The 211,928-nt window shown below is 65.9% G+C and carries 186 protein-coding genes, 2 tRNA genes, 1 other RNA gene and 2 pseudogenes; 95 read left to right on the forward strand and 96 right to left on the reverse strand.

The features are described from left to right. The first annotated feature begins 328 nt into the window (after nucleotides 1-328). Together QW881_RS25280 and QW881_RS25285 are read left to right on the forward strand one after the other, a co-directional pair. Nucleotides 329-1,360, forward strand: coding sequence for an alpha/beta fold hydrolase (locus QW881_RS25280; protein WP_315753947.1), 1,032 nt, complete (start codon nucleotides 329-331; stop codon nucleotides 1,358-1,360). Between the two features lie 14 nt (nucleotides 1,361-1,374). Further along, the gene (locus QW881_RS25285) at nucleotides 1,375-2,334 is read left to right on the forward strand and encodes a fatty acid desaturase (protein ID WP_315753945.1); all 960 of its coding nucleotides are present in this window, start codon (nucleotides 1,375-1,377) and stop codon (nucleotides 2,332-2,334) included. Nucleotides 2,335-2,463: 129 nt separating this feature from the next. Here the strand turns inward: QW881_RS25285 and QW881_RS25290 are convergent, their stop codons facing one another. Beyond that, entirely contained in the window at nucleotides 2,464-4,524 is a 2,061-nt protein-coding gene (locus QW881_RS25290; protein WP_315753943.1) for an ATP-dependent helicase, read from the reverse strand. Between the two features lie 197 nt (nucleotides 4,525-4,721). On the opposite strand from QW881_RS25290, the gene QW881_RS25295 reads away from it, so the two are divergent. The 10 genes from QW881_RS25295 to QW881_RS25340 all read left to right on the forward strand — a co-directional run bounded on the left by QW881_RS25295 (nucleotide 4,722) and on the right by QW881_RS25340 (nucleotide 15,565). Next, nucleotides 4,722-7,034: a Tex family protein gene (locus QW881_RS25295; protein WP_315753941.1), complete on the forward strand. Its 2,313-nt coding sequence runs from the start codon at nucleotides 4,722-4,724 to the stop codon at nucleotides 7,032-7,034. Nucleotides 7,035-7,184: 150 nt separating this feature from the next. Next, entirely contained in the window at nucleotides 7,185-7,829 is a 645-nt protein-coding gene (locus QW881_RS25300) for a nucleoside-diphosphate sugar epimerase (protein WP_315753938.1), read from the forward strand. Between the two features lie 331 nt (nucleotides 7,830-8,160). Next, nucleotides 8,161-9,054: a TRAP transporter substrate-binding protein gene (locus tag QW881_RS25305; protein WP_315753936.1), complete on the forward strand. Its 894-nt coding sequence runs from the start codon at nucleotides 8,161-8,163 to the stop codon at nucleotides 9,052-9,054. A gap of 35 nt (nucleotides 9,055-9,089) precedes the next feature. Continuing rightward, complete coding sequence (locus QW881_RS25310) at nucleotides 9,090-11,105, forward strand: HAMP domain-containing methyl-accepting chemotaxis protein (protein ID WP_315753934.1); 2,016 nt, start codon at nucleotides 9,090-9,092, stop codon at nucleotides 11,103-11,105. Between the two features lie 58 nt (nucleotides 11,106-11,163). Beyond that, nucleotides 11,164-11,856: an alpha/beta family hydrolase gene (locus QW881_RS25315; RefSeq protein WP_315753932.1), complete on the forward strand. Its 693-nt coding sequence runs from the start codon at nucleotides 11,164-11,166 to the stop codon at nucleotides 11,854-11,856. A 108-nt stretch (nucleotides 11,857-11,964) separates the two neighbouring features. Further along, complete coding sequence (locus QW881_RS25320) at nucleotides 11,965-12,447, forward strand: hypothetical protein (RefSeq protein WP_315753930.1); 483 nt, start codon at nucleotides 11,965-11,967, stop codon at nucleotides 12,445-12,447. Between the two features lie 137 nt (nucleotides 12,448-12,584). Then, nucleotides 12,585-12,773 carry a hypothetical protein gene (locus tag QW881_RS25325; protein ID WP_315735088.1) on the forward strand — a complete coding sequence of 63 codons (189 nt, stop codon included), beginning with the start codon at nucleotides 12,585-12,587 and terminating at the stop codon, nucleotides 12,771-12,773. A 154-nt stretch (nucleotides 12,774-12,927) separates the two neighbouring features. Then, a complete protein-coding gene (locus QW881_RS25330; RefSeq protein WP_316158867.1) occupies nucleotides 12,928-13,929 on the forward strand; it encodes an ABC transporter substrate-binding protein in 1,002 nt (333 codons plus the stop codon). Between the two features lie 42 nt (nucleotides 13,930-13,971). Continuing rightward, nucleotides 13,972-14,745, forward strand: coding sequence for an ABC transporter ATP-binding protein (locus tag QW881_RS25335; protein ID WP_315753926.1), 774 nt, complete (start codon nucleotides 13,972-13,974; stop codon nucleotides 14,743-14,745). Further along, the gene (locus tag QW881_RS25340; protein ID WP_315753924.1) at nucleotides 14,738-15,565 is read left to right on the forward strand and encodes an ABC transporter permease; all 828 of its coding nucleotides are present in this window, start codon (nucleotides 14,738-14,740) and stop codon (nucleotides 15,563-15,565) included. Before QW881_RS25335 ends, QW881_RS25340 begins: the two co-directional genes overlap by 8 nt. 8 nt (nucleotides 15,566-15,573) lie before the next feature. Here QW881_RS25340 and gtdA read toward each other — a convergent pair whose 3' ends face one another. Beyond that, nucleotides 15,574-16,611: a gentisate 1,2-dioxygenase gene (gene gtdA, locus QW881_RS25345; protein ID WP_315753922.1), complete on the reverse strand. Its 1,038-nt coding sequence runs from the start codon at nucleotides 16,609-16,611 to the stop codon at nucleotides 15,574-15,576. A gap of 100 nt (nucleotides 16,612-16,711) precedes the next feature. Between gtdA and maiA the strand changes: the two genes are divergently transcribed. Together maiA and QW881_RS25355 are read left to right on the forward strand one after the other, a co-directional pair. Next, nucleotides 16,712-17,344 carry a maleylacetoacetate isomerase gene (maiA, locus tag QW881_RS25350; RefSeq protein WP_315753993.1) on the forward strand — a complete coding sequence of 211 codons (633 nt, stop codon included), beginning with the start codon at nucleotides 16,712-16,714 and terminating at the stop codon, nucleotides 17,342-17,344. Further along, a complete protein-coding gene (locus QW881_RS25355) occupies nucleotides 17,334-17,843 on the forward strand; it encodes a MarR family transcriptional regulator (RefSeq protein ID WP_315753920.1) in 510 nt (169 codons plus the stop codon). The genes maiA and QW881_RS25355 overlap by 11 nt, the downstream gene beginning before the upstream one ends. A gap of 38 nt (nucleotides 17,844-17,881) precedes the next feature. Here QW881_RS25355 and QW881_RS25360 read toward each other — a convergent pair whose 3' ends face one another. The 3 genes from QW881_RS25360 to QW881_RS25370 all read right to left on the reverse strand — a co-directional run bounded on the left by QW881_RS25360 (nucleotide 17,882) and on the right by QW881_RS25370 (nucleotide 21,708). Next, nucleotides 17,882-19,492 (reverse strand): benzoate-CoA ligase family protein, encoded by a 1,611-nt coding sequence (locus QW881_RS25360; RefSeq protein ID WP_315753917.1) that lies wholly within the window; start codon nucleotides 19,490-19,492, stop codon nucleotides 17,882-17,884. Next, nucleotides 19,489-20,628, reverse strand: a complete 1,140-nt coding sequence (locus tag QW881_RS25365) for an FAD-dependent monooxygenase (protein WP_315753915.1) — start codon at nucleotides 20,626-20,628, stop codon at nucleotides 19,489-19,491. Before QW881_RS25365 ends, QW881_RS25360 begins: the two co-directional genes overlap by 4 nt. 126 nt (nucleotides 20,629-20,754) lie before the next feature. After that, nucleotides 20,755-21,708 carry a RimK-like protein gene (locus tag QW881_RS25370; RefSeq protein ID WP_315753913.1) on the reverse strand — a complete coding sequence of 318 codons (954 nt, stop codon included), beginning with the start codon at nucleotides 21,706-21,708 and terminating at the stop codon, nucleotides 20,755-20,757. Between the two features lie 288 nt (nucleotides 21,709-21,996). On the opposite strand from QW881_RS25370, the gene QW881_RS25375 reads away from it, so the two are divergent. The 6 genes from QW881_RS25375 to QW881_RS25400 all read left to right on the forward strand — a co-directional run bounded on the left by QW881_RS25375 (nucleotide 21,997) and on the right by QW881_RS25400 (nucleotide 28,100). After that, nucleotides 21,997-22,770, forward strand: coding sequence for a ferredoxin--NADP reductase (locus QW881_RS25375; RefSeq protein ID WP_315753911.1), 774 nt, complete (start codon nucleotides 21,997-21,999; stop codon nucleotides 22,768-22,770). Between the two features lie 210 nt (nucleotides 22,771-22,980). Further along, nucleotides 22,981-24,546 carry an acyl-CoA synthetase gene (locus QW881_RS25380; RefSeq protein WP_315753909.1) on the forward strand — a complete coding sequence of 522 codons (1,566 nt, stop codon included), beginning with the start codon at nucleotides 22,981-22,983 and terminating at the stop codon, nucleotides 24,544-24,546. Between the two features lie 216 nt (nucleotides 24,547-24,762). Then, nucleotides 24,763-26,388 carry an FMN-binding glutamate synthase family protein gene (locus QW881_RS25385; protein WP_315753907.1) on the forward strand — a complete coding sequence of 542 codons (1,626 nt, stop codon included), beginning with the start codon at nucleotides 24,763-24,765 and terminating at the stop codon, nucleotides 26,386-26,388. Between the two features lie 80 nt (nucleotides 26,389-26,468). After that, nucleotides 26,469-27,155 (forward strand): RNA polymerase sigma factor, encoded by a 687-nt coding sequence (locus QW881_RS25390; RefSeq protein WP_315753905.1) that lies wholly within the window; start codon nucleotides 26,469-26,471, stop codon nucleotides 27,153-27,155. A 96-nt stretch (nucleotides 27,156-27,251) separates the two neighbouring features. Beyond that, nucleotides 27,252-27,773, forward strand: a complete 522-nt coding sequence (locus QW881_RS25395) for a DUF4142 domain-containing protein (RefSeq protein ID WP_315753903.1) — start codon at nucleotides 27,252-27,254, stop codon at nucleotides 27,771-27,773. Nucleotides 27,774-27,782: 9 nt separating this feature from the next. Beyond that, nucleotides 27,783-28,100: a cupredoxin family copper-binding protein gene (locus QW881_RS25400; RefSeq protein WP_315753901.1), complete on the forward strand. Its 318-nt coding sequence runs from the start codon at nucleotides 27,783-27,785 to the stop codon at nucleotides 28,098-28,100. Nucleotides 28,101-28,111: 11 nt separating this feature from the next. Here QW881_RS25400 and QW881_RS25405 read toward each other — a convergent pair whose 3' ends face one another. The 6 genes from QW881_RS25405 to QW881_RS25430 form a co-directional block, all read right to left on the reverse strand. Then, nucleotides 28,112-29,413: a nitrate/sulfonate/bicarbonate ABC transporter ATP-binding protein gene (locus QW881_RS25405; RefSeq protein WP_315753899.1), complete on the reverse strand. Its 1,302-nt coding sequence runs from the start codon at nucleotides 29,411-29,413 to the stop codon at nucleotides 28,112-28,114. Nucleotides 29,414-29,427: 14 nt separating this feature from the next. Further along, nucleotides 29,428-31,161: an ABC transporter permease subunit gene (locus QW881_RS25410; protein ID WP_315753897.1), complete on the reverse strand. Its 1,734-nt coding sequence runs from the start codon at nucleotides 31,159-31,161 to the stop codon at nucleotides 29,428-29,430. 1,047 nt (nucleotides 31,162-32,208) lie between these two features. Then, a complete protein-coding gene (locus tag QW881_RS25415) occupies nucleotides 32,209-33,519 on the reverse strand; it encodes a hemolysin family protein (protein ID WP_315753895.1) in 1,311 nt (436 codons plus the stop codon). Between the two features lie 308 nt (nucleotides 33,520-33,827). After that, nucleotides 33,828-35,813, reverse strand: a complete 1,986-nt coding sequence (locus tag QW881_RS25420; protein WP_315753893.1) for a carbohydrate porin — start codon at nucleotides 35,811-35,813, stop codon at nucleotides 33,828-33,830. A 344-nt stretch (nucleotides 35,814-36,157) separates the two neighbouring features. Next, on the reverse strand, nucleotides 36,158-36,439 hold the full coding sequence (locus tag QW881_RS25425) for a hypothetical protein (protein ID WP_315752260.1): 282 nt from the start codon (nucleotides 36,437-36,439) through the stop codon (nucleotides 36,158-36,160). 146 nt (nucleotides 36,440-36,585) lie between these two features. Continuing rightward, entirely contained in the window at nucleotides 36,586-37,416 is an 831-nt protein-coding gene (locus QW881_RS25430; RefSeq protein WP_315753891.1) for a creatininase family protein, read from the reverse strand. A 122-nt stretch (nucleotides 37,417-37,538) separates the two neighbouring features. Between QW881_RS25430 and QW881_RS25435 the strand changes: the two genes are divergently transcribed. The 7 genes from QW881_RS25435 (at nucleotide 37,539) to QW881_RS25465 (ending at nucleotide 44,098) form a co-directional block, all read left to right on the forward strand. Beyond that, entirely contained in the window at nucleotides 37,539-38,540 is a 1,002-nt protein-coding gene (locus QW881_RS25435) for an ABC transporter substrate-binding protein (RefSeq protein WP_315753991.1), read from the forward strand. Between the two features lie 25 nt (nucleotides 38,541-38,565). Next, nucleotides 38,566-39,366: an ABC transporter ATP-binding protein gene (locus tag QW881_RS25440; protein WP_315753889.1), complete on the forward strand. Its 801-nt coding sequence runs from the start codon at nucleotides 38,566-38,568 to the stop codon at nucleotides 39,364-39,366. Nucleotides 39,367-39,449: 83 nt separating this feature from the next. Continuing rightward, a complete protein-coding gene (locus QW881_RS25445; RefSeq protein WP_409997693.1) occupies nucleotides 39,450-40,178 on the forward strand; it encodes an ABC transporter permease in 729 nt (242 codons plus the stop codon). Next, the gene (locus tag QW881_RS25450; protein ID WP_315753887.1) at nucleotides 40,178-41,161 is read left to right on the forward strand and encodes a 2-hydroxyacid dehydrogenase; all 984 of its coding nucleotides are present in this window, start codon (nucleotides 40,178-40,180) and stop codon (nucleotides 41,159-41,161) included. The genes QW881_RS25445 and QW881_RS25450 overlap by 1 nt, the downstream gene beginning before the upstream one ends. A gap of 92 nt (nucleotides 41,162-41,253) precedes the next feature. Beyond that, nucleotides 41,254-41,850 (forward strand): AprI/Inh family metalloprotease inhibitor, encoded by a 597-nt coding sequence (locus QW881_RS25455; RefSeq protein ID WP_315753989.1) that lies wholly within the window; start codon nucleotides 41,254-41,256, stop codon nucleotides 41,848-41,850. Between the two features lie 159 nt (nucleotides 41,851-42,009). After that, entirely contained in the window at nucleotides 42,010-43,662 is a 1,653-nt protein-coding gene (locus QW881_RS25460) for a PAS-domain containing protein (RefSeq protein ID WP_315753884.1), read from the forward strand. A 106-nt stretch (nucleotides 43,663-43,768) separates the two neighbouring features. Beyond that, on the forward strand, nucleotides 43,769-44,098 hold the full coding sequence (locus QW881_RS25465; protein WP_315753882.1) for a hypothetical protein: 330 nt from the start codon (nucleotides 43,769-43,771) through the stop codon (nucleotides 44,096-44,098). Nucleotides 44,099-44,101: 3 nt separating this feature from the next. On the opposite strand, the gene QW881_RS25470 is transcribed toward QW881_RS25465, so the two are convergent. Then, nucleotides 44,102-45,508 carry a PLP-dependent aminotransferase family protein gene (locus tag QW881_RS25470; protein WP_315753880.1) on the reverse strand — a complete coding sequence of 469 codons (1,407 nt, stop codon included), beginning with the start codon at nucleotides 45,506-45,508 and terminating at the stop codon, nucleotides 44,102-44,104. 155 nt (nucleotides 45,509-45,663) lie between these two features. Here QW881_RS25470 and QW881_RS25475 point away from each other — a divergent pair, with 155 nt between their 5' ends. After that, nucleotides 45,664-46,524 (forward strand): DMT family transporter, encoded by an 861-nt coding sequence (locus tag QW881_RS25475; protein ID WP_315753878.1) that lies wholly within the window; start codon nucleotides 45,664-45,666, stop codon nucleotides 46,522-46,524. A gap of 11 nt (nucleotides 46,525-46,535) precedes the next feature. On the opposite strand, the gene QW881_RS25480 is transcribed toward QW881_RS25475, so the two are convergent. From QW881_RS25480 to QW881_RS25495, 4 genes are all read right to left on the reverse strand, one after another. Continuing rightward, entirely contained in the window at nucleotides 46,536-47,249 is a 714-nt protein-coding gene (locus QW881_RS25480; protein WP_315753876.1) for a hypothetical protein, read from the reverse strand. A 149-nt stretch (nucleotides 47,250-47,398) separates the two neighbouring features. Beyond that, nucleotides 47,399-48,112, reverse strand: coding sequence for a RadC family protein (radC, locus tag QW881_RS25485; RefSeq protein WP_315735722.1), 714 nt, complete (start codon nucleotides 48,110-48,112; stop codon nucleotides 47,399-47,401). 70 nt (nucleotides 48,113-48,182) lie between these two features. Continuing rightward, entirely contained in the window at nucleotides 48,183-48,350 is a 168-nt protein-coding gene (locus QW881_RS25490) for a hypothetical protein (RefSeq protein WP_315753874.1), read from the reverse strand. Nucleotides 48,351-48,386: 36 nt separating this feature from the next. After that, entirely contained in the window at nucleotides 48,387-49,937 is a 1,551-nt protein-coding gene (locus tag QW881_RS25495; RefSeq protein WP_315753872.1) for an alpha/beta fold hydrolase, read from the reverse strand. Nucleotides 49,938-50,083: 146 nt separating this feature from the next. On the opposite strand from QW881_RS25495, the gene mddA reads away from it, so the two are divergent. Both mddA and QW881_RS25505 read left to right on the forward strand, forming a co-directional pair. Beyond that, complete coding sequence (mddA, locus tag QW881_RS25500; RefSeq protein WP_315753870.1) at nucleotides 50,084-50,863, forward strand: methanethiol S-methyltransferase; 780 nt, start codon at nucleotides 50,084-50,086, stop codon at nucleotides 50,861-50,863. Nucleotides 50,864-51,048: 185 nt separating this feature from the next. Beyond that, the gene (locus tag QW881_RS25505; RefSeq protein ID WP_315753867.1) at nucleotides 51,049-52,239 is read left to right on the forward strand and encodes an MFS transporter; all 1,191 of its coding nucleotides are present in this window, start codon (nucleotides 51,049-51,051) and stop codon (nucleotides 52,237-52,239) included. Here the strand turns inward: QW881_RS25505 and QW881_RS25510 are convergent, their stop codons facing one another. The 3 genes from QW881_RS25510 to QW881_RS25520 all read right to left on the reverse strand — a co-directional run bounded on the left by QW881_RS25510 (nucleotide 52,240) and on the right by QW881_RS25520 (nucleotide 55,384). Then, nucleotides 52,240-53,043: an intradiol ring-cleavage dioxygenase gene (locus tag QW881_RS25510; protein WP_315753987.1), complete on the reverse strand. Its 804-nt coding sequence runs from the start codon at nucleotides 53,041-53,043 to the stop codon at nucleotides 52,240-52,242. It lies immediately after the preceding gene. 97 nt (nucleotides 53,044-53,140) lie between these two features. Next, nucleotides 53,141-53,965: a type I methionyl aminopeptidase gene (gene map / locus QW881_RS25515; RefSeq protein ID WP_315735018.1), complete on the reverse strand. Its 825-nt coding sequence runs from the start codon at nucleotides 53,963-53,965 to the stop codon at nucleotides 53,141-53,143. A 99-nt stretch (nucleotides 53,966-54,064) separates the two neighbouring features. Next, nucleotides 54,065-55,384, reverse strand: coding sequence for a mechanosensitive ion channel family protein (locus tag QW881_RS25520; protein ID WP_315735015.1), 1,320 nt, complete (start codon nucleotides 55,382-55,384; stop codon nucleotides 54,065-54,067). Between the two features lie 209 nt (nucleotides 55,385-55,593). Here QW881_RS25520 and QW881_RS25525 point away from each other — a divergent pair, with 209 nt between their 5' ends. Further along, a complete protein-coding gene (locus tag QW881_RS25525) occupies nucleotides 55,594-57,387 on the forward strand; it encodes a potassium/proton antiporter (RefSeq protein WP_315753864.1) in 1,794 nt (597 codons plus the stop codon). 3 nt (nucleotides 57,388-57,390) lie between these two features. On the opposite strand, the gene QW881_RS25530 is transcribed toward QW881_RS25525, so the two are convergent. Beyond that, nucleotides 57,391-57,909 carry a hypothetical protein gene (locus QW881_RS25530; RefSeq protein WP_315753862.1) on the reverse strand — a complete coding sequence of 173 codons (519 nt, stop codon included), beginning with the start codon at nucleotides 57,907-57,909 and terminating at the stop codon, nucleotides 57,391-57,393. Nucleotides 57,910-58,084: 175 nt separating this feature from the next. Next, entirely contained in the window at nucleotides 58,085-59,026 is a 942-nt protein-coding gene (gene mepA, locus QW881_RS25535) for a penicillin-insensitive murein endopeptidase (protein ID WP_315753860.1), read from the reverse strand. 393 nt (nucleotides 59,027-59,419) lie between these two features. Here mepA and QW881_RS25540 point away from each other — a divergent pair, with 393 nt between their 5' ends. Next, a complete protein-coding gene (locus QW881_RS25540; RefSeq protein ID WP_315753858.1) occupies nucleotides 59,420-61,639 on the forward strand; it encodes a putative bifunctional diguanylate cyclase/phosphodiesterase in 2,220 nt (739 codons plus the stop codon). On the opposite strand, the gene ftrA is transcribed toward QW881_RS25540, so the two are convergent. Further along, the gene (gene ftrA / locus QW881_RS25545) at nucleotides 61,613-62,644 is read right to left on the reverse strand and encodes a transcriptional regulator FtrA (protein WP_315753856.1); all 1,032 of its coding nucleotides are present in this window, start codon (nucleotides 62,642-62,644) and stop codon (nucleotides 61,613-61,615) included. The genes QW881_RS25540 and ftrA overlap by 27 nt on opposite strands. Nucleotides 62,645-62,741: 97 nt before the next feature. Here ftrA and QW881_RS25550 point away from each other — a divergent pair, with 97 nt between their 5' ends. Further along, nucleotides 62,742-63,140, forward strand: a complete 399-nt coding sequence (locus tag QW881_RS25550) for a rhodanese-like domain-containing protein (protein WP_315753854.1) — start codon at nucleotides 62,742-62,744, stop codon at nucleotides 63,138-63,140. Nucleotides 63,141-63,158: 18 nt separating this feature from the next. Here the strand turns inward: QW881_RS25550 and QW881_RS25555 are convergent, their stop codons facing one another. Together QW881_RS25555 and lepA are read right to left on the reverse strand one after the other, a co-directional pair. Then, complete coding sequence (locus tag QW881_RS25555) at nucleotides 63,159-65,126, reverse strand: methyl-accepting chemotaxis protein (RefSeq protein ID WP_315753852.1); 1,968 nt, start codon at nucleotides 65,124-65,126, stop codon at nucleotides 63,159-63,161. A gap of 149 nt (nucleotides 65,127-65,275) precedes the next feature. Continuing rightward, complete coding sequence (gene lepA, locus QW881_RS25560) at nucleotides 65,276-67,087, reverse strand: translation elongation factor 4 (RefSeq protein ID WP_315735001.1); 1,812 nt, start codon at nucleotides 67,085-67,087, stop codon at nucleotides 65,276-65,278. Nucleotides 67,088-67,203: 116 nt separating this feature from the next. Here lepA and QW881_RS25565 point away from each other — a divergent pair, with 116 nt between their 5' ends. Next, entirely contained in the window at nucleotides 67,204-68,808 is a 1,605-nt protein-coding gene (locus tag QW881_RS25565) for a glycosyltransferase family 39 protein (protein WP_315753850.1), read from the forward strand. Nucleotides 68,809-68,855: 47 nt separating this feature from the next. Here QW881_RS25565 and QW881_RS32630 read toward each other — a convergent pair whose 3' ends face one another. The 6 genes from QW881_RS32630 to QW881_RS25590 all read right to left on the reverse strand — a co-directional run bounded on the left by QW881_RS32630 (nucleotide 68,856) and on the right by QW881_RS25590 (nucleotide 73,622). Continuing rightward, nucleotides 68,856-69,389 carry a putative immunity protein gene (locus QW881_RS32630; protein ID WP_409998944.1) on the reverse strand — a complete coding sequence of 178 codons (534 nt, stop codon included), beginning with the start codon at nucleotides 69,387-69,389 and terminating at the stop codon, nucleotides 68,856-68,858. Nucleotides 69,390-69,477: 88 nt separating this feature from the next. Continuing rightward, nucleotides 69,478-69,807: an HPr family phosphocarrier protein gene (locus QW881_RS25570; RefSeq protein WP_315753848.1), complete on the reverse strand. Its 330-nt coding sequence runs from the start codon at nucleotides 69,805-69,807 to the stop codon at nucleotides 69,478-69,480. After that, a complete protein-coding gene (locus tag QW881_RS25575; RefSeq protein ID WP_315734995.1) occupies nucleotides 69,804-70,205 on the reverse strand; it encodes a PTS sugar transporter subunit IIA in 402 nt (133 codons plus the stop codon). Before QW881_RS25575 ends, QW881_RS25570 begins: the two co-directional genes overlap by 4 nt. Nucleotides 70,206-70,400: 195 nt before the next feature. Beyond that, nucleotides 70,401-70,862, reverse strand: a complete 462-nt coding sequence (locus tag QW881_RS25580) for an HPr kinase/phosphatase C-terminal domain-containing protein (RefSeq protein ID WP_315753846.1) — start codon at nucleotides 70,860-70,862, stop codon at nucleotides 70,401-70,403. After that, the gene (locus tag QW881_RS25585) at nucleotides 70,859-72,664 is read right to left on the reverse strand and encodes a sensor histidine kinase (RefSeq protein WP_315734990.1); all 1,806 of its coding nucleotides are present in this window, start codon (nucleotides 72,662-72,664) and stop codon (nucleotides 70,859-70,861) included. Before QW881_RS25585 ends, QW881_RS25580 begins: the two co-directional genes overlap by 4 nt. A 256-nt stretch (nucleotides 72,665-72,920) precedes the next feature. Then, entirely contained in the window at nucleotides 72,921-73,622 is a 702-nt protein-coding gene (locus tag QW881_RS25590) for a response regulator transcription factor (protein ID WP_006611449.1), read from the reverse strand. Between the two features lie 214 nt (nucleotides 73,623-73,836). Between QW881_RS25590 and QW881_RS25595 the strand changes: the two genes are divergently transcribed. Together QW881_RS25595 and QW881_RS25600 are read left to right on the forward strand one after the other, a co-directional pair. Then, nucleotides 73,837-74,562: a HugZ family protein gene (locus QW881_RS25595; RefSeq protein WP_315753985.1), complete on the forward strand. Its 726-nt coding sequence runs from the start codon at nucleotides 73,837-73,839 to the stop codon at nucleotides 74,560-74,562. A 608-nt stretch (nucleotides 74,563-75,170) separates the two neighbouring features. Then, nucleotides 75,171-76,784, forward strand: coding sequence for a phosphoenolpyruvate carboxykinase (locus QW881_RS25600; protein ID WP_315753844.1), 1,614 nt, complete (start codon nucleotides 75,171-75,173; stop codon nucleotides 76,782-76,784). 253 nt (nucleotides 76,785-77,037) lie between these two features. Here the strand turns inward: QW881_RS25600 and QW881_RS25605 are convergent, their stop codons facing one another. From QW881_RS25605 to QW881_RS25615, 3 genes are all read right to left on the reverse strand, one after another. Continuing rightward, entirely contained in the window at nucleotides 77,038-77,856 is an 819-nt protein-coding gene (locus tag QW881_RS25605; protein ID WP_315753842.1) for a thioesterase family protein, read from the reverse strand. A 105-nt stretch (nucleotides 77,857-77,961) separates the two neighbouring features. Beyond that, nucleotides 77,962-80,469 (reverse strand): glycogen/starch/alpha-glucan phosphorylase, encoded by a 2,508-nt coding sequence (locus tag QW881_RS25610; protein ID WP_315753840.1) that lies wholly within the window; start codon nucleotides 80,467-80,469, stop codon nucleotides 77,962-77,964. A gap of 221 nt (nucleotides 80,470-80,690) precedes the next feature. Next, nucleotides 80,691-80,993, reverse strand: coding sequence for a GIY-YIG nuclease family protein (locus QW881_RS25615; protein WP_315753983.1), 303 nt, complete (start codon nucleotides 80,991-80,993; stop codon nucleotides 80,691-80,693). Between the two features lie 183 nt (nucleotides 80,994-81,176). Here QW881_RS25615 and QW881_RS25620 point away from each other — a divergent pair, with 183 nt between their 5' ends. After that, nucleotides 81,177-81,608 (forward strand): hypothetical protein, encoded by a 432-nt coding sequence (locus QW881_RS25620; RefSeq protein WP_315753838.1) that lies wholly within the window; start codon nucleotides 81,177-81,179, stop codon nucleotides 81,606-81,608. Nucleotides 81,609-81,715: 107 nt separating this feature from the next. On the opposite strand, the gene QW881_RS25625 is transcribed toward QW881_RS25620, so the two are convergent. Further along, the gene (locus tag QW881_RS25625) at nucleotides 81,716-82,534 is read right to left on the reverse strand and encodes a DUF2865 domain-containing protein (protein WP_316158873.1); all 819 of its coding nucleotides are present in this window, start codon (nucleotides 82,532-82,534) and stop codon (nucleotides 81,716-81,718) included. 188 nt (nucleotides 82,535-82,722) lie between these two features. Beyond that, nucleotides 82,723-83,280 carry an orotate phosphoribosyltransferase gene (gene pyrE, locus QW881_RS25630; protein WP_315734978.1) on the reverse strand — a complete coding sequence of 186 codons (558 nt, stop codon included), beginning with the start codon at nucleotides 83,278-83,280 and terminating at the stop codon, nucleotides 82,723-82,725. Between the two features lie 169 nt (nucleotides 83,281-83,449). Between pyrE and QW881_RS25635 the strand changes: the two genes are divergently transcribed. Next, entirely contained in the window at nucleotides 83,450-84,076 is a 627-nt protein-coding gene (locus QW881_RS25635; RefSeq protein WP_316158859.1) for a glutathione S-transferase family protein, read from the forward strand. A gap of 222 nt (nucleotides 84,077-84,298) precedes the next feature. Here QW881_RS25635 and QW881_RS25640 read toward each other — a convergent pair whose 3' ends face one another. From QW881_RS25640 to QW881_RS25655, 4 genes are all read right to left on the reverse strand, one after another. Then, entirely contained in the window at nucleotides 84,299-84,934 is a 636-nt protein-coding gene (locus QW881_RS25640) for a LysE family translocator (RefSeq protein WP_315783931.1), read from the reverse strand. Between the two features lie 84 nt (nucleotides 84,935-85,018). After that, a complete protein-coding gene (locus tag QW881_RS25645; RefSeq protein WP_316158858.1) occupies nucleotides 85,019-86,218 on the reverse strand; it encodes a glycosyltransferase family 87 protein in 1,200 nt (399 codons plus the stop codon). A 1,003-nt stretch (nucleotides 86,219-87,221) separates the two neighbouring features. Continuing rightward, entirely contained in the window at nucleotides 87,222-90,287 is a 3,066-nt protein-coding gene (gene polA, locus QW881_RS25650; protein WP_315753827.1) for a DNA polymerase I, read from the reverse strand. A 72-nt stretch (nucleotides 90,288-90,359) separates the two neighbouring features. Continuing rightward, nucleotides 90,360-91,211 carry a LysR family transcriptional regulator gene (locus QW881_RS25655; RefSeq protein ID WP_315753825.1) on the reverse strand — a complete coding sequence of 284 codons (852 nt, stop codon included), beginning with the start codon at nucleotides 91,209-91,211 and terminating at the stop codon, nucleotides 90,360-90,362. A 99-nt stretch (nucleotides 91,212-91,310) separates the two neighbouring features. Between QW881_RS25655 and QW881_RS25660 the strand changes: the two genes are divergently transcribed. Next, on the forward strand, nucleotides 91,311-92,279 hold the full coding sequence (locus tag QW881_RS25660) for a quinone oxidoreductase (RefSeq protein WP_315753823.1): 969 nt from the start codon (nucleotides 91,311-91,313) through the stop codon (nucleotides 92,277-92,279). An 8-nt stretch (nucleotides 92,280-92,287) separates the two neighbouring features. Here QW881_RS25660 and QW881_RS25665 read toward each other — a convergent pair whose 3' ends face one another. Continuing rightward, entirely contained in the window at nucleotides 92,288-93,340 is a 1,053-nt protein-coding gene (locus QW881_RS25665; RefSeq protein ID WP_315753821.1) for an acyltransferase family protein, read from the reverse strand. Nucleotides 93,341-93,491: 151 nt separating this feature from the next. Between QW881_RS25665 and QW881_RS25670 the strand changes: the two genes are divergently transcribed. From QW881_RS25670 to QW881_RS25685, 4 genes are all read left to right on the forward strand, one after another. Further along, nucleotides 93,492-94,811 carry a UDP-glucose/GDP-mannose dehydrogenase family protein gene (locus QW881_RS25670; protein ID WP_315753819.1) on the forward strand — a complete coding sequence of 440 codons (1,320 nt, stop codon included), beginning with the start codon at nucleotides 93,492-93,494 and terminating at the stop codon, nucleotides 94,809-94,811. 116 nt (nucleotides 94,812-94,927) lie between these two features. Continuing rightward, nucleotides 94,928-97,402, forward strand: a complete 2,475-nt coding sequence (hrpB, locus tag QW881_RS25675) for an ATP-dependent helicase HrpB (protein WP_315753817.1) — start codon at nucleotides 94,928-94,930, stop codon at nucleotides 97,400-97,402. Between the two features lie 160 nt (nucleotides 97,403-97,562). Then, nucleotides 97,563-98,063 carry a TIGR02281 family clan AA aspartic protease gene (locus tag QW881_RS25680; protein ID WP_315753978.1) on the forward strand — a complete coding sequence of 167 codons (501 nt, stop codon included), beginning with the start codon at nucleotides 97,563-97,565 and terminating at the stop codon, nucleotides 98,061-98,063. A 224-nt stretch (nucleotides 98,064-98,287) separates the two neighbouring features. Then, nucleotides 98,288-99,787: a phosphomannomutase/phosphoglucomutase gene (locus QW881_RS25685; protein WP_315753815.1), complete on the forward strand. Its 1,500-nt coding sequence runs from the start codon at nucleotides 98,288-98,290 to the stop codon at nucleotides 99,785-99,787. A 63-nt stretch (nucleotides 99,788-99,850) separates the two neighbouring features. On the opposite strand, the gene QW881_RS25690 is transcribed toward QW881_RS25685, so the two are convergent. The 5 genes from QW881_RS25690 to QW881_RS25710 all read right to left on the reverse strand — a co-directional run bounded on the left by QW881_RS25690 (nucleotide 99,851) and on the right by QW881_RS25710 (nucleotide 103,778). Beyond that, complete coding sequence (locus tag QW881_RS25690) at nucleotides 99,851-101,317, reverse strand: methyl-accepting chemotaxis protein (RefSeq protein WP_315753813.1); 1,467 nt, start codon at nucleotides 101,315-101,317, stop codon at nucleotides 99,851-99,853. 20 nt (nucleotides 101,318-101,337) lie between these two features. Continuing rightward, nucleotides 101,338-101,667 carry a hypothetical protein gene (locus QW881_RS25695; protein WP_315753976.1) on the reverse strand — a complete coding sequence of 110 codons (330 nt, stop codon included), beginning with the start codon at nucleotides 101,665-101,667 and terminating at the stop codon, nucleotides 101,338-101,340. 112 nt (nucleotides 101,668-101,779) lie between these two features. Further along, complete coding sequence (locus QW881_RS25700) at nucleotides 101,780-102,280, reverse strand: Lrp/AsnC family transcriptional regulator (RefSeq protein WP_315715344.1); 501 nt, start codon at nucleotides 102,278-102,280, stop codon at nucleotides 101,780-101,782. A gap of 130 nt (nucleotides 102,281-102,410) precedes the next feature. Then, nucleotides 102,411-103,355, reverse strand: coding sequence for an NAD(+) diphosphatase (gene nudC / locus QW881_RS25705; protein WP_315734953.1), 945 nt, complete (start codon nucleotides 103,353-103,355; stop codon nucleotides 102,411-102,413). A 3-nt stretch (nucleotides 103,356-103,358) separates the two neighbouring features. After that, nucleotides 103,359-103,778, reverse strand: coding sequence for an HIT family protein (locus tag QW881_RS25710; protein ID WP_315734951.1), 420 nt, complete (start codon nucleotides 103,776-103,778; stop codon nucleotides 103,359-103,361). A 145-nt stretch (nucleotides 103,779-103,923) separates the two neighbouring features. On the opposite strand from QW881_RS25710, the gene ffs reads away from it, so the two are divergent. The 5 genes from ffs (at nucleotide 103,924) to QW881_RS25735 (ending at nucleotide 107,486) form a co-directional block, all read left to right on the forward strand. Beyond that, nucleotides 103,924-104,020, forward strand: an RNA gene (gene ffs / locus QW881_RS25715) — signal recognition particle sRNA small type. 132 nt (nucleotides 104,021-104,152) lie between these two features. Continuing rightward, on the forward strand, nucleotides 104,153-105,991 hold the full coding sequence (locus QW881_RS25720) for a DNA polymerase III subunit gamma/tau (protein WP_315753811.1): 1,839 nt from the start codon (nucleotides 104,153-104,155) through the stop codon (nucleotides 105,989-105,991). Between the two features lie 103 nt (nucleotides 105,992-106,094). After that, entirely contained in the window at nucleotides 106,095-106,415 is a 321-nt protein-coding gene (locus QW881_RS25725) for a YbaB/EbfC family nucleoid-associated protein (protein ID WP_315715348.1), read from the forward strand. 25 nt (nucleotides 106,416-106,440) lie between these two features. Next, entirely contained in the window at nucleotides 106,441-107,040 is a 600-nt protein-coding gene (gene recR, locus QW881_RS25730; RefSeq protein ID WP_008964175.1) for a recombination mediator RecR, read from the forward strand. Between the two features lie 20 nt (nucleotides 107,041-107,060). Beyond that, entirely contained in the window at nucleotides 107,061-107,486 is a 426-nt protein-coding gene (locus QW881_RS25735; protein ID WP_315734946.1) for a hypothetical protein, read from the forward strand. A 204-nt stretch (nucleotides 107,487-107,690) separates the two neighbouring features. On the opposite strand, the gene QW881_RS25740 is transcribed toward QW881_RS25735, so the two are convergent. Next, nucleotides 107,691-109,073 (reverse strand): AmpG family muropeptide MFS transporter, encoded by a 1,383-nt coding sequence (locus QW881_RS25740; RefSeq protein ID WP_316158857.1) that lies wholly within the window; start codon nucleotides 109,071-109,073, stop codon nucleotides 107,691-107,693. A 116-nt stretch (nucleotides 109,074-109,189) separates the two neighbouring features. Then, on the reverse strand, nucleotides 109,190-110,422 hold the full coding sequence (locus QW881_RS25745; protein ID WP_315753806.1) for a DNA recombination protein RmuC: 1,233 nt from the start codon (nucleotides 110,420-110,422) through the stop codon (nucleotides 109,190-109,192). A gap of 169 nt (nucleotides 110,423-110,591) precedes the next feature. Between QW881_RS25745 and def the strand changes: the two genes are divergently transcribed. The 4 genes from def (at nucleotide 110,592) to QW881_RS25765 (ending at nucleotide 115,263) form a co-directional block, all read left to right on the forward strand. Beyond that, a complete protein-coding gene (gene def / locus QW881_RS25750; protein ID WP_316158856.1) occupies nucleotides 110,592-111,119 on the forward strand; it encodes a peptide deformylase in 528 nt (175 codons plus the stop codon). A gap of 141 nt (nucleotides 111,120-111,260) precedes the next feature. Beyond that, nucleotides 111,261-112,196 (forward strand): methionyl-tRNA formyltransferase, encoded by a 936-nt coding sequence (fmt, locus tag QW881_RS25755; RefSeq protein ID WP_316158854.1) that lies wholly within the window; start codon nucleotides 111,261-111,263, stop codon nucleotides 112,194-112,196. Nucleotides 112,197-112,313: 117 nt separating this feature from the next. After that, a complete protein-coding gene (gene truA, locus QW881_RS25760) occupies nucleotides 112,314-113,051 on the forward strand; it encodes a tRNA pseudouridine(38-40) synthase TruA (protein WP_315734935.1) in 738 nt (245 codons plus the stop codon). A gap of 154 nt (nucleotides 113,052-113,205) precedes the next feature. Then, nucleotides 113,206-115,263 carry a HAMP domain-containing methyl-accepting chemotaxis protein gene (locus tag QW881_RS25765; RefSeq protein ID WP_316158852.1) on the forward strand — a complete coding sequence of 686 codons (2,058 nt, stop codon included), beginning with the start codon at nucleotides 113,206-113,208 and terminating at the stop codon, nucleotides 115,261-115,263. A 19-nt stretch (nucleotides 115,264-115,282) separates the two neighbouring features. Here the strand turns inward: QW881_RS25765 and dapE are convergent, their stop codons facing one another. From dapE to rpmH, 11 genes are all read right to left on the reverse strand, one after another. Then, a complete protein-coding gene (dapE, locus tag QW881_RS25770; RefSeq protein WP_316158850.1) occupies nucleotides 115,283-116,437 on the reverse strand; it encodes a succinyl-diaminopimelate desuccinylase in 1,155 nt (384 codons plus the stop codon). Between the two features lie 17 nt (nucleotides 116,438-116,454). Then, nucleotides 116,455-117,105, reverse strand: a complete 651-nt coding sequence (locus QW881_RS25775) for a DUF805 domain-containing protein (protein WP_315753796.1) — start codon at nucleotides 117,103-117,105, stop codon at nucleotides 116,455-116,457. Between the two features lie 68 nt (nucleotides 117,106-117,173). After that, on the reverse strand, nucleotides 117,174-118,019 hold the full coding sequence (gene dapD / locus QW881_RS25780) for a 2,3,4,5-tetrahydropyridine-2,6-dicarboxylate N-succinyltransferase (RefSeq protein WP_315753794.1): 846 nt from the start codon (nucleotides 118,017-118,019) through the stop codon (nucleotides 117,174-117,176). A 254-nt stretch (nucleotides 118,020-118,273) separates the two neighbouring features. After that, a complete protein-coding gene (locus QW881_RS25785; RefSeq protein WP_315753792.1) occupies nucleotides 118,274-118,966 on the reverse strand; it encodes a pyrimidine 5'-nucleotidase in 693 nt (230 codons plus the stop codon). Nucleotides 118,967-119,186: 220 nt separating this feature from the next. Continuing rightward, entirely contained in the window at nucleotides 119,187-120,197 is a 1,011-nt protein-coding gene (locus tag QW881_RS25790) for a DUF1036 domain-containing protein (protein ID WP_316158849.1), read from the reverse strand. Between the two features lie 203 nt (nucleotides 120,198-120,400). Continuing rightward, the gene (argB, locus tag QW881_RS25795; RefSeq protein ID WP_012047096.1) at nucleotides 120,401-121,297 is read right to left on the reverse strand and encodes an acetylglutamate kinase; all 897 of its coding nucleotides are present in this window, start codon (nucleotides 121,295-121,297) and stop codon (nucleotides 120,401-120,403) included. 75 nt (nucleotides 121,298-121,372) lie between these two features. Continuing rightward, nucleotides 121,373-121,744, reverse strand: a complete 372-nt coding sequence (locus QW881_RS25800) for a DUF423 domain-containing protein (protein WP_315734924.1) — start codon at nucleotides 121,742-121,744, stop codon at nucleotides 121,373-121,375. After that, entirely contained in the window at nucleotides 121,741-122,400 is a 660-nt protein-coding gene (yihA, locus tag QW881_RS25805; RefSeq protein ID WP_315753787.1) for a ribosome biogenesis GTP-binding protein YihA/YsxC, read from the reverse strand. The genes QW881_RS25800 and yihA overlap by 4 nt, the downstream gene beginning before the upstream one ends. Before the next feature lie 145 nt (nucleotides 122,401-122,545). After that, nucleotides 122,546-124,411: a membrane protein insertase YidC gene (gene yidC / locus QW881_RS25810; RefSeq protein WP_316158848.1), complete on the reverse strand. Its 1,866-nt coding sequence runs from the start codon at nucleotides 124,409-124,411 to the stop codon at nucleotides 122,546-122,548. Continuing rightward, complete coding sequence (gene rnpA / locus QW881_RS25815; RefSeq protein ID WP_315753783.1) at nucleotides 124,408-124,845, reverse strand: ribonuclease P protein component; 438 nt, start codon at nucleotides 124,843-124,845, stop codon at nucleotides 124,408-124,410. Before rnpA ends, yidC begins: the two co-directional genes overlap by 4 nt. A 31-nt stretch (nucleotides 124,846-124,876) precedes the next feature. Next, nucleotides 124,877-125,011, reverse strand: coding sequence for a 50S ribosomal protein L34 (rpmH, locus tag QW881_RS25820; protein ID WP_006609582.1), 135 nt, complete (start codon nucleotides 125,009-125,011; stop codon nucleotides 124,877-124,879). Between the two features lie 501 nt (nucleotides 125,012-125,512). On the opposite strand from rpmH, the gene QW881_RS25825 reads away from it, so the two are divergent. Together QW881_RS25825 and QW881_RS25830 are read left to right on the forward strand one after the other, a co-directional pair. After that, on the forward strand, nucleotides 125,513-126,988 hold the full coding sequence (locus tag QW881_RS25825; protein ID WP_315734920.1) for a HAMP domain-containing sensor histidine kinase: 1,476 nt from the start codon (nucleotides 125,513-125,515) through the stop codon (nucleotides 126,986-126,988). A gap of 269 nt (nucleotides 126,989-127,257) precedes the next feature. Continuing rightward, nucleotides 127,258-127,334, forward strand: a tRNA-Arg gene (locus QW881_RS25830). A gap of 212 nt (nucleotides 127,335-127,546) precedes the next feature. Here the strand turns inward: QW881_RS25830 and QW881_RS25835 are convergent. The 10 genes and pseudogenes from QW881_RS25835 to QW881_RS25880 all read right to left on the reverse strand — a co-directional run bounded on the left by QW881_RS25835 (nucleotide 127,547) and on the right by QW881_RS25880 (nucleotide 138,229). Continuing rightward, nucleotides 127,547-128,077 (reverse strand): NADH-quinone oxidoreductase subunit NuoB, encoded by a 531-nt coding sequence (locus tag QW881_RS25835; RefSeq protein ID WP_316158847.1) that lies wholly within the window; start codon nucleotides 128,075-128,077, stop codon nucleotides 127,547-127,549. Nucleotides 128,078-128,091: 14 nt separating this feature from the next. Then, complete coding sequence (locus QW881_RS25840) at nucleotides 128,092-129,603, reverse strand: NADH-quinone oxidoreductase subunit C (protein WP_315753777.1); 1,512 nt, start codon at nucleotides 129,601-129,603, stop codon at nucleotides 128,092-128,094. A gap of 5 nt (nucleotides 129,604-129,608) precedes the next feature. Beyond that, nucleotides 129,609-131,057, reverse strand: a complete 1,449-nt coding sequence (locus tag QW881_RS25845) for a hydrogenase 4 subunit F (RefSeq protein WP_315753974.1) — start codon at nucleotides 131,055-131,057, stop codon at nucleotides 129,609-129,611. Further along, complete coding sequence (locus QW881_RS25850; RefSeq protein WP_315715388.1) at nucleotides 131,057-131,722, reverse strand: hydrogenase-4 component E; 666 nt, start codon at nucleotides 131,720-131,722, stop codon at nucleotides 131,057-131,059. The genes QW881_RS25845 and QW881_RS25850 overlap by 1 nt, the downstream gene beginning before the upstream one ends. 2 nt (nucleotides 131,723-131,724) lie before the next feature. Beyond that, nucleotides 131,725-132,678: a respiratory chain complex I subunit 1 family protein gene (locus QW881_RS25855; protein ID WP_315715389.1), complete on the reverse strand. Its 954-nt coding sequence runs from the start codon at nucleotides 132,676-132,678 to the stop codon at nucleotides 131,725-131,727. After that, entirely contained in the window at nucleotides 132,669-134,684 is a 2,016-nt protein-coding gene (hyfB, locus tag QW881_RS25860) for a hydrogenase 4 subunit B (RefSeq protein ID WP_315753775.1), read from the reverse strand. Before hyfB ends, QW881_RS25855 begins: the two co-directional genes overlap by 10 nt. 12 nt (nucleotides 134,685-134,696) lie before the next feature. After that, a complete protein-coding gene (locus tag QW881_RS25865; RefSeq protein ID WP_315753773.1) occupies nucleotides 134,697-134,990 on the reverse strand; it encodes a helix-turn-helix transcriptional regulator in 294 nt (97 codons plus the stop codon). 452 nt (nucleotides 134,991-135,442) lie between these two features. Beyond that, complete coding sequence (locus QW881_RS25870; protein WP_315753771.1) at nucleotides 135,443-136,795, reverse strand: integrase family protein; 1,353 nt, start codon at nucleotides 136,793-136,795, stop codon at nucleotides 135,443-135,445. Between the two features lie 304 nt (nucleotides 136,796-137,099). Next, a pseudogene (locus QW881_RS25875) lies at nucleotides 137,100-137,288 on the reverse strand (carbon-nitrogen hydrolase family protein); the annotation flags it as partial. Between the two features lie 44 nt (nucleotides 137,289-137,332). Beyond that, nucleotides 137,333-138,229, reverse strand: coding sequence for a GNAT family N-acetyltransferase (locus tag QW881_RS25880; protein WP_315753770.1), 897 nt, complete (start codon nucleotides 138,227-138,229; stop codon nucleotides 137,333-137,335). A 238-nt stretch (nucleotides 138,230-138,467) separates the two neighbouring features. Between QW881_RS25880 and QW881_RS25885 the strand changes: the two genes are divergently transcribed. After that, complete coding sequence (locus tag QW881_RS25885) at nucleotides 138,468-139,391, forward strand: glyoxylate/hydroxypyruvate reductase A (protein ID WP_315753768.1); 924 nt, start codon at nucleotides 138,468-138,470, stop codon at nucleotides 139,389-139,391. A 22-nt stretch (nucleotides 139,392-139,413) separates the two neighbouring features. On the opposite strand, the gene QW881_RS25890 is transcribed toward QW881_RS25885, so the two are convergent. Both QW881_RS25890 and QW881_RS25895 read right to left on the reverse strand, forming a co-directional pair. After that, the gene (locus tag QW881_RS25890; RefSeq protein ID WP_315753766.1) at nucleotides 139,414-140,688 is read right to left on the reverse strand and encodes an FAD-binding oxidoreductase; all 1,275 of its coding nucleotides are present in this window, start codon (nucleotides 140,686-140,688) and stop codon (nucleotides 139,414-139,416) included. Nucleotides 140,689-140,702: 14 nt separating this feature from the next. Then, nucleotides 140,703-141,371, reverse strand: coding sequence for a haloacid dehalogenase type II (locus tag QW881_RS25895; RefSeq protein WP_315753764.1), 669 nt, complete (start codon nucleotides 141,369-141,371; stop codon nucleotides 140,703-140,705). Nucleotides 141,372-141,540: 169 nt separating this feature from the next. On the opposite strand from QW881_RS25895, the gene QW881_RS25900 reads away from it, so the two are divergent. From QW881_RS25900 to QW881_RS25930, 7 genes are all read left to right on the forward strand, one after another. Beyond that, nucleotides 141,541-142,383, forward strand: a complete 843-nt coding sequence (locus QW881_RS25900) for a GNAT family N-acetyltransferase (RefSeq protein ID WP_315753762.1) — start codon at nucleotides 141,541-141,543, stop codon at nucleotides 142,381-142,383. A 13-nt stretch (nucleotides 142,384-142,396) separates the two neighbouring features. Beyond that, on the forward strand, nucleotides 142,397-143,773 hold the full coding sequence (locus QW881_RS25905) for an aspartate aminotransferase family protein (protein ID WP_315753760.1): 1,377 nt from the start codon (nucleotides 142,397-142,399) through the stop codon (nucleotides 143,771-143,773). 167 nt (nucleotides 143,774-143,940) lie between these two features. Beyond that, the gene (locus tag QW881_RS25910) at nucleotides 143,941-144,654 is read left to right on the forward strand and encodes an HAD-IA family hydrolase (RefSeq protein WP_315753758.1); all 714 of its coding nucleotides are present in this window, start codon (nucleotides 143,941-143,943) and stop codon (nucleotides 144,652-144,654) included. Between the two features lie 48 nt (nucleotides 144,655-144,702). Then, complete coding sequence (locus QW881_RS25915; RefSeq protein WP_315753756.1) at nucleotides 144,703-146,310, forward strand: ABC transporter substrate-binding protein; 1,608 nt, start codon at nucleotides 144,703-144,705, stop codon at nucleotides 146,308-146,310. An 85-nt stretch (nucleotides 146,311-146,395) separates the two neighbouring features. Then, nucleotides 146,396-147,346 carry an ABC transporter permease gene (locus QW881_RS25920; protein WP_315753754.1) on the forward strand — a complete coding sequence of 317 codons (951 nt, stop codon included), beginning with the start codon at nucleotides 146,396-146,398 and terminating at the stop codon, nucleotides 147,344-147,346. After that, nucleotides 147,343-148,197 (forward strand): ABC transporter permease, encoded by an 855-nt coding sequence (locus QW881_RS25925; protein ID WP_315753752.1) that lies wholly within the window; start codon nucleotides 147,343-147,345, stop codon nucleotides 148,195-148,197. Before QW881_RS25920 ends, QW881_RS25925 begins: the two co-directional genes overlap by 4 nt. Further along, nucleotides 148,198-149,853: an ABC transporter ATP-binding protein gene (locus QW881_RS25930; RefSeq protein ID WP_315753750.1), complete on the forward strand. Its 1,656-nt coding sequence runs from the start codon at nucleotides 148,198-148,200 to the stop codon at nucleotides 149,851-149,853. Nucleotides 149,854-149,860: 7 nt separating this feature from the next. Here QW881_RS25930 and QW881_RS25935 read toward each other — a convergent pair whose 3' ends face one another. Continuing rightward, nucleotides 149,861-150,337 (reverse strand): Lrp/AsnC family transcriptional regulator, encoded by a 477-nt coding sequence (locus tag QW881_RS25935; protein ID WP_315753748.1) that lies wholly within the window; start codon nucleotides 150,335-150,337, stop codon nucleotides 149,861-149,863. A 241-nt stretch (nucleotides 150,338-150,578) separates the two neighbouring features. Between QW881_RS25935 and QW881_RS25940 the strand changes: the two genes are divergently transcribed. Further along, a complete protein-coding gene (locus QW881_RS25940) occupies nucleotides 150,579-151,904 on the forward strand; it encodes an FAD-binding oxidoreductase (protein ID WP_315753746.1) in 1,326 nt (441 codons plus the stop codon). A 520-nt stretch (nucleotides 151,905-152,424) separates the two neighbouring features. Next, nucleotides 152,425-153,408, forward strand: coding sequence for a transporter (locus QW881_RS25945; RefSeq protein ID WP_315753744.1), 984 nt, complete (start codon nucleotides 152,425-152,427; stop codon nucleotides 153,406-153,408). 77 nt (nucleotides 153,409-153,485) lie between these two features. Here the strand turns inward: QW881_RS25945 and QW881_RS25950 are convergent, their stop codons facing one another. Continuing rightward, nucleotides 153,486-154,394, reverse strand: coding sequence for a LysR family transcriptional regulator (locus tag QW881_RS25950; protein WP_315753742.1), 909 nt, complete (start codon nucleotides 154,392-154,394; stop codon nucleotides 153,486-153,488). A 148-nt stretch (nucleotides 154,395-154,542) separates the two neighbouring features. Between QW881_RS25950 and QW881_RS25955 the strand changes: the two genes are divergently transcribed. From QW881_RS25955 to hisC, 10 genes are all read left to right on the forward strand, one after another. Continuing rightward, on the forward strand, nucleotides 154,543-155,700 hold the full coding sequence (locus QW881_RS25955; RefSeq protein ID WP_315753740.1) for an alpha/beta hydrolase family protein: 1,158 nt from the start codon (nucleotides 154,543-154,545) through the stop codon (nucleotides 155,698-155,700). Between the two features lie 23 nt (nucleotides 155,701-155,723). Continuing rightward, nucleotides 155,724-156,677, forward strand: coding sequence for a VOC family protein (locus QW881_RS25960; RefSeq protein WP_315753738.1), 954 nt, complete (start codon nucleotides 155,724-155,726; stop codon nucleotides 156,675-156,677). Further along, nucleotides 156,661-157,023 carry a Rieske (2Fe-2S) protein gene (locus QW881_RS25965; RefSeq protein ID WP_315753735.1) on the forward strand — a complete coding sequence of 121 codons (363 nt, stop codon included), beginning with the start codon at nucleotides 156,661-156,663 and terminating at the stop codon, nucleotides 157,021-157,023. The genes QW881_RS25960 and QW881_RS25965 overlap by 17 nt, the downstream gene beginning before the upstream one ends. Nucleotides 157,024-157,062: 39 nt before the next feature. Beyond that, on the forward strand, nucleotides 157,063-158,193 hold the full coding sequence (locus tag QW881_RS25970) for an FAD-dependent oxidoreductase (protein ID WP_315753733.1): 1,131 nt from the start codon (nucleotides 157,063-157,065) through the stop codon (nucleotides 158,191-158,193). A gap of 49 nt (nucleotides 158,194-158,242) precedes the next feature. Further along, entirely contained in the window at nucleotides 158,243-159,400 is a 1,158-nt protein-coding gene (locus QW881_RS25975; protein WP_315753973.1) for an MFS transporter, read from the forward strand. A gap of 16 nt (nucleotides 159,401-159,416) precedes the next feature. Then, entirely contained in the window at nucleotides 159,417-159,992 is a 576-nt protein-coding gene (locus QW881_RS25980; protein WP_315753731.1) for a cupin domain-containing protein, read from the forward strand. Then, nucleotides 159,992-160,993, forward strand: coding sequence for a fumarylacetoacetate hydrolase family protein (locus QW881_RS25985; protein WP_315753729.1), 1,002 nt, complete (start codon nucleotides 159,992-159,994; stop codon nucleotides 160,991-160,993). The genes QW881_RS25980 and QW881_RS25985 overlap by 1 nt, the downstream gene beginning before the upstream one ends. 3 nt (nucleotides 160,994-160,996) lie before the next feature. After that, nucleotides 160,997-161,923 (forward strand): NAD-dependent epimerase/dehydratase family protein, encoded by a 927-nt coding sequence (locus QW881_RS25990; protein ID WP_315753727.1) that lies wholly within the window; start codon nucleotides 160,997-160,999, stop codon nucleotides 161,921-161,923. 430 nt (nucleotides 161,924-162,353) lie between these two features. Further along, a tRNA-Gly gene (locus QW881_RS25995) sits at nucleotides 162,354-162,445 on the forward strand. Nucleotides 162,446-162,538: 93 nt separating this feature from the next. Then, nucleotides 162,539-163,606 carry a histidinol-phosphate transaminase gene (hisC, locus tag QW881_RS26000; protein WP_315753725.1) on the forward strand — a complete coding sequence of 356 codons (1,068 nt, stop codon included), beginning with the start codon at nucleotides 162,539-162,541 and terminating at the stop codon, nucleotides 163,604-163,606. Nucleotides 163,607-163,693: 87 nt separating this feature from the next. Here hisC and draG read toward each other — a convergent pair whose 3' ends face one another. Continuing rightward, nucleotides 163,694-164,584 (reverse strand): ADP-ribosyl-[dinitrogen reductase] hydrolase, encoded by an 891-nt coding sequence (draG, locus tag QW881_RS26005; protein WP_315753723.1) that lies wholly within the window; start codon nucleotides 164,582-164,584, stop codon nucleotides 163,694-163,696. Nucleotides 164,585-164,596: 12 nt separating this feature from the next. Then, complete coding sequence (locus tag QW881_RS26010) at nucleotides 164,597-165,421, reverse strand: NAD(+)--dinitrogen-reductase ADP-D-ribosyltransferase (RefSeq protein WP_315753722.1); 825 nt, start codon at nucleotides 165,419-165,421, stop codon at nucleotides 164,597-164,599. A gap of 733 nt (nucleotides 165,422-166,154) precedes the next feature. Here QW881_RS26010 and QW881_RS26015 point away from each other — a divergent pair. Further along, a complete protein-coding gene (locus QW881_RS26015) occupies nucleotides 166,155-166,478 on the forward strand; it encodes a hypothetical protein (RefSeq protein ID WP_315753720.1) in 324 nt (107 codons plus the stop codon). A 109-nt stretch (nucleotides 166,479-166,587) separates the two neighbouring features. On the opposite strand, the gene QW881_RS26020 is transcribed toward QW881_RS26015, so the two are convergent. Further along, a complete protein-coding gene (locus QW881_RS26020) occupies nucleotides 166,588-168,144 on the reverse strand; it encodes a glycosyltransferase family 39 protein (RefSeq protein WP_315753718.1) in 1,557 nt (518 codons plus the stop codon). 468 nt (nucleotides 168,145-168,612) lie between these two features. On the opposite strand from QW881_RS26020, the gene QW881_RS26025 reads away from it, so the two are divergent. Further along, complete coding sequence (locus tag QW881_RS26025; protein WP_315734907.1) at nucleotides 168,613-169,284, forward strand: response regulator transcription factor; 672 nt, start codon at nucleotides 168,613-168,615, stop codon at nucleotides 169,282-169,284. Nucleotides 169,285-169,289: 5 nt separating this feature from the next. Continuing rightward, on the forward strand, nucleotides 169,290-170,741 hold the full coding sequence (locus QW881_RS26030) for a HAMP domain-containing sensor histidine kinase (RefSeq protein ID WP_315753716.1): 1,452 nt from the start codon (nucleotides 169,290-169,292) through the stop codon (nucleotides 170,739-170,741). 42 nt (nucleotides 170,742-170,783) lie between these two features. On the opposite strand, the gene QW881_RS26035 is transcribed toward QW881_RS26030, so the two are convergent. Continuing rightward, a complete protein-coding gene (locus QW881_RS26035; protein ID WP_315753714.1) occupies nucleotides 170,784-171,947 on the reverse strand; it encodes a hypothetical protein in 1,164 nt (387 codons plus the stop codon). A 292-nt stretch (nucleotides 171,948-172,239) separates the two neighbouring features. Beyond that, complete coding sequence (locus QW881_RS26040; protein ID WP_316158838.1) at nucleotides 172,240-173,193, reverse strand: aldo/keto reductase; 954 nt, start codon at nucleotides 173,191-173,193, stop codon at nucleotides 172,240-172,242. Nucleotides 173,194-173,445: 252 nt separating this feature from the next. Here QW881_RS26040 and QW881_RS26045 point away from each other — a divergent pair, with 252 nt between their 5' ends. Then, nucleotides 173,446-174,684, forward strand: coding sequence for an NF038122 family metalloprotease (locus QW881_RS26045; RefSeq protein WP_315753710.1), 1,239 nt, complete (start codon nucleotides 173,446-173,448; stop codon nucleotides 174,682-174,684). 214 nt (nucleotides 174,685-174,898) lie between these two features. Here QW881_RS26045 and QW881_RS26050 read toward each other — a convergent pair whose 3' ends face one another. Together QW881_RS26050 and QW881_RS26055 are read right to left on the reverse strand one after the other, a co-directional pair. Further along, nucleotides 174,899-175,114: a hypothetical protein gene (locus QW881_RS26050; RefSeq protein WP_315753708.1), complete on the reverse strand. Its 216-nt coding sequence runs from the start codon at nucleotides 175,112-175,114 to the stop codon at nucleotides 174,899-174,901. Between the two features lie 34 nt (nucleotides 175,115-175,148). Next, nucleotides 175,149-176,336 carry a TCR/Tet family MFS transporter gene (locus QW881_RS26055; RefSeq protein ID WP_315753706.1) on the reverse strand — a complete coding sequence of 396 codons (1,188 nt, stop codon included), beginning with the start codon at nucleotides 176,334-176,336 and terminating at the stop codon, nucleotides 175,149-175,151. Between QW881_RS26055 and QW881_RS32635 the strand changes: the two genes are divergently transcribed. Continuing rightward, nucleotides 176,314-176,967: a HigA family addiction module antitoxin gene (locus QW881_RS32635; RefSeq protein ID WP_409998943.1), complete on the forward strand. Its 654-nt coding sequence runs from the start codon at nucleotides 176,314-176,316 to the stop codon at nucleotides 176,965-176,967. The two genes, QW881_RS26055 and QW881_RS32635, sit on opposite strands and share 23 nt — an antisense overlap. Nucleotides 176,968-177,218: 251 nt before the next feature. On the opposite strand, the gene QW881_RS32640 is transcribed toward QW881_RS32635, so the two are convergent. Next, nucleotides 177,219-178,088 (reverse strand): DUF3800 domain-containing protein, encoded by an 870-nt coding sequence (locus QW881_RS32640; protein ID WP_409998942.1) that lies wholly within the window; start codon nucleotides 178,086-178,088, stop codon nucleotides 177,219-177,221. Nucleotides 178,089-178,268: 180 nt separating this feature from the next. On the opposite strand from QW881_RS32640, the gene QW881_RS26065 reads away from it, so the two are divergent. Then, nucleotides 178,269-179,699, forward strand: a complete 1,431-nt coding sequence (locus QW881_RS26065; protein WP_315753704.1) for a hypothetical protein — start codon at nucleotides 178,269-178,271, stop codon at nucleotides 179,697-179,699. A 900-nt stretch (nucleotides 179,700-180,599) separates the two neighbouring features. On the opposite strand, the gene QW881_RS26070 is transcribed toward QW881_RS26065, so the two are convergent. After that, complete coding sequence (locus QW881_RS26070) at nucleotides 180,600-182,624, reverse strand: YgiQ family radical SAM protein (RefSeq protein WP_315753703.1); 2,025 nt, start codon at nucleotides 182,622-182,624, stop codon at nucleotides 180,600-180,602. A 132-nt stretch (nucleotides 182,625-182,756) separates the two neighbouring features. Continuing rightward, nucleotides 182,757-183,443, reverse strand: a complete 687-nt coding sequence (locus tag QW881_RS26075; protein ID WP_315753702.1) for a hypothetical protein — start codon at nucleotides 183,441-183,443, stop codon at nucleotides 182,757-182,759. Nucleotides 183,444-183,549: 106 nt separating this feature from the next. On the opposite strand from QW881_RS26075, the gene QW881_RS26080 reads away from it, so the two are divergent. The 4 genes from QW881_RS26080 to QW881_RS26095 all read left to right on the forward strand — a co-directional run bounded on the left by QW881_RS26080 (nucleotide 183,550) and on the right by QW881_RS26095 (nucleotide 186,665). Further along, the gene (locus QW881_RS26080; protein ID WP_315753700.1) at nucleotides 183,550-184,242 is read left to right on the forward strand and encodes an HAD-IA family hydrolase; all 693 of its coding nucleotides are present in this window, start codon (nucleotides 183,550-183,552) and stop codon (nucleotides 184,240-184,242) included. Nucleotides 184,243-184,288: 46 nt separating this feature from the next. Further along, on the forward strand, nucleotides 184,289-184,855 hold the full coding sequence (locus QW881_RS26085; RefSeq protein WP_315753698.1) for a hypothetical protein: 567 nt from the start codon (nucleotides 184,289-184,291) through the stop codon (nucleotides 184,853-184,855). Between the two features lie 131 nt (nucleotides 184,856-184,986). Continuing rightward, a complete protein-coding gene (locus QW881_RS26090; RefSeq protein WP_316158870.1) occupies nucleotides 184,987-185,817 on the forward strand; it encodes a hypothetical protein in 831 nt (276 codons plus the stop codon). A gap of 23 nt (nucleotides 185,818-185,840) precedes the next feature. Next, the gene (locus QW881_RS26095; protein ID WP_316158837.1) at nucleotides 185,841-186,665 is read left to right on the forward strand and encodes a type 1 glutamine amidotransferase; all 825 of its coding nucleotides are present in this window, start codon (nucleotides 185,841-185,843) and stop codon (nucleotides 186,663-186,665) included. Nucleotides 186,666-186,676: 11 nt separating this feature from the next. Here QW881_RS26095 and QW881_RS26100 read toward each other — a convergent pair whose 3' ends face one another. After that, nucleotides 186,677-187,387, reverse strand: a complete 711-nt coding sequence (locus QW881_RS26100; RefSeq protein WP_315753693.1) for an LrgB family protein — start codon at nucleotides 187,385-187,387, stop codon at nucleotides 186,677-186,679. After that, entirely contained in the window at nucleotides 187,362-187,781 is a 420-nt protein-coding gene (locus QW881_RS26105) for a CidA/LrgA family protein (RefSeq protein ID WP_315753691.1), read from the reverse strand. The genes QW881_RS26100 and QW881_RS26105 overlap by 26 nt, the downstream gene beginning before the upstream one ends. A gap of 109 nt (nucleotides 187,782-187,890) precedes the next feature. Between QW881_RS26105 and QW881_RS26110 the strand changes: the two genes are divergently transcribed. From QW881_RS26110 to QW881_RS26125, 4 genes are all read left to right on the forward strand, one after another. After that, nucleotides 187,891-188,772: a LysR family transcriptional regulator gene (locus tag QW881_RS26110; protein ID WP_315734888.1), complete on the forward strand. Its 882-nt coding sequence runs from the start codon at nucleotides 187,891-187,893 to the stop codon at nucleotides 188,770-188,772. Nucleotides 188,773-189,344: 572 nt separating this feature from the next. Beyond that, complete coding sequence (locus QW881_RS26115; RefSeq protein WP_315753968.1) at nucleotides 189,345-190,172, forward strand: class II glutamine amidotransferase; 828 nt, start codon at nucleotides 189,345-189,347, stop codon at nucleotides 190,170-190,172. A gap of 25 nt (nucleotides 190,173-190,197) precedes the next feature. Beyond that, nucleotides 190,198-191,970 (forward strand): N-acetylglutaminylglutamine amidotransferase, encoded by a 1,773-nt coding sequence (locus QW881_RS26120; protein ID WP_315753687.1) that lies wholly within the window; start codon nucleotides 190,198-190,200, stop codon nucleotides 191,968-191,970. A gap of 20 nt (nucleotides 191,971-191,990) precedes the next feature. Further along, complete coding sequence (locus QW881_RS26125) at nucleotides 191,991-193,223, forward strand: carboxylate-amine ligase (RefSeq protein WP_315753685.1); 1,233 nt, start codon at nucleotides 191,991-191,993, stop codon at nucleotides 193,221-193,223. Between the two features lie 7 nt (nucleotides 193,224-193,230). On the opposite strand, the gene QW881_RS26130 is transcribed toward QW881_RS26125, so the two are convergent. The 3 genes from QW881_RS26130 to QW881_RS26140 form a co-directional block, all read right to left on the reverse strand. Beyond that, the gene (locus QW881_RS26130) at nucleotides 193,231-194,436 is read right to left on the reverse strand and encodes an amidohydrolase family protein (RefSeq protein WP_315753683.1); all 1,206 of its coding nucleotides are present in this window, start codon (nucleotides 194,434-194,436) and stop codon (nucleotides 193,231-193,233) included. 113 nt (nucleotides 194,437-194,549) lie between these two features. After that, nucleotides 194,550-195,182, reverse strand: a complete 633-nt coding sequence (locus QW881_RS26135; RefSeq protein ID WP_315753681.1) for an alpha/beta hydrolase — start codon at nucleotides 195,180-195,182, stop codon at nucleotides 194,550-194,552. Next, nucleotides 195,179-196,117, reverse strand: a complete 939-nt coding sequence (locus tag QW881_RS26140; RefSeq protein WP_316158834.1) for a ring-cleaving dioxygenase — start codon at nucleotides 196,115-196,117, stop codon at nucleotides 195,179-195,181. Before QW881_RS26140 ends, QW881_RS26135 begins: the two co-directional genes overlap by 4 nt. Nucleotides 196,118-196,248: 131 nt before the next feature. On the opposite strand from QW881_RS26140, the gene QW881_RS26145 reads away from it, so the two are divergent. The 3 genes from QW881_RS26145 to puuE all read left to right on the forward strand — a co-directional run bounded on the left by QW881_RS26145 (nucleotide 196,249) and on the right by puuE (nucleotide 199,027). Continuing rightward, entirely contained in the window at nucleotides 196,249-197,154 is a 906-nt protein-coding gene (locus QW881_RS26145) for a LysR family transcriptional regulator (RefSeq protein WP_315734881.1), read from the forward strand. 83 nt (nucleotides 197,155-197,237) lie between these two features. Beyond that, nucleotides 197,238-197,594: a hydroxyisourate hydrolase gene (uraH, locus tag QW881_RS26150; protein ID WP_315734880.1), complete on the forward strand. Its 357-nt coding sequence runs from the start codon at nucleotides 197,238-197,240 to the stop codon at nucleotides 197,592-197,594. Between the two features lie 5 nt (nucleotides 197,595-197,599). After that, nucleotides 197,600-199,027, forward strand: coding sequence for an allantoinase PuuE (puuE, locus tag QW881_RS26155; RefSeq protein ID WP_315753677.1), 1,428 nt, complete (start codon nucleotides 197,600-197,602; stop codon nucleotides 199,025-199,027). Here the strand turns inward: puuE and QW881_RS26160 are convergent. Both QW881_RS26160 and QW881_RS26165 read right to left on the reverse strand, forming a co-directional pair. Next, a complete protein-coding gene (locus tag QW881_RS26160) occupies nucleotides 199,018-200,370 on the reverse strand; it encodes an amidase (protein WP_315753675.1) in 1,353 nt (450 codons plus the stop codon). The genes puuE and QW881_RS26160 overlap by 10 nt on opposite strands. Then, nucleotides 200,357-201,550 (reverse strand): MFS transporter, encoded by a 1,194-nt coding sequence (locus QW881_RS26165; RefSeq protein WP_315753673.1) that lies wholly within the window; start codon nucleotides 201,548-201,550, stop codon nucleotides 200,357-200,359. Before QW881_RS26165 ends, QW881_RS26160 begins: the two co-directional genes overlap by 14 nt. A 29-nt stretch (nucleotides 201,551-201,579) precedes the next feature. On the opposite strand from QW881_RS26165, the gene uraH (QW881_RS26170) reads away from it, so the two are divergent. After that, on the forward strand, nucleotides 201,580-201,921 hold the full coding sequence (gene uraH, locus QW881_RS26170; RefSeq protein ID WP_315753966.1) for a hydroxyisourate hydrolase: 342 nt from the start codon (nucleotides 201,580-201,582) through the stop codon (nucleotides 201,919-201,921). A gap of 271 nt (nucleotides 201,922-202,192) precedes the next feature. On the opposite strand, the gene QW881_RS26175 is transcribed toward uraH (QW881_RS26170), so the two are convergent. From QW881_RS26175 to QW881_RS26200, 6 genes are all read right to left on the reverse strand, one after another. Continuing rightward, nucleotides 202,193-203,008: an ABC transporter permease gene (locus tag QW881_RS26175; RefSeq protein WP_315753671.1), complete on the reverse strand. Its 816-nt coding sequence runs from the start codon at nucleotides 203,006-203,008 to the stop codon at nucleotides 202,193-202,195. Further along, nucleotides 203,005-203,874 carry an ABC transporter permease gene (locus QW881_RS26180; protein WP_315753669.1) on the reverse strand — a complete coding sequence of 290 codons (870 nt, stop codon included), beginning with the start codon at nucleotides 203,872-203,874 and terminating at the stop codon, nucleotides 203,005-203,007. Before QW881_RS26180 ends, QW881_RS26175 begins: the two co-directional genes overlap by 4 nt. Before the next feature lie 4 nt (nucleotides 203,875-203,878). After that, the gene (locus QW881_RS26185) at nucleotides 203,879-204,925 is read right to left on the reverse strand and encodes a polyamine ABC transporter substrate-binding protein (protein WP_315734871.1); all 1,047 of its coding nucleotides are present in this window, start codon (nucleotides 204,923-204,925) and stop codon (nucleotides 203,879-203,881) included. 25 nt (nucleotides 204,926-204,950) lie between these two features. Then, complete coding sequence (locus QW881_RS26190) at nucleotides 204,951-206,036, reverse strand: ABC transporter ATP-binding protein (RefSeq protein WP_315753667.1); 1,086 nt, start codon at nucleotides 206,034-206,036, stop codon at nucleotides 204,951-204,953. A gap of 228 nt (nucleotides 206,037-206,264) precedes the next feature. Further along, on the reverse strand, nucleotides 206,265-207,014 hold the full coding sequence (locus QW881_RS26195; RefSeq protein ID WP_315783840.1) for an aspartate/glutamate racemase family protein: 750 nt from the start codon (nucleotides 207,012-207,014) through the stop codon (nucleotides 206,265-206,267). A gap of 104 nt (nucleotides 207,015-207,118) precedes the next feature. Then, nucleotides 207,119-208,594 (reverse strand): amidase, encoded by a 1,476-nt coding sequence (locus QW881_RS26200; RefSeq protein WP_316158831.1) that lies wholly within the window; start codon nucleotides 208,592-208,594, stop codon nucleotides 207,119-207,121. Between the two features lie 282 nt (nucleotides 208,595-208,876). On the opposite strand from QW881_RS26200, the gene QW881_RS26205 reads away from it, so the two are divergent. Together QW881_RS26205 and QW881_RS26210 are read left to right on the forward strand one after the other, a co-directional pair. Then, a complete protein-coding gene (locus tag QW881_RS26205; RefSeq protein WP_316158830.1) occupies nucleotides 208,877-209,461 on the forward strand; it encodes a LysE family transporter in 585 nt (194 codons plus the stop codon). Between the two features lie 129 nt (nucleotides 209,462-209,590). After that, a pseudogene (locus QW881_RS26210) lies at nucleotides 209,591-210,001 on the forward strand (efflux RND transporter permease subunit); the annotation flags it as partial. 61 nt (nucleotides 210,002-210,062) lie between these two features. On the opposite strand, the gene QW881_RS26220 reads toward QW881_RS26210, so the two are convergent. Further along, nucleotides 210,063-210,629: a hypothetical protein gene (locus tag QW881_RS26220; RefSeq protein ID WP_316158828.1), complete on the reverse strand. Its 567-nt coding sequence runs from the start codon at nucleotides 210,627-210,629 to the stop codon at nucleotides 210,063-210,065. 359 nt (nucleotides 210,630-210,988) lie between these two features. Between QW881_RS26220 and QW881_RS26225 the strand changes: the two genes are divergently transcribed. Further along, complete coding sequence (locus QW881_RS26225; RefSeq protein ID WP_316158827.1) at nucleotides 210,989-211,384, forward strand: GFA family protein; 396 nt, start codon at nucleotides 210,989-210,991, stop codon at nucleotides 211,382-211,384. The last annotated feature ends 544 nt before the right edge of the window (nucleotides 211,385-211,928 follow it).

Genomic DNA, 211,928 nt, shown 5'->3' on the forward strand with positions numbered 1-211,928 from the left:
TCACGAATGAAAACACTTGGTGTTGCGACCACCGCTTGAGCCCGCCGGATGTCCCAGCCGAACCTGTGGTTCCTGCCGCCTGCATTTTTTTCGCAGGCGGGCCATGGGGGCGGCAAGCTCCCGGTCTTCCCTGCGCCCTCACGTTTCAGAGGGCACGCGATCCGGACAAAGCTCGGGCTGGAGCGGCCGCGAGGGTACGAACCCATGGCCTCGGCTGATGCGATTGCCGCCCGCGCCTCTTGCGCGGTCATGCCATGCCAAAAAATGGGCGTGTGGCCCGGCCGCGCATCACCTAGGCTCCGTTCATCGATCACACGGGATGACGTGCATGGCGGCGGGCAGCGACTATCAGAACTTCGAGGCGGGCGACGTCGTGCTGCAATCGGGCGTGACGTTCCCGTCGCTGCGGCTCGCCTACAAGACCTACGGCACGCTGAATGCGGCCAAGGACAACGTCATCCTCTATCCGACCTCGTTCGGTGCCCAGCATATCGACATCGAATGGCTGATCGCGCCCGGCGGCGCGCTCGACCCCACCAAGTACTTCGTCATCATTCCGAACCTGTTCGGCAATGGGCTGTCGTCGTCGCCCTCGAATACGCGCGAGCTGTTCGGCGACGCGCCGTTCCCGTCCATCAGCTATCACGATGCGGTCGCGATGCAGCGGCGGCTCGTTGAGGAGCAGTTCGGGATCAGCCGGATCGCGCTGGTCTATGGCTGGTCGATGGGCGGTATGCAGGCCTATCACTGGGCCGCCTGTCATCCGGACATGGTGGAGCGTGCGGCGGTGGTGTGCGGCAGCGCGCGCTGCTCGCCCTACAATCACCTGTTTCTCGACGCGGTGAAGGCGGCGCTGATGGCCGATCCCGCATTTCGCAACGGCCGCTTCGCCGAGAAGCCGGTGGCCGGCCTGCGCGCGATGGGGCGGATCTATGCGGGCTGGGCGATGTCCTACGAGTTCTATCGCGACGAGGTCTGGCGCGCGCAGGGCTTTGCCTCGCAGGAGGACTATCTCGTCGCCACCTGGGACTTAGCCTTCGCGCATCGCGACGCGAACAACCTGCTGACGCAGATCGCGATCTGGCAGGGCGGCGACATCAGCAATTGCGCGGCGTTCGGCGGCGATCTCGACCGTGCGCTCGGCGCGATCACCGCGCGCATGTTGCTGATGCCGGGCCAGACCGACCGCTACTTCGATTGGCGCGACAACGAGCGAGAACTTCCCAAGCTGGTGAACGCCCGCTCCGCGGCGCTGCGGCCGATCCCCTCGATCCACGGCCACCGCGCGGGCAATCCGATCCGCATCCCGGCGGACCGCGATTTCATCAACGCCAACGTCTCGACCCTTCTCAAGAGCTGATCTGCGAGCCTGCCATGAGTGATGTGACCACCGAAGAGTTCGCGCCCCGCCCCAAGCTGCTGACGCCGATGATGCTGCAGGAGCTGTGCAAGCGCTCCAACCTGGAAGGCGCGCTGCGTACGCTCGGTCATTATGGCGCGATCGCTCTCGTCGGCGCGCTGATAGGCCTGATCGCATCGACCCACGGCGTCCTATGGGTGTTGCCTCTGCTGCTGCTGCAGGGAGTGCTCGTCGCGTTCCTGTTCATGGCGGTGCACGAGACCGCCCACAAGACCGCGTTCGACAGCCGTGCACTCAACGTCGCGGTCGGCAACGTCTCCGGCTTCCTGATCGGACTGCCCTATGAATATTATTGCCTGTTCCATTGGGAGCATCATCGCCATACCCAGGATCCCGAGAGAGACCCAGAGCTGATCGTCGGCCCCAAGCCGCGCTCGGAGACGCAGCTCGCGATCGCCTATTCCGGCCTGGTCCAGATGGCCGGCCGGCTGCGACTGCTGCTGCAACATGCGATCACCGGCGAGGTGACGGTGCCATGGGTGCCTGCCGGCCGCCGCGCGACCATCGTGCGCGAGGCGCGCGCCTATGCCGCCGGCTACGCGCTGCTGCTGCTCGGCTCGCTCGCGCTGCACAGCGCGCTGTTGCTGTGGGTCTGGGTGCTGCCGCTGCTGCTGGGGCAATTGGTGTTGCGACCCTATCTCTACGCCGAACACACCGGCTGCGACCATACCAGGAGCGCCTTCCAGAACACCCGCACCACCTTCACCACGCGCGCCGTGCACTGGCTCGCCTGGAACATGCCCTATCACGTCGAGCACCACGCCTATCCCGCGGTGCCGTTCCACGCGCTGCCGAAGCTGCATGCGATCGTCGACGGCGAGATCAAGTATCGCGGCGAGGGCTACATTGCGGTGACGCGGCAGACCTGGGCGTGGTTTCGGGCGCAGTGGAAGGAGAGGAAAGCCGAGACGTGATGAAATTAGATCCTGCGGCGAGCGCGGTGCTTACCTCGCCCCGCTTGCGCGGCGAGAGATCCGGCCAAACGACGCAAACTGCGCAAGCAGCAAGGGCCCAGTTCGTAGCAGGGAGGGCGAAGGATCCGCTCACCGCCAGCGCTCGCGCATGCGGGCACCGAGGTCGATGCGCGGACCCTGGCTCGCATACGCCGCGCCGGGCTGCGCCCGCGGCCAGCTGGTGCGTTCGAACAGCGGCACCAGCGCTTCCGGAATGAACCGCGTGCGTGAGGCATAGACATGACGATCGCCGCGCACCGGCTGGCCATGGACGAAGAAGCGCTGCGGCACCAGCAGATGCAGATCGTCCTTGGCGCGGGTCATGGCGACGTAGAGCAGCCGGCGCTCCTCTTCCAGCTCGGCGCTCGTGCCGGCGCCGAGATCGGAGGGCATGCAGCCGTCGACGACGTTGAGGATGTGCACGGAATTCCACTCCATGCCCTTGGCGGAATGGATGGTCGAGAGGATCAGATAGTCCTCGTCGAGCAAAGGCACGCCGGACTGATCGGAGGTGGCGTCGGGCGGGTCGAGCGTCAGCTCGGTGAGGAAACGCTCGCGCGACGGATAGCCGCTCGCGATCTGCTCGAGCTGCAGCAGGTCGGCGGTTCGCACCTCCGCATCTTCATGAACGCGCTCGAGATGCGGCTGATACCAGTGCCTGACGCGCTCGATATCCCCGGGCCATTCCGAGACGCGCAACTGCTCCAACGCACGCACGAACGCCGTCCAATCCTCGCCGGCGCGCGCCGGCGCGGGCTGCTCACACAACCGTGCGATCGGATCGGCGCTCTCGCTGATGGCATCGAGCAGGCGCTGCGCCGACGCGGGTCCGATGCCGGGGATCAGATGCAGCACGCGGAAGCCGGCGATGCGGTCGCGCGGATTCGCGACGAAGCGCAAGCAGGCCAGCACGTCCTTGACATGGGCGGCATCGAGGAACTTCAACCCGCCGAACTTCACGAACGGAATGTTGCGGCGCGTGAGCTCGAATTCCAACGGCCCGCTGTGCGACGACGTTCGGAACAGGACGGCCTGCTGCTTCAGCACGATGCCTTCCTCGCGCTTCGCCAGCACCTGCTCGACGATGTAGCGCGCCTGGTCGGTCTCGTCGCTGATCGTCACGAGCTGCGGTTTGCGCGAGCTCGTGCGGTCCGTCCACAAATTCTTGGTGAAGCGCTCGCGCGCCAGCCCGATCACGCCGTTGGCCGCGGTGAGGATCGGCTGCGTCGAGCGGTAGTTGCGGTCGAGCGTGACGATGTCGGCGCGCGGGCTGAACTGATCGGGAAATTCGAGGATGTTGCGCACGGTGGCGGCGCGGAAGGCGTAGATCGATTGCGCGTCGTCGCCGACCACCGTCAGTCCCGCGCCGTCGGGCTTCAAGCCGAGCAGGATCTGCGACTGCAGCCGGTTGGTGTCCTGATATTCGTCGACCAGCACGTGGTCGAAGCGATCGCCGATCTCGCGCGCGATGGTTTCGTCCGCCATCATCTGCGCCCAGTAGAGCAGCAAATCGTCGTAGTCGAGCACGGCGTTGGCCTGCTTGGCCTCGACATAGGCCGCGAACAGGCCCTTCAGCTCGCCGACCCATTCCGCGCACCATGGAAAGTGCCGCACCAGCGCTTCCTCCAGCGGCATGTCGGCGTTGACGCAGCGCGAGTAGATCGCAAGGCAGGTGCCTTTGGTCGGAAAGCGCCGCTGCGTGTTGGACAAGCCGCGCTCGTGCCGCACCAGATTCATCAGGTCGGCGGAATCCTCGCGATCATGGATCGTGAACACAGGGTCGAGGCCGACACGCTCAGCGTAGTCGCGCAGCATCCGCGCGCCCAGGCCATGAAACGTGCCGGCCCAGGTGAGCGCGGCCGTGATCGGCTCGGCCTTGCCGCCCAGCACCTTGCGGGCGATGCGCTCGACCCTGCGGCTCATCTCGCTCGCCGCGCGGCGCGAGAACGTCATCAACAGGATACGGCGCGGATCGGCACCATTGACGAGCAGATGTGCGACGCGATGCGCGAGCGTGTTGGTCTTGCCCGATCCCGCGCCGGCAATGATCAGCAGCGGCGGGCCCGGTGCGGCCAGCGCACCGCCATGCTCGACGGCGCGGCGCTGCTCCGGATTGAGATCGTCGAGATATGTCGCAGCCGTGGCCTGCACGAATCGTCCCTCAGCCTGCAAGAATCAGTGATTTGCGCCTCATGTGCAACGCGATGGCCCGGTCGCGGCAGCGTTTTACATGATTCGCAACCGGTCTTTTTTGTCACGGTTGCCCACAGAGCGTCCGCCAGCCGCTTGCGCTGGCGCGCGTGCACTCCTATCCAATCAGCCCCCGTCACGAATCTCGGAAGAACACCGTGTCGAATTTTGCCTCCATCATCGCCGCTGAGCTCGCCGTCAGGGATGCCCAGGTCCAGGCCGCGATCGACCTGCTCGACGGCGGCGCGACCGTGCCGTTCATCGCGCGCTATCGCAAGGAGGCGACCGGCATGCTGGACGACACGCAGTTGCGTACGCTGGAGGAACGGCTGCGATATCTGCGCGAGATGGATGCACGGCGCAGCGCGATCATCGAGAGCATCAAGGCGCAGGGCAAGATGACGCCCGAGATCGAGCTGGCGCTGGCGACCGCCGACACAAAGGCCCGGCTCGAGGACATCTATCTGCCGTTCAAGGAGAAGCGCCGCACCAAGGCGCAGATCGCGAAGGAGGCCGGGCTCGAGCCGCTCGCCGACATGCTGATCGGTGATCCGATGAAGGCGCCGGAGGTCGAGGCCAAGGCGTTCATCAAGAAGGACGGCGACAATCCGGTCAAGGACGTCAAGGCGGCGCTGGAAGGCGCGCGCGCGATCCTGGTCGAGCGCTTCGCCGAGCACGCCGATCTCGTCGGCTCGTTGCGTGAGGAGATGTGGACCCGCGGCGCCGTGAAGGCGACGGTGCGGCACGGCAAGAAGACCGAGGGCGCGAAATTCGCCGATTACTTCGACTTCTCCGAGCCGTTCACCAAGCTGCCGTCGCACCGCATCCTGGCGATGTTGCGCGGCGAAAAGGAAGAGGTGCTGCAGCTCGATTTCGGCGATGGCGAGCCGGAGGATTCGAAGGACCCGACGCTGTATGAGAACCGCATCGCGGTGACCTTCGGCATCTCGCGTCAGGGCCGCCCGGCCGATCAGTTCCTGTCGGACTCCGTGCGCTGGGCCTGGCGCACCCGCATCAAGACCTCGCTGGCGCTCGATATCCGCATGCGGCTGTGGCAGGAGGCGGAGAAGGAGGCGGTGCGCGTGTTCGCGGCGAACCTGCGTGATCTGCTGCTCGCTGCTCCCGCTGGCGGCCGCGCCACGCTCGGCCTCGATCCCGGCTTCCGTACCGGCGTCAAGGTCGCGGTGATCGACCGCACCGGCAAGTTCGTCGACCACGCCACGATCTATCCGCACGAGCCGCAGCGGCAGTGGAACGAGAGCATGCTGACGCTCGCGCAGCTCTGCATCAAGCATCGCATCGAGCTGGTCGCGATCGGCAACGGCACTGCGTCGCGTGAAACGGAGAAGCTGGTCAACGATTTGATGAAGCTGAAGCCGGATCTCAAGCTGACCAAGGCGATCGTGTCGGAAGCCGGCGCGTCGGTCTATTCGGCCTCGGAGTTCGCCGCGAAGGAATTCCCCAATCTCGACGTGTCGATCCGCGGCGCCGTTTCGATCGCGCGCCGCCTGCAGGATCCGCTCGGCGAGCTCGTCAAGGTACCGCCGGCCTCGATCGGCGTCGGCCAGTATCAGCACGACCTCAATCAATACGAGCTCGCGCGTGCGCTCGATGCCACCGTCGAGGACTGCGTGAACGCGGTCGGCGTCGACCTCAACACCGCCTCGGCGCCGCTGCTCGCGCGCGTGTCGGGCATCGGCGAGAGCCTCGCACAGAACATCGTCGCGCACCGTGACAGCAACGGCCCATTCCCGAGCCGCGACAAGCTGAAGGAAGTGCCGCGGCTCGGACCGAAGGCGTTCGAGCAATGCGCCGGCTTCCTGCGCATCCGCGACGGCGACAATCCGCTCGACGCCTCCGGCGTGCATCCGGAATCCTATCCGATCGTGAAGAAGATCCTCGAGGCGACCAAGAGCGACATCAAGGCGCTGATCGGTGAGACCAAGGTGCTGAAGGCGTTGAGCCCGACGAAGTTCGCCGACGAGCGCTTCGGCGTGCCGACGGTCACCGACATCATCAAGGAGCTGGAGAAGCCCGGCCGCGATCCGCGTCCGGAGTTCAAGACGGCCACCTTCCAGGAGGGCGTCGAGAAGATCACCCATCTCAAGCCCGGCATGATCCTGGAGGCGACCATCACCAACGTCGCGGCGTTCGGCGCCTTCGCCGATATCGGCGTGCACCAGGACGGCCTGATCCACATCTCGGCGATGTCCGAGAAGCGCATCAACGATCCGCGCGAAGTGGTGAAGCCGGGGCAGGTCGTGAAGGTGAAGGTGCTCGACGTCGACGTGCCGCGCAACCGCATCTCGCTGACACTTCGGCTGTCCGATCCGCTGCCGGCGAAGGGCGAGAAGCGGACCAGCGCACGGCCGCCGGCGGCCCGCATGACCACGCGTGAGGAGAAGTCGTCGGGCGGCGGCGCGCTTGCGGCGGCGATGGCCAAGGCGGCGGAGCGGCGCAAGGGCGCCTGAGGCGGATGGCGATGAGGCGCCGCGGAGGGCATGTCCCCTCTGCGGCGTCATGTCTGCAGCGTCATGCCATTCGGCGGCGTGTCGTTGCGGTCTTCCCTATCTCCGCGGCCATGCTTACCTTGGGCGGCGAGTTGTGAGTGGAGACCGCGCATGACGAACCGGACCGTGATCATTGCCGGCGCGACCGGGCTGGTGGGACGGGAGCTGCTTCGCGGCCTGCTTGCCGATCCGACCGTGGATCGCGTGCATGTCGTCGGCCGCCGCGCGCCGCCTGACCATTCGCCCAAGCTGACGGCGCATGTCGTGGATTTCACCGCGCTGCCGTCGCTGCCGCCGGCCGACGAGCTCTATCTGGCTCTCGGGACCACGATCAAGGTGGCCGGGAGCCAGGCCGCCTTCCGCGCCATCGATCACGACGCCAACCTCGCCGTCGCCAAGGCCGCGCTCGCGAGCGGCACCAGGCGCGTTGGTCTGGTCAGCGCGATGGGGGCTGATAGCACCTCGCCCGTCTTCTATAGCCGGGTGAAAGGCGAGCTCGAGGACGATCTGACCGCGCTGCCCTTCGAGGGACTGGTGATCGCGCGGCCTTCGCTGCTGGTCGGCCCGCGGGCGGAGCTGGGACAGCCGAGCCGACCGGGCGAGGAATGGGGCAACAGGCTGAACAACATCATCGGCTTCCTGATCCCGGCGAACTACAAGCCGATCGCGGCGGCGGACGTCGCCAACGCGCTGCTGATGGCTGTTCCTACGGTTGCCGGCAAGCGAGTGATGCTGTCAGGGGCCATGCGCCGATGATCGAGCCTGCCGCTCTTGCGTAGCGGTCCGGTCTCGCCATTTACGATAAATCGAAATCAAATATCGCGCCGCGCCTCAGGCTTTGAATCGACAGGTGAACTCGGCGGTCTCCGTAGTTTTACGGCCGTATCGCATGTGACTATCAGGGAGTGAATGGCTGAAGCGGGCAAGACGGGAATCGCGTCTTAACATCTTAACCATATCTCGCTGGTAGTTGTGCATCGAGGAAAAACGAGCCCGGTGTTTCATGCGCAGACAGCTGCTTGAAGTTTGTTTCTTGGCATTGGCGGGAACCCTGCTCGGATCCCAAGCGGCGACGGCGTCCCCGCGAATGGTGTCGCTGGTCTTCAACTCGCAGATTCAGAACCCCCAGCAGGTCGGGTCGGACGAATTTCGCGTGAAGCTGCAGGCGCTGGCCGGCAAGCGGCTCATCATTGATGAGCGTGCGGGCAACGCATTCGGCAGCGAGGCGGCGGTGCTGGCTGCGACCCGGAGCGGCGCGGTGGACGTGGCCGTGGTGTCCGGCGGCATCGCCAGCGCGGTCGTCCCCGAGCTCGGCGTCTTCGACATCCCGTTCCTGTTCCGTGACACCGCGCATGCCAAGGCGGTGGCGCAAGGGCCGGTCGCCGCCGCGATCGGCGCCAAGTTCGCCGACAAGGGACTGGTGCTGCTGGCGCTGGGCAAGCAGGGCTTTCGCAATCTCACCAACTCGAAGCGTCCGGTCCGTACCGTCGATGACGTCAAGGGCCTCAAGATCCGCGTGATCCCCAATCCCGTCTACCAGATGACCTTCAAGGCGCTCGGCGCCGACGTGATGCCGATGGATTTTCCGCTGGTCTATGCCGCGCTCAAGGACGGTCGTCTGGACGGTCAGGAAAATCCGGTCGCCACCATCGCGGCCAATCGCTTCGACGAGGTGCAGAAATATCTGACGCTCACCGGCCATTTCTTCGCGCCGATCGCCTTCGTCGCCAACCGCGCGATGTTCGATCATCTCGATGCGGCGGACCGTGACGCGCTGGTTGCCGCCGCCAAGGCGGCTGCGGAGGTCACTTGGCAGGCCCAGCTCGATGCGCAGAAGCTCGACGAGCTGCGCAAGGGCGGCATGGAGGTGATCGAGACGTTCGATCGCAAGACCTTCGTCGATGCGGTCAGGCCGCTCGATCCCGACTTCGAGAAGCGCTTCGGCAAGGAGCTGCTCGCCACTATCAGGTCCACTCCGTGAAACAGCCGGGCAAATCGATGAAACTTTCTTCTCTGATGTCTTGGATCGGTGTCCGCCCGCGAATCTTCGGCGGCTTTGCCTTGATCCTGAGCTTCCTGGTGTTGCTCGGCGGCTTCGCCATGATCCAGGTCGGGCGCATCGGCGGCACCGTGGACGAACTCGTCACCAGCGCGGCCGGGGACGCCGGCATGTCGCAGGTGCGTGCCGCGCTGCTCGCTGCCAACGGCGCGGTTGAGAGATTCATCCGGACCTGGAACGTCGGTGACAAGGATGCCGCCAGCAAGGCCATCGACGCCGTCGGTGGTCTCGCCGATCAGGTTGAGAAGCAGTCCGGCAGGCTGAAGGTGCTGGCTGACGGCGTGGGCCCGGTACGAAACGCGCTGGCGGCCTATCGCTCATCGTTCGCTGCTGCGGCCGAGGCCGTGGACCGCCTGCGCGCGGCGACGACCAAGACCGACGCATTGGGCGCCGTTGCCGGAATCAACATGGGCGGTATCCAGGTTGCCCTTGCCAATCGCGCGGGCAGCGAGCCGTTGATGAATCCGTTGCGTCTGGCCAGCGTCGTCGACGCGGTCCGCATCGCGGTGATGCGCTATACCAACACGTTGTCGAATGGCGATGCCGACGATGCCAGGCTCACCTTCGTCTATGCGAAGCTCGCGATTGCCGATACGGAGGCCGAGATCGCGGGTGTCGATGATGCCAAGCTGAAGGCGCTGGTTGGTGCGCTGAAAGAGGCTCTCACGGCGGATGCGGCTGCGCTCGAGGAGGTGATCAAGGTGGCCACTGACCTGCGCGCCAAGCAGGCGGAGCTCGCCAAGGCGAGCGCCTCGATCGATACCCAGGTCAGCCGGATCAACCAGCAGCTCGGTGCGGCGCGCGCAGAGCAGGCCGCGAGGACCGGCGTCGCGGTCGAAGATACCAAGCAGACCATCATCGTGACTGCAGCCGCAGCCGTGATATTCGGAGCGGTGCTGGCCTGGCTGATCGGCGCCAGCGTGTCGAACCCGATCCGCGGCATGACCGACCGCATGCAGTCGCTGGCGGCCGGCGAATTGGATCAGCCGATTCCCGGCGGCGAGCAGCGCGACGAGATCGGCCGGATGGCGCGCGCCGTGGAGATTTTCCGTGACAATGCGCTTGCTGTACGCCGCATGGAGCAGGAGGCCGCGGCACAGCGTGAAGCTGCGGAGGCCGAGCGCGCCCGCATGATGTCCGATCTGGCTGGTCGATTCGAGCAAGGCATGCAGGGCGTCATCACCGGCGTCGGCGGGCGTGCGACCGAGATGGGCGAAAGCGCCAGCGAGCTTGCACGCGTCGCAGAACGCGGCCGTGGCCTTGCGGAGGCGGTCGCCAGCCGGGCCGAGCAGGCGTCCGTCAATGTGCAGACCGTGGCCTCGGCGACCCAGGAGCTCGCGGCCTCGATCAGGGAGATCTCCTCCCAGGTACAGCGTTCGGTCACGGTGTCGACCCGGGCGACGCACGAGACCCAGCGGACGTCCGAGCTGATCGACGGGCTGTCCAGCGCGGCGGAGAGGATCGGCACCATCGTGCAGCTGATCCAGGCGATCGCGAGCCAGACCAACCTGCTGGCGCTCAACGCCACCATCGAGGCGGCGCGCGCCGGCGAGGCCGGCCGCGGATTTGCGATCGTCGCGAGCGAGGTGAAGAATCTGGCGTCCCAGACCGCGCAGGCGACGGAGCAGATCTCGAGCCAGATCGCGACCATCCAGAGCGCGACGCAGGAGACGGTCGGCGCGATCGCCCAGTTCGGCACGACCGTGCGGGAGATTGCCGAGATCTCCAATGCGATCGCCGCCGCGGTGGAGCAGCAGGGGGCCGCGACCAGCGAGATCGCCCGCAACGTCGAGCAGGCGGCCAGCGGCACGGCGGCGGTCACGCAGGAGATCGGCGACGTGCGTAACGTGGCCGGGCAGACCGATGCCGGCGCTGAAGCTGCGCTGGCGGCGGCCGCCGCGCTGCAGCAGCAGGCCGCTTCGCTGAAGAGCAATGTCGCCGACTTCCTGCAGACGATCCGGACCGCGGCCTGAGCCGCAAACCGGTGGCGAGTGGAGTTGACGCAGGGGACGCAGGCTCACACTCTGGGGCATGACCGAGCACCAGCCGCGTTCCCTTGCGTTTCCCGTCGACGGCGCGGACATCGTGTCCGCGCTGTTCATGGCCCCGCCGCGGCCGCGCGCCTGTTTCGTGTTCGCCCATGGCGCGGGCGCCGGCATGACCCACGTCTTCATGAACCAAGCGGCCGCAAGCCTTGCCGCGCGCGGCATCGCGACGCTCCGCTTCCAGTTTCCCTATATGGAGAAGGGCAGCAAGCGCCCTGATCCGCCCGCGCTCGCCCACGCCGCGGTGCGGGCTGCCGTGGCGGAGGCCGCCCGGCTCTGTCCGGGGCTGCCGCTCGTCGCGGGCGGCAAGTCGTTCGGGGCGCGCATGACGTCGCAGGCGCAGAGTGCAGCGCCGCTGCCAGGCGTGGCCGGGCTCGCCTTTCTCGGCTTTCCGCTTCACCCCGCCGGCAAGCCCTCCATCGCGCGCGCCGATCATCTCGCTGCGATCGAGGTCCCGATGCTGTTCCTGCAGGGGACGCGCGACAAGCTTGCGGAGATGGAGCTGCTCGAGCCCGTCGTGAAGCGGCTGGGACCGCGCGCGACGTCGCATTGGATCGATCAGGCCGACCACGCCTTCCACGTGCCTGCGCGCTCCGGCCGGAATGATCGGGCCGTCATGGAGGACCTGACGGAGGCGTTTGCGGCGTGGCTGGAGACTCTCGACGCGCGTGCCGGCTGACGGCCGAGTACCTCTTTCGGAGAAGAATGGCATGAGAACAAAAATAGAACTTTTCTGTCACCGGAGGTTGAGGCATAGTCATATCTAAAGGTAGGGGAGGGGAGTTCGATGAAGTCGGCAGTGTTGGCGGTGTCGGTGTGCACGCTCGGCGTGCTGATGCTCTCTGCGGCTCCGTCGCGCGCTGATGCCAGGCTCACCGGCATGGTGGTCGTGAAGGGGACTTGCCAGAAGCTCATCGTCGCGGGAGAGGATCGCAGCTCCGAATGCAAGGGCGCGCTGCTCAATACCGACTATGACGATCAGCGCACCGGCTTCTACTTCACCTTGCTCGACGGCAGCGTGGTCACGTTCTCGAACCGCGGCGATCTGCAGGAGCAACCCGGACCGGACAAGTTCGTCACGCCGGTCGATATGATGATCATTGGCCAAAGTCGCAAGACGATCAACAAGGTGACGGCGAAGGGGCAATGCCGTCACGGCAATCCCTTCAAGGGACCCGACCTGATCGAATGCACGGCCGACAGCGAGATCGGCCGCTTTGAAGGGCTATTTCTGTCCAATGGCGAGAAGCCAGTGATGCAGACCTTCTGAGGCTGTCACCCCTGTGCGCAAGCAGGATGAGCCAGCAGGAGAGCTCGTCGCTGCGTCGCCGGTCGTCACTCGCCACCGTACGGTCCACGCGGCAAATCCGGCCTGCTCGGCAATATCCACTTTGTCAGAGGATCGTGATGAGAAAGACAGCTTCATCCGTTTGGCTGCTGGCCCTCGGCGCGGCGAGCCTGCCGGCCAAGTCGGTCCGTGCAGAGGATGGATTGAAGGGGATCGAGACGTTTCACGGCGCCTGCAAGAAGCTCACGGTCGCGGAAGGACCGGACCGCCGACTGCAAGGGCGTTTAGCTCAACACGCGTTACCGTGATGGACGAGCCGGCTTGGAGCAAGACGCCCGTCCTCTGAGGCTGCGATCTCCCGACTCCCGAAAATTTGGCGCGACATCAAGCTCGAAATATTGCAACAAGTCGGCGTCGTGGGTGAGGCCGGGTGTGCGGGGTCGCCAGATCTTGGAGAGTGTGATGTTCCGATACGTTGGCGTCGTCCTGGGGCTGCTCTGGAGCCTCGTATCGATCAGCACCGCGCTGGCCGACGACGCCAAGCTCCGGATCGGCGTTCTCCGGCTGTCCTCGTCCGCGCCAGTGTTCATCGCGTTGGACAAGGGCTACTTCCGCGAAGCTGGCCTGGACGTCGAGCTGAAGTTTTTCGATGCAGCGCAACCGATCGCCGTGGCGACGGCCACCGGCGACGTCGATGTCGGGGTGACCGCCTTCACCGCAGGACTGTATAACCTCGCAGGCAAGGGCGCGTTGAAGATCATCGCCGGCATGAGCCGTGACCGCCCCGGGTTTCCGCTGATCGGCTACTTCGCCAGCAACAAGGCTTACGAGGCAGGTCTCAAGGCGCCGAAGGATATTGCCGGCAAGCGCGTGGCGATGACCCAGGTCGGGTCGAGCTTTCACTATTCGGTGGGACTGCTGGCCGACAAATACGGCTTCAAGCTCGCCGACGTGAAGATCGTGCCGCTGCAATCGATGTCCAACATGTCGGCGGCAATCAAGGGTGAGACCGTCGACGCGGCGCTGATGCCGGTTTCCATCGCGCGCAAGCTGATGGAGGAGGGCGCCGTCAAGCATCTTGGCTGGGTTGGCGACGAGACGCCGTGGCAGGTCAGCGGCGTGTTCGCGGGGCCGAAAATCTTGGCCAACACGGCGCTGGTCGGCAAGCTGCTGGCGTCGCTTCAGCGCGCCGAGCGCGAGTATCATGATGTCGTGCTCGCCTCGGTCAAGGACGGCACTGCCGCGATCGACGGCACGACCAGGCCATTGCTGGAAATCATCGGCAAGTATACGAACCTACCGGTCGAGCAGGTGGTCGGCAATTGCGCCTATATCGATCCTGACGGCAAGCTCGATGTGAAGAACATCGACAGCCAGATCAAATGGCTGCAGGCGCAGGGGTTCGCGGACCAGGGCTATGATGCGGCCGCGATCATCGCCAAAGACCTTGTGAAGCCGGATTGATGAAGGCGGGCGCAGCGCGGAACTGCAGCGGGATCGCCTGACATGGACCTGATCGCCGAGACCATCAGCCATCGTTTCGACGCGCTCGAAGTGCTCGATGGCGTATCATTCACCGTCGGAGCCGGCGAGGTGGTCGCCGTCGTTGGGCCGTCCGGCTGCGGCAAGAGCACGCTGCTGGCGATCCTCGGAGGGTTGTTGCAGCCGAGCAAAGGTCAGGCGCTGCTGCGCGGAGCCCCGCCGCCCGGCAGCCTCAATCCCCTGACGTTCGTGTTCCAGGACTTCGCGCTGCTGCCGTGGGCAAGCGTCGCCGACAATGTTGCCTTTCCGCTCCTCCATACATCTCTGTCGGCGCAGCAGCGCGCCGCCGCCGTCGACGATGCGTTGCAGCGGACCGGGCTGGCAGACTTCCGGACCGTCTATCCCAAGCAGTTGTCGGGCGGCATGCGCCAGCGGGTCGGCATTGCCCGGGCGCTGGCGGTCCGCCCGGCGATCCTGCTGATGGATGAACCGTTGTCGGCGCTCGACTCGCAGACCCGCGAGCTGTTGATGGAGGACTTCGTCGATCTGCTCGCCGACGGCACCATGGGCGCGGTCTATGTCACGCATAATCTCGAGGAGGCGGTGCGGCTCGCCGACCGCATCGTCGTGCTGTCGCGTCGTCCTGGCCGCATCCGGAAGGTCGTCAGCGTCCCGGCGAGGCGGCGCAGCCGCGGCGATGCCGGAGTACGCGCGCAACTGCTGGACCTGCAGAACGAGCTCTGGGGGCTGATCCGGACCGAGGCAATCGATGCCGAGCGCGAGGTTCAGAATGCTTGAACGCTCCCCGGCCGAACCGCCTGAGGTGGTCGGCACGCAGGCCCGGAAGGTGCCGTTCCGGGGCGGCGGCTTCACGCCGGCCGCAAGCCGCTGGGCCGGGTGGCTCGCGCTCGCGGCGGCTCTCGGTCTGTGGCAACTGATCGGCAGCTTCGCCCTGGTCAATCCCTTGTTCCTGCCGACGCCGCTGATGATCCTGCGTGCCCTGTATCGATTGGCCGAAAGTGGCGCGCTCTGGCAGCATGTCTCGGCATCGTTCGTGCGCATCGTATCCGGCTGGGCGCTCGGCACCGCCACCGGCATCGTCGTCGGCTTCTCGATCGGCCTGTGGCGCATTGCGCGCAGCATCGGCATCACTTTCGTCTCGGCGCTGTTTCCGATTCCGAAGATCGCCGTGCTGCCGCTGCTGATTCTTTGGCTCGGCATCGGCGAGCAGCCGAAGATCGCGACGATCGCGCTCGGCGTGTTCTTCTCGACCACGATCTCGGTCTATAGCGGCGTCGATGCGGTGCCGCGCAACCTGATCCGCATGGCGCAGAGCTTCGACGTGCCGTTCCCGACCATCGTCCGCCGCGTGATCTGGCCCGGGGCGCTGCCCTCGATCCTCGCTGGTTTCCGCATCACCGCGTCGGTGGCGCTGATGCTGGTGGTCTCGGCGGAGATGATCGGCGCCGAGACCGGCATCGGCACCTTCGTGCTGCAGGCCGGCAATCTGATGCAGACCGATCAGCTGATGGCGGGGATCCTGATCCTGTCGCTGTTCGGCCTCGCCGTCGGCCGGCTGATCAGCATGCTGGAAGCGCGGCTCCTGCGCTGGCGCTGATTGGCCCGTCACGCGTTGCCGCGATCCTCGCGGAACAGGTCGAGCTTCTCCTGCACCGGGCGATCCGAGAACGAGAACAGCACGGCATCCTCGTCCGGCTCATGGCTGACCCATTGCCAGCTCGGAACGACGAACAGATCGCGCGGTCCCCATTCGAAGGTCTGGTCGCCGATGCGGCTGCGGCCCTTGCCTTCGATCGCGGTGAACACGGTCGCGTCGGTCGAGCGATAGCGCACAGTCTTGAAGCCCTTCGGCAGCAGCTGGATGAAGGTGCCGATCGTCGGCATCGCGAAATCACCGGTCTCCGGATTGGAGAATTTCAGCTTCAGCCCGTGGCACGCATCCCATTCCTCGCTTCGCTTGGCGCTCTCCAGCGCCTCCCGCGTGTAGGAATAGGGATAGTTGAAGATCGGCGACGTCCGCGATCTGCGCTTGGCGTCGACCGGCAGCAGGTTGTGGCCATAGCGGGCGAAGCTGTCGCCTGAGGGGCGTGCGATCTTCTGCTGATCCTCCTGCGACCCTTGCGCGAAGGAGGCGTCGAGGAACTGCACCAGGGGAATGTCGAGGCCATCGAGCCAGAACATCGGCTCGGAGGTCTCGTTGCCGTGATCGTGCCAGGTCATCGACGGCGTGATGATGAAGTCGCCCGGCTTCATCAGGGTGCGCTCGCCCTCGACGGTCGTGAAGGCTCCCTTGCCTTCCAGCACGAAGCGCAATGCGGACTGGCTGTGCCGATGGGCGGGTGCAACGTCGCCGGGGATCACCATCTGAATGCCGGCATAGAGCGAGGTGGTGATCTTGGACTGCCCACGCAGGCCCGGATTCTCCAGGATCAGCACCCGCCGCTCGGCTTCCTTCGCCGTGATCAGCCGCCCGGCCTCGACCATGTAGTCGCGGATCGCCGCGAACTGCCACAGATGCGGGCGGCAGGCGCTCTTTGGCTCGGGCGTGATGAGATCGCTCATCACGGTCCACAGCGCCGTCATGTTTTCGCCGTCGATCTTCTTGTAGAACGCCTCGCGTTCCGGGGTCGAAACTGCGGCCATACGCGCCTCCCGATCAGATGTCATTCTTGATTGACAGTATACTGTCAATTCCGCTACCGTCAATTGCAGCCAGAGCTATCAATTCGGGGGGACTGCCATGATGAAGCTGCACGGCTATTTCCGCAGCAGCGCATCCTATCGCGTCAGGATCGCGCTCAATCTCAAGGGTCTCACGGCCGAGCATCTGCCGCATCACCTCCGCAAGGGCGAGCAGCGCGCGCCCGACTATCTCGCGCTCAACCCGCAGGGCTTCGTCCCGACCCTCGAGGACGACAGCGGCGCCGCGTTGATCCAGTCGCTTGCGATCATCGAATGGCTCGATGAGACCCATCCCGAGCCGCCGCTGCTGCCGAAGGATCCGTTGCGCCGCGCCCAGGTCCGTGCCTTCGCGCAGGTGCTCGCCTGCGACACCCATCCGGTGCAGAACCTGAAGGTGCTGGCGCGGCTCCGGGAACTCGGCCTGCCCGAGGACAAGGTCACGGCCTGGGCCGGCTGGGCCAACCGCGAGGGGCTCGCTGCGTGCGAAGCGCTGATCAGGCATGAGCCTGGCCCATTCTGCTTCGGCGCGACGCCAACCTTGGCCGATCTCTGCCTGGTGCCGCAGCTTGGCAATGCACGCCGCTTCGGCGTCGATGTCGCAGCGTTCCCGCGCCTGCTGCAGGCCGAAGCCGCGGCGAAGGCGTTGCCGGCTTTCGCCGATGCTGCTCCGGAGCGTCAGGCCGATGCCGAGTAGGCCGCCCGACATCACGATGGACGCAGTCTACACCAAGCCGGGCTATCTGTTCCGGCGGATGCAGCAGATTGCGGTGTCCATTTTCGTTGAGGAGTGCCGCGAGTTCGACCTGACGCCGGTGCAATATGCGGCGCTGGTCGCGATCCAAACGCACCCGGGCATCGATGCCACCAGGCTGTCGGCGGTGATCGCCTTCGACCGTTCGACGCTCGGCAGCGTGATCGAGCGGCTGGAGAGCAAGGGCCATATCGAGCGCAGGCCGTCGGCCGAGGACAAGCGCGTCAAGCTGCTTTATCTGACCAGGGCGGGCGGAGCACTGCTCCGTGCGATCATGCCGGCGGTCGATCGGGCCCAGGCCCGCATGCTGGCGCCGCTGAAGGCCGCGGATCGCAAGATGCTGATGGCGTTGCTGGCGCAGCTCGTCGATCTCAACAACGAGGTGTCGCGGGTGCCGCTGCGCGCCGAGGATGCGCTGGAGCATCTCGGCAAGACCAGCTGATCGCGGAACTCCGCGGTTGTCGGGCGCAAGGCGTAGGCTCACAGCCGGATCACCGCCTGACGATCGATCTTGCCGGTGCCGGTCTTCGGCAATTCGTCGATGAAGATGATCTCGCGCGGATATTTGTAGGGCAGCAGCTTCGCCTTCACGTAGTCCTGCAGCGCCTTGACGGTCGGGATTTGGTCGGGGGATCCGCCGTTGGTGACCACCACTGCCTTCAGGCTCATGCGACGATCCGGCAGCTCGTGCGCAAACACGGCGCATTCCCTGATATCGGGATGCTCGGCGAGGCAGAGCTCGACCTCGAGCGGATAGACCCATTGGCCGGAGATCTTGACCAGGTCGTCGGCGCGGCCGCGGAAGAAATGGAAGCCATCGGCATCGCGCACGAAACGGTCGCCGGTGTAGATCCAGCCGCCATCGCGGATCGTCTCCGTGGTCTTGTCCGGACGGTTCCAGTAGAGCGGCGTGTTGGAGTCGCCGCGCACCCAGAGAATGCCCTCTTCGCCGGTGGCGACCTCGCGTCCTTCGCCGTCGCGCAGCGCGATCTCGTAGCCGGGAACGCGCAGTCCGGCGGCGCCGAGCTTCTTGCGGTCCTCGCGGTTCGAGAGATAGACGTGAAGAACCTCGGTCGAGCCGAGACCTTCGACGATCTCCAGGCCGGTCAGGATCTTCCAGCCGTTGAAGACCTCGGCCGAGAGCACCTCGGCCGCGGAGACCGCGAGCCGCAGTGACGAGAAGTCCGCCTCCTTCGCACCCTCGGCCTTGGTGAGCGCGGTGTAGAGCGTTGGCAGGCCGAAGAACACGGTCGGACGGAAGCGGCTGATCGCATCGAAGATGGCGGTGGGTTTCGGCTGGCCCGGCAGCAGCAGCGTCGTCGCTCCGGCCGAGAATGGAAAGGTGATCGCATTGCCGAAGCCGTAGGCGAAGAAGATCTTGGGCACCGAGAAGCAGACGTCGTCCGGCTTCAGCCGCAGCACGTTGCGGGCGAACGCCTGCTCGCTATAGGCCATGTCGTGCTGCAGATGGACGATGCCCTTGGGACGTCCGGTCGAGCCGGACGAATACATCCAGAACGCCATCTCATCGCGGTGAGTGTCCGCCTCCGCGAGCTCATCGGCGAAGTGTCCGAGCCACTCGAGCGCAACCGTCGACGGCGCGGCCGTTGCTGGCGCCTCGCCATTCACCACGATCAACGTCTGCAGCGCAGTATCGGCGCAAGCCTGCGCGTCGAACCGGCCCGCGAACTCCGCTTCCGCGACCGCAACCTTGGCTCCGGAATCGGCGAGATAGAACTGCAGCAGGTCCGGCGGCGTCAACGTGTTGATCAGCAGCGGCACGAAGCCGGCGCGCACGGCGCCGAAGAACGCAGCCGGATAGGCGGGCGTGTCGTCGAGGAACAGCAGGACGCGGTCGCCGCGGGTGAGCCCGAGGGAGGCGAAGCCGTTGCCCCACCGGCAGGCGTCGGCGCACAGCTCCCCATAGCTGCGCTGGCCTGCCGGCCCGATCACCGCGGGCTTGCTTGCGTTGCCCCTGGCGAGGTTGTCGAACAGCACGCGGCTCGCATTGTAGCGCGTGGGAATCGCAAAGCCGATTTCGCGGGCGCCGGCGCTGTCGCTCGGTACGTGATCGACAATCTCGGTCGTCATGCGCGTGCTCCGCCGTTGCGAGATGCCGCGTAGCGGGCCATGAATTGCGGGGCCATCGCACGCAGCCTGTTGTCGTCGATACGACCCGAGCGGGTGATGTAGCTGTAGGCAAAATCCATCAGGTCGAGCTTCATGTGCGCGGGAAACGACTCGTACCAGTCGGCGCTGGTGCGGGCCGCCGTCACCAGCTTCTTCACGATCGGCTGCCGCTCGGCCTGATAGCGGGCGAGGCCGTCCGAGAGGCTGGTCTCCGCATCGAGCGCCTTGGCGAGCGCGATCGCGTCCTCGATCGCCAGCCGCGTCCCGGAGCCGATCGAGAAGTGCGCCGTATGCAGCGCGTCGCCGATCAGCACCATATTCCGGTGCCACCAGTGCTCATTCCAGACCCAAGGGAAATTGCGCCATACCGATCGGTTGGAGACCAGCGCGTGACCATCGAGCGTGGCGGCGAACACCTGCTCGCAGACGCGCCGGGATTCATCGACCGACATCTCGGCGAAGCCATAGGCGTGCCACGTGGCGCGATCGCATTCCACAAGGAACGTGCTCATGTCCGGCGCATAGCGATAATGGTGCGCGTTGAAGCTGCCGCGGTCGGTCGCGACGAAGGTCTGCGACAGCGTGGCAAAGGTCTTCGACGTGCCGTACCAGGCGAACTTGTTGCTGGAGTAGGACACGGAGAAGCCGAAATCGCCTTCGAAGCTGCGGCGCACCAGCGAATTCAGCCCGTCGGCGGCGACGATGAGATCGTAGCCTGCGAGCTGTTCCAGCGACTGGATGGTCGTGCCGTAGCGGGCTACGACGCCGACGCTCTCGGCACGGGCCTGCAGCAGCTTCAGCAGCTCGAGCCGACCGATCGCAGAGAAGCCGACGCCGTCGATCTCGACGCTCTCGCCATGCAGATTGAGTGTGATGTTGCGCCAGCTCTCCATGCGGGGCGCGATCGCATCGACGGTGTCGGGGTCGTCGGCACGCAGGAATTCGAGCGCCTGGTCGGAAAAGACCACGCCGAAGCCCCAGGTCGCGCCGGCCGGGTTCTGCTCGAACAGGTCGACCACCGCGGCCGGATGCCGCTTCTTCCAGAGATAGGCAAAATACAGCCCGCCAGGGCCGCCGCCGAGCACGGCGATACGCAAGGGCGTTCTCCCGATTGACAGTATACTGTTTATTTTGGATCGGAGACTAATCCGTGATGCCGGTCGAGGCCAGAGAAATCTTGCGAGGCCCGAGCGCCGGTCGGGCCGGGGTTCCCGGCCGGTCGGTCACCGCGACGGGCGGCACCCGAAGATCCTGTCGAGCGCGGCGAAGTACGTCCTCTCGACCAGCTCCGGTGCATGCCGGCCGAGCGCCTCCATCTTCACGCCCGAATTGATCTCGAGCACCTGCCAGAGACCGTCGACCAGCACGACGTCGATGGAGGCGTAGCGAATGCCGATGGTGCGTGCGGCATCAACGGCAAGCGCGGTGCAGGTGTCACGGAGCTTGCCGTGGTCGAGCAGCACGGGCTTCGCGCCGAATTCGAGATTGTGCCGCCAGCTCAGCAGGCGCCGCTCGCCGTGCGGGACGACGTCATTCAACTCCGACGCGTCGAATTCCGCATCAAGGCGCCGCAGGAGTTGCCCGTGCTCCGCGGCAGGTGCCGCCGCCAGCGCCAGCTCGCGAAGCGAGGCCGCGCCGTCTCCGGTCACGGCCGGCCGCAGCTTGCGGTAGGCGATCAGCGCGACATCATCGAGCTGAACGATGCGGACTTCGTCTTCGATATCCAGCAACGGCGCGATGGCGACGTTCGCGCCGGTCTCGAAAATCCTGCCGATCGCACGCAGCGCGTCGGCGCGCGTCCTGGCCCGCGTCACCGCGCGCCCCGAGGTGCCTTCGTTCGGCTTGATGACGACGCCGCGCGGATGGGCTGCGAGCAGTGCGGGCATCGCATCGGCTGCCCGGCTGGACCCGCCGCCCTGGGCCGGCGCCAGGAAGAACGCATGCGGCACGGCGGGAACTCCAGAAGCCGCCAGCAGACTGGCCGTGGCCGCCTTGTCGCAGGCCAGTCTGTGCGCCACCGCACTGTTCAGGCCGAGATCATAGCCGAAGATGAGGTGGCGCCGGGGTGCATCGTCCAGCACCAGCAACCAGCCGTCCTCCCGCACGTCAAGCGCGATGCCTCGTTCGACGCAGTAGCGGGTGATGGCGGCGAGCTGGGTCTGCGGATGGTTAATCATTGCTCAAGGATTGGGCCAGAGATGCGGAATTAAAGTGCTGGAAAATCGGAATCTCGGCAAGTAAATTACCCTTATCGTTTGTGTACGAACGAACGGCCGATCGAGGCGAATCCGGGCATCAGCCGGCATGCATTTGATCGTGATCAATGGTGCGTCCATGCGGGTTGATTATTCGCTGTTTTCAAGTACATCAGGCGCCGAAATCGCTGGATCTATAGGGTTTTTGCGGTCCTGCCTCCGTCACGACTTGTTTCTTCCAACTTCAGCCCACGTGAAAAAACAAACGACATGAGCGCGTTCTATAAAGAGAAAGTTCTTTCCGTTCACCACTGGACGGACACCCTGTTCTCCTTCCGAGCCACCCGCGATGCGGGCTTCCGCTTCCAGAATGGGCAGTTCGCGATGATCGGCCTCGAGGTCGAGGGCCGCCCGCTGTTGCGCGCCTACAGCATGGCCAGCGCCAATCACGAGGAGGAACTCGAGTTCTTCAGCATCAAGGTGCAGGACGGTCCGCTGACCTCCCGGCTGCAGAAGATCAAGGAAGGCGACACCATCCTGGTCGGCCGTAAGGCAACGGGCACGCTGATCCCCGACAATTTGCTGCCCGGCAGTCGGCTGCTGTTGCTGTCGACCGGCACCGGCCTTGCCCCGTTCGCCAGCCTGATCAAGGACCCCGACGTCTACGAGCGGTTCGAGAGCATCGTGCTGGTCCATGGCTGCCGCCAGGTCGCCGAGCTCGCCTATGGCGAGAGCGTCGTCGCGAAGCTGCGCGAGGATGAGCTGTTCGGGCCGCTGCTCGACGGCAAGCTGCAGTATTATCCGACCGTCACCCGCGAGCCGTTCCGAAACCGCGGCCGCATCACCGACCTGATCACATCCCAGCAGCTGTTCAACGATCTCGGCCAGCATGAGCTCGACATCGCCAAGGACCGCATCATGATGTGCGGCAGCCCGGCGATGCTGGACGAGCTCAAGACCATGTTCGAGTCGCGCGGCTTCCTCGAGGGCAGTGGCAACGAGCCGGGCCATTTCGTGATCGAGAAGGCCTTCGTCGAGCGCTGAGCCGCCTACCCTTCGTTTGCGACTTTTCTGAAAGAGCGCCTCGACGCAATCGGGGCGCTCTTTTCGTTGGCAATATCCTCCTTGCGCGCGTCCGAGCGGCCGTGCGATTTTCGGCGCCAAGACCGGGCCTTCAGACGTCCGGCGCGAAACAGGGAGGGGACTTGGATTGCCCGCGTGGCGGCCATCCCCGTGATGACAAAGGGGATGAGCATGGATTCCATCGTACGGCGACAGACGCTCGGTGATCTCCTGCGGCGGAGCGCGGCGCGGACACCGACCAAGAAGGCCGTGATCTGCGGCGAGATCAGCTGGACCTACGCCGAGTTCAACGCCATCGTCGACCGCCTCGCGGCCGGCCTCGCCGCCCAGGGTGTCGGCAAGGGCGAGCGCGTCGCGATCCTCGCGCGCAACTCGCATGCCTTTGCCGCCCTGCGCTTCGCGCTGGCGCGGCTCGGCGCCGTGCTGGTGCCGATCAACTTCATGCTGAAGCCGGAGGAGGTCGCCTACATCCTCAAGCACGCCGGTGCGCGGCTGCTCGCGACCGACAGCGGCTTTGCCGGCGTGGCGCGCGCCGCCAAGGCACTGGTGCCGGCGGTCGAGCAGCTGATCTGGCTGCCGTCGGAGGGCGCGAGCGAACGGCAGGGCGACATGATCGATTTCGCCGAGCTTGCGGCTTCGACGGCGGAGGTGCCCGCGATCGAGATCGCAGGCGGCGATGTGGCGCAGATCGTCTACACCTCGGGCACGGAGTCGCTGCCGAAGGGTGCGATGCTGACGCACGACGCGGTGATCTGGCAGTATGTCAGCTGCGTGGTCGATGCCGGCATCGCCGCTGACGATGTTACCCTGCATGCGCTGCCGCTGTATCACTGCGCGCAGCTCGACGTGTTCTTCGGTCCCTCGATCTATGTCGGCGCCACCAACATCATCACGGCGTTTCCGACGCCCGACAATCTGCTGCCGCTGATCGCCAAATATCGCATCACCTCGTTCTTCGCGCCGCCGACGGTGTGGATCTCGATCCTGCGCTCGCCGCCGTTCGAGACCACCGACGTGTCGACTTTGCGCAAGGGCTATTACGGCGCCTCGATCATGCCGGTCGAGGTGCTGCGCGAGCTGGCGCAGCGGCTGCCAAAGGTGCGGCTGTGGAATCTGTACGGCCAGACCGAGATCGCGCCGCTGGCGACGATGCTCGGACCGGAGGATCAACTGCGCAAGCCGGGGTCTTGCGGCCGCGCCGTGCTCAACGTCGAGACCCGCGTCGTCGACGACGACATGAACGACGTCGCGCCAGGCGAGGTCGGCGAGGTCGTGCACCGCTCGCCGCATCTGATGCTCGGCTACTTCCACGACGATGAGCGCACCGCTGCGGCCTTTCAGGGCGACTGGTTTCACTCCGGCGATCTCGCGACCATCGACGAGGAAGGCTACATCACCATCGTCGATCGCAAGAAGGACATGATCAAGACCGGCGGCGAGAACGTCGCCAGCCGCGAGGTCGAGGAGGCGCTCTATTTGATCCCCGAAGTGTCCGAGGTCGCCGTCGTCGGCCTGCCGCATCCGCGCTGGGTCGAGGCCGTGGTGGCGATGGTCGTAGTCAAGTCCGGCTGCGAGCTGACCGAGGAGGCGGTGCTGAAGCAGGCCTCGAGCCGTCTCGCCACCTTCAAGACGCCGAAGAGGATCGTGTTCGTCGATGCGCTGCCCAAGAACCCCAGCGGCAAGCTGCTGAAGCGGCAGCTGCGCGAGGCGCATTCGGGGTTGTTCGCGCAGGGGTAAGCGGCTGCCGTCTTCGAACAGTGCATATCGGCGCCGGGCGTCTCGGAGGCCCGCCCGGCGCTGCGGCTCGATCTCGCAGCGCGGCAGTCGACAGAAGGCGGCTATCGACGTTGTGATATCATCGATGGCCGATTGCGCGCGCTTGTGTAACGATTGCTTCGCGATACGCGTAGTATGGTGACACCAGACCTTCCACGAGCCGCCTCGAGGCCTCCCATGGATACGCTGCTGCTCCCGTTTTCGCCGCGCTTCATCGTGCTGACGATCTGCGCCACGGCGACCGCCCTGCTGCTGATCCTCGGCATCTACGACCGCAAAATCTTCGATCTCGTCCTCATCCCACTCTTGATCTTCGGCGCGCTGACCTTGCTCGGCGTCCGCGATCTCATGCAGAAGAGCCACGCGGTGTTGCGCAACTACCCGATCGCGGCGCATCTGCGTTTCCTGCTCGAGGAGATGCGGCCGGAGATGCGGCAGTATTTCTTCGAGAGCGAGAAGGACGGCATGCCGTTCTCGCGCGACACCCGTGCGGTGGTCTATCAGCGCGCCAAGATGGTGCTCGACAAGCGCCCGTTCGGCACCCAGGAGGATGTCTACCGCGAGGGCTATGAATGGATGCACCATTCGATGTCGCCCAAGCCGCGTGCGGAGGAAAAATACCGCATCTCCATCGGCGGCCCCGATTGTGCAAAGCCCTATTCGGCCTCGGTGTTCAACATCTCGGCCATGAGTTTCGGGGCGCTGAGCCCGAATGCGGTGCGCGCGCTCAACGGTGGCGCCAAGCGCGGCGGCTTCGCGCACGACACCGGCGAGGGCGGCTTCAGCCCGTACCATGCCGAGATGGGCGGCGACATCATCTGGGAGATCGGCTCCGGCTATTTCGGCTGCCGCCGCCATGACGGCACGTTCGACGCCGACGCATTCGCGCGGGTCGCAGCCACCGAGCAGATCAAGATGGTCGAGCTCAAGATCAGCCAGGGCGCCAAGCCCGGTCACGGCGGCGTGTTGCCGGCGGCGAAGGTGTCCGAGGAGATCTCCAAGATCCGTGGCGTCGCGATGGGCGAGGACTGCATCTCGCCGGCGGCGCACCGCGCGTTCTCGACGCCTGTCGGCATGATGCAGTTCATCGGCGAGATGCGGCGGCTGTCGGGCGGCAAGCCGGCCGGCTTCAAGCTGTGCATCGGCCATCCCTGGGAGTTCCTGGCGATCTGCAAGGCGATGCTGGAGACCGGCATCTATCCCGACTTCATCGTGGTCGACGGCAATGAAGGCGGCACGGGTGCTGCGCCGCTCGAGTTCATGGACCATCTGGGCATGCCGATGCGCGAGGGCGTCAACTTCGTGCACAATGCGCTGGTCGGGATGAACATCCGCGACCGGATCAAGATCGGCGCCGCCGGCAAGATCGCCACCGCCTTCGACATGGCCCGCGCAATGTCGATTGGGGCCGACTGGTGCAACTCGGCGCGCGGGTTCATGTTCGCGCTCGGCTGCATCCAGTCCTTGAGCTGCCACACCGACCGCTGTCCGACCGGCGTTGCGACGCAGGATCCGACGCGCGCCCGCGCGCTGGTCGTTCCGCACAAGATCGATCGCGTCTACAACTATCATCACGCGACCCTGCATGCGCTGGCCGAGCTGCTCGCTGCCGCCGGCCTGGAACATCCGCAGGACCTGCGTCCCATCCACTTCTCACAGCGGACGTCGACCACCGAGGTCTCCTCCTTCGCAAAACTCTATCCGGCGCTGCGGCCGGGTGAGCTGCTCGAGGGTACGCAGGACATCCGCTTCCGTGATGCCTGGGCGCTGGCGCGGCCTGATACGTTCGCGGCGGTGCAGTGAAGCGCCTCGCGCAATCTTTTTGGGAACCTCTGGGCTCGAATTCCATCTAAGCCATGCGAGCTCAGTTGGGATGATCGACAATGCCTTGGACCATAGCGACCACAGTCTCTGCGGCGACGACCGCCGAGGATGACCTGATCCGACGGGCAAAAGCCCGCGACGAGGCGGCCATTCGGGCCATCCTGCAGGCCAACAACCGCCGCCTGTTCCGGATCGCCCGCGGCATCCTGCGCAACGACAGCGAGGCGGAGGACGTCGTGCAGGAAACCTATGTCCGCGCACTCACCCATCTGGACGAGTTTCGCGGCCAGTCCAGCCTGTCGACGTGGCTGGTTCGCATCGCGATGAACGAAGCGATGGGGCGGCTGCGCGGACGGCGACCGGCATTGCAACTGGATGCGGAGCGAGAGAACAAACCTGGGGCCGAGGTGATCCAATTTCCCGCCACGTCGAGCGATCCGGAGAAGTCTGTGGCACAGCGCCAGATCCAGGCCGTCGTCGAGCGGGCCATCGATGAACTGTCCGAGCCGTTTCGCCTCGTGTTCATCGCCCGCGTGATCGAGGAGATGAGCATCGACGAGACCGCGGACTTGCTGCGGTTGAAGCCCGAGACCGTCAAGACGCGTCTGCATCGCGCCCGCAGCATGTTGCGCGAGAACGTCGAGAAAGAGATCGGCCCCGTCCTTATGGACGCGTTTCCCTTCGCTGGCGCGCGTTGCGAGCGGCTGACGGATGCCGTGCTCGAGCGTCTGGCACGTCCGAGCTGAAGATTCTTGGGAACGTCGGCTCCCGTTTTTCATCCAATCCCTGTGCAGCCATTCACCCGCCGGCCACGAGGTCCGGCGGCACAGGAGATGAGAGCCATGTTCAAGCATATCGGCACGACGGTCGTCGTGCTCTGCCTCACGAGCAGTGTCGCGCTGTCGCAGGGCGCCAAGCTTAACGATCCGCAGATCGCCCATATCGCCTACACTGCGGGCGAAATCGACATCAAGGCGGCGAAGCAGGCCTTGGACAAGTCCAGCAGCAAGGAGGTCAAGGAGTTCGCCCAAGGCATGGTGCGCGACCACGAGGCGGTCAACAAACAGGCCCTCGCGCTCGTCAAGAAGCTGAAGGTCACGCCTGAGGACAACGACACCAGCCGCGCGCTGTCGAAGCAGGCGAGCGAGAAGCTCGACGAACTCGGCAAACTCAAGGGCGCCGCGTTCGACAAGGCCTACATCGCCAACGAGGTCGCCTACCACAAGACGGTGAACGGCGCGCTGGAAACGCAGCTCATTCCGTCGGCAAGCAATCCCGAGCTGAAGGAGCTGCTGCAGACCGGGCTGAAGCTGTTTCAGGGGCACGAGCAGCACGCCGAGCACGTCGCGGCGGACCTGAAGTAGGATCAGCCGATGCTGTCGGGACGTCTCGCCTTCCTGAGTGTGGTCGTGCTTGCCGCGGTGAGCGCTCCGGCGCGCGCGGCCACGATCCGGATTACGATAGACAAGCTCGCGTTTTCGCCGGCCGCGGCTTCGGCCAAGGTCGGCGACACCGTCGAATGGGTCAACAAGGATGCGCTGGCTCATACGGCCACGGCGCGGGATGGCGCCCTCGATGTCACTTTGCCGCCGAGCAAGACGGTGAGCTCGGTCCTCAAGAAGGCGGGTACGGTCGACTACTACTGCCGCTTTCACCCGAACATGAAAGCGACCCTCACGATCGCGCCGTGACGCCGTTGGCCTCAATGCGGGTTCTCCAGGCTGAAGGTTTCGGACTGCTCGTCATAGGCGAACAGCTCGGCATAGCGGCCCCATGACACGATGGTGTGCAGCGTCTCGTCGGCGTACTGCTCGGACATGTAGTCCTCGAGCTCGATGCGGAAGCGGGCGGCGGGGGCGGCGTGCGAGGGGCGGTCGTCGAGCACGCGGCGGATCAGCCCCATCAGCGGCACGTTCTCCATCAGGTGCTGCGCGAACAGCTTCTTGCGCTCGTCGGTCTCCTGATGGGCGAACCGCCGTCCGGCCTCGGTCAAGGTCAGATCGCCCTCGCTGAGCTGGGCGAAGCGCAAGAGCTGCAGCGCCTCGGCCAAGGGAAAGATCTCGTCGACCTCGAGCTGCAGATGGCCCGCCAGCACCGGCAGATCGGCATGCCCACTATAGGGTTCGCCGGCGAGCGTCTCGATCAGGCCCGAGATGGAGTTCGACGACACGTGGCTGAGCACCATGCCGACGCCGGCGCTGGCGGTGCTCGGCAGCTTCGGCTCGGGCCGCTGCGTCATGCGGGCGTAGAGACTGTCGACGAGCTGGCGGAACGCCGGATCGAGCCGGTTGCGCGGATGCGGCAGGTCGACCTTGAACTCGGCGGCGACGCGGCCGGGATTGGAGGAGAACACCAGGATGCGGTCGCACATCAGCACGGCCTCCTCGATGTTGTGCGTCACCATCAGTACCGATTTGATCGGCAGCCGGCCGTCGGTCCAGAGATCGACGAGGTCGGTGCGCAGGGTCTCCGCCGTCAGCACGTCCAGCGCCGAGAACGGCTCGTCCATCAGCAAGAGATCGGGATGCACGACCAGCGCGCGGGCGAAGCCGACGCGCTGGCGCATGCCGCCGGACAGCTCCTTCGGAAAAGCGGATTCGAAGCCGTCGAGGCCGATCAGGTCGATCGCGGCCAGCGCGCGTTTGCGCCGCTCGGCACTGTCGACACCGAGCGCCTCCAGGCCGAGCTCGACGTTCTGCAGCACGGTCAGCCAGGGAAACAGCGCGAACGACTGGAACACCATGGCGACGCCAACAGGCGGGCCGGCGATGATCTCGCCGCGGCATCGTGCTTCGCCTGATGATGGCGACACCAGGCCGGCGATGATCCGCAGCAAGGTCGACTTGCCCGAGCCGGAGCGCCCCAGCAGGCCGACGATCTCGCCGGCGCGGATCGTGAGGTCGACCTTCTCCAGCACGACGAGATCCTCGCCGCTGCCCTTCGGGAACAGCCGGCTGACGCTCTTGATCTCGATCAGCGAGGTGTCCTTGACCTGGTCGCGCATGACAATTCTCCCGGTCAGCCGAGCCGCAGCCGGCGCTCGCCGAAGGCATAGAGCGGCCGCCACAGCAGCCGGTTGAACAGAGTGACGAGAATGCACATCACGGCAATGCCGAGTACCACGCGCGGAAAGTCGCCGCGCTCCGTCGCAGCCGCGATGTAGGCGCCGAGGCCTGACGCCGTCAGATGCGTGTCGCCCCAGCTCGCGACCTCGGCGACGATCGCCGCGTTCCATGAGCCGCCGGAGGCAGTAACGGCGCCGGTGATGTAATAGGGGAAGATTCCGGGCAGCACGACCTTGAACCACCAGCGCCAGCCGGTGAGGTGCAGGCTTGCGGCGGCCTCGCGCAGATCGGTCGGGAAGGCGCTGGCGCCGGCGATGACGTTGAACAGGATGTACCATTGCGTGCCCAGGATCATCAGCGGGCTCAGCCAGACATTGGCATCGAGGCCGTAGCGCACGATCAGCACGACGAACACCGGGAAGGCGAGATTGGCCGGGAAGGCGGCGAGGAACTGCGCCAGCGGCTGCATCCGCTCCGCGAGCTTCGGCCGCAGCCCGATCCAGACGCCGACGGGGACCCAGATCAGCGACGCCAGCGCGATCAGGACCACCACGCGGATCAACGTGATCAGACCGTAGCCGATCGCGCTGAGGACATCGGACGGTGCCAAGGTCGCCGAGAGATAGAGGGTGGTCTTCCAGCCGGCATAGGCGCAGCCGAGGATGACCACTGCAAGCCAGAGACCGTCGACGATCAGCGAGGGCGGCGCATGGCGGACGGGGCCGCTCCAGGCGTTCGGCCAGTTGATCCGCAGGTTCGAGAAGGTGCGGTTCAGCGCGGCGAAAGGCACGGACAGCTTGCGCAGTGCGCGGGTGCGTCGGAACAGATCGAGCATCCAGGATGTCGGCGGATTGCCGGAGGCGGTCTGCTCGAAGCGGAATTTGTCGGCCCAGGCCACGATCGGGCGGAACAGCAGCTGATCATAGGCGGCGATCACCAGCAGCATGGTCAGCAGCGCGGCGCCGATCGCCGCCAGGTCCTTCTGCTGGATCGCCAGCGCGACATAGGAGCCGATGCCGGGCAGGGTGACGGTGGTGTTGCCGACCGTGATCGCCTCCGACGCCACGACGAAGAACCAGCCGCCGGACATCGACATCATCGCATTCCAGATCAGGCCGGGCATCGCGAACGGCACGTCGAGCCGCCAGAAGCGCTGCCAGCCGGAGAGGTGGAAGCTGCGCGTCGCGTCCTCCAGATCCTTCGGCACGTTGCGCATCGACTGGTACATGCTGAAGGTCATGTTCCAGGCCTGGCTGGTGAAGATCGCGAACACGCAGGCGAGCTCGGCGCCCAGCACCTTGCCGGGGAACAGGTTCATGAAGAACACGACGGTGAACGTCAGGAAGCCCAGGATCGGCACCGACTGCAGGATGTCGAGCAGCGGGATCAGCACGATCTCGGCGCGCCGGCTCTTGGCCGCGAGCGCCGCATAGACGAAGGTGAAGACGAGCGAGCACACGATCGCGAGCAGCATGCGCAAGGTGGTGCGCAGCGCGTAGAGCGGCAGGTTGGACGGATCGAGCGAGACCGGCGCCGTGTCCAGCGCCGACAGCGGCAGCGTGGTCTGCTCGCCGCCATAGACGATCAGCACCATGGCGCCGACCACGATGATCAGCGCGACCACGTCCCAGACGTTGGGACGGACGGCGTCGCGCAGCACGGTGGTCCGGAGGTCCTGAAGCATCATCGCGTGTCTCGTCTCGTCGTCCGCAGCCCTCGGTCATGGCTGCGGACGTGTCCTCGTCGTGGCGCTGGGGCTGGCTCGCGCCGGCAGGGCTGCCGGCCGAATCCGCACCCTAGGTGCGCTGTGTGATGATTTGATTTCAAGCGGCGGCCGGGAATCCGGCCTCTCGGTCCGGCCTATCAAAGGATACGCAGGCCGCGTCTTCACGTTCCCGCGACATCGGCTGTCCGGGGTATGCCTGATCGTTGGCCCTCGGAAGATGTGAGGGCGCAGGGAAGGCCGGACCTCGACTGAGGCCCGTGGCCCGCCTGCGGAAAAAGTGCAGGCGGCAGGTACCACAGGTTCAGCCGGACGACCCGGCCCTCCCTGCGCGATCGGTTTTAACGGCTTATACGCGATCTCCCCGGTGCGCCGGCTTTCTGGCCACCGTGGCGACAACGCGCGCATCACGCGCGCTGCCGCCGACCTCAGCGTCGGGAGGTCAGGACCACACGATTTCGCCGTCCGCGACGACAGCGTTCGTCCAGCGCCGCCGTCACGTCCATCGCATTGCCGGTCCAACGTTCGTGACGACGCGCGTACGCCCCTCATCAGGACCGGAATGGGAGGAGCATAGGACAGGAATTATGATTTTCGGAAACGATTTATTTTTCGCGGAGGCTATTGAAATGGGTCTTCATATTGAGGGCGCGGGGGAAATGAGTGTTTTGGCGCAGGCGACATGCGTGGCGCATCGGCCGTCCGCCGGCGTGTTGGAGATCGGCACTCCGCCCGACGGGCGAATCGGGGATTGCAAAAGTTGTTTGTGGCACGTCGGCGCGGCGCGATCGGTCAGCGCCTCCCCCGCGTGCGGGGGTGGTCGCATCGCATCGTCAGATGCGATGCGGGTGGGGGATTGCTCCGGAAAGACTGCCGCTGTGGCACCCCCACCCCAGCCCTCCCCCGCAAGCGGGAGAGGGGGCGCACCGTCGGTGCCGCGCCTGCGCGGGTCTCTCGATGATGCGGGCCGAGATACGCATCATGAAACGCCCTGGCGCAATTGAGCGAGCGCTACCCCACGTTCGGCTCGCCGCCCTCCGGGGCGAGCCTGGTCGCCAGGATCTTGTCGATACGGCGGCCGTCGAGGTCGATGATCTCGAAGCGCCACCCTTGCAGCTCGAAGCTCTGGCCGACCTCGGGCACGCTGCCGAAATGCTGCAGCACCAGGCCGGCGACGGTGTGGTAGCCGCGATGCGGCGGCACCTCGATGGCGAGGACGTCGGCGAACTCGTCGAGTTGCATCCAGCCGGAGACGAGCAGCGATCCGTCGTCGCGGCGGAGGCAGGCCGGCTCCGGCGGACCTTCCTCGGAGGAGAACGCGCCGACGATCGACTCCAGAATATCCGCCGCGGTCACGACGCCTTCGAACGCGCCGTATTCGTCGTGGACCAGCCCCATATGCACGGGCGCCACCTTGAGAATCGCGATCACGTCGCGCGCATCGACGGTGGAGGGAATGATCGGCACCTCGCGCACCAGGCTGCGCAGGTCCGGCGTCTCGTCGCGCAGATAGGCCGCCAGCAGGTCCTTGGCCTGGAGCACGCCGATCGGACGGTCGCGCTCGCCGTCCGACACCGGCAGGCGCGAATGCGGGCTCTTGGCGAGCAGCTCGCGAATGGTCTTGGGATCGTCGTTGAGGTCGACGACGTCGACCTCGGGGCGCGGCGTCATGATGGCGCCGACCGGGCGGTCGCCGAGCCGCATCACGCCGGCGATCATCTCCTTCTCGCCGGGCTCGAGCACGCCTGCGGTCTCGGCCTCGCGCACGAGATGATGGATTTCGGCCTCCGACACTTTCTCCTCGGCGTCGCCGGATCGGCCCAGCAGGGCGAGAATCAGCTTGCCTGAGAGATCGAGCAGCACGACCAGCGGCAGCGACACCTTGGCGAGCACCTGCATGGCGGGCGCGACGCGGACCGCCACGGCCTCGGGGTCGCGCAGCGCCAGCTGCTTCGGCACCAGTTCGCCGACGATCAGGGTCGCATAGGTGATGGTGGTGACGACCAGGCCGACGCCGATGATGTCGGCAACGGAGGCGGACAGGCCGAGCTCCAGCAGCCACTGCGTCAGACGCTGGCCGAGCGTGGCGCCGGAGAACGCGCCGGAGAGCACGCCGACCAGGGTGATGCCGATCTGCACCGTCGACAGGAATCGCCCCGGGTCGGACGCCAGCGTCAGCGCCCGCCGCGCGCCGGACACGCCTTTCTCGGCCAGCATGGCCAGCCGGGCCGGCCGCGACGAGACGATCGCGAGTTCGGACATCGACAACAGCCCGTTGACGACGATGAGGACGACGATGATGGCGAGTTCGACGGAGAGCATTTCGACCTGGTCTGGCGCCCGGAGGGGGCGGGATGGGGACAGGTCCTAGCATATGGGGATGGCAGCCGACCAATGCCGCGTTGCGGTGGGCGCATGGCTGGAGACGGGTGGGCGGTCAGATTGGGGCTTGCCGCGCCTGGACCTCCGCTGTCGTCCCGGCCTTGAGCCGGGACCCATAGCCACCGGCCGTCATGTGGCGGGCAATCGGCAGTGACGTCCCTCGATAGCTTCCGCGGTATGGGTCCCGCGTTTGCGGGGACGACACCGAGTGAGGAGCTATGGCCTGCGCAAATAAAAACAGCCGCCGCTCAGAAATCCCCGTGCAGCCGCCCCGAGAAGATCGACACCGGGCCGCGGTCGGCGTTGTAGGCGGGGTTGCTGACGAACTGGTAGTCGGCGGTGAAGGTCAGGTATTTGTTGATCGAGTAGGCGTAGTAGGCCTCGATGATGTTCTCGCGCCGGTAGTTCAGCGCGCCGTCGCCGATCAGCGGGCCGAGGCCGCCGGCGGCGAGGAAGGCGCGGTGGTCGCGCGACAGCCCGTTGGTCACGCCGGCGAGGCCGATCGTGTCATCGGGACGGCCCCAGCGCGCGCCCTTGATCGAGGTGCCCAGCGACAGGCTGGTATCGATGTCGGTGAACGCCATGATCTCGCTCTTGCCGTCGTTCCAGCTCCAGCGTCCGAACAGGCCGACATCGTCGGAGAGCGCCTGGTCGAAGCTGATGACGTAGCCGAATTTGCTGCGGCCGCGGCGGGTCTGGCTGATGTCGAGATTGAGCGCGGGATTGTCCAGCGTCTCGCGATAGCTGCCGGCGAACACGCTGTTGAACCAGCCGATGGTGCGCAGATGTCCCGGCTGCGAGAACAATTGATAGCGCGTCTCCAGCTCGACGACATACTCGCCGCGCCTGAACACGCGCGTGTCGAAATTGTTCGAGTTCGACTCGGCATCGACCAGGAAGTAGCCGGCGCGCAGCGCCCAGTTCTTCTGGTTCAGCTCGGCGGTGGCGCCGTAGGTCAGGCCGAGCTTGTCGGCGGCATAGTCGAAGGCGCCGGGCGCCCACACCGACCAGTTCATGAAGTCCTTGCGCGCGTCCTTGGCGTAGGCGTTGCCGTCGAACACGTCGAGCACGGCGAACTTGCCGACCTGAAACGTGAGCCGAGAGATGTCCTGCTTGCCGGACAGCTGCAACTGGCCGCTGCCGAGCTGCTCCTGCTCGCCGCCGAAGCCGAAGGTCTGGCGCAGGAACAGGCGCGAGGTGTTGTAGTGCGGGTAGGGGAAGTCGGACTTCTGCGCTTCGCCATTGGGGAAGCCGCCGAGTCCGACGGTGTTGCTGAGGCCGAAGCCCTGCAGCAGCTCGGGATTGTAGTAGACCTCGCCGCCGTCCCACAGCCGCGCATTGATGTACAGGCTGTTGCTCCAGGTCTCCTGGAACTGGCGTGCGGGTGTCAGGCTGTTGGCGCCGGTGTAGGCGGCGCGGAACGCCGGATAGCCCTGGCCGAGCACGGTCGCCTGGCCGTGGATCTCCCAGCGGTCGGATTCGGGATCGGACGGATCGCTCTTGAGCTTCAGGTCGGGACCGCTGGCGAAGTCGAGCTTCCGGTTGAGCCCGACTCGCAGGGTCTGGAAGTCGAGTTGCGAATTGTAGCTGGCGCCGTTGGAGAAGCGGACGCCACCGTTCTCGAAATGGCTGTAGAGATATTCGAGGCGCCAGCTCCAATGCGGCGCAAAGCTGCGTTCGATGCCGGCGCCGGCGGCCCAGCCGAGCCGCGTCGTCAGCAGTTTCTCGGTGTCGCCGGCTGCATTGGTGTTGATGAAGCGGCCGCCGGTCCAGGCAAGGCCGCCGGTGGCATAGACCAGCCAGTCGCCCCTGATGTAGCCGACGCGGCCGCGGGCGGTGGCGACATAGTCCCACAGCTCCGAGACGTTCGAGCCGGGCGTGCCGAGCATCGCGACGGTGTGGTTGGAGGTGAGATAGTTCGGAAAGCTGAAATCGCCCTCGAGCCCGAGCAACAGCCCGGAGCGGGTGACCCAGTTGTAGCCGGCCTGCACGCCGCCAGTGAGACCGCTGAACGGGCTGCCGGCGCTGACCGTCCCGCTCGGGTCGGTCAGCGTCGCCTGGGCGCGGTCGCGGGTATAGCCGGCATGGACGCCGACATAGAGGCCGGTCCAGTCGAACACCGTCTGCGCCATCCGGGCCTTGACCGGCAGGTCGGCGGCAGCGGCGGGGGCAGCGAGCGCGGCGATCATGGCGCCGGCCGCGATCATTTCCCAGGTGCAGTTCGAACGGATCATGGCGGCGGATTCCCAAGGCAAGGCAAACGACACAGGCAACGTCACAACTGATTGCCCGCGCACAGTCACGAGAAGATTACGGAGTCGTCGATGTTCGATCGGAAGTGTGGATGACACGCGGCAATTTAGGGATGATTTATATTGCGATTAATTCGCAACAGCAAGCGTGGGACGATCTCACCTGGCTTCTGATTGAGGGTGTGGCGCCCACGCAACAATCAGCCCGCCCGGGCGGCCGGGCGGGCTGTCGAGATCGCAGATCTGGGTGGTAGACGCCCGGCCTTGGCGAATTTGGCGAGGCGGGCCTTGGCCGGGGCCGGGCGGGACGCGACGAACGCCCAGCATCAATAGCCGCAGGCCCTGACGCGGCCGACATACTGGCCGTAGACGTTGTACTGCGGCACCCAGCGGCAGTACCGATAGCCACCGCCGTAGTAGTAGCCGTCGTTGCTGGCGGCGATGGCGCTGCCGACGACGGCGGCTCCGACGAGGCCGGCACCGACGCCCCAGCCCCAATGGTGATGATGGAAGCCGTTGGCCGCGGCAGGCGTCGACGTTGCGGCGATGCTGCCGGTCACGGCGAGAGCGGTCAGCGCGAGGGCGGCAATCTTGGTCTTGATCGACATGGTGAAGGCTCCTGTTTGCTGTTGCGGCGGCCGGCGTCGGCCGCTTGCCAAATTGGACGGAGCCTTTTCGAAACCGGTTCGAATCGCCTGATCGCGATCAACGTGATCCGAAGATTCATCAGAAGATCCAGAGTGTTATCTTTGGCTCAGGAGCCCGGCAGTGGGCCGTGGCCGAGCGTGGTCACGTCGAAGTTATCGACGTCCTCCAGCAGCGCGCAGAACGCCCGCGCGCCGTGGTCCAGCACGCGCTCGCCCTTCTCCGCCGAGGCCTGCGTGGCATCGCCGACCGCGCCGCCCGCATTCAGGTCCTGCGTCTGCCAGGCCATCGGCGCCGGCCGCTGCGTCGAGAGCACCTCGTAGGTCGTTTCCATCTCAGCGCCGCGCGAGGGGAAAGCGGCGATGGCATCGCTGCGCACCAGCGTGGGATGGCGGGCCAGCATGATCGAGGTCTCGACGGCGCCGCCATGGATGCCGTGACGCAGCTCGTCGGCGGAGAACAGGCCATCGGGCGCGCCGAAGCGCGACCATGACGTCGTCACCACCAGCATGCGGTGATCTGCGCGCAGATCCTGCGCGACCAGGGTCATCGCGGCGCTGTTGCCGCCATGGCTGGTGACGATCACGAGCTTCCTGATTCCGGCGCGCGCGACGCTGTCGCCCAGCGCGCGCCAGCTCCGCAGCGCGACCTCGGTCGGCACGGTCAGCGTGCCCGGATAATCGAGATGCTCGGTCGAGATCCCCACCGGCTGCACCGGCAGGACCGTCACCGGCAGCGCCGACGGCAGCAGCGCGCGGGCCCGGCTGAGATAGGCCTCGGCGATGTAGACGTCGGTGCCGAGGGGCAGATGCGGCCCGTGCTGCTCGGTGGCGGCGAGCGGCAGCACCGCGATCCAGCGCGCGGTCTCGGGCGTTCCCGAGTCGGGCATTGCCAAAGCGGGCCAGTGCAGCTCGGTCCAGTCGCGGGGCGGCAGGGTCATCGCGCGGGCAGTTTCCTTCGTCCGTGGAGCAGGGTAGTTATCACCCGAACGATCTTAACATGTTCAGCCAGAAAGAACCGGGGAGACCAGACATGGCGCAGGCGCTTCTGCCGCGAACGTTAATGGCGGCATTGCTGGTCCTCGGCGGGACTTTGGGCGGGATGATCTCGGTGGCCCAGGCCCAGACCCTGGACAAGGTCTCGTTCGGCACCAACTGGGTCGCCGAGGCCGAGCATGGCGGCTTCTTCCAGGCGGTCGCCGACGGCACCTACAAGCGCTACGGTCTGGACGTGACGATCGTGCCGGGCGGTCCGAACGAGAACAACCGCATGCTGCTGATCTCCGGCAAGATCGATTTTTTCATGGCCGCGAACACGCTGATGTCGTTCGACGCGGTGGCCAACAACGTGCCGGTGGTGTCGATCGCCGCGATGTTCCAGAAGGACCCGCAGGTGTTCCTGACGCATCCGGAGTCCAGGATCACCAAGCTCGACGAGCTGAAGCCGCTGACCCTGTTCGTCTCCAAGGAAGGCATCTCCAGCTACTATCAGTGGCTGAAATCCGAATACGGCTTCTCGGAGAAGAACGTGCGTCCCTACACGTTCAATCCGCAGCCGTTCATCGCCACCGCGCAGAGCGCGATGCAGGGCTACGTGACATCAGAGCCGTTCGCGGTCGAGCGCGCCGCCGGCTTCAAGCCCGGCGTGATCCTGCTCGCAGACAACGGCTTCAACACCTATTCGACCCTGATCGAGACGCGGCGCGACCTGATCGAGAGCAAGCCGGACCTGGTGCAGCGTTTCGTCGATGCCTCGATCCTCGGCTGGTACAACTACATCTACGGCGACAATTCCGCGGGCAATGCGCTGATCAAGAAGATGAACCCGGAGATGACCGACGACCTGCTGGCCTATTCGGTCGCCAAGATGAAGGAGTACGGCATCGTCGATTCCGGCGACAGCGTGGAGAAGGGCATCGGCGCCATGACGGAGGAGCGCATCGCCAGCTTCTTCGACAAGATGGTGCGGGCCGGCGTGGTCAAGTCGACGATCGACTATCGCAAGTCCTATACGCTGCGTTTCGTCAACAAGGGCGTCGGCATCGATCTCCGGCCGAAGAAGTAGGACGCTTGAGCGGCGCTTTCAGCACATGAGCTCACCTCCCTCGTCCGAGCGCGCCGTTGCGACCGCGGTACGCCTGCGCGGCGTCACCAAGGTGTACGAGTCCGGCGTCGCCGCGCTGGGGCCGATCGATCTGACGATTTCCAAAGGCGAGTTCGTCTCGCTGCTCGGCCCCTCCGGCTGCGGCAAGTCGACGGCGTTGCGGTTGATCGCCGGGCTTGCGAGCCCGAGTGGCGGTACGGTCGACGTCGCGGCGTCAGCGTCCGAGACGCATCCGGGCCATCGCATCGGCTTCGTGTTCCAGGAGCCGACCTTGATGCCCTGGACCAGCGTGCGCGACAATGTCGGCTTGCCGTTGAAGCTTGCGCATGTCCCGGCCACGGAGGCACGGCCGCGGATCGATGCCGCCTTGGCGCAGGTCGGCCTGTCGGATTTTGCCGATGCATTCCCGCGCGAATTGTCCGGCGGCATGAAGATGCGCGCCTCGCTGGCGCGAGCGCTGGTGACACGGCCCGACATCCTGCTGATGGACGAGCCGTTCGCGGCCCTCGACGAGATCACGCGCTTCCGCCTCAACAACGACCTGCTGGCGCTGTGGCGCAGCCTGAACATGACCGTCCTGTTCGTCACCCATTCGGTGTTCGAGTCGGTCTACCTGTCACAGCGCGTGCTGGTGATGACGGCGCGGCCCGGCCGGCTCAGCGCCGAGATCCGGATCGACGTCGACGCGCGCGATGATGCGTTCCGCGCCTCGCCGGACTACGCCGCATATTGCCGCCGCGTCTCGGACGCGTTGGCGCCGGCCTACACCGGGGTGCATGCGCTGTGAGCGGCGTACGAGAGCAGAGAACGTTCGTCGCGGCAGCGCGGCTGGCGAGCCTCGCCTTTCCGGCCTTGGTTTTCGTCGCAGCGATGACGGCGTGGGAGTTGGTGGTGCGCGTCAACGGCATCCAGCCTTATGTGCTCCCGGGGCCGCTGCTCATTCTGAAGACCTTGGTTGCCGACTGGGACATTCTGGCGCAGTCGCTGCTGACGACACTGATCACGACGCTCGAAGGCTTCATCGCTGCCGCGCTCGGCGGCATCGCGCTGGCGCTGTTGTTCAACCAGTCGAGATGGCTGGAATGGGCGTTGTTTCCCTATGCCGTGGTGCTGCAGGTCACCCCCGTGATCGCGGTTGCGCCGCTGCTCCTGATCTATCTGCCGCAGCAGACCGCGGTGGTCGTGTGCGCCTGGATTGTCGGCTTCTTCCCCGTGCTGTCCAACACCGCGCTCGGGCTCAACTCGGTCGATCGCAATCTCGCTGGCCTGTTCCAGCTCTACGGCGCCTCGCGCTGGCAGACCTTGCGCCATCTGAAATTGCCCGCCGCTCTGCCCTATATTCTCGGCGGTCTGCGCATAGCCGGCGGACTGTCGCTGATCGGCGCCGTCGTCGCCGAGATCGCCGCCGGCAGCGCCGGTGCGGGATCGGGCCTCGCCTATCGCATCGCAGAATCCGGCTATCGTCTCAACATACCCCGCATGTTCGCCGCGCTGGTGCTGCTGTCGGTCGCCGGGATTGTCATCTATGGCTTGCTGGCGCTAGTTTCGCACCTCGTTTTGCGGCGCTGGCACGAAAGTGCTCTTGGAAAGGACAACTGATGGCGGCCACTTCGTCTGACAAGATCGATGTTCTGATCTATGGGCCGCTGCGGCCGATCCTGGAAAAGGGTTTCCCGGACAGCTTCACTGTGCACCATGCGACGACACAGGCCGATCTCGAAGCGCTGCCAGCGGACGTGAAAGGGCGGATCCGCGGCGTCGCCGTGACCTTCCACACCGTGAAGACCGATGCCGCCGTGATGGCGATGCTGCCGAAGCTGGAGATGATCGCAAGCTTCGGCGTCGGCTATGACCACATCGCGGCCGCCCATGCGGGTCAGCACGGCATCATCGTCACCAACACGCCCGATGTCCTGACCGAGGAGGTCGCCGACGTCGCGATGGGCCTGTTGATCGCCACCTGCCGCGAGTTCATCAAGGCCGACCGCTTCGTGCGCTCCGGCGAGTGGACGTCGAAGCCCTATCCGCTCAGCGTCGGCTCGCTGCGCGACCGCACCGTCGGCATGGTCGGCATGGGCCGCATCGGCCAGGCGATCGCGCGCCGGCTCGAAGCCTCGCTGGTCCCCGTCGTCTATCACTCGCGCAATCCGGCGGCCGGTGTCGCCAACAAGCACTATCCCGACCTGCTCGCGATGGCGAAGGACGTCGACACGCTCATCGTGATCGTGCCCGGCGGCGCCGGCACCAACCGGATCGTCAATGCCGAGGTGCTGAAGGCGCTCGGACCGCGCGGCGTCGTCGTCAACGTCGCCCGCGGCTCGGTGATCGACGAACAGGCTTTGGTCGAGGCACTGAAATCCGGCGCGATTCTCGCGGCCGGCCTCGACGTGTTCGAGAAGGAGCCGGCGGTGCCCGACGAGCTCAAGGCGATGGACAATGTCGTGCTGCTGCCACACATCGGCTCGGCTGCCATCGTAACCCGCAACGCGATGGATCAGCTGGTGGTCGACAATCTCAAGGTCTGGTTTGCCGGCAAGCCGCCGCTGACGCCCGTTCCGGAAACGCCGGTGAAAGGCCGCTGATGAAACGTTCGCTCCCAATGCTGATCGCGCTGCTGTCGTCAGTGGCGGGCGTCCCGGCCGTTGCGCAGGACGCCGCCGGCCTGAAGAAAGCGATGATCGGGCAGTGGGAGCTTGCGACCACCGAGCGCAGCAAGACCTGTGTCGTGACCTTGAGGCCGGACGCGGCGCCGCGCGGGCAGAAGCTCGAGCTGGAGCCGGGCTGTGCCGCCGCGCTGCCCTTCACCAAGGACATCGCCGGCTGGAACGTGAAGGGCCTCGACATCGTCAGTCTCCAGGCCGCCAACGGCGAGGCGGTGATCGACTTCACCGAGGTCGAGGCCGGCATCTTCGAGGGCCTGCGCCAGGGCGAAGGCGTCTACATCCTGCAGAACCTGGCGGCGGCGCGGTCGCTGGCCAAATCGATGGACCAGATGATCGGCGATTGGGCCATGGTCCGCGGCAACGGCGCCACGATCTGCAGCCTGGTGCTGACCAACAACGACGCCGGCCACGACAATTTCCAGGTGTTCGTGAAGCCGAAATGCGACCCCATGATCGCAGCGTTCGCGCCCAGCCAGTGGCGGCTCGAGCACGGCCAGATGATGCTGATGTCGGACCGCGGCGAGACGTGGCGGTTCGAGGCGGACGACAATGCGCAGTGGCGGCTGGTGCCCGACAGCGCCAATCCGCTGATCATGCTCAGGCAGTAGGGCGAGACGCGCGCCGTTGAGCGCCCTTGCCGCGCGGTGGGTAGGCCTCTTCCGGCATCGGATTTGGTTAACGGTCGGTTACGCGCCTGTTCCACCGATTGGAACTTGTTGTTTACGCATCTTGCGTCTGATGGTTGCGCTCCATCGAGGGGGCCCGCCATGCGTGAGTTGTTGCGCCGGTTCAACAGGTCGCTGCCGTCGTTCAGCCTCAACGACAAGATCTCTGCGGCTGCGGCCGCGTTCGCCGTCCTGGTGATGCTGTCGACCCTGGGCGCGCTGTCGGCGCTGCGCGAGCAGCGCCTGTTCTACGACCGGCTCGAAGCGCTTTCCATTGCGGCCCGCAACATCGAGCGCACCAACGCGCTGATCTACGCGGTCGTGATGGAATCGCGCGGCATCTACATGTCGTTGGACCGCACCGTCGCGCGGCGCTACGCCGACTCGCAGCTTGCGAAGATTGCGCAGCTGAGCAAGGTGGTCGACGAATGGGAAAGCCGGGTCACAGATGACGACGCCGCGCTGTTCGCCCCGTTCAGGAAGCGGATCGATCAGTTCGTCGCATTCCGCACCGAGATGGCGCGGCAGACGATCTCGGTCGGATCGTCGGCGGCGCGCGAACTCGGCGACAATGACGAGAATCGCGCGGTGCGCACCGCGCTCAACGAGGACCTCGAGAAATTGTCACGGCTCTATGCCGGCCGCACCCGCGAGCTCGGCGAGGCTGCCGACGCGCGCGGCATGGCCGCGTTCTATCTGGGCGCGCTCGGGGCGGTGATCATCGTGCTGATCGCGGCTGCGGCGCTGGCGCTGCGCTGGGGCGTGCTGATGCCGCTGCTGGACATCGCCCGCGTCACCGACCGCATCGCCGCCGGCCGCATCAAGCTCAAGATTCCGCATGCGCGGCGCCATGACGAGATCGGACGGGTCGCCCATGCGGTGGAGACTTTCCAGAACGGCGCCTTCCGGATTCAGGAGCTCGAGCAGCACGAGGTCGAGATCGAGCGCCAGCACGCCGACATCCTGCGCGAGCACGAGCGGCTGGAGCAGGGCGCGCTCAGCAACCAGCAGCGTCTGGATGCCGCAGTTGCCAACATGGCCCAGGGCCTGATCATGCTCGACAGCTTCGGCTATGTGCTGATCGTCAACGAGCAGTACCGCAAGCTCTACGGCGTTCCTGCCTCGGTTGCGAAGCCCGGTGCGCATGTACGCGAGATTCTCGCACATCGCGCCAAGCTAGGCCTGCTGCGCGAGAAGCCGTCGGAGTTCCTCGCCGCGCTGCGGGAGCGCATGAAGGAGCGAAGGGCCGAGATCGTCGAGGTCGAGCTCGCCGACGGCCGCATCATCCGCATCTCGGAGCGTCCGATGGACGGCGGCGGCTGGATCGCGACGCATGAGGATTTCACCGCGCAGCGCCGTGCCGAGCGCAAGCTCGCGCGCGCCGAATATTTCCTCGCCGCATTGCTGGAGAACATCCCGCAGGCGGTGCTGGCCAAGGATGCGCAGTCGCTGCGCTACATGTTCGTCAATCGCGCCGCCGAGCGTCTGTTCGGCGTGCCGCGCACCGACATCATCGGCCGCACGCCGGGCGAACTGTTCTCCGCGCCGACCGGCGCAATCCTCGAGGAAGCCGCCCGCGAACAGCTCGCAGGGCGCGGCGACGATGAGCCGCGAGCCCATAGCATCCTCACACCCGGAAATGGTCCGCGCGACATCGTCGTGCGCCGGCTGCCGGTCTCGATCGGCGAGGGCGAGCCGAAATATCTGCTCAGCATCATCGAGGACCGCACGCAGGATCAGCGCGTGGCGGCATGATGCGTCACGTGGCACGCCGGGGATTGCCCTGCCTTGACGTCGCCTTGATCTGCATCAAGAACGGCCACGCCGGGCGGACTAGCGTGCCCGGAACGGAGGCCTGTCCATGATCCGACGTCTGGGGATTCCCTTTGCTACCCGCCTTGGCGCTGCGGCGCTGCTCACGCTCGCCGTCGTCGCGCCGGTGCATCAGGCTGTTGCGCAGGACGTGCTCGGCGGAGCAATCCTCGGCGGCGCCGGCGGAGCGATCCTGGGCGGCGCAATCGGCGGCGGCCGGGGCGCTGCGATCGGCGCCGTGATCGGGGCCGGCACCGGAGCTGCAATCGCGGCCGATGGCGAGCGCCGTCGTGGCGGCTACTATTCCTATCGCAATGGCTGCTATTTGCAACGCGGCGACGGCTCATGGGTCCGCGCACATCCGCGCTACTGCTACTAGGTCTCACCGGTCGGCTGAATTGACCGCCTGGCGGCGCGATGAACGCGCGGCCGGTGGCTTGGTCGCGCGCTCCAGCACGTTGATGACGCGCGGATCCTCGCAATGCGCGACGTTGAAGCGCATCATCGTCGCGGCGGACTGCGCCGCGCTGAAGACGTCGCCGGGCGCGAGCACCACATGTTCCTCGAGCGCGGCCTGGGCCACCTCGATCGCCGTACAGCCGTCCGGCAACCTGCACCACAGATGAAAGCCGCCGCGCGGCATCAGCCAGGGCGCGATGCCGATGCGCTGCAGCCGTGCTGCCACGCGTGGCCGCGCCCGCGCAAGCCGAGCGCGCAGCTCCTCGATGTGCTTGCGGTAGCTGCCGCTGGTCAGCACCTGGGTCAGTGTCTCCGCGGCGAACTGTCCGGGGCCGCCGAAGCCGGTCGCGATCTGCAGGTCGATCAGCGGCTCGATCCAGTCCGCGCGCGCCGCGATGTAGCCGCAGCGCACCGAGGCCGACAGCGTCTTGGAGAAGCTGCCGACCAGGATCACCCGCGTGAGCCCGTCGAGCGCGGCGAGCCGCGGCGATGGTTCGGGTTCGAAATCGCCGTAGATGTCGTCCTCGATGATGATCGTGTCGTGCGCGGCGGCGGCGTTGAGCAGCCGGTGAGCGGTCTGCAGCGACAGCGTCGCGCCGGTCGGATTGTGCAGGCCGGAATTGGTGATGTAGAGCCGCGGGTGCTCGGCTGCGAGCATCGCCTCGAACCGCGCGACGTCGGGTCCGCCCGGCGTCATCGGCACGCTGACGATCCGTGCCTGATGCGCGCGCAGCAACGCAAGGAAATTGAAGTAGCAGGGATCGTCGACGAGCACGGCGTCGCCGGGACGCAGCAGCATGCGGCAGATCAGGTCGATCGCCTGCGTGCCGGACGAGGTCAGCACCAACTGCTCGCTGAACGCGTCGATGCCGAGGCCGGCAAGGCGGCCCTGCAGCAGCCGTCGTAACGCCGCCGATCCTCGCGCCGCGCCGTAGTCGCTCAGCACTGGGCCGCCGCCGCGCGCCAGCGTGCGGACCGCGCGCCGCAGCGCGTCCTGCGGCATCCACTCGGCCGGCAGCCAGCCGCAGCCGGGCGTCAGCGTTCCCGGCCCGGCGTCGAGCGACTGCCGCGACACCCAGAACGGATCGACCGCGCGCGGCCGGCGCGGCTCGCGATCGGCGAGGGCCAGCGGCGGCAGCGCCGTGTCGGCGACATAGAAGCCGGAGCCGCGCCGGGCCCGGATGACCCCTTCGGCGGCGAGCCGGTCATAGGCCTCGACGACGGTGGCCGGCGAGACGCCCATCGCCGCGGCGAAGGCGCGGATCGACGGCAGGCGCTGGCCGACGTCGAGCGCGCGCGTCGCCAGACGCTGCCGGATCGCATCGACCACGGCGGTGGTCCGCGTGCCGTCTCGGCGGGACTCGAGCGTCCTTGATTCCAAAGTGTATTGCCTCCTGCATCAGTACAGAATGTCGAAATTGTATCGGTCTGTGACTGCCGCAACAAGCCCGATCCGGCTATGGGATCTGCGAGGAGGAGCCGTGCATGAAGGGATCGATCGAAGGCTGGGGGAGCGGCATCGTCGGCATGACGATCTTCAGCGGCTCGCTGCCGGCCACGCGGGCGGCGCTGGAGGGTTTTGCGCCGCTGTTCCTGACGGGCGCACGCGCGACGCTCGCGGCCGTGCTGGCTGCGCTTTGTCTTTTGCTGTTGCGGCAGCCGCTGCCCGGCCGGCGTGATCTGGTGTCGCTTGGGATCGTATCGCTCGGTGTGGTCATCGGCTTTCCGCTGCTCACGGCGCTCGCGCTCCAGCACATCACCTCGGCCCATGCGATTGTGTTCGTCGGTCTGCTGCCGCTGTCGACCGCCTTGTTCGGCGTGCTGCGCGGCGGCGAGCGGCCGCGGCCGTTGTTCTGGCTGTTCGCAGCCCTTGGCGCTGCGGCGGTCTCGGGCTTCGCCCTGTCGCAGGACGGCGTCGCGGCGCCGATCGGCGATCTCGCCATGATCGCCGCGATCATCGTCTGCGGCCTGGGCTATGCCGAGGGCGCCATGCTCACGCGCCGGCTCGGCGGCTGGCAGGTGATCTCGTGGGCGCTGCTGTTGTCTGCACCGCTGATGCTATCGATGGCGGTGCTGACGCTGCCCGGCGCGTCACATGACATCACGGCCGCGGCGTGGCTGGGCCTCGCCTATGTCTCCGTCTTCAGCATGTTCATCGGCTTCGCCTTCTGGTACCGCGGGCTCGCGCGCGGCGGTACTGCGACGGTGGGCCAGCTGCAATTGCTGCAGCCCTTCCTCGGCCTCGGTTTCGCGAGCCTGCTGCTGCATGAGCCGGTGTCGGCCACGATGATCGCCGCAGCCGGAATCGTCGTCGTCTGCGTGGCGATGGCGCGTCGCTGGGCGTAAGCCGTCAGCGGCTATTTGCGGTGATAGAGTCCGGTGAAGCTGACGCCGGCACCGCCGCAATCATTGTTGTCCTCGACCAGCAAAAGCGCGCCGATGCGCTGCAGACGCACGCGGCACTCGTCGCCGGCATTCGGCCGATCGAACGGCGTGCTGCCGTCGTCGACGAAGGCGATGAGGCCGCCCTTGGGCTCTGCCGTCGCGCCGAGCGATCCGTTGCGCAACTCGCGACCGGCCGGCAGCACCTGATCGCCTTCGATCCTGAACCGGTTGCCGGCCTCTTTCCTGATCGTCAGTCCCCCTCCCGGATGCTCCCAGCTTCCGGCCCAGTCGGACATTGCCGGCGCGGCCATTGGCGCGACGGTGGTGAGGGCTGCGCGCGGCAGCCAGCCGGTGGTCCAGATCTGGGCCTTCGCACGCGGCGCCTGGTAGCTGACGCAGACGAAATCGCCGTGGGTCCTGCCGACCAGCACGAGGTCGTCGCCGACGAGGTACGCCTTCTTCCGGCAGGCGTCGGTCGCAGCGGGACAGCCTGCGGCCTTGAAGTCATCGTCATAGGGGCTCTTGACGAAATTCACGCGCGGCTGGCCGCTCACTTTGGCGACGACGAGTGGCCGCGCATCGTCCCAGCCGATGCCATTGCAATTGGCGGGATCGTTGGCGTCGTAGGCAGCCGCCGCCGTGACGGTCAGGACGCCAAGGATCAGTCCGATGAAGGCCGCGCGCATCCGTCATTCCTCTCCACGCTTCGCCAGCGTTAGCCGACGTGGGAAGACGGCCGGTTCAACGCGGCCCGACGTTTCGTCTATCCCGCGGCGATCTTTTGGCGGCTCCGACCGCAGCACGCTGCATGCGTCGTCTCGTCGGCGTCGCGCCTTCACATCACCCCGATGCTCTTCAGGCTGGTGTGGCCGTTCTTGCCGACGATGATGTGATCGTGAACCGTGATGCCGAGCGGCTTAGCGATCTCCACGATCGTCTTGGTCATCCGGATGTCGGCCTGCGACGGCGTCGGGTCGCCCGAAGGGTGATTGTGCACCAGGATGATCGCAGTGGCCGACAATTCGAGCGCGCGCTTGATCACCTCGCGCGGATAGACCGGCGTGTGATCGACGGTGCCGGTCTGCTGCACCTCGTCGGCGATCAGCTGGTTGCGCTTGTCGAGAAACAACAGCCTGAACTGCTCCTTGTCGGCGAACGCCATGCTAGTGCGGCAATAGGTGATGACGTCCTGCCATGACGCCAGCGCGTGCTTCTGCCGCACCTCGCCCTTGGCGATGCGGTGCGCGGCGGCGGCGATCAGCTTGAGCTGGGTGATCGAGGCGTCGCCGACGCCGTCGATCTCGCGCAGCCGCGGCTCCGGCGCGTGGATCACCTCGGCGAACGATCCGAACGTCTTCAGCAGCGCCTTCGCCAGCGGCTTGACGTCTCGCCGCGGCAGCGCGGCGAACAGCACCATCTCCAAGAGCTCGTAGTCGTTGAGGGCGTCGGGACCGGCGCTGTGAAAGCGCTCGCGCAGCCGCTGCCGGTGGCCGTGATAGTGCGGCGTGTCCGGCGGCGTATCGTTGGGAGGAGGGGCTTTCTCGGGCATCGGCGTCAGCATGCCGTGATGCCGCATTTTTGCAACCTCGAAGTGCTCGCGCGCCGCAGGGCGCGCCTTGCTAGGCCGCGCGCCCGGTCAGCACGAGGATGAGGCCGATGATGAGCGAGAACGCTGTGGGGTAGAAGGTGAGCGCAACGCCGAAGGCGCGGCCCGCCGCGCCCCTGGCATAGTCGAGCCAGAACAGCAGCCGCCCGAGGCCGAACAGGATCACGAGCGTGAGTAGCACCGGACGACGTCCTTCTCGTCCGTCGGGCGATCCTGCTTATGGCTGCAGACTGCCGATGAAGGCTTCGATGCTGGCGAGGACCGGCCTCTGGTCGCCGGCGAACATCCAATGGTCGGCGCCGTCGAGCTCGACGAAGCGCGCGTGGCGGATATGGCTGGCGAGATGTCGCCCGGCCCCGACGAGTACGGCGCGGTCACGGCGTCGGTGCAGCACCAGGGTCGGTGCAGAGACCCGGGCGAGCAGGTGGCGGACGTCCATATCCCTGAAGGCTTCGAGCAGGCCCTTGATGGCGCCGGGGCTGGATGCCGCGCGAAGCAGTCCGGCCCACCAGGCCCGCGCCTGGGGATCGCCGGCCAGGCTCGGTGCGAACGTCTCGATGCCCGCCGGTCCGCCCCATTCGGCCACGAGCTGTCGCAGCCAGATGCTGTACTGGCCGGCCTGCAGCGCATGCGGATAGTCTGATGTCGCGCTGCCCTTGGCCAGCGAGGCGAACAGGATCAGCCCGGCGACACGCTCGGGATGGTCGGCCGCGAAGGTGATGCAGGCCGGTCCGCCCTCGGAGGCGCCGAGCAGCACCGTGCGCCGGCTGCCGGCGGCGTCGAGCACGGTCGCGATGTCCCGCGCCGTCGCCTCCACGCTGGGGCTGAAACCGACCCGGTCGGAGAGCCCGATGCCGCGGCGATCGAACAGGATCAGACGGCCGATTCTGGCGAGCGCGGACAGCAAGGCCCGACAGCGCGGCTCCTCCCAGATCCGCTCGACATGCGAGACGAAGCCGGGCAGCAGCAGAATGTCCAGCGGACCGGTGCCGTAGGTCTGATAGGCCAGATGAACGCCGTCGCCCAGGACATAGCGCGTCGGCGGCGCGCTCTCGCCTTGCGCCGCGACGCCCTGCGTCAGCAGCGCCAGCGTATCCGGTTCGGGGGAGACGCCGAGCTCGTCGCGCAGGCGCTGTGTCAGGGCGTCGAGATGACGCTCGGCGGCGGCGCGGTCGCCGGCCAGCAGCAGGCTGCGGATCAGGGCGCGGCCATAGACCTCGCTGAGCGGATCGAACGCGACGAGGCGCCGGGCGTGGGCCGCCGCCGCGGCATGGTCACCGGCCGCGCTGCGGTCCTGCACCACGCGCTCCAGCGCCTGGACCGCCCGGCCGCGCAAGGCTTCGCGCCGGAAGAAGGCCCATTCCTCGAACTGCGGACAATCGCCGGGCGTGAAGCCGTCGAGGAAGTCACCTGCATAGAGGCGGCAGGCCAGCTCGAATTCGCCGCGGTCGCACGCCGTTTCGAACAGCCCGGATTCGACCTCCAGCTCGACCGCGGCCGCCCACCGAATCGTCGCGCGATCGATGGTGAGGCAGCCGTCGCCGAGCGTGAGCTGGAGCCGGTGCAGCAGGCGCCGCAGCCGCGCCCGCGCCACCTCCTCGGAACTCTCGGGCCAGAGCATCGTCGCCAGAACGTCCCGCGCGACGGGGCCCTTGGCCTCCGCCAGATAGACCAGCAGAGCGAGGCCCTTGCGCAGCGACAGCGGGCATGGCTGGCCGTCGCGATGCAGCTCGGGAAAGCCGAATGTCCGGACGCGGAACTGAACCATTGTCGTGCGACCTGCATGGCTGCGTCCGGGGGACGCTCGGGGGACGGTCGATTGGTAAGGCTCAGGCTCGCGCGGGACGTGAACGATCCCAGTATCGGGCGTCTCGATCACGGCCATGCCGTCCTCGATGCAACAAGGAAACATTCATGTCCGGACGTCTCCTCATCATGCTCTACGCCATCACGAGCTATGCCGTCTTTCTTGGGTCGTTCGTCTGGGCGGTCGGTTTCGTCGGCAATTACAACTATCTCACGGCCAAGTCGATCGACGTGGGCGTGTCCAGCACCGTGACCGAGGCCGTCGTCGTCGACGTGCTGCTGCTGGCGCTGTTTGCGGCCCAGCACAGCGTGATGGCGCGTCCGGCCTTCAAACAGTGGTTCACGCGCATCATTCCGGCGGCGGCCGAGCGTAGCACCTATGTCCTGCTGTCCAGCGTGATCCTGCTGCTGCTGTTCTGGCAATGGCGCCCGATCCCGATCCCGGTCTGGCGCGTCGAGGGCGCCGCCGCGGCCGTGCTGACCGGCGTCCACTGGCTCGGCTGGCTCATCGCGCTCAGCTCGACCTACATGATCGATCATTTCGATCTGTTCGGCCTGCGGCAGGCCGTCCTCGCCCTCCGCGGGACCGATGCGACGGCGCAGCCGTTCAAGACCCCGCTGCTGTATCGCCTGGTGCGCCACCCGCTGATGCTGGGCTTCCTGCTCGCGTTCTGGGCCACGCCGGAGATGTCGGTCGGTCATTTGCTGTTCGCGGTCCTCAGCACGGCCTACATCCTGATCGGGCTGCAGCTCGAGGAACGGGACCTGGTTGCCGAGTTCGGCGAGAGCTATCGGCGCTACCGCCAGCGCGTGCCGATGCTGCTGCCGCGGCTGATCGGCGGCCGGCGCACCGAAGAGACCGAAACGTCAGCGCGTGGCATGCGCTAGCGGCCTCGATTGCCTGCTCCCTCCGTTCCGGCTTGCGCGATGCAGCGCCCACGTAGACGTGAGTTGGTGCGGGGGACCTCAGCACCTATGTCGGGCTTGAATGCTGCGATGCAAAATCACAGCTCGACAGCCTCTGTTCTCATAAGGCCCTATGGCCTGCCGTTTCCGCTCGAGAGAGATCCGCGTTGACCACCATCACGTCCGATTCCGGCGACTCGCTGTCCGCCTGGATTACGTTGCTATTGGCCTTTTCCTGCGGGCTGATCGTCGCCAACATCTATTATGCGCAGCCGTTGATCGGGCCGATCAGCGCCGACCTCGGGCTGCGGCCGCAGCTCGCGGGACTGCTGGTGACGATGAGCCAGATCGGCTACGGCGCGGGTCTGCTGTTCGTGGTGCCGCTCGGCGACCTCATCGAGAACCGCAAGCTCGTCATCACGACCATCATCGTCGGCGCCGTCGCACTCGGCTGTGCGGCCCTGGCGACGAGCCCATCGACATTCCTGCTCTCGGCGCTGCTGATCGGCTTCGGCTCGGTCGCGGTGCAGATCCTGATCCCCTATGCCGGCCATATGGCGCCGGAGGCGATCCGCGGCCGCGCCGTCGGCAATGTCACCACCGGTCTGATGCTCGGCATCATGCTGGCGCGGCCGCTCGCGAGCTTCGTCGCGGCCCATGCCTCCTGGCACGTCATCTATGCGGCCTCGGCCCTCGCCATGGTGATCCTTGCCGTCGTGTTGCGCCTGACCCTGCCGCCGCGTGAGCCGCAGGCGCGGCTGAGCTATGGCCAGCTGCTCGGCTCGATGGTGGACCTCTATCGCGACACGCCGGCGCTGCGCCGCCGGGCGCTGTACCAGGCTGCGCTGTTCGGCGGCTTCAGCGTGTTCTGGACCACGTCACCGCTGCTGCTGGCCGGGTCCGATTTCCGGATGTCGCAGACCGGCATCGCCCTGTTCGCGCTGGCCGGCGTCGCCGGCGCGATCATGGCACCGGTGGCCGGCCGCATCGCCGACCGCGGCTGGACGAGGCCGGCGACGGTCGCGTCGATGGTGCTGTGCGCTGCCGGGTTCGCGCTGACACTGTTGGTCCCGCTCGGAACGAATTGGTCGTTGATCTCGCTGGTGATCGCCGCCATCGCGATCGATTGCGGCGCGCAGCTCAGCCTCATTCTCGGCTATCGCGTGCTGTTCGTGCTCGGCGCAGGCCAGCGCAGCCGGCTCAACGGGCTCTACATGACCACCTTCTTCGTCGCGGGCGCAGCAGGGTCGGGCCTCGGCGCGTGGGCCTATGCGCATGGCGGCTGGACGGCCGCCGCCGCATTCGGCACGGCGCTGCCGCTCGCCGCGCTGGCCTATCAGTTCACCGAACCGGATTGATCAGAACGGGCTGCGCTTCAGCCCGGGCACCAGCGCCGCCAGCCGGTCCTTGATCCACGGCGCCGGTGGCAGCTTGCCGGTGGGCATCTCGACCGCGGCGGCCGGGTTGCGGCCCACCGCGAGCGTCAGGGTCGCGAGATAATGGTCGCGCTCCTCCTTCACCGCGCAATGCGCGCGGTGATCGGGATCGGCCTCGGTCGCGACGCGGTCGTTGGCATTGATGACCAGCCGCTGCTTAGGCCGTCCGGTGTAGTCGGGCACGTTGGTGTAGATGAACTCGTTCAGCGCCTCGGGAAAGAAGGTCTGTCCCGTCAACACCGTGGCCTCGTCGACAAACACCCTGAAGTGGATGTGGGTGGCGCGACCGGCATACCAGCCGGGATAGATCGTCCTGAAGCCGGCCCAGCCGGCGGCATCGGCCATCTGGGTGCCGCGCAGGAACGTCTTGCCGCTCTGGTCGAGCTTGTGATTGTCGCTCTGGCCGGGATAACCCGAATAGATGCCGCGGGCGTCGCAGTGCCAGACGTCGACCCGTGCGCCCGGGATCGGTGCGCAGGAGCCGGCGTCGATGACGCGAAGGCGCAGCCTGAGCGGGACGCCCGGCCGGTCCTCGGCGATCTCGGCGCGCACCAGCTTGGGATCGAGATAATAGGGTCCCGACTCCGACTGCGGCGTCAGGATGCAGGCATCGTCGGCATTCGCCGATGCAGGAACTGTCTCCGACGCGGCGCGCGCCGACGGCGTCAGCAGCGCTGCGCCCGCGGAGAGAAGGCCGAGAACGCCACGGCGTGTTGCGATGGTCAGAGCTGCCTCCCGCAATCGCATGCGATGGAGGCGGCAGTCGATCAGCCGGACATGGCAACAATCGGACGCCCGGCGACCATTCGGCCCGAGGCGGCGCTCACACCTGCGTCAGCGGCTTCTCGCCATGGCGCTCGGACAGCGTGAAGATCTCGACGCCATCGGCGGTGACGCCGACCGAATGCTCGAACTGCGCCGACAGCGAGCGGTCCCGCGTCACCGCGGTCCAGCCATCGGACAGGATCTTCACATGCGGCTTGCCGAGATTGATCATCGGCTCGATGGTGAAGAACATGCCGGGCTTGAGCAGCACGCCCTCGCCGGGGCGGCCGACATGGATGATGTTCGGCTCGTCGTGGAACAGCCGGCCGAGGCCATGGCCGCAGAAGTCGCGCACCACGCTCATGCCCTGCGGCTCGACGAAGCTCTGGATCGCATGGCCGATGTCGCCGGTGGTGGCGCCGGGCTTCACCGCGGCGATGCCGCGCATCATCGATTCGTAGGTGACCTCGATCAGCCGCTCGGCCTTGCGCGCGATCGGGCCGATCCCATACATGCGGCTCGAATCGCCGTACCAGCCGTCGACGATGAAGGTGACGTCGACGTTGATGATGTCGCCTTCCTTCAGCGGCCGGTCGTTCGGCATGCCGTGGCAGACCACGTGGTTGATCGACGTGCAGGTCGAATAGCGATAGCCGCGATACATCAGCGTCGCCGGATAGGCGCCGTGGCTGAAGGCGAAGTCGCGGACGAAATCGTCGATCCGCGAGGTTGGCACGCCCGGCTTGACGATGTCGGTGAGCGCATCGAGGCACCTCGACACCAGCGCGCCGGCCTTGCGCATGCCGGCAAAGCCGCTCGGGCCGTGCAGCTTGATCTGGCCGTTCTTGCGCGCAGTTGTGTCGGTCGCTTCGATATAGTTCATGGGCCTGTTTCGTTCTCAGGGGTGTCGCGGGGGTGATCGCCTAATTTAATGATCGTGCCGGCCGGTGCAAGCCGGGTGTGCACGGCCGGATCTGCCGGCCTAGCCGGTCGGCACCTCCAGCGTGGTCTCCACCGGCAGCGCACCGCCGCGAACGCGAAGCTCTCGCACCGGATACGGCACCCTGATGCCCTCGCGCTTGAATGCCTCCCACAGCGCCAGCATCACCTCGCTCTTGACGCTGTCCATGTAGCTGGGGTCGGCGATCCATGTGGTCAGCGAGAACTTCATGCCGGCCTCGGTGAACTCGGTCAGCAGGCAGTTCGGCGCCTTCGATTTCAAGGTGCGCGGCGTCTCGGCCGCGATCTCGGTGGCGAGCTTGCAGACGACCCGGGGATCGGCGTCGTAGTTGGTGCCGAAATTGACCTTCACCAGCGTGTTCTTGTCGGTGTAGGTCCAGTTGGTCACCTTCTGGGTGACAAGGTCCTCGTTCGGGATCAGGAACTCGCGACCGTCGCCGGCGGCGACCGAGATGTAGCGCGTGTTCATCGCGCTGATGCGCCCCGAGCTGTCGCCGATGGTGACGAGATCGCCCGGCTTCACCGATTTGTCGGCCAGCAGGATGATGCCGGCGACGAAATTGGCGACGATGCGCTGCAGGCCGAGGCCGATACCGACACCGGCGGCGCCCGAGAAGATCGCGAGCGCCGACAGGTTGATGCCGACCGCGCTGATCGCAATCGCGACGCCGAGGATCATCAGGCCCATGCGGACCATCTTGATCAAGAGCACCTGGATGGACGGTGTCAGGTCGGTCGAGCGGGTGATGCGGCTCTCGACGAAATTGCTGGCGATGTTGGTCAGCCACAGCACCGCGAGCAGCAGCACGCCGAGCTTGATCACCAGCAGCGGCGTCAGCCTGAGGCCGCCGAGCACGACCGAGATGGAATCGAGCGCGTCGACCACGTTGTCGAGCTGGCCGATGATGCTGAGCGCGGCGACCAGCCAGGCCGAGATCGACACGATCTGCACGATGAAGGTGCTGCGGATCACCGAGGTGATCAGCCGGATCACGAGCCAGGCCAGCGCCAGCTTGAGCGCGACGGCGAGCAGGTAGCTGCGGCTCGGCCAAGTCCACAGCAACATGCCGGTGCGGGCGATCCGCATCAGGATCACGAACACGACCGTGGCGACGCTCTCCAGCAGCACCCGTAGCAGCTGCCGCAGCGGGCCCGGCCAGCCCATCGCCAGCGAGGTCATGTCGATGCGCGCGCGCACGGCGGCACGTGCCGCAAAGGCAATGCCAGCGCCGCTCAGCACCAGCCCGAGTTGAAGGTAGAACCACGGCGAGGTGACCTCGGCGCCGATCGAGCGGCCAACGGTCTGCAGGAATTCGAGAACGTCTTTCAGGTCGAGGTCCATCAGCGGGGTCTCGGAGGGGAACAGTGGCGCGGGTTGGCGGGATCAGCGGGATTTAGTTCGTTTTCGTCACGGGCGATTGCCGCGAGATATACCCCGAACACGGCCGAGGATGGAAAAATGGGCATATCGCCGCGATAGGAGCAAATCCGGTTGGCGTGCAAGTGTGGCGACGATAAGGATGTAAAACTCGGATTCATCAGCGTTTTTTCATGACATCCCTCGACGCCGTCAGCATTGCCATCCTCCTCGGTGCGGTCCTCGTCATGGCCGGCATCCTGTCGAGCCTGCTGGCGCTGCGCTTCGGCGCACCGCTGCTGCTGGTGTTCCTGGTCATCGGCATGCTGGCGGGCGATTCCGGCCCTGGTCATATCGAATTTCAGGACGTCCGTACCACCTATCTGGTCGGCTCCGTCGCGCTGGCGCTGATCCTGTTCGACGGCGGCCTGCGCACGCGCTTCCAGAGCATCCGTACCGTGTTGGCGCCCTCGATGGTGCTCGCCACCGTGGGCGTGCTGATGACCGCGTTCATCACCGCGCCGGTGGCGAAATATGCCCTCGATCTCGGCTGGACCGAGGCGATGCTGGTCGGCGCCGTCATCGCCTCGACCGATGCCGCGGCCGTGTTCCTGCTGGTGCACGCCCAAGGCCTGCGGCTGCGCCCGCGCGTCGGCGCCACGCTGGAGGCGGAGTCCGGCAGCAACGATCCGTTCGCGGTGTTCCTCACGCTGATGCTGGTCGAGCTGATCTCGGTCGGTAACGGCTCGTTCGGACATTTCGCGTTCGAGCTGGTCCGCGAAGCGGTGCTCGGCACGCTGTTCGGCATCGTCGGCGGCCGCCTCGTCGTCATCGGCCTCAACCGGGTGGCGCTGCCGCAGGGTCTGCACGCGCCGTTCGTGACTACGGCCGCTTTGGTCATCTTCGGCATGGCGCAGATCGCCCACGGCTCCGGCTTCCTCGCGGTCTATCTCGCCGGCCTCATCGTCGGCAACCGGCCGACCCGCGCGCACAACTCTGTCGTCACCTTCCTCGATGCCGCGACCTGGCTCGCCCAGATCGTGATGTTCGTGCTGCTCGGGCTGCTGGTGTCGCCGCAGCGGCTGCTCGACAGCCTGCTGCCGGCGATCGCTGTTGCGCTGATGCTGATGCTGGTGGCGCGACCTGTCGCGGTGTTTCTCTGCCTCTATCCGTTCCGCTTCAACTGGCGGGAGAAGGCGTTCATCGCCTGGACCGGCCTGCGCGGCGCGGTCGCGATCTTCCTCGCCTCGATCCCGCTGCTGGTCGGGCTGTCCAAGGCCTATCTCTATTTCGACGTCGCGTTCGTGGTCGTGATCATCTCGCTGCTCGCGCAGGGCTGGACGCTCGGCGTGGCCGCGCGCAAGCTGCACGTGGCGCTGCCGCGCACCGATCGGGGCCCGCGCCGCATCGAGCTCGATCTGCCCGGCCAGCTCGAGCAGCAGCTGGTCGGCTATTCGATCCGCTCCAAGAGCCTGTACTTCCGCCGCGGCCTGATCCCGTCCTGGTCGAAGCCGACGCTGGTGATCCGCAACGAGCAGATTCTGTCGCCGCCCGAGGCCGAGCCGATCGCGCCGGGCGACTATCTCTATCTGCTGGCACCGCCGGAAAAGGCCGAGTCGCTCGACCGTTTCTTCGTCGACATGCCGCCGTCGGCGGCGCCCGACCCGCATCTGCTCGGCGACTTCATGGTCTCGGCCGAGCATACGCTCGACGAGGTCGCAGGCATCTATGGTGTCAAGCTCGACGAGGGCGAGGACAAGCTGACGCTCGCCGACTATTTCGACATCCATCTCGACAACGCGCCGAAGGAAGGCGCGACCCTGGCGCTCGACACCATCGTGCTGGTCGCCCGCTCGATCTCCGGCGGCCGCGTCAACGTGGTCGGCCTGCGCCTGCCGGAGGACGAGGAGGATGTGCCGGTGCTGACGCGCAAGGAACGGATGAAGCGCAGGCTGGCCAGTGTCTGGTCGTCGGTCGCGGGCGTCTGAGCGTCAATCTGCCGCCGGCAGCACGGCGATCGAGATCGCATTCTCCGGCGCGCCGCTGACCTGCAGCACGAAGGGCTGCGATCCCAGCTCGTACTTCATGGTCTTGCGGATGCCGTCGCAATCGATGGCGCCGCTGAAGCCGGCCGGCTTGAGGATCTTGCTGTCCTGCACGACGTCGATCCAGGCCGCGGCCGACAGGCTGATCGTGTAGACGCCGGCTTTGGGCGCCGTGGTAATCCGCGCGAGGCCGGCGAAAGTGCCGTCCTTGGGCGCGCGTTCCGGCGGCATCGCCAGCTTGGCCTCAGCCGCCGGACGCAGCTCCAGCACGATGCCGGTCGCAGGGATGGTGGCGACCTCCACACCCGATGCGAGCTTCTCGCGGTCGGCTGCGGTCAGGGCGGCACGCTCGCGCGCGATGTCCCATTTGAACTTGTCGCAGCCGCTCGGTTCGGCGGCGAGCGCGACCGTGCTGGCGGCCAGCGTGAGGAGGAGGGCAGTCGCGGCGGGACGGATCAGGATCATGACGGACTCGCTACCGTTACGCCGCGCAGCGGCCCGCGGCATTTCGATACCGCGATAACAGGAGCTAGAGGGACCGTCATCCCCTTCGATCGTCGCGCTCACGGCGCGAGCGCCGTCATCCGAGAGCGATCCAGCCGCTCTTGCGACTCCTTCGTCGCGTCGGCTTTCGGCCGCATCAATTCTTGGCGTCCGGCGCATGCAGCACCGCCCGGCAGCCAGGCGGCAGTTGCGCCATCGTGATCGGTTGCGGCGGCTTGGGCGGCTCTTTCGGCGGCGGCGGATGCAGCACCGCGTCCGAGAACCAATAGTCGAGGTCACCGCAGCCGTCGCCGCCCTCCTGGTCGGTCTGGCCATGACAGTCCGGGTTGCCCGGCGGGCACACCATGCGGATGTGGAAATGATAGTCGTGGCCCCACCACGGCCGCACTTTGGTGAGCCAGCTGCGGTCCCCCCTAGCGTCACGGCACAGCGCCTTCTTGATCGCGGCGTTGACGAAGATGCGTTGCACCGACCGCTCCTGCGCGGCGGTGCGGATCACGGCGAGGTGGCCCTTCGTGAACACGCGCGGATCGACGTCGAGGCGATCGGGCCGCACCATCATGACCGCCGACATCTCCTCGCGCTCGTTGCGCGACAGCCGATGGTCGGGCATGGGCGTCAGCCAGATGTCGGCGTCGAGCCCGATCTGATGGCTGGCATGGCCGCTCAGCGCCGGCCCGCCGCGCGGCTGGCTGATGTCGCCGACCAGGATGCCGGGCCAGCCGGCATCCTTGTGCGCGCGGGTCGCCAGCCGTTTCAGCAGCGCGATCAGGTTGGGATGGCCGAAATTGCGGTTGCGCGACAGCCGCATCACCTGCCAGCCCTCGCCATTGATCGGCATTCGCTCGGCGCCGGCGATGCAGCCGCGATTATAGGTTCCAATCACCTTGGTCGGTTGCGCCGACGGCAGGATCCTGCGGGCGAACAGCTCCTTGGCCGGTGTATTCGGATCGTCCGGATGCGCCAAGGGCGGCAGGGCCTTCGGCTCGACGCTGCCCTTGTCCTGAGCATGGGCCGGAGCCGTCGCGGCAATGACGGCCGAACCGATGATGGCGACCAGAATCAGGCGGACATGCATGGAGCGAGTGTAGCGGCTGCCGACCGGTCGAGATGCCCAATTCTGCGTCAGCGTCAGGCATTCGAGCCACTTTAACCTAACTTTAACCCTGCTGCCGGATTGGCGGAACCGGCTGAACACGGCTCAATTGCGTGAGTTCGTTCGGTAAATGAACACCATGTACGGGGCCATTGCACGGTATGCGGGTCTTTTTTGGTCTACGGCAACCGACGTCACTTATCGCTGGTTGTACCGCAGCCCTTGGTTGATCCTCCGCGCAAGTCTCAGCTCTCCAAAAGCGCGAGTGTGGCTGCCTGTTCCCGTAACCAGTGGCTGTCGTGCCCCGCATCAAGATACCATTTTTTCAGAAACGTGGCCGAAAACTGCCCGTCGAGAAGGAGAGTGAGGCACGCAATGCGGCCCGTTCGGCCACCCACGGCAAAAAAACGCAATCGCGTGCCAAGCGCCCGCGATGCAATTCACCCGGTCAAGCCGAGCCCGAAATTGCGGCGGCACAACCTGCGTAACCTCGGCCCTGTTGATGGGAGCGCGGGCAAGTGCGCCGAAGTGGCGATGGCGGAGGCGAAGAAGGCGCATGATCGTCTCATCGAAGCGATCGACATTCTTCCCGAGGGAATCGTGTTCCTCGACGCCGACGGCCGCTACATTCTCTGGAACAAGAAATACGCCGAAATCTACAACCGCAGCTCGGACCTGTTCGAAGCCGGCGCGCGGCTGCAGGACACCATCCGGGTCGGCGTGGCGCGGGGCGACTATCCGGAAGCCGCCGGGCGCGAGGAGGAATGGATCGCCGAGCGGCTGGAGAGGCTGTTCCAGCCGAGCGGCCGCCACGAGCAGAAATTGTCCGACGGCCGCACCATTCTGATCGAGGAGCGCCTGACCGCCGATGGCGGCATCGTCGGCCTGCGCGTCGACATCACCGAATTGAAGCAGCGCGAGGAGTCGTTCCGCCTGCTGTTCGACGGCAATCCGGTGCCGATGATCGTCTGCGCGACGGATGATGGGCGCGTGCTCGGCGTCAACGAAGCGGCGGCCCAGCATTACGGCTACAGCCGCGCCGCCTTCGAGCGGCTCAGCATCCGCAACCTGCAGGCCTATGAGAGCGAGCCGCCCTGGGCCGGCGAGCAGTCCGGCGAGGAGCAGGCGGCGCGCACCTGGAAGCATGTCCGCGCCGATGGCGCCCTGATCGATCTCGCGATCTATTCACGCCATCTCGTCCACAACAGCCAGCCCGCCGTGCTGCTGGCGCTGATGGACATCACCGAACGCAAGCGCGCCGAGGCGCGGCTCGCCTTCCTGGCCCAGCACGATGCACTGACCGGCCTGCCGAGCCGCAACCTGCTGCGCCAGAAGATCGATGACAAGCTCGCCCAGATGCGGCGCGGCTCCGAGAAAATCGCCGTGCTGGTGCTCGGCCTCGACAATTTCAAGTCGATCAACGACACGCTGGGCCACGCCGTCGGCGACCGGCTGCTGCGCGGGGTCGGCAAGCGGCTGCGCTCGATCCTGCGCCAGGAGGACATCGTTGCCCGTCTCAACTCCGACGAGTTCGCGGTGGTGCAAGGCGGGCAGGCACGGCCGGAGGATGCGGCCCAGCTCTGCCGCCGGCTGTTGCAGGCGATCGCCGACCCTTATCTCATCGACGGCAGCTCGGTGACGATCGGCGCCACGATCGGCATCGCCATGGCGCCGAACGACGGCGACGATGCCGAGAAGCTGCTCAAGAACGCCGACATGGCGCTGTCGCGCGCGAAGAACGAGACGCGCGGCACCTTCAGCTATTTCGAACCCGGCATGGATGCCCGCGCGCAGAGCCGGCGCAAGATCGAATCCGAGCTGCGCGAGGCCATCCAGCGCGACGTGCTGCAGCCGCATTATCAGCCGCTGATCGACCTCTCGACCGGACGCATCACCGGGTTCGAGGCGCTGGTGCGCTGGCCGCATCCCGAGCGCGGCATGATCCCGCCGTCGGAGTTCATCCCGGTCGCCGAGGACACCGGCCTGATCTCGGCGCTCGGACGCGCGATGCTGCGCCAGGCCTGCAGCGACGCCGCGAAATGGCCGGACGACGTCCGCGTCGCCGTGAACATGTCGCCGCTGCAGTTTCGCGTCGGCAACGTGCTGTCGCTGGTCATGGACGTGCTGAAGCAGTCGGGCCTGCCGCCGAGCCGGCTCGAGCTCGAGATCACCGAGACCCTGGTGCTTGAAAAGAGCGGCCAGGTGCTGGCGACCCTGCATGCGCTGCGCGCGCTCGGCGTCCGCATCTCGATGGATGATTTCGGCACCGGCTATTCCAGCTTGAGTTATCTGCGCAGCTTTCCGTTCGACAAGATCAAGGTCGACCAATCCTTCATCCGCGATCTCGCCGCCAATCGCGAGGCGCAGGCGATCGTCCGCTCGATCGTCAGCCTCGGCAAGGGGCTCGGCGTCATCATCACGGCCGAGGGCGTCGAGACCGAGGCCGAGCTGCGCTGCCTGCGCGCCGAGGGCTGCCATGAAGGGCAGGGTTATCTGTTCAGCCGGCCCCGGCCCAATGTCGACATCGTCCGGCTGTTGCAGGCGCAGCGAGATGCCATGGACGGTGCCTCATCTGGCAACGCGCTGGTGGCTTGAGCGAGCGACGCTGGCTGATGTCGGGCGCGCCTCGAAGCGCCGGCGATACGCCGCGGGCGATGTTCCGACGATGCGACGGAAAGCGACGCGAAACGTTTCGAGCGACCGGTAGCCGCACTGCGCCGAGATGTCCGCCAGGGAGAGCGTCGCAGTCTCCAGCAGCTCCCGCGCCCGCGCCATGCGCTCCTGCTGCAGCCAGGCTGCAGGGCTCGCGCCAGTGCTGTCCTTGAACGACCGCAGCAAGGTGCGCTCGCTCATCCCGGCGCGTTTTGCCATCTCGCTGATCGCAATCGGCTGCGCCAGTCGCGCACGCGCCCAGTCCATGACCTCGCCGATCGTCCGTCCCGGGCGCGCCTGGACCGGTGCGACGACGTACTGCGCCTGCCCGCCGTCCCGGTGCGGCGGCATCACCAGCCGCCGCGCAACGGTGTTCGCAACCTTGCTGCCGAAATCACGCCGGACCAGATGCAGGCAGGCGTCGATGCCCGCCGCGCTGCCGGCCGAGGTGATGACGTTGCCCTCGTCGACATAGAGCGTGTCCTCCTCGACCTGAATGCGGGGGTAGAGCCGCTTCAGGTCGGGGATGTGCCGCCAATGCGTCGTGGCGCGTTTGCCGTCCAGCAGGCCTGCGGCTGCGAGCACGAACACGCCGGAGCAGATCGACAGGCATCGCGCGCCGCGCGCAGCCGCCTGCGAGATGGCGCGCAGCAGGCGCTCGGGCGGCCGCTCGGTGCGATCGCGCCACCCCGGCACGATGATCGTGCGGGCGTCCTTCAGGCGCGAGAGCGGCGCGCCGGCCTCAACGACGATGCCGCCGATCGCGCGTGACCGCCGTCCCTCGGCCGAGACCACCTTGAACCGATACCAGGAGAAATCGAACTCCGGCCGCGGCAGTCCGAACACTTCGACCGCGATGCCGAACTCGAACGTGCACAGCCCGTCATAGGCAATGACGGCGACGAGGCCGGGATCATGACGATGGCTGCTGGCTGCGGCTGGCGGCATTGGCGGAAACTTACCGGACTTTGTCGGATCCGTCACTTGGGGCGCCGGGCATCTCGGGCGAGATTCGGGCCTGTTTACATCACCGCATGGAGACCCAATGACCACGCATGTCACCGAAGTACCCGCCGCTCCCTCAGCGCTGGCGCTCCAGCATTTCGAGGCGATGCTCGGATTCGAGACCGATTGCTGGGACGTTCACGAGAGCCTCCGCGCGGCCGCTCCGGACTTCATCCTGGTCGACGTCCGCGGCCCGGCCTCGTTTGCGAAGGGCCACATCGCGGGCGCCATCAACATTCCGCACCGGACCATGACCGCGAAGCGGATGGCAGAGTATCCGAAGACCGAGCTTTTCGTCGTCTACTGCGCCGGTCCGCATTGCAACGGCGCCAACCGGGCGGCCATCCGCCTCGCGCAGCTCGGGCTGCCGGTCAAGATGATGATCGGCGGCATTACCGGCTGGCTCGACGAGGGCTTTGCGCTCACGCCGGGCGGCTGAGCGCAAGCGGCCCGCCAGCTACGCGGCCTTGCGCAGGCCGGCCAGGAAGGTGTCGACGCTCTTGAACAGGTCGTTCGCACGCTTGCCGAGGTCGCGCGTGGCGACCATGACGTGGTCGGCGAGCTGGCGTGACTGCTCGGCGGCGTCACTGGCGCCGACGACGTTCTGCGACACCTCGTTGGTGCCGGACGCCGCCTGCTGGACGCTGCGCGCGATCTCGCGCGTCGCCGAGTCTTGCTGCTCGACGGCGGCGGCGATGGTTGCGGCAATGCCGCTGATCTCCTGGATCGTTGTGCTGATGCCGCCGATGGCAGTCACGCAGTCGGACGTCGCGGCCTGGATCGAGCTGACCTGGCCGGCGATCTCCTCCGTCGCCTTGGCGGTCTGTCCGGCCAGCTCCTTGACCTCGGCGGCCACGACCGCGAAGCCGCGGCCCGCCTCGCCGGCACGCGCCGCCTCGATGGTCGCGTTGAGCGCCAGCAGGTTGGTCTGGCTCGCGATCGCGTCGATCAGGCGCAACACGTCGCCGATCCTCTCGGCGGCTGCGGCGAGGCTGCCGACCATCTCGGTGGTCTGCCGCGCCTTGACGACCGCGGCATCGGCGACCTTGCTGGAATGCGCGACCTGGCGGCCGATCTCGGTCACCGAGGAGGCGAGCTCCTCGGAGGCCGCGGCAACGGTCGACACGCCGCTCGAGGCTTCCTCGGACGCGGCAGCGGCAGCCGCTGCGCGCTGCGAGGTGCCGTTGACGCTGACGGTGATCTCGTGGACGACGCGCTCCATGTCAGCCGTAGCTTTGGCCACCGAGGACACCACGCCCTTGACGTCGGCCTCGAACCGGTCGGCCATCTGCCGCTGCAGCGCCTGCTTCTCCTGCTCGGCGCGCTGTTGCGTCGCCTCCTGCGCCTCGCGCAGGCTGGCCGTCTCGATCATGTTGCGGCGGAACACGTCGACCGCCTGCGCCATCGTGCCGAGCTCGTCCTTGCGCTGGCCGCCGGGGATCGCGACCTCAGTGTCGCCGCTCGACAGCCGGTGCATGACGGCGGTGATCGCGACCAGCGGGCGCGAGATGCCGCGGGCGACGAACAGCGCGACGATGACGGCGAGCAGCAGGATCACGACCGTGCCGATGATCAGCTGCTGCTGCGCGCTGCTGGCTGCGGCCTCATAGGCCGTGGTGTCCTTGATCAGCTCGAGCACGGCGATCGGGTCGCCGGCGTAGTTCCTGATCTGGCCGGCATAGACCGCGGCGGGCTTGCCGGCCAGGGTGGCATCGCGCAGCAGCGCCGTGCCCTTGAACACCGCGAGCACCTCGTCCGGGGTGGCGACGGTCTCGTCGCCGAACGTCGAGGACAGCCGCTTCGGCTGGCCGTCATTGATCCAGTAGACGGCGAGATCGATGCCGAAGCGCTGCTTGGCGCGCTCGACGAATTCCTTGCCGAAGGCGGCGCCGACATCGACGGTCGCGATCACCTTGCCGTCGCGCACGATCGGCGTCATGCCGAAGATGCCGAGCGACAGCCGGCTTTGCTCGACGCCGGCGATCAGGCGGCCGGTCTGGTTGGCCTGCACCACCGTGATGCGGCGCTTGGAGGTGTCGTCGCCGAACACCTTGGGCTCATGCACGCGATAGAAATTGGTGGCCGGCGGCGCCCATACGTTCACCAGTGGAATGCCTTGCGCCTTCAGCGATGTCATGGCGCCGCCGAGCAGGGCGCCAAGCGCATCGCGATCACCCTTGAGATAGGCGTCGGCAATCGGCGGCAGGGCTGCCAGGGTGGAGCTCACGGCCAGCGCAGCGCGGCCTTCGTAGTCGATGCCGGCCGAAACGCTGTCGAACTGCAGCTTGAGCTGCTGCTCCAGCGCCAGCCGGGTCAGGGCGCGCTGCTGGATGACGGAGAAGGTGCCGAGCACGGCACAGGCGATGGCGACGGTGAGCGAGAGCGCGACGATGAGGCGGGCGGAGATCGACCGGAGGCGGGACATTGGGGGCATTCCTTGCTTTGCAGCAAGGGTCCCAGAATACCATTAAGGAACGGATACCGTAGTTGCACGGGAGCTCTGGTTCCGCTTTGGAATCCGGATTTTCTTCAGCCTATCGTGCTGATGAAACCGGAGAGGGGCAGACCCGCGCCTCAGCTATCCACCTTGAGGGCGGCGATGAAGGCTTCCTGCGGGATGTCGACCTTGCCGAACTGCCGCATCTTCTTCTTGCCTTCCTTCTGCTTCTCCAGAAGCTTGCGCTTGCGGGTGATGTCGCCGCCATAGCACTTGGCGGTGACGTCCTTGCGCAGCGCGCGCACGGTCTCGCGCGCGATCACCTTGCCGCCGATCGCCGCCTGGATCGGGATCTGGAACATGTGCGGCGGGATCAGGTCCTTCATCTTCTCGACCATGGCGCGTCCCCGGCCTTCGGCGCGGGTCCGGTGCACCAGCATCGACAGCGCATCGACCGGCTCGTTGTTGACGAGGATCTGCATCTTGACGAGGTCGGCCGGCTTGTAGTCGGTCAGGTGATAGTCGAACGAGGCGTAGCCCTTGGAGACCGATTTCAGCCGGTCATAGAAGTCGAACACCACCTCGTTGAGTGGCAGGTCGTATTTGACCATGGCGCGGCTGCCCACGTAAGTGAGCTCCTTCTGATTGCCGCGGCGGTCCTGGCAGAGCTTGAGCACGCTGCCGAGATATTCGTCAGGCGTCAGGATGGTGGCCTCGATCCACGGCTCCTGGATCTCGGCGATCTTGACCACGTCGGGCATGTCGACCGGGTTGTGGATCTCGATCTCCTCGCCGTCGGTCAGCTTCATCTTGTAGATGACGCTTGGCGCGGTCGCGATCAGGTTGAGATCGAACTCGCGGGAGAGGCGCTCCTGGATGATCTCGAGGTGCAACAGGCCGAGGAAGCCGCAGCGGAAGCCGAAGCCGAGCGCGGCCGACGTTTCCATCTCGAAGGAGAAGCTGGCGTCGTTGAGGCGGAGCTTGCCCATCGCGGCGCGCAGGGTCTCGAAATCATCGGCATCGACCGGGAACAGGCCGCAGAACACCACAGGGATCGCCGGCTTGAAGCCCGGCAACATCTCCGTCACCGGCTTGCGGTCGTCGGTGATGGTGTCGCCGACGCGGGTGTCCGCCACTTCCTTGATCGCGGCGGTGATGAAGCCGACCTCGCCGGGGCCGAGTTCGTCGACCTGGGTCATCTTCGGCGTGAAGAAGCCGACGCGCTCGACGTCATAGGCCGCACCCGTGCCCATCATGCGGATGCGCTGGCCCTTCTTCATCACGCCGTCGACGATGCGCACCAGCACGACGACGCCGAGATAGACGTCGTACCAGCTGTCGACCAGCAGCGCCTTCAGGGTGGCGTCGCGATCGCCCTTCGGCGGCGGCAGCCGGGTGACGATCGCCTCCAGCACGTCGGGAATGCCGAGGCCGGTCTTGGCCGAGATCATCACGGCATCGGAGGCATCGATGCCGATGACGTCCTCGATCTGCTGCTTGATCTTCTCGGGCTCCGCCGCCGGCAGGTCGATCTTGTTGAGGACCGGGACAATCTCGTGGTTGTTGTCGAGCGCCTGGTAGACGTTGGCGAGCGTCTGCGCCTCGACGCCCTGGCTGGCGTCGACCACCAGCAGCGAGCCCTCGCACGCCGCCAGCGACCGGGAGACTTCGTAGGCGAAGTCGACGTGGCCGGGCGTGTCCATCAGGTTGAAGATGTAGTCCTTGCCGTCCTTGGCGCGATAGCGCAGGCGCACGGTCTGCGCCTTGATGGTGATGCCGCGCTCGCGCTCGATGTCCATCGAATCGAGCACCTGCTCCTTGCCCGCCATCTCGCGGTCCGACAGCCCGCCCGTCATCTGGATCAGGCGGTCGGCGAGCGTGGACTTTCCATGGTCGATATGGGCGACGATGGAGAAGTTGCGGATGTTGGGAATGGGGGCGGTCGTCATGGGTCGCGCAGATAGCACCCCAAGCCCCCAACCAGCAACCATATTGCTGAATTTCCAGGGCCTTTCTTCACGGCAAGCTGATTCCCCGGGCGCTGAAAACAGGCTACCGAGGGCGGATGTCGAGTACCTCTCTCCCGCCTCTCGCGGCGCGCATGCGCGGCCGTTTCGGACCGCGGCGAATCTCCGCCTGGCTGGTGGCGCGCGCCACGGCGCCGGCAACGTCGATCTGGGTCGTCATCGGCTTCGCGGTGGTCCACGCGGTGCTGTGGACGGCGATCCTCACCAATCTGAAGGCAGCGCAGGACGTCCACATGGACGTCGCCGAGGCCTATGCCTGGGGCAGCCGCTTCCTGCTCGGCTACGGCAAGCATCCGCCGCTGTCGGGCTGGATCGCCGGGCTGTGGTTCGCAGTGTTTCCGGTCAAGGACTGGGCGACCTATGCGCTGGCGATGGCCGTGAATGGCAGCGGCCTCGTGATCGTCTGGCTCGCGAGCCTCAAGGTGGTCGACCGCCGCCGCGCCTTCTTCGTCGTGGTGATGGTCGCGCTGTACCCGATCTTCAATTTCAAGGGCTTCAAGTACAACGCCGACCTGGTCCAACTGCTGACCCTGCCGCTGTTGGTGCTGGCCTATCTCAACGCGTTCGAAAAGCGCAGCGCCGCCTCCGGCCTGTGGCTCGGCCTCGCCGGCGCGGCGGCGCTGATGACCAAATACTGGGTGCTGACCATGATCGGCGCCATCGGCCTTGCGGCACTGCTGCACCCGGAACGGTTGCGCTTCCTGGCGTCGCCCGCGCCGTGGGTCGCGATCGTCACCATGCTGGTGGCGATGATCCCGCATCTGGTGTGGCTGTGGCGGGTCGATTTCGTCGCCATCACCTATGCCGGGGATGTCTATACGCTGTCGGACCGCGGCCGGGCCGCCGAGCTCGTGCTCGGCTATGTCGGCCACAATCTGGCGCTGCTGGCTTTGCCGATGGCGCTGGCGGCGCTGGTGATGGCCTGGCCGCCGCGATTCGCCTTCCACAACTGGCGCGGCGGTCCCAATCCCGGCGTGAATGTAGGCCAGGCGATCAATGTCTGGCTGGTGCAGGCGATCGTCGCCGTCGGGCCGCCTCTCGGCGGGCTCGCTTTCACGATCTACATGAAGACCGATTGGGGCATCTCGTTGTTCTTCCTGGTGCCGCTGGCGCTGGTCGCGATCCCCGCGCTGCGGCTGCGGCGGGTCATGGTGCCGCGGCTGGCCGCTGTCTGGCTGGTGCTGTCGCTGCTGACGCTGGTCGCCTCGCCCTGGATTGCCCGGCGCGAGATGGCCGCCAATCCGAACGGCGCCACCGGCTATGGCGGCCGGTCGGAGCTGGCCCGGGAGCTGACCAACACCTGGCACGCCCGGTTCGGCTCGCCCTGGCCCCTCGTGGCCGGCTTTTCCGAGATGAACACGCCGATGACCTTCTATAGCCCGGACCACCCGCGGCCGTTCACGGTGCCCTACACGGCGGAGGAGACCTGGAGTTCCGGCCTGAGCACGCTGGAGGACCTCAAGCGCGAGGGATTCATCGGCATCTGCGACACCACCGACAACCGGATCGCGGCCTGCGAGGCCTGGATGGCCAAGGAGGCGCCGAAGGCCGAGCCGCTGGTGATGACCACCCAGCGCTTCTTCCACGGCCAGGCGGGTCCTGCAATCGTTTGGAGGGTGTATATTCAGGGACCGGGGAGATAGCTCCGCTGCCGTCCCGGCCAAGCGCTCCTGCGCGCGAGGCCTCCCGATCACCGGAGCAGGGTATCGAGCTGGCGGATCAGCTCTCCGACCCGGCCTCCCCCGGGCGGTGGACCAGGATAACGTCTGAGGACGTCCACGACCTCTTGAGAAGCGAGAAGCCGTGATCGCGCGAGGTAGTCAGCGCCGACAGCGGGAACGTCTCCGGCCGAGATTTCGAAAGCTCGCGCCGCGTGGCCGGCAGCTCCGAGGATGTGCTTGACCTGGGAAGGGTTTGGGAGGGGATGAAGGAAGCCCGCGCCCGCCGCGGCGAGGGCAGCGCGAGCGGCCTCATAGGCCGCGCGCAACCCCTCATCGCGAGCCTCGATTGCCGCCCGCTGCGCCGCCCACGCGCTATCCCGTAGGGATTTGCTCCGATTCCCACCGCTCGCAAAGCTTCGGGCGGCCTGTATTGCGGCTCGTGCACGAAGATCATCCGGTCGGTCGCATTCGAAGATCGCCAGCGCGGGAAGTGCAGAGACGGCTGCGTATTCAGCCACGGCTCGCAGTTCTGCCTCGCTCAGCCGAATAGCGCTATTGGACATGCCATCCTCACCGTGTCGCTACGCGAGGATAAGCGCACATCGGGTAGAATGCCCCATTGCGGCAGGCGAAGCGAGGTTCGGGAGGCCCTCACACTCCTTCTTCGTGGAACTTGTCGTTCACCAGGTCGGTGATCGCCTGCAGCGCGGCCTCCGCCTCGGGCCCGGTGGCGGAGACCAGGATCTTGGTTCCCGGCGCCGCCGCCAGCATCATCAGGCCCATGATCGAGCGGCCGCCGACGGTCTCGCCGCCGCGCGTCACCCAGACCTCGGCCTGGAACTTTTCGACCATCTGCACGAATTTCGCCGAGGCCCGCGCGTGCAGGCCGCGCTTGTTGGTGATCAGCAGCTCTCGCGAGATGGCTCCGGCAGGGACCGCCGGGCCGGCGACGTTGTCCTGCGGGGCGTCCTCGTCGCTCATTTGCCGGCGAGCACGCGGCTGGCGATGGTGACGTATTTGCGTCCCGCCTCCTGCGCCATGGCGATGGCGTCGGGCAGCGAGCGCTCCTCGCGCACCTTGGCGAGCTTCACCAGCATGGGCAGGTTGATGCCCGCGAGCACCTCGACCTTGGGCCGGCTCATGCAGGAGATGGCGAGGTTCGAAGGCGTGCCGCCGAACATGTCGGTGAGAATGGCGACACCGTCGCCGGTGTCGACGCGGTTCACGGCTTCGATGATGTCGCTGCGACAGAGATCGGAATCATCGTCGGCGCCAATCGTGACCGCTTCGATTTGTTTTTGAGGGCCCATTACGTGTTCCAGCGCCGCCTTGAACTCGTCGGCGAGGCGCCCATGGGTCACCAGTACCAGGCCAATCATCGGATACTCCTCGCGGGCGCCTTGGGTGCACCGCACGAACGCGCCACTTTGACCATCCGGAGCCCCCGCGCAAGAGGGCATATTTGCGAGTCTCCCGGATTCTGGCATACAGAATGGGAGCTGGCGGCGGTCTAATCGGTCGCGATAGTGGGGCTGATATGGTTACCAATTTGCTCCACACAATCGGCCGAAAGATTACCGGAACATGAAAGCCTGAGTGGTAATAAGCGACGCAACAACCATCGGGAGGGGTGGAAAACCCGGCCCAACCGGTATGCGTGGCAATTCGATACCGTTGAGATGAATGCGAAGCGATTCGGCGTTCGGCAGGCGGGCAGCATCCTCGGCCATCAGGTCGACCACCAGCCCCAGTTTCGCCTCCGACACATGGTCGCAGGCGCGGATTCCAAGGCCGCGGATCTCGATCAGTCCGGCCAGAGCGGGTGCGGGACTTACCCACATTTCCCCGCCGCGTGTGGCGAGATGAACACGGTCGTCGCCCACCAGAGCCGTCGGCGGCAGCTGTCCCGCGCGTCCGGCGAGCATCAGATCGAAGGCGAGACGGGATTTGCCGGACCCGGAGGGACCCCGGATCAGGACGGCCAGTTCCCCCACCTGGACGGCAGACGCATGGATGCTCGCCGCTTCGTTCGTCACGACGCCGGCAGCCGGACGATGAAGCGGGCCCCGGCCGAGGTCGGATGTCCGTCGGCGTCGACAGGGCCGGGCCGGTTCTCGGCCCAGATCCGCCCGCCATGGGCGTCGATGATCTGCTTGGAGATCGATAGGCCCAGGCCGGAATTCTGGCCAAAGCCTTGGTGCGGCCGGTCGGTATAGAACCGCTCGAAGATGCGCTGCAGGGCGTCCTCGCGAATGCCGGGACCGTCATCATCGACCGTGATCTCGATCTCCGAGCGCACGCGTCGGCAGGTGATGCGTACCTTGCCGCCGGCGGCGGAGAACGATTGCGCATTCGACAGCAGGTTGGAGATCACCTGGCCGAGCCGCGAATCATGACCGGGCACCGAGAACGTGTCGTTGGCGCCGCGGCCCTCGAACCGGACCTCGACGGCGACGTCGGTGCCGAGCTTGGTCTCGTTGGCGACCGAGGTCAGCGTGTTCAGGAGGCGGCGCAGATCGACCAGGGTCATGTCCTGGCGCTGCAGCTCGGCATCGAGCCGGCTGGCGTCGGAAATGTCGGAGATCAGCCGGTCGAGCCGCTTCACGTCGTGCTCGATCACGGCGAGCAGGCGGGCGCGGCTGTTGTCGTTGCGCGCCAGCGGCAGGGTCTCGACCGCCGAGCGCAGCGAGGTCAGCGGGTTCTTGAGTTCGTGGGCGACGTCGGCGGCGAACATCTCGATCGCCTCGATGCGGTTGTAGAGCGCGTCCGTCATGTCGCGCAGTGCGCCGGAGAGATGGCCGATCTCGTCGCGGCGGCGGGTGAAATCGGGAATCTCGACGCGGGTCTTGATGCGGCGGCGGACCCGCTCGGCACTGTCGGCGAGCCGGCGCACGGGCCCGGCGATGGTGCTGGCGAGCAAGAGCGACAGCACGATCATGACCGCGGAGGCAACGCCGCCGACCTTCAGAATGGCGAGACGCTCGGCGGTGACCATCTGATCGATGTCGTCGCCCTGCGTCGACAGCATCAAGGCGCCGTGGATGGTGCGCGAGCGCTGCACCGACACCGCGACCGAGACGATGACCTCGCCGCGCGAATTGACCCGGACCATGCTGCGCTTCTGGCCCTTCAGCGCGTCGGCGACTTCCTCGTAGCCGTTGCCGTTCTCGGGGCCATATTCGCGGTACAGCGGCAGGTCGCCGCGATTGAGCCAGGTGCGTACCGAGATCAGCGCGCGCTCGACGAAGCCGGGCTTCTCGCTCGACGGCGGTGGCAGGTCGAAGCGCAGCACGTTTTCGAGATTACGGCTATCGAGCAACAGGCCGCCATTCGGGTCATAGATGCGTGCGCGGGTCTTGGTCGGCGAGATCAGCGTGCGCAGCACCGGCGCGACGCGTTCCGGATTGATCGGGAAGTCGAGCGGCGAATATTCGTCCGGCGCGCCGTAGCTCTCGCCGGGCTTGAGATCGAGCAGGCGCTCGGGATCGATGGTGATGGTGTTGGTCTGCACCGTGGCCGAGGCGGCGATGGCGCCGGCGATGATCTCGGCCTGCACCAGAAGGCTCTGCGCGCGGGCATCGATCAGTCCGGCGCGGAACTGCGACAGGTACAGAATGCTTGCAACCAGTGCGAGCAAGCCGGCGATGTTCAGCGAGACGATGCGGCGGGTGAGGCTCGAGAACGACAGCGCGAACAGGAACTGTCCGGCGCGGCGCAGCCAGCTCAGCGGACGCTGCCAGCCGGAGACCTGCGGGGTCTCGTCCGCCGCCTCGGACGCGATCGTCGCCGCGGCGTCGTGGGCATTCACGGCTGGGTCAAGCTGCGTGCGATCGAGCAATGTGAGTGCTCCGATTCCGAATTTCGTAGGGGTCGTGCGGCGAATTCCCGTGAGAACTCGACTTGCCGCACCCGAATTCGCCGCAACAACGGCCCCGTTCCGGCATCTGCGCTCGGACAAACGCGCAGGAGACGTAGCCTATCCAATCGAGACCGCGACGTCAGCGCGCGATTTCGCATGACGTCGCGCAAGGCAATGCTTCAGGTCCCTTGCTTCAGGGCCAGGGCTTCAGGGCCAGGGCTTCAGAGCTATCGCTTCAGGTTTCCTTGAAGCGATAGCCGACGCCGTAGAGGGTCTCGATCATCTCGAACTCCTCATCGACCATCTTGAACTTCTTGCGCAGCCGCTTGATGTGGCTGTCGATGGTGCGGTCGTCGACATAGACCTGGTCGTCATAGGCCGCGTCCATGAGCGCATTGCGGCTCTTGACCACGCCCGGACGCTGCGCCAGCGCCTGCAGGATCAGGAACTCGGTGACGGTCAGCGTGACCGGCTCGTTCTTCCAGGTGCAGGTGTGACGCTCCGGATCCATGCGCAGCAGGCCGCGATCGAGCGCCTTGGCGTCGTTCTCCTTCGGCAGCGCCGTCGGATCCTTCGGCTGCGAGCGACGCAGCACGGCCTTGACGCGCTCGACCAGCAGGCGCTGCGAGAACGGTTTGCGGATGAAGTCATCCGCACCCATCTTCAGGCCGAACAGCTCGTCGATCTCCTCGTCCTTGGAGGTGAGGAAGATCACGGGCAGGTCGGACTTCTGCCGCAGCCGCCGCAACGTCTCCATGCCGTCCATGCGCGGCATCTTGATGTCGAGGATGGCAAGGTCGGGTTGGCTGGTCCGGAATCCGTCGAGCGCCGATGCACCATCGGTATAGGTCATGATGCGATAGCCTTCGGCCTCGAGCGCGATCGAGACGGATGTCAGAATGTTGCGGTCGTCATCGACCAAGGCGATTGTGGGCATGAGCCTGCTTTCAGAGTCTGGTTAGCCGAGACACGAGAATCGAGCTAAGGGCCGCATAACTGGGCTTCGAACATGGTCAACGAGCAATGCAAGCTGGGCTGAAGTGTGACCGAGTTCCACAAATAGCATGGCAAAGTTTGTGCCCCGCCCAAGTTTGTGGTCCGTTTAGCCGAAAAAAGGCCTTCATTGCAACTGCTTGGACGAGGGAAAGATGATGTCTGCGAGCTTTAACCCTAACCGCGTGACGCATTCCCTGCTGCGCCGGAGCCGGCAGGGCGCACTTGCAACCTTGATGGTTGGCTCGGGCGATCCCTACTGCTCGCTGGTCAATGTCGCCACTGCGTCCGATGGTGCTCCGATCATCCTGATCTCGCGATTAGCCGTGCACACCAGGAATGTACTTGCCGATTCGCGCGTGTCGCTGATGCTCGATGAACGCGCGCCCGGCGATCCGCTCGAAGGTTCGCGCATCATGCTGTCGGGAAAAGCCGAGCAGGCCAGCGACGACAATCGCGAGATGCTCCGCCGTCGGTATCTCAATGCGCATCCGTCTGCTGCGGACTACGCGGATTTCGCCGACTTCTCGTTCTTCGTGATTCGCCCGTCAGGCACGCATCTCGTCGCCGGATTCGGCCGCATCGTCGATCTCAAGCCCGAGCAGTTTCTCACGGATATATCCGATGCTGACGAACTGATTCTGGCAGAGCAGGGCGCCGTCGATCACATGAACGAAGATCATCGCGAGGCGCTCGCCCTCTACGCGACGAAGCTGCTCGGCGCCGAAGCCGCGGAGTGGCGCTGTAGCGGCTGTGACCCGGAGGGATTGGATCTGATGGCCGACGGCAGGACGCTGCGGTTGGAGTTTCCCGAGCGCGTGACCACGCCCGGGGCGTTGCGCAAGATGCTGGTGAGGCTTGCTGACGAGGCCCGCGCGAAGTGAGGTGTAGTTCGAGCACGCTTTGATGGCTGCGCTCATCGTCTCGTGACGAAAGACCATGAAGTTCACCCATGAGCGCAGTTTGTCGTGAAGCTCGATGTGCACGCTCCCTGCCCAGCAGAAGGTGAGCGCCGCGCAAACCCATGGCGTGGGCGCGAGTGAGCTCGTTGACGTCGCGGCCGGGAGAATCGGATTAAGTGATCCCGCAAGCGCGAGACAATCGTGAATGGAAGCTGGCTGATCGGGTGGGCGACGACACGGCTAATCCCCGACGCATTTCGTCGCTCGGTCTTCGCTTGCCCACGCGAATTCGTCGATTTGAGCGTCGTTCGTCGTTCTCGTGAAACCCAACCGCGCTGATATATCTGTTGCGTTGCAGCATCTCGGCGGAGCGCAGGCGGCTGCCGCTGGAATGTGCATGACGCGGCAAAACATGAGCTACGTGCATCACGGCTTGCCAATAACCAATTGGGCCGGATCGTCTTGGCAAGACCAGCGTTGATCAGTATTAGGTCGGCGACCGCGCTTCGATAAGGCGATGTAACGGCAACGGTCACCGCGCAACGCGCGCGACTGCGCGCAACAGATGCGGGCTCTCAGGAGGGATCTTCGTGCAAGAGACGGGTATTCGCAACGGCGCCTTCGGTGCCGACAAGTTCGGCTTAAAGAACCTCAAGCAGGTGCACTGGAATCTCGGCGCTCCTCAGCTCTATCAGTATTCGCTGGCGGCGGGCGAGGCTGTGCTGTCGGCCGATGGGGCGCTGTGCGCGGATACTGGCGAGTTCACCGGTCGCAGCCCGAAGGACAAGTTCACGGTGCGCGACGCCTCCACCGAAAAGATGTGGTGGGCGGGCAACCAGGCGATCACGCCCGAGCAGTTCGAGGCGCTGCATCAGGACTTCATCAAGCACGCCGAAGGCAAGACCCTGTACGCGCAGGACCTCTATGGCGGCGCCGATCCCACGTTCCGCATCAAGACGCGCGTCTTCACCGAGCTCGCCTGGCACTCGCTGTTCATCCGCACCCTTCTGATCCGCCCCGAGAAGATCGAGCTCGACACCTTCGTGCCGGAGCTCACGATCATCGACATGCCGAGCTTCCGTGCCGACCCGAAACGCCACGGCGTGCGCTCGCAGAACGTCGTCGCGATCGATTTCGCCCGCAAGATCGTCCTGATCGGCGGGTCCTATTATGCCGGCGAGATGAAGAAGAGCGTGTTCACGACGCTCAACTACTACTTGCCCGAGCGCGGCGTGATGCCGATGCACTGCTCGGCCAATGTCGGGCCGAAGGGCGACACCGCCGTCTTCTTCGGCCTGTCCGGCACCGGCAAGACCACGCTGTCGGCCGATCCGAACCGCACCCTGATCGGCGACGACGAGCACGGCTGGGGTCCGTCCGGCGTGTTCAATTTCGAGGGCGGCTGCTACGCCAAGTGCATCAAGCTGTCGCAGGAAGCCGAGCCGCAGATCTATGCGGCCTCGACCCGGTTCGGCGCGGTGCTGGAGAACGTGGTCCTCGACGAGGACAGCCGCGTTCCCGATTTCGACGACGGCTCCAAGACCGAGAACACCCGTTCGGCCTATCCGCTCGACTTCATTCCGAACGCTTCGCGCACCGGCCGGGCGCCGCATCCGAAGAACGTCGTGATGCTTGCCGCCGACGCCTTCGGCGTGCTGCCGCCGATCGCAAAGCTCTCGCCGGCCCAGGCGATGTACCACTTCCTGTCGGGCTATACCGCCAAGGTCGCCGGCACCGAGCGCGGCTTGGGCTCCGAGCCGCAGCCGGAATTCTCGACCTGCTTCGGCTCGCCGTTCCTGCCGCTCGATCCGTCCGTCTACGGCAACATGCTGCGGCAGCTGATCGCCGACCACAATGTCGACTGCTGGCTCGTCAACACCGGCTGGACCGGCGGCAAGTACGGCACGGGCTCGCGCATGCCGATCAAGGTGACGCGTGCGCTGCTGACGGCGGCGCTCGACGGCAGCTTGCGCAACGTCGAGTTCCGCACCGACAAATATTTCGGCTTCGCGGTCCCGACCGCGCTGCCGGGCGTGCCGAGCGAGATCCTCGATCCGGTCAACACCTGGAAGGACAAGGCCGAGTTCGACAAGACCGCGCGGGCTCTCGTCGGCATGTTCCAGAAGAATTTTGCCAAGTTCGAGGCCCAGGTCGACGCCGAGGTCCGCGCCGCCGCGCCGGATCTGAAGCTGGCGGCGGAGTAGGGCTGCAAACGTCAAGGGGGCGGTCGCGTTGCGGCTGACCCCACATTTTCCCGCTCCGCCCCGTTCAATGCACGAGAGGCGCGAGTTCAAGCCATACCCACAGCTGTCGTCCCGGCGAACGCCGGGACCCAACCACAGGACGGAGTGGTTGAGGCGTGCGGGTCGCTCCAGCCTTCGCAAAACTGGCGACGGTGGCTATGGGTCCCGGCTCAAGGCCGGGACGACGCCGTTTCCTTGGCTTGCGTCCCGGCTTTCACGCCTTGAAATACGCTATCTGCGTTGTCGTCGCGAGCAGGCGGCCGGAGGGTGACCACAGCTCGCCATGCTGGTCCTGATAGCTGCGGTTGAAGATCTTGGCATCGGCCGTCGCGAGCACGTGCGTGATGTCCTCGGCCGCGAGCTCGTCCCGGCTGACGTGGAAATAGGTCGTCAGCGACACCGTGCCGAACGGCACCAGCTCGCCGCGGGCGTGGAAGACGCGGCCGAAGAAGGCGTCCGACATCGACAGCAGCGACAGGCAGTCGAGCTTGCGCGGCTTGCGGTCGGAGATCCAGAGCCGGGAATAGCTGCTGTGCGGCTCACCCGTCGCTGACGCGCCGAACGCGGGGCGCCCCTCGATGAAGCGGAAATCGTACTGCTTGGTCCAGGACATGTTCGTGTCGGGATGACGCTTGACCTGGTCGAACGGCGGCGCCGCGGGCTTTGTGGCCGGCTGATGCGACCAGGACGGCCGGCGCTCGGCGAAAACAGCCGTCGCGAGCGTCGCCGCATCGGCATCGCCCTGACTCAGCTCGACGCACCAATGTTGCGAGGAGCGGTTGGCCTTCACCAGCCGCACGTCGAGATCGAACGGCCCTTCCGCGATCGGCGCGCAATAGTTCACCGTCACCGCCAGCGGATCGCCCTGGATTTGCGGGTGCTGGATCAACGCGCGCAGTACGGTCGCCGCCGTGACGCCGCCAAACGGGCCGACGAAGGCCCAGTAATCCGGGCTGGTCCTTCCCTGCCAGCGGCTGTCGCCGGCGGTGACACGGGTGGCCTCGTCGAACAGGTGAGCTGGCGGTTCGGTCATGCATTCCTCCCGACGGTCATCGTATGATGGCCGTCAGGTGAAACGCAATGGAAGGCCTCTGCAATGACGTCATGGGTCATTGCTGAAGGCGAGGGGAAGGGCCCGTCACGCCCGCTGCGCTTGCACCGGCGCCATCACCGGGCCGACCGGCACGTTCCAGATGTCGTCGGCATATTCGCGGATGGTGCGGTCGGAGGAGAACCACGCCATGCGCGCGACGTTCAGGATCGAGGCGCGGGTCCAGGCCGGCACGGTCTGCCAGCGTGCATCGATGCCGCGCTGGGCCTCGTAGTAGGAATCGAAATCGGCCGAGACCATATAGTGGTCGAGATGGCGCAGCGCATGCGCGATCGGCTCGAACCGGCCGGGCTCGTCCGGCGAGAACGCGCCGGTCGCGATCGCGTCGATCGCGCGCGCCAGCCGCGGTGACCGGTGGATCACGTCGGACGCGTCCAGCCCCTGCTTGCGGCGGAGCATGACCTCGTCGGCCTCCATGCCGAAGATCGCGATGTTGTCGGCGCCGACATTGTCGCGGATCTCGATATTGGCGCCGTCCAGCGTGCCGATGGTAAGGGCGCCGTTCAGCGCCAGCTTCATGTTGCCGGTGCCGGAGGCCTCCATGCCGGCGGTCGAGATCTGCTCAGACAGGTCGGCCGCGGGAATGATCGTTTCTGCCAGGCTGACATTGTAGTCGGCCATGAACACGACCTTCAGCTTGCCGCCGATCGCGGGATCGTTGTTGACCGTATCGGCGACGTCGTTGATCAGCTTGATGATCAGCTTGGCGTAGCGGTAGCTCGCCGCCGCCTTGCCGGCAAAGATTTTCACCCGCGGCACCCAGTCGCGTTGCGGGTCGTCCTTCATGTCCTGATACAGCGCGACGGCTTCGAGGATGTTCAAGAGCTGGCGCTTGTATTCGTGAATGCGCTTGATCTGCACGTCGAACAGCGCGCCCGGATCGAGACGCACGTTCATGCGCTCGACGATCAGACGCGTCAGCAGCACCTTGTTGTGATGCTTCACCGCGCGGAACTTCTGGTGGAAGCTGGCGTCGGCAACGTAGCTCTCGAGGCTCGACAGCAGCGTCGGATCGTCGACGACGGCGTCGCCGCAGGCCTCGCGCAAGAGGTTCGTCAGCTTGGGATTGGCCAGGGTCAGCCAGCGGCGGAAGGTGATGCCGTTGGTCTTGTTGGTGATGCGGCCGGGATAGAGATGGTTGAGATCGTGGAACACGGTCTCCTTCATCAGGTCGGAATGCATCGCCGAGACGCCGTTGATGCGGTGCGAGCCGACGAAGGCGAGCTGGCCCATGCGCACGCGACGGCCGCTCTTCTCGTCGATCAGGGACACCGAGGCGCGGTAGTCGATGTCACCCGGTGCGCGCTGCTCGGCGAGCGCGAGATGCTGCGCATTGATGTGGTAGATGATCTCGAGATGCCGCGGCAGCAGCCGCTCGAACAGCTCGACCGGCCAGGTCTCGAGCGCCTCCGGCAGCAGCGTGTGGTTGGTGTAGGACAAGGTCGCGATGGTGATCTTCCAGGCCTCGTCCCAGCGGAAATTGTGCAGGTCGACCAGGATCCGCATCAGCTCGGCCACGGCGAGCGAAGGATGCGTGTCGTTGAGCTGCACCGCGGCCTTCTGCGCCAGGCTGCGCAGCTGGCCGTCGGAGCCGAGATGGCGCTTGACGAGATCCTGCAGCGAGGCCGAGACGAAGAAATATTCCTGGCGCAGCCGAAGCTCGCGTCCTGCCGGGCTCTCGTCGTTCGGATAGAGGAACTTGCAGATCGCCTCGGCGCGCGCTTCTTCTGCCGAGGCGCCGAGATAGTCGCCGGAGTTGAAGACGTCGAGCTTCAGCGGGTCGGGCGAGCGGGCCGACCACAGCCTGAGCGCATTCACATGCTGGCCGCGCCAGCCGACGATCGGGGTGTCATAGGCGACCGCCTGCACGGTCTCGCCGGGGTGCCAGATCGCGCGGTCGCGGCCTTTGTCGTCGACATGCTCGACGCCGCCGCCGAAATGGACGTGATAGACCACCTCTGGGCGCTGGAATTCCCAGGGATTGCCGAACGACAGCCAGACGTCGGGATATTCGTGCTGCCAGCCGTCGACGATCACCTGGCGGAACAGGCCGAAATCATAGCGGATGCCGTAGCCGATCGCCGGGATCTGCAAGGTCGCCATGCTCTCCATGAAGCAGGCCGCGAGGCGGCCGAGGCCGCCATTGCCGAGTGCGGCGTCCGGCTCGCATTTGCGCAGGTCCATCAGGCCGACGCCGAGATCGCCGAGCGCGGTCTCGAACACCTTCATCAGGCCCATGTTGTTGAGCGCGTCGGTGAACAGGCGGCCGATCAGGAACTCGAGGCTGAGATAATAGACGCGCTTGCGGCCGGCGTCGTAGCTCTCCTTGTCGGCGGTCAGCCAGCGATGCACGATGCGGTCGCGCAAGGTCAGCGCCGCGGCGTGGTACCAGTCCTGCTGCGTCGCCTGGCTCGCTTCCTTGCCGATGGCGAGGCGAAGCTTGGCCAGGATGTCGCTCTTGATCTCCGCGACCGCCAATTCGTCGACGGGCTGGCCGATGCTTACGAAGCTGCGCTGGGACGGCTGATCTGTCACCTTGGAAACCTGTGATGCTACGAGGAACCGGTAAAAGCATACGATGGTTGCGCGCGGTCCGAAACCCGGGGAAAGGCTGGTCCGCACAGCAAGGTGATGGAAAATGATGCAAAAACGGGGCCGGAGTTCCGGGGGCGGAACAAGCTGGCGGCTGGTTGCATATGCGGTGATGTTGAAAGGACTCTCCACATCGTCATCCCGGCGAAAGCCGGGATCCAGACTCACCGGCCGAAGATGAGGCCCGACAAGTCACTCCAATCGGGGTTGTCCCTTTCAATCAGCTCGACCTTCCAGTCGCGGTGCCAGTTCTTGAGCTGCTTCTCGCGAGCGATCGCCTCGATCGGAGTTGGAAAGCTCTCGACGTGAACCAGGCGAAAAACCTTGTACCTGCTGACGAACTTGGAGCCTCGCCCGGCACGGTGGTCTTCGAGGCGCCTTCTGACATCATTGGTGATGCCGACGTACAGCGTGCCATCATGCCCGCTGGCAAGAATGTAGACCGTCCACGCGGCCTGGGTGCTCAGCGGTCCGTGCAAACCAAAGGGCTGCGGTGGCTCTGGGTCCCGGCTCGGGGGCCGGGACGACGATAAATCAGCACTTCCTTTTTCCGCAAGAACAAATTAAGAACAATTCAGCAGGCGATCGTTTATCCTGATTGCGATTCGATCCGCCAGCCCCCGGCATCAGTGCATCCCGCGAGGACACCCATGTCCCATATCGCCTTCGATCCCCTGGCCCTGACCCGCATTGCCGATTTCGCGCGCAGCCTGACGCGGCTGCACAAGACGGCGCGGCGGCGGGCCGTCGACGACGACCAGATCGACCGCGCTTTCAACGCCGTGTGCATGTCGGTCTGGGGCTACACCACCGACGACATTTCCGACGACCTGTTCTCGGCCACCGACCACACCTTCCTCGATGGCCTCGACGAGGCGCGAGCGCGCATCTTCGCCGCGGAGCAGGGCTATGACCTGGTCGACGACGAGGGCATGCTGACCGATTGGTGGGGCTTCTGCTGGATGATCCTGGCCGAGAAGCGCGGCCTGCTGACGCCGGACAACCGCGCCGCCGCACGGGCAGCTATCGAGGAGAAATATCTGGAAGCGCCGAACGTCATCGGCGTGATCGTCGCGCGCTAGCCCTGGCCGTCAGTCCCGGCGGACAGCGCGCGCTCAAGCTCCAGAGGTCGCTGTGCCGAGCCGGCCTGCACCGACGCCGGCGCTGCGCCTTGGCGCGCAGCGCGTGTTCAATTCACATCCGCCTGCTTCAGCCGGCTTGCGGCGGGCTTTGGCGCGATGCTCAGGGGTGGCGGTGCGGTGCTGACATTGACGTCCGCCGGCAGAGCCATGGCCTGCGCGTCTGCGCCGACCATGTCGGCGCGCACCGGCGCGACCTTCATCTCGCTCAGCTTGGCCCGCATGTCCGAGTTGAGCCCGGGATAGGACGCGACCGGCTTGAAGTCGGCCGGCTGGCCGCCGCTGCCGCGCGCGCCGGAATAGGCCACCAGCCCGTCGGCCGTGGCGACGACGTCCCCCTGGCGCAGCGAGGTGTCGAGCGACAGATCGACCGGCGCCAGCCCGGCCGGATCGCGGCCGTTGCAGGTGCAGTCGGCGCGCAGCGCCTGGCGATAGGCGAACGCGTTCTCGCTGTCGGCATAGCGTTCCCCGTTCGCCGCCGTGGCGTAGTCGATGTTGGAGCCGAAATAGATCTTGGTCGCACTGGCCGGGCAGAACGCCTGGCACATCTGCGCCGGCGAGGCGAGGCCGCGCGCCAGCGGAAAATAGCGGCCGTCGCAGGTGCGCACGCAGAACGCTGCGCCCGATCCGCCGCTCGCGGCGCGCGGCTGGGCGGGGGTCTGCGGGTTGGTGCCGAACGGATCGGCGAAGAGGCCGCCTTGCGCCGCCGGCCGCTGCGATTGCGGCTTGTTGAAGCCGCCGAACAGGAAGTCGAACAGGCCCTGGGCCGACGCCATCCGCGGCGCCAGCGCGCCGGCCGCGACGAGGCCGACCGTCGCCGCGACAGCGACGTGGCGGGACCTCCGCCGAAACGACAACACGCTACGCAACGCCCGCTCCATCGCCAGGATCTTCACCGCAAAGCCACGCCGTGACGCGGCAACCCGCGTCGCTCGATCATGTGCGATCGAACGCGCCTTGCCCAAGGCATGGCGCCATCAGCTTTGCGGTAACCTTAACGGGCGTTGGTAAATGAGCGGTATGCGCGGGCGGCGAATTGCGCCGCGCGCCAAGCGCCTCAGAGGAATTCGTGCGCCTTGAAGAGCGCCTGGAACGGCAGGCCGGCCTGGGCGAAGGTCTCGGCGGCGCCTTCCTCGCGGTCGACCATCGTGAACACCAGCGTCACCTCGGCGCCGGCCTCGCGCAGGGTTTCCACGGCCTTCATCGCCGAGCCGCCGGTGGTGGTGACGTCCTCGACCACGACGATGCGCTTGCCGGCCAGGGTCTCGTCGCGGGTCAGGCCCTCGATCGCGAGCCTGGCGCCATGCTCCTTCGGCTTCTTGCGGACGAAGAAGGCCGCGATCGGATGGCCCTTGATCCAGGAGATCTGGGCGATCGCGCCGGCGAGCGGCACCGCGCCCATCTCCAGGCCGCCGATATAATCGAAGCCCTCGTCCTTCAGCGCCTCATAGGTGAGCTCGGCGAGCAAGGTGGCGCCCTCCGGGTCCATCATGGTCGGCTTCAGGTTGAAATAGAAGTCGCTCTTGCGGCCGGAGGCCAGCGTGACCTCGCCACGGCCAAACGAGCGCCTGCGGATGATCTCGAGGAGGCGGGCGCGGGAGGCGGATTTGGACACGGCGTTTTCCCCTGAGGGTGGATTCTTGGGTGGCGCAATCTATCGGGGGCGGGCGGCGGAGACCAGCCGCCACGATGTCCCATCAACAACGGTACGTTTGAAGCCGGATGCAGTTTCGAGCTAATGGGAGCCCGCGACCAAGCAAGGACGATTGGGAAGGATGCCCCGCATGACGATCGAGCTGTACACCTGGAACACCCCGAACGGGCGCAAAATCTCGGTCGCGCTGGAGGAGATGGGGCTGCGATACCGCGTCGTTCCGGTCGACATCACCAAGGGCGCCCAGATGGCGCCGGAGTTCCTGGCAATCAGCCCCAACAACAAGATTCCCGCCATCGTGGATCCGGACGGCCCCGACGGCAAGCCGGTCAGCGTGTTCGAATCCGGCGCCATCCTGCTCTATCTGGCTGAGAAGACCGGGCAGTTCCTGCCGAGATCCCTCGCCGAGCGGATACCGGTCTATGAATGGCTGATGTGGCAGATGGGCGGCTTCGGCCCGATGCCCGGCCAGGTGCACCATTTCATCGCGCTGACCAACGAGCAGGACCGCGCCTACGGCCTCAAGCGCTACATGGCCGAGACGGTCCGGCTCTATGGCGTGCTCGACCGCCGGCTGGTGCAGCACGAGTTCGTCGCCGGCGCGCTCTCGATCGCCGACTTCGCCATCCTCGGCTGGGCCTGGCGCCACCCGCGCCACAAGGTCGATCTGGCCGACTTTCCCCACGTCGAGCGCTGGTACGATACCCTGATGGCCCGCCCCGCCGTGAAGCGCGGCATGGAGGCGAAGCTGGACTGATGACTGCTGCTCCGTCGATCATGGGCGACGCTGTCTTCCGCGTTGGCGGTGCGCTCCCTCTCCCGCTTGCGGGGGAGGGCTGGGGAGGGGGAGCCACACCGGCCGTATCGCTTTAGCGAGAATATGCCCGACCCGTCTCATGCCGGCGGGTGAGCCGACCTGCTCCATATCCGCCGTCGCCAAAAGGAGCTTCGGCGGACAAGGTGGGGGAGCCGATGGAAATCACCCCCGCCGCGCCTCCAGCGCCATGCGCACCGCAAGTCCCGCGAGCACCGTGCCCATCAGATAGCGCTGCACCAGCGCCCAACTCGGCCGTGTCGCCAGGAACAGGGCAATCGATCCCGCCGCCATGGCGATCATGGCGTTGACGCTGACGCTGATCACGATCTGGATCGCGCCGAGCACCACCGACTGCGTCAGCACGCCGCCAACAGCGGGATCGATGAACTGCGGCAGCAGCGCCAGATACAGCATCGCGATCTTCGGGTTCAGCAGGTTGGTGACGAGCCCCATCAGGAACAGCCGGCGCGGGCTGTCGATGGCGAGCGTCCTCACCTGGAAGGGCGAGCGTCCGCCCGGCTTCACCGCCTGCCACGCCAGATAGAGCAGGTAGGCAGCGCCGGCGAGGCGCAGCGCGTCATAGGCGAACGGCACGGCAAACAGCAGCGCCGTGATGCCGAACGCCGCCGCCAGCATGTAGACCAGAAAGCCGACGGCAACGCCGCCGAGCGAGACCAGGCCGGCGGCGTGGCCCTGCGTGATCGAGCGCGAGATCAGATAGATCATGTTCGGCCCTGGTGTCAGCACCATGCCGAGCGAGACGAGGGCGAAAGCGAGCAGGGAGGATGTGTGCGGCATGACTGGTTCGATGATCGGGATCTCTGCCGCTGCTTTAGCGCGGACGATCACGCATCGTCATCCGGTCAATTGCACCGAGAGCAATCAGCCCGCCGCCGGCGGCGTCATGTTCAATGCAGGGGCGCGCCGGCTGGAGCGGTCGAACACACCGGCGATGCTCAACGCCAGCAGGACCAGCAGAATGGCCGCCGCGAGCGGCACGGAGTGCACGATCATGGCGAGCAGGCAGGCTCCCAGCGCGATCACGAGGCCGATCTCCAGCGGCGGGATCGGCTCGCCGGCGTCGCTCCGCGCCTTCCAGTGGATCGCAATCCCCGCCGCCACCATCGGCATGTCATAGATCATCGCATAGGGCGTGGCGATGATGCTGCCGACCGCGACCAGCGCGATCGCCTGCTCCGTCATGCCGCGTCGCCAGGCATCCCAGACCATCACGACGATGGAGCAGGACAACAGGAGCTGAACCAGATAGCCGATCGGCGGCGGCGCGCCGAGCGCGTGCAAGCCAGCGATGACCGTCGGCATCATGTGATCGAGGCTGGCCTGGTTGGCCTGCAATTGCGCCTGATAGCTCGGAAACTTCACGATCCATTCGAGCCAGATCCACGGATCGAGTGCAGCGCTGGTGACGACCGCGACGATCGCGGTCGTGGCGATGGCCGAGAGGATGGCGCGCCAGTTGCGTGACGCCAGCAGCACGACCGGCATCAGCAGCACGAATTGTGGCTTGTAGGCGAGCAGGCCAAGCAGCGTGCCGGCAACGATCGGGTGGCGCGCGAGCAGGCGCAGTCCGCCGATCAGCAAGGCCGCCGAGAGAAAGCCGTTCTGGCCGGTGATCGCGTTGATCAGCGTCGTCGGCGCCGCGAGCAGCGCCAGAGAGGTTAACGAGCGCCAATCGCGCCCCAGTGTCGCCAGGCCATAAAGCGCGAAGGTGACCGAGATCCAGCAGACATAGGCCACCGGCAGCGCCAGCATGCCCAGGGGTATCAGCACCAGCAGGAAGGTCGGCGGATAGGGATAGGGAAAGCCGCCGCCGCCCAGCGTCGGATCCAGCGACTGCTGATAGCGCGCGAGCGCAACCGGATCGTAGATGCTGGCGCCGGACAGCGCGGCAAATCTGCCGAACGACCATAGCCCGAAGAAGTCGCCAAACGCCGGCTGCGGCGACGACAGCGCCCAGCCGACGAGATAGGCGCCGTTGTAGAGCGCCATCGCGACCAGCAGGATCAGCACCGCGCGCCGGTCGCGCGTCTTGGGGTGAGCTGCGGATGAGATCGCGGTCATGGAGCTCTTCGTTCGCGCCCTCGGCGCAGTCGTGGCATGGGGATGATCGGAGCTGTCAGCGATCGCTCGCGTGCGGTGCCTCTCCAACCTTGCCAGAGTGCGCTGCACGCCGTGTTACCGTCCGTTCATCCGGCCAGGCGCGATCTCATCGTGCCTAACGAGGGGTAAAATCGCCGCGTTCCGAGTGACCGTGGACAGGGAACGGGGTCATCGCTCCGCATCGGGCAACGCTCGTCAAGATTTATATTGCTATTTTTCCGAAGTCGTGCTCTATTCAGCGCATCCCGTCCTCATGCAGAGGGGCGTACGCGTCGTCACGATACGTTGAGGCGGGGAGCGGTGGCCGTGGGCCTGTCAGGTGCTGATGCACTGGACGATTGACAGCTCGCGGACGTTCAAGCCGTGTGGTCCTGGCGCCCCGAAGCTGGCGCCAAGCCTGCGTGACATCACGTGTCGCGCTGGTGACGGGGGCAAACAAGCCGGTCCCCGGGGAGAGCTCGGAGCAGACGTTAAGCCCATCGCGCAGGGAGGGCCGGGTCTGTCCGGCTGGACCTGTGGTACCTGCCGCCTGCATTCTTTTGAGCAGGCGGGCCACGGGCCTCAGCCGAGGCCCGGCCTTCCCTGCGCCCTTTGCAAAATTCAGAGGGCGAACGACATGCATCCCTCGAGCAAATCATGCTGCGAGAAGGCTGAGGCATGTCTACGCCTCGCGTTGCAGCCAATGATCATCGTATCGGGGAGCATCAAACGGATGCGTATGAGGGCTGCGTTGCGAGGCACACTGCCGACCCTCCCCTGGAGGGGGAGGGTCGCCTCTCATGAGCGCAGCGAATGGGAGGCGGGGTGGGGTGATCCCTCCACAGGCGCCGGCGCCCGCGGCTCACCCCACCCCGCTCGCCCGCTTCGCGTGCGATCGACCCTCCCCCTCCAGGGGAGGGTGTCATCTCGCTCGTGGACGGATTTCGGCGCACGCGATGACGAAGCAGAGATCACCGCGATCAGCTCAATGCGCCTCGTCCCAATTGTCGGCGGCCCGCGCATCGACGTGCAGCGGCACCGAGAGCAGCACGGCGGGGAAGGGGGCGTCCTGCATGACGTGCTGCACCACCGGCAAGGTGGCGGCGACCTCGTCGTCGGGCACCTCGAAGATCAGTTCGTCATGCACCTGCAGCAGCATCTGCGCCGAGAGCTTCTTCTGCGCCAGCGCCTCCTCCACCCGCGTCATCGCGCGGCGGATGATGTCCGCGGCGGTCCCTTGCAGTCGCGCGTTGATCGCGGCGCGCTCGTTGAAGGCACGGACCGAGGCGTTCGATGCCTTGATCTCCGGGTAGTGGCATTTGCGGCCGAACAGCGTGACGACATAGCCGTTCTTGCGACAGAACTCGCGGGTCTCGTCCATGTAGGCGCGGATGCCCGGGAAGCGCTCGAAATAGCGCTTGATGTAGGCCGAGGCCTCCTCGCGGGCGATGCCGAGCTGGTTGGCGAGGCCGAACGCGGAGATGCCGTAGATGATGCCGAAATTGATCGCCTTGGCGCGGCGGCGCACCTCGCTCGGCATGTCCTTGATCGGCACGCCGAACATTTCGGACGCCGTCATCGCGTGAATGTCGAGCCCGTCCTTGAACGCCTGCTTCAGCACCGGGATGTCCGCGATCTCCGCCAACAGCCGCAACTCGATCTGCGAGTAGTCGGCCGACACCAGCTTATGGCCCGGCGTCGCGATGAAGGCGCGGCGGATCTTGCGGCCGTCTTCGGTCCGGACTGGGATGTTCTGCAGATTCGGCTCGTTCGACGACAGCCGCCCCGTCGTGGTCGCGGCCAGCGCGTAGGTGGTGTGCACACGGTGCGTCTGTGGGTTCACGTAGGTCGGCAGCGCATCGGTATAGGTCGATTTCAGCTTCGAGACCTGGCGCCATTCCAGGATCTTGCGCGCGAAATCGTTGCCCTGCTCGGCGAGGTCATCGAGGATGGAGGCAGAGGTCGACCAGGCGCCGGTCTTGGTCTTGGTGCCACCCGAAAGGCCCATCTTGCCGAACAGGATATCGCCGATCTGCTTGGGGCTGCCGACATTGATCGGCTCGCCGGCCAGCTCCTGCAACTCGGCCTCGACCCTAGCGGCAGTCTGGGCGAAATCGCCGGACAGACGCGACAGCACCTGGCGGTCGATCGAGATGCCGCGCCGCTCCATGCGCGCGAGCACCGGCACCAGCGGCCGCTCCAAGGTCTCGTAGACGGCGGTCATGCGCTCGGCCGTGAGGCGCGGCTTCAGCACGCGCCAGACGCGATGAATGACATCGGCTGCTTCGGCGGAATGCGCCGTGGCCCGGTCGATCGCGACCTGCTCGAACGTCAGCTTGTTCTTGCCGCTGCCGATCAGCTCGCTTTCGCCGAGCACGGCGTGGCCGAGCACGTGCTCGGCCAGAGACTCGAGCTTGTGCGAGCCGCGCCCGGCATCGAGCGCGTAGCTCATCAGCTGGATGTCGTCGACATTCGCCAGCGTGATGCCGTGCTGCGCCAGCAGCACGGCGATGAACTTGATGTTGTAGCCGATCTTGAGCAGCCCTGTGGATTCGAGGACCGGCTTCAGCGCGGCGAGCGCATCGCTCTCCTTGATTTGGTCCGGCGCGAGCCCGGCATCGAACAGGCCGCCGCCATCGCCGGCCTGGCGATGCGCCAGCGGGATGTAGCAGGCCTCATTCGGCGCCAGTGCCAGGGCGATGCCGCACAGGCTAGCCTGCATCGGATCGATCGAGCTGGCCTTGACCTCGAGAGTGACGCGGCCGAAGTCATGGATGCGCGCGAGCCAGGTGTTCAACTCTGGGAGGCTACGCAGCGTCCGGTACTTGTCGCGATCGATCCGCGCGCTCTTCGCCGCCTCCGCCCTGGATTCCGCGAGGCTCGCCGGCGTGCCCTTGCTCATCGCCGACTTGTCGATACGCGGATCACCGGTGCGAGGGCTCCCTCCCCCCTTGTGGGGGAGGGCTGGGGAGAGGGGTGCTGCGGAGGCACCGTTGGTGGGGTGCCCCCCTCCCTGACCCTCTCCCACAAGGGAGGAGGGAACGGAGGCAGCAGTGCCCGCGCCACTCTTCAACTGCTCATCCGCCGACACGTCGGCGGGATCGATGTGCGAATACTCGGCGACGCGGCGCGTCAGCGTCGTGAACTCCATCGCCTTCAGGAACGCGATCAGCTTGCGCGGATCCGGCTCGTGCACCGCGAGGTCGTCGAGCGGCACCTCGAGCGCGACCTTGTCGTCGAGCAGCACCAGTTGGCGCGAGATCCGCGCCTTCTCGGCGTTCTCGATCAGCGCCTCGCGCCGCTTCGGCTGCTTGATCTCGCCCGCGCGCGTCAGCAGCCCTTCGAGATCGCCATAGTCGGTGATCAGCTGCGCGGCGGTCTTGATGCCGATGCCGGGCACGCCCGGTACATTGTCGGTGGAATCGCCGGCCAGCGCCTGCACCTCGACCACCTTCTCCGGCGGCACGCCGAACTTCTCGATGACTTCGGCGATGCCGATGCGGCGGTCCTTCATCGTGTCGTACATCGTGACGCAGTCGTTGACGAGCTGCATCAAATCCTTGTCGGAGGACACGATGGTGGTGGTGGCGCCGCGCTCGCAGGCAAGCCGCGCATAGGTCGCGATCAGGTCGTCCGCCTCGAAGCCCGACTGCTCCAGGCACGGCAGGTCGAAGGCGCGGACGGCCTCGCGGATCAGCGCGAATTGCGGGATCAGGTCGTCGGGCGCCGGCGGCCGGTGCGCCTTGTAGTCGGCGTAGATCTTGTTGCGGAACGTGACCTCGGACTTGTCGAACACGATGGCCAGATGCGTGGGACGGTCGGTCTCGGGCATGTCGCGCAGCAGCTTCCACAGCATGTTGCAGAAGCCGAGCACGGCATTGACCTGCAGCCCGTCGGACTTGCGGTTGAGCGGCGGCAGCGCGTGATAGGCGCGGAAGATGTAGGACGAGCCGTCGACCAGGAACACATGGTCGCCGTTGGCCGCGCCCTTGGCGGCGGCAGGCACAGGGGCGGCGGGCGTGGCGGCGGCTTTCTGGGGAGCTTTGGGCATGGCCGCAATGTAGGGATTTTCGCTCGCATTGACAGCCGTGACGACGCCATGCGCACCGGATTTTTCCGCCCCTCAGTCCGGTCGGACGCAGCGGGTCAGGAACTCCATGACGGCGCGAATGAGGGGCGTGCGCCTGAGGTCGCGATGAACGATGAGCCAGATGTCCCTGCTGATGGCCGCGCCGGCTTCGAAGCGGGTGAGGTCGGGATCATGATCGCCGAGAAAATGTGGCAGGGCGGCGAGCCCCAGCCCTGCGCGCGCCGCTGCGGCCTGGCTCTCGAGATCGCTGCTCCGAAACACGATCGGGCGCTGCCCGGCGACCGCCTTCAGCCATTGCTGCTGGGGTGCCGAGTCCATGCTGGCATCATAGGCGATGAATCCGAGCGCATGCTGCGGCGTCTCCTTGAGATAGTGCGGCGCGCCGTAGAGGTTGAAGCCGAAGCGGCCGATCTTGCGTGCGATCAGGCCGGGCTCGTCGGGACGGGACAGTCGCAAAGCGATGTCGGCTTCCCGTCGGTTGAGCGAGGCGCTGCGCTTCTCGCCGATCAGCTTGATGATGATGGCAGGATGCCGTCGGCGCAGCTCGACCAGCCGTGGCGCGATCAGCCTGTTGGCGAGCGTCGGCGGCGCGCTGACCGAGACCTCACCGGCCAGACCGGGACGCGATGCGACCACGGCGCGCTCGATCGCGAACGCGGCCTGCTCCATCGGGCCGGCGGCCGCGGCGAGGCGGCGGCCGTCCTCGGTCAGCTCATAGGCCCGCGCTCGGCGGTCGACCAGCTTCAGCCCGGTGGCCCGTTCCAGGGCCGCGACCCGGCGGGCCACCGTGACATGATCGACGCCGAGACCACGTGCGGCGGCCGACAGCGTGCCCTCGCGGGCCAGCGTCACGAAGTGGTGAAGGTCGGTCCAGTCGATCCGCATGTTCGAATATTCACAATAGGGGAGCCAAATTGGGCAATTCCGCAGAATGCCAACGCTGACCACACTGTCCGGATCAAGGCAAGATGTGTGGAGACGGGCATGGTTGCTATCGTTCGACTGAAGGCACCGGGTGGCGCGGAGAATCTGGTGCTGGAGAATGTTGAGCTGCCGGCGCTGGGCGCCAACGAGATCCGGCTGCGCCACACCGCGATCGGCGTGAACTTCATCGATATCTATCAGCGCACCGGCCTCTATCCGCTGCCCGATGGAATTCCTGGCGTCGAAGGGGCGGGGATCGTGACGGCGAAAGGCGCGGACGTGACAGAGTTGTCCGTCGGCGACCGCGTCGCCTATGCCGGCGCCCCGGTCGGCGCCTATGCCTCGGAGCGAAATCTGCCCGCCTGGCGCGCGATGCCGCTGCCCGACGCCGTGTCTGAAGCGAGCGCTGCGTCGACCCTGCTGAAAGGCATCACCGCGGTGATGCTGCTCAATCGTACCTATGCCGTCGGAGCCGGAACGACGCTGTTGGTGCACAGTGCCGCCGGCGGGCTCGGCCAGGTACTGACGCGACTGGCTCGGCTGCGCGGCGCGACCGTTGTCGGCACGGTGAGCTCGGAGGCCAAGGCGGAGCTCGCGCGTGCCGCTGGCGCGCGCCATCTGATCGTCGGCCGGGATGCTGACTTTGTCGATGCCGTGAAGCGATTGACCGACGGGCGCGGCGTCGACGTCGCCTATGATGGCGTCGGCGGCAAGACGCTTGCGCGGACGCTCGCCTGCGTCAGGCCGTTCGGGACGGTCGCCAGCATCGGTCAGTCCGGCGGTCCAATTCCAAGCCTTGCCGTCGAGGAGCTGGGGCCGCGCCGCAGCCTGTCGCTGGCACGCCCGAGCGTGATGGCCCATGTCAACGATGTCGCCGACTATCGCAGGGATGCAGCGACGGTTCTCGCCGCGCTCGCCGATGGCGATCTCGTCGGCCACGGCACCGCGTATCCGCTGGCGCGGGTCGTCGAGGCCCATATCGATCTGGAGAGCGGCCGCAGCCGTGGCGCGCTGCTTTTGGTGCCCTGACGGTGAGGCTACTCCGCCGGCTGCAACACGGCTTTCGGCTTCGGCGGCGCGATCCAGAACGCGATGGGGCGTTCGAACAGGAAGCGGGCGCCGACGCGCAGCGCGAGGCGCCAGATCACGAGCGCGCCGAGCACGCCGGCGATCGTGACCAGCAGCGAGATCGTTCCGATGTCCCCGATCACCCCGGTCTTCAGCAGGACTGTACGTGTGGCTGCCATGGGCAGGAAGAAGGCGAGGTAGATCACGATCGAATGCTCGCCACAGAAGCGCAGCGCATTGAGGAGTTGCGCGCGCGCCAGCAGCGTGCCGGCGATGATGATGGCGACCGCGCCGGCATAGCCGAGGATGAGCGACACCGCCGGCCATTCGCTGACACCGAGGTTCACCAGCGACTGGTTGATCACCGCCCAGGCGAGCAGGCCGACGATGGCGAGCATCGGCTGCGCCCGCGCGCGGTCCGACAGCGCGAAGATGGTGGTCGCGAACAGATAGCCGGAATAGATGTAGACGAAGCGGGCGCAGAATTCGTCGATCACGGTCCAGCCAGTGACGATATGCGACATTTCCAGGCCGGCCGCGATGCCCCAGATCACCGGCGCCGGCAGCTTTCGTGTCAGTTTGATGACGACGAAGAAGATCGGCAGGAGATAGATGAACCACAGCGTGCCGAACGGCTCGACGAAGGATTCGAGATACAGATAGCCGGCATGTTGCCAGCCGGAGGCCGCGGCGAAGCCGGGCGCCTTGAAGCCGAACTGGATGGTCACCCACAGCACGTAGAAATAGGCGAAATGCACGACCTTGCGGTCGATATAGGTGCGCCAATCCCGGTCGATCACCAGCGGCAGGAACAGGCCGGAAATCAGGAAGAAGTCGGGCATCCGGAACGGCTTGGCGAAGGCGACGACGGCGTGCATGAAGCCGGTCTCGCCGGCGGCCAGCTCGACGCCGAGCACCGAGTGCATCATCACGACCATGATGATGCAGATACCCTTGGCGTAGTCGACCCAGTCGATGCGCGCCTCGGTTCCGGCCGATTTCGGCGTACCATTTGCGGTCATGCTGTCCCTCTTTGGCGCGGAGCTGCCGCATTGTCGGGCAGAGCCGTTAATACTCCTCCTTGTCATCCAAACGTCATGCCGTTTTCTAAATTCCCCTTGAACCGCAAATGGTTTAAGACGCGAAAGTATTAACCTTGAAGGATGGGTTTCGATGCGAATTGCGATGATCGGCACGGGCTATGTGGGTCTGGTGTCCGGTGCCTGCTTCGCCGATTTCGGCCACCAGGTGACCTGCGTGGACAAGGACGAGAGCAAGATCGCCGCGCTGCATCGCGGAGAAATCCCGATCTTCGAGCCCGGCCTGGATGCGCTGGTCGCGGCCAACGTAAAGGCCAAGCGGCTCGATTTCACCACGGACCTCAAGCAGCCGGTTGCGGAGGCCGACGCCGTGTTCATCGCGGTTGGTACGCCGTCGCGACGCGGCGACGGTCACGCCGACCTCACCTACGTCTATGCCGCCGCGCGCGAGATCGCAGCCTCGCTCACCGGCTTCACCGTGGTCGTGACGAAGTCGACGGTGCCGGTCGGCACCGGCGACGAGGTCGAGCGCATCATCCGCGAGACCAATCCGACGGCCGATGTCGTCGTCGCCTCCAATCCGGAATTCCTGCGCGAAGGTGCCGCGATCCGCGATTTCAAATGGCCGGATCGCATTGTCGTCGGCACCGCGGACGAGCGCGGCCGCAAGGTGCTCGGCGACATCTATCGCCCGCTGTCGTTGAACCAGGCGCCGATGATGTACACCGAGCGCCGCACCGCCGAGCTGATCAAATACGCCGCCAACGCGTTCCTCGCCACCAAGATCACCTTCATCAACGAGGTCGCCGATCTCGCCGAGAAGGTCGGCGCCGACGTGCAGGAGGTGGCGCGCGGCATCGGTCTCGACAACCGCATCGGCTCCAAGTTCCTGCATGCCGGTCCGGGCTTCGGCGGCTCGTGCTTTCCGAAGGATACGCGCGCGCTGATCAAGATCGCGCAGGACTACGACACGCAGCTGCGCATCGTCGAATCGGTGCTGGCCGTCAACGACAACCGCAAGCGCGCGATGGCGCGCAAGGTCGCGCATGCGGTCGGCGGCAATCTGCGCGGCAAGACGGTGGCGGTGCTCGGCCTCACCTTCAAGCCGGAGACCGACGACATGCGCGAGGCGCCGTCGATCCCGCTGGTGACCGGGCTGCTCGACATGGGCGCCAAGGTGCGCGCGCATGATCCGGTCGGCATCGAGCAGGCCAAGAAGGAGCTGCCGGAGATCGCCTATTTCGACGATCCCTATGAGTGCGCGACGGGCGCCGATGCGATCGTGCTGGTGACCGAATGGGTGCAGTACCGCGCCATGGATCTCGATCGCCTCAAGGAGGTGATGGCCCATCCGGTCGTCGTCGACCTGCGCAACGTCTACCGCCCCGACGAGATGGCCGCTCACGGCTTCGTCTACGAGAGCGTCGGCAGGCCGTCGGTGAAGGGCGGTTGACATGGCATTGTCATACCCCGCGCAGGCGGGGTATCCAGTAAGCCCGATCTTCGTGATCCGCGAGATTTGCGCTTACTGGATCACCCGCCTTCGCGGGTGATGACGGGTTACTGCTATTGCCCCTTCGCTTCGACACACCGCTGCCCATCGACGCCGTGCTGGACGACCTGTCCGGCACGCTCGAGCGCAGCAACACCGCCGTGCTGGTGGCGCCGCCCGGCGCCGGCAAGACCACGCGGGTGCCGCTGGCCCTGCGTGATGCGCCGTGGGTCGGAACTAAGAAGATCATCGTGCTGGAGCCCCGCCGGATCGCGGCCCGCGCCAGCGCCGAGCGGATGGCCAAATCGCTCGGCGAGCGCGCTGGCGACACCGTCGGCTATCGCGTCCGCTTCGGCTCGAAGGTGTCGCGCGCGACCCGCATCGAGGTCGTCACCGAGGGCATCTTCACCCGGCAGATCCTCGATGATCCCGAACTGACCGGCGTCGCCGCCGTGCTGTTCGACGAATTCCACGAGCGCTCGCTCGATGCTGATCTCGGCCTCGCTTTGGCGCGCGACGCGCAGCAGGGGCTGCGCGAGGATCTCCGCATTCTCGTGATGTCGGCGACGCTCGACGGCGCCCGCGTCGCCAGCCTGCTCGGCAATGCACCGGTGGTCGAGAGCGAGGGCCGCGCCTATCCGGTCGAGACCCGCTATGTCGGCCGCAAGCCGGATGCGCCCGTCGAGCGCCAGATGGCCGAAACCATCGCCAGCGCGCTGCGCGCCGATGCCGGCTCCGTGCTCGCCTTCCTGCCGGGCGCCGCCGAAATCCGGCGCACCCAGACCATGCTCGCCGAGCGCGTCCACGATGCCAGCGTTGAGATCGTGCCGCTGTTTGGTGCGCTCGATGCCGCCGTGCAGGATCGAGCCATCTCGCCCGCCCCAAAAGGGCAGCGCAAGGTGGTGCTGGCGACCTCGATTGCCGAGACTTCGCTGACCATCGAAGGCGTCCGCATCGTGGTCGATTCCGGGCTCGCCCGGGTGCCGCGCTACGAGCCGGACATCGGCCTGACACGGCTGGAGACGGTGCGGGCTTCGCGCGCCGCCGTCGATCAGCGCCGCGGCCGCGCCGGCCGCACCGAGCCTGGTGTCTGCTACCGGTTATGGGACGAGCCGCAGACGGCCTCTCTGGCGGCCTATACGCAGCCGGAAATTCTCAGCGCCGACCTGTCCTCGCTGGTGCTCGATCTGGCGCAATGGGGTGTCAGTGACCCCTCCGCGCTGAGCTTCCTCGATCCGCCGCCGCAACCGGCTTGGAAGGAGGCGCGTGATCTGCTGCGCGAGATCGACGCTCTCGACGAAGAAGGTCGCCTCACCGACGAGGGCCGCCGCCTGCGGGCACTGGCGCTGCCGCCGCGGCTCGCCCGCATGATCGTCGACGCCGCTGATTATGGCGCCGCCGCGCAGGCCGCCGACATCGCCGCCATTCTGACCGAGCGCGGGCTCGGCGGCGACAGCGTTGACCTCGAGGTCAGGCTCGATCAGTTCCGTCGCGACCGCTCGCAACGGGCGCAGAGTGCGCGTGACATGGCACGGCGCTGGGCGCAGCAGGTCGGGGCGGCTTCCTCCCCGCAAGTGCAAGGGCAGCTCAGCACCGGCTTGATGCTCGCCTTTGCCTTTCCGGACCGGGTCGCGCGCAACCGCGGCAATGCCAGCTTCGTGCTCGCCAATGGCCGCGGCGCCGCGGTCGAGCCGACCTCGTCGCTGGCGCGCGTACCCTATATCGCGGTCGGTGAGCTGACGGGAACGGCGGCCAGCGGCCGCATCCTGCTGGCGGCGCCGCTGGCGATCGAGGATATCGAGCGGCATTTTGCTGCGCATATCGAAGCGAGAGACGAGGTCAGCTTCGATCAAAACGCGATGGCGCTGCGGGCGCGGCGCCGACGCAAGCTGCACGCGATCACCATGGCCGATGCGCCGGTCGCGCTGACGCCGTCAGAGGAGACCGCGCGCATCTTCGCCGATGGCATCTGCGCCGCGGGCCTTGACAGGCTGCCATGGTCGAAGGCCGCCCGGCAATGGCGCGATCGCGTTACCTTCCTGCGCAAGGCGGAAGGCGACAGTTGGCCGGACCTGTCGGATGCGGGCCTCGCCGAGCGGCGCGAGGACTGGCTGGTGCCGCTGCTGGCCGACAAGACCTCGCACAAGGACATATCGCCCGGAGACGTCTCCGACGCCGTGATGGCGCTGCTGCCCTGGGATCTCCGCGCCCGGCTCGACCGGGAGGCGCCGACCCATTTCGAGGCGCCGACAGGCACCATGCTGGCGATCGACTACGAGGCCGAGCAGGGGCCCACCATCGCTGTGCGGCTGCAGGAGCTGTTCGGCCTGAACGTCCATCCCTCGATCGCGCGCGGCGCGGTGCCCCTGGTGCTGGAGCTGCTGTCGCCGGCGCAGCGGCCGGTGCAGGTGACGCGCGATCTGCCCGGCTTCTGGCGCGGCTCCTATGCCGCGGTCCGCACCGACCTGCGCGGCCGCTATCCGCGCCATCCTTGGCCCGACGATCCGGCCCATGCCGAGCCGACCCGGCGGGCCAAGCCGCGGGGGACGTAGCTCATGCAAATTGTACCGCCGCTGTCGCGTCGTTAACGCTTCGCTCATCGTTTTCGCCAAAATGGCGGCGGCAGCCGGTCGCTCGCAGTCGCCCGTCAGCGGCTTTGATGGTCAAATCGGTTGCGGGGTAAAGTCGGGCGTTTGCGTCATGCGTAACATAATGATCTTCGCGGCCGTTCTCGTCGGTCTCGGCACCTTCATGGCGCAACTGGCCGATCGCCTGACCCCCGCGTCGGCATCCGCGACGCCGTCCGCGCGGGTTGCCACGGCGGAACCGTCTGCTGCGGGCCAGCGCAGCCTGAGCATTCCGACCGACCGCCGCGGTCACTTCCGCGCCGACGGCCGCATCGACGGCCAGCGCATCAGCTTCATGGTCGATACCGGCGCCTCGATGGTCGCGCTGAACGAGAGTTCGGCCGCCCGTTTCGGCCTGCGTCCGGCGCGCGGCGACTACACCGCCACCGTGACCACGGCGAACGGCACCGTGAAGGCCGCCCGGGCCAAGCTTGCGATGGTCGAGCTCGGCGAGCTCACCGTGCGTGACGTCGATGCCCTGGTGCTGCCCGATACGGCGCTGTCGGAGAATCTGCTTGGCCTGTCGTTCCTGTCCAAGCTGAAGCGTTTCGCCTACGCCAACGGCCAGATGGTGCTGGAGCAGTAGGCTGCACCGAGGCGGAATGTTGTTTCGCGCGTTACCGGCCCCCATATACCGGCAGGCAGGCCGATCCCGAGTCGCAGTCATTGAATAGTTCCTCTGGTGGCCTGCGCGAGCGGTCCTGCCCGATTGTTGCCTGCATTCCTCTGCCTTCTGACACTGCTGTCTGACGTCGTGCTAAGCACGAATGCCTTCTTCCATTGATGTGATATTGCCGAGGCCGTCTCCTGATGTTTCCGAAACCCAAGCCCGTCCTGGTTCCCAATACCTACGCCTTCGAATCCGAGCCGATGGTGAAGCCGACGGGCTTCCGCGAATATGACGCGCGCTGGCTGTTCAACAAGGAGATCAATTTGATGGGGGTGCAGGCGCTCGGCATGGGGCTGGGCGCGCTGATCGCCGAACGCGGCGTGAAGCAGGAGATCGTGACCGGGCACGATTTCCGCGGCTACTCCGCCTCGATCAAATACGCCCTGATTTCGGGCCTGATGGCCGCCGGCTGCAAGGTGCATGACGTCGGCCTCGCGGTGACGCCGATGGCCTATTTCGCGCAGTTCGATCTCGACGTGCCCTGCGTCGCCATGGTGACCGCCTCGCACAATGACAACGGCTGGACCGGCGTGAAGATGGGCGCCAACCGTCCGCTCACCTTCGGGCCCGAGGAGATGACCCGGCTGAAGGAGATCGTGCTCAACGCCGAGTTCAAGAACGGCGGTGGCGGCTCCTACCAATTTCACGAGAATTATCCGGCGCGCTACATCGCCGACCTCACCAGCCGGCCCAAGCTCAAGCGCAGGCTCAAGGTGGTCGCGGCCTGCGGCAACGGCACCGCGGGCGCGTTCGCGCCGCAGGTGCTGGAGGCGATCGGCTGCGAGGTGATCCCGCTCGACACCGAGCTCGATCACACCTTCCCGAAATACAATCCCAATCCCGAAGACATGGAGATGCTGCACGCCATCCGCGATGCCGTGCTCGCGCACGAGGCCGATGTCGGTCTCGGATTTGATGGCGACGGCGACCGCTGCGGCGTGGTCGACAACACCGGCGAGGAGATTTTTGCCGACAAGGTCGGCGTGATGCTGGCGCGCGACATGTCGGCGATCCACAAGAATGCGCAGTTCGTCGTCGACGTGAAATCGACCGGGCTGTTCATGACCGATCCGGTGCTGCAGGCGCAGGGCGCGAACACGGTCTATTGGAAGACCGGCCACTCCTACATGAAGCGCCGCACCAACGAGCTCGGCGCGCTCGCCGGTTTCGAGAAATCCGGCCACTTCTTCTTCAACAAGCCATTCGGTCGCGGCTATGACGATGGTCTGGTCTCGGCGATCGCGATCTGCGAGATGCTCGATCGCGCGCCCGGAAAATCGATGGCCGACCTGAAGGACGCGCTGCCGAAGACCTGGTCGTCGCCGACCATGTCGCCGCATTGTGGCGACGAGGTCAAATACGGCGTCGCCGACGCCGTCGTCAGGCACTTCCAGGCGCTGCAGCAGCAGGGCGGCAAGGTGGCGGGGCAGCCGATCCGCGATCTCGTCACCGTCAACGGCGTCCGCGTCACGGTCGAGGACGGCAGCTGGGGCCTGGTGCGAGCGTCATCCAACAAGCCCGAGCTCGTGGTGGTGGTCGAAAGCCCGGTGTCCGAGCGGCGCATGCACGACATGTTCGAGGCGGTCAACGAGGTGCTGCGGACGCATCCCGAAGTCGGCGCCTACAACCAGACGATCTGAGGCCGCGTTGATGATGTCGCGCTAGGGCCGATGCTCGCGCTGATCCCATGATATTCGACGGCATCATGCGGCCCTCAGGGAGCTCAGGAACTGATCGACCTCGGATTTGAGCCGGGTGGATTGCGAGGATAGTCCGTTCGCCGACTCCAGCAGCCGGGACGCGGCGCTGCCGGTCTCGTCGGAGGCACGGGTCACGCTGCCCATGCTTTGGCTGACAAGCCGCGTGCCTTCGGCCGCCTGCTGCACGTTGCCGGAAATTTCTCCGGTGGCGAGGCCCTGCTGCTCGACCGCGGTGGCGATCTCCTTGGAAATTTCGTCGATCTCGGCAATCGTTCCCCCGATCGCCTGGATGGCGCTGACGGCGTCACCCGTGGCGCTCTGGATGCTCTGCACCTGGCTCGAAATTTCCTCGGTGGCCTTCGCGGTCTGGTTGGCGAGCGCCTTGACCTCGCTTGCCACGACGGCGAAGCCCTTGCCGTGCTCGCCAGCGCGCGCCGCCTCGATGGTGGCATTCAGCGCCAGCAGGTTGGTCTGGCTCGCGATCGTCTGGATCAGCGTCACCACCTCGCCGATCTTCTGGGTGCCGGCAGCCAGGCTCTCGACCACCGTGTTGGTACGACGAGCTTCGTCCGCCGCTTTCGCGGCGATCTCCGCCGAGCGCGTCACCTGCTGTGAGATGTTGTTGATCGACGCCGTCAGCTCTTCCGTTGCTGCAGCGACCGTCTCGACATTGGTCGACGCCTGCTGCGAGGCGCCGGCCGCGGCCGACGTCTGGCGCGAGGACTCGGCGCTGCTCCGGCTCATCGACGAGGACAGGCTCTGCATCTCGTTGGCGGCGACGGCCACCGCCTCGACGATGCCGCCGATCTTGCGCTCGAAACCCTCTGCCAGTTCGCGCCGGGCAAGATCGGTCTGCTGTTTGACGCGTTGCTCGGCCTCGAACCGCTCGGCGTTGGCGCGCGCCTCGGCAGCGATCGCCGATTCGGCTTCCGCGGTCTTGCGCGCGCTGGTTTCGAACAACTGCGTCAGCTTGAGCGCGAGGGCGATGAGAACGCCGGCCTCGATCAGCAGGATGACCGCATGCAGCACAACGCGGCCGAAATCAGCGCCGCCCGGGTAGATCGCTGCAGGAAAGACGAAGTTCAGGACCAGATGGTGAAGCGCGACGGCGACGGTGCCGGCCAGGATCGGCCGGTAGTCGCAATATGCGACCAGACAGGCGAGCGCGGCGAAAAAATACATGTGCATGTCGATCTGCCAGGCATGTCCGGACATCTGGTAGACAAGCACGGATACGCCGCCCATGACGGCGACTGCGACCGTGAGCTGGGTCGACAAAGTGTCGCCGGCGCTGCGCCAGGAAAGGGTTGCCACCACTGCCATGACGACCATGAGCATGGTCGGCATCAACCAGTCGCCACGCGACAGCCCGATGATGAGGGAGAGCGGAACGTGAACCCAGAGCACCGCCAGCAGAAGCTTGCTGGTCGTGTGCCGGAGGGTTGCCAGATCGCTGGTCTCGACGGTCATTTCCTATTCCCCCAAAGAGATCATTTTGCAAAGCAGGCGGACACCGCCTGCGGATCGATGACGAGCCAGGCTCCGGCCTCGCGCAGCCGCGCCAAGCCGTCGTGTTCGCCGGGACGGACGACCAGCAGCGATGAAACGGTTGTCGTGCGCACGAGAGCGGCGTCAGCCGAGGCCGCGGCGAGCATCGCCTGTTGCGCGCTCCACCAAGGTGGGAAAGCGACGGCCACGATTTCGCTCCCCATGCGCACTTGGAGTGACAGCGCAGCAACCGCGACAAAGCTCGCGATCAGGAGTGCCGTGGCATTGAGCCAGGCGCGCGAAGACGGAGGTATGGTTGCACCGGACGTCATCGCATCCAAGAATAGAGGGATGGGAATAACTTCCGGTAAACGTTCGTTAGGGATGACGACCGAGGTTCGGGACGCTAGCGCTGCAACGTCGAAGCTGCCCGGAATGCTCGGCTCAGACCGGCGGCACCGGCAGCGCCGTGACCGACTTGATCTTCTCCATGGCGAAGCGCGAGGTGACGTTCTTGAGGGGCACCGCGCTGATCAGCTTCTTGTAGAAGACATCGTAGCTCTGCATGTCCGCAACGACGACGCGCAGCATGTAGTCGACGTCGCCGGCCATCCGGTAGAACTCCATCACCTCCGGCATCGAGCTGACCGCTTCGGCGAATTTGCGCAGCCAGGCCTCGGAATGGTCGGCGCTCTCCACCGACACGAACACGGAGATGCCGAGCCCGATCTTGTTCTGATCGACCAGGGCCACCCGGCGCAGGATCACGCCATCGGCCTCCAGCCGCTGGATGCGCTTCCAGCACGGTGTCGACGACAGTCCGACCCGGTCGCCGATCTCGGCTACGGACAGCGAAGCGTCCTCCTGCAGGACCATCAGAATCTTGCGGTCGATGGCATCGAGCCGGCGATTGGCCTCGGAGCCCTGGGCGGCGACATCGGTCATGGAGAAACTTGTTCCATATGAAGGCTATAAAACCCTCATATAGAGAAAATCGTTCCAAGGCAAGGATCGGCCGTTCAGCCCTTTGCGGACGGGTCTGGCCGTTTCCGCGGAGGGATGGGCTGGTTTCCTGCTACCGCTCGTCGTTCTCTTTCAGCCAGCGACCGACCAGATGATGAGCAATGGCGAACGGATGCGGTCCCGCCAAGCCATCCGGATGCTGCCGCACCAGCATCTGCCGGGCCTCGTCGCGGCTGAACCAGCGCACGTCCTCGAGCTCGTTACGGTCGATGACGATGTCTTCGTTGAGCGCCCGGGCGCTGCAGCCGATCATCAGCGACGACGGGTAGGGCCAGGGCTGGGTCATGTAGTAAGTCACGTCGGTGCAGCGAATGCCGGATTCTTCGAACACCTCGCGCCGGACGGCGTCCTCGATCGTCTCGGCCGCCTCGACGAAGCCGGCGAGGCAGGAATACATGCCGGCCGGAAACTGCTTCTGCCGCCCGAGCAGGCACTTGTCGCCGGAAGCGACCAGCGAGATCACGACCGGATCGGTGCGCGGGAAATGCTCGGTCTTGCAGCTCGGGCATTCGCGCTTCCAGCCGCCCTCGCGCATCGCGGTCTTGGCGCCGCAATTGGCGCAGAAGCCGTGACGCTGATGCCAGGACACCAGGGATTTCGCCATCGCGATCGTCGCCAGCTGGTCGACCGGGGGCGCACCCTGCATCGCCATCCCGCGCAGCTCGGCGACCGACACATCGTCGCGCCCGGCGAGCTTTTCGACGGCGGCCGGCGAGATGCCCATGCCGAACACGGCCGCGCCGTCCTGCAGCCCGAGGAAGATCGTTCCCGGATTGGCGCCGAACTTCAGCGCCTCGTCGATCGACAGCAGCGCGCGCAGTTGGTCGCCGTCGCGCTTCAGCACCAGCGAATCGCGGTGCACGACATAGGCGCGCGTCGAGGGATTGCTCTCGAAGGCGATCAGCTTGTCATCATGGAAGCGCAGATGGGCGGCGCGATCGATTGGATGGCTGACGAAGGCCGGCTTTCCGAGCGGAAACAAGTCGAATGGCGACATCTCTTACCCTAACCAGATCTTGCGCCTGACAGCGCTGATGAACTGCTGCACCTCCTGCGCATCGTGAGGCACGGGCGGCGCGGCGCCCCACACCGGTCGCGGCCAGGCCACGTCACTTGTGCGTCGCGCGATGATGTGGACGTGCAACTGCGGCACCATGTTGCCGAGCGCGGCGACGTTGAGTTTGTCGCATTTGGTGATCTCCTTGAGCGCGCGCGACACCCGCGTGATCTCGGTCATCAGCTGCGCCTGCGCGACCTCGTCGAGATCGATGATCTCGACCGCGCCCTCGCGGCGCGGCACCACCAGCAGCCAAGGATAGTTCGCGTCCTTGATCACCAGCACGCGGGACAGCGGCAGGTCGCCAATGTCGATCGTATCCTTCGCAAGTTGCGGATGCAGCGACCAGGCTGATTCGGGCATGCGGCGGTTCCTGGCGGACGGTCTGGCGGGGAATTCGACGGCACCTAAAGCCTTTCCGAGCTGCGGCACAAGCCCGCGGGGCGGTGGGTCGCCCTGGCGAAGCTCGCGCTTGCTTTCCGGACCGTTTGGCCCCAAATAGGCAGCGGGAGATTGGCGGTGGACGAGCCACTCGCCAACCGGGTCAGGTCCGGAAGGAAGCAGCCCTAACGAGGTCCGGATCGGGTCGCTCGTCAGTCTCCTACCTGTTTTCTCGAGCGAATCGCGCAAAGATGGCGGGGACCCCGCGCAGGGCGGGCGCTCGACCGCGCTCCGGCTGATTGCGTCGACGACCCGCGATCGATGCCGGCCTGGAATACTCACTTGCGGATCGCTCGATGACCGACGCTGTCGCCCCACCTGTTCCGCCTGACAGCGCCGACGCTCCCGCCAAGCCCTACCGGGTGCTGGCGCGCAAATACCGCCCCTCCAGCTTCGCAGATCTGATCGGCCAGGAGGCCGTGGTGCGCACGGTCTCGAACGCGTTCGAGACCGGCCGGATTCCGCAGGCCTGGATTCTGACCGGCGTCCGCGGCGTCGGCAAAACCACGACGGCCCGCATCCTCGCGCGCGCCCTGAATTACGAGCTGCCCGACGGCTCGGTGAAGGGCCCGACCATCCACATGCCGGTGCTCGGCACCCATTGCCAGGCGATCATGGAAAGCCGGCACATGGACATCCTGGAGATGGACGCGGCGTCCCATACCGGCGTCGACGACGTCCGCCAGATTAATGACAGCGTGCGCTATGCTCCGGCCAGCGCGCGCTACAAGGTCTACATCATCGACGAAGTCCACATGCTGTCGACGGCGGCGTTCAACGCCTTCCTGAAGACGCTGGAGGAGCCGCCGGAGCACGCCAAGTTCGTGTTCGCCACCACCGAGATCCGCAAGGTGCCGGTCACGGTGCTGTCGCGCTGTCAGCGCTTCGATCTGCGCCGGGTCGAGGCCGAGGTGCTGATGAAGCATCTCCAGGGCATCGCGACCATGGAAGGCGTGACGATCGAGCCCGAGGCGCTCGGTATCATCGCGCGCGCCGCCGAAGGCTCGGTGCGCGATTCGTTGTCGCTGCTCGATCAGGCGATCGCGCACAGCGCCGGCGAGGTGCGCGCCGATGATGTCCGGCAGATGCTGGGCCTCGCCGACCGCACCCGCGTGATCGACCTGTTCCACCATCTCGCCAGCGGCGACATTGCCGCCGCCTTCAAGGAATTCCGCGAGCAGTATGACGTCGGCGCCGACCCCGTGGTCGTGCTGTCGGATCTGGCCGAGTTCGTGAACTTCGTCACCCGGGTGAAGGTCGTGCCGGCGACGGCCGACAACGTCGCCTTCAGCGAGACCGAGCGGCTGCGCGCGCGCGACTTCGCCACCAAGCTGTCGATGCGGGTGCTGTCGCGGATGTGGCAGATGCTGCTCAAGGGCATTGCGGAGACGCAAGGCGCGACGCGCCCGGCTGCAGCGGCGGAAATGGTGCTGGTGCGCATCGCCTACGCGGCCGATCTGCCGACGCCCGACGAAGCCATTCGTATGATCGAGCAGAGCGGTGGTGGCTCGCCGATCGTCACGAACGGCGGCGGGGCGCGTCCTGCGCCGGCATCCGGCATGAGCGCGGGGGCGCCGCCTGTGATGACGTCGGCGCCAATGCAGGCGCCGCGGGCGCAAGGCCCGACGCTCGCCGCGGTCGGCGGTTCGATGCGCCCGCAGGCGATGTCATCGCAGCCGTCGCCGGCATTACAGGACCAGCCCGCACTGCGCATAGGGAGCTTTCAGGAACTCGTCGCGCTGGCCGGCAAGAACCGTGACCTGATCACCAAGAGCGCGCTTGAGATGGACGTGCGGCTGGTCCGCTTCGAAGAGGGACGGCTGGAGATCGCGCTGGAACGGACGGCGCAGCGCTCGCTTGTCTCGGACCTCGGGCGCAAGCTGGAGGACTGGACCGGCCGGCGCTGGACGGTGATCGTTTCCAACGAGCCGGGCCAGGCGACCTTGCGCGAGCAGAATCTGCGCGCCAAGAGCGAGCGCGAGGCGGCGGCGGAGGCCGATCCGCGCGTGCAGGAGATCCTGGCGCGGTTCCCGGGCACCAAGGTGGTCGAAGTGCGCCGGCTCGCCCCCGAGCCGCCCGAATCGGACGCCAGTGCTGTCGAGCCGCCCGACGAGTCCGACGATGATGATTTCTAGAGCATGATCCGGAAAAGTGGAAACCGGTTTTCCTCGCGACAAACGCCAAAGGCGTTTGCGCGGAGATCATGCTCAACAAGATGACTGATGATGAGGTGCTCCGATGGCTGACTTTCTCGGCATGATGAAACAGGCGGCGCAGTTGCAGACGAAGATGCAGGAGATGCAGGAGGAACTCGGCAACGTCGAGGTCGAGGGCATCTCGGGCGGCGGTCTGGTTGCCGTGCGCATGACCGCCAAAATGGACGTGAAGAGCATCAAGATCGATCCGTCGCTGCTCAAGCCGGAGGAGGCCGAGATCCTGGAGGACCTGCTGGTCACCGCGCATGGCGATGCGCGCCGCAAGGCTGAAGCCGCGATGCAGGAGAAGATGCAGGCCATCACCGGCAAGCTCGGCCTGCCGCCAGGCTTCGGTTTTGGTTAGTTGACCTGATGACATTTGTGAACTGATGGCCGTCGCCGGTCCCGAGATCGAACGCCTGATCCAATTGCTTGCGCGCCTGCCCGGCCTCGGACCGCGCTCGGCGCGGCGCGCCGCGCTGCATCTGATCAAGAAGCGCGAGGCGCTGATGGTGCCGCTTGCCTCGGCGCTGCAGGTCGCGATCGATCGCATCCAGGTCTGCAAGACCTGCGGCAATATCGATACGCAAAGCCCGTGCACTGTGTGCACCGATCCGCGTCGAGATCCGGCGATGATCGTCGTCGTCGCCGACGTCGCCGACCTCTGGGCGCTGGAGCGCGCCAAGGCCTCCAACGGCCGCTATCACGTGCTCGGCGGCACGCTGTCGCCGCTCGATGGCGTCGGCCCGCAGGATCTCACCATCGATGCGCTGGTGCAGCGCGCGCATGCGCCCGAGGTGTCCGAGATCATCCTCGCTTTGAATGCGACGGTCGACGGCCAGACCACCGCGCACTACATCACCGACCTCCTGCAGGAGGCGAACGTCAAGGTCACGCGGCTGGCACATGGCGTGCCGGTCGGCGGCGAGCTCGATTATCTCGACGAAGGCACGCTCTCGGCCGCGATGCGGCAGCGGACCTTGTTCTAAGCACAGACGGAAGTGGAATGATGACGAAACGCGGATTCGGCAAACGGCTGGCTTTGGGCGCGATTCTGGCGGCGCTCTCGGCGCCGTCAGTGCTGGCGCAGCAAAGCGAGGCGCCGCAGAAGGCGGGCAAGCCGCTCAATGCCGGTGACGTGCTGTCGGGAGAGCTGAACGCGCTCAAGCTCAAAGGCGCCAAGCCGGGCCAGCCGTCCGCCGCCTATCAGATCACGAGCGAGCCGCGCCGCCTGCCGCCGCCGAGCGGGCTGTGCAACCTGGAGACCGGCCCGGAGACGTTCCAGCTCGTCACCGCGAACACGGCGCAGGCGTCGCAGCTCAAGGGTCTGCTCGGCAAGCAGATCGCGGTCAAGGTCGACGAGATCGCCTGCGCCCAGGATGCGGGACAGATGAGCGAGGCGGTCGTGACCAAGTGGAGCTTGGTGAAGCGGTGAGACCTGATTGGGCCGTCCACGCGAGTGCGGCGTCCTGACTTTCCGCTGTCGGCGCTCGGCTCGACCGGGCGATCCAGTACCCCGCGGCTGCTCGCTCGATGGCTGACGTCTCTGGAATACTGGGTCACCCGTCGGAGCCTGTCATCGGGCTCGTCGAAGACGACACCCGGTGGCGGGCGACGACGGTTGAATGTGAGGCGGCAGCTACACCTTCACTGGCCCCAACTGGTCGAAATGTCCGCGCCGCTGCAGCCAGGCGAGCAGCACGAGGCTCGGGATCGCGACCAGCACGCAGATCACGAAGAATAGCGGCCAGCCGGTCGCCTTCGCCACGTAGCCGGCGCCTGACGACAAATAGGTGCGCCCGACCGCGGCGAGCGCGGTCAGCAGTGCATATTGGGTGGCGGTGTGCAGCGGGTTCTGACACAGCGCGGAGAGATAGGCGACGAAGATCACGGTGCCGACCGCGCTGGTGAAGTTTTCCGCCGAGATCGCCAGCGCCAGTGCCCATTGATTGACTCCGACGATCGCAAGCCAGGAGAACGAGAGGTTCGCCATCGCCTGCACCACGCCGCCGATCCAGAGACTCGTCGCGAGCGAATAGCGTCGCGCGACGAAGCCGCCGGCAAAGCCGCCGGCGAGCGTCGCGGCGAGGCCCACGCCTTTCACGATCGCGGCGTAGTCGACCTTGCTGAAGCCGAGATCGATCACGAACGGCGCCGTCATCGTGCCGGAGAAGGCGTCGGTGAACTTGAACAGCACGACGAAGGCGAGCGCCGTGAGCGCATCACGCCGCCCGAGGAACTCGACGAAGGCTCCGGCAGCCGCATGCATCACGCGGGTGAGCGCGGTGTCCGCACCCATCGCGGCCTCCGCCTGCTGCGACTGGGCCGGCTCGGTCGCCGCGAGGGCCGTGATCGTTCCGATCAGCACCAGTCCGGCCATCGCAACATAGCCCCACATCCAGGACGACGGACGCGTCAGCCCCGAGTTCTCGAATGCACTGACCACCACCAGCGCGCCGGCGGTCGAGACCAGCATGCCGATGCGATAGGCGGCGACATACGCCGCCATGCCCGCGGCCTGCTCGCTCTCCGGCAGGCTCTCGACGCGGAAGGCATCGACCACGATGTCCTGGGTCGCCGACATCGCGGCGACCAGCAGCGCGGCCAGCGCCACCATGAACGGCGCATGTGCCGGATCAGTGAGCGCCAGCAGCAGGATGGCGCCGATCAAGAGCAGCTGTGCGAACACCAGCCAGCCGCGCCGCCGTCCGAACGCGCGCGTTAGCAGCGGCACGTGCAGCGCGTCCACCAGCGGCGCCCAAAGGAATTTCAGCGTGTACGGCGTCCCGACGAGGGCGAACAGCCCGATCGTGCCGAGATCGACGCCGAGCTCACGCATCCAGATCTGAAGCGTCGAGCCGGACAACGCCAGCGGCAGGCCCGACGAGAAGCCGAGGAACAGCACCACGAGCACGCGCGGCTGCAAGTAGACGGCCATGCTCTCGCGCCAGGTGGGGGCGGGTTTGGCGGCGGACTCTGCGGCGGTCGCGGTGATCTCGGAAGCGGTGTCGGGTGCGGTCATGACCGGGTGGTAACAGATTTCGACAGCACCACAAACACAGCCGTCATCGCCCGGTTTGACCGGGCGATGACAATCTTGTCTGGATTGCCCTCTCATGCAACAGACGCAGCCAACGATCACTCTCCGGCCTGCATGCGCCCCGTTAGAGGAAACAGATCCGGCGTCGTGCCAGCAGCCGGCGCGATGCGTGGTGAGTCCACCGGCGCATCCTGCTTGCTGAAATCGAGCTCCTCGATGCGGGCGGCGCGCTTCTCGATCTTGTCGGCGGAAATGAGGATCTGGCGGATGTCCTCGCCGACATCGCCGAAATGCTTCTGCAGCTTGAGCACGCGCTCGCGCAGGCGGCCGAGATCGTCCCCGAGATGGATCACCTCGTTGCGGATCTGGTCGGCGGCGTCGCGGATGCGCGCATCCTTCATGATCTGCTGCATGACCTGGATCGCGAGCATCAGCAGCGACGGCGACACCAGCACGACGCGCGCGCGATAGGCTTTCTGGATCACGTCGTCGAAGCCGTCATGGATCTCGGCATAGACCGATTCCGACGGCACGAACATCAGCGCCGTGTCCTGCGTCTCGCCGACCACGAGGTACTTCTCGGCAATGTCATTGACATGGCGGAGCACGTCGGTGCGCAGCCGCTGCGCCGCGGCGCGCTTCTCCTCCTCGGTCACGGCGTCGTGCAGCGCGGTCACGGCTTCCAGCGGAAACTTGGCGTCGATGCACAGCGGTCGCGAATCGGGCAGGAACACGACGCAGTCGGGCCGCTTGCCGCTGGCGAGCGTGTGCTGAAACGCGTAGCTGCCCTTCGGAAGCCCGTCCTGGACGATCGCCTCCATGCGCGCCTGGCCGAAGGCGCCGCGCGACTGTTTGTTAGCGAGGACGTCGCGCAAGGTCGTCACTTGCGTCGTCAGCTCGCTGAGATCACGGTGGGCGTTGTCGATGATGCCGAGGCGCTCGTGCAGCACGCGCAGACTATCCATTGTGTGGCGCGTACTCTGCTCCATCGACTGTCCGACGCGGTGGGTGACCGCATCGAGCCGTTCGTTCACGCTGCGGGCCAGGTCCACCTGACGGCCGGCGAGCAACTGGGCCATCGCGTCGACCCGTCCGGAGGCCTCGCTCTGGACGCGGATCATCTCGCCGAACCGTTGTTCGAGCTCGTCAGCCCGCATCGCCTGCTGGGCGGCGAGCTCCGCGCCGCGCCGTCCGGAGCGGGCCACGGCGGCCACGATTATCACGAGCAGTAGCAGCACCAGTACGCCGAATCCGATCAGCGCATCGCTCGCCCTGATGGGCAGGTCGCCGATGATGACGACGACAGGATTGAGGGATTGGCTGACGGTCATCACCCCCGTCTATCCGATTCGCGCAAGCTCGCGAACGAAGAGAGAACAATTATGGTTAAGCGCACGTTAAGAATCATGGTTAACGAAACGTTGAAATTCATGGTTAGCGAAGTCTTAACCGCGAGCCATCACATTGACCGCGCCGGTTCCGCGGCTTAAATCGCGCGCCATGTCCCTAAGAGAAATCATCATCCTGCCGGACCGGCAGTTGCGGCTGGTGTCCAAGCCGGTCGAGAAGGTCACGCTGGAGATCCGGCAGCTGGTCGACGACATGTTCCAGACCATGTACGACGCGCCGGGCATCGGGCTCGCAGCGATCCAGGTCGCGCAGCCGCTGCGCGTCATCACCATGGATCTGGCCAAGCCCGACGCGAACGGGGAAGGCAAGCGCGAGCCGCGCGTCTTCATCAATCCGGAGATCGTCGCCAAGTCGGACGAGCTGTCGGTCTACGAGGAAGGCTGCCTGTCGATCCCCGAATATTACGAGGAGGTCGAGCGGCCGGCGCGCGTGCGCGTGCGCTTCACCGATCTGCACGGGGTGGTCCGCGAGGAGGATGCCGAGGGGCTCTACGCCACCTGCATCCAGCATGAGATCGATCATCTCAACGGCGTGCTGTTCATCGACTATCTGTCGAAGCTGAAGCGCGACCGCGTGATGAAGAAGTTCACCAAGGCCGCCAAGCGCGCCAGCGACTAACGGTCAACTCTCTCCTCCGTCATGCCCGGGCTTGACCCGGGCATCCACGTCTCGCCGCGCGTTACAGGCAGCTCGACGTGGATGGCCGGGACAAGCCCGGGCATGACGCGGAGGATTCGGCAATGCAGGATCTTCCACCAGATGCCGCTTCGCCTGATCTTCATGGGCACGCCGGATTTCGCCGTGCCGACCCTGCTCGAACTCGCCGGCCACGGCCACGAGATCGCGGCGGTCTATACGCGCGCGCCGAAACCCGGCGGCCGCCGCGGCCTCGCGCTGCAGCCGACGCCGGTCGAGACCGAGGCGCGCCGGCTCGGCATTGCCGTGTTCACGCCAAAGACGCTGAAGACCGAGGAGGCCTTGGCCGAGTTTCAGGCTCATCAGGCCGATGCGGCCGTGGTCGTCGCCTACGGCATGATCCTTCCCCAAGCCATTCTCGATGCGCCCAAGCTCGGCTGCTACAATCTCCACGCTTCCCTGCTGCCGCGCTGGCGCGGTGCCGCGCCGATCAACCGCGCGATCATGGCGGGTGATGCCGAGTCCGGCGTCATGGTGATGAAGATGGATGTCGGGCTCGACACCGGCGATGTCGCGATGGCCGAGCGCCTTGCGATCACCGACGCGATGACGGCGTCCGATCTGCACGACCGCCTGTCGCGGATCGGCGCCGATCTCATGGTGCGCGCGATGGCGGCGCTAGAGCGCGGCGGGCTGACGCTGACGAAGCAGGCAGAGGAAGGCGTCACCTACGCCGCCAAGATCGAGAAGGCCGAGGCGCGGATCGACTGGACGAGGCCGGCCCACGCGGTGCTGCGGCACATCCACGGCCTGGCGCCATTTCCTGGCGCCTGGAGTGAGTTCACGCTTGATGGCGAAGCGGTCCGCTTGAAGATCCTGCGCTGCGCGCTTGCCGACGGCAGGGGCGAGCCGGGCGCCGTTCTTGACGAGCAGCTCACCATCGCCTGCGCCGACGGCGCCATCCGCGTCACCGAGCTACAGCGCGCCGGCAAGGGTCCCATGAAGGCCGCGGATTTCCTGCGCGGCACCCCTATCGCGCCGGGCCTGCGTTTCCGCTGACCACCTCATCTCGTCATGCGCGGGCTTGACCCGCGCATCCATCTCAAGAACAAGCTTCGCCCAGGGATGGATTGCCGGGTCGAGCCCGGCAATGACGGCAAAACTCGATCGGGTCAGATGCCCCGCTACAAGCTCACCATCGAATATGACGGCGCGCCGTACTGCGGCTGGCAACTGCAGGCGACCTTGCCGTCGGTGCAGGGCGCGCTCGAAGCGGCGGTGCAGGCGACCTGTGGCGTTCCGACCCGGGTGCATGGCTCGGGGCGCACCGATGCCGGCGTCCACGCCACCGGTCAGGTCGCGCATTGCGACGTTGAGAAAGAATTCCGGCCCGACAAATTGCGCGACGCGCTCAACGCGCATCTGCGGCCCAACCCGATCGCGGTGCTCGACGCCGAGATCGTCCCCGACACCTTCGAAGCACGCTTCTCCGCCCGCAGGCGGCACTATCGCTATCGCATCGTCAACCGCCGCTCCAATCTCGCGCTCGAGGTCGGCCGCGTCTGGCGCGTGCCGCAGCGGCTCGACTCGGACGCGATGCACGCGGCGGCCCAGCGGCTGATCGGCAAGCATGATTTCACGACTTTCCGCGACACGGAATGTCAGGCAAAATCGCCGGAGAAGACGCTCGATCAGCTCGACGTCGTGAGGGACGGCGATGCGATCACCATCCTCACCTCCGCACGCTCCTATCTGCACAGCCAGGTGCGCTCGATGGTTGGCTCGCTGGTGTGGGTCGGGCAGGGCCGCTGGAGCGCCGATGATCTCGCCGCCGCGCTCGCCGCGCGCAATCGCGCCGCCTGTGGCGTCGTCGCCCCGCCGGAAGGCCTCTATCTCGTGAAGGTCGACTATTGAGATCGTTCTGCAGTGGAACCCGCGAATCGCTATTAGCTGCCAATGATTGTCCTAATGAGTAGTCGTTTCGGGAGTAAGGGACAGGATTCATTAACTCCAAATTGAAGCCCTCGCTGCTATCCGGACCTCAGGCTGCTGTCCAGCGAGGTCGATCGTGCGCATTCGTCAAGTCTTCCTGCTCTCTTTGCTGCTCGGGGCCGTCATCGGCCTGCTCGCAACCATGTTGTTCGCCTGGCAGCAGCTGACCTCGCTGCAGGCCGCGAGGACGGCAGGCCGTGATACGCAGCTGCTGGCCGCCATGCTGCGGCTGCCGGAAAAGCTGAACCTCGAGCGCGCCATGGTCAATCCCCGCCTGGCGTCGCCGAATCCGGCGAACTCGGACGAGCTGGCCGCGCTGCAGAAGATACTTCAAGGCTCTGACGACGCCTTCGCCAAGGCGCGCAGCCTGGCGCTGCTGAGTGAAGACAGCGCCGCGCTGGACTCGATCCAGCAGAAGTTGCGTGCGACGCGCGGGGTCGCTCTCGATGCCGTCGCGCAGGCCAAGGCGGCGCGATCCGAAGCAATCGTCCGTGATTACGTGCCCCAGATGTTCACGATCCAGGAAACGACCGGCAGCCATGTCGACGTGATCGTGCGCCGGATCAATGCGGCCAATCCCGCGGTAGGCCAGGCGGCGCGTCTCGCGGTGATCGGCTGGGATTTGCGCGACTGGGCCGGTCGCGCCACGACGACGTTCGTTCGCATGATCGCGACCAAGCAGCCGATGGCGGGTGAACCGGCCGAGGCGCTCGCGACGTTCAAGGGACGCATCGAGCGCATCTGGACGACGGCCAAGCTCGCTGCCGCAGAGATCAACCGGAAGCCGATCTTCGCGGCCCTGACCGAGGTCGAGAATGGCTATTGGGCCCGCGGCGGCGAGTTCTATTCGTCGCAGGTGGCGCCGAACCGGGGCAAGGTGCTCGAGCTCGATCCCGACCAGTTCCTGCGGTCCGTATTCCCGATCCTCGATACGATCCTGCCGCTGCGCGATGCAGCCCTCGCCGAGGCGCTGAGCCAGAGCGAGGTCGCGATCGCCGAGTCGCAGACCCGCTTTGTCCTGGCGCTGGTCCTGTTGCTGGTCAACGTCGCGGCCGCCGCACTGGGGACGGTCTGGTTCAATGCCCGCGTGATCAAGCCGCTGTCGAATCTGACCGAAATGATCCGTCGGATCGCCGGTGGCGAGCGCAGCGTCGAGATCGGATATGGCGATCGGACCGACGAGATCGGCACGCTCGCCAATGCCATCGGCGTTCTGCAGGAGAAGTCGGCGGAGGCCGATCGGCTGTCGCTGCAGGGCGCCGATGCCGAGGCGCGGCGTGATGCGCGCCGGCAGAAGATCGAGGCGCTCACCCGGCGGTTCGGCGAGGTCATCGATACGCTGTGCGGCCGGCTGAGCGATGCCGCGAGCGGCCTGAAGCAATCGGCCGAGACGCTCGACGGCTCGGCCAGCACCACCGCATCGCGCGCCACCGCGGTGGCGGATGCGGCGGCGCAGGCGACCTCCGGCGTCAACACGGTGGCGGCCGCCTCGGAAGAGCTCGACGCGTCGATGAAGGAGATCACCCGGCAGATCGCAGAAGCCGCGTCGGAATCCTCCAACGCGACCAGCCAGGCGCTCGATACCACCGACAAAGTCCGCACGCTCGCCGGCAGCGCCACGCGCATCGGCGACGTCGTGCAGCTGATCCGCGCCATCGCCTCGCAGACCAATCTGCTCGCGCTCAATGCCACGATCGAATCGGCGCGCGCCGGCGAGGCCGGCAAGGGGTTTGCCGTCGTCGCATCCGAGGTGAAGAGTCTCGCATCCCAGACCAGCAAGGCCACCGAGGAGATCGAAAGCCAGATCGCCGCGATCCAGAACGAGACCGGCAGCACGGTGGCTGCGATCGAGAAGATCGCCGCCGTCGTCAACACCATCAGCGGTGTTACCGGAGCGGTGGCGAGTGCGGTGGCCGAGCAGAGCGCCACGACCCGGGAGATCGCCCGCAGTGTGCAGCAGACCGCGAGCGGCACCAACGACGTCTCGTCGTCGATCGCGCTGGTCAGCGCGGCCGCCGCGGACACCCGCGGATCGGCGCGCTCGCTGCTCGACTCCGCGGCGAGCCTCGCCGGCCAGGCCACCGACCTGCGTCGCGAGGTCGATCAGTTCCTGGCGGAGGTGAAGGCCGCCTGATCAGGATCAGGCGCGCCGCTCAGGCGAAATATCTTTCGAGAATGCCGCGATAGATCCTCGTCAAGGTCGCGATGTCGGCGACCGAGGCGCGCTCGTCGATCTGGTGCATGGTCTGGCCGACCAGGCCGAACTCGATCACCGGGCAGTAGCTCGAAATGAAACGCGCGTCCGAGGTGCCGCCGGTGGTCGACAGCTCCGGCTTTCGCCCCGTCACGCTCTCGATCGCGGCGACGGCGAGGTCGGTGAACGGTCCCGGCTTGGTCAGGAACACGTTGGAGTTCGACGGCAGCCAGTCGATGTGGGCGCGGATGCGGTTGCCACAGGCCTTGGCGAGCCGCTCTTCCACCAGCGCGCGCAGCGTCTCCTGCGTATGGCAGTCATTGTAGCGGATGTTGAATTTCGCCCGCGCCAGGCCCGGGATGACGTTGGTTGCGGTGTTGCCGACATCGACGGTGGTGAATTCGAGATTCGACGGCTGGAACTGCGCGCTGCCATGATCGAGCGGCTCGTCCGACAGTGCGACGATCAGGCGCGAGATGTCCGGCACCGGGTTGGAGGCACGGTGCGGATAGGCGACGTGGCCCTGCTTGCCCTCGACGATCAGGGTGCCGGACTGCGAGCCGCGGCGGCCGATCTTGATGCAGTCGCCCATGACCTCTTGATTGGACGGCTCGCCGAGCACGCAATGGTCGAACCGCTCGCCGCGCTCGGCCGCCCACTGCAACAGCTTGATGGTGCCGTTGACCGAGACGTCCTCTTCGTCGCCAGTGATCAGGAACGAGATCGAGCCTTTTGGCTGTCCGCCGTGATCGCGTAGATAGTCGAGCACGGCCGCAACGCTGCAGGCGATGCCGCCCTTCATGTCGACGGCGCCGCGGCCATAGATGTAGCCTTCCTTCACCTCGCCGGAGAACGCGCCAAGGCTCCACGCCGCTTCATCGCCGGGCGGCACCACGTCGGTGTGGCCGGCGAAGGTGATGTGCGGCCCCTCGGTGCCGATGCGGGCGTAGAGGTTGTCGATATCGGCGGCGCCTGCTTCCGAGAAGGTCACGCGATGCGTCGTGAAGCCCGCGTCTTTCAGCAGGGCCTCGAGCACGCCGAGCGCTCCGGCATCGGCCGGGGTCACGGAGGGGCAGCGGATCAGGTCGCGGGTGATGGCGAGGGCATCGGTCATGCCTTTCGCTTAACATGCTATTTTGCCGGCGGGCTAGTGCTGCCGATTGCCGCTTCCCCCAGCGGCGGGCTCGCAACGTGCGGGGTGAACTCCAGCTCCTTGTGCTGGTTCCAGGCGGGCGCGGGCGGTCTTGGCTGGCCGGAGCGTTCGCTGGATCGGATCTTCGGCAACGGGTTGGGCCCGAAGCGATTGGTCCAGGGATCGCCGGCAAGGCAGTACAATTCGATGAAGGCCCACAGCGAGAGCAGCGCACCAGCGCCGCCCACGATCGCTGGAATGACCGTCCCGGGAATGCGCTCCGCGTACTGGTTGACCAGCCCGGGCACGACGAAGAACGGAACCGTCCACCAGCCGCTCCTGTCGCGGTCATGCAGCCGCTTGATGGCGCCTGCGGCAAACACCCAGACGAACACGGGGGTGAGGATGACGTGGAAGGTGGCGGGGACGATATCGGCGCGGGTCAGGCCGCGAAAGGTGTCGGGGTCGAGGACCGCGAAGATGTCGGTCAGATTGAAGCTGAAGGCCGTCGGGCCGCTCAGCAGCCTGCTCGCGCCCGCCACCAGCGCGGCGGCAAAGACCATCCAGCAGAGCACCACCAGCAACGACAGCCAGAGCTTGGCGCGGTTGATCCGGCCGTGGAAGCGAAACAGAAACCAGGTCCAGTCCATGGACGTCCTCCGGACCGACGGCTTGGCCGGCCCGGAGATTCGTTGCTGCGGCCGCAGCCGCGGTTCAATCAGTCGCGCAGCAGCTCGTTGATCGAGGTCTTGGAGCGGGTGCGCTCGTCGACGCGCTTGACGATGACGGCGCAGGCGGTGGAGGGGCCGATCTGGCCGTTCTTCATCGGCTTGCCCGGCAGTGCGCCCGGCACAACGACGGCGTATTCCGGCACCTCGCCGACGAATACCTCGCCGGTCTCGCGGTCGACGATCTTGGTCGACGCGCCCAGGAACACGCCCATCGACAGCACCGCACCCTTGCGCACGACCACGCCCTCGGCAACCTCCGATCGCGCGCCGATGAAGCAGTCATCCTCGATGATCACGGGGCCGGCCTGCAGCGGCTCAAGCACGCCGCCGATGCCGACGCCGCCGGAGATGTGCACGCGCTTGCCGATCTGGGCGCAGGAGCCGACCGTCGACCAGGTGTCGACCATGGTGGCTTCGTCGACATAGGCGCCGAGATTGACGAAGGACGGCATCAGCACGACGTTCTTGGCGATGTAGGCCGAGCGGCGCACGATCGCGCCGGGCACGGCGCGGAAGCCGGCATCGCGAAAACGGTTCTCGCCCCAGCCTTCGAACTTCGACGGCACCTTGTCCCACCACGACGCCTGGCCGGGGCCGCCTGGGATCACGCTCATGTCGTTGAGGCGGAACGACAGCAGCACGGCCTTCTTCAGCCACTGGTTGACGCTCCACTTGCCGTCAGTGCCGCGCTCGGCGACCCGCGCCTCGCCCTTGTCGAGCCGCTCCAGCGCGCTCTCCACGGCGTCGCGGACCTCGCCCTTGGTCGTGGTCGAGACGCCGTCACGGGCATCGAAGGCGCTGTTGATGGTGGATTCCAGGGCGGACAGTGACATCGGTCGATCCTCGCTTGGTCCCTGGGCAGAAAGCCGGGGACGGCCGTGTACGAGCATGGTGGGCAGGGCGGCTTTTTCGGGATTTGGACCCGGAGAGTCAAGGACGCATCGGTGGCGTGGCCGTCCGCGCGGGAGGTGCAGCTTATCGTGCTCCGTCATTCCGGGATGGTCCGAAGGACCAGACCCGAAATCTCGAGATTCCGGGTTCGATGCGTCGCATCGCCCCGGAATGACAGTTCAATGCGTGGCGGGCTTCACCCCGCCAGCCGCTGCAAGAATCCGGTCAGATCGTCCGTGACATGATCGACATGCGGGTCGTCGCGACCCGCCAGCTCCCAGTCCTCGCGCACCACCTCCTTGGTGCCGTCCGGCACCACGAGCACCGTGGTCATGCCGAGGTCGTGCGGCACCACGAGGTTGCGGGAAAGGTCCTCGAACATCGCCGCCCGTGTCGGATCGACGGCATGCAGCTTGAGGAATTTGTCGTAGGTCTCGCGCGCCGGCTTCGGCGTCAGCTCGGCCGCGATGATGTCGAACACGCCATGGAAATGGCCGGCAATGTCGAGCCGCGCCAGCACGGCATCGACATGGTCGACCGAGCCGTTGGTCAGGATCAGCTTGCGTCCGGGCAGCTTCTCGATCGCCGCGCCCATCGCCGGATTCGGCTCCAGCGGCGAGTGGTCGATCTTGTGCACGTAGGCCAGGAAGTCGTCGGCGTGCACGCCGTGCTCGGTCATCATGCCGCGCATCGTCGTTCCGTAGCGGCGGTAGTAGTCCTTCTGGATGCGCCGCGCCTCGTCCGCATCGACCTCGAGCCAGTTGGAGACAAACTCGCCGATCCTGGCATCGACCTGCTGCCACAGGTTGACGTGATGCGGATACAGCGTGTTGTCGAGATCGAACACCCAGGTGTCGACGTGGTCGAAGCTGCGGGGGGATTTTGTCATGTGGGCGTCGGTCCATCCTGCCTTCGGTCATCATGCCCGGCTAAGGCGGCATATTCCGCTGTCGTCCCGGCGAACGCCGGGACCCATACCGCGGAAGCTATCTTGCGGCATGATGGCTGATGCCGATGGCCCAAACCTCGGCCGGTGGTTATGGATCCCGGCGTTCGCCGGGATGACAGCTGTGGGTGTGGTGGCAACGTGGGCAACATCGATATGCCCATCACGGCAGCGCAAACCGCAGCGTCTTGCCGCCGCGGGTGATGTCGACGGCGGTGAATCCTGTGGCGGTGAAGCCGCGGCTCGGGCAGTCGCCCTGCTCTGATGTTTCGAACTTGTTCTCGCGGGTGCAGAGCTGCACCAGTCCGCCCCAGTTCAGCGGCTTGTTCTTCAGCTTGATGGTGCGGTTCTCATCGTCGACCGCCTCGGCGAAGCTGTAGACTTTCTTCGGCTGTCCGGTGATGTCGGGATGCAGGCATTTGCCGGCATCGATCCGGTACCAGCCGCGGCTGACCACGGTGCGGCCGTCGTCCGTCGCCACCGCCGCCATCACCTTGTGCGGCGTGTCGTTGCACCAGGTCAGCCCGGACGGCGCCGGCGTCTGCACCGCCTCCACCATGGTCGCGAAGAAATTCGGCTGCGACACAACGTCGGATGACAGCCCGCGGCTCTTCAGGAACGCGGCGAGCGCGGCCTGGGTCTTCGGCCCGTCAACACCGTCGATCGGCGAGGCGTCATAGCCGGCGATGCCGAGCAGCCGCTGGATGCCGGCGAGCCGCGCCTGCTCGTCGTCATATTCGGCGCTCTCGGCGAGGTAGGCGATCAGGGTGCCGTCGTCGGCCTTGGTCGGCGTCACCTGCGTGAACGGCGCCGGCGTCTGCCCGGTGCGGCACTGCCGGGCGGCTGCGATGACGAAATTGTCGGTCGCGACGCACAGCTGGTCATTGCCGTTCGCGGCGATCGGCGAGGCGCCGTACAGGCTGAGCGCGCGCGCATGCAGCAGGATGCGATCGGCGGTCATCGTCCCCTGCAGCACCACGCGACAGGTGGCCGGATCGAGCCGAAACCAGCCGCGCGTCGCGGTCGCCGCCTTCTCGTCGATGCCGATCGCGGCCTCGACGACGTAGCTCATCCGGTTGCAGAGCTTGAGGTCGGCGCGAGCGGGGGTGGCCGCGACGAGAAGGGCAAGGAGGATCGTTGACAGGGCGAGGAAGAGGCGAGTCGTGAGGGGCATTGCAGGCCCGCATATCCCCACATCGTCATGCCCGGGCTTGACCCGCCTGCGCGGCCGAAGCCGCTTCGGCGCGGCGGAGGCCCGGGCATCCACGTCTCTCTCTCCGACTTCGCCGAACGACGTGGATGGCCGGGCAGTCTGCATTGCGAAGACGCGCTCCGCGCTTTCGCCCGACCATGACGGAGAGAGTTGGCGGGAAGTGCTCACTTGTGGATCAGCGTGCCCGTGCCCTGGTTGGTGAACAGCTCGAGCAGCACGGCGTGCTGCACCTTGCCGTCCAGGATGACGACGCCCTGCACGCCCTGCTCGAGTGCGTAGATGCAGGTCTCGACCTTCGGGATCATGCCGCCGGAGATGGTGCCGTCGGCGATCAGCTTGCGCGCGTCCTTCACCGACAATTCCGGAATCAGCTTCTTCGACTTGTCGAGCACGCCGGGTACGTCGGTGAGCAGCAGGAGGCGCTTGGCCTTCAGCGCACCGGCCACGGCCCCGGCGAACGTATCGGCGTTCACGTTGAAGGTCTGGCCTTCCTTCGAAGTCGCCAGCGGTGCGAGGATCGGGATCAGCTCGTAGCCGATCAGCTGATTCAGCAGCGTCAGATCGACCTTGTCCGGCTCGCCGACGAAGCCGAGATCGACCACCTTCTCGATGTGACTGTCGGGATCGACCATGGTGCGGGTCGCCTTGACCGCGCGCACCATGTTGCCGTCCTTGCCGCACAGCCCGACGGCTTTGCCGCCGGCCTCGTTGATGTAGCCGACCAGCTGCTTGTTGATCGAGCCGGCCAGCACCATCTCGACGATCTCGATCGTCGCCGCGTCCGTGATGCGCAGGCCGGCGGCGAATTCGGAGACGATGCCGAGGCGCTTGAGCATGGTCGCGATCTGCGGGCCGCCGCCATGCACCACCACCGGATTGATCGCGGTCTGCTCCAGCAGCACGATGTCGCGCGCGAACGCTTTCGCGGTGTCCTCGTCGCCCATGGCGTGGCCGCCATATTTGATGACGATGGTTTCGTCGTCGTACTCCTGCATGTGCGGGAGCGCTTCGGACAGGATGCGGGCCTGATCGAGCGGGCTGATGGTGGTCGCGTCGGTCATGTCTGGGAGGTCTCGGCTGTCGGGGGCGTCGCGCCGCGTTCTAGCCGATTGCCGCCCGCGGCGCAAAGCGCCGGATCACGCCCGCCGCGGCCACAGCGCGCAGACCGCGAGTGCGAGCCAGCTCGCGATCTGCAAGCTACCGCCGATCGGCGCCGCAAACGGAAACAGCCGATCGCCGGTGAACTGCCGCATCAGGAGGTCGCCGGCGAACAGGGCCGGGCCGAGCACGAAGCCGATCGCCGTGATCAGGCCGATGCGCCGATGAACCACGCCGCGCTCTGCCAGAGCGATGGTGCCGAGCAGGGCGCAGGCGTGGAACAGCAGCATGGTGGAGGCGGTCGCGAGCCGCGATGCATCGGGCTCGTGCGCGGCCTTGGCCGCCAGCGCGACGCCGGCGGCGCCCATCAGCCCGGCCATTGCGACCAGGATTCGCCACGGCGTCATCATGCGCTCCGCTCTTCCAGCAGCCGCACCATGGCGGCACGCAGCTCCGGCATGCCGGTGCCCGATCGTGACGACGTCGCCAGCACTTGAGGAAACGCCGCCGGATGCTTGGCGAGCGCGGCCTCGGTCTCGGCGATCCGGCTTGCGAGCTCAGCCGGCTTGATCTGGTCGGCCTTGGTCAGGACGAGCTGATAGCTGACGGCGGACCGGTCCAGCGTCTTGAGGATCTCCTGATCGACCTCCTTCAGCCCATGACGGGCATCGATCAGCACATAGACGCGGGCGAGCGAGGCGCGGCCGAGCAGGAATTTGTGGATCAGCTCGGTCCAGGACGCGACCTTGGTCTTCGCCGCGGCGGCATATCCATAGCCGGGCATGTCGACCAGCCGCAGCGGCGCATGCTCGGGCCCCTCGAAGAAGATCAGCTCCTGGGTGCGACCCGGCGTATGCGAGGTGCGCGCCAGCGCGTTCTGGCCGGTCAGTGCGTTGATCAGGCTGGACTTGCCGACATTGGAGCGGCCGGCGAACGCGACTTCGAGGCTTCCCATCGGCGGCAGGCTCTCGATCGAGGGCGAGGCGTGGGTGAAGCGCCACGATTGAGCGAACAGCTTGCGGCCTTTTTCGATCAGGCGCTCGTCGGTGTCGTGGCTGGTGGTCATGACAAGGCCTCGCTCTTCGTCATGCCCAGGCTTGACCCGGGCATCCACGCCCATTGCGCGGGATATCAAAACGTGGATGGCCGGGACAAGCCCGGCCATGACGGTAGACGTTTCGTTGCTTCAGCGGCTCACGCCGCCTTACTCGTCACGCTACTTTTTTTTTGAACGTGCCGCGGATGTTGTCGAACAGCTCCACCTTCACGCCGTTGCGGCGCATGATGAAGCCCTGCTGCAGCACCGACAGCGTGTTGTTCCAGGCCCAGTAGATCACGAGGCCGGCCGGGAAGCCCGCGAGCATGAAGGTGAAGATCAGCGGCATCCAGTTGAAGATCATCGCCTGGGTCGGATCCGGCGGCGTCGGGTTCAGCTTCATCTGGAACCACATTGTGATGCCCATGATGATCGGCCAGATGCCGAGCGCCAGGTAGTGGCCGAACAGCGGCAGCTGGGTCGGGTCGAACGGGATCAGGCCGAACAGCGTGAACAGGTTGGTCGGATCCGGCGCCGACAGGTCCTTGATCCAGCCATAGAACGGCGCGTGCCGCATCTCGATGGTGACGAACAGCACCTTGTAGAGCGAGAAGAACACCGGGATCTGCAGCACGACCGGAAGACAGCCGGCGACCGGGTTGATCTTCTCCTTCTTGTAGATCTCCATCATCTCCTGCTGCTGCTTCATCCGGTCGTCCGGATAGCGCTCCTTGAGCGCCTGGAGCTGCGGCTGGATCGCCTTCATCTTCGCCATCGAGGCGTAGGACTTGTTGGCGAGCGGGAAGAACAGGAGCTTCACCAGCACCGTCACCAGCAGGATCGAGATGCCGAAATTGCCGAAGAAGCGGAAGAAGAAATCCAGCGCCAGGAACATCGGCTTGGTCAGGAAGTAGAACCAGCCCCAGTCGATCAGGAGATCGAAATGGTTCAGCCCGAGCTGCTGGTTGTAGCCGCCGAGGCCGCCGATCGGGAAGTTGATGCCGACGACGCCGGCCTCCTTGGCGCCGGCGAACAGCCGCGTGGAGACGCTGGCCGAGCCGCCAGCCGGTACCGTCTGCGGGGTCTCGACATAGTCCGTCTGGTAGCGATGCTGGTTGTCGACCAGCTTCGACGAATAGTTCGCCTGCAGGCGGGCATCCGTCATCGGCAGCAGCGCGGCCGCCCAATATTTGTCGGTGATGCCGAGCCAGCCATTGTTGACGTCGAACTTCGCCGCCTTCTCGTCGTCCATCTTCTTGTAGGTGAATTCCTGCAGGCCCTTTTCGCCGAGATAGCCGATCAGGCCTTCATGCAGGATGTAATAGCCCGAGACTTGCGGCGTGCCATGACGCGAGATCAGGCCGTAGGGATACAGCGTCACCGGCGCATTGCCGGCGTTGGTGACGTCGTCCTTGATGGTGAAGAGATAGTGGTCGTCCACGGAAATGGTGCGCTGGAAGGTCAGGCCGTCGCCGTTGGTGAAGGTCAGCTTCACCGGGGTCGAGGGCGTCAGCGCGTTGGAGCCGTCCTGCTGCCACATCGTGCTCTGGTCCGGCACCTGCACCTTGGCGCCGGCGGCGTTGACCCAGCCGAACTCGGCGTAATAGGGCTCGGCGGTGTTGGACGGCGAGAACAGCACGATCGCCGGCGATTTCGGATCGACCGTCTCGCGGTACTTCACGAAAGCCAGATCGTCGATGCGCGCGCCCTTCAGCGAGATGCTGCCGGTCAGCCGCGGCGTGTCGATCTTGACGCGCGGGGTGGCGGCGATGGCGGTGTCGCGCGGCATCACGCCTGTGCTGATCACGGCCCCGCCCGGTGCGCTCGGGCTGCCGGTTGCGGAAGCGCCCGGCTGCGGGGTGGCAGACGGAGCGGTGCTGTCGGGCTGCGTTGCCGGCGCCTGCTTCTTGGCGAGCTCGGCCTGCAGTTGGGCCTGCGCGCGCTGCTTCTCCATCTGCGGTCCGTTGTAGAAGACCTGCCACAGGATCAGCACGAGGCCGGACAGAATGACGGCGAGGATGGTGTTGCGATTGTCGGTCATCGTTTTCTTATCGTCTCGTCGTTCAATCCGGTTTTGCGGGAATGCGCGTCCGGTGCGGGAGCGTTTCGCTGATCCGCATCCGACGGCTTGCGCGGCTGCGGCTTGGCCTGCGGCCGGTCGAGGCGGCGGAGCGTCGCCTGGAGGTCGGCGAGCATGGTCTGGAAGTCGCGTGACAGGGCATCCCGCCGGCCGACCAGCACGTAATCACTGTGCGGCCGCATCGACAGGGGATCGAGCCGTTTCACAAGCTCGCGCAACCGCCGACGGATGCGATTACGCTCCGTGGCGGTGCCATTCTTCTTGGTGACGGTAAAGCCGATCCGGATCGGGCCCTGGTCCGGCCGTTCCCGGCGCTGGACCCCGAAGGCAGGGCTGTTCGCCCGCACGCCATCGGCAACGGCGAGGAAGTCCGCCCGCTGCCGCAGCCGATCCATGATGGAAATCTCCGGGACAGACGCCCTGGCTTCAGGCGCTGAGACGCTTGCGGCCCCGGGCGCGACGCGCGGCAAGGACCTTGCGGCCGCCGGTGGTGGCGAGACGGGCGCGGAAGCCGTGACGGCGCTTGCGCACCAGTTTGCTGGGTTGATAAGTCCGCTTCACGGGTCGTTCTCCGCTGCCGGGCAATTTGCCAGTTGACAACTTGCCTGCTTGAAATGTCGATTGATGTCCGGTGATGCTTCCGGGCCCGAAATGGACCGCTGCCGGCCCTGAAATCGAGCCGCTCCCGGGCGGGCCGGGTCATCGCGGACGGTTGGCGCGGCTTATAAGGGAGCGTCCCGCCTTCGTCAATCGCGGCAAGGCGTCCTAGGCGGTGCAGGCGATCGACGGCGCCGAGATCTCGTAAAGACCTTCGTCACCGGCCGTGCGTCGGCGGGGCGAATGAGACGAAGCAAGACGAGAACGCAAGCCCCTGGGCGCAAGACGAGGGCAAGAATAGCCTCGGCACGGCGGGGTTGAAGACGTCAGAGGTCGTGCAGTTCTGGGTTCCATTATGAACGATTTGGAAACCGGAACATGAGCGATCCGTAATTTGACCGGACTCCGGTGCAGTCCCATCTTGCGGTCCCGTAAGGGTGGGGGTGTCTCTTACAAGGGCGATACGTGACCGAGAGCGACAACCAGCCAATCCTGGAGCGCCTGCGACCGAAAAGGTCGCGCCGGCTCGGCTTGTCTGGAAAGCTGCTGCTGTTGACCATTCCGCTGGTGATGATCGCGGAGGTGCTGATCTACGTGCCGGCGATCGCCAATTTCTGGACCAACCGGCTCAACGATCGCCTGGCGGCCGCCAATACCGCTGCGCTGGTGCTCGATGCGGCGCCGTCCGGCATGGTGCCGGATTCGCTGGCGCGGCAGATCCTCACCTCCATCAACGCGCGCGGCGTCGCCATCAAGATGGGCCAGCAGCGCCGCCTGCTCGCCAGCGCCGACCTGCCCGCCTCGATCGACCACGACTTCGACATGCGCGACATGACGGTGTGGTCGTCGATCGTGAACTCGCTGACGATGATGACAGAGACCGGCGATCACACCATGCGCGTGATCGGGCCGTCGCCGGGCCGCGCCCAGTTCATCGAGGTCGTGACCGACGAGAAGCCGTTGCGCAAGGCGATGTATCGCTTCTCGCGCAATCTGCTCGGCGTGTCGCTGCTGCTGGCGGTGCTGACCGCGGCGCTGGTCTATCTTGCTCTGCATTTCCTGTTCGTGCGGCCAATGCGGCGCCTCACCGCGAGCCTCGTCGGCTTCCACGAAAATCCGGAGAGCGTGGCGCGAATCATCGTGCCGAGCCAGCGTTCCGACGAGATCGGCGTCGCCGAGCGCGAGCTCGCCGACATGCAGCGCGACCTCGTCTCGATGCTGCATCAGAAGAGCCGGCTCGCCGCCCTCGGCCTCGCCGTGTCCAAGATCAACCATGACCTCCGCAACCTGCTGGCCTCGTCGCAACTGCTGTCGGACCAGCTCGCCAGCGTTCCCGATCCGCGGGTGCAGCGCTTCGCGCCGAAGCTGATGCGCTCGCTGGAGCGCGCCATCGCGTTCTGCCAGTCGACGCTGTCCTACGGCAAGGTGCAGGAGCCGGCGCCGGACCGCCGCATGGTGGCGGTCGAGCAGGTGGTGGCGGAGGTGCGGGAGACCGCTGGCCTGTCGCCGGATGCCTCGATCACCTGGATCGCGGCGATCGAGCGCGGGCTGAAGATCGATGCTGATCCGGACCAGCTGTTCCGCGTGCTGCTCAACCTGGTGCGCAATGCCGCCCAGGCCTTGGACAGCCTCGCGGCGGATGCCGGCGTGCGCCAGATCCGCATCACCGGCCGCCGCGAGGGCGGGGTGGCGATTCTGGAGGTCTCGGACACGGGTCCCGGCGTTCCGGCGAAGGTGCGAGAGCACCTGTTCGAGGCCTTCCGCGGTGCCGGTCGTCCGGGCGGCTCGGGGCTGGGCCTTGCGATCGCGGCCGAGCTGGTCCGGGCCCACGATGGCGACATCCAACTGGTCGAAGGGACCCTGGGGGCCACCTTCCGAATCACGATTCCCGACCGCCCTGTCGAGCTGCAGACCTTCTGGACCGAGCGCGCCAGCGCCTGAACCGGACCGGCCTCACCTGCCATTCCGGGGCGATGCCGCAGGCGTCGAGCCCGGAACTCCGGGCGTGCCGGAACGAAGCCCGTCCGCTCCGGCCCTACCGAACCGCGCCAGCGCGTCTGCGGAAAAATGGTCGCAAAATGTCCCGCTCCAGCCTTGCCAAGCGGTCTGCGAGCCGTTAGTCAGAGGCCCTTCGCGAGGCCTGCCGGCATTTGCCGCCCCGGCCTTCCGGGATCCGGCCCCTGGCCCGGAGCCTGCCAAACGCGAAAAACGCGCCCGTAGCTCAGCTGGATAGAGCATCAGACTACGAATCTGAGGGTCGGACGTTCGAATCGTTCCGGGCGCGCCATTCAAATCAATAGCTTAGCCAAGATCACCGTTTGAGATTTGAAAACTAAAACGGTTTTTCAAACGGTTTTGGTGTGTAACGTCCATGCTTGTGGACGGTGCCGCTCCTGGCAAAAAGATTGCGTCCAGATCGGAGAATTAACGGGAGTTCGAATCCCGCCCTCTCCGCCAATGCCTCTGAGGTCCTATAAATCATCGAAGCCGTCGAGATAGCTACGGCGTGATGGCCGAAGCAACGCGTTCGAGAAGAGCCAGTAGCCCGCGGAGAATTTCGAGCGGAGCGGGCGGGCACCCCGGGACATGCAGATCGACCGGCACGACCTCTCCCACGCCCCCCACCACGGCATAGCTGCCGGCGAAGCACCCGCCGTCGCGGGCGCAGTCGCCCACGGCCACGACCCACTTCGGATTTGGCGTTGCGTTGTAGGTCCGCTCCAGCGCCATGCGCATGTTCTTCGTCACCGGCCCAGTCACCAGCAGCACGTCCGCGTGGCGCGGTGAGGCGACGAAGCGGAGGCCGAAGCGTTCGAGATCGTAATAGGCGTTGTTGAGTGCATGAATTTCCAGCTCGCAGCCGTTGCAGGAGCCGGCGTCGACTTCGCGGATCGACAGCGACCGGCCAAGGCGTCGGCGGGCCGCCCGCTCCAGCGCAGCGCCCACTTCTGCAAATGCCCGGTCGTCGGCCGACGGCGCCGGCTCCGTTAACGGCATCTGCACGAGACTCTGGAACAGCAGCTTTCTCATCTGGATGGGCGTCCCTAGAGGTCGTGGCCCGAGTAGGAGCAGTTGAACGATTTGTTGCAGAGCGGGAAATCGGCAACGATGTTGTCTTGGATCGCGGCCTCCAGCAGCGGCCATTGGAACCAGGAAGGGTCACGCAGATGGCAGTGCGCAATGCTGTTGTCGGCATTGAGCGCGAGCCAGACCAGGATGTCGCCGCGAAAACCCTCCACCAGCGCCATGCCCTCGCGAGCCTCTCCGGCCATGGGCAGATCGATCCGCGACTCGCCCTGCGGCATCCGCTCCAGCAATTGGGTGACGAGCCTTAGACTCTGCTCGATCTCGCGAACGCGAATCCACACCCGCGCGTTGACGTCGCCGGCCTCAAGCACAGGAATCTCGAAGGCGAGCTTGTCATAGGGCGCGTAGGCAAGATGCTTGCGCGCGTCGAAGGCGCGGCCCGATGCGCGGCCGATGAAGCCGCCGGGCGCGTATTGACGGGCGAGATCGACCTTCACCGTGCCCGTGTTGACGGTGCGATCCTGGAGCGAGGCCGTGTTGTCGTAGAGTTCGACGAGGGCTGGGAAGCGTGCCTGGATATCGCTCACCAGCGATCGGATCGCCTGGATGCCATCCTGGTTGATATCGGTCGCAACGCCGCCGGGCAGGATCAAGTCGCGCATCAGGCGGTGCCCGAAAACATTGCCCGCGCCGCGCAGCACCTTCTCGCGCAACACGCCGCAATGGGCCAGCATCAGGGCGAAGGAAGCGTCGTTGCAGATTGCGCCGAAATCGCCGAGATGATTGGCGAGACGCTCCAGCTCCGCCATCAGCGCGCGCAGATGGTGCGCGCGCGGCGGAACTTCCACCCCCAACGCAGCCTCCACCGCGCGCGCGAACGCCAGTCCGTAGGCGACTGTGCTGTCACCGGAGGCGCGCGCTGCGAGCTTGCCCGCCTTCGCAAGGTTCGCGCCCGCAATCAGGCCCTCGATACCCTTGTGCACATAGCCGAGCCGAGGCTCTAACCGCACCACGGTCTCGCCGTTGGCGGTGAAGCGGAAGTGGCCGGGCTCGATGATGCCGGCATGGACCGGGCCGACCGGAATCTGATGCAGGCCGGCGCCTTCGACAGGAAGGAACGCATAGGTCTTGTCGATCGGCGTCGGCTCGGGCTTCGCAGCGAGCGGATGCCGCAGGCCCCAATTGCCGTGATCGAGCCAGGCGCGCGGGTCCGGCAGGCCTTGCGGCTCCAGGCCGCGGAGATCGCGGATGGTCCGCTCCAGCCGAAGTGCCGGTGGGTGGTGCAGACCGACCGACGGATAGCGGCGGGTCGGGCAATCGAGCGTGATGATGCCGACCACAGTCTTCGGCGCATCGAGCAGCGCCATGTGAACGCGATCCGCCTCGCCCCAAAGGCCGAGCAGTTCCCAGTCGGCGCCGGCAAGTCCCGCGATCGCCTCGTTCCAGGTCGCGACGCCGACGACGGCGCGCGGCCAGGGACAGGGGTTCGATGCAAGCTCGCCATGGCGCAGGAGTTCGTCGAGGCCCATTGCGATCACCCCAGAATATCGGCGACGTGCCGGAACCACGTGACCAGCGTGGGCGGGAGGAAGATTCCGGCGATCAGCACGAGACCGAAATGCACGATCATCGGCATGTAGGAGGCATCCGATGGTGCAGTGCTCCCGGTCGGCACGCCAAAGGCGATACCGTTGAGATGATAGAACAGCGCGCCGAGCGCGAGCAGGATGCCGAACACGAGCGGGATGGCAAGCAGTGGCTCGCGCGCGATGGTTGAGGTCACGACCAGGAATTCGCTCATGAAGACGCCGAACGGCGGCAATCCGGCGATGGCCACGACACCGATCACGAGGCTCCAGCCAAGCGCCGGATGGGTCGCGGTCAGGCCGCGGATATCGGCGATCTTCTGCGTGTCCTTGATCTGCGCGACATGGCCAACGGCAAAGAAGATTCCCGACTTGGTAAGGCTGTGCATCACCATGTGCAGCAGCCCCGCAAAATTGGCGACCGGGCCGCCCATCCCGAAGGCAAAGGTGATGATCCCCATGTGCTCGATCGAGGAATAGGCGAACAGGCGTTTGATGTCGCGCCGCCGGTAGAGCATGAAGGCGGCGAACACCAGCGATACCAGACCGAGTGTCACCATCAGGGGTCCAGGAGCCACCGCGCTCGGATTGGCTGCCAGCACGATCTTGAAACGAAGCACTGCGTAGAGTGCGACGTTGAGCAGGAGGCCGGACAACACCGCGGAGATCGGCGTCGGCCCTTCCGCATGCGCATCCGGCAGCCAGGCGTGCAGCGGCGCCAACCCCACCTTGGTGCCGTAGCCGAGCAGCAGGAATATGAAGGCGACGTTGATCAGCGCCGGATCGAACTGCGAGGCATGCGCGACCAGCACCGTCCAGACCATGCCGTTGATGCCTTCGCCCACCACGGGGAGCGCAGCCATGTAGACCAGGATGGTGCCGAACAGCGCGAGCCCGATGCCGACGCTGCCGAGAATGAAATATTTCCAGGCGGCTTCGAGCGCTTCATGGGTGCGGTAGATGCCGACCATCAGCACGGTCGTCAGCGTCGCCAGTTCGATGCCGACCCACATCAAGCCGATATTGTTGGCGGTCAGCGCGAGATTCATCCCGCCCATCATGACCTGGAACATGGCGTGGTAGAAACGCAAGTATGCAGGCGTCAGCCGCCCGGTCGCCAGCTCGTGGCCGATATAGCTTGCCGAAAACACGCTGGTGGTGAAGCCGACGAAGGTATTGAGCACGATGAACGCGATGTTGAGTTCATCGACGAACAGGTAAGAGCCGGGCTGGATGTGATCGGCGAAGAACATCGAGAGCGAGGCCGCGAAGGTCAACCCCGACGCCAGCACGTTGAGGCCCGCCGACAGCCGATAGCCGGGAAGCAGGGCCAGCACAGCGGCCGAGACGACCGGAATGACGGTGACGAGGACGACGCCCTCGTTGGTGGACAACATCATCGGCGCTCTCCGCGAAAGCGATCCAGCGCCTGGACATCGACGGTATCGAAGCGCTCGCGGATCCGGAACAGGAAGACGCCGATCACGAAGAAGGCGATCAGGATCGAGAAGGCGACGCTGATCTCGACCACCAGCGGCATGCCGCGCGCGCCGGTGCCTGCGAGCACCAGCCCGTTTTCGAGCGACATGAAGCCGACCACCTGGCTCACAGCGTTACGCCGGCTCACCATCATCAACAGGCCGAGCAGTACGACCGCCAGCGCGAAGGCGAGGTCCTCGCGCGCGAGCGGATCGGCGGCGGGGGTGACCTTCAGCATGACCGTCATTGAGAGCGCGACCAGTCCCATGCCGGTCAGCATGGTCGTTCCGGAGCCGATCACGGTTTCGATCTCGCGATGGATGCCGAGCCGCTGGATGATGCGATGCAGCCCGACCGGCACGACCACGGCCTTGAAGACCAGCGCGATCATGGCGGTGACATAGAGATGCGGCGCGCTCTGGACGTGGGCCTGCCAGGCGACCGACATCGCGAGCAGCACGGCCTGGAGCGCAAAGGCGTTGAGCAGGGCATAGAGCCGGTGCTGTGTGATCATCAGGAAGCTGACCAGCAACAGGCTGCCCGCCAACAGGTGCGCGACGTCGAATGTCAGTCCGTGCGCCATTGCTAGAGGCTCCTCGATACGAACAACAGCAGCGTGCCGAGCAGGCCGAGCATCAAGGCAGCGCCGATGAAATCCGGTAGGCGGAACACCCTCATCTTCGCAATGGCGGTCTCGAACACGCCGAGCAGAAAGCCGAACACAGTGAGCTTGGCGAGATAGCCGGTGAATCCGGTCAGATGGCTTGCGGTGCTCGCGCTGGGCGCAGCCAGCGTCCACGGCACGAAGATGCAGCCGATCAGCGAGATGTAGAGCAGCAGCTTGACCGCGGCGGCGAGTTCGATCATGGCGAGGTGGCGACCTGAATATTCCAGCACCATGGCTTCATGCACCATGGTGAGTTCGAGATGGGTCGCCGGGTTGTCGACCGGAACGCGGCCGTTTTCGGCGATGGCGACGATGATCAGCCCGACCATCGCAAGGCCCAGCGAGACACGCAGGCCGACGCCCGAGGCGAACAGATCGGCCACGGCCGAGAGCTGCGTCGAGTGCGCGACCAGCGCCATGGTGAAGACGACCAGCAGCATGGCCGGCTCGGCGAGCGAGGCGATCATCATTTCCCGGCTCGCCCCGATGCCGCCGAAGGCGGTGCCGATATCCATGCCGGCGAGCGCGAGGAAAAACCGCGCGCTGGCGAGCAGCGCGATGATGGCGATGAGGTCCGCGGACCAGCTGAACAGCAAACCCTTGGCGAAGGTCGGCACCAGCGCGGCGGCGACCCAGGTCGCCGCGAAGATCAGATAGGGCGCGACGCGGAATATCCACGAGGCATTGTCCGCGACCACGACCTCCTTCTTCAGGAGCCGTAGGATATCGCGATAGGGCTGCACGATCGGCGGGCCGCGGCGGCGCTGGAGACGCGCCTTCACCTTGCGGATGAAGCCGGTCAGCAGCGGCGCCGCCAGCAGCACCAGCATCATCTGCGAGACCTGAACGAGAAGGGCGGAGATCAGCTCCATATCGCCAGCACCAGCAAGAGCAGCACGAGGGAGAGGAAGACAAGACTGAGGTAGCGGCGGATGGTGAGGAATTGCAGTTTGTTGAGCTGGAGCGCGGCGCGTTCGACGGCGCCGGCAACCGGCTCGTAGAGCCAGTCCCACACCGGATCGGCGATCGTCAGTGTGAAGCGGGCGGCGCGTGTGTCGCCGGGCGCGGGCATGGTGACCTCTTCACTCGTAAAAGGAGTCCGCGCCAGGAACACGCGGCGGATAGGCTGGGCAAAGCTCGAGCCGGAATATTGCGTCAGCGGACTGGGATCGGGAAAGCCGCAATCCCATGCCGGGCCGCGGCGGATCGCGTGCGAGGCGAAGCGGTGGATGGCCCACACCGCCAGCAGCGCGGACGTGGCGATGAAGAGAAAGACGAGCAAGCCGTTATAGGAGCTGCCGGTTTCGGCCTCCGGCACGATCGTGAGCCAGGGCCGGCTTCCCTGCGTCGTCAGCGCCGTGCCGGCAAGCTGGTGCGTGATCGGGGCGATGGCATCGATGATGAAGCCCGGAACGATGCCGGTGATCAGGCAGAGCAAGGCAAGTGTCGCCATGGCCGAGAGCGAGAAGCGGTCCACCTCCGTTGCTTGTCCCGCTTCCGTGCTGCGTGGACGGCCGAGGAAGGTGATACCGAAGGCCTTGACGAAGGTCGCGCCCGCCAGCGCTGCTGCGAGCGCGAGCAGGCCGCCTGCCGCCGGGACCATGACCTTCAGCAACCATCGCGCCAGGTCGGGACTCTGAAGCACGGCCTGGAAGGTTAGCCATTCCGATACGAAACCGTTCAGTGGCGGCAGCGCCGAGATCGCCATGCAGCCGACCAGGAACAGGAAGCTCGTCACCGGCATGCGGTGGATCAATCCGCCGAGACGATCCATGTCGCGCTCGCCGGTTGCGGTCAGCACCGCGCCGGCGCCGAAGAACAGCAGGCTCTTGAAGAGGGAATGGTTGAGCACGTGCAACAAGGCCGCCGTTATGGCCAGCGCGGCCGCCGCATTCATGCCGTCGGCTCGGAACGACAGCGCGAGGCCGAGCCCGATGAAGACGATGCCGATATTTTCAATGGTCGAATAGGCGAGCAGCCGCTTGGCGTCGTCCTGCATCAGGGCCTGCAACACGCCGAGGACTGCGCTCAGGCTGCCGATCGCGAGCAGTAGCGCGCCCGACCACCAGGGCAGGTCGCCGGCAAGATCGAACACGATGCGGATGAAGGCGTAGATCGCGACCTTCGTCATCACGCCGCTCATCAGAGCCGAAACGTGACTTGGCGCCGCCGGATGCGCAAGCGGCAGCCAGGCATGCAGCGGCACCAGCCCGGCCTTAGATCCTGCACCGATCAGGACCAGCACGAGGACCATCGCAGCCGTCAGCGGCGTTCGCACGCCATGTCTGATCGTCTCGAAGTCGTAACTGCCGCCCGGCCCGGCGAGCAGGCCGAGGGCGAGCAGGAGCGCGAGCGTGCCGAGGCTCGCCATGATCAGATACACGTAGCCGGCGCGCCTGTTCTCGGGATCGCGATGATGCGCGATTACGAGCGCCCAGGAGGCCAGTGACATGAACTCCCAGGACAACAGATAGCTGAAGGCATCAGCCGCCAGCAGGACCAGATTCATTCCGGCGAGGAAGGCCGGAAAGAACGGCAGCACGCGATGCGGCTCCTCCGCGTGCGCGCCGTAGCCGAGCGCGTAGAGACTTGCCACGGCGCCGCCGATATTCACGACAACGAGAAAAAAGGCCGAGAGCGCATCGATCGCGAAGTGTGCGCCGATCCAGGGCAGGCCGAGCGGCAGAACGAGGTCAGTCGGAGCGCCGGCATGGCCGGCAAGCGCGAGAAGCGAAAAAACCGTCGCCGCGCTGCACAGCGCCAGCATGGCGCCGTAGATGATGCGAGTCGCCGCATACTTGTGCGAGATGGCTACCGCCAACAGCGCAACCCCCAACATCGCCGCTGCGCAGAGCATGAGGAATGCAACGACACTCATCTGAATTGGATCCTATGCCCTCTTCGCCATACCCTTCACGTGGCGCGAGTCGGAGAGTGCGGGCTCCTTGAGCCTGACTCCGCGGCCTCCGGTCTGACTGGCTGCTCCGTCGCCGATCAGTTCAATACCGCTCTGGTTCAGCGCCTCGATCAATTTCATCAAGGAATCGACGTTGCCGCGCACGACGCCTTCGCTCGCTTCCATACGCTGGATCGTGGGGACCGAAAGGCCAGACAGTTCGGCAAGCTGGCGCTGGTCGATGTCAAGAAGCGCCCTGGCCGCGCGGAGCTGTGCTGCGGTGATCATCGTCGAGATGCCAGTACTGATACTTGGTACATCAATACTGCACGTAAAAGTGCTAGCTGCTTGATCAATTATACCAAGGAAGTTGTTTTGTATAGCTATATTGATGTTCGAGACCTCAATTGCCGAGGACTTTGTCCCAGGCGTCAACGCATTGGAGGGTGCGTATTGCAGGCCGCCATTGGTCGACACGCTTGATGGATTTTCGGCGATGATGGATTATTGGCAGAACAGGTCGTTGTCGGGGGCGAAACCCTATTGTCCGGCCGTAGCTCAATTGGCGAGTTTGGGTCGGGGAAGAACGAAAATGCGTTCTCTTTCAATGGAGATTGACTGATACTCTCTCCGCCACAGGGGAGCTTGTGCCGTCATCTATGCAGAAGAGTGGATCGCTACACGTTTCGCGCGTCTAGGAGCCGACACTAGGCACCTTTCTCCCACGGAGCGCGCTCTTGCTATTCCGCGATCGCTGAATTCAGCCCTTGTTGCCCGTGAATGTCGTCAGCGATAGCATGGGCACGTGGGTCGAGGAGTTGCGAGTCGGTGGATTTTGGCCACCGACGGATACTTGGGCTATTCGCATTCAATGCCGCAAATACCGTACTGCTGATCGCTTGTTGTTGGCGTCGTAGGTGCTCCAGCAGCTTAGGGCGAGTGATGTAGCCTGCGTTCACGCCGGGAATTGCGTGGTTCATCAGCAGCTTTGCATCGAACTCCGACACGCCGGCGGCGGCGATGGTGCGAAAGCTCTGCCGTAGATCGTTACCCCGTTTCGACAGCGTGGCCCGATCTTCTTTCTGCTCGACGATGTGCCCCGACACGCTGTCGGCCGGGAATATCCATTGGCGGGCGTGCGACGGATGCATCTGATGTCCGAAGCGCATGACTCGGATCAGGCAGCAGATCATTTCCCGAGATAGAGGAATGTCGAAGGCCCGCTTCGCGCCGCCCTTGGGCTTCGGAATGTGCAGGATCCGTCTCTTGAAATCGATATTGCCCGGAGTGGTTTCCTGCAACGCGGTGGGCCGACATCCCGAAAGCAGCGTGAAGAGATGGAATTCACGGCGGATCGGATTGTCCAAAGCCGACAATTCGGAAAACCAGGCCCTCAGATCACCGGGCTCCATTCCGGTGTCGCGTCGCTTTTCTCCATTCCAGTCGATAGCCCCGACGGGATTATCGGGCGGCAAGGTCTTGTTGGCTTTGCGGGCGTGGGAATAGATGGCCCGGAGAGTGCGCATGCTTCCATTCGCAATATATGGCCCGTTCTCCTTGGTGATCTCGTCATGTCTCTCGACCACCTTTGCAGGGTGGCGGCCCAAATCTTCCAATGGCGTATCGAACCATTTGATGAAGATTCGTTCCACGTGATCCCGATAGCTCTCGATTGTGCGCTCGCTACGGCCTTTCCTAATCATGTGGGCGTCGCGATATCGCTCCCACGCTTGCCTGAGCGTGATGCCGCCGGATTGATGCGCGGTCGGGCTATCCCCGCTGGCCGCGACGCGACTCGGTTTCGACCCGGCCTTGGGATGCTGACCCCGGCTTATCTGAGCAAGATATTCCTTGGCAGTCGCTCGGGCCGTCCTTGTCGAGAGTTCTTTGACGTCGCCGATTGCGACCCGGATCGACGTCGCTCGCTTGCCGTCCTCGCGAAGGTCGCCTTGGACGGTAAAGGTTCGTTTCCGCTTTCCGACGACGACGAAGAAGCCCTTCAGTTCGGTGTCGCGCGCCAGATACCAGCCCTTCCTCGGGGTCGGCAGGCGAGCGATTTCTTTGTCGGTCAGCAGGAGGCGGACATCGGCCATCGGAGCGCTCCGAAACTAAAACGGTTTTTCAAACGGTTTTGGCAAATCTGGGAGTTCGACGGTTCGACCCCGACCTTGTAGGAGGATGTGCGATAAAAGGCTCGAAATTAAGGACTTTTGCGTCTATCGTTGCGCTGTGGCGTACAGTCGGATAGCGTGGCGAAGCAATGTTTTTGAACTACGAATCTGAGGGGCGGACGTTCGAATCGTTCCGGGCGCGCCATTCAAATCAGGCACTTTGCCGAAATGACCGTTTGAGAATCGAAGACGAAAAGCGGTTCTTCAGACAGTGAACGCTGACGCCTGCTTCCCAGTCAGCCCTTCCAGTTCGTTCGGCTTCAGCCGCATGCGAGATGACGGCACAGGGCGCAAGCACGACGAACGATCCTTCGACTGCCGAGACCTTGCTGACCGCATTGTTCGTTTCCCAACCCAGCGCATCCGCGAAGGGTGAAGCCGACCACGCGGCCACGTGAACCTGCTCGCTCCGAGCCTACATCGCGAATTTTGTGGGCTTTCGTCCAAGAATCTCGAAGGTTAGCCGAAGGCCTGACTGACTACCGCGTAGCTTGCCGGCGCGCCATCGGCGCGCAAGTGTGCACCCTTCACGTCGCTCCTCAGCGACATCGTAGTGACGGCATCAAAGAGAGTAAGTCCCGCTCGGGCGAGAAAATCGCGGAACTCTCCGCTGGTCCGGTGGGTGTCCAGCCTGAGAAACTGTCCGGCATTTGCAGCCACGTGCTGCTCGATCACCGCGATCGCGTCGCCGTCGCAGGATGCCACGACCGGTCCGACGACATGTCCGCGTCCAAATTGACGGCAGGACGCGAATGCGTCGAGCCGTCCAGATCTAAACAGGCCATAGTTGCGGGAGTGTCGAAACAGCTCCGTGATCAGCGTCGTTCGCTGCACGCCATAGGCTTGTGCGTCGAGATCGATCAGGGCCGGCAACTCCGCCTCGGTCAGCACGCGAATGCCTGCCGCTTCTGCGGACCTTGCGTCCCCGGCATTCGCCACTCCCTGGCATTGAAACAACGTCTGCTCCCGCTTGAAATCGAGCGAGCGATAGAGCCGATAGGCCGCGCGCGTGGCGTTGAGGCGCAGCGTGCGACTCCCGCATTCTGCCATCACGCGCCTCATCAGCCATTGGCCGGTGCCGAGTGCCTGCAGGCGTGGCGAGGTGATGACCATCCCGACGGCAGCAAATCCATCGCTGTAGGGAAACCACATTGCCGATCCCAGGGCGCGACCGATTTCATCGAGCGCGACGACGCCGCGTCCGATGTTGCGCATGAATTGCCAATCCTCCGCGCGGTGCGGCCACTGGACTGCGATCGACAAGGCGAGCAGCTGCGCGAGGTCGACGCTGTCAATATCCACGAGACGCATCTCGAACACATCGACGATGCGCGACTCGACGGCCGGATCTTCCATCCCCGCTTTCCCTATCGATTGCTCGTTCTGGCGGCCCGCGTCGCGCTGCCTCAATCCGGGTCGATGCGAGCATGGAGCCGTCCTGCCAGCATATCAGCGCTTTTGCCACCAAATCGCGCAACATTCTGCTCAATCCTGCTCGCATTCAGCATGGAACACAGGTCGCCTCGGCTATGATTGCGCAATGTAGGCTGGCGAACCCTACGTGTTGAGCCCGATCAGCCGCTCAGATGGCCGCATGACGTTCCTGTTCAACTCCGATGCGCAGCGTGGCGAAATCTTCCGCAAGGTGCTCGCCCGCGAACTGCCCGATCTGCCGTTCGCAATCAACCCGGCGGAGGTCGATCCCGAGGTTGTCCGCTACATGATCACTTGGCTCGTTCCGCCGGATCTCAGGGTGTATCGCAATCTCGAGGTCCTGTTCTCGATAGGGGCCGGCATAGACCAGTTCAACGCCGCCGCGGTGCCTGCCCACGTCAAGATCGTCCGCATGGTAGAGGACGGGATCGCGAGGATGATGCAGGAATACGTTGCGCTCGCTGTCTTGGCGCTGCATCGGAACTGGCCCATCTACCTCGATCAGCAGCGACAGCAGCAATGGCGCGCGGTCGCGCAACCCCAGGCGCATGACCGGCGCATCGGCGTACTCGGCTTGGGCCTGCTGGGGCAGGCGGTGCTGGAGCGGCTGAAAACATTCGGCTTTCCGCTGTCGGGCTGGAGCCGTAGTCCGCGCGCGATCGACGGCGTGACCACGCATCATGGTGCCGACGGTCTCGACCGGTTGCTGACAACGACCGACATCCTGATCTGTCTGCTGCCTCTGACGGACGAGACGCGCGGCCTGCTGGACGCGCAGCTGCTTGCCAGGCTGCCGCAAGGGGCCGCGTTGGTGCAGACCGGCCGCGGCGCGCAGCTCGACCAGGCGGCGCTGCTTGCGGCGCTGGACAGCGGACACTTGTCCGGCGCCGTGCTTGATGTCACCGATCCGGAGCCGCTGCCCGCCGATCATCCGCTGTGGCGGCACCCGCGGGTGCTGATCACGCCGCATGTCGCCAGCGTCACGCAGCCGGAGACGGCCGCGCTGGCCGTGGCCGAAAACATCAAGCGGCACCGCGCCGGGCTCGATCCGATCGGTCTCGTCGACCGCAGTCGCGGCTACTGATGACCGGCTTTCCGCCACGGGCTCAGCGGATCCAGTCCAAGGTCTTGTAGTACGCGCCGACGAACGGCAGGAACCAGGGCTTGCCGAAATGGCCGGGCACGACCGGCCAGCTGGCATCCCTCATCGGGTTGCGGTCGGGACGGCCGAGCATCGCGTCGGCCATGATCGTGCCGAGATGGGTCGAGAGCTGCGCGCCGTGGCCTGAATAGCCCATCGCGTACCACAGCCCGTCCTGGCGGCCGGCGCGCGGATAACGATCGGCGGTCATGTCGACGAGGCCGCCCCAGCAATAGTCGATCTCAACGCCAGCGAGTTGCGGGAACATCCGTAGCATCGCTGCCTGCAGGATCGCGCCGCTCTTGGCATCCGACTGCTGATCGGATGTCGCCGAGAACCGCGCACGGCCGCCGAAGATCAGGCGGTTGTCCGGCGACAGGCGGAAGTAGTTGCCAATATTCATCGAGTTGACATAGGTGCGATGGCCCGGCAGCGCCGATGCCGCTTCTGCCTCCGTCAGCGGCCGCGTCGCGATGATGAAGCTGCCAACGGCGATGATGCGGCGGCGGAAATAGTTGAAGGTCAATGGCGTGTAGGCGCCGGTGGCCAGCAGCACCTGATCTGCGTGCACCGTTCCCTTGGACGTGGTCAGACGGAAACCCTTGGCCTCCTGCACCCGTTCGGTCACGGCCGCCTGTTCGACGATGATGGCGCCGCGGCGGCTTGCGGCCGCGGCAAGGCCCGCTGTGAAGCGGCCCATATGCATCATCGCGCTCTTCTTGAACAGCATACCGCCGTAGAAGGGCGAGCCGATCTCCGCTTTCAGATCTGCAGCCGAGAGCAGGGCCGTATCCGGATCGACCTCGCGGTTGATGGCTTCGAAGTTCCTGGCGATGCCATCGAGATGTCCGGGCTTCGAGGCGAGCTTGAGCTTGCCACAGCGCCGGAAATCGCAGGCGATGTTCTCCTCCGCGATCAGGCGCTCCAGCGTGTCGATCGAGTCGTCGAACGCCTTGTAGAGAGCGATGGCGCGCTCGGTGCCGAGCTCTGTCTTCGCAACCAGGAAGCTGTGCGCCAGCCCGTTGTTGAGATGCCCGCCATTGCGTCCGGACGCGCCCGAGCCGACAGCATCGGCTTCGAGCACGATGACCTTGGCACCGGCCTTGGCGAGCTGCAGCGCCGCGCCGAGCCCGGTGAAGCCGGCGCCGATCACGGCGACGTCGTACTGCCCCTCCACGGGCCCGGTGTGGCCGCCGGCAAATGCGGTCGCAGTGTCGCGCCAGTAGGAGACATATTTCATCGCGGGCGCTCTGCTTAGAGACCAAACACGGCGGGCAGGCCGGAGATGTCCTTGATCTCGGTGTAGCCGTAGTAGGGATTGGCCGGCTCGTGGCCGCGGTTGACCCAGACCTTGCTCTTGATGCCAAGGTCGTGCGCGGTCATCAGATCATAGCGGAACGAGGAGGAGCAGTGCGTGATGTCCTCCGGGCCGCAGCCGAGCATGTCGAACATGTACTCGAAGGCGCGCATCCGCGGCTTGTAGGCCTGCGCCTGTTCCGCGGTGAACACGGCATGGAACGGTGCGCCGAGCTTGGCGACGTTCGAGGGGATCTGCGCATTCATGGCGTTGGAGAGAATGACCAGCGGGATCTCCTTGGCTACCTTGGCGAGGCCCGCCGGCACATCCGGATGCGGCCCCCAGGTCGGTACGCGCTGATACACGATCTCGGCATCCTCCGGCTTGAAGGGGATGCCGATCCTGCGGCAGCTGCGCGCCAGCGCATTGCTGACGACCTCGGCATAGGGCTTCCACGCACCGAGGATCTCGTCGAGGCGATAGGCCGAGAAGACGCTGACGAACTCGGTCATGGCCGGCTCGGAGAGAATTGCGCTGTAGAGATCGCGCGCGGCCTCGGCCATCTCGAAATTGATCAGCGTGCCGTAGCAGTCGAAGGTCACATATTTCGGGCGAAAGCGGCTCATGGATCCTCATGCCGGTCATGGTCTCGGCCTTTGATGATAGGCGGGCGTGCCAGCATAAGATGCGGCTTTGCCCCGCTTCTGCGGCGGAAGATGTTGTCGGCCGCAGCGCCTTCAGCCGATCTGCCGGGTGCCGCTCGCCCAGACTCGCCCTGGAATTGGAGAGCAGGACATGACTTCCGACGCCGCGAGCTTCGTCGCTTTCGGCCCCGAACATCTCGAGCCTGCGACGCGGCTGTCGCTGCAGGCCGGCTGGCCGCATCGCCGCGAGGATTGGCAGATGGCGCTTGCCCTGAGCAAAGGCCGCGTGGCCATCGCGGCAGACGCGCGCGTGATCGGCACCGTGCTGATGACGCCCTATGGCGCCACTGCGGGCACCATCAACATGGTCATCGTCGATGAAGCCGAGCGCGGGCAGGGGCTGGGCCGGCGCCTGATGCAGCAGGCGCGGATGCTTGCGGGCGACCGGTGCTTGCAGCTCGTCGCGACCGCGGATGGGCTGCCGCTCTATGAGAAGCTCGGCTTCCGCAGGACAAGCGAGATCGTGCAGCATCAGGGCCATCTCGCGCATTCGGTGGCGCAGTGCGACGCCGTGCGCGCGGCCACGCCAAATGACATCACCGCCATCAGCGCCCTCGACGCCGCGGCCTTCGGTGCCGACCGCAGCGCTCTGATCGCCCATGTCGCATCGATCGGCGAGTTCGCGGTGCTTGAAAGACAGGCCCGGACGGCTGGCTTTGCCGCGCTGCGCCGGTTCGGCCGCGGCCTCGTGGTCGGCCCTGTCGTCGCCGCCGATCTCGACGACGCGAAGGCACTCGTCGCGCATTTTCTGGCGGGACGCGAGGGCGAATTCATCCGTGTCGACACCGGCCTCGCGAGCGGCCTCGCGCCGTGGCTAAGCAGCCTTGGCCTCGCTCATGTTGGCGGCGGCATCGTCATGCATCGGCCCGCCGCGAAGAACACGACGCGGCCGTCCCCGAGATCATTTGCATTGGCCAGCCAGGCGTTCGGCTGAACCGGAGATCATCATGCTCAGCAACTCGCTCATCGAACTCGATCGCGCCCATCTGGTGCATCCGGTTGCGTCCTATCGCGGACACGAGGCCTCCGGCGCGCGCGTCCTGGCCTCGGCCAAGGGCGCTGTTGTCACCGATGCCTCCGGCCATCAGCTCGTCGACGGCTTCGCCGGGCTGTGGTGCGTCAATGCCGGCTATGGTCATGAAAGCATCGTCGAGGCGGCTGCAAAGCAGATGCGCGAGCTGCCTTACGCCACCGGCTATTTCAGCCTCGCTTCGGAGCCCGCCATCCGCCTCGCGGCGGCGCTGGCCGAGCGCGCTCCCGGTGATCTCAACCACGTCTACTTCACGCTCGGCGGCTCGGACGCCGTCGACAGCACGGTGCGCTTCATCCATTACTACTGGCACGTGAAGGGACAGCCGCAGCGCGACCAGTTCATCACCCTGCAGCAAGGCTATCACGGCTCCTCGACCGTCGGCGCCGGACTGACCGCGCTGCCGGCCTTCCACGCCAATTTCGGCGTGCCGCTCAACTGGCAGCACAAGATCCCGTCGCATTACGCTTACCGCAATCCGGTCGGCAGCAACGCCGATGCGATCATTGCGGCATCGCTCGCCGCGCTCGAAGCCAAGATCGCCGAAGTGGGTGGCCCGGAGCGGGTCGCGGCGTTCTACGCCGAGCCGATCCAGGGCTCGGGCGGCGTGCTCGTGCCGCCGGACGGCTGGATGAAGGCGATGCGCGAGCGCTGCCGGCAGCACGGCATCCTGTTCGTCGCCGACGAGGTGATCACCGGCTTCGGCCGCACCGGACCGCTGTTCGCCTGCACCGACGACGAGATCGTCCCGGACCTCATGACGGTAGCCAAGGGCCTCACCTCGGGCTACGTGCCGATGGGCGCGGTGCTGATGTCCGATCATGTCTATGGCGTGATCGCTGACGGAGCAGGGACGGCGGCCGTGGGGCACGGCTATACCTATTCGGCCCATCCGGTGAGCGCAGCCGTCGGTCTTGCCGTGCTCGATCTCTATGAGAACGGACTGTTGGAAAACGGCCGGCGCGCCGGCGCGCGGCTGATGGCGGGCCTGCGCGCGTTGCAGGATCATCCGCTGGTGGGCGAGGTCCGCGGCCGCGGCCTTTTGGCCGCGATCGAGCTCGTGATCGACAAGGAGAAGAAGACGCCACTGCCGGCGAGCGCCGAGCCCTCGCGCCGCATTTTCGATCGGGCCTGGGCCAATGGGCTCGTCATTCGTGCCTTCCCCACCGGGGTGCTCGGCTACGCCCCGCCGCTGTGCTGCAGCGATTCCGATATCGACGCCATCATCGAACGGACGGCGCGAACGCTCGACCAGACCCTGGCCGACCCGGACGTCCGCCAGGCCATGCCGTGAAAGCGGGCACGGGCAGACCGCTGCATGTGCAGCAACGCCGATATGTCGGCGCCTGCTCCTATTCGCAATTTTGTGCCGTCGTGTCCCTGCAATTCGGAAGTTTTCGCCGGAACCCGGCTTCACACTAGGACCGTCACATACGAACACCGCGCACCAGGAAGAGTAGGATGGATCTCGCCCAATTCAGGTATCTGACCTTCGATGTGGTCGGCACACTGATCGACTTCGAAGGCGGGATCGTCACCAGACTGGGCGAGATCGCTGCGGAAGCGAACAAGGTCATCGATGGTGAGCAGGCGCTCAGCCTGTATCGCGCTGCACGCTACGCCGCCGACGCGGACCGTTTCCCCGATGACCTCGTGCGCGTCTATGACATCATTGCACCGCAGCTCGGACTGCCCAGGCAGACTGCGCTCGGTGAGCGCTTCCGGGATTCCGCTGCGCGCTGGAAGGCGTTTCCCGACAGTGCATCGGCCATGGCGCGCCTCGGCAAGCGCTACAAGCTGATCGCCATGACCAACGCGCGTCGCTGGGCGCTGGATCATTTCGAGCGCGAGCTGGGCTCGCCGTTCTATGCGACCTTCACCGTCGACGACACCGGGACGGAGAAGCCGGATCCCGCCTTCTTCACCCAGGTCTTCGATTTCGTCGAGCGCGACGGCGGCACCACGTCGCAGATCCTGCATGTCGCGCAGAGCCAGTATCATGACATTGGCATCTCCCGGCAGCTCGGCATCACCAATTGCTGGATCGAGCGGCGCCACGACAGGCAGGGGTATGGCGGCACGATCGAGCCCGCGTCCGTGACGAAGCCCGATTTTCATTTCCACTCGATGGCCGAGCTGGCCGACGCGGTGGACCATGTGCCTGCGACATCATGAGCTGCTGACAACTTCATTCTGCCGGGTCGCAAACAGGGGAGGGATGACATGAGCGACGGGATCACCAACTGGACTGCGAGTGACGATGTGCTGGTCGAGGCGGCGATCCGGCGTGGCGCGTCGCGCCGGGACCTCCTGAAGATGATGTTCGCCAATGGCGTCGCGCTCGCTGCCGGCAGCACCACCCTGGGCCGCGCCGAGCGCGCCTACGCGGCCACGCCGAAGAAGGGCGGGTCGATCAAGGCGGCAGGATGGTCGACCTCGACCGCAGATACGCTCGATCCGGCCAAAGCCTCGTTCTCGACCGACTATGTCCGCTGCTGCTCGTTCTACAATCGGCTGACCACGCTCGACAAGAACGGCGCGGCGCAGATGGAGCTCGCCGAAGCGATCGAGTCCCAGGACGCGCAGACCTGGACCGTGAAGCTCAAGAAGGGCGTCATCTTCCACGATGGCAAACCGCTGACGGCAGATGACGTGGTGTTCTCGCTGAAGCGGCATCTCGACAAGGCCACCGGCTCCAAGGTCGCCAAGATCGCGGCGCAGATGACCGGCTTCAAGGCCGTCGACAAGACCACCGTCGAGATCACCCTGGCGAGCCCGAACGCCGACCTGCCGATGATCCTCGCGCTGCATCACTTCATGATCGTGGCCGACGGCACCACCGATTTCTCCAAGGGCAACGGCACCGGCGCCTTCGTCCGCGAGGCCTTCGAGCCCGGCGTCCGCTCCGTCGGCGTCCGCAACAAGAACTATTTCAAGGACGGCCCGTATCTCGACCAGATCGAGTTCATCGCGATCACCGAGGAGAATGCGCGCGTCAATGCGCTGCTGTCCGGCGACATTCAGCTCGCGGCCAGCATCAATCCGCGCTCGCTCCGGCTCATCGAGGGCAAGGAGGGGATTGCGCTGTCGAAGTCGACGACCGGAAATTACACCGACCTCAACATTCGCCTCGACATGGCGCCGGGCAACAAGAAGGACTTCATCGAAGGCATGAAGCACCTCGTCAACCGCGAGCAGATCGTCAAGTCCGTGCTGCGTGGCTTTGGTGTCGTCGGCAACGACCAGCCGGTCTCTCCCGCCAACTTCTTCCACAATCCCGACCTGAAGCCGAAGCCGTTCGATCCCGAGAAGGCAAAGTCCCTTTTCCAGAAGGCCGGCGTGCTCGGCACGTCGATCCCGGTCGTGGCGTCGGAAGCCGCGAACTCCGCGATCGAGATGGCGATGGTGATCCAGGCCTCGGCCGCGGCGATCGGCCTGACGCTAGACGTGCAGCGTGTCCCGTCCGACGGCTATTGGGACAATTACTGGCTGAAGGCGCCGGTGCATTTCGGCAACATCAATCCGCGGCCGACGCCGGACATCCTGTTCTCGCTGCTCTACGCCTCCGAGGCGCCGTGGAACGAAAGCCGTTACAAGTCGGAGAAGTTCGACAAGATGATGCTCGAGGCGCGCGGCCTGCTCGACCAGGCCAAGCGCAAGCAGATGTATGCCGAGATGCAGGTGATGATCGCGGAGGAGGCGGGCACCATCATTCCGGCCTACATCTCAAATATCGACGCCACCTCGTCCAAGCTGAAGGGCTTGGAGCCGAGCCCGCTCGGCGGCATGATGGGATATGCCTTCGCTGAATATGTCTGGCTCGATTCGTGAATGTGGTCTGAGATGCGGGGCGCCGGTCGTTGAGGCCGGTGCCGCTGCGGCGACCATCCCCTGATCAGGCTCGCGGACGCCCAGTGTGAAACATCGGATCGCATCACTCGTTCTTGCCCGGCTGGCCATCGCGCTGGTCACCGCGATCATTGTTTCGTTCGTCGTCTTCTTCGCCACCGCGATGCTGCCGGGCGATACCGCGACCATCCTGCTCGGCCAGGCTGCTACGCCGGAAGCCGTCGAAGGCCTGCGCAAGGCGATGCATCTGGACGATCCCGCGATCTTCCGCTTCCTGCGCTGGCTCGCGGGTGTGCTCCGTGGCGATCTCGGCGTCTCCTATGCCAACAACATGCCGGTCGCGAAGCTGATCGGCGGACGGCTCGTCAATACCCTCAAGCTCGCTGGTCTCACCGCCATCATCTCGGTGCCGCTGGCGCTGACGCTCGGCATCACTGCGGCAATGCTGCGCGACACGCTGTATGACCGCTGCCTCACCATCGCGATCATCGGTGTCGTGTCGGTGCCGGAGTTCATGATCGCGACCCTCGCCGTGCTCCTGTTTGCCGTCTATCTCAACTGGCTTCCGGCGGTCTCCTTCACGAGCGAGATCCGTACCGCCTACGATTTCGCGCGCGCCTACGCGATGCCGGTCGTGACGCTCACCATCGTGATCTCGGCCCAGATGATCCGGATGAGCCGGGCGGCCGTGATCGAGACCCTGAACACGCCCTATATCGAAATGGCCCTCCTGAAGGGCGCCTCGCGCGGGAGGCTCGTGCTCCGCCACGCGCTGCCGAATGCGCTGGGGCCGATCGTGAATGCGGTGGCGCTGTCACTGTCCTATCTTTTGGGCGGCGTCATCATCGTCGAGACCGTCTTCAACTATCCCGGCGTCGCCAAGCTGATGGTCGATGCGGTGTCGACCCGCGATCTGCCGCTGATCCAGAGCTGCGCCATCATCTTCTGCTTCGGCTATTTGTTCCTGACCACCACGGCCGACATCATCGCCATCCTGTCCAATCCGAGGCTGCGATGACGAGCACCGCGAAACCCGCCGTCCGCAGTCCGCGATTTGGCTACCGCATCAATGCGGTCGGCGTGGCCGGGGCGCTGGTCGTGGCGTTCTGGATCGCGGTTGCGCTCGCTGCGCCCGCGATCATTCCGCATCCGATCGGCGACATCGTCGACACCGATTATTTTGGCCCCATGAGCCGCGAGCTGTGGCTCGGCTCGGACTATCTCGGCCGCGACATGGCCTCGCGCATCCTGATGGGAGCCCGCTACACGCTCGGCATTTCCATCGCTTCCGTCATCATCGCCGGCGCGGCCGGCGTCACGCTGGGCATGATCGCAGCGATCACCGGCGGCGCCGTCGACATGGTGCTGAGCCGTTTGCTCGATGCGCTGAACTCGATCCCGAGCAAGCTGTTCAGCCTGGTCGTCGTCGCGGCCGTGGGCTCGTCGATTCCGGTCCTGATCGTGACCATGGCGGTGATCTACATTCCCGGCGCATACCGCTTTGCCCGCGCGCTTGCGGTCAACATCAACACCATGGATTTCGTCGTGGTGGCCCGCATCCGCGGCGAGAGCCTGTTCTATCTGATCCGGGCGGAGATCCTGCCCAACATCATCGGTCCCGTGCTGGTCGATCTGGGTTTGCGCTTCGTCTTCATCGTGCTGCTGCTGTCGGGGCTGTCCTTCCTCGGCCTCGGCGTCAAGCCGCCCTATGCCGACTGGGGCGCGCTGGTGCGCGAGAACATCGGCGGGCTTCCGTATGGCGCGCCGGCCGTGATTGTCCCGTCGCTGGCGATTGCCAGCCTGACCATCGCCGTCAATCTCCTGATCGACAATCTGCCGACCAAGATCCGCGACCGGGAGCCATCCTAGATGACGAGCCTGGTGCAGATCCGGGGTCTTCGCGTCGAGGCGACCACGGATTCCGGCCGCACCATCGAGATCATCAGGGGCGTCGATCTCGACATCGCCGAGGGCGAGATCGTCGCACTGATCGGCGAGAGCGGCTCGGGCAAGACCACCATCGCCATGACCCTGATGGGCTATGCGCGCGCCGGCTGCAAGATCGTCGGCGGCTCGGTCGCATTCGACGGCGTCGACATGGTGGCGCTGTCCGAGAAGGACAGGGCGGCCGTGCGGGGCGCCAAGATCGCCTATGTGCCGCAGAGCGCCGCAGCGGCGTTCAATCCCGCGATCCGGATCATGGATCAGGTGATCGAGGTCGTGCGCATCCATGACGTGATGCCGCTGGAGGAGGCGCGCACCAAGGCGGTGGCGCTGTTCCGGGCGCTGTCGCTGCCCAACCCCGACACGATCGGCGATCGCTATCCGCACCAGGTGTCCGGCGGCCAGCTACAGCGGCTTGCTGCGGCGATGGCGCTGATCGCAAGCCCGAAGGTCCTGATCTTCGACGAGCCGACCACGGCGCTCGACGTCACCACCCAGGTGGAGGTGCTGCGCGCATTCAAGTCGGTGATCTCGGCGAACCGGATCGCCGGCATCTACGTGTCGCATGATCTCGCGGTCGTGGCACAGATCGCTGACCGCATCGTCGTGCTGAGGAATGGCGAGGTGCAGGAGACCGGCACGACCTCCGATATTCTCGAGCGCGCGCAACATCCATATACGCAGCAGTTGCTGGCCGCCGTCGCGCCGGATCATGAACCGCGACCTGAAGTATCCGCCACGACGCCCGAGGCGCTGCTCGAGGTCCACGAGGTGTCGGTCGGCTACGGTCCGCTGCGCTCGGACGGCCAGCCGGCGATCGTGGCCGTCGAGAATATCAGCCTGCGTGTGGCGCGTGGGCGCAATCTTGGCATCATCGGCGAATCCGGCTGCGGCAAGTCGACTCTCGCGCGCGCCATCGCGGGAATCCTGCCGCCCTTCGCCGGGGGCGTCGTGTTTGATGGCCGCGAGCTCGGGCGCAGCGCGCGAAACCGCAGTCCGGACCAGCTGCGCCAGGTTCAGATCGTGTTCCAGCATGCCGACACGGCGCTCAATCCGGCACATATGGTCGAGGACATTCTGGGCCGTCCGTTGAGTTTCTATCACGGCATGACGCGCAAGCAGCGCAACGCCCGCATCGATCAGTTGCTCGACATGGTCAAGCTGCCGCGCACCTTGCGGCTGCGCCGTCCGGCTGAACTCTCCGGCGGACAGAAGCAGCGCGTCAACTTTGCTCGTGCGCTCGCGGCCGATCCCAAGTTGATCGTGTGCGACGAGATCACCTCGGCGCTCGACACCGTCGTCGCCGCCGCGGTCATCGATCTCTTGAAGGAGCTGCAGAGCGAGCTCGATCTCGCTTATGTCTTCATCAGCCACGACCTGTCGGTGGTCGAGGCGATCTGCGACGACATCGTCGTGATGTATCGCGGCCGCAAGATCGAGCAGATCACGCCCGAGGCCATGGCGCGGCCGGAGCATCCGTATACACAGCTCCTGCTATCGTCGGTGCCAAAGCTCGATCCCGCCTGGCTCGACAATCTGCGGCAGGATCCCGAGCAGGTCCGCGAGTATTGCCAGCGCTGACCACGCCCTAGACCTCGAATAGGCTGGTCAGCGGCAGATAGGGCTTCACGATCGGCGACTTGAGCACGACGAAGCTGAAATATTTCTCGATGCCGATGTCCATGTCGGTCAGTCGCTCCATGATGGTCTGATATTCGCCGATCCCCGCGGTCACGAACTTCATCATGTAGTCGTAGCCGCCCGAGACGAGGTGGCACTCGATCACCTGGTCGATCTTCTCCACCGCGGCGAGAAAGCGGGCGAAGTCGATCTGGCGGTGGTTCTTCAGGGTGACCTCGGTGAAGACGGTCAATGTCTGGCCGAGCTTGGAGACGCAGATCTGCGCCGAATAGCCTTCGATGTAGCCTTCCGCCTGCAGCTTCTTCACCCGCATCAGGCAGGGGCTCGGCGACAGGTTGACCAGCTCGGCCAGCTCGACATTGGTGACGCGGCCGTTCTTCTGCAGCTCGTGCAGGATTTTGATGTCGATGCGATCGAGCTTCATGAAGCCGGGGTCCCGTGTGACGACGCGTGCGGGCCCCATTACAGCAGAAAATGCCGCCATTGGGCCATCGGAACTTCCGCAAAGCAAGAATGGGGCCGTGATCGTCAAAATTATGCAATGCAAAACAATGCACCGGCAGGGCAGTTGTCGGCAGAATCAAATGCCGTCCGGCCGTCAAATCCGGCTCCCGCCGTGCCGGATACCGCTCTAACCTGAGGCCGCCGAGAGCCGGAGAAAGTGCATGCCCGCACCATTGGTGCACGTCGAAACATCCTCCACTCTGCCCGAACGTGCAGATGCCGTGGTCATCGGCGGCGGCATCGTCGGCGTGTTCACGGCCTATGACCTCGCCCGCCGCGGGCTTTCGGTGGCCCTGATCGAAAAGGGCCGCATCGGCGCCGAGCAGTCGAGCCGCAACTGGGGTTGGTGCCGGCAGCAGAACCGCGATGCGCGCGAGCTGCCGATGGCGACCTTGAGCCTCGATCTGTGGGAGCGCTTCGCCGCCGAGAGCGGCGAGGCGACCGGCTTCTCGCGCTGTGGCCTGTTCTATCTCAGCAATGACGAGGCAGAACTCGCGGGCTGGGCGCGCTGGGGCGAGTTTGCGAAGACCGCCGGCGTCACCACGCATATGCTCGACAGCCGGCAGGCCACCCTGCGCGGCGCGGCCACCGGGCGCAGCTGGAAGGGCGGCGTATTCTCGCCGACCGACGGCACCGCCAGCCCCGCGGACGCCGCGCCCGCCGTGGCGCGCGCGATCCTGAAGCAGGGCGGCTCGGTGCACCAGATGTGCGCCGTGCGCGGTGTCGAGACCAGCGGCGGCCGGCTGTCGGCCGTTGTTACCGAGCGTGGTATCATCCGGACCAATCTCGGGGTGCTCTCGGCGGGCGCGTGGGCTTCGTCATTCTGCCGTCAGCTCGGTGTCGCGCTCCCCATTGCCTCGATTCGTGCCTCGGCGCTCGCGCTGTCTCCGTCCGCGGAGCCGCTGCTGCCCGCTCTGCACACCGCGGCCGTCTCGATTACCCGCCGCGGCGATGGCGGCCACACCCTCGCCATCAGTGGGCGGGGTCGCGTCGATCCGACCTTGCAGCAGCTGCGCTTCGCGCCCCAGTTCCTGCCGATGTTCGCCAAGCGCTGGCGCAGCCTGCTGCCGGGCGGGCTCGAAGGTCTGCGTTCCGGCCACGAGACGCTCGGCCGCTGGCGGCTCGATGAGCCGACGCCGATGGAGTACACCCGCATCCTCGATCCGAAGCCTGACCAGGCGACGATCCGCCTCACCCATGCGCGCGCGCTCGAACTGCTGCCGGCGTTGAAGCAGAGCGAGGTCAGGGCGACCTGGGCGAGCTACATCGACTCCACGCCGGACGGCGTGCCTGTGATCGGCGAGCTCGCCGCGCTGCCCGGCCTGATCGTTGCCGCCGGCTTCAGCGGCCACGGTTTCGGCATCGGACCCGGCGCCGGCCATCTCATCGCCGATCTCCTCACCGCTGCCACGCCGATCGTCGATCCCAAGCCCTATGCACCGGAGCGCTTCGCGCGCCACAGGGCGACGAAGGTCGCAGACTTCTGACGACCGGGTGTGATTATGCGAGCGTCAGCCAGAGATGACGTCAGCCGGCTGGGCCTCACCAGATCTCGATCGCTCCATGACCGGCGCGATGCGCGTCTTCACGATCGTCGCGTCCGAAGCCAAAGCATTCATGATCCAGATTTGATGCTGTTGCAGAACGCGTGAGCGGAGTTCAACCGGATCACACCACGTCCGCCCTACGTCAAAGTGCGCCAGAACGGCCGCATCGTCTCGGTTGCGGTGAGCGGGGGGGCGTCGATCCACAGATAGGGCCAGTCGCCCTCGATCGGGCGCGCGAGGAAAAGGATCGGCTTGGACCAGGAGGCGCACCCCGAAACGTCAGCGCCAGGCCGACATATCGACCCTGTAAATATCTCAGATTAAAACGATCAATTTTACGAATGATCCGGGATCGCTCATCAATAAGGCGATCGGCCGGGCGGGGGCGCGTCGCCACGAGAGCCGCTCGAAGGCAAGCTCGCTTCAAAAGAAAACGCGCCGCCAAGGGGGGGGGGAATTTATGACGAGAGGACTGAATCGGTCCGTTTCCGTCGCGTTGATTCTGGCCGGAATGATCCAGGGCGCGTGTGCCGCCGAGAACGCGGCGACGAACTATCCAGCGGGCTCGCCCGGCGTGTTCATTGCGTCGTTCCCGCCGATCCCCGGCCTGTTCGCGATCAGCCAGACCAGCTACACCAGCGCCAGTGGCCTGTACGATGGGCAGGGCAACAAGTTGCCGATCAACTTCAAGCTCTCTGCCGTGTCGGAGACGATGCGGTTTCTCGCCAGCTATCCCGGCGAATTTTTCGGGGCTCACGTCTATTCGCAGCTTGTAGTACCATTCGTCCACCTCGAAAGCACCAATCCCGGCGGATCGTTCCAGGCGAATGGCCTTGCAAACATCACCTTCTCGCCGATCATCCTGAGCTGGGCGTTGTCGCCCGTGCAGACCTTCACGGTCGGCCTCGACCTCATGCCCAACACGGGCACCTATTCGGCGCGGCAGCCGCTCAATGTCGGAACGAACTACACCACGATCTCGCCCGTTCTCGCCTATCGCTATGCCGATCCGAAGGGCTTCGAATTCGCCGTCTCGCCTCGTCTGCTGCTCAATGGCACCAACAACGACTCGGTCAACGCCTTCACGCAGCTGACCCAGCAGTACCGCAGCGGCGATGCGCTGATGGTCGACTTCAACGCCGGCTACAATATCGGCGCCTGGAAGCTCGGCGTGGTCGGTGGCTATACGCATCAGTATCAGGACGACAAGGTCAACGGCGTCAAGGCATTCAATTTCGCCGGGGTGCAGGACGGCAACCGGTTGCGCTCGCTCAACGCCGGCCCGTCGCTGACCTATAATGCTGGACCTTTTCAGATCAACGTGAACTACCAGCACACGTTCTACGTCGAGAACGGCAGCCGTGGCGATACGGTCTGGGCCAACCTGGCATTCCCGCTCTGGGTACCCGCGCCGCCGGCGGGGGCCGGACCGGTCAGGCGCTGATCGGCGCAGCCCGCGCGCCAACGACCAGCGGCCGGCGTCCTGCGCCGGCCGTTTTCATGAGCACTGGCCGACGGCGATCACCGCAACTCGGCCACGACCTCGTGCATCAGTTTGCGCAGCCACAGCAAGCCGGCGTCGTTGGAGCGATAGCGGTGCCACTGCACGCGCTGGCGCAGAACCGGCAGCGTGATCGGCAACTCGATGACCCGAATCGGCATGCTGCGCTGCGCGGCGGTGGCGAGCCGCCGGTGCACGGTGGCGATCCGGTTCGTGCCGACGACGAGATGCGGGATCGCGGTGAACGCGTAGACCGAGACGTCCTCGCTGCGGCTGGTGTTGCGCTGCTCCAGGTAAAAGGTTTCGAGCGATTGCGCCGCGATCGCTGGCCGCATCACGACGTGGGATGCGTTGGCGAAGTCGTGCCGCGATAGCTTGCCCCTGCCATACTTCCCCTTGCTCCAGGCGATGACGCAGAAATCGTCCTCGAAGATGACTTCGGACGGGTGCAGCTTGGAGCTGAACTCCTCCGGGATGATCAGCAGGTCGACATCGCCGCGCTCGAGCGCGCGCTCCGGCCGCTGCACCTGCTGTATGAAGTCGAAGCGGATCCTGGGCGCGAGGGCCTCGCTGCGCGCGAGCAGCCGAGGGATCAGCGTCACCAGCGTGTAGTCCGACGCCAGGATCTTGAAGCAGCGATCGGATTGAGCCGGATCGAATTGGGCAGACGACGCGATGGCCCAATCTACCCGCACCAGAAGGTCCCTGATCGAGTCCTTCAGCACCTCCGCCCGCGGCGTCAGCTCCATCTTGCGGCCGATCTTCACCAGCAACTCGTCGTCGAAATAGGTTCGCAGACGCAGCAAGGCGTTGCTCATGGCCGACTGCGTCATGTTCATGCGCGCGGCGGCGCCGCTGACGCTGCGCAGGTGCAGCAGATGGTCGAGCGCGACCAGCAGATTGAGATCGAACTTGTTGTTGAAGCGCATCGCCGGGTCCCCCGCTCGATGTATTCAGAAGATCAATGCGAACGATCTTGATAATCAATTTTTCGAAATGGTCAAACGGGGCTATGCCGGACCCCGGGAAGAAACGTCGAGGGGACGCGTGGCCGGTCCGCGTGTCGCGAGTGCAATCATGTTCAAGTATTTTCCGACCAACTACGTCTGGAATCTCTCGGTCGATCTCGCGATCGAGATGGGGGCCCGGATCGGCGAGATCGAGGAGATGTGCGCGCCGCTGCAGGAGGCGGCGCGGCAGCCCGATGCCAGCGGGACGCAGGCGTTTCGCGAGACCTGGGCGCGGATGGCGGACAAGCTCTGTGCGCTCGCCGCCGAGGACGAGGCGAAGGGACGGCTGCTGTCGGCCGGCGAGAAATATGGCCGCGCGGCGAGCTATCTCATCACCTGTGAGCGTCTGCAGGCCCACGATGCGCCGGGACGTCTGGCGCTGTACCGGAAGTGTCTCGATGTGTTCGCCAAGGGCATTGCGCTGGCGCGGGAGAACTGCGAGCGCGTCGAGATCCCCTATGAAGGCACCCACATCGCCGGTCTCATGGTCCGTGCGGAAGGCTGCGACGGGCCGGCGCCGCTGCTGGTGCAGGTCAACGGCCTGGATTCGACCAAGGAGATGAAATACCGCGTCGGCCTGCCGGCCTGGCTTGCCAGGCGCGGCGTGTCGTCTCTGGTGATCGACCAGCCCGGATCGGGCGAGGCGCTGCGGCTGCAGGGACTCACGGCACGTTACGACAGCGAGCACTGGGCCTCCCGCGTCGTCGACTGGCTGGAAACCCGCGGTGACGTCGACCCGAAGCGCATCGGTCTCGAAGGCGTCTCGCTCGGCGGCTATTACTGCCCACGCGCCGTCGCGTTCGAGCCGCGTTTCGCCTGCGGCGTCGCCTGGGGCGCCAATCATGATTGGCGCGACGTGCAGAAGAAGCGGCTGCAGAAGGAAGGCAATTTTCCGGTCCCGCATTATTGGGCGCATGTGCGCTGGGTGTGGGGCGCCAGGGATCAAGACGACTTCATGCAGATTGCCGAGCAGGTTCACCTCGACGGCATTCTCGACCGTATCAAGGTGCCGTTCCTGGTGACGCATGGCGAGAAGGACTCGCAGATTCCGCTGCATTGGGCCGAGCGGACCTATGAGCAGCTGGTCAATTCGCCCAGGCGCGAGCTGAAGATCTTCACCGCGCGTGAAGGCGGCGCCCAGCATGCGAGCTTCGACAACAGCATCAATGCCGGCCACTACATCGCGGACTGGGTGGCGGAGACGCTGGGCGCACGCATCGCCTGAGATCGGGCATCAAGGAGCGGATGATGAAGATCATTGGTTTGGAGAGCTTGGTATTCGGGGTCGACGACGTGAGAGGCGCGGCGCGCTTCCTCGTCGATTACGGGCTGACGCCCGTCGACGTGTCCGATCGTGGCGGCCGCTTCGAGGCGATCGACGGCACCGCCGTGGTGATCGCGCGGCAGGATGATCCGGCGCTGCCACCGGGACCCGTGCCGGGCTGCCGTCTGCGCAAGACGGTGATGGGCGTCGCCGACGAGGCGACGCTGGGGGCGATCACCGCCGAGCTGCGGCGCGACCGCGAGGTGCGCCGTTTCTCCGATGGCTCGCTCGAATCCATCGACGATTCCGGCTTCGTGATCGGCTTCCAACTGACGGCACGCCGGCCTTTCGTGCTGCCGGGCGAGATCTCGAATGCCCCGGGCGGCGTGGTGTTCCGGCCGATCAACAGTCTCGGCGTGCCGCCGCCGGGCAGCGTGATCCGTCCGCGATCGCTGTCGCACGTCGTCTATTTCGTGCCCGACGTGGTGAAGGCCGAGGCCTTCTACGTCAACCGGCTCGGCTTCCGCTGCACCGACCGCTTCACCGGGACCGGGCCGTTCCTGCAGCCCGGCGGCTCGCTCGACCACCACACCCATTTCCTGATCGGCGCGCCACCGCACATGCACGGCGTCGAGCACTTCACGTTCCACTTCGGCGGCCCGTCGGACATGATCACCAACGGCTATCGCTTCGTCGAGAAAGGCTATCAGGCGTTCTGGGGGCCGGGCCGTCACATCCTGGGATCGAACTGGTTCTGGTACTTCAACAGTCCGTTCGGCTGCCACATCGAGATGGACGCCGACATGGACCAGCATGATGCGAGCTGGCAGCCGCGCGAGGCGACGGCGTCGGCCGACAACTCGCAGGCCTTCCTGCTGAAGATGCGCAAGAAATGGTATCCCGGCCCCGGAATTCCCGAGAATGGCGACTACGCGTGAGGCGGGGCCGTCGCGATGGCTCCGGCTGTGTCGCGCCGATGAGATCGGCGAGGCGCAGTCGCGCGGCTTCGATCCCGACGATGAGGGGCAGGACAGCCTGTTCGTCGTGCGACGGCAAGGGCGGCTGCATGGCTGGCGCAATGCCTGTCCGCATATCAATGGTGCGCCGATGGCCTGGCGCAGGGATGCGTATCTCAACGCCGAGGGCACGCGCATCGTCTGTCACGCGCACGGCGCCGAGTTCATGCCCGACACCGGGTTGTGCGTGCAGGGGCCGTGCCGCGGTGAGCGGCTGAGCCGTCTCGAGCTCGTCGTCGTCGACGGCGAGCTGTTCGTGAAGTCATAACACGCTCGCAAGGGCGGACTGCAGAGGAGGGGAAGCACCATGGCAGTGGTGAGCAGGGTGCTGACGATCGGGGGCGGGTTTTCCGGCATGGCCGCGTCGATCCAGATGCGGAAGGCGGGCATCGACGTCGATCTCGTCGAGGTCGATCCGAACTGGCGGCCGGAAGGCGCCGGCATCACGGTCAGCGGGCCGACGTTGCGCGCGCTTGAGACGATCGGCGTGTTTGCGGAGTTCGCGCGGCGCGGCTACACGGCGGATGGCGTCGATCTGGTCACGCCATCCGGGCATCGGATCGGCGAGATCCCCACACCGAAGGCCGCAGGATCGGATGTACCCGGCGGCGGCGGAATCATGCGGCCCGAGCTCGGCCGCATCCTCGCCGATGCGACGCGCGCCGCCGGCGTCGGCGTGCGGGTCGGATGCACCTACACGCAGATCACGCAGCACGACGGCGATGTCGAGGTTGCCTTCACCGATGGCACGACAGGCCGCTACGATCTCGTCGTGGCCGCCGACGGCGTGCATTCGAAGACGCGGGCGCTGCTGTTTCCTGAGGTCAAGCCGCCGCAATATATCGGCCAGGTGGTGTGGCGCGCCGTGCTGCCGCGGCCGGCGGACATCGTGCGTCCGCGGATGTGGCTGGGCGGTGCGGTCAAGGCCGGCGTCAACCCGGTGTCGCCGAGCCACATGTATATGTTCGTGACGGAGGCGCGGCCGGAAAAGCTCCAGGCCGAGCGCGCGTCCTGGCCGCAACTGGTCGCGGACCTGCTGGCGCCGTTCAGTGATCCCGTGCTGGTGGCGCTGCGGGCGCATCTGTTCGCTCCCGACGCCGCCATCGACTATCGGCCGCTCGCCAACCTGCTGGTGCCGGCGCCGTGGAATCGCGGCCGCGTCATCCTGATCGGCGACACCGTGGCCGCGACCACGCCTCACCTCGCCTCCGGTGCGGGCATCGGCATCGAGAGCGGCATCGTGCTGGCCGAGGAGCTGGCTCGCGCGACGACCCTGCAGGAGGCGTTCGACCGCTTCCATGCGCGCCGCTGGGAGCGCTGCCGCATGGTGATCGAGAACTCCGCGCAGCTCTGCCGCATCGAGATGGAGAACGGCGACAAGGCGGAACACGCCAGGATCATGCGCGAGTCGATCGTCGGGCTGACGCAGCCGATCTGAGCCAACAACATCAACAAACAACATCATCAACGGGGAGGAAGCAATGACGGTGACGACGGAGACGTGGCGCGGACGCATCGCCCTGATGGTCGCGCATTGCGCCGGGATGGTCGATCTCGTCGCGCTGCCGGTCTGGGTGGGCGCGCTGATCGAGCGCTACAGGTTCAGCCCGCAGCAGGCGGGACTGCTGGCCACGCTGTTCCTGCTGGGCGCCGTGCTCAGCAGCCTGTTCTTCGCACCCCGCCTCAACCGCATGAACGCCCGGCTGGCGGCGGCTGCGGGCTATGCCGCGGCCGCGCTGGTGTTCCTGGCCGCGAGCCGGACATCGGAGTTTTCGCTGCTGGCGATCCTGCACACGCTGGGCGGCGCAACAGCGGCCTGCGGGCTGAGCTTCACCCACGGCACCATCGCACGCAGCGACAACCCGCACCGCCTGTTCGCCATCGTCGGGATGGCGCTCGGTGTGTTTGCGATTCTCTTTCTCGGCATGACGCCCAATCTCGTGGCGAGCTTCGGCGGCCAGGCCTTGTTCGTCGTGTTTGCCGGCGTGATGGCGGTCGCGGCGCTGGCGGCGGCGCTGTCATTTCCGAAGGGCGTGGTGCGCAGTGACGAGGATCTGATCGCCGAAGTCAGCCACCTGCCGCGCGCCGTCTGGTTCGGCATTGCCGGCATCAGCTGCATGGCGCTGACCCAGGCGATGCTGTTCAGCTTCATCGAGCGGATCGGGGCTGACCGCGGCTTCGGTGCTGACGCGGTGACGGGCGTGCTGATCGCGCTCGGCTTCGTGAACCTGCTGCCGGCGCCGCTTGCCGCGGTTCTGGAGCGGCGGCTGCCGGCGCGACACGTGCTGCTGGCGGGCCCGGTCTGCCAGGCGCTGATCGCCGTGATCATCACCTTCGGCTCCGGCTTCCTCACCTATGCGGTTCCGACCGCGATCTTTGCCGCGGTGATGATCTTCACCCACACCTTCGCGTTCGGGCTGCTGTCGCGCCTCGATCCCACCGCGCGGGCGCTCGCCGGCACGCCGGCGATGCTGATGATCGGTGCTGCGATCGGCCCCATCCTCGGCGGCACGCTTGTACAGCTGTTCGGCTATCCCGCGCTCGGGCTCGGCGCCGTCATCATCTCATCTGCCGCCGTCCTGATGTTCTCACGCGTGTTTGTCGCGCGCGGCGCGGCGTCCACCGCCTCTCTCGAAATCGCCTGACCAGGAGACGTCCCGCATGACCCTTCCGCAGATCCGCCGTGTCGTCACCGGCCATGACGCGCAGGGCGCCGCCGTGATCTCGTCCGACGGCGCCTTGCCGACCGTCACCGAGCTGGCGGCGATCCCCGGCACCTTCTTCCACGAGGTCTGGAGCACGCAGGCAACGCCGGCGCTGATCGACAACGGTCCCGATCCGACGATCGGGCCGCTGCGGCTGCCGCCGCCAACGCATGGCAGCCGCATCCGCTTCGTCGACATTCCGCCGGACACCGAGGACTTTCTCCGCAACGGCGCGACGCGCATGAATGCCGCGTTCAGCCAGATCGGCGACCCCCATGCCTCGACCGTGACGACGGAATCGCCGCATCCGCTGATGCATCGCACGGAGACCGTCGACTATGGCATCGTCATCTCCGGCGAGATTACTTTGGTGCTCGACAAGGGCACGGCGGATCTCAAGGAAGGCGACGTGGTGATTCAGCGCGGCACCAATCACGCCTGGGCCAATCGCAGCGACAAGCCGTGCCGGATGCTGTTCATCCTGGTCGACGGCAAGTTCGGTCCCGAAGCCAACCCGAGCAAGGCCAGCTGATGAAGCTCGCAACCTATCAGAACGGCAGTCCCGATGGCGGCCTCGTCATCATCTCCAGCGATCGGGCGCGCGCGCTCGATGCGAGCGCGGTCGCGCCGGATCTCCTCACGGCGCTGCGGAACTGGCAGCAGGCCGAGCCTGCGTTGCGCCGGCTCGCCGAGAGGCTCGAGGATGGATCGGCTGCCGATGTGATGGAGTTCGATCCCGCACGATGCCTCGCACCACTGCCGCGCGCGCCGCAATGGTGCGACGGCTCGGCCTTCCTCAATCACGGACGGCTGATGGACGTGGCCTTCGACAAGCCGCCGATCCCCGACTTCGACACCATCCCGGTGATGTACCAGGGCGCCAGCGACGATTTCCTCGGGCCGCAGGACGATGTTCCGTTCGTGACGGAGGTGGACGGCATCGACTTCGAGGGCGAGTTCGGCGTCGTCGTCGACGACGTCCCGATGGCCGTCTCCGTCGATACGGCCGCACAGCGCATCCGGCTGCTGGTGCAGATCAACGATTGGAGCCTGCGCGCGGTCGGCGCGCGCGAGGTTCGCACCGGCTTCGGCTTCCTGCAGGCGAAGCCCTCGACGAGCTTCGCGCCGATTGCCGTGACGCTGGACGAGGTTGGCGACGCCTGGCGCGACGGCCGGCTCGACATGGCCCTCCATGTCCACCGCAACGGCGAGCGGATCGGCGCGGCATCGGGCCGCGAGATGGCGTTCTCGTTTCCGCAATTGATCGCCCATGCCGCTCGGACGCGACGGTTGACGGCCGGCACGATCATCGGCTCGGGCACGGTCTCGAACGCCGATCGCGCCGCCGGATCGAGCTGCCTTGCCGAGGTCAGGGCGATCGAGATGATCGAGCACGGCGACGCGCGGACTTCGTTCCTGCGCTTCGGCGACGAGGTGACGATGCAGGCCTGCTTCGCCGACGGCCGGCCGGGTCCGTTCGGGCGCATCGCGCAGCGCGTGGTTCGTGCGGCTGACACCGATCAGCCGGATTGAACGATGCGCATCCTGGTCACGGGAGCCGCGGGCTTCATCGGTCGTGCGCTGTTGCGGCGGTTGCTGGCCGAGATGGACGGTGCCGACGTCACCGCACTCGATCTCGCCGGGGCGCCGCCGGGAGCGTCCGGTGCGCGTCTGTCCTGGATCAGAGGCGGCCTCGACGACCGGGTCGTGCTGGAGCAACTCGGCGCCGCGCCGTTCGACCTCGTGTTCCATCTTGCCAGCATGCCCGGCGCCCGCGCCGAGGCCGAGCCTGCGCTCGGCCGTCGCGTCAATCTGGATGCGTCGCTGGATCTGCTGCAGCTGCTGGCGCAGAGCCGACATCGGCCGCGCGTGGTCTATGCCAGCAGCATCGCGGTCTACGGCGCGCTCTCCCAGGCGCCGGTCAGCGCGTGGACGGAGGCACTGCCGGCGATCACCTATGGCGCCCACAAGCGGATGGTGGAGATTGCGCTCGCCGATTACACAAGGCGCGGACAGCTGTCGGGGATCGCGCTACGGTTGCCCGGTATCGTCGCACGGCCCAGACCCGTGAGCGGGTTCGGCTCCGCCTTCATGAGCGAGCTGCTGCATGCGTTGTCCGCAGGCGAAAGCTATGTCTGTCCGGTGTCGCCGGACGCGACCGCCTGGTGGTTGTCCGCGAAGGTCGCCGTCGACAATCTCATCCTCGCCGGAAAGCTCGATGTCTGCGGGACCTTGCAGCTTCCGGCGCTTCGTCTCTCGATCGCCGAGGTGGTAGATGGTTTGGCGCAGCTGTTCGGAACTACGCGCCCCGCGCGCCTATCGTTCGCGCCCGACGCGCGCATCGAGGCGGTGTTCGGCCGCTATCCCGAGTTGGATGCCAGCGTCGAGTTGGCACTGGGCTTCGCCCACGATGGATCGGTGGCCGACATGATTTCCAATGCGGTTCGCGCCAGGAAGTGCTGAGAGGATAGGCCAAACTCGCCGCAATGACCGCGCGAGCCTTGTGAGCAGGACGATGTTCTGGGGGCGCGTTTCGTTGCGCAGGAAGACGCCGCCGAACGTGCTGAAGCTGCCTGGTCGGCGCGGCGCGATCGACCTGGGCGAGCCATGGCGCCAACTCCCGTGGCTGAGCCCCTGCTGCCGAAGCTCCTGCAGCATCACCGAGATCCGGGACGAGATGACGGTCTGCATGCGGCGGTCCGGGGGCCTCGAAGCAGTGACTCGACAGTTTCCGATTGGCGGGCTTATTCGGACGTCGGCCCTGCGAGCGATCCAAACCAAGACGGCTTTTCAAACGGCTTTGGCAAATCGGAGAGTTCGAGGGCCTGACTCCGACGCTCTACGAAGATGTGCGATAAATGCCTCGAAATTAGGGACTATTGCGGCTATCGTTGCGCCGTGGCGTGCAGTCGGATAGCGTGGCGAAGCGATGTTTCTGAACTACCAATCCGAAGGTCGGACGTTCGAATCGTTCCCGGCGCGCCAGTTGCCGACGAACCACGCCACGTTCAATTCGTGCGTCGATCGCTTCCGGTCGATGCGTCGATTGGCGGATCTCGGGTGCGCAGGAGAACAATCTTGAGTCGCTTCTGGTCAGAGCTCGTTCATGGGCTGTCGCCCTATGTTCCTGGCGAGCAGCCGCAGATCCCGGGCTTGGTCAAGCTCAACACCAATGAGAGCCCGTTCGGGCCGTCGCCGAAGGCGATCGAGGCCATACGGGCCGCCGCTGCCGACACCTTGCGGCTCTATCCAGATCCCCAGGCAACGCGGCTGCGCGAGGTGCTCGCGGCCTATCACAAGGTCTCACCCGAGCAGGTGTTCGTCGGCAACGGCTCGGACGAGGTGCTCGCGCATACCTTTGCGGCGCTCCTGAAGCAACCTGCGCCGCTGCTGTTCCCCGACGTGACCTACAGCTTCTATCCGGTCTACTGCCGGCTGCTCGGAATCGATTACGCGACCGTTCCGCTCGATGCCGAGATGCGCGTGCGTATCGACGATTATGTCGACCGCCCTGGCCCTGTGATCGTGGCCAATCCGAATGCGCCGACCGGAATTGCGCTTTCGCGTGCCGAGATCGCACGGCTGGCTGCTGCCCACAGCGATGCGGCCGTCGTCATCGACGAGGCCTATGTCGATTTCGGCGCCGAGACGGCAATCCCGCTGATCCGCGAGCATCCCAACCTGCTGGTCGTCCAGACCATGTCGAAGTCGCGCGCCCTGGCCGGGCTGCGGGTGGGCTATGCGATCGGCGCCGCCGGCCTGATCGAAGGCCTGACGCGGGTCAAGGACAGCTTCAACTCCTACCCGCTCGGCCGTCCCGCGCAGGCTGGGGCGATCGCCTCGATCGAGGACGACGCGCATTTCCAACAGGCGCGCGTGGCCATCATGCAGAACCGCGCCGACCTCACGGCAGCGCTGGTCCGTCTCGGCTTCGAGGTCCTGCCGTCCAGCGCCAATTTCGTCTTCGTTCGTCATCCTGATCATTCCGGCCAGGCGCTGGCCACGGCCTTGCGCCAGCGCGCCGTGCTCGTCCGCCATTTCACCGCCCCGCGGATCGCGGACTATCTGCGTATCACCATCGGCTCGGAGACGGAGCTCGCGCGGCTGACGGACGCGCTGCACGAGGTGTTGGCGCAGAATGGTTGAGAGCTGTGGCTGAGATGACGATCGGTCGGAGCCGATCCGCCACGACCGGCACACTCTGCGAAGTCTGGATGCCATTGGTCCAAGACATCAGAACCGAGGCGCGCGCGCGATTTCCAGCAGCCGCGGCACCTGCGCGCGAATGGCTGCAGCCACGTCGCGGTCGAGCCCGTCGCGCCAGCGCGCAGGAATGGCCGCCAGCCCATAGGTGGCGCCGGCCAGCATGCCCGCGAGAGCGCCCGTCGTGTCGGCGTCGCCGCCCTGGTTGACAGTCTGCACCAGGCACTCTGTGAACGAGTCGATGGCGAGATAGTGGTGCAGCACGGTCTGCATGGTGTCGACGATGAAGGCCGAGCTCTGTCCGGGGTAGGGGACGAAGCTGAAGGCGCGGTGCTTGCCGATCAGAGCTTCGGCTTCGCGGCGGACGGCGTCCTGGCCCTCACCCTGCAGCAAGGCATGAGTCATGCGCACCAGCGCAACGCAGGCGTCGTCCGACAGCGGATGATGGTGCGTGGCGCGTGCCTGCGCCAGCGTCCACGTCTCGGCGTTGTCCGGTGCTTCGAGCGTCGCGAGCGCCACTGGCAGCACGCGCATCGCCGCGCCATTGCCGGCGTCGCCTTCGGCATAGACGCCTTCGACCGTGCCGTGCATGACGTAACGGCGGATGCCGCGGCGGCAGGTGTTGCCGACATCGGCCGGCCCGGTCCGGAGCCACGCCGCGAACTCCTCGCAGACGTCGCGCGCGTCGAAGCCGCCGTTGCGGATCAGCGAGCGTCCCAGCGCCAGCGACATCTCGGTGTCGTCGGTGACCTCGCCCGGCTTCAGCTTCAGCCAGCCGCCGCCGATGATGTCGCGATGCACGCCAAATTGCGCGGCGATCTCGCCTCGGGTCATGAACTCGACGGTGGCGCCGAGCGCGTCGCCGATGGCAAAGCCGAGATAGGCCGCGAGCGCGCGTTCCTCGACATCGAGTGCGGTCATGCTGCGATCCGCTCACACATAGTCGACGCTCACGCGGTAGTCGCCGCCGATCACGAGGTATTCGCCTTCGCCCTTCAGCGCATGTGACGACAGCAGGCCGTTGAAGAACACGATCTTGCTGACGGGGACGTGCGCGGTGAGGATCATGTCGCCGAAGCAGCCGGCGGTGTCGCGGTCGGAGGAGAACGAGACGAGATTGTTGAGCCGGACCACCGCCTCGCGCCGCATCGTTCGCTCCACGATCCAATGCTCGTCGAACGAATTGACGCCGCGATGCAGCGTCAGATGCGTCTGGTCGGGGAAGGTGAAGCGGCGCATGGCCCATTGGCAGAATTCGAACAGCAGATCGAGCTGCACCCAGATCGCATTGTTGTGGAAGCGGCTCGACATCTTCTCCTCGACATAGGTCGTCCAGGCCCGGCTTGCCACGGCTTCGATAGCCTCCTTGTGGAACGATGGGCCGAGGCCGAACCGGCTCTCGACCCAGCCCTTGAGCACGGCGCCTTCCGGGCCGTTGCTGTCGAAGCCCCAGCCCTGGATCAGCCGCAGGAAGGACGAGCGGAAACGCCGCTGGCCGCCGGACGTCGCGGCGCGTTGCTCGGGATCGAGCCCGAACATCGCCATCATGTAGGTGGTGAAGGCTTCGCCGGCTTCGGCGAGATGTTCGGCCTGATCGAGCATTGTGAACAGGCTGGGGTTCATCTCGGTGACGCCCCAGATGTGCAGCGGCACCGCCGCCTCGTTGAAGGCAGCGCTCGCCAGCCACTCGGAAGGACGCCCCACGAGGTTGGTCGAATGGCCGATGCCGCGGCGGGCGCGCTGTACTGCGTCGTTCATGACCGGCATGATGCCGGGTCGCGCAGTGTAAGGGAAGCCGTCGGTACTGACATGGCGGAGAGCTTCTGATTGTCAGCTGCAACCGCCCCAGCCGGTGCTACCATGACCACCGCAACCCCGCCGCTTGGCGCCTTCGAAATCGCCAGCAGGCAACTGCGTCGCTGTTGCGCTGTCGGAGCGGTTCGTCTGTGAAGTGCATCGAGCGCGCCTGCCGAGAGCGTTGTCTTCGATCTATTCGAAACCGGCTGCTCGATCGCGCGCAGTGTGTCAGCACGTGAGATGCCCGCGTCATCTGCGTCCACTGTAATGCTGCGGTAAGGCCGTGACGCTAGCTTCAATGCGTCCTTACGAGCGGCATCACATCGGTTTCGCCATCGACAGCGTGTCATGATGAGCCATTGCTCGCCGTCTCTCGATGTGGTGTTCGATCGGAAGGACATTGGAGCGCCGCCGCAGACCCGAAAGCCCGGCCTGATCAGGTCGGCTCCGTCCCACCTGCGGCACCTTCCATCATGATCTGGCGCCGCATGGCTTCGAACGTCGTCGGAGTCCAGTGAGCGGGCCGTTCGGTTTGTGTCCCAGCCCCACACTTCCGAACGGCCTGCAATGATGGACCTCGTGGTGACACTCGCGCTCACATGTTGGTCGCATCGTCTTGCGTCTGTAATGATACGGTAAGCCGCGGCCGCGAGTCTCCCGCAGCGACGGCTGAGCTGATCGCAAGGAGAACCCAATGAAACGAATTTGCGCGCTTATGATCGTGGCCTCGACCATGGCAGGCACGATCGCGACGCCGGCCAATGCCGGTGGCAACCGCGGAGCGGCGGTGGCGGCCGGCGTCGTCGGAGGTCTGGCGATCGGAGCCCTGATCGGGTCTGCGGCAACCGCCCGTTCCGCGCCCACCTATGTCTACAGCTATGAGGATTATCCGCCGCCGCGGGTCGTCTATCGTCGTCACCGCGTCTATGAGTACGACGCGGAATACGGCAACTATGGCGACGGCTATATGTCCGGCTACCGGGACGGCTATTCCGACGGATCCTGGGACAACGACTGAGACCGCCGCCCGAGCATACGACGCAAGGTCCCGCCAATGCGGGGCCTTGCCCTCGATCCGGACGTTCGGATGCGGTGACGAGGCTGCCGCGTCCAGCGTTGCCTCAACCCTATGGTTCCTGCGGCCGTGTCACCAGGAATGCGACCACCGTCCGTGTGCATCCTGTCCAGCCGAGCAGCCGGGCCTGCACCGCGAACTCGCGCTTGACGTAGTTGCCGGATCCGGCGGCCGCCGCTTCCGCGGCGCCGATGCAATCCGCCTGGTCGCGGAAGCACAGCGAAATCCAGCCTCCGCTGCCAGAGTCCGCACCGGTCTGGTGGGCTGTGGTGGGCAGACCGTAAGCGGGATGATCGGCGCTGTAGAAGGTGGTTGCGAGCGCGAGGCTCTCGGTGCCGCCGACATGCTCGAGCGGCTTCCCCGTCAACTCCCGCCATTGTCGCGTCGCTTCCCGCGCGGTCTGCTGGTAGAAGGTACGGCCTTCCTCATAGCCGTGCTTGTTGCGATAGAAGGCGTGGAGCGGCGCGGCGACGGCCGCGGCCATCACGGCGATCCCGACCGTCAGCACCGCGATGTTGACGGTATGGAAGCGGGCGATCCGATAGCTGGCGCCGCATACGACGATCACGACGAACAAGAACAATCCCTGCAGCGCCCATAGCGACGGCAGGTCGGTGCCCATGACCAGCGCGTTGATGACGGGCAGGCCGAGCGTGCCGATGGCGATATATGACAACAGCCGGAGGCCATCGTTCAGCGTGGCCATCTCCGTGGAGAAGTACCTGATCCTGGCGCCGGCGACGATCAGCCAGGTCGCGGCCGGCACGGCCATCGCGGCCGCGAGCCCCAGCAGGAAGAACAGGGAATCCCGTAACGACGTGGACAGGTTGGACCTGGCGTGCAGCAGCGCGTACTGAATGGGGGCCGCATCGTTGGCGACGAGCCAGTCGAGATGCATCGACAGCGCGGCGAGGCCCACGACGCCGGAGATCCACGGCGATGCCGATGTGAAGTAGGCGCGTCGCTGCGGATGCGCCATGGCGGCGAATGCGAAGCTCATCACCAGAAAGATCGAGTAGTACTTGCCGAGCAGTGCGAGCGCGGTCGTCAGGCCCGCGGCGGCTGCCCAGGGCAGCGTTCGCGTTTCGAACGCGCGCAGGAAGCAGTAGGTGGCGAGCGGCCACGTCGCGAGCTGCACCGAGTTGGCGTTGAAGCGCTGTGCGTGAAACTGATAGGCCGGCGTCAGCATCAGCAGCAGCAGCACGATCACCCGCTTGTCCCCAGTGACGAAACGGCGCGAGACGAGATCGACGCACCACAGCGCCAGCGCCGCATTGGTCATCGCCATCAGGTGGAATGACCAGTCGGAGAGAGGGAAGACGGCGGTCCAGGCGCCGGCGATCCAGCCCATCAGCGGCGGATGCTTGTCGTAGCCCCAGGCGAACTGCCGTCCGAATGTCCAGGTCTCGAGAACGTCGGGATGCAGGCCGGCGCCGGCATAGGCGATCGAGAGATAGGCCGTCCACACGGCCACGAAGCACGCCAGCAGCAGCGGCACCGCCCAGCCGGCCTCGATGCCGTCCAGCCAGCGCAGGAATGGAATGCGCCAAGCCGCCGGATGGCTGTCCGACCGTTCGGCGACGGTCGAGAACGCAAACTCATGGAACATGTCGATGTTGATCAATGATGAGGCGACGGATGGGACGCGCGATCGGCGGCCCCGCCGATAAAGGATGGCGGATCGTCCGGTATGTCCGGTCGATCATGCGGCAGGCTCCATGCGGGCGAATCCTCGGCGTTTGTTTGAGTGCGCCAGTCTCGGCCAAGACGATTACGAAAGGCTGACGTCACCGGCTTGCCGGCCGATGGAAAAACGGATCATCGCGCCGGGGCACGTCATACGACCGCAATCGCGCCAGCCGAGAAGCGGTTCAGCTTGCAATCGGAGATGTCGCGATAGGGCCAGTGCCCGCCAGCAGCGTGGAGTATATGAGCTGCGCGCGATCGGCGCTGGCAGAACGAGTCAACTTCGCTTGCGCGATCAAAACAAAGGTATCAGAACGCCGCCGACGTAATCCTATTGTAATCCCTCCGTAATGATAGGAACAGCCGATTGTCGATGATGCGGGAGAATCGCGTGCGCGTTCTGGTCGTTGAGGATGACCCCCAGCTGGGGATCTGGCTGCGGGATGCGCTCGCGACGGCGTTCGGCTCGTCGGACATCGTCACGACGCTCGACGAAGGGCGTGCGGCGATCGCCGTGCGCAATTTTGAGCTCGTGGTGATCGACCGCGGCCTCCCGGACGGCGACGGGCTGGCGCTGTTGCCGGACCTGCGGCAGCAGAAGCCGAGCCCGGCGACGGTCGTGCTGACCGCGCTCGATGACCCCGCCGACATCGCGCGTGCGCTCGACGAAGGCGCCGACGACTACGTCGCCAAGCCGTTCGAGCCGATCGAGCTGGTGGCACGGGCGAGGGCGGTGCTGCGCCGGCTGTTTCTCGACCGCGGCGCGACGGTCTCCATCGCCAATCTGAGCTACGACATCGTCAATCGCGCGGTCTGCGTCGAGGACGTGCCTATCGTGGTGCCGCGGCGCGAGCTGGCAATCCTTGAGGCGCTGGTCCGCCGCAGCGGGCGGGTGGTCCTGCGCGAGACGCTCGAAGCTGCGGCCTACGGCTTTGAGGACGAGATCCAGTCGAATGCCATCGAGGCCCACGTCTCGCGGCTGCGCCGCCGGCTGCGCGAGGCCAATTGCAAGGCCGCCATCAGGCCGGTGCGCGGCCTCGGCTATCTCCTCAGCGGCGAGTGACGCAGGTGAGGTGGCAGAAGCTCAGCCGCATCCGCCGCTCGATCACGTTGCTCTCGGCGACGTTGATCGGGGCGGTCACCACCATCATGCTGATCTGCGCGGCCGCCCTGCTGATCCGGTTCGGCGGCGACGATGACGGCACATGGGGCGCCGCCGACGTCGCCGATGCGCTGAAGGAGGCCGTATCCCGCGATGCCGGCGGCCAGCTGCTCATCAAGCAGACGTCGCGTCTCGACAAGATCATCCAGGATTTCCCGACATTCTGGTACGTCGTCTCCGACAAGAGCGGCGAGGTCAGCTACGGGCCGATTCCGAAATGGCGTCCGCACAAGCCTCCGTCGTCGCAGGACGGCACCAGCTTTCTGGCCTATGCGATCGATGGCGAGACGCGGAATTTCAAACGCATGACGGCCGTTCGGAATACGCCGGTCGGTGAGGTCTGGATCGAGACCGGCGGCGTCGCCTATACGTCGACGCAGCTTATGCTGGGCACGCTGACCGACGCGACGGTCGTTGCGCTTCCAATCATCCTGGTGCTGGTCGTGACGGTATTCGCGGCCCTGGTGTTCGTGCCGACGCTGATCGCGCGCCCGGTTCGTGCGGTGGCGCGCGCGGCCGAGATGATCGACGGCGTGCCGGACGGCCGACGGCTGCCCGAGCGGGACGCGCCGGCGGAATTGCTGCCGCTGGTCACCGCGTTCAATCGCGCTCTGTCGCGCATCGATCATGCCGCGGAGGCGCAGCGCAACTTCCTGTCCAACGCGGCGCATGAGCTGCGGACGCCGCTGACCAATGCGCGGACCATGCTCGAGGCAATCCCGGATGCTGGCTTGCGGGCACGTCTCGTCGGCGAGAACCAGAAGCTGTCGTCGATCGTCACCATGCTGCTGCAACTGGCGCGCATTTCGATGGAGCCGGTCGAGCTGACCGAGATCGATCTGGTGGCGCTGGCCCGGCGCGTCACGGCCGAGCATGTGCCGATGGCGCTGAAGGCCGGCCTCGAGATCGGCTTCGCCGGATGCGATGCGCCGGTCTCGATCCTCGGCTCGGAGCCCGCGTTGGCGGTCGCGCTCTCCAACCTGATCAGAAATGCCGTCATGCATGCCGGCGCCGGCGGTCCGATTCTCGTCGAGGTCGACGCGTCGGCGCGCCTGAGCGTGATCGATTCGGGGCCGGGCCTGCAGGCCGATCAGCCCGAGCGCCTGCTGCAGCCGTTCGAGCGCGGCCGCGCCCATGGCGACGGCATGGGGCTCGGGCTCTCGATCGTGTCGCAGGTCATGGCGACGCATCACGGCCGCGTGGCGTTGCGTGAGACGCCAGGTGGCGGCACCACGGTCGAGCTCAGCTTCGCGCCTGCCGCGCCTCAGCCGGGCGGCGCACCGGCGGCGGCCGAGGCGGCAATCCCGGCGGTCCGCCGCACAGCCGAGAAGGCCGCGCCGCTGCCGCGCTCCGTGTAACGATTCCGCGCCCCGACCTCGCGAGCCTCGCGCGGCCCGCGCTCAGCGCGGCTCCCTGCTCCGCTGCCACTTCAGGAAGTCGCTGTAGAGTCTCGCGGCCTCGTCCGGCGACATCCGCGCCTGCGCCTTGCGCTCGTCGAGAAACTTGCGGAATTCGGCCGGGTTGGCATCCTGGCCCGGCGACTGCATCGTGCGGGCGCCGTCGAGCCATTCCTGCGCCGCCTTGAAGCGGACCAGGCCCTGCACCGGCGCCGACAGCACGGTATCGCGCCATTTCGGATGCCGCGGCGGCGATTGCAGCACCTGGATCTTGCCGAACAGCGCGTCGACGAACCGCGCCGTGCGGCGATAGCGCTCGCTGTTCTCGGGCCAATTGTAGACCATCAGCACGGTCGAGGCGGCGACGGTCTCGACCTTGGTGCCGGGCGGCACCAGGTTCGGATATTCCTCGGACGAGAACGACGACGGCAGATAGATGTCCTGCAGCGCGTGGTCATAGGGGATCGTCAGGAGATGCAGCCGGCCGCCCTCGTTCTTGATGCCCTTGATGATCGGCGCGTCCTTCGACACCGAGGCGATCCAGGCATCGCCCTGGCCGTCGATCAGCTTCTGCAGCCCGCCGGTCGGATCGGTCTGGGAGTCGATGTCGGCGCGGATGCCGAGCCGTCGGAAGATCGTGCGCGCCGCCGGCAGGCCGATCGAGCGCTCGGCGAACACCCGCCGTCCATTGAGATCCTCCAGCGAGCGGATCTCGCGCCGCGCGACGATGTGGACGTCGTTGTGGAAGAGCTGCGCGATGTAGCGCACGCGCTGCGCAATGTCTGGAATGTTGTATTCCGTCTTCACGAATTCCAGCGCGTCGGTGGTGACGAAGCCCATGTCGATGTTCTTCAACATGATGATGTCGATGAGGTTCTGCGCCGAGCCCCTGCCGAGGATCGGCAGCACGCGCAGGCTCTCGCCCTCGTCGAGCACCGCGGCCATGTCGGAGCCCATGACCGACATCGGCCCGCCGATCGGCGCGGTGATCACGGTGACGGTGCCGGAGTTCAGCGCCTCGCGGTCCGGCAGCGTACCGACGGCGCCGCCGGTCGGCGGGCGCTGCGGCAATTGCTGCGCTCGGGCGCTGCCAGCCAGCGCCACGAGGGATGACAGAACACATGCAAATACGAATGCGCCAACAGCTACGCGCGCGACACGATTCACCGAACGCTTCCTCGATACATTCTAAATTGACAGTGGACTTAGCAGTTCGATCCCGGCCGAAGTTTGGCCGTGAGGTGGCGATCCGCGAGATGCTGCAAAGTCGCCCGGCCCGCTTCACGGCTGTGCTGAAAATGCGGTGCAGGAGCAGCGTGATCAAGTGCCGCGATCGAGGACCGGCGCTGAGCGCGCCGAATCCTCGATCACAGGCCGTGTTCGGTGGAGAACGATCGTACTGCGTGCGTGTCGAAACGTCGCACGCTCGGCGCTGAATGGTGGCGCCGCGCGCCGGCGCTCACGCGCTGGCCGCGTCGAGCCGCGCGACCTGATCCGCGGTCAGCGCGAGCTGCGTCGCCGCCACCAGGGTGTCGACGTGCTCGGGCTTGGTGGCGCTGGCGATCGGCGCCGTCACCGACGGCTTCGCCAGCAGCCACGCCAGCGCGATCGAGGCCTGCTGCGCTCCGGTCTCCCTTGCGACCGCGTCCAGCGCGGCGAGGATGCGCATGCCGCGCTCGTTCATGTATTTCGGAATGCCGCGCTGTCCGCGCGGGCTCTTGCCGAAATCGGCCTCCGAGCGATACTTGCCGGTGAGGAAGCCGGCGGCCAGCGAGAAGAAGGTGATGACGCCGACGCCGTAGTTCTCGCAGACGCGTTGCAGCGCGCCTTCGTAGGATGCGCGCTCGGCGAGGCTGTATTCCGGCTGCAGGCTCTCATAGCGCGGCAAGCCGCTCTTCGCCGACAGCTCGAGCGCGGCCTGCAGCCGCTCCGCCGAAAAGTTCGAGGCGCCGATGACCCGCACCTTGCCGGCCTTGATCAGCCTGTCATAGGCCGCCAGCGTCTCCTCCTGCTGCGGCGTCGTCTCGTCGTCCTTGTGCGACTGATAGAGATCGATGACGTCGGTCTGCAGCCGTCGCAGGCTGTCCTCCACCGCGCGCGCGATGTAGTCGGCCTTCAGCCCGACCTTGCCGTCGCCCATGTCCATGCCGACCTTGGTGGCGAGGATGATGCGATCGCGGTTGCCGCGCAGCTTCATCCACTTGCCGATGATGGTCTCGGACTCGCCGCCGCTGTGGCCGGGCACCCAGCGCGAATAGACGTCCGCCGTGTCGAGGAAGTTGATCCCGGACTCCAGCACCTTGTCGAGCAGGCGGAACGAGGCCGCCTCGTCCACCGTCCAGCCGAACACGTTGCAGCCGAAGCAGAGGGGCGGAACGTTGAGGCCGGAACGGCCGAGCGGGCGCATCTTCATGGGAAGGCTCTCGATCTGAATGATGTTGGCTGCATCCGTCGCGGACGCCTGCCGCAGATTGCCGTCATTCGTCGCGCGACACCAGCGCGGCAGGAGCATGGCGGGCCCGCCCGGCCGCATCCAAACCGTGGCGCGGCTGCCCCGAAGTGGGTCCGGCAGCGTCAGACTTTTCACTCACTTGCCGATGATGGTCGCAGCCTGCGAACGCCTCGCAGCTGGAGACGCGGGGGCCATGATCAAGGAGTCCGTCTGATGAACACGCTGACCTATGACCAGCTCGGGCTGAGCTCAGATGGCCTCATGATGCCCGATCCGGCCGCGGCGGCGAAGAACACGACGATCAATATGGCTGCGGCCGCCCCGCCTGTCGTGCTGCCGCCCGGCGCGGTGTCGGATCCGGTGGTGCATGCCGACGGCTCCGAGACCGTCTCGGTTCACACCGGCGGTCTCACCTTCAACCTCACCTTCGATGCCGCCGCTGCTGCCGCGCCCGAAAGCTTCCGCGCCGGCGTCGAGCAGGCTGCGGCGATTCTGTCCTCGGCGATCACCGATCAGGCCACCGTCAACCTCGCGATCGATTTCGCCGGCACCGGCGGCGGCGCCGGCGCCAATGTCTCCAATGGCGTCCTCGCCAACTACGCGCAGCTCCGAACAGATCTGCAGGACCACGCGGCGGCCGGCGACACGGTGTTCGACAACCTGCCGACGGGGCGGGCAGTGCAGGGCCATTCCCAGGTGTTCGTCGCCAACGCGCAGGCCAAGGTGCTCGGGCTCATCGATCCAAACAGCACGACGACGGAGGACGGCTTCGCCGTCTTCAACACCGACATCCCGACGCAGTCGCTGGTCGGCGTCGCGCTGCACGAGCTGTCGCATGCGCTGGGACGCGTGCCGTCGCCGGGCAATCTCGACATCTTCGACCTGTTCGACTTCACCAAGCCGGGGCAGCATCTGATCAACAACAGCATCAGCTCGGCGCCTCCCGCGTATTTCTCGCTCGACGGCGGGCTCACCAAGATCGCCGATTACGGCCAGATGTCGGACCCGGCCGATTTCCTCAACACTGGCATCCAGGGCGCCCGCGATCCCTTGAACGAGTTCTACAATCCGACCACGGCGCAGACGCTGTCGCCGATCGATCTCGTGGTGCTGGAGACGCTCGGCTACAACATCTCGACACCCAACACGCAGGCGCTGCTCGCCCAGATCCCGCACGCCGCCGGCGTCGCCGCACCGGTGCAGACGCCGCAGCAGGCCGCCGTGATCGCCTCCGCCGTGGCCGCCGAGACGGCCGCCAGCCTCACCAAGCTGGGTGATGCCGCCGGCGCCGCGCAGGTGCTGGCGAATGCCCAGGCCGACGCTGCTGCGCTGAATGGCACCGATGCCCGCGCGAACCATGACCACGCAACGGCCTATGCGTCCTATTCCGCCGAGCCGCACCACGATCCGATGATGCTCGCGATGCATCTGCACGCGATCAGTGCGAACTGAGGCGGTCGCTACCAGCAGAGGATCGATTGGGCGCGAGAAGGTCATCGCGTAGTCGATCTAAGTCATGCCCGCCATTTCATCGTCGTCATGGCCGGGCTTGCCCCGGCCATCTCCGTCGCACTCGCCTGAACTGAAAAGCGTGATGTAGCCAAGCGATCGGGCGGATCGGAGGCGGTCCGCTCGCGATCAATCGCCATGTGTCCGACGCGACAGGTCAGGATCGCTCGCGGTCGCGTTGTCGGTTGAGTTGACGCAAATAGCTCAAGCCGCAGACGGTCAACCGGCCGGGATCATGCACGCCCTGATCGGCCAGCCCGCGGATATGCCGCGCGAGGGCGCGCCGCGTTCTCTGGTCCAGATCGTGTCTGGCCACGCGACGATAGATCTGCATCGCTCGAAAGAGCGGCTTTGCGAGTTCGATCTCAGGCATGCGGGCCAACGGGCGGCGACGGCGATCGTTCCGATCAGGGCTTGGACGCCGGGTTGGCCGGGCGCAGCGTGACAACGACGGGAATGGCGATCGCGTAGATGGCGACGACCGACAGCCAGATCGCCCCGGGCCATTCGTCCCTGACGGCGAAGTACAGGCTCGAGAAGCCGAGCGGCGCAACGATCGAGGCGAGGCTGACCGTGGCGGCGAGCACACCCTGGAACTGGCCCTGCAAATGTGCGTCCACCTGCCGGGTGGCGATCGACTGCAGGGCCGGCATGCCCATGCCGCCGAGCGCGAACAGCGGCATGGCGCCGAACACCATCCAGCTCTGGTTGGCGAACGCCATGGCGGTGAGGGCCGTGCAGACACAGGTCACTCCGGTCAGGATGGCGCCGCGCTCGGTCAGCAACCTCACGGCCGGACCGGGAAGGAATATTTGGGCCAGCATCTGGCACACCCCGAAGGTGCCGAGCGACAGGCCGATCCAAAGACCGCTCCAGTGGAAGCTGTCGCCGCCCCACAGCGCCCAGCAGACGCCATAGGCCTCGCCGGTCGCGCTGAACAGGAAGAAGAGGAGAACGACCGGCAGCAGGCTCTTGACGGCGAACACCCAGCGCAGTGGCCGCAGCGGGTTCAGAACTGCGATCTCGATCTTGCCTGGGTCCGGTGGTCGCGATTCCGGCAGCATCAGCAACGCCAGCAGGACGTTGCATCCGTTCAATGCCGCCGCCACAACGAACGGCAGCCGCAGCCAATGGTCGCCGAGCGCGCCGCCGAGCACGGGCCCGATGATGAATCCCATGCCGAACATCGCATTGAGGAGGCCGAAGCGGCGGGCCCGCTCGTCCTCGCGCGAGACGTCGGTGATGTAGGCCGTGGCCACCGAGACGTTGGCGCTGGTGACGCCGGCGATGGCGCGGCCGAGCAGGAGCATCCAGAGATCGGGCGCAGCGGCCAGGAACAGGTAGTTGACGATGGCGCCGGCCAGCGAGACCAGCAGCAGCGGGCGCCGGCCGAGCCGATCGCTCAGCGAGCCCAGCACCGGGGCGCAGATGAACTGCATCGCGGCGTAGAGCGCCGTCATGACGCCGAGAAGGAACGCCACGTCGTCGGTGTGGGTCACGTCGTGCAGCAGCGCCGGCAGGATCGGAAAGACCAGCCCGATGCCGACGGCATCGAGCACGATGGTGAGATAGATGACGGCAACAGCCCTGGTCATGGCGCGCTCCGGTTCACGCGAGCCGATGGCGCAAACACGCGCGACCGCTCGCTGGAGCCTGACGATCTGTCAGGCGATCGATGTGTGGGAGACGCTGGGCCGGTCCATGCCAAAAGGCAGATGGACAGCTTGTACTCGGCCGCAGGCAACGACCGCTTTTCGCGACAGGCGCCATCTACACGCCGAGATCGGGCGGCGCAAGCCGCTTTTTCCGAACGACGATCGGTGCATTCAATGCATAGTCGAGCGAAGGCCGGTCAGTGGGCGCCTCCGCCGGAGCAGGGACTGCCGGGAGCGATCTCAAGTCGCCGAGATCGGCCGCGGCGATGACCAAGAAGCTCAAGCCTCGCGTCCTGGCGAGGTTCTGCGCGAGGAATTCCTTATTCCGATCGAAATGTCGGCCGGTGCCGTCGCCAAGGTCTGCGGCCTGCCGCGAACCCGCATCGAGCGGATCGCCAGCGAGCAGACCGGCATCACGGCCGACACAGCGCTCAGGGTTGCCAAGGCGCTCGACACGACGCCGGAGATCTGGCTCAATCTGCAGACGGATTACGATGTTCAGATCGCGAGGCGCGATGTCGGTAAGGCTCTCGATCGCATCGAGACCGTGAACAAGTCGCGGGCGGCCTGAGATGGGAGATGCCCTTAGGCTCTGGCCATTTGGTACAGCGCTGCCTTGAGGCGACGCGTGCCCAATGGTGATGAGCCGGCAGAGCGTGCGGGGCGCGACGGCGTCAGTTATGTGCAGCGTCACTGTAATTCCCGCTCAGCTTTGGCTTAACCTACAGACGACTACGGTGCCGAGATGGCGAGCGCGATCTCGGCAAAGCCGATCCTGTCCGAGATTGGGGGCTCTTCAAAAAAATGCAGCGCCGAGCGGTGTCATAGGCTGTACCCAACCGAATTGAATGCGCGCCTTTGATCAGCGGAAACTGGTCCACGAAATCCGTCGGGGAGTAGCTTAAATCCGTAGTCTCGCGGACTCGATCCTTTGCGGATAAACTTGCGACTTAGTATTTCTAGATACTCCGGCATACAGTTCCCAAACCAAGATTCATCGAGAGATCGGTACACTGCGCTGGCAGCGCAATCCGCGATCTGCAACCCAGCTTCATCGCGGTTGCGTCGAGCTTCAATGGTCTTTGGGTCGACTACAGCCCAATCGATCTGTCCTCTATTGTTGAAGTAGTCTCTGCTGCGGCGCTCTGTCTTGAGTTTTAGTAGATAAGCTCGCGTCTGGGAGTAAGAGAATTCCTTTCGAAGAGAGAATGTGATCTGTATTGATCGTATCTCGCCATATGCCTGTACCGTCCAGCGCCGACACTCTGCGCTGGCTCGTTCAAGTAAGTACCGAGTCAAGTTGTTGTAAAACCAATTGTATCGACGAGGTCGATACTTGCCTCGTACGAACTCCATGTTTCGGGCTTCGCATCGAAGATTTCTGTAGCGCGCCATATTCCGCTTGTTTGACACGATCGCCACCAGCCCAATCTGAGTTCGGGCTAGTGCTTTCAGTAACGCAAGTTTTTGGTTGTCATCTAAGTCTCGGAAGTGAACCTCGTCGTGCGGGGCTAGCCCAATCTCGCGTTTGACATCGTTAAACGAGCGGATCAATGCTTGATAGCGAGTGGTTCGCACAAGGACGCCGCAGAGAACGAAATACTCAGAGGCGCCGTCCTCATTGAGCGGGCGAATGCGATCGAGGCCCTCATCGCCAGCCTCATCAATGAAAAGAAGAAATCCACAGCTCATGGCTCTTAGGCTCTGTACGTGTTGCTATTCTATCCATAGTCAGGTGTGATGCTCTGCTGAAATCTGAGGTAGAGATCTTAGCTTAGGCGACACGTTGTTGAGAAGCCTGCAGGCTTAAGCCTACGACCTTGCGTCCCTAAGGTCGACGTTTAGGTTTGGCGAAGGGAGTGGACACCGGTCATGGCTCGTAAGGCTCACCACCGCGATATTTCTCCAACTCTACTTGCTGCGACGCAATGGATTGAGCGATGCCTCATCAATGACGGCTCCCTGTTCCTGCCTGGAGCCCTCTGGACCCTGCCAAACGTCGAAGAGGTATCAAAGGCGTTTGTCGATCATCCGGATCACGGAGACGATGATTTCCTGACTAAGCTCAAAGGGCAGATAAATCCGGCTTCGCCGGAAGCCCGTAGGCTCATGGCAGAGATGATATGGAGTCTGCTGCTGTTTCCTTCCAATATGAAGGCCGCAACAAAGCGGCAGCAAATAAGAGAGATCTGGGCTCTTGGCGGGTCTGGCTTGCATGAGTCGGAGCCGCTACTTGAGGAAGGCGTGCTGAGAGGCGTGGGGTCTGGGGGGGCAGGTTTTAACGCTTATCGTCCGAGCGAGCTTGAATACCTCCTGGCACTCGTGAGAGATCTCAAGGCGCGACCTTCCGCGGATCGCATTAAGATACTAGGCGACTATGATGAATTCGTTCTGTGGATTGCCCAGGTTCCTCGAAAGGGGAGTCGACAGTTTAGGCATATGCTCCGCTTCTTTGCGTTTCCCGATCTTGTGGAACGTATCTCGTCTAACAATGACCGACGTAAGGTTCTGATCGGCTTTGGTGTGGCCCCTGCCAACGAAGTCAAGGGCTGGTCGGATATCCAATTGGACAAAGCGCTCTTAACGCTTCGGGAGAGCCTTGAAGAAAAACACCCAGACGAAATCGTCGATTTCTACAGTTCAAGTTTAAAGCCCCGTTGGTCAAAAGACCAAAAAATAAGAACAGCCGATGGTGAGGTGACCGTTGTTGTCCCAGTCGATAACGACGATGACGAAGAAGTTGTTACGGATGAATTTCTTGCCGATACATCAACGGAGCTGCGCCCATCCTACCAAATTCAAGCAAAGCTTGCCGAAATCGGTGCGCGAATAGGATTCAAGATTTGGTTGCCACCAAGCGATCGGGCGCGAATTCGTTCTTTCATGTCCTCAGTTGATCAGCTGGCGCTTCTCGACGAGCTGCCGCTTGTCAATGAAGGGGCCACACTGAGTACAATTGAGCTGATTGATGTCATCTGGCTGTCTGGGCGGACCATCGTGCGGGCGTTCGAGGTGGAGCACACCACAACAGTTTACTCCGGCTTACTGCGTATGGCTGACTTGTTAGCTCTCCAGCCGAATCTTGCAATCCAGTTCCATATCGTCGCTCCATCAGAAAGACGGGAAAAGTTCTTTAGAGAGATAAGACGGCCGGTCTTCTCGCTCTTGAATGGGCGTCCTCTCGCAAGGAGCTGTACGTTCATTTCGTATGAGAGTGTAAATGCTATCCGAAGCATTGAGCACCTTGCTCATCTCAATCACACGATTATTCGCGAATATGAAGAACAAGCCGACGAAAACTAATTGATGCCGGGACTTTTAATCGAGCTGCCATTCGTGGCCCTGGACTAGTACGCCCGACGGGCAATTCCCGCATCCCCGTCATGCGCAGATTGCCCGTCGAGCCAGTTTGTCGCACGTCGTTCGGCTTGCATCGTCGGGCAAATCGCGACGATCCTCTCGGCCATCCCGCTCGCGATGAAGAGGGGCGTTTCGGCCGATCGTCACGGAGCGTAGCAGCGGGGAGCGTTGGACGTGTCGGGTTCGGGGCTTTGCGCAAGCGGGCCGACGGATGAGCCTGGTGCGTACGGTCAAGTCGCGTGGTCCTGGCCTCCCGATGCTGAGGTCAAGCCGGTTGATGATGCGGAGACGCGTCTCGCCGGTGATGGGGGCAAGAAAGCCCGGTCCCCAGGGAGATCGCGAAGCAGCCGTTAAAACCAGCGCGCGGGGAAGGCCGGGTCGTCCGGCTGAACCGTGGTACCTGCCGCCTGCATTTTTTTTCTGCAGGCGGGCCACGGACCTCAGTCGAGGTCCGGTCTTCCCCGCGCCCTCTCGTTTCTCGAGGGCGATGTCGGCAGCATGACCCGGGCGCGAATGGCGCCGCGGGGCTGCGGTGGGCTGTTTGGAGAAATCGTGCAGTGGATGTGGTGCGTGGGCGCGGATACGTCGCGCTCGCGATGCTCATCACGCCTGTGAGGTGGAACGGCCATGCGACACACTCAGTGTCGTCCCGGCCTTGAGCCGGGACCCATCACCACCGGCGGATGTGTGAGGCACGCTGGTGGCTCAGGATGTGCCCAACACGTCTCCCTGTGGTTATGGATCCCGGATCTTCGCGCGCGATGCGCGCTCGTCCGGGACGATGGGGGAGTGTGGGGCGCGGGCTTGCCCTTGACGCCGAGATCGGAGGTCGTCCAGCGCGGACTACTTCCTGATCCGCACACCCTTCGTCGTGAAACGCTGCGGTCTCTGCTCCGGGCGCACCGGCCGCCGTGTCGTTGCGGCCTTGCCGGTGCCCGGCGGCTGATGCGCCGGCACCAGTTGCTCGGGACGCGAGCCGATCAGATCGGCACGGCCCATCGCCCTGAGCGCATCGCGCAGCACCGGCCAATTATCCGGGTCGTGATAGCGCAGGAATGCCTTGTGCAGCCTTCGCTGCCGCAGGCCCTTGATGGCTTCGACCTTGTCACTACCGCCGTGACGCACGCCGCGCAGCGGGTTGACGCCGGTGTGGTACATCGCCGTTGCGGTCGCCATCGGCGACGGCAGGAAGGTCTGGACCTGATCGGCGCGGTAGCGGTTCTTCTTCAGCCACAGCGCGAGGTTCATCATGTCCTCGTCGCTGGTGCCGGGATGGGCGGCGATGAAATACGGGATCAGGTAGTACTTCTTGCCGGCCTCCTTGGCGGCGGCGTCGAACATCTGCTTGAAGCGGTCATAGCTGCCGATACCCGGCTTCATCATCTTGTCGAGCGGGCCGCGCTCGGTATGCTCCGGCGCGATCTTGAGATAGCCGCCGACGTGATGCGTGACCAGCTCCTTGATGTAGGCCGGGCTCTCGACCGCGAGGTCGTAGCGCACTCCGGAGGCGACCATCACGCGCTTGACGCCCTTGACCTCGCGCACCTTGCGATAGAGCCGGATGAGATCGTCATGCGAGGTGTTGAGGTTCGGGCAGATCTCGGGGAACACGCAGGACGGCCGGCGGCAGGCGGCCTCGACCTTCGGGTCCTTGCACGCCATCCGGTACATGTTGGCGGTGGGGCCGCCGATGTCGGAGATCACGCCGGTGAAGCCCGGTGTCTTGTCGCGGATGCGCTCGATCTCCTGCAGGATCGAGCCTTCCGAGCGGCTCTGGATGATGCGGCCTTCATGCTCGGTGATCGAGCAGAAGGTGCAGCCGCCGAAGCAGCCGCGCATGATCGTCACCGAGAACTTGATCATATCCCAGGCCGGGATCTTGGCATCGCCATAGGACGGGTGTGGCGCGCGGGCGTAGGGCAGATCGTAGACGCTATCCATCTCCGCCATGGTCAGCGGGATCGGCGGCGGGTTGAGCCAGAGGTCGCGGTCGCCATGACGCTGCACCAGGGGACGCGCATTGCCCGGATTGCTCTCCCGGTGCAGCACGCGCGAGGCGCGGGCATAGGCTTCCTTGTCCGCCTCGACCTGCTCGCAGGACGGCAGCCGAACCACGACGTCGCCCTTCTCGCGCGCAGCGCCTTCGTCGGCGGAGTCGAGATCGTCGGCATGCAGCTCGACAAAACCCTCGGGCACTTTGCGGAACAGCGCGGTGCCGCGCACCGACTGGATGTCCTTCGGCGCTTCACCTCCGGCGATCCGGTGCGCGACCTCGATCACGGCGCGCTCGGCATTGCCGTAGATCAGGATGTCGGCCTTGGCGTCGGCGAGCACCGAGCGGCGCACCTTGTCGGACCAGTAGTCGTAATGCGCGATGCGGCGCAGCGACGCCTCGATGCCGCCGAGCACGACCGGCACGTCCTTGAACGCCTCGCGGCAGCGCTGCGCATAGACCAGCGTGCAGCGGTCCGGCCGCCTGCCGCCTTCGCCATTGGGCGTATAGGCGTCGTCGCTCCGGATGCGGCGATCGGCGGTGTAGCGGTTGACCATGGAGTCCATGTTGCCGCCGGTGACGCCGAAGAACACGCGTGGTTTGCCGAGCGCCTTGAACGGCTCGGCGGAGTGCCAGTCGGGCTGCGAGATGATGCCGACGCGAAAGCCCTGGGCCTCGAGCAGCCGGCCGATGATCGCCATGCCGAAGGAAGGATGGTCGACATAGGCGTCGCCGGTCACCAGCACGATGTCGCAGGCGTCCCAGCCGAGCGCGTCCATCTCCTTGCGGCTCATCGGCAGGAACGGCGCAGGCTTGAGGTCCGCGCGATGGCGCGGCCAGGAACTCAGCGGTGGGGCGGTGAGGGCGATGTTCATCGCCCACGCATAGAGCCGCGGCGCTGCGAGTTCAACCGAAGCCCCGGTCGCAGGCGAGGGCAGGTGGTCAATTTGTCCGGAATGGTTCCCGCGGCATTGCGCGGGCGATCTGACGTCGCAGTTTCTGCCGTCTCAGTTGAGGTGATGCGACGCGCCGTTGCGGCGCTTGAGCCAGCCGTGCCCGAAATAGGCCAGCAGCGCGGCCGCGGCGAGCATGATCCAGATCGAGGGCATCTTCGAGCGCGGGCTGCCGCCGGCCTCGCCGACCGTGACCGGCGCCATGCCGGGCTCGGTCATCGACACCAGCCGCAGGCCGGCGGCGTCGGTCGCGCGGCGCATGTCGGCGATGGCGGAGTGGGGCAGCGGGTCGGCGGCGAACAGCCGACCTGTCGCCGGCGCGTCGGACGCGGCGAGGTCGCTCGGCGGTGGCTCCAACGAAGACTGCGTGGCCTGGCTGCCGGAGGGCAGCTGGGCGAAGGAGTTCAGGTTGGCCGGCCGATGCGCCTTCGGCCCTTGCTGCGCCATCCGGTCCGGCTTCTCGGCCTTGTCCATCTTCTTGGGCGTCATGCTCTGCGGCACCGCGACCCGCACCTGCGGCCGCGAATAGGACGCCGACTGGGTGACGGCCAGCATGCGGTCGGACCAGGCCATATAGGCCTTGCAGAGATCGTTGCAGTACTGGCCGTTGACCATGTCGCCGTTGGCGGATCCGGCCTGCGCGGAGCCGGGTGCGGCAATCCAGATGACGGAGACCAGCGCGGCGGCCGCTCCGAGCCTCGACGATGTCAAAACAGGCAATGCGCTCAACTGGCCGATCATCGCAATTTCCCCCGTCGCGGTTTCACGCCGTTTGGGGAATAACGACAGGCGGAATGGTCGAGAGTTGGATCAGATCGCGTCAACATCCGGATGAGTTGAGGTCAATTTGCTGATGCGAGGCGTTATCAATAAGGGGCGGGCTTTGCTGTTCGACATCGACGGCACGCTCGCCGACACCGATGCGCTGCATCTGCAGGCCTTCAACGCGGTGTTTGGGCCGTATGGCCACGTGTTCGACCGCGCGCGGGCGGCACGCGAACTGCTCGGCCGCTCCAATCTTTCGATCTCCGTCCAATTTCTGCCGGATGAGGCGCCCGAGAGGCGCGCGGCGGTCATGGCGCAGAAGGAGGAGGTGTTTCGCAGCCTCGCCGCCGGCGCGGTGCAGCCGCTGCCGGGCCTGACGGCGCTGCTCGATCGGGCCGCGGCGGCGGCGATTCCGGTGGTGGCCGTGACGAACGCGCCGCGGGCCAATGCCGAGCTGATCCTGCACGGGCTCGGGCTGATGGACCGGTTTCGCGCCGTGGTCATCGGCGACGAACTGCCGCACGGCAAGCCGCACCCGCTGCCCTATCTGGAAGGCCTGCGTGCGATCGATGCCGTGCCGGAAAGGTCGGTCGCCTTCGAGGATTCCCGCGCCGGCATCGCGGCGGCGACGGCGGCCGGCATCGCCACCGTCGGCATGCGCACCAACCTCGGTCACGACGAACTGATCGCGGCGGGCGCGGCGCTCACTGCGGCGGCGTTCGACGAGGCCGACGTGCTCGATCTGGTGATGGCGCGGCTGGGAGAGAGAATGTGAGCCATGACCCGCTTCCGGCGACGATACCGCCGGCGGCGGAGCTGACATGTCGCTGACATCGGGCAACAGCTTGCGGTCACCGTCCTTGCGCGATGGTCTCGACGAACGCGGCCGCCGGGTTGGCCGTCGCGAGATCAAGGTGAGACGCATGCGCAAGTTGTTGATCGCGGCTGGTCCCTCGGAACTGTCGTTCCGGCTGATGCTGCAGGTCGATGAAGAGGGAGCCGCGTCCAGTCAGCGCGGCCGGCGCGGCAGCGGAGCCGGGCGAGCCAAGCGCGCCGATGGCCGCGCCAAGCGTTCGGCCCGGCGGTTTCGCTGGACGCGGCCGTCGCGCGCAATGGCCGCCATCCTTCGCGGCTTGCGGGCGACGCTGCTGGCTCTCTCCCCCGTGGAGATCCTGAGCGATGTGAGCGTACGGCAGGAGAGCTTGCGGGACATGTCGCCGGTTGTGCCGCGGCTTCGCGTCGTCAGCGGCTGCGGAGGAGCGCGCGAGGCCGCCGCCGTGCCGGCCGCCGCGCCCAATGCGATCTTCTGCGCTGTGGCCACGCCCCGCCATCACGTCCGGTCGATGGACACGCCACGCGCCCAGCGCCGGCGGCTGCGCGCGCGCTGATCGCGTCACCGCATGCGTGCCCTGCATGCTCTGTCCGTCGCACCTTGCTTGTCCGCAGCCCGATGCCGTGATTGAAACGGACGGTGCGCGCCAGGCTCGCTGTGCTCGCCTCGCAGGAGGACGGATCGATCATGTTCGTGGCGCGTGTCCTGTCGGTGGCTGCCGCCCTGCTGCTCGTGACCGCCGCCCTCGCGGCCGACACGCCCGGCGAGACCAGGGGCACGGTGCTGGAGCCGTCGTCGGCGAATCTCGCGCTGACCTGGAGCCTGGCCCATCTGGTGTTGCCGGCGGCGCTCGTCGGCGGACGGCGCTGGGAGGGGCATGCGGAGGACGCGCCCGACGTGATCGGGATCGCGCCGCTCGTGATCGTGATGCACGGGTCGAGCGGCGTGGCGCCGGCGGTGAAGGAGTTCCAGGCCTGGCTCGCCGATGAGCTCGGCGTGGCGTCGGTGGCGCCCGACAGCCTCGCGATTCCCGACCGGCTGACCTACGCCTCGCCGGTCGACGTCGCGATCTATGAGCGCGTCCACGCCTTGCGGCTGGCCGAACTGGAGAACGCGCTGAAGGCTTCGCGCGATTGGAGCTGGGTGGACCGGCTGCGGATCGTGCTGGCGGGCACCAGCGAGGGTTCGGTGGCGGTCGGCCGCTACGCCGGCAAGGATGTTGCGGCGCGGCTGATCTATTCGTGGTCGTGCGAGGACAACTACTTCGTCACCGCGCCCAGGCTCGGCATCGGCCCAAAGGAGCCGGTGCTGAACGCGATCTCGGCGCGCGATCCGTATTTCTCCGCGGCCAATCCCTGGAACAAGGACCGCGCCCTCACCGGCTCCTGCGCCGCCGCGCTCAAAGACGATGCGAAGGCGGAGGTGATGGTGATCGATGCCGACGTGCATACGATCCTGAACCGGCCGGAGGTGCGCGAGCGGAGCGCTCGATTCCTGCGCGGCGTGCTGGAGCCCTGATCGGGCGGGCGGAGGATTGACGAGTGCTGAGACTGCTCGTGCTCGAAGGCAACTCGCTGGACGGCCGGCGCCGCTGGGCCGAGGTCGCCGGCGCCACGCCGTCGGAGAGCTACGCGGCCGTGCTGCGCGCGCTGGCGCCGGACGCGGCGATTGACATCGCCACGCCCGCTGATGCCGATGCGCGCCTGCCGCAGCCGATCGAGGCCTATCAGGGCATCGTCATCACGGGATCAGCGCTCAACATCTATCAGCGCGAGCCGGAAGCGCTGCGCCAGATCGAGCTGGTGCGGACGATCTTCGCGCGGGGCGTGCCGATGTTCGGCTCATGCTGGGGACTCCAGCTCGCGACCGTGGCGGCCGGCGGCGAGGTGTCGCTCAATCCGGCCGGCCGCGAGGTCGGCTTTGCGCGCAAGATCGCGCTGACGGAGGCGGGCCGTGATCACCCGATGCATGCGGCGCGGGGCGCCGTGTTCGATGCACCGGCGATTCACAGCGACATCGTCACCCGGCTGCCGCCGGATGTGACGGTCACCGCGCACAATGCCATGAGCGAGGTGCAGGCCGCGGAGATCCGCAGCGGCTACGGCCGGTTCTGGGGCGTCCAATATCATCCGGAATTCAGCCTGCAGGACGTTGCCTGGGTGATCCGCCGCATCGGCCAGCCGCTGGTCGAGGAGGGCTTCTTCGTCGATCCGGCGGAGCTCGAGCGCTACGCAGCCGATCTCGCCGCCCTGCATCATGACCGCGCCCGGCGCGACATTCTGTGGCGGCTCGGGCTCGACCAGGACGTCGCGAATGACGGGGTCCGGCAGGCCGAGATCAGCAACTGGATCGCCTCGCTCGCGTGACGCTGAGAACGCTACCGCATGAACTGAATGATGAGCGGCGCCAGCGCCACGTTCATCAGCCCGACCAGCACCATCACGAGGCCGGCGATCGCGCCTTCCTCGCGCCCGATCTGGTGGGCGCGCGCGGTGCCCGCACCATGCGCGCCGACGCCGAACAGCGCGCCTCTGGCGAGCGTCGAGCGCAGTGGCAGCCGCGCCAGCACGACGTCGCCGACGGCGGCGCCGATGATGCCGGTGAGCACGACGAACACGGCCGTGAGATCGGGGATGCCGCCGATCTCGCCTGAGACTTCCATCGCGAACGGCGTGCTCATCGAGCGCGGCAACAGGCTCAGACGCAGCTCGCCATCGATGCCGAGGACATAGGCCAGTGCCCAACTGGTCGCCAAGGCGGTGAGGCTGCCCGCGACCATGCCGGCCAACAGCAGCGGCCAGCGGCGGCGGATCAGCGCGCGTTGCTCATAGATCGGCACGGCGAAGGCGACGGTGGCCGGGCCGAGCAGCGCCACCAGCCAATGCGTGCCGCGGATGTAGTCGCGATAGGAGACGTTGAGCGCGAGCGCTGCGACCATCAGCAGCGCGGGCGCCACCGCGAGCGGCATCAGCCACCAGCGCGGCCAGCGCCGGTGCATGCGCTTCGCCAGCAGATAGAGCAGGATCGTCGCGAGCGACCAGACCGCCGCCTGGATCAGCGGCTCACGCCACAGCGCGGCGAGGGTCATGACGCTCGGTCCAACGGTAGCAGAGGTCGACGGTGAGTGCAGTCACGCACATCACGGCGGTGGTGCTGACGACGATCAAGGCGAAGATCTTCAGGCCGAGCAGGCCGAACAGTTCGCGATGGTCGAGCAGCGCCAGCACCGCCGGCACGAAGAACAGCAGCATCTCGGCCAGCATCCAATTTGCGCCGCGCTTGATGCTGGCGACCTTCAATCCGCCTGCCAGGACCAGAGTGAGCGCCAGCGCCATTCCGATGATGCCGCCTGGCAGCGGCAGGCCAGTTGCCCGGGCCAGCGCCTCGCCGGCAGCCCAGAACAGGCCGAGCAGACCGATCTGCACCAGCCGGTTGCGGCGGAGCAGGCGATGAACCCCAATGGAAATGCTGCGATGCATCATGTGGCGGCGTCCGTAAGTGATTGCGCGATCAAGGTATGCCGCATCGCAACATGTAGAAAGCGAATTGAATGAATGATATCAAGTCAAAAATCGAATACTGAGCATGATTATGGAACTTCGAACCCTCAGGACCTTCGTCGAGGTCGTCCGCCAAGGCGGCTTCTCGCAGGCTGCCAAGGTGGTGTTTGCGACCCAGTCGACCGTCAGCAAGGCCGTCAAGCAGCTCGAGGACGAGCTCGGCCTGCCCCTTCTGGACCGGCTCGGCCACAAGAGCCGCATGACCGCGGCCGGCGAGATCGTCTATCGCCGCGCGATCCGGCTGCTGGCGGAGCGCGACGACCTGCAGGCAGAGCTTGCCGAACTGCGCGGCCTGAAGCGCGGCGTGCTGCGCCTCGGCCTGCCGCCGATCGGGTCGAGCACGCTGTTCGCGCCGTTGTTCGCGCTCTACCGCCAGCTCTATCCCGAGATCGAGATCCGCCTGGTGGAGCACGGCAGCGACCGGCTCAGCGAATTGCTGGCTGCAGGCGACATCGATTTTGCCGGCCTGCTGCCGCCCATCGCCGATGAGTTTGCCGCGCAGATCGTGCGCCGCGAGCCGCTGATGGCGCTCGTCTCTGTCAATCATTCGCTGGCCCGCCGCAAAACGATCACGCTCGCTGAGCTGCGCGACACGCCGTTCGTGCTGTTCGAAGCCGGCTTCGCGCTCAACCGTATCCTCCGCGAGGCCTGCCGCCGCAATGGCTTCGAGCCGGTGGTGGCTGCACGCAGCACGCAGATCGATTTCATTGCCGAGCTCGCCGGCGCCGGTCTCGGGGTCGCCTTCCTGCCGCGCATGATCGCGACCCAGCGCACGCAGGTGCCGATCAGTCTCGTCCTGCTCGACGAGCCCGGCACCGAATGGACGTTGGCGATGGCCTGGCGTCGTGGCGCCTATCTGTCGCCGGCCGCGGCGGCGTGGCTCCGGTTGGTGCGCGAGCGCGGCGAGGCGTGAGCATGAGTGCGGCGATGTCGCTTCATCTGCGAGGAACGTGCGGCGAGACGGTCGGTGTCGCCATGACGATTGGCGAGGACCTGAGCTCTACGCACAACTCGCAATGATCGAGCACCTGTCGCAACGACGGGAAAGCGGAGCCCGGAGAGGCGATCTCCGACGTGCGGACGGGAACGGCAAGAGCTGACGAAGGTTGCCTTCGCGCGCTGACTCGTTGATCTGCGCGAGAGGACAATCGATGAATGAGGAAGATCACGAGCACCCAGATCGCAAACCGCGAGATCGCAGAGAGCTGCGCGACGCGGACGCTCCCGCGACGAAGCGGCCAGGCCCCGGAAAGCATGCCTTCGGCTGGCCCGCATGCGCGGCCCGACCTGACCGACAAGGACAAGACTCCCGGCACTGGCATGTTGCTGGAGCCGGGCGACGCCAATCCCAGTCCCACAGGCTGACGTCCCGTGCGTGACTGAGTGCGCGGGAACCAGGGGTGCTTTGACGCGTTTCCGCCTGCTCCGAAAGAACGTGACACGCGCAGGCGTGCCGCGCGCTCATTGATTGAACCGGAGGGCAGGATGTGCCGCTGGATCGCGTACCGCGGTGAGACGACCGCCTTCGAGCACTATGTGACGGAGCCGGAACACTCGCTGGTGACGCAGAGCATCCGCGCGCTGGAATCCACCGCAGGCACAAATGGCGATGGCTTCGGTCTCGGCTGGTACGGTGATCATCCCGAGCCAGGCCTGTATCGCGAGACACGACCGGCGTGGTCCGATGAGAATCTCCGCTATCTTTGCCGGCACCTGCATTCACATCTTTTCTTCGCGCATGTGCGCGCCGCGACCGGCACGGCCGTGACCCGTCAGAACTGCCATCCGTTTGCCTGCGGCCGCTGGCTGTTCATGCACAACGGCTTCGTCGGGAGCTGGAACAGGCTGCGCCGCAAGATCGAGGCTATGATTCCGGACGCGCTGTATCCTTCGCGGCTCGGCACCACCGATTCCGAAGCCGTGTTCCTCGCCATCGTCGGCGCCGGCATCGATCAGGACCCGATCGGTGCGACATCGAACGTGCTGCGCGCGCTCCGCCAGCTGGTCAACGAGGACGGCCTGCGCGAACACCTGCGCTTCACGTCCGCCCTGTCGAATGGCCACGATCTCTACGCGTTTCGCTTCGCTGAGAATGATCGCGCCAACTCGCTCTACTACCGGGAAGATGGCGATCAAGTGATCGTCGTCTCCGAGCCTTTTGACAAGGAGCCGGACTGGATCGAGGTTCCGCCCGATCACGTGCTGGTCGCGCGCGCGTCCAGACCCGCCGAAATCGTTCCGCTATTTGCCACGGACTCTGCCGGCTTCGTCGCGGAACGCAAACGATCACAGAGGGTTGTCGGCGGCACATAACACAACAGAAACTGGATGATCCGCGATGTGCGGCATTTGTGGTGAAGTCAGGACTTCCGGACAGCCCGCGCTCGCGGCGCTCGGCCGAGTCAACGACGCGATGCAGGCGCGCGGTCCCGACGCCGCCGGCCTCTACGTGCAGGGCGGAATCGCGCTCGGCCACCGTCGTCTCAGCATTCTCGATCTATCAGCCGCCGCGCAGCAGCCGATGATCGATGCCGCGCTCGGCCTCGGCATCGTGTTCAATGGGTGCATCTATAATTTCCGCGAGCTGCGCGCCGAGCTGCAGGCGAAGGGCTATCGCTTCTTCTCCGACGGCGATACCGAGGTGATCCTCAAGGCCTATGATGCCTGGGGCAAGACCTGTGTTCAGCGCTTCAAGGGCATGTTCGCCTTCGCGCTGTGGGAGCGCGACAGCGGACGCGTCGTGATCGCGCGCGACCGTCTCGGCATCAAGCCGCTGTACTACACCGAGGGGCCGGGCTTCCTCCGCTTTGCCTCGTCCCTGCCGGCGCTGCTCGCCGGTGGTGATGTCGACACCTCGATCGATCGAACGGCGCTGCATCATTTCTTCAGCTTTCACGCCGCCGTTCCGGCGCCCCGTACGATCCTCAATGGCGTGAAGAAGCTCGAGCCGGCGACGTTGCTGACGATCGAGCCCGATGGAGCGCAGCGCCGCGAACGCTACTGGCAGTTCAGCGTCGGCGCGCCGCGTCCGACCGATCGCGCCATGAGTCAGGAAGAATGGTCGGATGCATTGCTGGACGCGATGACATCGGCGGTGGACCGTCGCCGTGTCGCTGACGTGCCCGTCGGTGTGCTGTTGTCGGGCGGGCTGGATTCGTCGCTGCTGGTCGCGCTGCTGTCCAAGCTGGGACACGAGGACATCCGCACCTTCTCGATCGGCTTTGACGCGGTGGGCAAGCACACCGGCGATGAATTCCACTACTCCGACATCATTGCACGGACGTTCGGCACCAACCACGAGCAGATCAGGATCGGCGGCAACCGCGCGCTCGACGCCTTGCCCCATGCCATCGCGGCCATGTCTGAGCCGATGGTCAGCCACGACGCGGTCGCGTTCCATCTCCTGTCGTCGGAGGTCGCCAAGCGCGTCAAGGTGGTGCAGAGCGGGCAGGGCGCCGACGAGGTGTTCGGTGGCTACAGCTGGTATCCAGGCTTCCTCTCGGCCAACGATCCCGTTCAGCAATATCAGAATGTCTATTTCGACTGGACGCATTCGGATCTGCAGCGGCTGCTGGCGCCGGAGTTACTCGGCGACGACGTGAGCCTGGCATTCGTGGAGCGCTTCTTCGGAGATCATGCCGGCGCCTCGGCGGTGGACAAGGTGCTGCAGATCGATACCGAGATCATGCTGGTCGACGATCCCGTGAAGCGGGTCGACAACATGACGATGGCGTTCGGGCTGGAGGCCCGCGTGCCGTTCCTCGATCACGACGTGGTGGAGCTCGCCGCGCGCATGCCCGCCGAGCTGAAGGTGAAGAACGGCGGCAAGCACATTCTCAAGGAGGCGGCACGCCGCTGCGTGCCGGCGGAGGTGATCGACCGCCCCAAGGGATACTTTCCGGTGCCGTCGCTGCGCTATCTGCGCGGCCCGTTCCTCGACTATGTCCGCGACGTGCTCAACGACAAGAAGGCGCGCGCACGCGGCCTCTACCAGCGCGACCTTATCGACCACATGTTGCAAAACCCCGAAGCCGAGATGAGCCCCAAAGGACATTCGCGGCTGTGGCAGGCGGCCCTGCTCGAGGCATGGCTGCAGACGCACGGCATTTGACGTCTGACAGGATTGATCACATGGGATTGGATCCACGCATCTTGGAGAAGCTGCGGCTTGGCCTGAGCGATGACGAGCGTCGTCTGGTGATCCGCTCGGCCACCGGCAGCGAGGAAGTCACGGAATATTCGTTCGGCATCGAGGAGGAGTACTTTCTCGTCGATTCGCAGACGCGCGATGTCGCGATCCGCACGCCCGACGATCTGTTCGAGGCCGCCAACTGGTCGACCGGCGGACAGGCCATGCGCGAGATGCTGCAGGCGCAGCTCGAGGTCGCCACCAACGTCCATGTCGATGTCGGCGATGCGCGCGAGGAGCTGAAATTCCTGCGGCGCGAGGTTGCCAGCGTGGCAAGTCAGTATGGCCTGACGATCCTGGCCTGCTCCACGCATCCGACCGCGAGGTGGCGCAGCTCGCAACCGAGCCCCAAGCCGCGCTACGCGGAGATGATGGAGGACCTCCGCATCGTCGGCCAGCGCAACATGCTGTGCGGCATGCACGTGCATGTCCAGTTGCCGGACCCGGACCTGCGCTTCGCGGTGATGCGGGCGATGCTCCCTTACATCCCGGTGTTCGTTGCGCTGTCTGCGTCCTCGCCGTTCTGGAATTCGCGCGAGACGGGCCTGAAGGGCTATCGGCTCGCCGCCTATGACGAGCTGCCGCGCAGCGGCCTGCCCGAGCTTTTCACCTCGAAGCAGCAATATGATCGCTATGTCGCGGCGCTGACGAAGTCCGGCGTGATGCCGGACGAGAGTCATGTCTGGTGGGCGATGCGGCCGTCGCTGCGGCATCCGACCTTGGAGTTGCGTGCGCCCGACGTCTGCACGTCGGTGGATGACGCCGTGGCGATTGCCTCGCTCTATCGCGCTTTGGCACGCTACCTCTATCTCAATCCCGATCTTGCGGAGACCGTCGGCAATGTCGAGCGCGCGATCGCGGTCGAGAACAAGTGGCGGGCGCAGCGTTATGGCACCGACTGTCTGTTCGTGACCGAGGACGGTCCCGTGACGGGCCAGGAGATCCTCAACCGCATGATCGCGGATGTCGCACCGCATGCGGAGGCCCTGGGATGTCTCGCCGAGGTCGAGCACTGCCGCATCATCATGCAGTTCGGCAGCTCGGCCGACTATCAGCTGCAGGCCTATCGCGAGTCCGGCGGACAGTTATCGGCCGTGATGCGCTGGATCGAGGCCGCGACGGTGTCGCGCGCCGAGCCGCCGCGCTCACAGGCACCGGTCGAGCCGGCACAATGACGCGCGCCTAGGTCGGTTGCTTGATCACACGGCCGTCGCGCGCGATGAGGTGGCCGTCCTTGTAGACTGAGCGGCCCTTTGGCGCGGCGACGACAGCCTGCGGAACGTGCTCGGCATCGAGGGTGACGAAGTCGGCCCGTGCGCCCACGCGCAGGCCGTAATCCGCAAACCTCAAGGCCTTGGCGCCAGCCTCGGTGACGAGGTCGAAGGCCATCCGCAACTCGTCATCGACATAGAAGCCGGAGCGATAGCCGACCATCATGGCGCGGTTCAACAGATCGCCGTCGCCATAGGGCCACCAGGAGTCGCGGATGTTGTCGTTGCCGCTGAACACGGTGACGCCAGCCGCGCGCAGCAGCGCCACCGGCGGGAAGGGCCGCGCGCCCGGCGCGTTGGTCATGATGGCGACGCCAGACGCCGCCAGGACGTCGGCAATCTTCCTGAGCGGGTCAGCAGGCAGGTCGCCGAGCGCGTAGGCGTGGCTGACCGCGACGCGGCCTTGCATGCCGAGGGCGCGCGTGCGCGCGGCGATTTGCTCCAGCTCGAACAGGCCGAGCATGCCCGGATCGTGCAGATGGATATCGACATCGACGCCGTGCTTGTGGGCTGTGCCGAACACGACGTCGAGATGCTTTTCGACGTCGCGGTCGAAGCTCGCGGGATCGAGCCCGCCGACGAGGTTGGCGCCGAGCCTGATGGCCTCGTCGAGCAGTTCGGGTGTGCCCGGGCTCTTGAGGATGCCGCTCTGCGGAAAGGCGACGAGCTGGATCTCGATCAGCTCGCGATACTCGTCGCGGACGCGCAGGATCGTTTCCAGCGATGTGAGGCCGACGGAGCCGTCGACCATCACATGGCTGCGCATCCGCGTGGTGCCGTGGCCGATGCAGAGATCGAGCTGGTTGCGGGCGCGGACGTCCATCGGCGCCGCCGCCGCCATGTTCTGCGCCTGGAACGTGACGCGCTCATGCACGTCGAAGCCGTTGGTGCACGGCTTGTGCGGCTTCCAGGCATCGCCATAGAAGCTGGTGTCGAGATGGATGTGGCCCTCGACGAAGCCGGGCACGACCAGCGCGCCGCCGAGATCGATCACCTCGCGCGCCTCAGGGCGCTCGGTCTCAGCGAGAAGCCCGCTGATGCGGCCGCCGTCGACCGTGATCGCATGGCGCGCGCCGCGGTCGAGCCGCGCATTGATGAACAGCTTGTCGACGGCCATGCGCAACATCCTTCCCATCTATCCGCCAGCATCGGAGCCGCCGGAGGGCGGTCCGATGCTGGTGCTGATGAGACCACATTCTTGGCCAGGAGCCGCGACAGCCGCAAGCGTCTTCAGGCGGCGATCGCCTGCGGCAGTCCGGCGAGCCAGTCGCGCGCCAGCGTCACATCCGCCTGCGACAATTGGTGCCCCGCCGGAAGCGTCGTGTGGGTCACGTCGGCGCCGGCCTCGGTGAGCTGCGTGCACAGCTTCGCCGAATTGCTGACGGGTACGATCGGATCAGCGAGCCCCGACAGCATCAGCACCGGCCGGCGCGCGAGCCTGGCGGCCGGAGGATGCGCCAGCGGCACCATGGCGCGGAACAGCACTGCACCGGTCAGCGCTTCCGGCTGCAGTAGCAGCAGCGCGGCGGCGATGTTGGCGCCGTTGGAGTAGCCGACCGCGAGCGGCGCTCCGATCCCGTAGTGCTGACGCGCCGCGTCGATGAAGGCGCCGAGCTCCAGCGCGCGCCGGCGGACGTCGTCCTCGTCGAACACGCCCTCGGCAAGCCGGCGGAAGAAGCGCGGCATGCCATGTTCGAGCACCTGGCCGCGTGGCGACAGCAGGGCGGCGCCGGGCGACAGCGTAGCGCCGAGCGGCAGCAGATCGTTCTCGTCGCCGCCGGTGCCGTGCAGGAGCAGCAGTGGGGCTGCTCCCGGCGTGTGTCCGGGCTGGAAGCGGTGAGTGAAGGACAATGCCACGGTCATGATGCGGCCTCTTCGAGGTTGGGCAGCACGCCTTCGATCTGCTTGCGGTGCGATTCGAGGAAAGCGGGCAGCTTCAGGTTTCGTCCGAGCTCGGCGACCGGCTCGTCGACCGCGAAGCCCGGGATATCGGTCGCGATCTCGAACAGCACCCCGCCAGGCTCACGGAAGTAGATCGAGCGGAAGTAGTTGCGGTCCTTCTGCTCGGTCGGATGCAGGCCGTGGCGATCGACCAGCCGCTGCGCCATCACGCCCTGTGCGGCGTCATCGGCGGCGCGGAAGGCGATGTGATGCACCGACCCGGCGCCCTGCGCGCCGCGGAGAAAGCCCCTGGCCTCGTAGACGTCGACCACGCTGCCCTCGGCGTCGCCCGGCGCCTTGAAGCGGATCACCGAGCCTTCGCGGCCCGTCTCTTCGAAGCCGAACACGTCGGTCAGCACGGCGGCAGTCCTCTCGGCGGAGTCGAGCAGCAGGGTCACGCCGTGGAAGCCGCGGATCGCGTGCTCGGCCGGAATGTCGCCATTGCTGTAGCCGGGCTCGTTCTCTGCGCCGGGGACGCCGACCAGCGCCAGCGCCATGCCGTCCGGATCGGTGAACGGCAGCACCGACTCGCCAAAGCGCTTCTCCAGCGCCTCATAGGCGATGCCCTTCTCGGTGAGGCGCTGCGTCCAGTAGCTAAGGGAGCGCTGCGGCACCCGGAACGCGGTCTGGTGGATCTCGCCGACGCCGCGGCGGCCCGGCCGCACGCCGGCCCAGGGGAAGAAGGTCAGGATGGTGCCGGGGCGGCCGGTCTCATCGCCGTAGTAGAAGTGATAGGTGCCGGGATCGTCGAAATTGACCGTCTTCTTGACGAAGCGCAGCCCGAGGTCGCGGGTGTAGAAGCCGAAATTGCGGATCGGATCGCCGGCAATCGCAGTCACGTGGTGCAGTCCGGGCATGTGGGTCTCCTGTCGATGGGCCGCCGAAAGGGCCGTTGAACTCCTGGGCGCAATATTGGCCGGCTTTGATTTGGAGACAATCCGTGCTCTTGTGACGTCTCTGTCTACGATTTGGCGACAATGGCAGGCCTATGGACAAGCTGAGCAGCCTGCGGGCCTTCGTGAAGGTGGTCGAGAGCGGCAGCTTCGCCGAGGCCGGCCGGCAGCTGCGGCTGTCGCGCTCGGCGATCTCGAAATATATCGGCGAGCTTGAGCAGAGCCTCGGCGTGCAGTTGATCGTCCGCACCACGCGCCATGCCAGCCCGACCGAGACCGGCCAGCTCTATTTCGAGCGTGCAGTCTCGATTCTCGCCGAGCTCGACGCCGCCGATCAGGCCGTCAGCCAGTCGCAGGCCGCGCCGCGCGGGCTCTTGCGCGTCAACGCGCCGATGTCGTTCGGCACCATGCGGCTCGGTCCCGTCGTCGCCGATTTCATGGCCCGCTATCCCGAGCTGCAGTTGCAGATCGTGCTGAGCGACGATCTGCTGGATCCCGTGCAGGACGGCTTCGACGTGACGTTGCGGATCGCCGAGCTGGAATCGTCGAGCCTGGTGGCGCGGCGGATCATGCCGGTGGAGCGCGTGATCTGCGCCGCGCCGGCCTATCTCGCGCGGCACGGCACGCCTGGCAGCCCGGAGGAGCTGCGTCGCCACACCTCTCTCACCTACGGTTTCCTGCTGACCGGCAATCAGTGGAAGCTCACCGGCCGCGACGGCGACCACTGGGTCCAGCCGGCATGGTCGTTATGCGTCAACAATGCCGAGGTGCTGCGCGACGTCGCCATCAAGGGACAGGGCATTGCGCTGATCCCGCGCTTCATCGCGGCGGACGCGCTCGAGAGCGGCGCGCTGACCGCGATCCTCGCCGATTACGCCGCGCCGCCGCTCGCGCTCTATGCGATCTATCCGCCGACGCGGCACCTCTCGGTGAAGGTGCGGCTGTTCATCGACTTCCTGGTCGAGCGCTTCGGCAAGGAGCGCGACGTGACCAGACCGTAGGCTGCAACTGAACTGGAAATCGCCTCGAACCTTTAACCGGGCGCTGATAGTGTTCCGAGCCGGCAGCAGAGAGGTAACGATGCATGGGGCGGCTGAGCACGCATATTCTGGATACGGTCAGGGGCAAGCCCGCGGCCGGCGTCGCGATCGATCTCGATGTCCTCGAACCGGACGGCTCCTGGCGCCGCGTCAAGCAGGTCCGGAGCAATGCCGACGGGCGCACCGACCAGCCGATGCTGGCGGACGATGACTTCGCCATCGGCACCTACATGCTGACCTTCCATATGGGCGCTTATTTCAGGACCCACGGCCTCGCCTCGGGCGACCCGCTGTTTCTCGATCTGATCCCGCTCCGCTTTTCCGTCGCCGATGCCAGCGCGCACTACCATGTGCCGCTGCTCGCGACGCCCTGGAGCTACCAGACCTATCGCGGGAGCTGAGCCGGATGAGTGCTGACGTCTATCCCCGCGATATGGTCGGCTACGGCCGCACGCCGCCGCATCCGCGCTGGCCGGGCGATGCCCGCGTCGCGGTGCAGTTCGTGATCAACTACGAGGAGGGCGGCGAGAACAACATCCTCCACGGTGACGCCGCCTCTGAAGCCTTCCTGTCCGAGATCGTCGGCGCCCAGCCCTGGCCCGGGCAGCGCCACATGAACATGGAGTCGATCTACGAGTTCGGCTCGCGCGCCGGCTTCTGGCGGCTGTGGCGGATGTTCACCGCGCGCAAGCTGCCGGTCACGGTATTTGCAATCGCCACCGCGATGGCGCGCAATCCGGATGCTGTTGCTGCGATGAAGGAAGCCGGCTGGGAGATCGCCTCCCACGGCCTGAAATGGATCGACTACCGCGATGTCTCCGAGGCCGACGAGCGCGCCGATATCGAGGAGGCGATCCGGCTCCATACCGAGCTGACGGGCGAGCGGCCGCTCGGCTTCTACCAGGGCCGCACGTCGGAGCGTACGCTCGACATCGTGTTGAATCAGCAGGGCTTCGTCTACAGCGCCGATTCCTACGCCGATGAGCTGCCGTACTGGATCGCGGGGCCGCACGGCCCGCAACTGATCGTGCCCTATACGCTCGATGCCAACGACATGCGCTTCGCCACCCCGCAGGGCTTCAATTCCGGCGACCAGTTCTTCGCCTATCTGAAGGACAGTTTTGATACGCTCTACGCAGAGGGTGCGGAGAGCCCGCGCATGATGTCGGTCGGGTTGCACTGCCGGCTGGTCGGCCGCCCCGGGCGCGCGGCCGCGCTGGCGCGCTTCCTCGACTATATCACGGGTCATGACAAGGTCTGGGTCGCGACCCGGCTCGACATCGCCCGGCACTGGATCCGGACGCATCCGCCGGCCGGCGCATGGCGGCCGTCGCAGATGTCGCGCGTGCTGTTCGTCGAGCGCTATGGCGACATCTTCGAGCACTCCCCGGAGATTGCCGACCGCGCCTATCGCGCCGGCCTGTCCGCATTCGATGACGCCGCGGATGCTCTGCATACGACGCTCATGAATGTCGTCCGCGCCATGAGCCGTGACGAGAAGCTGAAGCTGATCCGCGCCCATCCGGAGCTCGCCGGCCGCGAGGCGCTGGCGGGTGAGATGACGAACGACTCGATCGGCGAGCAGGGTCGGCTCGGCTTCACCTCGCTGTCGCGCGCCGAGTTCGAGCGCGTCGCCGACATCAACCGCCGCTATCGCGACAAGTTCGGCATGCCGCTGATCGTCGCTCTGGCGCTGCACGCCGACCGCCCCTCGGTCATCGCCGAGATGGAGCGTCGCATCGGCAACGACCCGGACACCGAGATCGCCAACGCCATCGACCAGATCGGTCACATCACGCGGGCGAGGTTGGCGAAGAAGTTCGATCAGGACTGAGCGAGGATCTGCTCGGCGTCGGCAGCGACATCGAGCAGCAGGCGGTCGCAGCCGCGGGCCGCGATGAGTTGCAGACCGAATGGCAGTCCGTGAACGTTGGTGCCGCAGGGGATCGAGATCGCCGGCACGCCGGCGTGATTGGCGTAAGGCGTGAACACCGCATGCGCGCGCGGGCTCGCCGACTTGCCGCCGATCTTGGATGGGCCGAGCTGCGTGAACGGCCAGGCGACGCAGGGCACGGTCGGCGCCAGCAGCACGCCGGCCTGCGTGAAGAAGCTTGCGAAGGCCCGCGCGATCTGCGCGCTTGCCTCGAGCGCACGCGCGACATCGGCGCCGGTCAGGCCGAGCCCGCGCTCGATCTGCTTGGCGACATCTGGATCGAATTGCGCCGGATCATTGTGGAAGGCGTCGCCGTAGAGTGCGGCCAGCCCGGCATGCTGGAGCGGCATGACCGCGTCCTCGGCAAGGCCGGCCGGCCAGACGGGATCCTTGTCGACGATCGGCATGCCGCCGGCGCGGAGGCGGTCGACCGCCCGCTGCAGGCCAGCGCTGATGTCGCCATCGACCGCGACGTCCAGCCCGAGCCGCGGCGAGAACGCCACGCGCAGCGGCGTTGCATGATCCGCCACGGCCACATCGAACGTATCGGGATCGCGCGGGTCGGCGCCGGCCATAATCTCGAACGCAAGCCTGGCATCGCCGACATCGGTCGCGATCGGCGCGATCACCGAGATGCGCCAGAATGGCTCGGGGAATCCCGGCCCGTAGGGAATGGCACCGAACGACGGCTTGAAGCCGACCACGCCGACATGGGCCGGCGGCCGGCGGCTCGAGCCGCCGGCATCGGTGCCGATCGCGAGCGGCACGAGCCCAGCCGCCACCGCAACGGCGGGACCGCCCGACGAGCCGCCGGGCGTGAGCTGCCGGTCCTGCGGATGAACAGTCGGTCCGAACAGCCGCGAGGTCGTCACGCCCTTGCAGGCGAACTCGGAGGTTGCGCCGATGCCAACGATCACGGCGCCAGCGCGGCGCAACCGCGCGATCGCGATCGCATCCTCGGGCGCGATGAAATCAGCGAACAGCCGCGAGCCCTGCGTGATGCGCCAGTCCTCGACCCAGATGTTGTCCTTGACCACGATCGGCACGCCGGCGAGCGGCATTGCTTCGCCGGCGGCCACGCGTGCATCGACGGCATCGGCCTCGGCGCGCGTTCGCGCCGGATCTGTCGTGACGACGGCGTTGAGGTCACGGGCCGCGGCGATGCGCGCCAGCGCCTGCTCGGCCATCTCTCTGGCGGTGCTTTGCCGCGCCATGACGGCGCGTGCGATGTCACTTGCGCGCATGGGATCGCTCCATCAGCAGAACGGCCGCGCCCGCGGCCGCCGTCAATCCGAGTGCGACGAAGCTGCCGCCGAGTCCCACGCGGGGCGTCAGCAAGGCGACGAGCAGCGGCGCGGCGACGAGGCCGAGAAACGAGGCGGTGAGCACTGCGCCTGTCGCCTCGGCAACACGCCCGGGCTTGGCGAGATTGGCGATCTCGGCGATGAACACGCCGTTCCAACCACTTGCGGTCAGTCCGAACGCGACGGTGAGCAGGACCAGGATCGATCGGCTCAGCAGTGGCCCGCAGAGACCAAGCAGCAGCGCGCAGACCGCCATGCCGACGCCTGCCATCACCAGCACGGCCCGCGCCGAGCGCAGCCGTGTCGCCACAACGCCCCAGCCCAGCCGTCCCATCAGGCCGGCGCCTTGCGCCGACGCCAGCACCCAGCCGGCCTCGACATGGCTGAGCGCGAGGTCTGACGTGCCGAAGCTGACGAAGCAGGTGTTGAGGATGACCTGCATGCCACTGAACGGAATCGAGGCGACGGCGAGCGCGGCCATGCGGCGGTCGGCGCTGATCAGTCGCAGCCGATCGGACAGGCCGAGCCGCGGCATGGCCGGCGGCGTGATCGCATAGGCCGGCCGCAGACGCTCGAAGCCGGCGAAGGCGATGGCGGCGCAGACGATCACGGCGGCATAGGCGGAGCTCGGTGCCAGCAGCACGGCGATCGGCGGCAGCAGCAGCGAGCCGACGACGGCGCCGATCTGGCTGCCGGTCTGCCGGATCGAAAACACCATCGCGCGCTTCTCGGCCGGCACGAGACGTCCGAGCAGCGCTGAGCTTGCCGGTGTCTCCGGTCCGACCGCGAGCCCCAGCATCAGCCCGGCGCCGAGCAGGGCCCATCCACCCTCGAACAGGGCCAGCGACATGCCGGCGCAGACGGCGACCGCGCACAGCGCTGCGACGCGCAGCGAGCCGACGCGTTGGACCAGCGTGCCGCCCCAGAACGAGGAGACGAGGCTGATGGTGAAGGCCGCGGTGGAGAACAGCGACAGCTGCTCGATGCCGAGGCCAGCGCGTGGCGCGACGACGCCCGGCGCGAACAGCGCCAGCGACACCAGGGCCTGCAGCGCGGTCATCGCAGCGACCGCAGGCCACAGCGGCGCCGCTGGCGCTGACGCTTGCTTCGCGGCTATCATGCCGCGACAACCTGATGGCGGAGCACGAAATGGCCGGTGGAATCTCGGTTCATGCGGTTGATGTGGCGAACGGGCGCCCCGCGCGTGGCCTGCGCGTCGCGATCTGGCGCGTGACGCCGGATCGCACGCTGCTCGCGGAGGGACAGCTCGGCGCCGACGGCACCTTGCAGGCGCCGGTCGTCAAGGGCGACGGCGTCATCGCCGGCGAGTATGAGGTGCTGTTTCATGTCGGCGAGTTCTTCGGGGCTGGCGCTCAGACGAAATTCCTCACCACAGTGCCGTTTCGCTTCGCGATCGACAAGGTCGAGGAGCACTTTCATCTGCCGCTGAAATTCACCCCCTGGGGCTATTCGATCTTCCGTGGCGCTTAGAGCGTGTGGCCGTCCTTCGAGACGCCCGCCCGCGGCGGGCTCGTCGCAGCGAGCGGATGAATCCTACTACGCCATGACCACCGTCATTCCGGGGCAAGGCCGCAGGCCTTGAACCCGGAATCTCGATATTGTCTTGCGTCCATTGCCGACAATCTCGGGATTCCGGGTTCAATCGTCAACGCGCCGCCGCTTCGCGCCGTCGCATTGGCGATTGCCCCGGAATGACGGCCAAATCGCAACTATTCAGCTCCTTGCGACGCTGTCGGATTGATCAGCCCGTCAGCCGCTTCGACAGGCCGGTGGCGCGCTCCATGATCGCCATCAGCGCGATAGTGGCGATGATCAGCACGCTCGACAGCGCGGCGATGGTGACGTCGAGCTTGCCTTCGAGGTCCTGCCACATCCGGATCGGCAGCATGTCGGTGGCGGCATCGCGCAGGAACAGCGACACCGGCACGTTGTCGAACGACGACATGAAGGCGATGAACGCGCCGGAGATGATGCCGGGGCGGATCAGTGGCAGCACGATCCGGCGGAAAGTATAGAGCCTGCTGGCGCCGAGGATCGCCGAGCTTTCCAGCAAGGTCGGCTCGAGCTGGGCCAGTGCCGCGACGGTGTTACGGACGACATAGGGCACGCAGACGATGGTGTGGCCGATCACCAGCGTCAGCAGCGACACCGGCAGGCCGATCAGCGAGAAGAACATCAGCGCCGCCAGGCCGAAGGCGAGTGCCGGCAGTACCAGCGGCGACATGAACAACGAGTCCAGGAGCTTCGCCGTGAGCGTCTTCGAGCGCGAGATCGCCAGCGCCGCGGCGACGCCGAGCACGATCGACAGACCCGTCGACCACAGCGCGACAACGACGCTGTTGCGCGCGGCGAACTGCAGCTGCCAGGCGTTCCACAATTCGACGTACCAGCGCGCCGAATAGCCCGGCGGCGGGAATTTCAGCGAGAAGCCGGACGTGAAGGAGACGATCACCACGACCAGCGACGGCGACACGACGAGGATCAGCGCCAGCACGGCGATGACCGTCATCACGATCTGGAAGCTGAGTGCCTCGACATTCGTCTGCCTGCGGCTCATCGCGCGTCTCCGTAGCCGCGAGCACGGCGGCCGAGTGTCGAGAACAGCGCGACGATCGCCAGCACCGCGAACAGGAAGATGATCGAGATCGCCGCGGCGAACGGCCAGTTCTGCAGGGTCGAGGCCTGCTGGTAGAGATACATCGGCATGAACAGCATCTGCCCGCCGCCGACCAGGGACTGCGTGATGAAGGCGGTGATCGCGGCGGCATAAGTCAGGGTGCAGCCGGCGATGATGCCGGGCATCGACAGCGGCAGCATCACCTTGACGAAGGTGCGCCAGCTACCGGCGCCGAGTGAGGCCGAGGCGTCGGAGAGATTGGGATCGATGCGGCCGATCGCGGTGATCAGTGGCAGCACCATCAGCGGCATCTGCACCTGCGCCAGCGCCGCGATCAGTCCGCCCTGGGTGTAGATCATGCGCAGCGGCGTGCCGATCAGGCCGAGCGATTGCAGCACGGAGTTGATGATGCCCTGCCGCCCGAGGATCACGATCCAGGCGAAGGTGCGGACGACGACGCTGGTGAGCAGCGGCAGCAGCACGATCATGATGATCAGGGTCTGCACCCGGCTGCCCGAGCGCTGATACAGCCAGGCGATGGGATAGCCGAGCACGAGACAGGCGAGCGTCACCTCGGCGCCGAGCAGCAAGGTCGAGCCGAGCACGGCGAGGCTGAAGGGGTCGGTCAGGAACTTGATGTACTGGCCGAGCCCCCACACCGTCGCGGCGGTGTCGTTGTGCAGCGAGAGATAGAGCAGTTGCGCCAACGGCAGCACGAAGAAGATCGCGAACACCAGGCCCAGGGGCAGCGCAAGCTCCAGGCTGAAGCTGGTCACGTCTCCAGGTGCTGTCGTGGCGCTCTTCATCGCGTCAGATCTTGATGTCGCGGTTGAATTTCTCGATCCAGGACGCGCGCTGCTCGTTGATCTTCTTCCAGTCCTGGAACACGAACTTCTTCTTCAGCTCCGCGGTATCCTTGGCCAGCACCTTGGCGATCTCGCCGGTCATGGCCACCTTGGTGTTGGTCGGCACGATCAGATAGGGCGAGTTCATCAGCGTGGTCTGCACCTCCGGCGACAGCGCCGCCTCGATCAGCTTGAAGGCGAGCTCCTTGTTCGGCGAGTTCTTGACGATGTGGATCGTGGTCTTGAAGGCGATGGCGCCTTCCTTGGGCGCCACGAACTCGACCGGCACGCCACGCGCTTTCAAGATCTGGATGGCGTTGAAATTGCCGGGCGAGATGTCGATCTGGCCTTGCTGGAACAGGGTCGCCAGGGCGCCGGGATTGGCGGCGACCGCGGCGAGGTTCGGCTTCAGCTCCTCCAGCGCCTTGAAGCCCTCGTCGACATTGGCCTCGGAGCCGCCGCGCATGCGCGCGATCTCGACCAGCCAACCGGTGCCGAGCGTGGAGTTCAGATTGGTGATGCCGACCTTGCCCTTGAACTCGGGCTTCCACAGGTCGGCCCAGGAGGTTGGCGGCGTCTTCACCGTCTCTGGATTGTAGGTGAGGCCGACGACCTGGAAGAACGGCGCCGGGCCCATCGCGTCCTGCGCTTCCGGAATCAGGTCCTTGAAATAGGTGCTCTTGTCGGCCGGGAACGGATCGACGAGATCCTGGCCGATCGCGACCAGCGCCGGACCCGGATCGTGCAGCATGACGTCGATCGGCGGATTGGCCTTGGCGGCATTGACCTTGGCGATCTGATCGACCGACAGCATCGGGTCGAGCACGATGGCGGCATCGGCATTGGCCTTGCGGAACGCCGGCACGAGGACCGCCTTGTGCGCCTCCTCCCAACTGCCGGTGAAGGTCGCGAATACCAGCGGCCGCGCCTGCGCGAGGCTCAGGCCCGGGAAGGCGTGCATGGCTCCCAGCGTCAAGGCGCTGGTCAGGAGCCGGCGGCGATCAAGCATCATGTTTCACTCCGATGTGTCTGTGGGTCTATTGCGGGAAGACGGTGGCGAGGCCGGGTGCGATCGGTGCGACCCGCACCGGCGCGCCGGCATCGCGCAGTGGCGTGTCGCCGGTGCGGGCCTGCGAAATCTTGATGCTCGAGCCGTCGCTGGCCTTGATCTCATGGACCACGGTCGCGCCGAGCGGCAGCGCCATGCCGATCTCGCCGGCAAAGCCGGTGTCGTCGCTGACGAAGGTGAGATGCTCGGGACGCAGGCACACGGTGACCTTGTCTGAGGCACGCACCGGGGTGGGGGCGCGCGCGATGATCTCGCCGCCGGCCTCCAGGCCAACCTTGACACTGCCCGTGTCGGCCGCGATCACCGTCCCCTTCATCTTGTTCGCGGTGCCGACGAAGGTGTTCACGAACAGCGTCTGCGGCTGATCGTAGATCTCGGAGGGCGTGCCGAACTGCTCGAGATGGCCGTGACTCAGCACGGCGACGCGGTCGGCCATCGACAGCGCCTCCTCCTGGTCGTGGGTCACGATCAAAGTTGTGATCCCCGCCATGCGCTGCAGCCGCTTGACCTCGATCTGCATGTCCAACCGTAAATTCTTGTCGAGCGCGGCGAACGGCTCGTCGAGCAGCAGGATCGACGGTTTGATCGCGAGCGCGCGCGCCAGGGCCACGCGCTGTTGCTGGCCGCCCGACAATTGCCGCGGCAGCCGCTCACCGAACGGGCCGAGCTGCACCATATCGAGCAGCCGCTGCGCCTCCCTGTTGCGCGTCGCCTTGTCGACGCCGCGCGCGGCGAGGCCGTAGCCGACATTCTCGGTGATCGAGAGATGCGGAAACAGCGCGTAGTTCTGGAACACGATGCCGACCGCGCGCCGGTTGGGCGGCAGCGCATCGACGACGTCGTTGCCGATGATGACGCGCCCCTCGCTCTGGCCGATGAAGCCGGCGATGATGCGCAGCAAGGTTGTCTTGCCGCAGCCGGACGGGCCGAGCAGGGCGATGATCTCGCCGCCTTTCACATCGAGATTGATATCGGATACGGCCATCGTGCCGCTGGCGAAGCGGTGGGTGATCCGATCCAGAACGAGCGACTTGGCTTCCGATACGCTGGCCATGGGCTTCCTGCTCAACTGATCTGAAAAAGCAAGAAGCGTGCCGCCTTTTCAGGCAACGAAGGCGGCTTGTGTACAGAAGAGGAGGTGGGGGTATGGGAGTATGACGGGTTTCGCCCGAGCTCGCAGCTAACAAGATCTGGTTCGCTCTCTCCCCACGTCATTCCGGGCTCGCGCCGACAGCGTCCCGGAATGACGTGGGGAGAGAGCGTTGCGACTCAGACGGCCCAACTACCCGTCGCGATGCTCCAGCCGGGCGGCCAGCGCCTCGGGCAAGCCCGTCGTCGGCTTCGCGGCCGGGCGGCGGAAGGTGCCGGCGGTGGCCTTGCGCATCTTCAACGCCAGCAGTGCCTCGGCCTGCTTCACCGCGGCGATCACCTGATCGACCACGGGCACGGGAATGCGGTGCGCGACGCGGGCCGCGAGCCCGGAGAGCGGTGCGCCGGCGAAGATCAGCACGTCGGCCTCGTTCTCCTCCACCGCGCGCAGCGCCAGCTCGACCAGCAGCTCTTCCTTCTCGTGCTGCACGTCGGAGATCTGCTTGAAGCTGCCGTCGAGCATGCGGATGCCGGCGCAGCGCTCCATCAGGCCGTGCATGCGCACGCACTCCTCGTACCAGGGACCCAGCGCCTGCGCGAAGGTGACGATGGCGAAGCGGCGTCCGGCCATGCAGGCGGTCAGCATCGCCGCCTCGGCAAGCCCGATCACCGGCACGTCGAACAGCTCGCGGGCCGCGAACAGGCCGGGATCGCCGAATGCGGCGATGATCGCGGCGTCGAAGCTGCCGTTGCGCTCCGCCAGCATCTCCAGCGCGACGGCGCCGCCGATCTGCGCCTCCGCGCGGGTCGCGATATAGGGCACACCGCGCGGCGCGGTGCAGGGGATCAGGGTCGTGCCGGGTGCGGCAGCGTCGCGGCCGACCTGCAGCATCAGGTCGGTGATGTCGGTGCGGATGTTGGGATTGAGCAGCAGGATGTTCATCGGGCGCGCCTGATGGTCGGAAATGCAAGATTGCCGGAAATGCGAGCGCCTTGTCCACGCCCGGCGCAGCCTATCATGTCATCAGGATCAGGCGCGTGAGTCGCTCACTTGCTGGTCACATGCACGGCTGGCGTCGCGCCGCCGTTCCATTGACCGCCGATCGCGCGCTCGATCTGGGCCGCGAGCTGCAGCAGCAGGCCGTCATCGGCCTGTTTGCCGATCGCCTGGATGCCGAGCGGCAGGCCGTGCTCATTGGTCCCGAGCGGCAGCGAGATCGCCGGGATGCCGCAGAGATTGGCGAGCGGCGTGAAGGCGAAGTTGCGCCACAGATTCTCGAACCAGTCGAGCACGTCGGGATTGTCGCTGATGGTCAGGTATTCGGTGGTGCCGATCTTCGGCGTCGGCAGTGCCGTGATCGGCGTCAGGATGATGTCCCAGTCCTCGAAGAACGCGCCGAAGGCGCGCGACGTCGTATTGAACACCGCCTGCATCGCCGCACGCTCGGCGAAGCTGGTGCCCTTGCCCGCTTCCCATATCCGGATGTTGATCGGCTCGATCAGGTCGGCCGGCGGCCGCTCGAGCTTGCGTGATGCGAGCAGGTTGTTGATGACGATCGCGAAGTTCGAGATGTAGCAGGTGGTCTGCGCCGCGAACGCCTGGCGGTAATCGACGTCGGGCAGCGCGTAGCCGACGTGGTGGCCGAGGCCCTCGAGGATTTTGCCCACACGCTCCAGCTCTGAAGCAATATGCGGCGTGGCGCGGTAGTCGCCCCATTGATGCGACAGCGCAATCCTGAGCTTGCCGGGATCGCGCTTGATCAGGTCGACATAGGGCTCCGGCGTGGTCCAATACGGCATGAACTCGCCGGGCGCGCCGCCGCGGCAATGATCGACGAATGCCGCGGTGTCGCGCACGCTGCGCGACTGGCAGCCCTGGATCGAGACCAGGCCGCTTAGATCCGACAGATGCGGCGCGATCGAAAACACGCCGCGCGAGACCTTCAGCCCGATATTGCCGTTGACGCCGGCGGGAATGCGGATCGAGCCGCCGCCGTCGGTCGCGTGCGCGATCGGCACGACGCCGGCGGCGACCATCGCCGCGCTGCCCGCCGACGAGCCGCAGGTCGTGTAGTCGGTATTCCACGGATTGCGCGTGACGTAGACGGCCGGGTTCTCGGCCGAGCTGCAGACGCCGAACTCCGGCGTGGTGGTGCGGCCCATCAGATTGAGGCCGGCCTTGCGCATCTTCGCCGTCAGGTGCGTGTCGGCGGCGGGACGGTTGCCGCGCATGAACAGCGAGCCCTGCTCCTGCAGCCGTCCGGCCATCGTCGGCCCGAGATCCTTCATCAGGAACGGCAGGCCGGCGAAGGGGCCTGCGAGATTGGCGCCGGCCTTACCCGGATCTTCCACGGCATCGGCGAAGACTTCGACCACGCCGGACAGCGCGGGATCGACTTTTGCGATTGCCTCGGCGGCCTGCCTTGCCAGCTCCGCCGCCGTCAGCTCGCCGCTGCGAATGCGCGCCGCCAGCGCCATGCCATCATGCCGGGCCCACTCGTCCCAGCTCATCGCCAACGTCATCTGTCTTCCGATCCTTGCGCGCCAACCATCGATGCTTCGCGTTCGAACGGTGCGATGATCAGGCGCTGTTCCACTTCCGGCGCCGCGAACCTTAGTTTGCACGAGAGCCAAGTCAATCAGTCGCCCTGCATGCTGCCATACGATCCTATCATGCGGCGCGGCCGACCACCGTCCGCAATGAAGCCGACATACGAGCCGTTCCGGAAAACGGGACCGCAGCCCGCGGCGCCGGACGTTGACGCTCGTCAAGGCCAGCGCATGGCGCGCGTGCTTGATGCGGTCATGGATATCCTGACCTTCGGTGCGGCGGGCGCAGCGCTGCTCGTTACGCCCGGCCCAACGAACACGCTGCTCGCCACTGCCGGTGCGAGTCGTGGCGTGCGCGCCTCCGTTCATCTGCTGCTCGCCGAGCTTGCCGGCTATCTGCTCGCGATCGCGACGCTGCGCATCACGCTCGGTCCGCTCGTTGCGACCGCGCCGCTGGTCGGATATGCTCTTCGTGTCGTGGTCGTGCTCTATCTGCTGCACCTTGCTGCCGCGCTCTGGCGCCACGGCAGCAGCAGCGCAAGCGATGCGGCGCCGGTCACCCTGCGCGGCGTTTTCATCACGACGCTGTTCAATCCAAAGGCCATCATCTTCGCTTTCACCTTGCTGCCGCTGGAAGGCGATGCGGCGAGCCTATGGCCGTTCTTGGTCGTGCTCGGACTCTCGACTGCGACGATCGGAGGAGCCTGGATCGTGCTCGGCGCGACGCTGCGCTGCGGCCTCGGGCATGTCGTGCCGGCGTCGCTCGGCTATCGCTGCAGCGCTGCGGCCCTGGCGCTGCTGGCCTGTGTGATCCTGGCGCCCGCCCTTGGCGCGCTGTGAGCGGTTCCGCTTGTTACATTGTTGCTGATCGATAGCACCCGACACCGCGTGCTATGCGCACGGCGAACAGGGGGCGCGGTGCGCACGCTCCTGATCGGCGAGAACAGCCGCGCGGTGGCGCGGCGCGTGACCATCAACGGCATGGTCGAGAGCAGGGTGAGCGCCAACCTGACGAGCCTCGGCGCGGTCGATTTCGGCATCATCGTCGATGGCGCCGTCATCATTGTCGAGAACTGCCTGCGCCTGCTCGCCCAGGCGCAACACAAGAAGGGCGGCCAGCTCACGACCTCCGAACGGTTGCAGACCATCGTCAGCGGCGCGCGCGAGGTGATCGGGCCGAGCCTGTTCGGCACGGGCATCATCGCCGTGGTCTATCTTCCGGTGCTGACCCTGACCGGCGTCGAGGGCAAGATGACCGGCGCCGGCGCTGAAGGGCGGCGCCCGCTCGCCACCGTCGTCATCGGCGGCATCATCTCGTCGACGGTGCTGACGCTGCTGGTGCTGTACGTGCTGTTCAGACGCGAGGCGCGGAGCGTATAGGCGGAAGCGGCATGCAGCTCGCGACTTCGTAGCTGCATGCCGCGCGCCCCGGCGTCGGGACCTAGTTGAAGGCCATCGGCGCCGCGCTGGCCATCCAGCCGTCCGGCCGCGTGTTGCGGGCGAGCCGCTGGTAGCTCGGCGCACGGGCCTCGCGCGTGACACGAGCCGCCGCGCCGAACATCGCGGAACCGCCATTCGGGTTCACGATCGTGTAGCCGGCGATCGAGCGGGGATGTTCGCGGGTGACGTGGCCGCCGGAATTGCCGTCATGCACATACCAGATGTTGCCGGCGACCTGCTGCTGCAGGATCATGACGTGGCCGGACCGGACGGCAGCCATTCCCGGTGCGGGAGCTGCGCGCGGAAAGCGACGCCAGTTCGATGCCAGATTCAGCTCGGGAACGACCCGGCCGAACGTGTAGAGCGACGCTTCGCAGCCGCAAAATGCATGCGGACATCCCGATGGGCGGCCGCCGACGACGCGACCTTCGCCGGGAATCGAGGCCATCGCATTCATGTAGGAGTGGTGACGGTGCGAGTAGTGATGATGATGGTGGTGACGAGGACGCGCCTCGGCTTGAACGGAGAGAGCCAGCAATGCGGCGACGACAATAACAACGCGGTACATTTGGAGGACTCCTGTACGCTGTGAAATCCCCCTGCCGCGCGCCAATCAACGTCCAAACATGTCCTCAAGGTGACCGAATCACCCCTGAGCCATGCAAATGCGGGACGGCGCTGCCCGCTCAGACTGGTTCCAAATCATTCGGAGTGATTGACTCTCGACGCCGAGGATGACTCACAACAAATGAATGTTCCGCTTTGGGAAGATCAGACTACCTACTAACAGTGCGGCGACCGCGGCTGGCCTTCAGTCGTCCTGATAGCTGCAAGGATGCAATCAGGATAAGCAATCAGGACAAGTAACATCCTCCACGCGTGCGGCGCTCTTGGACATTCCGTTCCAGACCAAGACAGGAGATCGTCATGACCACGTTCCGCGGCAGCTGCCTCTGCGGCCAGGTCGGCTTCGAGGTCGACGGGCCGTTCGACAAATTCCTCAATTGCCATTGCTCGCGCTGTCGCAAGGCCAGCGGCACGGCGCACTCCTGTGAGGTCATCGTCAAGGCGGCGGCGCTGCGCTGGCTGCGCGGCGAGGCGAACGTCACGCGGTTCGACTTGCCCCGGGCGCGCAGCTTCGCCACCGCCTTCTGCAGCACTTGCGGCAGCCCGATGCCACATCTGACGCGCAGCGGCCGCGAGGCGATCATTCCCGCCGGAGGCTTCGATGAGCCGCTCGGCGCCGTTCCCGATCGCCACGTGCATTGGGCGTCCCGCGCCGACTGGTACGTCGATGGTGATGGGCTGCGCGTCGAGGACTGACGCGATCAAGAATGCCGCTCGTCGGGCGACTCATGCCCCTCACGCCGAGATCGGACAAGCCTGTCGAGGCGTCAGATACGCCCGATCGCCGCTGCGTCCGGAATCCGATTTCACGAGCAAGTTCAGGCTGATTTGGGCTGTCCAGTCCCGGCAGAAAAAATATCCCGCTTGGCAATTTCGGAAAATCATGATTGTTTGTCGCTGTCCCGCCTCATCGACGAGGGGCGCTGCGCAGTCGTCACGAAGCGTGGAGGTGGGATGTGATGGGCGGGCCGGTTTGCAGCGTGGTCATTCGCGCGGACGAACAACATCGGCTCGCACGGTCAAGTCGCGTGGTCCTGATACTCCGATGCCAGTATCAAGCCTGCGCCGGCGCCAACGGCGCCGCGTGGGTGACGGTGACCAGAGAGCCCGGCGCACCGGGGAGAATGCGAAGCAGCCGTTAAAGCCATCGCGCAGGGAGGGCCGGAGGTGGATTCAATTGGTCGTCGCAACACTCGATGAGGAGGTTGCGATGGGCATTCGAAAGAAACGGTCAACGCGG

This window comes from Bradyrhizobium sp. SZCCHNS3016, assembly GCF_032484535.1.
GTDB lineage: Bacteria > Pseudomonadota > Alphaproteobacteria > Rhizobiales > Xanthobacteraceae > Bradyrhizobium.

What these genes read in the sequence shown, in the direction of transcription:
- QW881_RS25880 (WP_315753770.1), bottom strand. Translation starts at nt 138,229, where the DNA reads ATGGAAGATCCGGCCGTCGAGTCGCGCATCGTCGATGTGTTCGAGATG.
- QW881_RS25425 (WP_315752260.1), bottom strand. Translation starts at nt 36,439, where the DNA reads ATGTCGATCAAGACCAAGATTGCCGCCCTCGCGCTGACCGCTCTCGCC.
- QW881_RS26075 (WP_315753702.1), bottom strand. Translation starts at nt 183,443, where the DNA reads ATGATCGGCCAGTTGAGCGCATTGCCTGTTTTGACATCGTCGAGGCTC.
- QW881_RS25835 (WP_316158847.1), bottom strand. Translation starts at nt 128,077, where the DNA reads ATGAGAAAGCTGCTGTTCCAGAGTCTCGTGCAGATGCCGTTAACGGAG.
- QW881_RS25395 (WP_315753903.1), top strand. Translation starts at nt 27,252, where the DNA reads ATGTTCAAGCATATCGGCACGACGGTCGTCGTGCTCTGCCTCACGAGC.
- QW881_RS25595 (WP_315753985.1), top strand. Translation starts at nt 73,837, where the DNA reads ATGTCTGCGAGCTTTAACCCTAACCGCGTGACGCATTCCCTGCTGCGC.
- QW881_RS25710 (WP_315734951.1), bottom strand. Translation starts at nt 103,778, where the DNA reads ATGCCCGAATCAGCCTGGTCGCTGCATCCGCAACTTGCGAAGGATACG.
- QW881_RS25590 (WP_006611449.1), bottom strand. Translation starts at nt 73,622, where the DNA reads ATGCCCACAATCGCCTTGGTCGATGACGACCGCAACATTCTGACATCC.
- QW881_RS25670 (WP_315753819.1), top strand. Translation starts at nt 93,492, where the DNA reads ATGCGAATTGCGATGATCGGCACGGGCTATGTGGGTCTGGTGTCCGGT.
- QW881_RS26145 (WP_315734881.1), top strand. Translation starts at nt 196,249, where the DNA reads ATGGACAAGCTGAGCAGCCTGCGGGCCTTCGTGAAGGTGGTCGAGAGC.
- QW881_RS32640 (WP_409998942.1), bottom strand. Translation starts at nt 178,088, where the DNA reads ATGAGCTGTGGATTTCTTCTTTTCATTGATGAGGCTGGCGATGAGGGC.
- QW881_RS25660 (WP_315753823.1), top strand. Translation starts at nt 91,311, where the DNA reads ATGGTTGCTATCGTTCGACTGAAGGCACCGGGTGGCGCGGAGAATCTG.
- QW881_RS25720 (WP_315753811.1), top strand. Translation starts at nt 104,153, where the DNA reads ATGACCGACGCTGTCGCCCCACCTGTTCCGCCTGACAGCGCCGACGCT.
- nudC (WP_315734953.1), bottom strand. Translation starts at nt 103,355, where the DNA reads ATGTCGCCATTCGACTTGTTTCCGCTCGGAAAGCCGGCCTTCGTCAGC.
- QW881_RS25355 (WP_315753920.1), top strand. Translation starts at nt 17,334, where the DNA reads ATGCCGAGTAGGCCGCCCGACATCACGATGGACGCAGTCTACACCAAG.
- QW881_RS25990 (WP_315753727.1), top strand. Translation starts at nt 160,997, where the DNA reads ATGCGCATCCTGGTCACGGGAGCCGCGGGCTTCATCGGTCGTGCGCTG.
- QW881_RS26120 (WP_315753687.1), top strand. Translation starts at nt 190,198, where the DNA reads ATGTGCGGCATTTGTGGTGAAGTCAGGACTTCCGGACAGCCCGCGCTC.
- QW881_RS25945 (WP_315753744.1), top strand. Translation starts at nt 152,425, where the DNA reads ATGACGAGAGGACTGAATCGGTCCGTTTCCGTCGCGTTGATTCTGGCC.
- maiA (WP_315753993.1), top strand. Translation starts at nt 16,712, where the DNA reads ATGAAGCTGCACGGCTATTTCCGCAGCAGCGCATCCTATCGCGTCAGG.
- QW881_RS26220 (WP_316158828.1), bottom strand. Translation starts at nt 210,629, where the DNA reads ATGTACCGCGTTGTTATTGTCGTCGCCGCATTGCTGGCTCTCTCCGTT.
- QW881_RS25325 (WP_315735088.1), top strand. Translation starts at nt 12,585, where the DNA reads ATGAGAAAGACAGCTTCATCCGTTTGGCTGCTGGCCCTCGGCGCGGCG.
- QW881_RS32635 (WP_409998943.1), top strand. Translation starts at nt 176,314, where the DNA reads ATGACGGCAACAGCCCTGGTCATGGCGCGCTCCGGTTCACGCGAGCCG.
- QW881_RS25925 (WP_315753752.1), top strand. Translation starts at nt 147,343, where the DNA reads ATGACGAGCACCGCGAAACCCGCCGTCCGCAGTCCGCGATTTGGCTAC.
- QW881_RS25335 (WP_315753926.1), top strand. Translation starts at nt 13,972, where the DNA reads ATGGACCTGATCGCCGAGACCATCAGCCATCGTTTCGACGCGCTCGAA.
- QW881_RS26205 (WP_316158830.1), top strand. Translation starts at nt 208,877, where the DNA reads ATGGATATCCTGACCTTCGGTGCGGCGGGCGCAGCGCTGCTCGTTACG.
- QW881_RS25380 (WP_315753909.1), top strand. Translation starts at nt 22,981, where the DNA reads ATGGATTCCATCGTACGGCGACAGACGCTCGGTGATCTCCTGCGGCGG.
- QW881_RS25520 (WP_315735015.1), bottom strand. Translation starts at nt 55,384, where the DNA reads ATGGACCTCGACCTGAAAGACGTTCTCGAATTCCTGCAGACCGTTGGC.
- QW881_RS25680 (WP_315753978.1), top strand. Translation starts at nt 97,563, where the DNA reads ATGATCTTCGCGGCCGTTCTCGTCGGTCTCGGCACCTTCATGGCGCAA.
- QW881_RS25785 (WP_315753792.1), bottom strand. Translation starts at nt 118,966, where the DNA reads ATGACAAAATCCCCCCGCAGCTTCGACCACGTCGACACCTGGGTGTTC.
- QW881_RS25430 (WP_315753891.1), bottom strand. Translation starts at nt 37,416, where the DNA reads ATGACCCTGCCGCCCCGCGACTGGACCGAGCTGCACTGGCCCGCTTTG.
- QW881_RS26115 (WP_315753968.1), top strand. Translation starts at nt 189,345, where the DNA reads ATGTGCCGCTGGATCGCGTACCGCGGTGAGACGACCGCCTTCGAGCAC.
- QW881_RS25900 (WP_315753762.1), top strand. Translation starts at nt 141,541, where the DNA reads ATGACTTCCGACGCCGCGAGCTTCGTCGCTTTCGGCCCCGAACATCTC.
- ftrA (WP_315753856.1), bottom strand. Translation starts at nt 62,644, where the DNA reads ATGCCGCCAGCCGCAGCCAGCAGCCATCGTCATGATCCCGGCCTCGTC.
- QW881_RS25495 (WP_315753872.1), bottom strand. Translation starts at nt 49,937, where the DNA reads ATGGTTCAGTTCCGCGTCCGGACATTCGGCTTTCCCGAGCTGCATCGC.
- QW881_RS25480 (WP_315753876.1), bottom strand. Translation starts at nt 47,249, where the DNA reads ATGCGCGCGGCCTTCATCGGACTGATCCTTGGCGTCCTGACCGTCACG.
- QW881_RS26125 (WP_315753685.1), top strand. Translation starts at nt 191,991, where the DNA reads ATGGGATTGGATCCACGCATCTTGGAGAAGCTGCGGCTTGGCCTGAGC.
- QW881_RS26050 (WP_315753708.1), bottom strand. Translation starts at nt 175,114, where the DNA reads ATGCCTGAGATCGAACTCGCAAAGCCGCTCTTTCGAGCGATGCAGATC.
- draG (WP_315753723.1), bottom strand. Translation starts at nt 164,584, where the DNA reads ATGACCGCACTCGATGTCGAGGAACGCGCGCTCGCGGCCTATCTCGGC.
- QW881_RS25440 (WP_315753889.1), top strand. Translation starts at nt 38,566, where the DNA reads ATGAGCTCACCTCCCTCGTCCGAGCGCGCCGTTGCGACCGCGGTACGC.
- QW881_RS25935 (WP_315753748.1), bottom strand. Translation starts at nt 150,337, where the DNA reads ATGAAGCTCGATCGCATCGACATCAAAATCCTGCACGAGCTGCAGAAG.
- QW881_RS26010 (WP_315753722.1), bottom strand. Translation starts at nt 165,421, where the DNA reads ATGAACGACGCAGTACAGCGCGCCCGCCGCGGCATCGGCCATTCGACC.
- QW881_RS25415 (WP_315753895.1), bottom strand. Translation starts at nt 33,519, where the DNA reads ATGCTCTCCGTCGAACTCGCCATCATCGTCGTCCTCATCGTCGTCAAC.
- QW881_RS26015 (WP_315753720.1), top strand. Translation starts at nt 166,155, where the DNA reads ATGAAACGAATTTGCGCGCTTATGATCGTGGCCTCGACCATGGCAGGC.
- QW881_RS26180 (WP_315753669.1), bottom strand. Translation starts at nt 203,874, where the DNA reads ATGAAGAGCGCCACGACAGCACCTGGAGACGTGACCAGCTTCAGCCTG.
- recR (WP_008964175.1), top strand. Translation starts at nt 106,441, where the DNA reads ATGGCCGTCGCCGGTCCCGAGATCGAACGCCTGATCCAATTGCTTGCG.
- argB (WP_012047096.1), bottom strand. Translation starts at nt 121,297, where the DNA reads ATGACCGACGCGACCACCATCAGCCCGCTCGATCAGGCCCGCATCCTG.
- yidC (WP_316158848.1), bottom strand. Translation starts at nt 124,411, where the DNA reads ATGACCGACAATCGCAACACCATCCTCGCCGTCATTCTGTCCGGCCTC.
- QW881_RS25400 (WP_315753901.1), top strand. Translation starts at nt 27,783, where the DNA reads ATGCTGTCGGGACGTCTCGCCTTCCTGAGTGTGGTCGTGCTTGCCGCG.
- uraH (WP_315734880.1), top strand. Translation starts at nt 197,238, where the DNA reads ATGGGGCGGCTGAGCACGCATATTCTGGATACGGTCAGGGGCAAGCCC.
- QW881_RS25910 (WP_315753758.1), top strand. Translation starts at nt 143,941, where the DNA reads ATGGATCTCGCCCAATTCAGGTATCTGACCTTCGATGTGGTCGGCACA.
- QW881_RS26200 (WP_316158831.1), bottom strand. Translation starts at nt 208,594, where the DNA reads ATGACGTTGGCGATGAGCTGGGACGAGTGGGCCCGGCATGATGGCATG.
- QW881_RS25575 (WP_315734995.1), bottom strand. Translation starts at nt 70,205, where the DNA reads ATGATTGGCCTGGTACTGGTGACCCATGGGCGCCTCGCCGACGAGTTC.
- QW881_RS25655 (WP_315753825.1), bottom strand. Translation starts at nt 91,211, where the DNA reads ATGCGGATCGACTGGACCGACCTTCACCACTTCGTGACGCTGGCCCGC.
- QW881_RS25530 (WP_315753862.1), bottom strand. Translation starts at nt 57,909, where the DNA reads ATGATCCTGATCCGTCCCGCCGCGACTGCCCTCCTCCTCACGCTGGCC.
- QW881_RS25390 (WP_315753905.1), top strand. Translation starts at nt 26,469, where the DNA reads ATGCCTTGGACCATAGCGACCACAGTCTCTGCGGCGACGACCGCCGAG.
- QW881_RS25840 (WP_315753777.1), bottom strand. Translation starts at nt 129,603, where the DNA reads ATGGGCCTCGACGAACTCCTGCGCCATGGCGAGCTTGCATCGAACCCC.
- rnpA (WP_315753783.1), bottom strand. Translation starts at nt 124,845, where the DNA reads ATGGATCGGCTGCGGCAGCGGGCGGACTTCCTCGCCGTTGCCGATGGC.
- QW881_RS26020 (WP_315753718.1), bottom strand. Translation starts at nt 168,144, where the DNA reads ATGTTCCATGAGTTTGCGTTCTCGACCGTCGCCGAACGGTCGGACAGC.
- QW881_RS26160 (WP_315753675.1), bottom strand. Translation starts at nt 200,370, where the DNA reads ATGCGCGCAAGTGACATCGCACGCGCCGTCATGGCGCGGCAAAGCACC.
- QW881_RS25570 (WP_315753848.1), bottom strand. Translation starts at nt 69,807, where the DNA reads ATGAGCGACGAGGACGCCCCGCAGGACAACGTCGCCGGCCCGGCGGTC.
- QW881_RS25280 (WP_315753947.1), top strand. Translation starts at nt 329, where the DNA reads ATGGCGGCGGGCAGCGACTATCAGAACTTCGAGGCGGGCGACGTCGTG.
- QW881_RS25410 (WP_315753897.1), bottom strand. Translation starts at nt 31,161, where the DNA reads ATGATGCTTCAGGACCTCCGGACCACCGTGCTGCGCGACGCCGTCCGT.
- QW881_RS25665 (WP_315753821.1), bottom strand. Translation starts at nt 93,340, where the DNA reads ATGACCGCAAATGGTACGCCGAAATCGGCCGGAACCGAGGCGCGCATC.
- QW881_RS26065 (WP_315753704.1), top strand. Translation starts at nt 178,269, where the DNA reads ATGGCTCGTAAGGCTCACCACCGCGATATTTCTCCAACTCTACTTGCT.
- QW881_RS25375 (WP_315753911.1), top strand. Translation starts at nt 21,997, where the DNA reads ATGAGCGCGTTCTATAAAGAGAAAGTTCTTTCCGTTCACCACTGGACG.
- QW881_RS25695 (WP_315753976.1), bottom strand. Translation starts at nt 101,667, where the DNA reads ATGACGTCCGGTGCAACCATACCTCCGTCTTCGCGCGCCTGGCTCAAT.
- QW881_RS25790 (WP_316158849.1), bottom strand. Translation starts at nt 120,197, where the DNA reads ATGCCCCTCACGACTCGCCTCTTCCTCGCCCTGTCAACGATCCTCCTT.
- QW881_RS25305 (WP_315753936.1), top strand. Translation starts at nt 8,161, where the DNA reads ATGGTGTCGCTGGTCTTCAACTCGCAGATTCAGAACCCCCAGCAGGTC.
- QW881_RS25550 (WP_315753854.1), top strand. Translation starts at nt 62,742, where the DNA reads ATGACCACGCATGTCACCGAAGTACCCGCCGCTCCCTCAGCGCTGGCG.
- QW881_RS25320 (WP_315753930.1), top strand. Translation starts at nt 11,965, where the DNA reads ATGAAGTCGGCAGTGTTGGCGGTGTCGGTGTGCACGCTCGGCGTGCTG.
- QW881_RS25605 (WP_315753842.1), bottom strand. Translation starts at nt 77,856, where the DNA reads ATGACCGAACCGCCAGCTCACCTGTTCGACGAGGCCACCCGTGTCACC.
- radC (WP_315735722.1), bottom strand. Translation starts at nt 48,112, where the DNA reads ATGCCCGAGAAAGCCCCTCCTCCCAACGATACGCCGCCGGACACGCCG.
- QW881_RS25635 (WP_316158859.1), top strand. Translation starts at nt 83,450, where the DNA reads ATGACGATCGAGCTGTACACCTGGAACACCCCGAACGGGCGCAAAATC.
- def (WP_316158856.1), top strand. Translation starts at nt 110,592, where the DNA reads ATGTCCCTAAGAGAAATCATCATCCTGCCGGACCGGCAGTTGCGGCTG.
- QW881_RS25435 (WP_315753991.1), top strand. Translation starts at nt 37,539, where the DNA reads ATGGCGGCATTGCTGGTCCTCGGCGGGACTTTGGGCGGGATGATCTCG.
- QW881_RS26165 (WP_315753673.1), bottom strand. Translation starts at nt 201,550, where the DNA reads ATGATAGCCGCGAAGCAAGCGTCAGCGCCAGCGGCGCCGCTGTGGCCT.
- QW881_RS25300 (WP_315753938.1), top strand. Translation starts at nt 7,185, where the DNA reads ATGACGAACCGGACCGTGATCATTGCCGGCGCGACCGGGCTGGTGGGA.
- QW881_RS26225 (WP_316158827.1), top strand. Translation starts at nt 210,989, where the DNA reads ATGACCACGTTCCGCGGCAGCTGCCTCTGCGGCCAGGTCGGCTTCGAG.
- QW881_RS25865 (WP_315753773.1), bottom strand. Translation starts at nt 134,990, where the DNA reads ATGATCACCGCAGCACAGCTCCGCGCGGCCAGGGCGCTTCTTGACATC.
- QW881_RS25980 (WP_315753731.1), top strand. Translation starts at nt 159,417, where the DNA reads ATGACCCTTCCGCAGATCCGCCGTGTCGTCACCGGCCATGACGCGCAG.
- QW881_RS25420 (WP_315753893.1), bottom strand. Translation starts at nt 35,813, where the DNA reads ATGATCCGTTCGAACTGCACCTGGGAAATGATCGCGGCCGGCGCCATG.
- hyfB (WP_315753775.1), bottom strand. Translation starts at nt 134,684, where the DNA reads ATGAGTGTCGTTGCATTCCTCATGCTCTGCGCAGCGGCGATGTTGGGG.
- gtdA (WP_315753922.1), bottom strand. Translation starts at nt 16,611, where the DNA reads ATGGCCGCAGTTTCGACCCCGGAACGCGAGGCGTTCTACAAGAAGATC.
- QW881_RS25465 (WP_315753882.1), top strand. Translation starts at nt 43,769, where the DNA reads ATGATCCGACGTCTGGGGATTCCCTTTGCTACCCGCCTTGGCGCTGCG.
- yihA (WP_315753787.1), bottom strand. Translation starts at nt 122,400, where the DNA reads ATGACCACCAGCCACGACACCGACGAGCGCCTGATCGAAAAAGGCCGC.
- QW881_RS25525 (WP_315753864.1), top strand. Translation starts at nt 55,594, where the DNA reads ATGACATCCCTCGACGCCGTCAGCATTGCCATCCTCCTCGGTGCGGTC.
- QW881_RS25970 (WP_315753733.1), top strand. Translation starts at nt 157,063, where the DNA reads ATGGCAGTGGTGAGCAGGGTGCTGACGATCGGGGGCGGGTTTTCCGGC.
- QW881_RS25915 (WP_315753756.1), top strand. Translation starts at nt 144,703, where the DNA reads ATGAGCGACGGGATCACCAACTGGACTGCGAGTGACGATGTGCTGGTC.
- QW881_RS25735 (WP_315734946.1), top strand. Translation starts at nt 107,061, where the DNA reads ATGACGAAACGCGGATTCGGCAAACGGCTGGCTTTGGGCGCGATTCTG.
- dapD (WP_315753794.1), bottom strand. Translation starts at nt 118,019, where the DNA reads ATGTCACTGTCCGCCCTGGAATCCACCATCAACAGCGCCTTCGATGCC.
- QW881_RS25340 (WP_315753924.1), top strand. Translation starts at nt 14,738, where the DNA reads ATGCTTGAACGCTCCCCGGCCGAACCGCCTGAGGTGGTCGGCACGCAG.
- QW881_RS25850 (WP_315715388.1), bottom strand. Translation starts at nt 131,722, where the DNA reads ATGGCGCACGGACTGACATTCGACGTCGCGCACCTGTTGGCGGGCAGC.
- QW881_RS32630 (WP_409998944.1), bottom strand. Translation starts at nt 69,389, where the DNA reads ATGTCCAATAGCGCTATTCGGCTGAGCGAGGCAGAACTGCGAGCCGTG.
- QW881_RS26175 (WP_315753671.1), bottom strand. Translation starts at nt 203,008, where the DNA reads ATGAGCCGCAGGCAGACGAATGTCGAGGCACTCAGCTTCCAGATCGTG.
- QW881_RS25950 (WP_315753742.1), bottom strand. Translation starts at nt 154,394, where the DNA reads ATGCGCTTCAACAACAAGTTCGATCTCAATCTGCTGGTCGCGCTCGAC.
- QW881_RS25965 (WP_315753735.1), top strand. Translation starts at nt 156,661, where the DNA reads ATGGCGACTACGCGTGAGGCGGGGCCGTCGCGATGGCTCCGGCTGTGT.
- mepA (WP_315753860.1), bottom strand. Translation starts at nt 59,026, where the DNA reads ATGCATGTCCGCCTGATTCTGGTCGCCATCATCGGTTCGGCCGTCATT.
- lepA (WP_315735001.1), bottom strand. Translation starts at nt 67,087, where the DNA reads ATGACGACCGCCCCCATTCCCAACATCCGCAACTTCTCCATCGTCGCC.
- QW881_RS25310 (WP_315753934.1), top strand. Translation starts at nt 9,090, where the DNA reads ATGTCTTGGATCGGTGTCCGCCCGCGAATCTTCGGCGGCTTTGCCTTG.
- QW881_RS25725 (WP_315715348.1), top strand. Translation starts at nt 106,095, where the DNA reads ATGGCTGACTTTCTCGGCATGATGAAACAGGCGGCGCAGTTGCAGACG.
- QW881_RS25360 (WP_315753917.1), bottom strand. Translation starts at nt 19,492, where the DNA reads ATGACGACCGAGATTGTCGATCACGTACCGAGCGACAGCGCCGGCGCC.
- QW881_RS26055 (WP_315753706.1), bottom strand. Translation starts at nt 176,336, where the DNA reads ATGACCAGGGCTGTTGCCGTCATCTATCTCACCATCGTGCTCGATGCC.
- QW881_RS26100 (WP_315753693.1), bottom strand. Translation starts at nt 187,387, where the DNA reads ATGACCCTCGCCGCGCTGTGGCGTGAGCCGCTGATCCAGGCGGCGGTC.
- QW881_RS25800 (WP_315734924.1), bottom strand. Translation starts at nt 121,744, where the DNA reads ATGATGACGCCGTGGCGAATCCTGGTCGCAATGGCCGGGCTGATGGGC.
- QW881_RS26130 (WP_315753683.1), bottom strand. Translation starts at nt 194,436, where the DNA reads ATGGCCGTCGACAAGCTGTTCATCAATGCGCGGCTCGACCGCGGCGCG.
- map (WP_315735018.1), bottom strand. Translation starts at nt 53,965, where the DNA reads ATGAACTATATCGAAGCGACCGACACAACTGCGCGCAAGAACGGCCAG.
- QW881_RS25460 (WP_315753884.1), top strand. Translation starts at nt 42,010, where the DNA reads ATGCGTGAGTTGTTGCGCCGGTTCAACAGGTCGCTGCCGTCGTTCAGC.
- dapE (WP_316158850.1), bottom strand. Translation starts at nt 116,437, where the DNA reads ATGACCGATGCCCTCGCCATCACCCGCGACCTGATCCGCTGCCCCTCC.
- puuE (WP_315753677.1), top strand. Translation starts at nt 197,600, where the DNA reads ATGAGTGCTGACGTCTATCCCCGCGATATGGTCGGCTACGGCCGCACG.
- QW881_RS25450 (WP_315753887.1), top strand. Translation starts at nt 40,178, where the DNA reads ATGGCGGCCACTTCGTCTGACAAGATCGATGTTCTGATCTATGGGCCG.
- QW881_RS25885 (WP_315753768.1), top strand. Translation starts at nt 138,468, where the DNA reads ATGACGTTCCTGTTCAACTCCGATGCGCAGCGTGGCGAAATCTTCCGC.
- uraH (WP_315753966.1), top strand. Translation starts at nt 201,580, where the DNA reads ATGGCCGGTGGAATCTCGGTTCATGCGGTTGATGTGGCGAACGGGCGC.
- QW881_RS25645 (WP_316158858.1), bottom strand. Translation starts at nt 86,218, where the DNA reads ATGACCGCGATCTCATCCGCAGCTCACCCCAAGACGCGCGACCGGCGC.
- QW881_RS25870 (WP_315753771.1), bottom strand. Translation starts at nt 136,795, where the DNA reads ATGGCCGATGTCCGCCTCCTGCTGACCGACAAAGAAATCGCTCGCCTG.
- QW881_RS25285 (WP_315753945.1), top strand. Translation starts at nt 1,375, where the DNA reads ATGAGTGATGTGACCACCGAAGAGTTCGCGCCCCGCCCCAAGCTGCTG.
- QW881_RS26135 (WP_315753681.1), bottom strand. Translation starts at nt 195,182, where the DNA reads ATGACCGTGGCATTGTCCTTCACTCACCGCTTCCAGCCCGGACACACG.
- QW881_RS26040 (WP_316158838.1), bottom strand. Translation starts at nt 173,193, where the DNA reads ATGAAGATGCGCCCGCTCGGCCGTTCCGGCCTCAACGTTCCGCCCCTC.
- QW881_RS25700 (WP_315715344.1), bottom strand. Translation starts at nt 102,280, where the DNA reads ATGACCGATGTCGCCGCCCAGGGCTCCGAGGCCAATCGCCGGCTCGAT.
- QW881_RS25745 (WP_315753806.1), bottom strand. Translation starts at nt 110,422, where the DNA reads ATGACCGTCAGCCAATCCCTCAATCCTGTCGTCGTCATCATCGGCGAC.
- QW881_RS26070 (WP_315753703.1), bottom strand. Translation starts at nt 182,624, where the DNA reads ATGAACATCGCCCTCACCGCCCCACCGCTGAGTTCCTGGCCGCGCCAT.
- QW881_RS25890 (WP_315753766.1), bottom strand. Translation starts at nt 140,688, where the DNA reads ATGAAATATGTCTCCTACTGGCGCGACACTGCGACCGCATTTGCCGGC.
- truA (WP_315734935.1), top strand. Translation starts at nt 112,314, where the DNA reads ATGCCCCGCTACAAGCTCACCATCGAATATGACGGCGCGCCGTACTGC.
- QW881_RS25930 (WP_315753750.1), top strand. Translation starts at nt 148,198, where the DNA reads ATGACGAGCCTGGTGCAGATCCGGGGTCTTCGCGTCGAGGCGACCACG.
- QW881_RS26185 (WP_315734871.1), bottom strand. Translation starts at nt 204,925, where the DNA reads ATGATGCTTGATCGCCGCCGGCTCCTGACCAGCGCCTTGACGCTGGGA.
- QW881_RS25620 (WP_315753838.1), top strand. Translation starts at nt 81,177, where the DNA reads ATGTCCCATATCGCCTTCGATCCCCTGGCCCTGACCCGCATTGCCGAT.
- QW881_RS26045 (WP_315753710.1), top strand. Translation starts at nt 173,446, where the DNA reads ATGAACACGCTGACCTATGACCAGCTCGGGCTGAGCTCAGATGGCCTC.
- QW881_RS26105 (WP_315753691.1), bottom strand. Translation starts at nt 187,781, where the DNA reads ATGATGCATCGCAGCATTTCCATTGGGGTTCATCGCCTGCTCCGCCGC.
- QW881_RS25985 (WP_315753729.1), top strand. Translation starts at nt 159,992, where the DNA reads ATGAAGCTCGCAACCTATCAGAACGGCAGTCCCGATGGCGGCCTCGTC.
- polA (WP_315753827.1), bottom strand. Translation starts at nt 90,287, where the DNA reads ATGCCCAAAGCTCCCCAGAAAGCCGCCGCCACGCCCGCCGCCCCTGTG.
- QW881_RS25565 (WP_315753850.1), top strand. Translation starts at nt 67,204, where the DNA reads ATGTCGAGTACCTCTCTCCCGCCTCTCGCGGCGCGCATGCGCGGCCGT.
- mddA (WP_315753870.1), top strand. Translation starts at nt 50,084, where the DNA reads ATGTCCGGACGTCTCCTCATCATGCTCTACGCCATCACGAGCTATGCC.
- QW881_RS25940 (WP_315753746.1), top strand. Translation starts at nt 150,579, where the DNA reads ATGCCCGCACCATTGGTGCACGTCGAAACATCCTCCACTCTGCCCGAA.
- QW881_RS25405 (WP_315753899.1), bottom strand. Translation starts at nt 29,413, where the DNA reads ATGCGCGACCAGGTCAAGGACACCTCGCTGATCGAGATCAAGAGCGTC.
- QW881_RS25370 (WP_315753913.1), bottom strand. Translation starts at nt 21,708, where the DNA reads ATGATTAACCATCCGCAGACCCAGCTCGCCGCCATCACCCGCTACTGC.
- QW881_RS26110 (WP_315734888.1), top strand. Translation starts at nt 187,891, where the DNA reads ATGGAACTTCGAACCCTCAGGACCTTCGTCGAGGTCGTCCGCCAAGGC.
- QW881_RS25955 (WP_315753740.1), top strand. Translation starts at nt 154,543, where the DNA reads ATGTTCAAGTATTTTCCGACCAACTACGTCTGGAATCTCTCGGTCGAT.
- QW881_RS25685 (WP_315753815.1), top strand. Translation starts at nt 98,288, where the DNA reads ATGTTTCCGAAACCCAAGCCCGTCCTGGTTCCCAATACCTACGCCTTC.
- QW881_RS26190 (WP_315753667.1), bottom strand. Translation starts at nt 206,036, where the DNA reads ATGGCCAGCGTATCGGAAGCCAAGTCGCTCGTTCTGGATCGGATCACC.
- QW881_RS25960 (WP_315753738.1), top strand. Translation starts at nt 155,724, where the DNA reads ATGAAGATCATTGGTTTGGAGAGCTTGGTATTCGGGGTCGACGACGTG.
- QW881_RS26195 (WP_315783840.1), bottom strand. Translation starts at nt 207,014, where the DNA reads ATGAACATCCTGCTGCTCAATCCCAACATCCGCACCGACATCACCGAC.
- QW881_RS25845 (WP_315753974.1), bottom strand. Translation starts at nt 131,057, where the DNA reads ATGTTGTCCACCAACGAGGGCGTCGTCCTCGTCACCGTCATTCCGGTC.
- QW881_RS25690 (WP_315753813.1), bottom strand. Translation starts at nt 101,317, where the DNA reads ATGACCGTCGAGACCAGCGATCTGGCAACCCTCCGGCACACGACCAGC.
- QW881_RS25640 (WP_315783931.1), bottom strand. Translation starts at nt 84,934, where the DNA reads ATGCCGCACACATCCTCCCTGCTCGCTTTCGCCCTCGTCTCGCTCGGC.
- QW881_RS25740 (WP_316158857.1), bottom strand. Translation starts at nt 109,073, where the DNA reads ATGACCGCACCCGACACCGCTTCCGAGATCACCGCGACCGCCGCAGAG.
- QW881_RS25445 (WP_409997693.1), top strand. Translation starts at nt 39,450, where the DNA reads ATGACGGCGTGGGAGTTGGTGGTGCGCGTCAACGGCATCCAGCCTTAT.
- QW881_RS25855 (WP_315715389.1), bottom strand. Translation starts at nt 132,678, where the DNA reads ATGGAGCTGATCTCCGCCCTTCTCGTTCAGGTCTCGCAGATGATGCTG.
- QW881_RS26085 (WP_315753698.1), top strand. Translation starts at nt 184,289, where the DNA reads ATGTCGCTGACATCGGGCAACAGCTTGCGGTCACCGTCCTTGCGCGAT.
- QW881_RS25905 (WP_315753760.1), top strand. Translation starts at nt 142,397, where the DNA reads ATGCTCAGCAACTCGCTCATCGAACTCGATCGCGCCCATCTGGTGCAT.
- QW881_RS25775 (WP_315753796.1), bottom strand. Translation starts at nt 117,105, where the DNA reads ATGGACTGGACCTGGTTTCTGTTTCGCTTCCACGGCCGGATCAACCGC.
- QW881_RS25895 (WP_315753764.1), bottom strand. Translation starts at nt 141,371, where the DNA reads ATGAGCCGCTTTCGCCCGAAATATGTGACCTTCGACTGCTACGGCACG.
- QW881_RS25555 (WP_315753852.1), bottom strand. Translation starts at nt 65,126, where the DNA reads ATGTCCCGCCTCCGGTCGATCTCCGCCCGCCTCATCGTCGCGCTCTCG.
- fmt (WP_316158854.1), top strand. Translation starts at nt 111,261, where the DNA reads ATGCCGCTTCGCCTGATCTTCATGGGCACGCCGGATTTCGCCGTGCCG.
- QW881_RS26090 (WP_316158870.1), top strand. Translation starts at nt 184,987, where the DNA reads ATGTTCGTGGCGCGTGTCCTGTCGGTGGCTGCCGCCCTGCTGCTCGTG.
- QW881_RS26140 (WP_316158834.1), bottom strand. Translation starts at nt 196,117, where the DNA reads ATGCCCGGACTGCACCACGTGACTGCGATTGCCGGCGATCCGATCCGC.
- QW881_RS25385 (WP_315753907.1), top strand. Translation starts at nt 24,763, where the DNA reads ATGGATACGCTGCTGCTCCCGTTTTCGCCGCGCTTCATCGTGCTGACG.
- QW881_RS25455 (WP_315753989.1), top strand. Translation starts at nt 41,254, where the DNA reads ATGATCGGGCAGTGGGAGCTTGCGACCACCGAGCGCAGCAAGACCTGT.
- QW881_RS25315 (WP_315753932.1), top strand. Translation starts at nt 11,164, where the DNA reads ATGACCGAGCACCAGCCGCGTTCCCTTGCGTTTCCCGTCGACGGCGCG.
- QW881_RS25330 (WP_316158867.1), top strand. Translation starts at nt 12,928, where the DNA reads ATGTTCCGATACGTTGGCGTCGTCCTGGGGCTGCTCTGGAGCCTCGTA.
- QW881_RS25475 (WP_315753878.1), top strand. Translation starts at nt 45,664, where the DNA reads ATGAAGGGATCGATCGAAGGCTGGGGGAGCGGCATCGTCGGCATGACG.
- QW881_RS25540 (WP_315753858.1), top strand. Translation starts at nt 59,420, where the DNA reads ATGCGGCCCGTTCGGCCACCCACGGCAAAAAAACGCAATCGCGTGCCA.